Source organism: Enterobacter sp. MGH 37, from assembly GCF_000534515.1.
Taxonomy (GTDB): domain Bacteria; phylum Pseudomonadota; class Gammaproteobacteria; order Enterobacterales; family Enterobacteriaceae; genus Enterobacter; species Enterobacter kobei.
Map to the genome: position 1 here is coordinate 2,042,374 of NZ_KI973205.1, position 230,686 is coordinate 2,273,059.

At 53.4% G+C, this 230,686-nt stretch carries 217 protein-coding genes, 7 tRNA genes, 9 pseudogenes, 2 riboswitches and 1 other annotated feature (1 of these 236 cut by a window edge); of the genes and pseudogenes, 95 read left to right on the forward strand and 138 right to left on the reverse strand.

Features of this window, described 5'->3' with window-relative positions; genetic code table 11:
• From L383_RS14020 to L383_RS24950, 3 genes and pseudogenes are all read right to left on the reverse strand, one after another.
• Window positions 1-225, reverse strand: a pseudogene (locus L383_RS14020) (phage terminase small subunit P27 family); the annotation flags it as partial.
• A 157-nt stretch (window positions 226-382) separates the two neighbouring features.
• Window positions 383-733 (reverse strand): HNH endonuclease, encoded by a 351-nt coding sequence (locus L383_RS24945; RefSeq protein ID WP_032619870.1) that lies wholly within the window; start codon window positions 731-733, stop codon window positions 383-385.
• Window positions 733-1,323, reverse strand: coding sequence for a hypothetical protein (locus L383_RS24950; protein ID WP_032628818.1), 591 nt, complete (start codon window positions 1,321-1,323; stop codon window positions 733-735). Before L383_RS24950 ends, L383_RS24945 begins: the two co-directional genes overlap by 1 nt.
• A 162-nt stretch (window positions 1,324-1,485) precedes the next feature.
• On the opposite strand from L383_RS24950, the gene L383_RS14010 reads away from it, so the two are divergent.
• Window positions 1,486-1,743: a hypothetical protein gene (locus tag L383_RS14010; protein WP_023330772.1), complete on the forward strand. Its 258-nt coding sequence runs from the start codon at window positions 1,486-1,488 to the stop codon at window positions 1,741-1,743.
• A 100-nt stretch (window positions 1,744-1,843) separates the two neighbouring features.
• On the opposite strand, the pseudogene L383_RS24955 reads toward L383_RS14010, so the two are convergent.
• From L383_RS24955 to L383_RS13985, 8 genes and pseudogenes are all read right to left on the reverse strand, one after another.
• Window positions 1,844-2,287, reverse strand: a pseudogene (locus L383_RS24955) (glycosyltransferase family 2 protein); the annotation flags it as partial.
• 63 nt (window positions 2,288-2,350) lie between these two features.
• Window positions 2,351-2,911 (reverse strand): annotated as a pseudogene (locus tag L383_RS24960) (serine protease); the annotation flags it as partial.
• A gap of 65 nt (window positions 2,912-2,976) precedes the next feature.
• Window positions 2,977-3,204, reverse strand: a complete 228-nt coding sequence (locus L383_RS14005; RefSeq protein ID WP_023330775.1) for a hypothetical protein — start codon at window positions 3,202-3,204, stop codon at window positions 2,977-2,979.
• A gap of 26 nt (window positions 3,205-3,230) precedes the next feature.
• Complete coding sequence (locus L383_RS26380) at window positions 3,231-3,425, reverse strand: hypothetical protein (RefSeq protein ID WP_045623112.1); 195 nt, start codon at window positions 3,423-3,425, stop codon at window positions 3,231-3,233.
• Entirely contained in the window at window positions 3,376-3,651 is a 276-nt protein-coding gene (locus L383_RS14000; protein ID WP_023330776.1) for a hypothetical protein, read from the reverse strand. Before L383_RS14000 ends, L383_RS26380 begins: the two co-directional genes overlap by 50 nt.
• Before the next feature lie 7 nt (window positions 3,652-3,658).
• A complete protein-coding gene (locus L383_RS13995) occupies window positions 3,659-4,285 on the reverse strand; it encodes a glycoside hydrolase family 19 protein (protein ID WP_023330777.1) in 627 nt (208 codons plus the stop codon).
• Window positions 4,285-4,566: a phage holin family protein gene (locus tag L383_RS13990; protein ID WP_023330778.1), complete on the reverse strand. Its 282-nt coding sequence runs from the start codon at window positions 4,564-4,566 to the stop codon at window positions 4,285-4,287. Before L383_RS13990 ends, L383_RS13995 begins: the two co-directional genes overlap by 1 nt.
• On the reverse strand, window positions 4,553-4,948 hold the full coding sequence (locus L383_RS13985; RefSeq protein WP_023330779.1) for a phage holin family protein: 396 nt from the start codon (window positions 4,946-4,948) through the stop codon (window positions 4,553-4,555). The genes L383_RS13990 and L383_RS13985 overlap by 14 nt, the downstream gene beginning before the upstream one ends.
• An 815-nt stretch (window positions 4,949-5,763) precedes the next feature.
• Between L383_RS13985 and L383_RS13980 the strand changes: the two genes are divergently transcribed.
• Both L383_RS13980 and L383_RS13975 read left to right on the forward strand, forming a co-directional pair.
• On the forward strand, window positions 5,764-6,282 hold the full coding sequence (locus tag L383_RS13980; RefSeq protein WP_023330780.1) for a hypothetical protein: 519 nt from the start codon (window positions 5,764-5,766) through the stop codon (window positions 6,280-6,282).
• Between the two features lie 6 nt (window positions 6,283-6,288).
• Window positions 6,289-7,173 carry a hypothetical protein gene (locus L383_RS13975; RefSeq protein WP_023330781.1) on the forward strand — a complete coding sequence of 295 codons (885 nt, stop codon included), beginning with the start codon at window positions 6,289-6,291 and terminating at the stop codon, window positions 7,171-7,173.
• 26 nt (window positions 7,174-7,199) lie between these two features.
• Here the strand turns inward: L383_RS13975 and L383_RS13970 are convergent, their stop codons facing one another.
• From L383_RS13970 to L383_RS24970, 10 genes and pseudogenes are all read right to left on the reverse strand, one after another.
• Window positions 7,200-7,544 carry an antiterminator Q family protein gene (locus L383_RS13970; RefSeq protein WP_023330782.1) on the reverse strand — a complete coding sequence of 115 codons (345 nt, stop codon included), beginning with the start codon at window positions 7,542-7,544 and terminating at the stop codon, window positions 7,200-7,202.
• A 14-nt stretch (window positions 7,545-7,558) separates the two neighbouring features.
• The gene (locus tag L383_RS13965; protein WP_023330783.1) at window positions 7,559-8,548 is read right to left on the reverse strand and encodes a DUF968 domain-containing protein; all 990 of its coding nucleotides are present in this window, start codon (window positions 8,546-8,548) and stop codon (window positions 7,559-7,561) included.
• Between the two features lie 7 nt (window positions 8,549-8,555).
• Entirely contained in the window at window positions 8,556-9,350 is a 795-nt protein-coding gene (locus L383_RS13960; protein ID WP_023330784.1) for a KilA-N domain-containing protein, read from the reverse strand.
• Window positions 9,351-9,420: 70 nt separating this feature from the next.
• Entirely contained in the window at window positions 9,421-9,828 is a 408-nt protein-coding gene (locus L383_RS13955; protein WP_025760115.1) for a RusA family crossover junction endodeoxyribonuclease, read from the reverse strand.
• On the reverse strand, window positions 9,828-10,055 hold the full coding sequence (locus L383_RS13950; RefSeq protein ID WP_023330786.1) for a hypothetical protein: 228 nt from the start codon (window positions 10,053-10,055) through the stop codon (window positions 9,828-9,830). The genes L383_RS13955 and L383_RS13950 overlap by 1 nt, the downstream gene beginning before the upstream one ends.
• Window positions 10,052-10,225 (reverse strand): annotated as a pseudogene (locus L383_RS13945) (DNA methyltransferase); the annotation flags it as partial. The pseudogene L383_RS13945 and the gene L383_RS13950, both read right to left, overlap by 4 nt.
• Window positions 10,226-10,281: 56 nt before the next feature.
• Window positions 10,282-11,223: a conserved phage C-terminal domain-containing protein gene (locus L383_RS13940; RefSeq protein WP_023330788.1), complete on the reverse strand. Its 942-nt coding sequence runs from the start codon at window positions 11,221-11,223 to the stop codon at window positions 10,282-10,284.
• Window positions 11,180-11,392, reverse strand: coding sequence for a DUF4222 domain-containing protein (locus L383_RS24965; protein ID WP_071852604.1), 213 nt, complete (start codon window positions 11,390-11,392; stop codon window positions 11,180-11,182). Before L383_RS24965 ends, L383_RS13940 begins: the two co-directional genes overlap by 44 nt.
• Window positions 11,393-11,555: 163 nt before the next feature.
• Window positions 11,556-12,110 carry a YmfL family putative regulatory protein gene (locus L383_RS13935; RefSeq protein WP_023330790.1) on the reverse strand — a complete coding sequence of 185 codons (555 nt, stop codon included), beginning with the start codon at window positions 12,108-12,110 and terminating at the stop codon, window positions 11,556-11,558.
• 28 nt (window positions 12,111-12,138) lie between these two features.
• Entirely contained in the window at window positions 12,139-12,390 is a 252-nt protein-coding gene (locus L383_RS24970) for a hypothetical protein (RefSeq protein WP_023330791.1), read from the reverse strand.
• 34 nt (window positions 12,391-12,424) lie between these two features.
• Here L383_RS24970 and L383_RS13930 point away from each other — a divergent pair, with 34 nt between their 5' ends.
• The 12 genes from L383_RS13930 to L383_RS13895 all read left to right on the forward strand — a co-directional run bounded on the left by L383_RS13930 (window position 12,425) and on the right by L383_RS13895 (window position 20,124).
• On the forward strand, window positions 12,425-13,177 hold the full coding sequence (locus L383_RS13930; RefSeq protein ID WP_023330792.1) for an XRE family transcriptional regulator: 753 nt from the start codon (window positions 12,425-12,427) through the stop codon (window positions 13,175-13,177).
• Window positions 13,178-13,302: 125 nt separating this feature from the next.
• Window positions 13,303-13,557, forward strand: a complete 255-nt coding sequence (locus tag L383_RS13925; protein WP_023330793.1) for a type II toxin-antitoxin system HicA family toxin — start codon at window positions 13,303-13,305, stop codon at window positions 13,555-13,557.
• Complete coding sequence (locus L383_RS13920) at window positions 13,550-14,005, forward strand: type II toxin-antitoxin system HicB family antitoxin (protein ID WP_023330794.1); 456 nt, start codon at window positions 13,550-13,552, stop codon at window positions 14,003-14,005. Before L383_RS13925 ends, L383_RS13920 begins: the two co-directional genes overlap by 8 nt.
• On the forward strand, window positions 14,005-14,430 hold the full coding sequence (locus L383_RS13915; protein WP_023330795.1) for a hypothetical protein: 426 nt from the start codon (window positions 14,005-14,007) through the stop codon (window positions 14,428-14,430). Before L383_RS13920 ends, L383_RS13915 begins: the two co-directional genes overlap by 1 nt.
• A gap of 509 nt (window positions 14,431-14,939) precedes the next feature.
• Window positions 14,940-15,152 carry a hypothetical protein gene (locus L383_RS25920; RefSeq protein ID WP_023330797.1) on the forward strand — a complete coding sequence of 71 codons (213 nt, stop codon included), beginning with the start codon at window positions 14,940-14,942 and terminating at the stop codon, window positions 15,150-15,152.
• A 603-nt stretch (window positions 15,153-15,755) separates the two neighbouring features.
• Window positions 15,756-16,115, forward strand: a complete 360-nt coding sequence (locus L383_RS13910; protein WP_023330798.1) for a hypothetical protein — start codon at window positions 15,756-15,758, stop codon at window positions 16,113-16,115.
• Window positions 16,115-16,942 carry a hypothetical protein gene (locus tag L383_RS13905; protein WP_023330799.1) on the forward strand — a complete coding sequence of 276 codons (828 nt, stop codon included), beginning with the start codon at window positions 16,115-16,117 and terminating at the stop codon, window positions 16,940-16,942. The genes L383_RS13910 and L383_RS13905 overlap by 1 nt, the downstream gene beginning before the upstream one ends.
• 109 nt (window positions 16,943-17,051) lie before the next feature.
• The gene (locus tag L383_RS0123975; protein WP_023330801.1) at window positions 17,052-17,411 is read left to right on the forward strand and encodes an ead/Ea22-like family protein; all 360 of its coding nucleotides are present in this window, start codon (window positions 17,052-17,054) and stop codon (window positions 17,409-17,411) included.
• Window position 17,412: 1 nt separating this feature from the next.
• Window positions 17,413-17,649 (forward strand): hypothetical protein, encoded by a 237-nt coding sequence (locus L383_RS13900; protein WP_022648786.1) that lies wholly within the window; start codon window positions 17,413-17,415, stop codon window positions 17,647-17,649.
• Complete coding sequence (locus L383_RS24550) at window positions 17,646-18,263, forward strand: DUF551 domain-containing protein (RefSeq protein WP_023330802.1); 618 nt, start codon at window positions 17,646-17,648, stop codon at window positions 18,261-18,263. The genes L383_RS13900 and L383_RS24550 overlap by 4 nt, the downstream gene beginning before the upstream one ends.
• 623 nt (window positions 18,264-18,886) lie before the next feature.
• The gene (locus L383_RS24980; RefSeq protein ID WP_016063584.1) at window positions 18,887-19,114 is read left to right on the forward strand and encodes a DUF4224 domain-containing protein; all 228 of its coding nucleotides are present in this window, start codon (window positions 18,887-18,889) and stop codon (window positions 19,112-19,114) included.
• Window positions 19,114-20,124, forward strand: a complete 1,011-nt coding sequence (locus L383_RS13895; RefSeq protein WP_023330804.1) for a tyrosine-type recombinase/integrase — start codon at window positions 19,114-19,116, stop codon at window positions 20,122-20,124. The genes L383_RS24980 and L383_RS13895 overlap by 1 nt, the downstream gene beginning before the upstream one ends.
• A 126-nt stretch (window positions 20,125-20,250) precedes the next feature.
• On the opposite strand, the gene L383_RS13890 is transcribed toward L383_RS13895, so the two are convergent.
• The 6 genes from L383_RS13890 to uvrY all read right to left on the reverse strand — a co-directional run bounded on the left by L383_RS13890 (window position 20,251) and on the right by uvrY (window position 23,787).
• Window positions 20,251-20,337 (reverse strand) — tRNA-Leu (locus L383_RS13890).
• An 11-nt stretch (window positions 20,338-20,348) separates the two neighbouring features.
• Window positions 20,349-20,422: transfer RNA gene (locus L383_RS13885), tRNA-Cys, on the reverse strand.
• Window positions 20,423-20,468: 46 nt separating this feature from the next.
• Window positions 20,469-20,544: transfer RNA gene (locus tag L383_RS13880), tRNA-Gly, on the reverse strand.
• A gap of 152 nt (window positions 20,545-20,696) precedes the next feature.
• Window positions 20,697-21,245 carry a CDP-diacylglycerol--glycerol-3-phosphate 3-phosphatidyltransferase gene (gene pgsA / locus L383_RS13875; RefSeq protein ID WP_008500348.1) on the reverse strand — a complete coding sequence of 183 codons (549 nt, stop codon included), beginning with the start codon at window positions 21,243-21,245 and terminating at the stop codon, window positions 20,697-20,699.
• Between the two features lie 56 nt (window positions 21,246-21,301).
• Window positions 21,302-23,134 carry an excinuclease ABC subunit UvrC gene (gene uvrC, locus L383_RS13870; protein ID WP_023330805.1) on the reverse strand — a complete coding sequence of 611 codons (1,833 nt, stop codon included), beginning with the start codon at window positions 23,132-23,134 and terminating at the stop codon, window positions 21,302-21,304.
• Window positions 23,131-23,787, reverse strand: a complete 657-nt coding sequence (uvrY, locus tag L383_RS13865) for a UvrY/SirA/GacA family response regulator transcription factor (RefSeq protein ID WP_023330806.1) — start codon at window positions 23,785-23,787, stop codon at window positions 23,131-23,133. The genes uvrC and uvrY overlap by 4 nt, the downstream gene beginning before the upstream one ends.
• A 464-nt stretch (window positions 23,788-24,251) precedes the next feature.
• Between uvrY and L383_RS13860 the strand changes: the two genes are divergently transcribed.
• Window positions 24,252-24,476: a DUF2594 family protein gene (locus L383_RS13860; protein WP_014832453.1), complete on the forward strand. Its 225-nt coding sequence runs from the start codon at window positions 24,252-24,254 to the stop codon at window positions 24,474-24,476.
• Between the two features lie 66 nt (window positions 24,477-24,542).
• On the opposite strand, the gene sdiA is transcribed toward L383_RS13860, so the two are convergent.
• The 8 genes from sdiA to L383_RS13820 all read right to left on the reverse strand — a co-directional run bounded on the left by sdiA (window position 24,543) and on the right by L383_RS13820 (window position 31,715).
• Window positions 24,543-25,265, reverse strand: coding sequence for a transcriptional regulator SdiA (gene sdiA, locus L383_RS13855; RefSeq protein WP_014884378.1), 723 nt, complete (start codon window positions 25,263-25,265; stop codon window positions 24,543-24,545).
• Window positions 25,266-25,486: 221 nt separating this feature from the next.
• Window positions 25,487-26,239, reverse strand: coding sequence for an L-cystine ABC transporter ATP-binding protein TcyN (tcyN, locus tag L383_RS13850; protein ID WP_014884379.1), 753 nt, complete (start codon window positions 26,237-26,239; stop codon window positions 25,487-25,489).
• On the reverse strand, window positions 26,236-26,904 hold the full coding sequence (gene tcyL / locus L383_RS13845; protein ID WP_014884380.1) for a cystine ABC transporter permease: 669 nt from the start codon (window positions 26,902-26,904) through the stop codon (window positions 26,236-26,238). Before tcyL ends, tcyN begins: the two co-directional genes overlap by 4 nt.
• 21 nt (window positions 26,905-26,925) lie before the next feature.
• Complete coding sequence (gene dcyD, locus L383_RS13840; protein ID WP_023330807.1) at window positions 26,926-27,912, reverse strand: D-cysteine desulfhydrase; 987 nt, start codon at window positions 27,910-27,912, stop codon at window positions 26,926-26,928.
• 107 nt (window positions 27,913-28,019) lie between these two features.
• A complete protein-coding gene (tcyJ, locus tag L383_RS13835; RefSeq protein ID WP_032629093.1) occupies window positions 28,020-28,820 on the reverse strand; it encodes a cystine ABC transporter substrate-binding protein in 801 nt (266 codons plus the stop codon).
• Between the two features lie 86 nt (window positions 28,821-28,906).
• Complete coding sequence (gene fliZ / locus L383_RS13830) at window positions 28,907-29,458, reverse strand: flagella biosynthesis regulatory protein FliZ (protein WP_014884383.1); 552 nt, start codon at window positions 29,456-29,458, stop codon at window positions 28,907-28,909.
• Between the two features lie 54 nt (window positions 29,459-29,512).
• A complete protein-coding gene (locus tag L383_RS13825; protein ID WP_014170714.1) occupies window positions 29,513-30,232 on the reverse strand; it encodes an RNA polymerase sigma factor FliA in 720 nt (239 codons plus the stop codon).
• 163 nt (window positions 30,233-30,395) lie between these two features.
• Window positions 30,396-31,715, reverse strand: a complete 1,320-nt coding sequence (locus tag L383_RS13820; protein ID WP_023330809.1) for a FliC/FljB family flagellin — start codon at window positions 31,713-31,715, stop codon at window positions 30,396-30,398.
• Window positions 31,716-31,984: 269 nt separating this feature from the next.
• On the opposite strand from L383_RS13820, the gene fliD reads away from it, so the two are divergent.
• The 4 genes from fliD to amyA all read left to right on the forward strand — a co-directional run bounded on the left by fliD (window position 31,985) and on the right by amyA (window position 35,794).
• Entirely contained in the window at window positions 31,985-33,397 is a 1,413-nt protein-coding gene (gene fliD, locus L383_RS13815; protein ID WP_023330810.1) for a flagellar filament capping protein FliD, read from the forward strand.
• 30 nt (window positions 33,398-33,427) lie between these two features.
• Entirely contained in the window at window positions 33,428-33,838 is a 411-nt protein-coding gene (fliS, locus tag L383_RS13810; RefSeq protein ID WP_014884387.1) for a flagellar export chaperone FliS, read from the forward strand.
• Complete coding sequence (fliT, locus tag L383_RS13805; RefSeq protein ID WP_014884388.1) at window positions 33,838-34,209, forward strand: flagella biosynthesis regulatory protein FliT; 372 nt, start codon at window positions 33,838-33,840, stop codon at window positions 34,207-34,209. Before fliS ends, fliT begins: the two co-directional genes overlap by 1 nt.
• A gap of 97 nt (window positions 34,210-34,306) precedes the next feature.
• A complete protein-coding gene (gene amyA / locus L383_RS13800) occupies window positions 34,307-35,794 on the forward strand; it encodes an alpha-amylase (RefSeq protein ID WP_023330811.1) in 1,488 nt (495 codons plus the stop codon).
• A 93-nt stretch (window positions 35,795-35,887) separates the two neighbouring features.
• On the opposite strand, the gene yedD is transcribed toward amyA, so the two are convergent.
• Together yedD and fliE are read right to left on the reverse strand one after the other, a co-directional pair.
• The gene (yedD, locus tag L383_RS13795) at window positions 35,888-36,301 is read right to left on the reverse strand and encodes a lipoprotein YedD (RefSeq protein ID WP_014884390.1); all 414 of its coding nucleotides are present in this window, start codon (window positions 36,299-36,301) and stop codon (window positions 35,888-35,890) included.
• Between the two features lie 72 nt (window positions 36,302-36,373).
• Entirely contained in the window at window positions 36,374-36,688 is a 315-nt protein-coding gene (gene fliE, locus L383_RS13790) for a flagellar hook-basal body complex protein FliE (RefSeq protein WP_014884391.1), read from the reverse strand.
• A 228-nt stretch (window positions 36,689-36,916) separates the two neighbouring features.
• Here fliE and fliF point away from each other — a divergent pair, with 228 nt between their 5' ends.
• The 14 genes and pseudogenes from fliF to rcsA all read left to right on the forward strand — a co-directional run bounded on the left by fliF (window position 36,917) and on the right by rcsA (window position 48,448).
• Window positions 36,917-38,596, forward strand: coding sequence for a flagellar basal-body MS-ring/collar protein FliF (fliF, locus tag L383_RS13785; RefSeq protein WP_023330812.1), 1,680 nt, complete (start codon window positions 36,917-36,919; stop codon window positions 38,594-38,596).
• Window positions 38,589-39,587: a flagellar motor switch protein FliG gene (fliG, locus tag L383_RS13780; RefSeq protein ID WP_008500327.1), complete on the forward strand. Its 999-nt coding sequence runs from the start codon at window positions 38,589-38,591 to the stop codon at window positions 39,585-39,587. The genes fliF and fliG overlap by 8 nt, the downstream gene beginning before the upstream one ends.
• Window positions 39,580-40,287, forward strand: a complete 708-nt coding sequence (gene fliH / locus L383_RS13775) for a flagellar assembly protein FliH (RefSeq protein WP_023330813.1) — start codon at window positions 39,580-39,582, stop codon at window positions 40,285-40,287. The genes fliG and fliH overlap by 8 nt, the downstream gene beginning before the upstream one ends.
• A complete protein-coding gene (gene fliI, locus L383_RS13770; RefSeq protein WP_023330814.1) occupies window positions 40,287-41,657 on the forward strand; it encodes a flagellar protein export ATPase FliI in 1,371 nt (456 codons plus the stop codon). The genes fliH and fliI overlap by 1 nt, the downstream gene beginning before the upstream one ends.
• A gap of 21 nt (window positions 41,658-41,678) precedes the next feature.
• On the forward strand, window positions 41,679-42,122 hold the full coding sequence (fliJ, locus tag L383_RS13765) for a flagellar export protein FliJ (protein ID WP_014884395.1): 444 nt from the start codon (window positions 41,679-41,681) through the stop codon (window positions 42,120-42,122).
• Window positions 42,119-43,348 carry a flagellar hook length control protein FliK gene (fliK, locus tag L383_RS13760; RefSeq protein ID WP_023330815.1) on the forward strand — a complete coding sequence of 410 codons (1,230 nt, stop codon included), beginning with the start codon at window positions 42,119-42,121 and terminating at the stop codon, window positions 43,346-43,348. Before fliJ ends, fliK begins: the two co-directional genes overlap by 4 nt.
• Window positions 43,349-43,454: 106 nt before the next feature.
• On the forward strand, window positions 43,455-43,925 hold the full coding sequence (gene fliL / locus L383_RS13755) for a flagellar basal body-associated protein FliL (RefSeq protein WP_014884397.1): 471 nt from the start codon (window positions 43,455-43,457) through the stop codon (window positions 43,923-43,925).
• 4 nt (window positions 43,926-43,929) lie between these two features.
• Window positions 43,930-44,934 (forward strand): flagellar motor switch protein FliM, encoded by a 1,005-nt coding sequence (gene fliM, locus L383_RS13750; RefSeq protein WP_023330816.1) that lies wholly within the window; start codon window positions 43,930-43,932, stop codon window positions 44,932-44,934.
• On the forward strand, window positions 44,931-45,344 hold the full coding sequence (gene fliN / locus L383_RS13745) for a flagellar motor switch protein FliN (RefSeq protein WP_014884399.1): 414 nt from the start codon (window positions 44,931-44,933) through the stop codon (window positions 45,342-45,344). Before fliM ends, fliN begins: the two co-directional genes overlap by 4 nt.
• A 2-nt stretch (window positions 45,345-45,346) precedes the next feature.
• Entirely contained in the window at window positions 45,347-45,721 is a 375-nt protein-coding gene (gene fliO / locus L383_RS13740; protein WP_014884400.1) for a flagellar biosynthetic protein FliO, read from the forward strand.
• A complete protein-coding gene (gene fliP, locus L383_RS13735; RefSeq protein WP_014884401.1) occupies window positions 45,721-46,458 on the forward strand; it encodes a flagellar type III secretion system pore protein FliP in 738 nt (245 codons plus the stop codon). Before fliO ends, fliP begins: the two co-directional genes overlap by 1 nt.
• Before the next feature lie 9 nt (window positions 46,459-46,467).
• A complete protein-coding gene (gene fliQ, locus L383_RS13730) occupies window positions 46,468-46,737 on the forward strand; it encodes a flagellar biosynthesis protein FliQ (RefSeq protein WP_008500315.1) in 270 nt (89 codons plus the stop codon).
• Between the two features lie 7 nt (window positions 46,738-46,744).
• Window positions 46,745-47,546: pseudogene (fliR, locus tag L383_RS13725) on the forward strand (flagellar biosynthetic protein FliR).
• Window positions 47,547-47,824: 278 nt separating this feature from the next.
• On the forward strand, window positions 47,825-48,448 hold the full coding sequence (gene rcsA, locus L383_RS13720; RefSeq protein ID WP_023330818.1) for a transcriptional regulator RcsA: 624 nt from the start codon (window positions 47,825-47,827) through the stop codon (window positions 48,446-48,448).
• 102 nt (window positions 48,449-48,550) lie between these two features.
• On the opposite strand, the gene dsrB is transcribed toward rcsA, so the two are convergent.
• Window positions 48,551-48,739 carry a protein DsrB gene (gene dsrB, locus L383_RS26110; RefSeq protein ID WP_013097741.1) on the reverse strand — a complete coding sequence of 63 codons (189 nt, stop codon included), beginning with the start codon at window positions 48,737-48,739 and terminating at the stop codon, window positions 48,551-48,553.
• Window positions 48,740-48,868: 129 nt separating this feature from the next.
• Here dsrB and yodD point away from each other — a divergent pair, with 129 nt between their 5' ends.
• On the forward strand, window positions 48,869-49,096 hold the full coding sequence (gene yodD, locus L383_RS26115) for a YodD family peroxide/acid resistance protein (RefSeq protein ID WP_014884403.1): 228 nt from the start codon (window positions 48,869-48,871) through the stop codon (window positions 49,094-49,096).
• Window positions 49,097-49,396: 300 nt separating this feature from the next.
• A complete protein-coding gene (locus L383_RS13705) occupies window positions 49,397-50,197 on the forward strand; it encodes a mannosyl-3-phosphoglycerate phosphatase-related protein (protein WP_023330819.1) in 801 nt (266 codons plus the stop codon).
• Here L383_RS13705 and dgcQ read toward each other — a convergent pair.
• From dgcQ to L383_RS13690, 3 genes are all read right to left on the reverse strand, one after another.
• Window positions 50,182-51,882 (reverse strand): cellulose biosynthesis regulator diguanylate cyclase DgcQ, encoded by a 1,701-nt coding sequence (gene dgcQ, locus L383_RS13700; RefSeq protein ID WP_023330820.1) that lies wholly within the window; start codon window positions 51,880-51,882, stop codon window positions 50,182-50,184. The genes L383_RS13705 and dgcQ overlap by 16 nt on opposite strands.
• Window positions 51,883-51,955: 73 nt before the next feature.
• Entirely contained in the window at window positions 51,956-52,138 is a 183-nt protein-coding gene (locus tag L383_RS13695) for a YodC family protein (RefSeq protein ID WP_008500307.1), read from the reverse strand.
• A gap of 78 nt (window positions 52,139-52,216) precedes the next feature.
• Window positions 52,217-53,131 (reverse strand): DUF808 domain-containing protein, encoded by a 915-nt coding sequence (locus tag L383_RS13690; protein ID WP_349675177.1) that lies wholly within the window; start codon window positions 53,129-53,131, stop codon window positions 52,217-52,219.
• A 175-nt stretch (window positions 53,132-53,306) separates the two neighbouring features.
• Between L383_RS13690 and yedA the strand changes: the two genes are divergently transcribed.
• Entirely contained in the window at window positions 53,307-54,221 is a 915-nt protein-coding gene (gene yedA / locus L383_RS13685) for a drug/metabolite exporter YedA (protein WP_014884407.1), read from the forward strand.
• Here the strand turns inward: yedA and L383_RS13680 are convergent.
• The 3 genes and pseudogenes from L383_RS13680 to L383_RS13670 all read right to left on the reverse strand — a co-directional run bounded on the left by L383_RS13680 (window position 54,193) and on the right by L383_RS13670 (window position 56,842).
• Window positions 54,193-54,684, reverse strand: coding sequence for a very short patch repair endonuclease (locus tag L383_RS13680; protein ID WP_023330822.1), 492 nt, complete (start codon window positions 54,682-54,684; stop codon window positions 54,193-54,195). The genes yedA and L383_RS13680 overlap by 29 nt on opposite strands.
• Entirely contained in the window at window positions 54,665-56,080 is a 1,416-nt protein-coding gene (locus tag L383_RS13675) for a DNA cytosine methyltransferase (protein ID WP_014884409.1), read from the reverse strand. The genes L383_RS13680 and L383_RS13675 overlap by 20 nt, the downstream gene beginning before the upstream one ends.
• 61 nt (window positions 56,081-56,141) lie before the next feature.
• A pseudogene (locus L383_RS13670) lies at window positions 56,142-56,842 on the reverse strand (phosphohydrolase).
• Window positions 56,843-57,127: 285 nt separating this feature from the next.
• Between L383_RS13670 and L383_RS13665 the strand changes: the two are divergent.
• On the forward strand, window positions 57,128-58,204 hold the full coding sequence (locus L383_RS13665; RefSeq protein ID WP_023330824.1) for a porin: 1,077 nt from the start codon (window positions 57,128-57,130) through the stop codon (window positions 58,202-58,204).
• A gap of 58 nt (window positions 58,205-58,262) precedes the next feature.
• On the opposite strand, the gene L383_RS13660 is transcribed toward L383_RS13665, so the two are convergent.
• Window positions 58,263-59,126 carry an N-acetylmuramic acid 6-phosphate etherase gene (locus L383_RS13660; protein WP_014884412.1) on the reverse strand — a complete coding sequence of 288 codons (864 nt, stop codon included), beginning with the start codon at window positions 59,124-59,126 and terminating at the stop codon, window positions 58,263-58,265.
• 164 nt (window positions 59,127-59,290) lie between these two features.
• Between L383_RS13660 and L383_RS13655 the strand changes: the two genes are divergently transcribed.
• Together L383_RS13655 and dcuR are read left to right on the forward strand one after the other, a co-directional pair.
• On the forward strand, window positions 59,291-60,907 hold the full coding sequence (locus L383_RS13655) for a sensor histidine kinase (RefSeq protein WP_023330825.1): 1,617 nt from the start codon (window positions 59,291-59,293) through the stop codon (window positions 60,905-60,907).
• The gene (gene dcuR, locus L383_RS13650) at window positions 60,904-61,623 is read left to right on the forward strand and encodes a two-component system response regulator DcuR (protein ID WP_014884414.1); all 720 of its coding nucleotides are present in this window, start codon (window positions 60,904-60,906) and stop codon (window positions 61,621-61,623) included. The genes L383_RS13655 and dcuR overlap by 4 nt, the downstream gene beginning before the upstream one ends.
• Here dcuR and L383_RS13645 read toward each other — a convergent pair.
• Complete coding sequence (locus L383_RS13645) at window positions 61,604-62,563, reverse strand: FAD:protein FMN transferase (protein WP_023330826.1); 960 nt, start codon at window positions 62,561-62,563, stop codon at window positions 61,604-61,606. The genes dcuR and L383_RS13645 overlap by 20 nt on opposite strands.
• A gap of 93 nt (window positions 62,564-62,656) precedes the next feature.
• On the reverse strand, window positions 62,657-65,437 hold the full coding sequence (locus L383_RS13640) for a flavocytochrome c (RefSeq protein ID WP_023330827.1): 2,781 nt from the start codon (window positions 65,435-65,437) through the stop codon (window positions 62,657-62,659).
• 611 nt (window positions 65,438-66,048) lie between these two features.
• On the opposite strand from L383_RS13640, the gene L383_RS13635 reads away from it, so the two are divergent.
• A complete protein-coding gene (locus L383_RS13635) occupies window positions 66,049-67,557 on the forward strand; it encodes an anion permease (RefSeq protein WP_014884418.1) in 1,509 nt (502 codons plus the stop codon).
• 52 nt (window positions 67,558-67,609) lie between these two features.
• The gene (gene fumA / locus L383_RS13630; protein ID WP_023330828.1) at window positions 67,610-69,259 is read left to right on the forward strand and encodes a class I fumarate hydratase FumA; all 1,650 of its coding nucleotides are present in this window, start codon (window positions 67,610-67,612) and stop codon (window positions 69,257-69,259) included.
• On the opposite strand, the pseudogene L383_RS13625 reads toward fumA, so the two are convergent.
• Window positions 69,248-70,151: pseudogene (locus L383_RS13625) on the reverse strand (LysR family transcriptional regulator). The gene fumA and the pseudogene L383_RS13625 overlap by 12 nt on opposite strands.
• 95 nt (window positions 70,152-70,246) lie before the next feature.
• On the opposite strand from L383_RS13625, the gene L383_RS13620 reads away from it, so the two are divergent.
• The 3 genes from L383_RS13620 (at window position 70,247) to L383_RS13610 (ending at window position 73,901) form a co-directional block, all read left to right on the forward strand.
• Window positions 70,247-71,542 (forward strand): serine hydrolase domain-containing protein, encoded by a 1,296-nt coding sequence (locus L383_RS13620; RefSeq protein WP_023330830.1) that lies wholly within the window; start codon window positions 70,247-70,249, stop codon window positions 71,540-71,542.
• A 260-nt stretch (window positions 71,543-71,802) separates the two neighbouring features.
• On the forward strand, window positions 71,803-73,116 hold the full coding sequence (locus tag L383_RS13615; RefSeq protein ID WP_023330831.1) for an MFS transporter: 1,314 nt from the start codon (window positions 71,803-71,805) through the stop codon (window positions 73,114-73,116).
• The gene (locus L383_RS13610; RefSeq protein ID WP_023330832.1) at window positions 73,113-73,901 is read left to right on the forward strand and encodes a substrate-binding domain-containing protein; all 789 of its coding nucleotides are present in this window, start codon (window positions 73,113-73,115) and stop codon (window positions 73,899-73,901) included. The genes L383_RS13615 and L383_RS13610 overlap by 4 nt, the downstream gene beginning before the upstream one ends.
• Here L383_RS13610 and L383_RS13605 read toward each other — a convergent pair.
• The 3 genes from L383_RS13605 to L383_RS24995 form a co-directional block, all read right to left on the reverse strand.
• A complete protein-coding gene (locus L383_RS13605; RefSeq protein ID WP_023330833.1) occupies window positions 73,876-74,775 on the reverse strand; it encodes an L-proline-binding transcription factor PsrA in 900 nt (299 codons plus the stop codon). The two genes, L383_RS13610 and L383_RS13605, sit on opposite strands and share 26 nt — an antisense overlap.
• Before the next feature lie 94 nt (window positions 74,776-74,869).
• Window positions 74,870-76,399 (reverse strand): cryptochrome/photolyase family protein, encoded by a 1,530-nt coding sequence (locus L383_RS13600; RefSeq protein WP_023330834.1) that lies wholly within the window; start codon window positions 76,397-76,399, stop codon window positions 74,870-74,872.
• Window positions 76,396-76,542 carry a DUF2256 domain-containing protein gene (locus L383_RS24995; RefSeq protein WP_014884425.1) on the reverse strand — a complete coding sequence of 49 codons (147 nt, stop codon included), beginning with the start codon at window positions 76,540-76,542 and terminating at the stop codon, window positions 76,396-76,398. The genes L383_RS13600 and L383_RS24995 overlap by 4 nt, the downstream gene beginning before the upstream one ends.
• Before the next feature lie 216 nt (window positions 76,543-76,758).
• Here L383_RS24995 and mtfA point away from each other — a divergent pair, with 216 nt between their 5' ends.
• Complete coding sequence (gene mtfA, locus L383_RS13595; protein ID WP_014884426.1) at window positions 76,759-77,553, forward strand: DgsA anti-repressor MtfA; 795 nt, start codon at window positions 76,759-76,761, stop codon at window positions 77,551-77,553.
• Here the strand turns inward: mtfA and L383_RS13590 are convergent.
• Window positions 77,550-78,761 (reverse strand): MFS transporter, encoded by a 1,212-nt coding sequence (locus L383_RS13590; protein WP_023330835.1) that lies wholly within the window; start codon window positions 78,759-78,761, stop codon window positions 77,550-77,552. The genes mtfA and L383_RS13590 overlap by 4 nt on opposite strands.
• Window positions 78,762-78,899: 138 nt before the next feature.
• On the opposite strand from L383_RS13590, the gene L383_RS13585 reads away from it, so the two are divergent.
• The 6 genes from L383_RS13585 to L383_RS13560 all read left to right on the forward strand — a co-directional run bounded on the left by L383_RS13585 (window position 78,900) and on the right by L383_RS13560 (window position 87,106).
• Window positions 78,900-80,642 carry an IucA/IucC family protein gene (locus L383_RS13585; protein ID WP_023330836.1) on the forward strand — a complete coding sequence of 581 codons (1,743 nt, stop codon included), beginning with the start codon at window positions 78,900-78,902 and terminating at the stop codon, window positions 80,640-80,642.
• Complete coding sequence (locus L383_RS13580; RefSeq protein ID WP_023330837.1) at window positions 80,642-81,589, forward strand: GNAT family N-acetyltransferase; 948 nt, start codon at window positions 80,642-80,644, stop codon at window positions 81,587-81,589. Before L383_RS13585 ends, L383_RS13580 begins: the two co-directional genes overlap by 1 nt.
• Window positions 81,586-83,328 (forward strand): IucA/IucC family protein, encoded by a 1,743-nt coding sequence (gene iucC / locus L383_RS13575; protein ID WP_023330838.1) that lies wholly within the window; start codon window positions 81,586-81,588, stop codon window positions 83,326-83,328. The genes L383_RS13580 and iucC overlap by 4 nt, the downstream gene beginning before the upstream one ends.
• Window positions 83,325-84,650, forward strand: a complete 1,326-nt coding sequence (locus tag L383_RS13570; RefSeq protein ID WP_023330839.1) for a lysine N(6)-hydroxylase/L-ornithine N(5)-oxygenase family protein — start codon at window positions 83,325-83,327, stop codon at window positions 84,648-84,650. The genes iucC and L383_RS13570 overlap by 4 nt, the downstream gene beginning before the upstream one ends.
• A 26-nt stretch (window positions 84,651-84,676) precedes the next feature.
• Entirely contained in the window at window positions 84,677-86,866 is a 2,190-nt protein-coding gene (locus L383_RS13565; protein WP_023330840.1) for a TonB-dependent siderophore receptor, read from the forward strand.
• Window positions 86,867-87,030: 164 nt separating this feature from the next.
• Window positions 87,031-87,106: transfer RNA gene (locus L383_RS13560), tRNA-Asn, on the forward strand.
• Between the two features lie 43 nt (window positions 87,107-87,149).
• Here the strand turns inward: L383_RS13560 and L383_RS13555 are convergent.
• The gene (locus tag L383_RS13555; protein WP_014884433.1) at window positions 87,150-88,058 is read right to left on the reverse strand and encodes a LysR substrate-binding domain-containing protein; all 909 of its coding nucleotides are present in this window, start codon (window positions 88,056-88,058) and stop codon (window positions 87,150-87,152) included.
• Window positions 88,059-88,228: 170 nt separating this feature from the next.
• Between L383_RS13555 and L383_RS13550 the strand changes: the two genes are divergently transcribed.
• A complete protein-coding gene (locus tag L383_RS13550; RefSeq protein ID WP_014884434.1) occupies window positions 88,229-88,837 on the forward strand; it encodes a glutathione S-transferase family protein in 609 nt (202 codons plus the stop codon).
• A 43-nt stretch (window positions 88,838-88,880) separates the two neighbouring features.
• Here L383_RS13550 and L383_RS13545 read toward each other — a convergent pair whose 3' ends face one another.
• The 13 genes from L383_RS13545 to nac all read right to left on the reverse strand — a co-directional run bounded on the left by L383_RS13545 (window position 88,881) and on the right by nac (window position 101,886).
• The gene (locus L383_RS13545) at window positions 88,881-89,375 is read right to left on the reverse strand and encodes a flavin reductase family protein (RefSeq protein ID WP_023330841.1); all 495 of its coding nucleotides are present in this window, start codon (window positions 89,373-89,375) and stop codon (window positions 88,881-88,883) included.
• Window position 89,376: 1 nt separating this feature from the next.
• Complete coding sequence (locus L383_RS13540; RefSeq protein WP_023330842.1) at window positions 89,377-90,687, reverse strand: aminotransferase class III-fold pyridoxal phosphate-dependent enzyme; 1,311 nt, start codon at window positions 90,685-90,687, stop codon at window positions 89,377-89,379.
• Window positions 90,688-90,729: 42 nt separating this feature from the next.
• Window positions 90,730-92,421 carry an NAD(P)/FAD-dependent oxidoreductase gene (locus L383_RS13535; RefSeq protein ID WP_023330843.1) on the reverse strand — a complete coding sequence of 564 codons (1,692 nt, stop codon included), beginning with the start codon at window positions 92,419-92,421 and terminating at the stop codon, window positions 90,730-90,732.
• Window positions 92,422-92,440: 19 nt separating this feature from the next.
• Window positions 92,441-92,929 (reverse strand): hypothetical protein, encoded by a 489-nt coding sequence (locus L383_RS0123995; RefSeq protein ID WP_023330844.1) that lies wholly within the window; start codon window positions 92,927-92,929, stop codon window positions 92,441-92,443.
• 15 nt (window positions 92,930-92,944) lie between these two features.
• Window positions 92,945-94,063, reverse strand: a complete 1,119-nt coding sequence (locus L383_RS13530; protein ID WP_023337501.1) for a beta-ketoacyl synthase N-terminal-like domain-containing protein — start codon at window positions 94,061-94,063, stop codon at window positions 92,945-92,947.
• Window positions 94,064-94,119: 56 nt separating this feature from the next.
• Window positions 94,120-94,803, reverse strand: coding sequence for a hypothetical protein (locus tag L383_RS13525; RefSeq protein ID WP_014884440.1), 684 nt, complete (start codon window positions 94,801-94,803; stop codon window positions 94,120-94,122).
• Window positions 94,804-94,812: 9 nt separating this feature from the next.
• Window positions 94,813-96,258, reverse strand: a complete 1,446-nt coding sequence (locus L383_RS13520) for a class I adenylate-forming enzyme family protein (RefSeq protein ID WP_014884441.1) — start codon at window positions 96,256-96,258, stop codon at window positions 94,813-94,815.
• 2 nt (window positions 96,259-96,260) lie between these two features.
• On the reverse strand, window positions 96,261-96,524 hold the full coding sequence (locus L383_RS13515; RefSeq protein ID WP_014884442.1) for an acyl carrier protein: 264 nt from the start codon (window positions 96,522-96,524) through the stop codon (window positions 96,261-96,263).
• A gap of 4 nt (window positions 96,525-96,528) precedes the next feature.
• Window positions 96,529-97,779: a cation:proton antiporter gene (locus tag L383_RS13510; protein ID WP_023330846.1), complete on the reverse strand. Its 1,251-nt coding sequence runs from the start codon at window positions 97,777-97,779 to the stop codon at window positions 96,529-96,531.
• Between the two features lie 48 nt (window positions 97,780-97,827).
• Window positions 97,828-99,018, reverse strand: a complete 1,191-nt coding sequence (locus tag L383_RS13505) for an MFS transporter (protein WP_023330847.1) — start codon at window positions 99,016-99,018, stop codon at window positions 97,828-97,830.
• The gene (locus L383_RS13500; RefSeq protein WP_032629102.1) at window positions 99,011-99,415 is read right to left on the reverse strand and encodes a Rid family hydrolase; all 405 of its coding nucleotides are present in this window, start codon (window positions 99,413-99,415) and stop codon (window positions 99,011-99,013) included. The genes L383_RS13505 and L383_RS13500 overlap by 8 nt, the downstream gene beginning before the upstream one ends.
• Before the next feature lie 506 nt (window positions 99,416-99,921).
• Window positions 99,922-100,872, reverse strand: coding sequence for an HTH-type transcriptional regulator Cbl (gene cbl, locus L383_RS13495; RefSeq protein WP_023330849.1), 951 nt, complete (start codon window positions 100,870-100,872; stop codon window positions 99,922-99,924).
• Between the two features lie 96 nt (window positions 100,873-100,968).
• Window positions 100,969-101,886 (reverse strand): nitrogen assimilation transcriptional regulator NAC, encoded by a 918-nt coding sequence (gene nac, locus L383_RS13490; protein ID WP_014884446.1) that lies wholly within the window; start codon window positions 101,884-101,886, stop codon window positions 100,969-100,971.
• A 320-nt stretch (window positions 101,887-102,206) separates the two neighbouring features.
• Between nac and L383_RS13485 the strand changes: the two genes are divergently transcribed.
• A tRNA-Asn gene (locus L383_RS13485) sits at window positions 102,207-102,282 on the forward strand.
• A 144-nt stretch (window positions 102,283-102,426) separates the two neighbouring features.
• On the opposite strand, the gene ldtA is transcribed toward L383_RS13485, so the two are convergent.
• The gene (gene ldtA / locus L383_RS13480; RefSeq protein ID WP_023330850.1) at window positions 102,427-103,326 is read right to left on the reverse strand and encodes a L,D-transpeptidase; all 900 of its coding nucleotides are present in this window, start codon (window positions 103,324-103,326) and stop codon (window positions 102,427-102,429) included.
• A gap of 190 nt (window positions 103,327-103,516) precedes the next feature.
• Here ldtA and shiA point away from each other — a divergent pair, with 190 nt between their 5' ends.
• The 3 genes from shiA (at window position 103,517) to L383_RS13465 (ending at window position 108,150) form a co-directional block, all read left to right on the forward strand.
• On the forward strand, window positions 103,517-104,830 hold the full coding sequence (gene shiA / locus L383_RS13475) for a shikimate transporter (protein ID WP_014884455.1): 1,314 nt from the start codon (window positions 103,517-103,519) through the stop codon (window positions 104,828-104,830).
• 73 nt (window positions 104,831-104,903) lie between these two features.
• Entirely contained in the window at window positions 104,904-106,358 is a 1,455-nt protein-coding gene (locus L383_RS13470) for an AMP nucleosidase (protein WP_014884456.1), read from the forward strand.
• A 19-nt stretch (window positions 106,359-106,377) separates the two neighbouring features.
• Entirely contained in the window at window positions 106,378-108,150 is a 1,773-nt protein-coding gene (locus L383_RS13465) for an aminopeptidase P family protein (RefSeq protein WP_023330851.1), read from the forward strand.
• 136 nt (window positions 108,151-108,286) lie between these two features.
• On the opposite strand, the gene L383_RS13460 is transcribed toward L383_RS13465, so the two are convergent.
• From L383_RS13460 to L383_RS26540, 3 genes are all read right to left on the reverse strand, one after another.
• Window positions 108,287-108,362, reverse strand: a tRNA-Asn gene (locus L383_RS13460).
• Window positions 108,363-108,465: 103 nt separating this feature from the next.
• Complete coding sequence (gene emmdR, locus L383_RS13455; RefSeq protein ID WP_014884458.1) at window positions 108,466-109,920, reverse strand: multidrug efflux MATE transporter EmmdR; 1,455 nt, start codon at window positions 109,918-109,920, stop codon at window positions 108,466-108,468.
• A gap of 62 nt (window positions 109,921-109,982) precedes the next feature.
• Entirely contained in the window at window positions 109,983-110,075 is a 93-nt protein-coding gene (locus L383_RS26540) for a DUF5951 family protein (protein WP_219810767.1), read from the reverse strand.
• Between the two features lie 6 nt (window positions 110,076-110,081).
• Between L383_RS26540 and L383_RS13450 the strand changes: the two genes are divergently transcribed.
• Window positions 110,082-110,157, forward strand: a tRNA-Asn gene (locus L383_RS13450).
• A gap of 144 nt (window positions 110,158-110,301) precedes the next feature.
• Here L383_RS13450 and L383_RS13445 read toward each other — a convergent pair.
• The 4 genes from L383_RS13445 to dacD all read right to left on the reverse strand — a co-directional run bounded on the left by L383_RS13445 (window position 110,302) and on the right by dacD (window position 113,705).
• The gene (locus L383_RS13445; protein ID WP_008499467.1) at window positions 110,302-110,637 is read right to left on the reverse strand and encodes a DUF496 family protein; all 336 of its coding nucleotides are present in this window, start codon (window positions 110,635-110,637) and stop codon (window positions 110,302-110,304) included.
• A gap of 158 nt (window positions 110,638-110,795) precedes the next feature.
• Window positions 110,796-111,854 carry an FUSC family protein gene (locus L383_RS13440; protein WP_014884459.1) on the reverse strand — a complete coding sequence of 353 codons (1,059 nt, stop codon included), beginning with the start codon at window positions 111,852-111,854 and terminating at the stop codon, window positions 110,796-110,798.
• A gap of 92 nt (window positions 111,855-111,946) precedes the next feature.
• Window positions 111,947-112,420, reverse strand: a complete 474-nt coding sequence (sbmC, locus tag L383_RS13435) for a DNA gyrase inhibitor SbmC (RefSeq protein WP_023330853.1) — start codon at window positions 112,418-112,420, stop codon at window positions 111,947-111,949.
• A gap of 118 nt (window positions 112,421-112,538) precedes the next feature.
• The gene (gene dacD / locus L383_RS13430; protein ID WP_014884461.1) at window positions 112,539-113,705 is read right to left on the reverse strand and encodes a serine-type D-Ala-D-Ala carboxypeptidase DacD; all 1,167 of its coding nucleotides are present in this window, start codon (window positions 113,703-113,705) and stop codon (window positions 112,539-112,541) included.
• A 198-nt stretch (window positions 113,706-113,903) separates the two neighbouring features.
• Here dacD and sbcB point away from each other — a divergent pair, with 198 nt between their 5' ends.
• Window positions 113,904-115,340 carry an exodeoxyribonuclease I gene (sbcB, locus tag L383_RS13425; RefSeq protein ID WP_369796273.1) on the forward strand — a complete coding sequence of 479 codons (1,437 nt, stop codon included), beginning with the start codon at window positions 113,904-113,906 and terminating at the stop codon, window positions 115,338-115,340.
• A 128-nt stretch (window positions 115,341-115,468) separates the two neighbouring features.
• On the opposite strand, the gene L383_RS13420 is transcribed toward sbcB, so the two are convergent.
• The 4 genes from L383_RS13420 to L383_RS13410 all read right to left on the reverse strand — a co-directional run bounded on the left by L383_RS13420 (window position 115,469) and on the right by L383_RS13410 (window position 118,894).
• Complete coding sequence (locus L383_RS13420; protein ID WP_014884463.1) at window positions 115,469-116,827, reverse strand: APC family permease; 1,359 nt, start codon at window positions 116,825-116,827, stop codon at window positions 115,469-115,471.
• Entirely contained in the window at window positions 116,817-116,879 is a 63-nt protein-coding gene (yoeI, locus tag L383_RS25925; RefSeq protein WP_099458931.1) for a membrane protein YoeI, read from the reverse strand. The genes L383_RS13420 and yoeI overlap by 11 nt, the downstream gene beginning before the upstream one ends.
• A 219-nt stretch (window positions 116,880-117,098) precedes the next feature.
• A complete protein-coding gene (locus L383_RS13415) occupies window positions 117,099-118,028 on the reverse strand; it encodes a LysR substrate-binding domain-containing protein (protein WP_023330855.1) in 930 nt (309 codons plus the stop codon).
• A 41-nt stretch (window positions 118,029-118,069) separates the two neighbouring features.
• A complete protein-coding gene (locus L383_RS13410) occupies window positions 118,070-118,894 on the reverse strand; it encodes an SDR family oxidoreductase (protein ID WP_023330856.1) in 825 nt (274 codons plus the stop codon).
• Window positions 118,895-119,069: 175 nt separating this feature from the next.
• Between L383_RS13410 and hisL the strand changes: the two genes are divergently transcribed.
• The 9 genes from hisL (at window position 119,070) to hisIE (ending at window position 126,286) form a co-directional block, all read left to right on the forward strand.
• The gene (gene hisL / locus L383_RS25930) at window positions 119,070-119,120 is read left to right on the forward strand and encodes a his operon leader peptide (protein ID WP_001364200.1); all 51 of its coding nucleotides are present in this window, start codon (window positions 119,070-119,072) and stop codon (window positions 119,118-119,120) included.
• Window positions 119,096-119,219: a sequence feature (His leader region), on the forward strand. Its footprint overlaps the gene before it by 25 nt.
• Before the next feature lie 45 nt (window positions 119,220-119,264).
• A complete protein-coding gene (gene hisG, locus L383_RS13405; RefSeq protein ID WP_023330857.1) occupies window positions 119,265-120,164 on the forward strand; it encodes an ATP phosphoribosyltransferase in 900 nt (299 codons plus the stop codon).
• A gap of 5 nt (window positions 120,165-120,169) precedes the next feature.
• Complete coding sequence (gene hisD, locus L383_RS13400) at window positions 120,170-121,474, forward strand: histidinol dehydrogenase (RefSeq protein WP_023330858.1); 1,305 nt, start codon at window positions 120,170-120,172, stop codon at window positions 121,472-121,474.
• A complete protein-coding gene (gene hisC, locus L383_RS13395; protein ID WP_023330859.1) occupies window positions 121,471-122,532 on the forward strand; it encodes a histidinol-phosphate transaminase in 1,062 nt (353 codons plus the stop codon). The genes hisD and hisC overlap by 4 nt, the downstream gene beginning before the upstream one ends.
• Window positions 122,529-123,596: a bifunctional histidinol-phosphatase/imidazoleglycerol-phosphate dehydratase HisB gene (gene hisB / locus L383_RS13390; RefSeq protein ID WP_023330860.1), complete on the forward strand. Its 1,068-nt coding sequence runs from the start codon at window positions 122,529-122,531 to the stop codon at window positions 123,594-123,596. Before hisC ends, hisB begins: the two co-directional genes overlap by 4 nt.
• Window positions 123,596-124,186 (forward strand): imidazole glycerol phosphate synthase subunit HisH, encoded by a 591-nt coding sequence (hisH, locus tag L383_RS13385; RefSeq protein ID WP_014884470.1) that lies wholly within the window; start codon window positions 123,596-123,598, stop codon window positions 124,184-124,186. The genes hisB and hisH overlap by 1 nt, the downstream gene beginning before the upstream one ends.
• On the forward strand, window positions 124,186-124,923 hold the full coding sequence (gene hisA, locus L383_RS13380; protein WP_023330861.1) for a 1-(5-phosphoribosyl)-5-[(5-phosphoribosylamino)methylideneamino]imidazole-4-carboxamide isomerase: 738 nt from the start codon (window positions 124,186-124,188) through the stop codon (window positions 124,921-124,923). The genes hisH and hisA overlap by 1 nt, the downstream gene beginning before the upstream one ends.
• Window positions 124,905-125,681 carry an imidazole glycerol phosphate synthase subunit HisF gene (gene hisF, locus L383_RS13375; protein ID WP_023330862.1) on the forward strand — a complete coding sequence of 259 codons (777 nt, stop codon included), beginning with the start codon at window positions 124,905-124,907 and terminating at the stop codon, window positions 125,679-125,681. The genes hisA and hisF overlap by 19 nt, the downstream gene beginning before the upstream one ends.
• Window positions 125,675-126,286: a bifunctional phosphoribosyl-AMP cyclohydrolase/phosphoribosyl-ATP diphosphatase HisIE gene (hisIE, locus tag L383_RS13370; protein WP_014884472.1), complete on the forward strand. Its 612-nt coding sequence runs from the start codon at window positions 125,675-125,677 to the stop codon at window positions 126,284-126,286. The genes hisF and hisIE overlap by 7 nt, the downstream gene beginning before the upstream one ends.
• Before the next feature lie 43 nt (window positions 126,287-126,329).
• Here hisIE and wzzB read toward each other — a convergent pair whose 3' ends face one another.
• A complete protein-coding gene (gene wzzB / locus L383_RS13365) occupies window positions 126,330-127,310 on the reverse strand; it encodes an LPS O-antigen chain length determinant protein WzzB (RefSeq protein ID WP_023330863.1) in 981 nt (326 codons plus the stop codon).
• Window positions 127,311-127,502: 192 nt separating this feature from the next.
• Between wzzB and L383_RS13360 the strand changes: the two genes are divergently transcribed.
• Entirely contained in the window at window positions 127,503-128,507 is a 1,005-nt protein-coding gene (locus L383_RS13360; protein WP_014884474.1) for an NAD-dependent epimerase, read from the forward strand.
• A gap of 51 nt (window positions 128,508-128,558) precedes the next feature.
• Here L383_RS13360 and ugd read toward each other — a convergent pair whose 3' ends face one another.
• The 39 genes and pseudogenes from ugd to L383_RS13165 form a co-directional block, all read right to left on the reverse strand.
• Window positions 128,559-129,725 carry a UDP-glucose 6-dehydrogenase gene (ugd, locus tag L383_RS13355; RefSeq protein ID WP_023330865.1) on the reverse strand — a complete coding sequence of 389 codons (1,167 nt, stop codon included), beginning with the start codon at window positions 129,723-129,725 and terminating at the stop codon, window positions 128,559-128,561.
• A 254-nt stretch (window positions 129,726-129,979) separates the two neighbouring features.
• On the reverse strand, window positions 129,980-131,386 hold the full coding sequence (gndA, locus tag L383_RS13350; protein ID WP_014884476.1) for an NADP-dependent phosphogluconate dehydrogenase: 1,407 nt from the start codon (window positions 131,384-131,386) through the stop codon (window positions 129,980-129,982).
• Between the two features lie 135 nt (window positions 131,387-131,521).
• Window positions 131,522-132,070 carry a dTDP-4-dehydrorhamnose 3,5-epimerase gene (gene rfbC, locus L383_RS13345; protein WP_023330866.1) on the reverse strand — a complete coding sequence of 183 codons (549 nt, stop codon included), beginning with the start codon at window positions 132,068-132,070 and terminating at the stop codon, window positions 131,522-131,524.
• 10 nt (window positions 132,071-132,080) lie between these two features.
• Entirely contained in the window at window positions 132,081-132,977 is an 897-nt protein-coding gene (gene rfbD, locus L383_RS13340) for a dTDP-4-dehydrorhamnose reductase (protein ID WP_023330867.1), read from the reverse strand.
• A gap of 6 nt (window positions 132,978-132,983) precedes the next feature.
• Window positions 132,984-133,850 (reverse strand): glucose-1-phosphate thymidylyltransferase RfbA, encoded by an 867-nt coding sequence (rfbA, locus tag L383_RS13335; protein WP_023330868.1) that lies wholly within the window; start codon window positions 133,848-133,850, stop codon window positions 132,984-132,986.
• Between the two features lie 15 nt (window positions 133,851-133,865).
• Window positions 133,866-134,930, reverse strand: coding sequence for a dTDP-glucose 4,6-dehydratase (gene rfbB, locus L383_RS13330; protein ID WP_014884480.1), 1,065 nt, complete (start codon window positions 134,928-134,930; stop codon window positions 133,866-133,868).
• 79 nt (window positions 134,931-135,009) lie between these two features.
• The gene (locus tag L383_RS13325; protein WP_014884481.1) at window positions 135,010-136,041 is read right to left on the reverse strand and encodes a glycosyl transferase; all 1,032 of its coding nucleotides are present in this window, start codon (window positions 136,039-136,041) and stop codon (window positions 135,010-135,012) included.
• Between the two features lie 38 nt (window positions 136,042-136,079).
• Window positions 136,080-136,610 (reverse strand): annotated as a pseudogene (locus tag L383_RS13320) (sugar transferase); the annotation flags it as partial.
• Between the two features lie 56 nt (window positions 136,611-136,666).
• A complete protein-coding gene (locus L383_RS13315) occupies window positions 136,667-137,635 on the reverse strand; it encodes an IS5 family transposase (RefSeq protein ID WP_016151349.1) in 969 nt (322 codons plus the stop codon).
• Window positions 137,636-137,652: 17 nt separating this feature from the next.
• Window positions 137,653-138,582, reverse strand: a complete 930-nt coding sequence (locus L383_RS13310) for a hypothetical protein (RefSeq protein ID WP_255344455.1) — start codon at window positions 138,580-138,582, stop codon at window positions 137,653-137,655.
• 43 nt (window positions 138,583-138,625) lie between these two features.
• A complete protein-coding gene (locus L383_RS13305; RefSeq protein ID WP_014884483.1) occupies window positions 138,626-139,807 on the reverse strand; it encodes a glycosyltransferase family 4 protein in 1,182 nt (393 codons plus the stop codon).
• Window positions 139,785-140,984 carry a glycosyltransferase gene (locus tag L383_RS13300; RefSeq protein WP_023330870.1) on the reverse strand — a complete coding sequence of 400 codons (1,200 nt, stop codon included), beginning with the start codon at window positions 140,982-140,984 and terminating at the stop codon, window positions 139,785-139,787. Before L383_RS13300 ends, L383_RS13305 begins: the two co-directional genes overlap by 23 nt.
• Window positions 140,985-140,995: 11 nt before the next feature.
• Entirely contained in the window at window positions 140,996-142,414 is a 1,419-nt protein-coding gene (gene murJ / locus L383_RS13295; protein WP_050582635.1) for a murein biosynthesis integral membrane protein MurJ, read from the reverse strand.
• 71 nt (window positions 142,415-142,485) lie between these two features.
• Window positions 142,486-143,652, reverse strand: coding sequence for a glycosyltransferase family 4 protein (locus L383_RS13290; protein WP_023330872.1), 1,167 nt, complete (start codon window positions 143,650-143,652; stop codon window positions 142,486-142,488).
• On the reverse strand, window positions 143,645-144,781 hold the full coding sequence (locus L383_RS13285; RefSeq protein ID WP_014884487.1) for a glycosyltransferase: 1,137 nt from the start codon (window positions 144,779-144,781) through the stop codon (window positions 143,645-143,647). Before L383_RS13285 ends, L383_RS13290 begins: the two co-directional genes overlap by 8 nt.
• Window positions 144,778-146,097, reverse strand: coding sequence for an O-antigen ligase family protein (locus L383_RS13280; RefSeq protein ID WP_023330873.1), 1,320 nt, complete (start codon window positions 146,095-146,097; stop codon window positions 144,778-144,780). The genes L383_RS13285 and L383_RS13280 overlap by 4 nt, the downstream gene beginning before the upstream one ends.
• A gap of 33 nt (window positions 146,098-146,130) precedes the next feature.
• Window positions 146,131-147,516, reverse strand: a complete 1,386-nt coding sequence (gene cpsG, locus L383_RS13275; protein ID WP_023330874.1) for a phosphomannomutase CpsG — start codon at window positions 147,514-147,516, stop codon at window positions 146,131-146,133.
• Complete coding sequence (locus tag L383_RS13270) at window positions 147,516-148,913, reverse strand: mannose-1-phosphate guanylyltransferase/mannose-6-phosphate isomerase (protein ID WP_032629107.1); 1,398 nt, start codon at window positions 148,911-148,913, stop codon at window positions 147,516-147,518. The genes cpsG (L383_RS13275) and L383_RS13270 overlap by 1 nt, the downstream gene beginning before the upstream one ends.
• Before the next feature lie 261 nt (window positions 148,914-149,174).
• Window positions 149,175-150,074, reverse strand: a complete 900-nt coding sequence (galF, locus tag L383_RS13265) for a GalU regulator GalF (protein ID WP_014884491.1) — start codon at window positions 150,072-150,074, stop codon at window positions 149,175-149,177.
• Between the two features lie 176 nt (window positions 150,075-150,250).
• On the reverse strand, window positions 150,251-151,642 hold the full coding sequence (wcaM, locus tag L383_RS13260) for a colanic acid biosynthesis protein WcaM (protein ID WP_023330876.1): 1,392 nt from the start codon (window positions 151,640-151,642) through the stop codon (window positions 150,251-150,253).
• Between the two features lie 12 nt (window positions 151,643-151,654).
• Window positions 151,655-152,875: a colanic acid biosynthesis glycosyltransferase WcaL gene (gene wcaL, locus L383_RS13255; RefSeq protein ID WP_023330877.1), complete on the reverse strand. Its 1,221-nt coding sequence runs from the start codon at window positions 152,873-152,875 to the stop codon at window positions 151,655-151,657.
• Complete coding sequence (gene wcaK / locus L383_RS13250) at window positions 152,872-154,152, reverse strand: colanic acid biosynthesis pyruvyl transferase WcaK (protein WP_023330878.1); 1,281 nt, start codon at window positions 154,150-154,152, stop codon at window positions 152,872-152,874. The genes wcaL and wcaK overlap by 4 nt, the downstream gene beginning before the upstream one ends.
• 17 nt (window positions 154,153-154,169) lie before the next feature.
• A complete protein-coding gene (wzxC, locus tag L383_RS13245) occupies window positions 154,170-155,648 on the reverse strand; it encodes a colanic acid undecaprenyl disphosphate flippase WzxC (RefSeq protein ID WP_014884495.1) in 1,479 nt (492 codons plus the stop codon).
• A gap of 1 nt (window position 155,649) precedes the next feature.
• Window positions 155,650-157,044, reverse strand: a complete 1,395-nt coding sequence (gene wcaJ / locus L383_RS13240) for an undecaprenyl-phosphate glucose phosphotransferase (protein ID WP_014884496.1) — start codon at window positions 157,042-157,044, stop codon at window positions 155,650-155,652.
• A 45-nt stretch (window positions 157,045-157,089) separates the two neighbouring features.
• Window positions 157,090-158,460, reverse strand: a complete 1,371-nt coding sequence (gene cpsG, locus L383_RS13235; protein ID WP_023330879.1) for a colanic acid biosynthesis phosphomannomutase CpsG — start codon at window positions 158,458-158,460, stop codon at window positions 157,090-157,092.
• 111 nt (window positions 158,461-158,571) lie between these two features.
• The gene (gene cpsB, locus L383_RS13230) at window positions 158,572-160,008 is read right to left on the reverse strand and encodes a mannose-1-phosphate guanyltransferase (RefSeq protein WP_023330880.1); all 1,437 of its coding nucleotides are present in this window, start codon (window positions 160,006-160,008) and stop codon (window positions 158,572-158,574) included.
• Window positions 160,009-160,011: 3 nt separating this feature from the next.
• The gene (gene wcaI, locus L383_RS13225; protein ID WP_014884499.1) at window positions 160,012-161,235 is read right to left on the reverse strand and encodes a colanic acid biosynthesis fucosyltransferase WcaI; all 1,224 of its coding nucleotides are present in this window, start codon (window positions 161,233-161,235) and stop codon (window positions 160,012-160,014) included.
• On the reverse strand, window positions 161,232-161,711 hold the full coding sequence (locus L383_RS13220; protein ID WP_014884500.1) for a GDP-mannose mannosyl hydrolase: 480 nt from the start codon (window positions 161,709-161,711) through the stop codon (window positions 161,232-161,234). Before L383_RS13220 ends, wcaI begins: the two co-directional genes overlap by 4 nt.
• 2 nt (window positions 161,712-161,713) lie before the next feature.
• Window positions 161,714-162,679 carry a GDP-L-fucose synthase gene (locus tag L383_RS13215; protein ID WP_014884501.1) on the reverse strand — a complete coding sequence of 322 codons (966 nt, stop codon included), beginning with the start codon at window positions 162,677-162,679 and terminating at the stop codon, window positions 161,714-161,716.
• Between the two features lie 2 nt (window positions 162,680-162,681).
• Complete coding sequence (gmd, locus tag L383_RS13210; RefSeq protein WP_014884502.1) at window positions 162,682-163,803, reverse strand: GDP-mannose 4,6-dehydratase; 1,122 nt, start codon at window positions 163,801-163,803, stop codon at window positions 162,682-162,684.
• A 24-nt stretch (window positions 163,804-163,827) separates the two neighbouring features.
• Window positions 163,828-164,376, reverse strand: a complete 549-nt coding sequence (wcaF, locus tag L383_RS13205; RefSeq protein ID WP_023330881.1) for a colanic acid biosynthesis acetyltransferase WcaF — start codon at window positions 164,374-164,376, stop codon at window positions 163,828-163,830.
• A gap of 15 nt (window positions 164,377-164,391) precedes the next feature.
• Complete coding sequence (gene wcaE / locus L383_RS13200; RefSeq protein WP_023330882.1) at window positions 164,392-165,138, reverse strand: colanic acid biosynthesis glycosyltransferase WcaE; 747 nt, start codon at window positions 165,136-165,138, stop codon at window positions 164,392-164,394.
• A gap of 16 nt (window positions 165,139-165,154) precedes the next feature.
• Complete coding sequence (gene wcaD / locus L383_RS13195; protein WP_014884505.1) at window positions 165,155-166,375, reverse strand: colanic acid polymerase WcaD; 1,221 nt, start codon at window positions 166,373-166,375, stop codon at window positions 165,155-165,157.
• Entirely contained in the window at window positions 166,350-167,567 is a 1,218-nt protein-coding gene (gene wcaC, locus L383_RS13190; protein WP_023330883.1) for a colanic acid biosynthesis glycosyltransferase WcaC, read from the reverse strand. Before wcaC ends, wcaD begins: the two co-directional genes overlap by 26 nt.
• Window positions 167,564-168,055 carry a colanic acid biosynthesis acetyltransferase WcaB gene (gene wcaB / locus L383_RS13185; RefSeq protein WP_014170825.1) on the reverse strand — a complete coding sequence of 164 codons (492 nt, stop codon included), beginning with the start codon at window positions 168,053-168,055 and terminating at the stop codon, window positions 167,564-167,566. The genes wcaC and wcaB overlap by 4 nt, the downstream gene beginning before the upstream one ends.
• On the reverse strand, window positions 168,055-168,897 hold the full coding sequence (gene wcaA, locus L383_RS13180) for a colanic acid biosynthesis glycosyltransferase WcaA (protein ID WP_014884507.1): 843 nt from the start codon (window positions 168,895-168,897) through the stop codon (window positions 168,055-168,057). Before wcaA ends, wcaB begins: the two co-directional genes overlap by 1 nt.
• Before the next feature lie 126 nt (window positions 168,898-169,023).
• Entirely contained in the window at window positions 169,024-171,186 is a 2,163-nt protein-coding gene (gene wzc, locus L383_RS13175) for a tyrosine-protein kinase Wzc (RefSeq protein ID WP_014884508.1), read from the reverse strand.
• Window positions 171,187-171,188: 2 nt separating this feature from the next.
• Window positions 171,189-171,632 carry a low molecular weight protein-tyrosine-phosphatase Wzb gene (gene wzb / locus L383_RS13170; RefSeq protein ID WP_014884509.1) on the reverse strand — a complete coding sequence of 148 codons (444 nt, stop codon included), beginning with the start codon at window positions 171,630-171,632 and terminating at the stop codon, window positions 171,189-171,191.
• A 6-nt stretch (window positions 171,633-171,638) separates the two neighbouring features.
• Window positions 171,639-172,778: a polysaccharide export protein gene (locus L383_RS13165; RefSeq protein WP_014884510.1), complete on the reverse strand. Its 1,140-nt coding sequence runs from the start codon at window positions 172,776-172,778 to the stop codon at window positions 171,639-171,641.
• Between the two features lie 693 nt (window positions 172,779-173,471).
• On the opposite strand from L383_RS13165, the gene L383_RS13160 reads away from it, so the two are divergent.
• A complete protein-coding gene (locus L383_RS13160; RefSeq protein WP_023330884.1) occupies window positions 173,472-175,055 on the forward strand; it encodes a TerC family protein in 1,584 nt (527 codons plus the stop codon).
• A gap of 90 nt (window positions 175,056-175,145) precedes the next feature.
• On the opposite strand, the gene asmA is transcribed toward L383_RS13160, so the two are convergent.
• The 3 genes from asmA to udk all read right to left on the reverse strand — a co-directional run bounded on the left by asmA (window position 175,146) and on the right by udk (window position 178,333).
• Window positions 175,146-176,996 (reverse strand): outer membrane assembly protein AsmA, encoded by a 1,851-nt coding sequence (gene asmA, locus L383_RS13155; RefSeq protein WP_023330885.1) that lies wholly within the window; start codon window positions 176,994-176,996, stop codon window positions 175,146-175,148.
• A 22-nt stretch (window positions 176,997-177,018) separates the two neighbouring features.
• Complete coding sequence (gene dcd, locus L383_RS13150) at window positions 177,019-177,600, reverse strand: dCTP deaminase (protein ID WP_014884513.1); 582 nt, start codon at window positions 177,598-177,600, stop codon at window positions 177,019-177,021.
• A gap of 91 nt (window positions 177,601-177,691) precedes the next feature.
• Window positions 177,692-178,333 (reverse strand): uridine kinase, encoded by a 642-nt coding sequence (udk, locus tag L383_RS13145; RefSeq protein WP_008500855.1) that lies wholly within the window; start codon window positions 178,331-178,333, stop codon window positions 177,692-177,694.
• Window positions 178,334-178,676: 343 nt separating this feature from the next.
• On the opposite strand from udk, the gene L383_RS13140 reads away from it, so the two are divergent.
• Window positions 178,677-182,006, forward strand: a complete 3,330-nt coding sequence (locus tag L383_RS13140; protein ID WP_023330886.1) for a diguanylate cyclase — start codon at window positions 178,677-178,679, stop codon at window positions 182,004-182,006.
• Here L383_RS13140 and alkA read toward each other — a convergent pair.
• Entirely contained in the window at window positions 181,971-182,843 is an 873-nt protein-coding gene (gene alkA / locus L383_RS13135) for a DNA-3-methyladenine glycosylase 2 (RefSeq protein WP_023330887.1), read from the reverse strand. The genes L383_RS13140 and alkA overlap by 36 nt on opposite strands.
• 130 nt (window positions 182,844-182,973) lie before the next feature.
• Here alkA and yegD point away from each other — a divergent pair, with 130 nt between their 5' ends.
• The 9 genes from yegD (at window position 182,974) to yegS (ending at window position 198,149) form a co-directional block, all read left to right on the forward strand.
• Window positions 182,974-184,326 (forward strand): molecular chaperone, encoded by a 1,353-nt coding sequence (gene yegD / locus L383_RS13130; RefSeq protein ID WP_023330888.1) that lies wholly within the window; start codon window positions 182,974-182,976, stop codon window positions 184,324-184,326.
• A 207-nt stretch (window positions 184,327-184,533) separates the two neighbouring features.
• Window positions 184,534-185,736, forward strand: a complete 1,203-nt coding sequence (locus L383_RS13125; RefSeq protein WP_023330889.1) for an MdtA/MuxA family multidrug efflux RND transporter periplasmic adaptor subunit — start codon at window positions 184,534-184,536, stop codon at window positions 185,734-185,736.
• Window positions 185,736-188,858, forward strand: a complete 3,123-nt coding sequence (locus L383_RS13120; protein WP_014884518.1) for an MdtB/MuxB family multidrug efflux RND transporter permease subunit — start codon at window positions 185,736-185,738, stop codon at window positions 188,856-188,858. Before L383_RS13125 ends, L383_RS13120 begins: the two co-directional genes overlap by 1 nt.
• Window positions 188,859-191,936, forward strand: a complete 3,078-nt coding sequence (gene mdtC, locus L383_RS13115; protein ID WP_023330890.1) for a multidrug efflux RND transporter permease subunit MdtC — start codon at window positions 188,859-188,861, stop codon at window positions 191,934-191,936.
• Window positions 191,937-193,352 (forward strand): MFS transporter, encoded by a 1,416-nt coding sequence (locus L383_RS13110; RefSeq protein ID WP_014884520.1) that lies wholly within the window; start codon window positions 191,937-191,939, stop codon window positions 193,350-193,352. It begins immediately after the preceding gene.
• Entirely contained in the window at window positions 193,349-194,752 is a 1,404-nt protein-coding gene (baeS, locus tag L383_RS13105; protein WP_023330891.1) for an envelope stress sensor histidine kinase BaeS, read from the forward strand. The genes L383_RS13110 and baeS overlap by 4 nt, the downstream gene beginning before the upstream one ends.
• Window positions 194,749-195,471, forward strand: coding sequence for an envelope stress response regulator BaeR (gene baeR / locus L383_RS13100; protein WP_014884522.1), 723 nt, complete (start codon window positions 194,749-194,751; stop codon window positions 195,469-195,471). Before baeS ends, baeR begins: the two co-directional genes overlap by 4 nt.
• 168 nt (window positions 195,472-195,639) lie before the next feature.
• Window positions 195,640-197,001, forward strand: coding sequence for a prephenate-dependent tRNA uridine(34) hydroxylase TrhP (gene yegQ / locus L383_RS13095; protein WP_008500866.1), 1,362 nt, complete (start codon window positions 195,640-195,642; stop codon window positions 196,999-197,001).
• A 248-nt stretch (window positions 197,002-197,249) separates the two neighbouring features.
• Window positions 197,250-198,149 carry a lipid kinase YegS gene (gene yegS / locus L383_RS13090; RefSeq protein ID WP_023330892.1) on the forward strand — a complete coding sequence of 300 codons (900 nt, stop codon included), beginning with the start codon at window positions 197,250-197,252 and terminating at the stop codon, window positions 198,147-198,149.
• Between the two features lie 53 nt (window positions 198,150-198,202).
• On the opposite strand, the gene fbaB is transcribed toward yegS, so the two are convergent.
• A complete protein-coding gene (fbaB, locus tag L383_RS13085; protein ID WP_014170857.1) occupies window positions 198,203-199,255 on the reverse strand; it encodes a class I fructose-bisphosphate aldolase in 1,053 nt (350 codons plus the stop codon).
• Window positions 199,256-199,505: 250 nt separating this feature from the next.
• Between fbaB and L383_RS13080 the strand changes: the two genes are divergently transcribed.
• Genes L383_RS13080 through L383_RS13070 form a run of 3 tightly spaced genes read left to right on the forward strand, consistent with a single transcriptional unit; the run spans window position 199,506 to window position 202,734 of the window.
• Complete coding sequence (locus L383_RS13080) at window positions 199,506-200,783, forward strand: nucleoside permease (RefSeq protein WP_023330893.1); 1,278 nt, start codon at window positions 199,506-199,508, stop codon at window positions 200,781-200,783.
• Window positions 200,780-201,784 carry an ADP-ribosylglycohydrolase family protein gene (locus L383_RS13075; protein ID WP_023330894.1) on the forward strand — a complete coding sequence of 335 codons (1,005 nt, stop codon included), beginning with the start codon at window positions 200,780-200,782 and terminating at the stop codon, window positions 201,782-201,784. Before L383_RS13080 ends, L383_RS13075 begins: the two co-directional genes overlap by 4 nt.
• Window positions 201,781-202,734, forward strand: a complete 954-nt coding sequence (locus L383_RS13070) for a PfkB family carbohydrate kinase (RefSeq protein ID WP_014884526.1) — start codon at window positions 201,781-201,783, stop codon at window positions 202,732-202,734. The genes L383_RS13075 and L383_RS13070 overlap by 4 nt, the downstream gene beginning before the upstream one ends.
• Here L383_RS13070 and L383_RS13065 read toward each other — a convergent pair.
• From L383_RS13065 to thiM, 3 genes are read right to left on the reverse strand one after another with little or no spacing between them, the layout of a single operon-like run.
• Window positions 202,708-203,454 (reverse strand): GntR family transcriptional regulator, encoded by a 747-nt coding sequence (locus L383_RS13065; RefSeq protein ID WP_023330895.1) that lies wholly within the window; start codon window positions 203,452-203,454, stop codon window positions 202,708-202,710. The genes L383_RS13070 and L383_RS13065 overlap by 27 nt on opposite strands.
• A 42-nt stretch (window positions 203,455-203,496) precedes the next feature.
• Window positions 203,497-204,297, reverse strand: a complete 801-nt coding sequence (gene thiD, locus L383_RS13060) for a bifunctional hydroxymethylpyrimidine kinase/phosphomethylpyrimidine kinase (protein ID WP_014884528.1) — start codon at window positions 204,295-204,297, stop codon at window positions 203,497-203,499.
• Entirely contained in the window at window positions 204,294-205,064 is a 771-nt protein-coding gene (gene thiM, locus L383_RS13055) for a hydroxyethylthiazole kinase (protein WP_014884529.1), read from the reverse strand. The genes thiD and thiM overlap by 4 nt, the downstream gene beginning before the upstream one ends.
• Window positions 205,065-205,099: 35 nt before the next feature.
• A riboswitch (TPP riboswitch) is annotated at window positions 205,100-205,196 on the reverse strand.
• 743 nt (window positions 205,197-205,939) lie between these two features.
• On the opposite strand from thiM, the gene L383_RS25935 reads away from it, so the two are divergent.
• Both L383_RS25935 and L383_RS13050 read left to right on the forward strand, forming a co-directional pair.
• Window positions 205,940-206,326, forward strand: coding sequence for a hypothetical protein (locus L383_RS25935; protein ID WP_023330896.1), 387 nt, complete (start codon window positions 205,940-205,942; stop codon window positions 206,324-206,326).
• A gap of 141 nt (window positions 206,327-206,467) precedes the next feature.
• Window positions 206,468-207,079 (forward strand): recombinase family protein, encoded by a 612-nt coding sequence (locus L383_RS13050; RefSeq protein WP_023330897.1) that lies wholly within the window; start codon window positions 206,468-206,470, stop codon window positions 207,077-207,079.
• Window positions 207,080-207,253: 174 nt separating this feature from the next.
• Here L383_RS13050 and L383_RS13045 read toward each other — a convergent pair whose 3' ends face one another.
• The gene (locus L383_RS13045; RefSeq protein ID WP_023330898.1) at window positions 207,254-207,661 is read right to left on the reverse strand and encodes a hypothetical protein; all 408 of its coding nucleotides are present in this window, start codon (window positions 207,659-207,661) and stop codon (window positions 207,254-207,256) included.
• A 162-nt stretch (window positions 207,662-207,823) separates the two neighbouring features.
• Between L383_RS13045 and L383_RS13040 the strand changes: the two genes are divergently transcribed.
• From L383_RS13040 to L383_RS13030, 3 genes are read left to right on the forward strand one after another with little or no spacing between them, the layout of a single operon-like run.
• Entirely contained in the window at window positions 207,824-208,309 is a 486-nt protein-coding gene (locus L383_RS13040; protein ID WP_023330899.1) for a PAAR domain-containing protein, read from the forward strand.
• Window positions 208,306-209,670, forward strand: a complete 1,365-nt coding sequence (locus L383_RS13035) for a PAAR domain-containing protein (RefSeq protein ID WP_023330900.1) — start codon at window positions 208,306-208,308, stop codon at window positions 209,668-209,670. Before L383_RS13040 ends, L383_RS13035 begins: the two co-directional genes overlap by 4 nt.
• Entirely contained in the window at window positions 209,651-210,073 is a 423-nt protein-coding gene (locus L383_RS13030; RefSeq protein WP_023330901.1) for a hypothetical protein, read from the forward strand. The genes L383_RS13035 and L383_RS13030 overlap by 20 nt, the downstream gene beginning before the upstream one ends.
• Window positions 210,074-210,144: 71 nt before the next feature.
• On the opposite strand, the pseudogene L383_RS0124005 reads toward L383_RS13030, so the two are convergent.
• The 3 genes and pseudogenes from L383_RS0124005 to L383_RS13020 form a co-directional block, all read right to left on the reverse strand.
• A pseudogene (locus tag L383_RS0124005) lies at window positions 210,145-211,424 on the reverse strand (tyrosine-type recombinase/integrase).
• Between the two features lie 67 nt (window positions 211,425-211,491).
• A riboswitch (TPP riboswitch) is annotated at window positions 211,492-211,587 on the reverse strand.
• Between the two features lie 270 nt (window positions 211,588-211,857).
• Entirely contained in the window at window positions 211,858-213,291 is a 1,434-nt protein-coding gene (locus L383_RS13025) for a glycoside hydrolase family 32 protein (protein ID WP_023330904.1), read from the reverse strand.
• A 16-nt stretch (window positions 213,292-213,307) separates the two neighbouring features.
• Complete coding sequence (locus tag L383_RS13020; protein WP_014884531.1) at window positions 213,308-214,549, reverse strand: MFS transporter; 1,242 nt, start codon at window positions 214,547-214,549, stop codon at window positions 213,308-213,310.
• Between the two features lie 238 nt (window positions 214,550-214,787).
• Here L383_RS13020 and L383_RS13015 point away from each other — a divergent pair, with 238 nt between their 5' ends.
• From L383_RS13015 to L383_RS13005, 3 genes are all read left to right on the forward strand, one after another.
• Window positions 214,788-215,795 (forward strand): LacI family DNA-binding transcriptional regulator, encoded by a 1,008-nt coding sequence (locus L383_RS13015; protein ID WP_014884532.1) that lies wholly within the window; start codon window positions 214,788-214,790, stop codon window positions 215,793-215,795.
• A gap of 343 nt (window positions 215,796-216,138) precedes the next feature.
• Window positions 216,139-217,515, forward strand: coding sequence for a diaminobutyrate--2-oxoglutarate transaminase (locus tag L383_RS13010; RefSeq protein WP_014884533.1), 1,377 nt, complete (start codon window positions 216,139-216,141; stop codon window positions 217,513-217,515).
• An 18-nt stretch (window positions 217,516-217,533) separates the two neighbouring features.
• Window positions 217,534-219,000: a pyridoxal phosphate-dependent decarboxylase family protein gene (locus L383_RS13005; RefSeq protein WP_023330905.1), complete on the forward strand. Its 1,467-nt coding sequence runs from the start codon at window positions 217,534-217,536 to the stop codon at window positions 218,998-219,000.
• A 36-nt stretch (window positions 219,001-219,036) separates the two neighbouring features.
• Here the strand turns inward: L383_RS13005 and L383_RS13000 are convergent, their stop codons facing one another.
• The 4 genes from L383_RS13000 to L383_RS12985 all read right to left on the reverse strand — a co-directional run bounded on the left by L383_RS13000 (window position 219,037) and on the right by L383_RS12985 (window position 223,397).
• Complete coding sequence (locus L383_RS13000) at window positions 219,037-219,552, reverse strand: protein disulfide oxidoreductase (RefSeq protein ID WP_023330906.1); 516 nt, start codon at window positions 219,550-219,552, stop codon at window positions 219,037-219,039.
• Between the two features lie 76 nt (window positions 219,553-219,628).
• Entirely contained in the window at window positions 219,629-221,809 is a 2,181-nt protein-coding gene (locus L383_RS12995) for a polysaccharide biosynthesis tyrosine autokinase (protein WP_023330907.1), read from the reverse strand.
• Window positions 221,809-222,258, reverse strand: a complete 450-nt coding sequence (locus L383_RS12990) for an arsenate reductase/protein-tyrosine-phosphatase family protein (protein WP_023330908.1) — start codon at window positions 222,256-222,258, stop codon at window positions 221,809-221,811. Before L383_RS12990 ends, L383_RS12995 begins: the two co-directional genes overlap by 1 nt.
• Entirely contained in the window at window positions 222,258-223,397 is a 1,140-nt protein-coding gene (locus L383_RS12985) for a polysaccharide export protein (RefSeq protein WP_023330909.1), read from the reverse strand. Before L383_RS12985 ends, L383_RS12990 begins: the two co-directional genes overlap by 1 nt.
• 477 nt (window positions 223,398-223,874) lie before the next feature.
• Here L383_RS12985 and L383_RS12980 point away from each other — a divergent pair, with 477 nt between their 5' ends.
• The 3 genes from L383_RS12980 to L383_RS12970 all read left to right on the forward strand — a co-directional run bounded on the left by L383_RS12980 (window position 223,875) and on the right by L383_RS12970 (window position 225,944).
• On the forward strand, window positions 223,875-224,207 hold the full coding sequence (locus L383_RS12980) for an RcnB family protein (protein WP_008500887.1): 333 nt from the start codon (window positions 223,875-223,877) through the stop codon (window positions 224,205-224,207).
• Window positions 224,182-224,637, forward strand: coding sequence for a GNAT family N-acetyltransferase (locus tag L383_RS12975; protein WP_014884539.1), 456 nt, complete (start codon window positions 224,182-224,184; stop codon window positions 224,635-224,637). The genes L383_RS12980 and L383_RS12975 overlap by 26 nt, the downstream gene beginning before the upstream one ends.
• A 149-nt stretch (window positions 224,638-224,786) precedes the next feature.
• On the forward strand, window positions 224,787-225,944 hold the full coding sequence (locus tag L383_RS12970; RefSeq protein ID WP_023330910.1) for a DDE-type integrase/transposase/recombinase: 1,158 nt from the start codon (window positions 224,787-224,789) through the stop codon (window positions 225,942-225,944).
• 85 nt (window positions 225,945-226,029) lie between these two features.
• On the opposite strand, the gene apbC is transcribed toward L383_RS12970, so the two are convergent.
• Complete coding sequence (gene apbC, locus L383_RS12965) at window positions 226,030-227,139, reverse strand: iron-sulfur cluster carrier protein ApbC (RefSeq protein WP_023330911.1); 1,110 nt, start codon at window positions 227,137-227,139, stop codon at window positions 226,030-226,032.
• 136 nt (window positions 227,140-227,275) lie between these two features.
• Here apbC and metG point away from each other — a divergent pair, with 136 nt between their 5' ends.
• On the forward strand, window positions 227,276-229,309 hold the full coding sequence (metG, locus tag L383_RS12960) for a methionine--tRNA ligase (protein ID WP_023330912.1): 2,034 nt from the start codon (window positions 227,276-227,278) through the stop codon (window positions 229,307-229,309).
• Between the two features lie 94 nt (window positions 229,310-229,403).
• Here the strand turns inward: metG and L383_RS12955 are convergent, their stop codons facing one another.
• The 3 genes in view from L383_RS12955 to L383_RS12945 are tightly spaced (at most 46 nt apart) and all read right to left on the reverse strand, a layout consistent with a single transcriptional unit that may run on beyond the window.
• Window positions 229,404-229,874: a YehS family protein gene (locus L383_RS12955; protein ID WP_014884542.1), complete on the reverse strand. Its 471-nt coding sequence runs from the start codon at window positions 229,872-229,874 to the stop codon at window positions 229,404-229,406.
• A gap of 46 nt (window positions 229,875-229,920) precedes the next feature.
• Window positions 229,921-230,640: a two-component system response regulator BtsR gene (gene btsR / locus L383_RS12950; protein ID WP_014884543.1), complete on the reverse strand. Its 720-nt coding sequence runs from the start codon at window positions 230,638-230,640 to the stop codon at window positions 229,921-229,923.
• On the reverse strand, window positions 230,634-230,686 hold the 3' portion of the coding sequence (locus L383_RS12945; protein ID WP_014884544.1) for a sensor histidine kinase. It continues 1,633 nt past the right edge of the window; the window shows 53 of its 1,686 coding nt (coding positions 1,634-1,686); its start codon lies beyond the right edge, outside the window; the stop codon is at window positions 230,634-230,636. The genes btsR and L383_RS12945 overlap by 7 nt, the downstream gene beginning before the upstream one ends.

The following is a 230,686-nucleotide window of genomic DNA, read 5'->3' on the forward strand; positions in this document are numbered from 1 at the left end:
CTCAACCAGCAGCTCAAGGGCTCTGGCATCAAGCTGAGACATCACACCGATAGCATCAAGCTCGTCGGCCATCCGTTTAAACCAGTATTTCCCCTGCTTGTCGAAATGCTTCGGCGTTGGGGGTACCCCTGAAGGGGGTTTTGGTTCGTTCTCATTGATCGGGCGTTTAGATGGGTTACCCCTCACCAAACGTAGATGGGTCGGGGTTTTCGGTGGTCCAGACATAATCGAAAACTCCTATTAATCATCGAGTGGGGGACCCCATAAAAAAGTTTTCTAACCTGCGGCGATGTGAAAAGAGGTTAGGCGGCGGTCCTTTGGCGCGTCGTTCCTGAACTTTCAACCCGCCCTCCCCTTCGGTCTATTCAAATGAGAATTGATGTCATTTGAGTCTTTCGACCGCTGTTTTCGCCCTGTGGCAGGGCTTGCAGAGGCTTTCGAGGTTGGAAAGGTCATCGGTTCCCCCATTTGCTTTGGCGGTGATATGGTCCACCGTCTCAGCGGGTGTATACCTTCCATTTCGCAGGCATTCCTGACAGAGGTGTTTATCCCTGTCGAGAACGATTGGGCGCAGCCTGTCCCACTTACTGCCATAACCGCGCTGGTGCCTGCTCTGTCCTCGCTGATGCTGCTGCCAGCCTTCGTTAAGATGCTTTGGACAATAGCCTGAGCGGTCTGTGGTTGTGCCAGGACAGCCACGCTTGCGGCATGCTCTCGGTATTAACGCAGGCATCAGGCTAATCTCCATGCCCGGCGGCGTTCTGTTCGTGGTGCTGAGTCAGGGTGACACTCGACTGATTCAAAGTCTGCATGGTCCACCAGCGAGTAACACGGATAGACCACAGCGCCGCCATAAGCATCACCAACGGCATAATCGGCAGGCTTGCTGCTGTCCCATCGAGAAAGGACTCGTTCAATATGCTGAGGAGGTACGCTATAACAAACGCCGTGTATCAGCCGCGGCAGTGTGATGTAGTCAGCCTGAGTCTTATCAGCAATAATCAGCCGTTCGGCTATCTGCATCTGGTACTGCGGCGGGCGGCCAGTACCGAGATAAAGGCTCAGCATGTCGTCAGGGAAGCGGGTCAGCCAGTCGACCACCAGCTCTGCAAACCAAGGAACGGGCATCGCATCGTCTTCCAGCACGACCACCCGGCAAGGTTGCTCAGCAGCCCATTCAAGTGCTCGGCGATGGTTAGCATTAGCTCCACCGTCGCCCTCATCAATTAGAAGATGGGCACTGATGCTTAAAGCCAACGCCTCAGCCTGTTTCCGTCGGGCGTGATGGCCTACAACGCATAACTTAAACTCTTCAGCCACCAGCGAATCTCCAATAAAAAAGCCGCACGATGGCGGCTACTGTCTGAATATCAGGGTGTTGCTTCTCATTAACCCTGGTTAAGGTAAGCATTCAGCCCGTCAGTGGTGGGACACTGGCGCACTCAGCACAGAGGGATGGCTGTTGACCTCTGTATAAGGAAATGTATGGATAGCAAAGAGCTTTTTGACAGAATTTTCACTCTCGAGTTACAGGTTGGATTTCTCATCCCTAAAATGATCAGAGCCATGGATAAATTGAGTGTGAATAATGGCGTTTCCACTTATCTGATCGCTGAAATGGAAAATCTCGTAAAAGAGCTTCCTAACTCCGCAGCCTCTCATGATGAGAGATTTCTCAATGCCGCCATGGACGCTCTGGCAACGGTGAAGCGCTCTTTAGACCAGCCGCCCAGTCAAGAATAGATTCTTTTAATCGGTCTAACATAAGCGTCTCATTTTTGTCGGGGGCGCTTTTCTTTACCAGCTTAACCACGTTTTCTTCGTTAGACATGCAAACTTCTCCTTATTTATGTTTAAACCAGGCGTACTCCTTACCGATACCTTCAGACTTAAACACTGTGTGAATGCGCGGCCCAGTAACGATGCGATCGCCAAACGACTTAGCTACGATGCCAAAGGCCATCATGTCACCCACCGCGGCGCCAGCCTGTTCTTTCTTCCAGAAACGATAACTCTCAATCCGGTAGTAAAGACGGATGATGCCCTGAGCAAACGCCATTACATCAGCGCGGGTACCACCAAGCAGACCAGCATTAAGCATCACATCGTTGCGGTGCGCTTTGATGAATTCCTGATAGATTCGCTCAGGATGATTCTGCTTTGCCCAGGCGTCGGCGTATGTCTTCGGTTCTGAACCGACATAAACATTACCGCTCTGCATTTCTTCCCACGGTGCGCGAAGCATTTCGACATCGGTCCCATCAGTACACCAGACGAAACGGTATTCCCCCACGAAAACGTCCCCTTTCTTGTTGGCATAACCGTTGTGAGACACATAGATCGCTGGTGACCCAGACATCCCAGGGAAAGCAGAAATATCAACGACAATAACTTTCTTACCATCAAAATCGTACTCTGGCTCGCTTGCTAAGCTACCTGTTTTCCAAATGGGGAGATTGTTTACAGAATCTCTGTATCCATGTGGATAACCAATCATAACTACAGGAAAAGATGGATGTAATGAAACGTCATTTAAAGTAGTTTCTTTGCTGATATAAGCGAAGTCAGCATTTTCCAAAAGTTTAGATGGGAGAGGAATTAAAACAATATCCGCTTCACCATCAGTTGGGTGTTCGAGCCAATTATTGGAATTAGAGATAAATAACGGGATGTGTTGATCGTATGCCTTCCCCTCTTTGTCTCTTAACTGTATTACGATCTCATCACCGTGTACGGCTTTTGAAGCTTTATCTGATGGACTAATACCTGTAATGACATGGTAATTTGTTGCCAAAAAGATAAAGCCTTTTTCATTTTTGTAAAAGAAACCTGTCCCGATTGATACAGGTTTACCCCTGAGTCTGAGGTTAACCAATGTTGTAATCAGCGATAAGCCATGAACGTTCTGCATTTACAAATGCTCCTCACCATCATGTAGGACTCAATGGGATTAGCATATCAATTTTGAAGCTTTGTTCACACAGACCTACCAAGATCTTGAGGAGTCTCCCATTTTATCCTGCCATTACTATCAGCCAAAAGTTTCTCGTACAGAGTTGGCTGGCAATTTTTTCGAGATTCAATAATCTCAGCAAACGCAGCAACAATAATTTGCTTGCTTATTATTAAATCCTCTTCTTTTTCGAGAGAAGCAATGCCGAGATTGAATACCATCCTCACTGTTTCGTTAGATAACACGTTCATTAAAATCCCCATCGATACTAAAAATTCTACTTCGCTACATAGCTTTCATTCGTAAGGCAGTTTGCCTTCGATAATTTGTTATGAGCCAGGATGTCTTTCTTCGTCTGGCGGTCCATAACGTCAATGTCGTGTTCAGTCAGGTAGATTGGCTTTACCCAGTCACAGGCGGTATCAACCACCACCGGGACGCTTCCACGTGTCACGCAGCTCGCGATCAACATCGTCATCAGGCATGTGGTTAACAGTCTGCTGTACATTACTAGCCTCTTTCGTTGTCTCTACCCGGCGTTCTGCTGCTGCGACCGTGGCCGCTGCGTTATCTTCGGTGCGCTGCTGGTCTGCTTTCGCTTCCGCTTTGCTGGTGCCGCGTGAATGACCAATGCCAAAAGCACCAGCGATGGCAGCCATGACCAGTGCAGCAATGCCAATGATTGTTTCAAGACCCATCTCAACCTCACACCAGTACGGTTTTTGCTTTTCCGAAACGAGCACGGCGATCTTCCAGGCCGTTCGTTCCGCCGTTGATAATCTTCGTCACCTGCAGTACGTCGCCGGAATACTTCAGGCATCCCTTAGTGGCGAAGAACCACGCCGCGCTTCTGGCTGCATAAACGTCCTCGGCCAATAGCTCAGGCTGCTTAACCAGATCAACCTTCAGGCCGTTCCCACAATCACGGTAGTTATTGAGGCCGGTAATCTGGATAAGTCCACGCCCACGGTATAACCAGCCGTCCCCGGGTGCGTTGTTACCCATGCGCTTGCTGTATACCAGGTTAGCAATGGCTCGCTGGCGCTCAATCGGTAATGTTCGTTCCTCAGGACGGCGGCCAAGCGCATTTGCCTGGTCTGCTGTGAGACGTCCTGCACGGATGAAGTTAACAAGTGCTGCAATGCGGTAGTTGAAGCTTTCCACGAGCAGAGTGAAGCCAGCTGATTCATGCCCTGCCTGAGCAATGAACATCGCCTGGTTTACCGGATTGGTGATGCCGAACTCTTTCATTGCATCACTCACTGGCTGAAACCAGCGCGCAGCTAATTCGGCGCTTAGCCCAGCCGCCTTTTGAAATTGTGATTGGTTCATTAGTGCCTCAGTACATCAACCAGGCGCGCTACGTTTCCCCGAGCCCAGAGAACGGCGGCGCATATCAGGACGTTCACCAGCACCACAAACCAATGTGATTCATGGTACAGGCCGAACAGGTAACGGAAAGGGACGCTGGCGTATACCAGCACCGTGAAATAAGCCATCAGCGATATCAGAGGGCGATGTCTCGCCCCGCCGCGCTGGTAGAACATCAGTGCAATAACGATAACAGCAGAGATAATTGCGTTTGCCATCGCACTCGGATCACTTGTTACCATTGCTGGCCCCTCCACCACGTAAACGCGAGAGAATTCCAAACAGGCTACCCAAATCCTGACTGTTGACGAACGTCAGCAGCTTAATAGCAATAGCGGCTACGATTACCGCGCCCAGCGCATCAAGTGGCCTGTCGCTGTACCCCGTCCATTTGGAGAAGTAAGAGCCGAGCAGTGGCGCGCCGATAACGCCGAAGATGAATGAGGTGATGAAGTAGCCCACCAGCTTAAGGCGGCTGATATTAACCGCCGTAGCGACGTAGAACACCGCACCAGCGAATGCGCCAAACACCACACCGTAATCTATGCCGGTTGCCAGGCCGAACATGCTGGCCCCCATCAGACCACCAGCCGCTACTGTCGTGCCAGAAAAAGGATCGGACATCTAGTCCCCCTCTTATTGCCGTGAATCCTCTCAGTGATGAGGGGAATAAAAAAAGCCCGCTTTTGAAGGCGGGCTAATGAGTGACTATTAGTAAGTAAGGTAGGTAGTCGTGAGTCTTGCTAACTGACCTGAGTGAGACAGTATCGGGCTGGTTCACAACGGTTCAGGAGAACCATCAGGCAATTACCTTCAACACACATTTCAAGCGTAGCAGCAGTTTGCAAATTCATAAAAAAAGGCCTGCTTTTTACGGCAGGCTCTCAAGGAATTTGAAACTGTATTGTTGTTGTCATGGTGCCGGGTGCCTCCCGGTGACTCTCCCCCAGTCAGCAAAGCCGCGCGCATATCTGCAAATAGCAGTTGACTGGAACGCCCTTTCGCTGAGAAAGGATTCACTACAAAAATAAGTTACGACGAATCAATTCGAGCGGTAATGCATCATCGCCGTGTGTACTCTCAGAGTTGAAGGGATAAGAAAACTAGGGTCGCCGGCTCTTTTGTGAAAAGATGGGAAAGATGTATCTTCCGGATCTTGAAAATGAAACCTCAGGCAAACGTCATGGCTTAAGCATTTGATTTACTTAGCATATTCGCTTACAGCATCCTTCTGGACTACCTATTGGTCGGTTCAAAAAACGGACTTTTAATGTGTTAAGTTCGCATCTAAGTAACAACGCTTATCACATTACATGAAGAATTGCGTACGCGTTAATTTTTTTCTATAGCATTTAATGCTAGATTTGCTTATAGGATGGATAATATGGAACACATGAGGTAAAGTACTGTACAAATAAACAGTGCAGAAGGATGTCCTGATGAACAAGTTAGCACGCTTATTATTGACCGCCAGTTCTATTGCACCGGTTTGCGCCACACTTTTCTTTATCGGATACGTAAAAGATTCAATATGGCTAATGCAATATAGCTTATGTGTTGGAATTTTAAGCTGGTTACTTGCAATTGGACTCATAAAATATGCAGAAAATAGGCTTGAACTTCTGACAAAGAATATCAGCTCAGTTTCCCCTGCGAACAAAGAAGTGACAAATTATTTCTTAAGTTACCTGTTTCCTCTTTTAGGAACCGACTCAATAGCAGAAAATAAGGCATACGCTCTATTCTTCTATTTATCATTATTGTTTTACATCAGTTTTTCAGAGAACTATAACTTTAACCCAGTTCTTTCTTTAATTGGTTATAAATTCTACGAAGCAGAAGATGATACCGGCGTTGGGTTTGTTCTAATCTCAAAATCAGTAATCACAGACATTAAAGATATACCATTTACAGTTGTTCAATTAACAGACTACACTTTTCTACATATTAAAGGATAAAAAGCCATGGCACTTTTTGCAGTAATGGATAACACAATAGCAACGAGGATTGTTAGAGTTGAGCTAGATAGAACAGCCAGCTCATCTGTTACAGCTATTTTCCAACAGCAATGCCAACATTTTGAAAGCCATCACAATAATAAAATCCCATTTTATGCTGGATACACCCCAAAATATGATGAGTGCTTTGAAATTCAGAATTTCACAGATTCGGCTAGTTTAGTAGACGCGGTTAGAAGACCGACAGCCATACCAATTTGGGACCCCAACCAAATTGCTATAGATAACATCAAAGCTTTGTTTGTTGGAGTAGTTAATCAAGCTAACTCGAACGTTATAGCACTTCAGCCTTTCAATAAAAAACAGATTTTAGATACATCAAAATCATTTTTCGGTAAATTTGTCGCAAGTAAAACTACATTTAGTAAAGCTGATAGCATTGGCTTTAATGTTGATGATAAACTTGTAGCTGTAATTGACAACAACACTATACACTTCAAAAGTTTTTTCAAACTTAGAAGCATTTTTGATATGACATCTTATTTTTCAGCAGCAACGGACCAAGAACTAACTACATTCAGTCAACTAAGTGTTTTTTCAACACCTCCTGGTTTCGATCTAAAAATAATCGCAGATACTGTTATTAGAAACAAAGTTACCTTAATAAATCAATCAGGAATGTTAACTGCCCAAAACCTATCCTTATTTAAGGTTGAAGCTGCAAAAGTCAACTTTCCTTTACAGACAAATGTAATAAATGGTGTTGAAAAAATCATCATGCCATCTTCTAAGAAAGAAATTAAAGCCTTACTTGATTTTATCGAAGAAGATATATGGGTTTCAGGAATAAGTGGAAGACGCTTTAAGTCAAGCTCAAAGCGTCCAATATAATCATGTGAAGCATGGAACGAAGTTAGTTAAACAAGGGTGCAAACGATGCCTTCTATAAAACCAAATGCTGTTTGCAACTCTTTTCTTATCGTTCCATCCGAACACTTACGCTTTTTTGCTATTGCGCGCAGCGAAATACCAATCACGAAGTGAGCTATGATCAGCTCATATTCTTCCGGCTTATATTTTTTCAGACGTGCGACACAGCCATCAATCATAATCCCTTCATCGTCATCACATTGCAGGCGTGACTTTTTACCGTACGGCACTAAACCTTTAAAACCAGCAGCTATTGGTTGCCAGTCGACTCCACTGCTATCAGCAGCCGCCCAGGCTCCCCAGCGGTCCATTACTTCATACATATCAAGCATTTTTTCTCCACTTTTCATGCTAATACGCCGATTGCCAGCGCACGATCTAAAAACCGAAACAGCAGCGTTAACTGGTCGCCGTATTTCGCTTCAAATGCCACAGGATCAGCGTGTAACTCGTCGTGATGCGCTCTGCACAGCGGTATCACAAAAAGGTCATGCGCCTTAGTACCCATTCCACCCTGCCCGTGGCCTATCAGGTGGTGGGGGTCGTCTGCCTGCTTGTTACAGCAGACGCAAAGCTGGGACTTTACCCAGCGTGTCCAGTTCTCATTAACCCAGCGGCGGCGCTTTGGCCTAAGCATGAAAGATTCCGGTGACTCAGGGTCTACCTTAACGGAGACAACCTTCTTCACCTTCTCCTGGAGGATTTCAGTCGCCGGTAACGAAGGAACAATGTCGCTTTCCCGCATTACGGAACTGTGCGAGTCAGGCTTAATCCTGAGGGCTTTGCTCGCCACTGATTCAGGAATAAGGTCAGCCAGATCGTTGCGTACCATCCACCAGCAGAACTCCGGAAGCGTCAGGGTGTGGTCTTCGCTGAATCCCAGCATAATATTCACCCTTTCGAGTAACCATTTTACCAGGTTCTGCATGGCAATTCCTGCCAGTCTTTCAGTGGTTTGTTCACGCAACTGGTTATCACAGCCCCAACAAAGGCGAATGCTTCCGGGGGGGTGACGCATCACCGTAAAGTCCTTTGAGTGCCATTCATTGTGGGGCCACTGACATTCGAATTTACGCTCAAGCCAGGCATCAAGACTGCTAAGACCGCCAGCACGCTGAATAACCCTCTCGTTCAGGAAAAGCTCCTGCATACTGACATCATCTGTCAGTGGCTGATGTGCCTCTGGAATAAGACCTGATGGCAAATGCTGGATTGCTTCTGATGGCGTCTCAATAACAACCCTTCCCTGACGAAACAGCCAGAGCAGTTCATTGCCAGGGCGGAACAGAACCACCCCGGACATTGGTGCAACTTCAGGTGTCAGTAATGCTCTCACTGTTACCTCAGGCTACGATGTCGATTATTTTAAGAAGCTCCGCAAACTTCGACTCAAAGAAATGAGGCTGAGTTTCTCGCGGGTTCGCAGGACTGGTGATGTTCTTGCCATACATGCAGCCTTTGGCAGTAAGTGACCAGAACTTTTTAACACCATTCACTCCAGACCGACTGTTTCGCTCTTTTTGTTCCACAATCCCAAAGCGGGACATCATGTGATAAACCTGATTGGCGGTGATGCGGATGTTTTTTGCTTTAAGCAAAGCGCTGAGTGATTGTGTGGGACGGCTGGACCCATCCTGCGCACCGGCAGGTGCATCGATCGCGTAATGCGGCATCAGATCTGGAAGACCCGCTACCTGCTGGAGTTTTTGATAAGCACCGAGTCTTGAAGAGTTTGAGAGGTTCAGCATTTTCGCCGCCGATTCAAGCAGGATCACGCCAGCCTGAATTTTGTCGGATGTCGGCGCATTGGATGCAGGGTTCTGTACGGCATCGAACGTTCTGATGACTTTGAGGTTAAATTTCGGGCTGATCCACATTGCATAGGAATAAACCAACTCCTTGCAGACGAATGTCCCCTGGTTAACACCACCAGTAAGGGTGACCAACGGGGCCGCTCCTGTAATTCCAGGAGCGCTCGAAATTTCAGCGATGAGTTCTTGCGTTTGGGTAAGACAGGACCAGTTGGAAGGCTGGTGACGTTTTTCACCTCCCGCCGCACGATGCAAATCATTCAGGCAGTAACGACCATCAAAATCACGGCGTACGGAAACGCCATCAATTACGAATAACTGATTCATATGTTTCTCCACTTGTTGTAGTGCGAGCGGGTCTGCACTCCCGCTTCGCTGACACTTTTTAATCTAACACTCATGCGCGTACCAATGCATTGCTATTTTGCCTACCATTTTCGACATAGCTGGCGATCGTTATTTCAACCTTCCCGCCAGGTACCTGCGGTGCCCACTCCACCAGCATTCGTTTAACCTGACTGTCATCCTCCCAGATGCCTGCATGTGTCAGTGCATCAAAAAGCGCCTTGTTGTAATTGTCGATATCGCGGCGGCGGGCATCTGGTGGATAGAGAATGATCTCAACCGCCGCTGGCGCTGTGGTTGGTTTAGGCAGGCGGCGTAATTGTTCAATAATCGCAGCGCAAGCAGCGCTCTGATATTTGCGGCCAGCAGCACTGATGAGATGGCGTCCTGCCAACGGCCCCTTATTGGGGGCTCGCCAGTAGGTGTTTACGCTCGGTGGGAACGGGAGAACTAGTTTCATCATGACTCCACTCCATAGCGCCCGTTCAGGCGTCCGATTACGCTGTTGAACATCACCAGGCTTACGCCCATCGGTTTAACCTTCTCGTGGTACTCCTTCAGGATCGGAGGTACAGCCTTGTTCCAGCTTGGCTTAGGCTTTTTCTTCAGGGCTTTCTTAATGGCATCTGAGCATTGACGGGCAACGTCACGTACAGCGTTCTCCTGCTCTGTGGATAGTTTTTTCATGCAGCACGCTCCTGAGGTTTGCCCATTGGAACGGCTACTGCCGGGATAAGCTCAACGGCCGGTGATACTGACTGATTTCCCCAGTGGTCCCATCCAGGCGCACCGCAACGGCTGAACAGTTCTATGCGCGGAACATCACCGTAAAGCTTCTCCAGTGCTGCAGCAATCTCTTTGTTCGTCAGTCCAGGGTTATTGGCCACGAATAACTGAATTGTTTTCAGAAAGCTCATTGAGTACCTCCGGAAACACGGAAACCTGAGTTGGCTGGAACGCTGTAATCAACGTTCTGGAAGTTGGCCTTAAAGTTTGGGTCAGCGCTACCGCCGAGTTGCCAACGCCCTTTGACACACGCAGGCCTTCCGCGCTTTTGCCATTTCTGAGCCTTGTCAAAATACTCAACGCAATTTTCTGGACCAAAGAGAGTGCTCGGGCGAAGGTAATCATCCATTTTTGGATCATCAGCCCATTTTGCTGTGAGATAGTCCACCACCAGCATCAGGTCTTCAGCGCTGTAGTTTTCTGACAGTCTCCCCCTTATGTATCCCAAAACGGTTTTATTGCGCCCGCCCTTCCCGTATGACGATCCAGTAACCTCGTTGAAATGGGATAAGACACGAATTGCCGGATCGATGTCGTCTGGTTGCGGCGCAACCGGACAAATAGGTTTTTTAATATCTGTAGTATTCTCTGTTGTATTCTCTGTAAGAACATCAGTGCAATTTGACCTGATGAGAGCGGTTCGTTTTGACCCGATGGAGCGTTCCACTTTGACCTCTTCCATCGGTTCATTTTGACCTGATGGAAGAGTGCATTTTGAACTCTTCGATTTGGTCACTTTGACCTCATCTAAAAGCTCGCTTTCGTAGTTGATCGTGTAGTAGTTCGTCATGTCGCGCTGAGACTTATTCAGCTGCTCAACTTTGAGCACGCCCAGCTGCTTCAGGCGGGTGAATGTGCGCTTCAGCGTAGACTCAGACCAGAACGGGAACTGCTCCAGCCACTGCTCGTTGGTGTTGTAAATCCAGCGCACGCCGTCACGCTCCAGTCCGGAGGTGGTTTCTTTAAGCCAGTAGTTCACCTGCTGCAACGCAATGGCCTCGTTCAGGCCAATGCTGTAGGCAAGGTCAGGGTTTATCACTATCGGCCGGGATGGCATCAACAGGCTCATGGTCGTCCTTTAACTCTGTAAATTTACGCTGGAATTGCTCAAGAGGGCTGAAGCACTCATGATCGTACCCTTCGCGAAGGTATATAACGCGTCGAGTCTCTGGCTCCCATCTGATGACGCGCACCGGGACGCCATAGTGATCTCTGAAACGCCGGTTAAGTTCTCGCATAGCGCTCTCCCCTTCCGACGCCAGACACCCACAATCGCCATAGCCCTGCTGTGGTTACATGGAACCCAGCGGCCTGATACCATGCGCTCATACCGAAACGACGAGGTTCCAACAACGGGAATACCACGGAGTTGCGGGAGACGGTTGTTTACCGTTAAACTGTTCATGCGTTAGTTTCTCCACTGATACGACACGCCAAGGGGCCCGGAGCTGCACACTCGCGGGCCTCACCCATTTCTGGGAGGCAATAAACACGGGAAATAAGGTTCAGGAACGTCATGAGAGTGACCCTGAACTGATATGCGATATCGTTAAGACTTTGCCACTCGCTCCGGTCAACGACTCCATCTTCAATGTAATGACGGTAAGCATTGACCAGCTCACCAAGTCTCCCCACCAGCTCGGCCAGTTTCAGGCCAATCTCTTCGTTTTCATCATCTGGCACGGCGCCGGGAACGTGAATACCGTTATCAGTTTCACGAGAGAACGCGTCAGCGATGTAACTTACGCCCGCAGCGCTCTGAAGCACCATTGCCCAGCCCATTGGGAAAATCTGGTCGCCACCAGCACGAAGGCGGTTAAAGAGTGAGTTCTGGGTTTCGTCCAGAATCTCCGCCGCTTCGGCGTACCCGCCAGGCAACGCGGCAATCGTCTTCCTGATTGCGGCCACCAGCCAGGCCGGCTGCTTCTGAACTTTCCATTCAGGTTCTTTACCCACGGTCTTCTCCTCTTTTCTGTGGTTTTTATCAAACCGCTGAATCTGTAGGCTTTTGGGGACGACTAATCGCCTTAATCAATTCCTTTGAGAATTTTCCCTCGGAGGCTAAAGCGATTTTTTCCGCATAGTTAGTCTCGCCAGTAAAATCTGTACGAGGCAGACATCCTTTTTTCATCCACTTATAGATGGAGCGAGCACTACATCCGCAAACAGAAGAGATGGTAATGACACCAATCTCCTTGATTGCTTCGGTAAGAGTTGGGAGTTTTTCCTTTTGCATATGAACCTCACTTTATGAACTTAAAGTACATATTATGACGGAACTGATAGTTCACGCAAGTACACCTATTATTGAACCCATGGTTCAGGAAGAAAGAGCGCGACAAGACTTCTCCAAAAGGCTAGCGCTGGCCTGTGAAAAAGCTGGTTTTCAGATGCATGGTCGGCAGGCAGAAATTGCCAAGAAAATGAAGCTAACACCCAAAGCTGTGAGCAAATGGTTTAACGGAGAAGCAATACCAAGGCGTGGAAAGTTGCAGGATCTTGCAGCTCTTCTTGGCACGTCTGCAACTTATCTGCTTGGTGATTCTTCTGAGGACGGAATTATCAAAAAACAAGCTAACATGAGCAGCGATGTTTACCGTGTAGATGTTCTGGATCTTAGTGTTAGTGCTGGTCCCGGTAGTTATATGCTTTCTGACTATGTTGAAGTGCTATATGCCATTGAATTTACAACAGAGCATGCTCAAACACTTTTCGGAAACAGGTCTCATAATGATGTAAAAGTTATGACCGTTAATGGCGATAGCATGGCTCCAACATTGGTGTCAGGGGATCGATTGTTTGTTGATGTATCTGTACGGCATTTTCAAACTGACGGCGTTTACTCTTTCGTCTTTGGTAAAACATTTCACGTAAAACGCCTACAGATGCAGGGTGACAAGTTGGCTGTTCTGTCTGATAACCCTGCTTATGAAAAGTGGTACATCAACGAAGATAATCAGGATCAACTCTATGTCATGGGTAAGGCGTTGATTCACGAGTCTATAAAATACAACAGACTGTAGTAGTTCACGCAGAGGGTCAGCCTAGCTAGTGCTTTCTGGGAAAACTTTGAAACAATCTGTCTATTGTTAGCATAGATTGCAACTAGATTTCAGTTGCACTATCTTTAACAGAGGATGTATTCTTCGTGGGAAGAAAGGAAAAGTTAAAGTTGAAGTTAGATAGGTTGCCCAAAAATTTCACTTGGGATGAACTTGTCGCGCTTATGAGCCAGTATGGCTTCAAGCTTTTGAACGCGAAACGTGGTTCAGGACGTAAATTTTACAGCCAAGCCCTTGATAAATTAGTTATTTTTCATGAACCACATCCTGAAAACACCCTCAAAAGATATGTCTTGGAAGAAGTTAAACTGCTGTTAGATGAGATTGATGATCATGAATAACCTGATGCAATACAAAGGGTACTATGGTAGCTCCAGCATTTCATTTGAAGACGGAGTTATGCATGGGAAGCTCGAATGCATAAATGATCTCGTCACATATGAAGGCGCTACCGTTGCGGAGCTTCGTGCTGCCTTTGAAGAGGCCGTTGACGACTATCTCGCAACTTGTGAAGAGATCGGGAAGTCGCCTGATAAGACAATGAGTGGTTCCTTCAATGTGCGTATAGGTGAATCGCTCCATAAGAAAGCATACTTAGCGGCCAAGTCAAAAAATATGACTTTAAATGATTATGTAAAACAGGCCGTAAGTGAGTCGGTAAATGGAAGAAAAGAGGTTCATTACCACTTTGAAAAGCCAAGGGATGTGAGGGAAGTCTCGTTCTTCTCCTCAAGACGCACTGAAGAAACCTATTGGGAAGTTTCAGTGGATAACGGAGTACAGCACTAATGCTTGATAAGATTCGCTTTAAAGGGTTCGATTTAGAGGGCTCTTCACTTTTTATCAACGAGGATGACAACTCTGAGGGCGGGAAATACAGCTTAAAATTTTCAGAGCACCGTGTGATTCCGCAGAATGATGAAGATGGAAATTGGGTATTTATTGAGGTCACCCCTTCAGTGATCGGCTTCCCACGTGACAAAACGAACATTGAAGACGGCGAAGATGTACTCTTCAAAGCAGAAGCTAACTTGACGTTAACTTTTGAATGCTACCTTGATGAAAATGTTACTGAAGATTTCTATAATGAAAACTCTTGGTTCTTTGAGAATTATGTTTACGTCTGTACAAAATTAGTATTTGAAAACATGTTTAAAGATACATTATTAGACACCATCAAGTTACCATGGTCTCCAAAACCTACTGATAATTAAGATATTACCCGGCCTAATCGCCGGGTTTTTAGGTTGATCTGATAGCGATAAATCCATAACCACCCCGCCAATAGCATGAACATCATGCTCACCCTTTCATCTCCCAAATCCATTAGTGCGCACCTTTTGGTGTTTTATTGATCATATAACCGGCATCAAAACAATTAAAATACTCTTAATTTCAATAAGTTACGTAGTAAAACACCAAATTTGTACTTTTGGTACTTTACAATATTGAACTATTGGTACATATTTAATCCATCGGTAGGTCAGTAGTACGGCATATGGCACATGTGCCGCAGCGGTCCGGGGATTCCTTGCAAGACAATATCCAGATCCAGCGGGTAGCCGGAATGTGCAAGCCAGGCAAGTACGACAGCCAGAGACGTTTCACCAGCGTGGCGATCAGGTGTGACACCTCGGAAGAGACGAGGAAAAAAGCCAACCACAATTAGTATCAGACGGATGCTTATCGTGATTGGTGGAATTACCACTTGAAGGAGTTAAGCATGTTCATTCAGGTTCGTGTTACTGACAACCCTTGCAACATCGGAAATGGATTTTGGCATATAGGTAAAGTTTTCGATGTTGTTGGTGAAACTAATTGCTTTTACATCATTGAAGGTGGTCGCAGGGTTAATAAGAAACACCTTTCAATAGCCGGCACAGCATGTGGAAATCACAGCGTGAAAGTAGAACTTATCACAGAGCAATCACGATAAAAGGCGTGATAACAGGCACATAACATGAAAGCGCATTCCTCTTTCACTGATGGGGATCGGTTTGTTACCTGGCGGAGTGCGCTTCCAGTTGTGGTGAATGACGGGGCTGACCGTCAAACGGTTGAGAAAAGATAAGCAGGCGAAACGTTCTAAGCGAGCATATGGACTGATCGAACGCGGATGGAACGGGCGGTTACGATATTGAAACACCGCGCCACTGAGCTGGAGTTCAGCACCAGCCACCACAAACGAATCACGTTAGGACCGTGGTAAACCCGTAGTAGCTGTACCAGATGCTGTGTGTAGTCTTGGCGGTGGCAGTGCTTTGTTTATTTTCCTTACTCGCCACCGCACTTTTTTTTACAACTGAAAGCGCGTTCGGCCAGTTCCTTGAGAGGCCTCAGTCGTTAAATCAACCTCAGGGGAACGCGCTCCCAATTGTGGAGAAGCTAACTGGCGGTGGCAGCCGCCCGTTTCACTAAGTGCCCTGGTTGGGTGCTTACTAAAACGAAAACCATTTATTTTTTGTCGCCACCCGGCGAGGGATTCGTGCAACCAAAATTCAGCGCTGTGCAGAGCGCTTATAACACGGAGAAACTATCCATGACGAACACACAGAACGTCACCGAGTTACAACCACGCATGACCAGAGAGCAGCTTATCGATGCAGCTCGTAAGGCAGCCCCTCTCCTCCCTGCCGCTTACGGCTGGATGGTTAACGAACTGGCTACACGCCTTGATGTTACCAGCGTCGCGCTCTGTGAAGCTTTGGCGCAGCGTAAGGAACTGGCCGAGCAGAACGCCACCCTGCGTGAGGATGTTGCCAGTTGGGCCAAAGAGTGCGACCGCATAGAAGAGCGCCACACCAAAACGCCTACCAACATGCACCTGCTGGAAGCTCAGCGAGAACTCCGTGAGCTGCCTCGTGTCGTCATTTCCCTGAATAATGAGGTCACTCTCTAATGGCTAACTCATTCAAGCAAATGACCAAGGCCGGTGTGATTAAGCGCACCGATACCGGGATGTTTATCGCTCTTTCAGATATACACGTTCGTGAAGGTTTCAACAAGCGTGAAGACGACGAGCGCACCCGCCAGGCAGATGATGACCTGTTTAACTACCTGATGAACGGCGGATCAGTTCCACCACTGGAAGTTATCGCGCGTGATGAAGGAGGCGTGTGGGTTGTTGAAGGTCACCGCCGTCGTCGCTGCTATGCGCGCTGTGCTGAAGCTGGAAAGCCAGTAGACCGCATCCACATCATGCCTTTTAACGGTAACGATGTGCAGCGCCTGGCGCGCATCATGACCAGTAACAACCAGTTGCCGCTCTCCGATATGGAACAGGCTGCAGTTATTCAGGAGCTGCATAACGCTTTCAACCAGACCACCAGCGAAATAGCAAAACTAGTCAACAAGTCTGTTCCTACTGTCGAAAAGCTACTGCTTCTTAGCACAGCAAACCACGACGTTCAGAAAGAAGTTAAATCCGGGACCGTGTCCTTAGATGTGGCTGTTGACCGCGTAAAAGAGTTCGGCGAAAAGGCCGGTGAGGTTCTTCAGAAGGATAAAGCTTCAGCTGCCGCAAAGGGTAAGAAGAAAGTTACCCGCAGCGTGATAGCGCCGGAAATTAGCGTGAAGAAAGCGCGGCGTCTTGTAGAACTGATCAGCCTGGCGGGTATAAGCGACACAGGTGTTATCTCTCTTGAAGGATTGGTCCATGCAGAAGTCGTGGAAATTATCGACGAGCACAAAGCTATCGCCGCGCAGCGTCATGGAGAAAAATCATGATTACTGGAACCTCAAATTACGATGAAGTTCCGGTAGTTCCCTGCAAAATCTGTGGTGGTTACTACAAGGCTGATGAGCCTGAAATGCACGTCTGCGAGGAGGCCGCCCAATGAGCAACATCGACAAACGCGCATTACGTGAAGCTGCGGAGAAGGCTACGCCGGGCAATTGGTGGATTGATAGTCATGGGCAGGCCATGGTGTCGTTTATCGAAAACGACGTGCTGGAGGTGTTTGCCACCGATAACAAGCGCGCCGCCGTTCGGCATGAGGATACCGGCAATCTCTCTCGGTGGCGAAACGATAACGACGCCACATTCATCGCAACGGCAGACCCCGCAACCGTGCTGGCGCTGCTGGATGAGCTGGAAGCCAAAGACAAGCAGATTGCAGATTTGAAGGAAGCGTTCAGCATTGCCTTGTCTGCTGCTGGCATCGATGTCCCCGCCGCAGCCGGTAAAGGAGAGTGATATGGCTCGTTTTATCGCAGTTATTCACGGGTGGTTTGTCGACAGCAAGGGCTTTGACGTGCATGAACTGAGCGCAACGGACAAGGAATCAGCCTACGGCGAAGCGGTATTGTTGAAGCATAAGCGAGAAAGCACCTTCGACAAATGCGCCTGCATCGTAGTTGAGATTGCCGACCACGAAAGATTGCCACGCAAGTTAACGCTCCGCGAGCGCCTGACAGGGAGAACTAACCAATGAGCACTATTACCAAAGAACGCCTGGAACAATTAGCAAATTTCCGTGGCGCACCAGTCACGCGGCAGGAAGAGCAGGAGCTGGCGCGTATCGCGCTGGCATCGCTCGAAGCGGAGCCTGTGGCTGAGGTATGCGAGGGATTTACCCTGAGATATATCGGTCACGGACCTGCGCCCAAGTCCGGTGTGCATATCGGAGACATGCTATTCACCGCCCCGCCAGCGCCGGTATCTGATTCGCTTCTGTCGGAGCTTTTAGGCATTGCGAAGAGGGCCGCAGATGAAGCAGACGAATTCGCACACGCGGAGTTTAGTGACGACTCCATGGAGCATTCAGCCGCAATAGCCGACTGGGAGCGACGCGCCGCCATGCTTCATGGTGCCGAACCTGTAACGACGGCTTACAAGTTGCAAGATGGTTGGGTGGCTTGCAGTGAGCGGATGCCTGAGGATAATGCAGAACAAGAGGTTCTCGCATGCTTTAAGGGGGGTGACATATCGACTCTGTATTATTTCGAGGGTCGATGGGATGACGCCTACGGAATCGTGCCGATTCGCCAGGATGTAACCCACTGGATGCCACTGCCAGCAGCACCGCAGCAGGAGGCTAAGCCGTGATTACATCAACCACTGCCACTGTATGGCATTCATCGGTTAAGGGTCGCCGTTATTTATCCAGACGCGCAGCCATAGAGGCCGAAATACGGGCAATAATTTACAGGCTTTACCCGCCTGAAAGGCCCGAATTCGACAACGTTGGCATGACATATCCTGGCTACGACATTAAGCATGATGACCCCGAGCGTTACGAAAAGCTTCATCGCCGCATCAAGCGGCTCATTGAGCGAAGCGTGGAGGCCAGAAATGCCTAACCCATTCGACGCAGTAATGTTCGTTCTGCTGGTCATCGGCGCACTTCAGCAAATTGGGTGGCTACCATGGTGAGCAAACTCAAACAGCGGCGCCTGCGCCGCCTTAAAGCTGACGTGGCCTGGTGGCGTGAAGAGGCAGAGGATTGCCGCTCCCGCCTGCTGGAACTGGCCTGGGAAATCGACAGGCTCAAGAAGCTAGTTATCCGAGTGCCGATGCCGGTTCTCATGCCAAAGGAAATGGTCCACCAGCTTTATTACACCGAAACAAAAAGATGTCGTACCTGTAATGATGGGCTCCGTGGTGGTTGCTCATCATGCATTTTCTATAAGAGATAGCCGGGTGCAGCCGGTTAAGTGGAGAGCTATACGATGAGCGGACAAAGCCAACGTTTTCTTACCCCTGATGACCTCTATCAGCTTACTGGTTATCGTCGCCCTTCCCTTCAGTGCCGCGCGCTGAAAGAAAGCGGTGTATTTTTCGTGCCACGAAAAGACGGCAGACCTGGAACTACATGGGATCATGTAACTAACCCTGCTGGCCTGAAGTTGGTAGTGAACAATCCAGAGGAAGAAGAACCAAACTTTAAGGACATGTAATGCCAAGAATCCGCAAAAACCCAGAAGATAACTGGATGCCGCCCCGCGTTCGTCGGGGCAAATCAGCTTATGAGTTCAGAACTCCAGACGGGAGAACGGTGAGATTGTGCAACCATGATCTCACAAAGTCTCAGGTCTGGGCTGCCTATGAAAACTTCATCAACGATATCAAAGTCGGCTCAAATTTCCATGCACTCTGTGAAGAGTTTTTTAACTCCGGTGACTTTCATGAGTTAGCAACAGAAACAAGAAAGGACTACCGAAAATATGGTTCAAAGGTAAATATCGTTTTCGGGAAGATGAAGCCAGACAATATCAAGCCTGAGCATATCAGGAAGTATATGGATAAAAGAGGTGTTAAAAGCAGAGTCCAGGCGAACCGAGAGAAAGCGTTTATATCGAGGGTGTTCAGGTGGGCATATGAGCGCGGAAAAGTGAAGATGAATCCTTGCCAGGGTGTGAAGCAATTTAAGGAACAGGCGCGCACCCGCTATGTTACGGACAAAGAATATGATGCACTATTCAGCGTTTCTACGGTGCCGGTTAAAATCGCTATGGAGTTAGCTTATTTATGCTGCGCACGTCAGGGTGACATTCTTGACCTTAAGAAAAGTCAGATCCTTGATGAAGGAATTCTAATTCAGCAAAGTAAAACAGCAATTAGCCAAATAAAGGCCTGGACAGAACGACTGTCAAAAGCGATTAACATGGCAGATAAACTTCCATTAAACAGCGGTATGGTTAGCCTTTATGTAATTCATCAGCAATCAGGATCTCGTTATACGCGTGATGCGTTCAATGCTCAATGGATGAAGGCAAAAAAGGCTGCTGCTGAAAAATTTCCTGAGCTTGAATTCAACTTCACGTTCCATGATCTGAAAGCTAAAGGGATATCTGATCTGGAAGGAACCCTGCATGAGAAACAGGAAATATCAGGCCACAAAAATGCTTCACAGACTGCAAGATATAACCGCAAAATATCTGTAGTGCCGGTGGTTGGGGGGCAGTAATGCCCTCTTTCTGTGGCGAAGTCGAATGGCGAAACAATGGCGAATGGCGAAAAATAGACAATAAAAAACCACCTTTCGGTGGTTTATACGACACTGCTTATCATTGATTTTATTCTAGTTTTCCCATGGTAGCCGGAGTGGGACTTGAACCCACACAGCGCGAACGCCGAGGGATTTTAAATCCCTTGTGTCTACCGATTCCACCATCCGGCCAGGGAAGAAAGTGGAGGCGCGTTCCGGAGTCGAACCGGACTAGACGGATTTGCAATCCGCTACATAACCGCTTTGCTAACGCGCCGTAAAACTTTTCTAACTGACACCCGCTATTGCGCATGTCTTTAATCTGGAGCGGGAAACGAGACTCGAACTCGCGACCCCGACCTTGGCAAGGTCGTGCTCTACCAACTGAGCTATTCCCGCATGTCATCAAGTCAACTTCTAAACACTTGATTTCATTATCGTCCGGCTTGCTGTGCCGCCGTTCGATGCGTTGCATTCTACTGATATGACGTTATGAGTCAACGTTATTTTTTGCTTCCCTGGATCGTTTGCTGAAAATTACGGCGAAACGATCACTGATCAAGCAAATCCCCGCGCGCAGCGTTCAAATATTGCAGCATTGACCACAACGTCAGCACTGCCGCTACCCACAGCAGACCAATTCCCGCCCACTCAACCCAGGCGTTTGGACGCCAGAGCATCCAGACCAGCGCCGCCATCTGTGCGGTCGTTTTCACTTTCCCGATCCAGGAGACCGCCACGCTGCTGCGTTTACCCAACTCCGCCATCCACTCACGCAGCGCAGAAATGATGATTTCACGGCCGATCATGGTTGCCGCAGGCAGCGTCACCCACCAGGTATGATAGTGTTCAGCCACCAGCACCATCGCGATAGCAACCATGACCTTATCCGCTACGGGATCGAGAAATGCGCCGAAGCGAGTGCTTTGATTCCAGCGACGCGCCAGATAGCCATCAAACCAGTCCGTTACCGCTGCGATAAGGAAGATCAATGCGCAGGCAAAAGGTGCCCACACAACCGGCAGATAAAACGCCAGCACGAAGAACGGAATGAGTACAACACGAAAGAGAGTGAGCAACGTAGGGATATTATATTGCATAGTGACGGTAACTATTTGTTGTCAGTAAAATTTAGCTCTATGTTGCTACAGAGCCCTCAATGTTTCAACGAGTAGTAGATCTTTTCTGCCAGCCCTTGCGAAATACCCGGCACTTTTGCAATTTCCTCCATGCTGGCGTTGAGTAATCCTTGCAATCCGCCCATATACTTCAGCAGCATCTGGCGACGTTTTGGCCCGACGCCCTCAATGGTTTCCAGAGTACTGGTATTTTTCACCTTCGCCCGTTTTTTACGGTGCCCGCTGATAGCATGGTCGTGCGATTCATCGCGAATATGCTGGATAACATGCAGCGCCGGAGAGTCTGGCGGCAGACTGAAGCCCTCACCTCCCGGTTCGAAGAACAACGTCTCCAGACCCGCCTTACGATCGGCCCCTTTCGCCACACCTAACAGCAGCGGATGGTTTTTGTCCCACTCAACGTCGAGTGATTCAAATACCGCTTTCGCCTGGCCAAGCTGGCCTTTACCACCGTCAATCAGGATCACATCCGGGATCTTGCTCTCTTCAATCGCTTTACCGTAACGACGACGCAGCACCTGATTCATGGCGGCATAGTCGTCCCCCGGCGTAATGCCGGTGATGTTATAGCGTCGATACTCGGCGCGCAGCGGGCCATTAGCATCAAACACGACGCAGGATGCTACCGTCTGCTCACCCATCGTATGGCTGATATCGAAACACTCCATACGTTTCACTTCCGGCAACTTCAGGAGCGTTGCCAGCGCGGTTAACCGCTGGCTGACCGTCGATTGCTGAGACAATTTTGTGGTCAGCGCCGTCGCCGCGTTGGTCCGCGCGAGCTTCAGATAACGCGCCCTGTCGCCGCGGGGTTTGGTTTGTACGTTGACCCGACGGCCCGCCAGCTCGGAAAGCGAATCGGCCAGCAGGGTTTTATCGTCAAGGTTGAAATCGAGCAGGATCTCCGAGGGGAGCGTGCGCATCTGGCTTCCCTGTAGATAGAACTGGCCGACAAAGGTTTCCACCACTTCCCCCAGCTCGGTGCCACCAGGCACTTTGGGGAAATAGCTGCGGCTGCCGAGTACTTTGCCCTGGCGGATAAACAGCACGTGAACACAGGCCATTCCTGCGTCAAAGGAGACGCCGATAACGTCGAGATCGTCACCGGTATTCGAGACAAACTGTTTCTCGGTGACCCGGCGCACCGCCTGAATTTGGTCACGGATCCGTGCGGCCTCTTCAAACTCAAGTGCGGCGCTGGCTTTTTCCATCCGCGCGATCAGCTGGGTTAACACCTGATCGTCCTTTCCGGCTAAGAACAGGCGTACATAGTCCACCTGCTGGGCATACTCATCTTCACTGACCAGCCCGGCAACACAGGGGCCCAGGCAGCGACCAATCTGGTACTGCAGACACGGACGCGAGCGGTTACGGTAGACACTATTTTCGCACTGACGAATCGGGAAGATTTTTTGCAGCAGTGCCAGCGTCTCCCGCACGGCATAGCCATTCGGGAAAGGACCAAAATATTCCCCCTTCGCGTGTTTTGCACCACGGTGCATCGCCAGACGCGGATGGGTATCGCCACTGAGAAAGATAAACGGATAGGATTTATCGTCCCGCAACAGCACGTTATAGCGCGGCTGATAGAGCTTTATATAATTGTGCTCAAGCAGCAGGGCTTCGGTTTCGGTATGCGTGACGGTGACATCAATATTATGAATGAGAGAGACCAGCGCTTCAGTCTTACGGGAGGCAAGGTTGCTGCGAAAATAGCTGGAAAGGCGTTTTTTAAGGTCTTTCGCCTTCCCCACATAGATAACCGTACCGCCAGCGTCATACATCCGATAGACGCCAGGCTGGCTGGTTACCGTTTTCAGAAATGCTTTTGAATCGAACACATCACTCACTGACTTAACAACGTCTCCGCATTACATAAACCATGTCGGATGGCCAGATGAGTCAGTTCAACATCACCATGAATGTTCAGTTTACTGAACATTCGATAACGATAGCTGTTCACCGTTTTCGGGCTGAGGTTCAGCTGTTCCGAGATCTCATTTACCTTCTGACCTTTCGTGATCATCAGCATAATCTGCAATTCGCGCTCAGACAAACTGGCAAACGGGGACTCGTTTTTCTCGGGTTCGATCTGGCTCAAAGCCATCTGTTGCGCAATGTCAGAGGCGATGTAACGCTGCCCGGCAAACACGGAGCGGATGGCATTGACGACCTCCTGCGGAGCGGCACCTTTGCTCAGGTAACCGGCCGCACCCGCCTGCATCACTTTCGCAGGCAGTGGATTTTCAGTATGCACGGTCAGCATGATGACTTTGGTATCTACGAAGGTACGCGCAATTTTGCGCGTTGCCTCAAGGCCACCGATGCCGGGCATGTTCATATCCATCAGCACCACATCGGCGGAGTTTGTGCGGCACCATTTTACGGCATCTTCCCCACAGCACACCTCTCCGGCAACTTTAATCCCTTTTATATCTTCAAGAATGCGTCGTATCCCTGCGCGCACCAGTTCGTGGTCATCAACAAGAAGGACGTTGATCAAAGGAAATGTCTCCAGAATAGGGATAACGCTACTGAGTGATAATTTGGTTTATATTAACGGTTTTCCTCACAAGATTAAAACGTTAAAAAATCGGCTATTCGATTTTGCTCTCGTTTTTGGAAATTAGCCTGTACAGTCCGTGGAAAGAGAGTCCTTGCCATCAGGGCTTTTGCGCTTTTTTTTAAGCATCCGTATTCAAAAAGTTACAAAAACCCTGCACCTTTTCCTCGGGGAAAACAGTTTTCAGATTTTTGTAACAATAATTAACGGTAAGCAAACCACTCATAAACAATTAATAGTCATACCAGGGCATCAGTCTACCGCCTGGCGGAGTTTACGCAAATAAACAGCGCAGTAAAAGTACGAAAAACAACCGCTGCATTTTTTGCTTCAGCTTGTGGTATACTCCGCCGCCTTGACTTTCGTCGTCGCGCTTTAGCGCCGTTTAATAATGAGGAAAATAAATGAGCACACCTGAATTTGCCACTGCGGAGAATAACCAGGAACTGGCACAGGAAGTAAACTGCCTGAAAGCACTGCTGACGCTGATGCTGCAGGCGATGGGCCAGGCTGATGCTGGTCGTGTGATCATTAAAATGGAAAAGCAAATCGCGCAGATGGAAGACCAGGCGGAATCGGCTGTATTTGCAAACACCGTTAAGCAAATTAAACAAGCGTACCGCCAGTAACAAAAAACGGCTGGATGCACTGCATTCAGCCGTCCGCTCGTCTGTCACGCAGAACGTACTCTCTAATCAGATCAGTCCCGTTGCCGCCGCGTAACAAGCAATCTGGGTTTTGTTGGGTGCATTGAATTTTTTCTGCATATTCTTCTGATGGAAGTTAACCGTATTCTCTGAAATGGAGAGAATGATCGCTATTTCCGCTGACGTCTTCCCTTCTGCAGTCCATTTCAGAATTTCCCGCTCACGCTTGCTGAATTTCATCTCTGGCGGCATCACCATCCCATCTTCAAAACGCAACAGCGTGGTTAATGCCATTTGCACCAGCATTTGCAACCGTAGTTCTATTTCTTCCTGTCTGTACGGCACATCCTGCACACTCGTACGGGAAACCGAGAGGAAACCGAGCGCGTGATTAGGCAGCATCAGACACTGCGTTATTCCCGTGCGTAAACCGTGATCCTGTGCGTTATGCCATAACTCCTGCGCATCCGCGAATAATGCATCCGTCCAGGGAAGATGACCCTGAATGAAATTCTCCGGCTTTAAAACCGGATCAATCGCGAAATAGTTCGCGGATTGATATTGCGCCATCCACTGCTTTGGATAAGTGGTTTGCAACGAGACCTTGGGCCGCGTAAATGGTACGGGATGGCGCACGCAGAGCGCGTAATAATCGAATTCGAGCGCCTGCGTTTGTCGCTGAAGTTCCTGATATACCTCGTCGGCACAGGTCAATTCCTGAAACCGGAGGAAGCAATCCCGTCGCCAGGTGAAAAAGTCTGAATCCTTCATACTTACTAAAAGAAGCCTCTGAAAAGATAATCATTATTATGGTGAATATAACCTAACACATAAAACTTATTTCTAACCACAAAATATCGGCAATAGCACAATTAACTTTACTATTGATAAGGCTTATCTGCGTAGGGTGGAATAAAAAAGCAGACGCCCGGGGCAACAGGGAGAATAATTTGCTCCAGAAAAGATTTCCGGAGCAAATAAGGACAAAAATGCTACTGCATGAGGAATTTTTCAAGGAACTGGCGGGTTCGCGGCTGTTGAGGATCCGCAAATAAACTTTTCGCCGGCCCCTGCTCCACAATCCGCCCCTGATCCATGAAAATGGCCCTGTCCGCCACGTCACGAGCAAAGCTCATTTCATGGGTCACGATGACCATCGTGCGCTTTTCCTGTGCCAGCTGGCGAATGGTATTCAGCACTTCGCCCACCAGCTCGGGGTCGAGCGCGGAGGTCGGTTCATCAAACAGGATCACGTCAGGGCGCATCGCCAGCGCACGCGCTATCGCCACGCGCTGCTGCTGGCCTCCTGACAGGCGGCGCGGATAGCTGGTCTCTTTACCTGCCAGCCCAACTTTAGCGAGCAGCTCGCGGGCACGCGCCGTCGCGTCCTCTTTTGGCTCACCTTTTACGATGACCGGCCCTTCAATAATGTTTTCCAGTACCGTGCGGTGCGGAAAAAGATTGAAGTTCTGGAACACAAAACCAACATGCTGACGCAGACGGCGAATTAATCCTTTCTGCTGGCTGATGGATTTACCGGTATCAATCGTAATCTCCCCGACCCGGATGGTGCCCCCTTCCGGCTGTTCAAGCAGGTTAATACTGCGCAGCAGCGTCGTTTTTCCCGACCCGCTCGGCCCGATAATCGCCACCACTTCGCCCTGCTCCACTTCCAGATCGATCCCGTGGAGCACCGTTTGACCATGGAATTTTTTCACCAGGTTTTTAACGTCGATAGCACTCATTTTGGATCACGCTCCTGGCGGTTAAGCTGGTTTTCAAAATAGTTTTGCAGAGCAGACAACACCGTTGCCATCACCCAGTAAATCAGCGAGGCAGCCAGATACATGGTGAAGACTTCAAGGGTGCGCGAGGTAATAAGCTGCGCCTGACGGAACAATTCAGGCACCTGAATCGTTGCGGCCAGGGAGGTATCTTTGACCAGGCTGATGAAGCTGTTGCTCAGCGGCGGAAGCGCCACACGCGCTGCCTGCGGCAAAATAGCGCGACGCAATGTTTGCCACGGCGTCATCCCGATACTGGCCGCCGCTTCCCACTGACCTTTATCAATGGACGAGATTGCCGCGCGCAGGGTTTCAGAGGTATAGGCCGCCGTATTGAGCGACAGGCCAATCATCGCCGCCGGGATCGGATCCAGCTCGATACCGAATTGCGGTAGACCGTAGTAGATCATAAAGAGCTGAGCAATAAGTGGCGTACCGCGAAACACGGAGATATAGAAGCGCGCCAGCCAGCGTACCGGCAGAATGGGCGACATACGCATTAAGGCCAGCACGAAGCCCAGCACGAGGCCGAAGAACATCCCGCCAATACTCAGCTGGAGCGTAAATACCGCACCTTTCAGCAGATACGGCAGGGAATCAATAACCAGTTGTATACTTTCTTGCATTATTATTTTTCGACCTGATTTTTAGACATGAGGATGATAAGCAAACAGCGCGGGCGCCCCGCCGGTGTGCACAAATAAAATCGGCCCTTCATCCTTAAAGCGTTTCTGCGTAATGCCATCTATAAGCCCGGCCATCGCTTTACCCGTATAGACCGGATCAAGCAGTATACCCTCAAGGCGCGCCAGCAGTTTAACCGCCTCCATCCCCTCTTCATTAGGCGTGCCGTAGCCCGGCGCAAAATAGTCATCCCAGAGCAGAATATCGGCTTTTGCCTTAAGCGCCAGCTGCTCTGCCACCGCCTGCTGTAACGTGACCACTTTCGGCTTCTGATCCGCAACGCTGCGGGACACCGTCACGCCTATCAGTTCCACCTCGGGCATCAGCTGCTCCAGCCCCACCGCCAGCCCGGCGTGCGTGCCCGCACTGCCAGACGCGACAACCACGGAGGAGAGGCTCACCGCCCCCTCACACTGCTGCGCGATCTCCAGCGCACTTTCCACATAACCCAGCGCGCCCAGCGCATTCGAACCGCCGACAGGGATAACATAAGGACGAAAACCCTGCGCTTCGAGGCGCGTAGCCAGTTCGTCGAGCTGGGCAGTCGGGTCGGTCAACGCATCGACCATCTCCACCTGCACATTAAACAGATCCAGCAGCAGACGATTACCGTTGGTGAGATAATTTTCTGCCCGCGTGCCAATCGGGTTTTCCAGCAGTGCCACGCAATGGAGACCAAGCTTCGCCGCGACTGCCGCCGTCTGACGAACGTGGTTGGACTGGATTGCCCCGGCGGTGATGAGCGTGTCCGCCCCTTCACGCAGAGCATCCGCGGCCAGAAACTCCAGCTTACGCAGCTTGTTGCCCCCCATCGCCATCGGCGTTACGTCATCGCGCTTAATGAAAATATCGCGTCCTACGTAATCAGAAAATCGCGGCAGATACTCCAGCGGAGTCGGCGCGCCGATAAACTCCAGGCGGGGAAAGCGCGTTAAATTCTGTAGTGACATGGGTTCTCCGGTAACTCAGACAAAATGTGATATTTTTCATTATGCACGCAGACGCGTAAGAAATAAAAAAGGCGCTTTTAAAAGCGCCTTTTTTTCACGTCAAAGACTTATTTGGTGACGTCTGCGCCGAACCACTTCTCGGAGAGCGCCTTCAGGCTGCCGTCTTTTTGCATATCAGCAATCGCAGCGTCGATCGCTTTCACCAGGTCTTCGTTACCTTTACGGACCGCAACACCGGATTCCTGACGAGAGAACGCATCACCGGCAACCGCCAGAGTGTTGTTGGTTTTCTTCACCAGATCCAGCGCGGCCAGGCGGTCAACCAGAATGGCGTCAATACGGCCTACGCGCAGATCCTGGTATTTCGTCGGGTCATCATCATAGGTACGGATGTCCACGCCCTGAACGTTCTGGCGCAGCCACTCTTCGTAGTTCGTGCCCAGACCGACACCCACTTTTTTACCTTTCAGGTCGGCCGCGGTTTTGATGGTGCCTTCGTTACCTTTCTTCACCAGCGCCTGAATACCGGACACGGTGTACGGCGTGGAGAAGTCATACTTCTTCTTACGCTCGTCAGAAATGGTCACCTGGTTAATCACCACGTCAATGCGTTTGGAATCCAGCGATGCCAGCATACCGTCCCATTTGGTCGGTTTCAGGGAGGCTTTCACGCCGAGGTGTTTTGCCAGTTCTTCGGCAAATTCCACTTCAAAACCGGTCAGTTTGCCGTCGTCGCCCTGGAAGCTGAACGGAGGATAGGTTCCTTCCAGCCCAACCAGCAGCGTTCCGCGCTCTTTTACTTTGTTCAGCAGATTTTCTGCAGCGAACGTTTTCACGCTCATACCCGCAACCAGCGCCACGGCCATAATGCCCATCAACGCCTGACGACCCAGAAGTGCTAATTTCATAAATACCCCGATAGCGTAGAATTTTTACGTAGTGTAGAGAAATCGCCTGCGACGTCAAAGGCGACTGCGCTACATCTTATTCTTTTTTAATATATATCAGAAGTTGTTCCGGCGTGGCCTTTCTGCTTCATCGCACCCGGCATTTGTACCTTATATTGCGCATACTTGCGCAGCGCAATACGGTAGTTGTTGGTGCTGGTGGCAGGCAGCCACGGCTCCAGATTCTCATCCAGATAACCGGTTTTTAGCAGATCGCGAGAGATGTTGTTAACGGTCAGATGCTGTCCAAGCCGGCGCAGGCGAACCACATATTCGCGCACGGTGCCGTGGCTCATCTCCGTTTGTTCAAACAGGAATTGTTTGAAGCCGATAATATCGAAGAAGTCGCTTTGCTCTTTGCAATGGAGATCGCCACAGAAACGGCAAAGCGCCACCCACTCTTTCTGCTCTTCGAGCCACGCCGCTTCGTCCATCAACGTGTCGAGGCGAGAGATCGCGATTTTATTCACGATCTCCCCACGGCGAACCAGCGTGATACGATCGAGTAGTTTCTTACAGTGGGCGCAATGCGTCTGGCTGTGTTTAAAGTCTTTCAGGTAGCGGCTTAAAGGCCGTCTTTTTGATTGCTGCACCGTCATGATAACTCCTGATTGTCAATACGTTGTGCGGCATTTTTCGGGTGAAAAAATCACCTATAACTTACCCAGCTTGGTTCGTAAGCGTTTAATGGCCTGGCTGTGCAACTGGCTCACCCGCGACTCCCCCACCTCCAGAACAGCGCCAATCTCTTTGAGATTAAGCTCTTCCTGATAATAAAGGGTCAACACCAGCTGTTCGCGTTCAGGCAGCGCTTCAATCGCTTCCATTACGCGCTGGCGTAAATTCCCTTCCATTAAATGGTGTAACGGGTTTTCCTGCTGGTGCTCATCCGTCACCAGCTCGATGCTATCGCCATGCTCTTCGCGCCACTCGTCATAAGAGAAGAGTTGGCTATTATTGGTATCGAGCAACATCTGACGATACTCTTCAACAGCAATGCCAAGACGTTCCGCCACTTCGGTTTCCGTTGCGTTGCGTCCCAGTTCCTGTTCCAGCTGCCCCATCGCATGCGCCACTTCGCGGGCGTTGCGGCGAACACTTCGCGGCACCCAGTCACGGCTGCGCAGTTCGTCCAGCATCGCACCACGAATACGCTGAACTGCGTAAGTCGTAAATGCCGTTCCTTGCAGAGCGTCGTATCGGTCAACTGCATTCAATAACCCGATACCGCCCGCCTGTAGCAGATCGTCAAGTTCCACGCTCGCCGGCAAGCGCACCTGGAGGCGCAATGCTTCGTGACGCACCAGCGGGACATAACGCTGCCACAGCGAGTGTTTATCCATTACACCTTCAGCGGTATAGAGTGAATTCACGATAAACAGCCCTGCGTTAATTGAGTTATCGGCATGATTATCCGATTCTGCAGGGGTTTCAATTGGGTGAATAGTGGGTGAAATGAGGGGTTATTTGGGGGGTTATGCGAATAGCGCTAAATAAAAAACCCCGCCGAAGCGGGGTTTGAGCATTATCAGGCGATTAGCCCTGCAGCAGAGACAGAACCTGCTGAGGAACCTGGTTAGCTTTGGACAGCACGGAGTTACCGGCCTGCTGGATGATCTGCGCTTTAGACATATTGGACACTTCGGTCGCATAGTCGGCGTCCTGAATACGGGACTGCGCTTCAGACAGGTTGGTGGTGGTGTTGTTCAGGTTGGTTACCGCAGAGCTCAGACGGTTCTGTACCGCACCCAGAGAAGAACGGAATTTATCAACAGACGCGATAGCTTTGTCCAGCAGAGCCAGTGGATCTGCAGTAGATGCACCAGCGAACTCGGCGGTCGCAGTTGTCCCACTCAACTGAAGCGGGGTAGCAGCAGAACCAGTTGCAACGTTAGTTGGGGTTGGGGTGCCTTTAGTTGTGCCAGAGGTGTTAACAATTGCATCTTTACCGTCACCAGTTGTACCAGCGAGGAAGTTTTTCCCCTGGATAGTAACGAAACCAACTGCATCGCCACTAGCGTTTGAAGCTACTTTGATGAACTGATCGCTGGTTGCGCCAGTTACACCATTATCGCTGTCATCATAAGTTACGGTAGTTTTGTTCAGAGCCACTGAACCATCGCTACCGACAGAAACAGAGTAATTATCAGAACCGGAAGATACAACATAGGTACCAGTCGAAGCACCTGCTTTCTGTACGTTGTGCAGCGTCAAGGAACTTGCATCAACTTTCAGTGCGGAAGCGACATCTGACAGATCAACTTTAGACATGGTGCCGCTAGCGTCACCGATCTGAGTAATCGAATCACCCAGCTCCAGCGCATTTTTGGATACGGAGAAGCCAGTCAGACCTAAAGTAGAAGAGTCAATCTTTTGCAGGTCGATAGAGATGGTCTGGCCGTCATTCGCGCCAACCTGAATCTTCATGGAGCCGTCTTTCGCCAGTACGTTCACGCCGTTGAACTGAGTCTGACCCGATACGCGGTCGATTTCGTCCAGACGGGATTTGATTTCGTCCTGGATTGAAGACAGGTCAGAATCGGAGTTAGTACCGGTGGTCGCCTGAACGGTCAGTTCACGAACACGCTGCAGGTTGTTGTTGATTTCAGACAGCGCGCCTTCAGTGGTCTGCGCCAGAGAGATACCGTCGTTAGCGTTACGTGCAGCCTGAGTCAGACCTTTGATGTTAGACGTGAAGCGGTTAGCGATAGCCTGGCCCGCAGCATCATCTTTAGCGCTGTTGATACGCAGACCAGAAGACAGACGCTCGATAGAAGAAGACAGAGCAGACTGGTTCTTGTTGATGTTGTTCTGAGTGATCAGCGAGAGGCTGTTGGTATTAATGACTTGTGCCATGATTTCGATTCCTGTTGTTCATCAAATCTGTTTGGTTAGATTTGGGTTTCCACCCTTCGGCTTCATCGCCGTCAAAGGTGTTATCGTCTGGTCCAAAACAACCTTTAGATTTTTTTTCAGGATCTCGATAATTTTTTTAGCCACGGAAATACTCTTCTCTATTACCGTTATTCCCGCCATTAAAAAAAAGAAATTAACCGTAAACTTTCCCCCATTAAGGCCGATAACCCCACTATTCGTTCTACGTGTCGATAGATTAAGGAATAAATATGGCAAGTATTTCATCATTGGGGATTGGTTCGGGTCTTCAGTTAGCAGACATTCTGGATAGTCTGACCAAGGCCGAAAAAGAGCAGCTGACACCGATTTCCAAACAACAGTCATCTTATACCGCCAAGCTGAGCGCTTACGGCACGTTGAAGAGTTCACTGGAAGCGTTTCAGACCGCCAACACCGCGCTGAATAAAGCCGACTTGTTTACGGCCACCAGCACGGCGAGCAGCACCACGGCATTCAGCGCCACCACCTCCGGCAGCGCGATTGCGGGTAAATACACCGTTAGCGTGTCGCAGCTGGCGCAGGCGCAAACGCTGACCACCAAAAATACCCAGGCGGATACTAAAACCGCTATCGCCACGACAGATAGCAAAATTACCTTTACTGCAGGCAACGGTAAAAAACCGGTGACGGTAGATATCAGCGCCGCCAACTCCTCGCTGAACGGCATTCGCGATGCAATTAACAAAGCTGACGCTGGCGTGACCGCCAGTATTATTAACGTCGGTAATGGTCAGTATCGTCTGTCCATCACCTCTACCGAAACCGGGGCGGACAACGCGGTCAGCATCAGCGTGAGCGGCGACAGCGCTCTGCAATCCTTTATGGGTTATAACGGCACCAGCACCGACGCCAGCAACGGGATGACGGAAAGCGTCACCGCGCAGAACGCGAAGCTGAAGGTGAACAACGTAGATATCGAAAACAGCAGCAACACCATCAGCGATGCGCTGGAAGATATCACCCTGAACCTGAACGATGTCACCACCGGCAACCAGACGCTGACGATCACCAAAGATACGTCGAAAGCGGAAACGGCAATGAAAGCCTGGGTGGATGCCTACAACACCCTTCAGGACAGCTTTGCAACATTAACCAAATATACGGCGGTGGATGCAGGTACAGATGCACAGGATGCCAGCAACGGTGCCCTGCTCGGTGACAGCACGCTGCGTACGATCCAGACCCAGCTGAAAACCATGCTGAGCAACACCGTCGGCGGCACCACCTATAAGACGCTGTCGTCACTGGGCATTACCTCAGACCCAAGCTCAGGCAAACTGGAGCTGGACAGCACGAAGCTGAAAAAAGCGCTAACTGATAACCCGACCGCCGTAAAAGATCTGGTTGTGGGCGACGGTAAAGCCACCGGTATCACCACCACCATGGCCACCAATCTGACTGACTGGCTCTCCAGCAAAGGGATTATCCAGGCGGCAAAAGATGGGGTCAGCAAAACGCTGAACAAGCTGACGGATCAATACAACTCAGTCAGCGATCGTATTGATGCTCGTGTGGCACAGTATAAAGCTCAGTTTACCCAGCTGGACGTACTGATGACCTCATTGAACAACACCAGTAGCTACCTGACGCAGCAGTTTGAAAATACGTCCAGCAACAAGTAGTAAACGCTAATCAGACCCGAGGGGGATAACATGTACGGCGCAAAAGGTACACAAGCCTACGCAAAAATAGAGGTTGAAAGCGCGGTGATGAGCGCCAGCCAGCAACAGCTGGTTATCATGCTATTTGATGGAGCCCTCAGCGCGCTGGTTCGCGCGCGTCTGTTCCTGCAAGACGGCAATATCCCGGCAAAGGGACTCGCGATTTCGAAAGCGATCAACATTATCGAGAACGGTCTGAAGGTCGGCCTGGTGGAAAGTAATGGTGATGAGCTCACACAAAACCTGATCGCCCTTTATGCCTATATGGTTCGTCGCCTCCTGCACGCCAATGTGAATAACGACGCCAGCGCCATCGAAGAGGTGGAAACATTGCTGCGCAATATCGCTGACGGGTGGAAGGAGGTTGCCGGTACCCCACAACTGATGCAGGACGCCGTCTAATGAGTAATGCACCGCAGCTCTATACCCTTTATCAGCAACTCCTTGAGCAGAGCCAGTTGATGTTGCGACTGGCCCGGCAGGGGCTATGGGATGATCTGATCATCTGTGAAACCGACTATGTTAATGCGGTGCACTCACTGGCTCGTCTCACTCAGGAAAGTGAACCTTCGATGCAGATTCAGGAGCAGCTTCGCCCGACGCTGCGGGTGATCCTGGACAACGAAGGCCAGGTAAAAACATTGCTGCAAGCCAGAATGGATGAGCTGGCGAAGCTGGTTGGGCAATCCTCCATCCAGAAAACCGTTCTCTCCACCTACGGTAATCAAGGCGGCCATGTCCTGGTTCCGCAAAGTAATAGCGATATCAGTTAGCCATTTTACTGGCGTACGAGCTTTAACCGTTTCGTACGCCAGCATTTCTGCCAAACCTGCGCCATACTTGAGTCTCGCGACCTCATGGAGATGGTGCATGCGCAACCCAACACTTTTACAATGTTTTCACTGGTATTACCCTGCTGGCGGTGAATTGTGGCGCGAAGTCACGGCGTTAGCCCCTAATCTTAATGAAATCGGCATCAATATGATCTGGCTTCCCCCCGCGTATAAAGGTGCGTCCGGCGGGTATTCGGTTGGCTATGACTCATACGATCTGTTCGATCTCGGCGAATTTGACCAGAAAGGCAGTATCGCCACGAAATACGGTGACAAAGCGCAGCTGCTGGAGGCCATAGAGGCGCTGAAAAGCAATGATATCGCCGTGCTGCTGGACGTCGTGGTGAACCACAAGATGGGGGCAGACGAGAAAGAACCTGTCCGCGTTCAGCGCGTGAACGAGCAAGACCGCACGCAAATTGATGATGAAATCATTGAGTGTGAAGCCTGGACCCGCTACACCTTCCCTGCCCGTGCCGGGCAATATTCCCAATTCGTCTGGGATTACAAATGCTTCAGCGGCGTGGACCATATTGAAAACCCGGATCAAGACGGCATTTTTAAAATCGTCAACGACTACACCGGCGAAGGCTGGAACGATCAGGTTGATGATGAGATGGGTAACTTCGATTATCTGATGGGCGAGAATATTGATTTTCGCAATCACGCGGTCACCGAAGAGATCAAATACTGGGCCCGCTGGGTCATGGAACAGACGGGCTGCAACGGTTTTCGTCTGGATGCCGTCAAGCATATTCCCGCCTGGTTTTATAAAGAGTGGATTGAGCACGTCCAGGACGTCGCTGACCAGCCGCTGTTTATTGTGGCGGAATACTGGTCCCATGAGGTGGATAAGCTGCAGGCCTATATTGACCAGGTCGACGGTAAAACCATGCTCTTTGATGCTCCCCTGCAGATGAAATTCCACGAAGCGTCTCGTCAGGGACGGGATTATGACATGAGCCAGATCTTCACCGGTACGCTGGTGGAGGCGGATCCGTTCCATGCGGTCACTCTCGTCGCTAACCACGACACCCAACCTTTGCAGGCGCTGGAAGCACCGGTAGAAGCCTGGTTTAAACCGCTGGCATATGCGTTGATCCTGCTGCGGGAAAACGGCGTGCCGAGCGTGTTTTATCCGGATCTCTTCGGGGCGAGCTATGACGATACGGGTGGAGATGGCGAGACCTACCACATCGACATGCCGGTCATTGAGCAGCTTCACGAACTGATCCTCGCCCGGCAGCGTTTTGCCCACGGCGTGCAGACCCTGTTTTTTGACCATCCTAACTGCATCGCCTTCAGCCGCAGCGGTACGGAAGACGATCCCGGCTGTGTGGTAGTGATGTCGAACGGCGACGACGGCGAGAAAGTGATTTGCCTTGGGGAAAATTACGGCGACAAAACGTGGCGTGATTTCCTCGGCAATCGCGAAGAAACGGTCACCACCGCGGCAGATGGCGAAGGCACCTTTACCTGTAATGGAGGGAGTGTCAGCGTTTGGGTAATAGAAGATGCGCTGTAGAAACAATGCCGGGTGGCGCTGACGCTTACCCGGCCTACGGGACGGTACTTTTGTAGGCCGGGCCAGGCGAAGCTGCCACCCGGCAACAAACGGCTACGGTAGTTTACTCTCCAGCGGGTTTTTGCTCAGGTAATCAGTACATTCCACCGTTGGGCGGTCAACCTTCTGCAACTCCATCCCGTCATACTCAAGCGTCGCGCCATCGCGCTCCAGCGGATAGATATCCAGCTTGCGGGTAACGTTGTAGTAGCTGTCTGAACGCAGCATGATTTTACCCGGCACGGCAATCACACGCTGCCACTGGCGGCAGTCCAGCGTATCGCCCTCTTCGGTCACCACCAGCGTGGCAATCGCTTCAGGACTGACCAGGCTACTCTGCGGTCCTTTTGACTGCCAGTATCCCGCCAGATGCGCCGGGACAGGATGCTTAATCACATCCTGATAGTTATCGACCTGTACGCACCCGGTCAGTGCCAGCAGCGCGCCAGCAATTGCTATTTTTTTCATCATCTTTCCTGCTTTCGAAGAAAAAAATATTGTGGCATTAAAGCGCTGCGGCTGCCAGCGAAGATAAAGGGCTTAAACCTGCATGCCCATCACTTCCTGATACGCCGACACCAGTTTATTTCGCACCTGAATCCCCATCTGGAGGGAAACCGTGGCTTTCTGCAAATCGGCCATCACATCATTCAGCGCCACGCCCGGCTCACCGAGGGTGAATTTCTCCGCCTGGGTACGCGCCGCGGTCTGGGTATCGCTGATACGGTCAAGAGCGGCATGCAGTTGCCCCGCAAAGCTGATGGTCGGCTGTTGTTCTGCCACATTCTGATTACGGGCCGTCATCGCCGTTGCCTGCAACTGACTGATTACCCCTTCAATGCCCTGTATAGCCATGACTCTCCCCTGGATGGTTTTTTACGCGGTCAAGACTAACAGCTTGTCAATAAGATAATGGCGGTAAATAGCGTGAAAAAACCAGGTTATTTGACGCATAGAAAATCCGGAATCATCAAATAATGGCAGGGCCATCAATATGGAACTTTTGTCGTGTTTGCCGACCCGGGAGTCAGTTTTGTTTCTCTACACGAATAACGTAAACCACCAGGATTTAAGAGGTGCGCAATGAGTGCAACAGCATCGACAGCGCCGCAAAATAAATCACTCGAGTGGATGAACCGCCTTCGCGCGAATCCTAAAATCCCGTTGATCGTGGCAGGCGCTGCCGCTATTGCCATCCTTGTAGCGATGGTTTTATGGGCAAAAAGCCCTGATTACCGCACGCTCTATAGCAACCTTTCCGATCAGGATGGCGGTGCCATCGTCACCCAGCTTACCCAGATGAACATCCCTTATCGCTTTGCCGATAACGGCGGTGCCCTTGAGGTGCCTGCTGATAAGGTCCACGAGCTGCGTCTGCGTCTGGCTCAGCAGGGCCTGCCGAAGGGCGGTGCGGTCGGTTTTGAACTGCTGGATCAGGAAAAGTTCGGTATCAGCCAGTTCAGCGAGCAGGTGAACTACCAGCGTGCGCTGGAAGGTGAGCTGGCCCGCACCATTGAAACGTTAGGCCCGGTGAAGAGTGCCCGTGTGCATCTGGCGATGCCTAAGCCTTCTTTATTTGTTCGTGAACAGAAATCCCCTTCAGCTTCCGTGACCGTGAACCTCGAACCTGGCCGCGCGCTGGACGAAGGGCAAATCAGCGCGGTGACGCATCTCGTCTCCAGCGCCGTCGCCGGTCTGCCACCGGGTAACGTGACGGTGGTCGATCAAAGCGGACACCTGCTGACCCAATCCAATACCGCCGGGCGTGACCTGAACGACGCGCAGCTGAAATATGCCGCAGACGTAGAAAACCGTCTCCAGCGTCGCATTGAAGCGATCCTCGGCCCGGTTGTCGGTAACAGCAACGTGCATGCGCAGGTGACCGCGCAGATTGACTTCTCTAATAAAGAACAAACCGAAGAGCAATACAGCCCGAACGGCGATCCGGCTCAGGCGGTGATGCGCTCGCGTCAGATCAACTCCAGCGAACAGGTGGGCGGCGCCTACCCTGGCGGCGTGCCGGGTGCGCTCTCTAACCAGCCGGCTCCGGCAAACGCGGCACCGATTTCCACGCCGCCGGCCAATCAGCAGAACGGTCAGCAAAATAATCAGCAGACCACCTCAACGACCAGTAACGCCGGTCCACGCACCAGTAGCCGTAACGAAACCACGAACTACGAAGTGGATCGGACGATCCGCCACACTAAACTCAACGTGGGCGATATTCAGCGTCTCTCTGTTGCGGTGGTGGTGAACTACAAAACGCTGGCGGATGGCAAACCGTTGCCGTTAACCGCCGAGCAGATGAAGCAGATTGAAAACCTGACCCGCGAAGCGATGGGCTACTCCGAGAAGCGTGGCGACACCCTTAACGTGGTGAACTCGCCGTTCAACGCGGTTGAAGAGACCGGCGGTGAACTGCCGTTCTGGCAACAGCAGGCGTTTATCGACCAGCTGATGTCCGCAGGACGCTGGCTGCTGGTGCTGATTGTCGCGTGGCTGCTGTGGCGTAAGGGCGTTCGTCCACAGCTCCAGCGTCGTGCTGAAGCAGAAAAAGCCGCTCGCGAACAGATGTCTACGCGTCAGGAAACGGAAGAAGCGGTTGAAGTTCGCCTCAGCAAAGATGAGCAGATGCAGCAGCGTCGGGCTAACCAGCGCATGGGCGCCGAAGTGATGAGCCAGCGCATTCGCGAAATGTCAGATAACGATCCGCGCGTCGTGGCGCTGGTCATCCGCCAGTGGATGGGTAACGAACATGAGTAATACGCTTACAGGCACCGATAAAAGCGTCATCCTGCTGATGACCATTGGCGAAGACCGCGCGGCAGAGGTGTTTAAGCACCTCTCCCAGCGGGAAGTGCAAATCCTCAGTGCGGCCATGGCCAACGTGCGTCAGATCTCCAATAAACAGCTGACCGAAGTGCTGTCGGAATTTGAGCAGGAAGCCGAACAGTTTGCCGCGCTCAACGTCAACGCCAACGACTACCTGCGCTCCGTCCTCGTCAAGGCGCTGGGCGAAGAGCGTGCCGCCAGCCTGCTGGAAGACATTCTGGAAACGCGCGATACCGCCAGCGGGATCGAAACGCTTAACTTTATGGAGCCGCAGAGTGCCGCCGACCTTATTCGCGACGAGCACCCGCAGATTATCGCCACCATCCTTGTCCACCTCAAACGGGGTCAGGCAGCCGATATTCTGGCCCTGTTCGAAGAGCGTCTGCGTCACGATGTGATGCTGCGTATCGCAACCTTCGGTGGCGTTCAGCCGGCCGCGCTGGCGGAGCTGACCGAAGTACTGAACAACCTGCTCGACGGTCAGAACCTCAAGCGCAGCAAAATGGGCGGCGTGAGAACGGCGGCGGAAATCATCAACCTGATGAAAACGCAGCAGGAAGAAGCGGTTATTACCGCGGTTCGCGAATTCGACGGCGAGCTGGCACAGAAAATTATCGACGAGATGTTCCTGTTCGAAAACCTGGTCGAAGTGGACGATCGCAGCATCCAGCGCCTGCTCCAGGAAGTGGACTCCGAATCGCTGCTTATCGCCCTCAAAGGTGCCGAACAGCCGCTGCGCGAGAAGTTCCTGCGCAACATGTCTCAGCGTGCGGCGGATATCCTGCGCGACGACCTTGCCAACCGCGGTCCGGTTCGTCTGTCTCAGGTGGAGAACGAACAGAAAGCCATCCTGCTTATTGTTCGTCGTCTGGCGGAAACCGGCGAGATGGTGATTGGCAGCGGAGACGACACCTATGTCTAATGAGCTGTCGTGGAAGCGCTGGACGCCAGACGATCTGGCCCCTCCCCTTTCTGAATTCACGCCCGCGAAGGTCTCACCCGCAGAGCCTGACGTCGACGTCGGGCAGCCCGAGCTGAGCGAGGAGGAGAAGCAAGCGCAGATGCTGGCGCAGCTTCAAATGCAGGCGCATGAGCAAGGTTACACTGCCGGTCTGAATGAAGGCCGCCAGAAAGGTCACGATCTGGGCTATCAGGAAGGTCTGGCGAAAGGATTAGAGCACGGTATCGACCAGGCGCGTCAGCAGCAGGCGCCGATCCACGCCCGCATGCAGCAGCTGGTCAGCGAGTTCCAGCACACGCTGGACGCGCTGGACAGCGTGATTGCGTCCCGTCTGATGCAGATGGCGCTGGAAGCTGCGCGTCAGGTCATTGGCCAGACACCTGTGGTGGATAACACGGCGCTGATCAAACAGATTCAGGGGCTTTTGCAGCAAGAGCCGCTGTTCAGCGGCAAACCGCAGCTGCGCGTTCACCCGGACGATCTGCAGCGCGTTGAAGAGAGCCTGGGGGCAACCCTCAGCCTGCACGGCTGGCGTCTGCGCGGCGATCCGTCTTTACACCACGGCGGCTGCAAAGTCTCTGCCGACGAAGGTGACCTGGATGCCAGCGTCGCCACTCGCTGGCAGGAACTGTGCCGTCTGGCGGCACCGGGAGTCGTCTGATGACCGCACGCCTCACCCGCTGGCTCACCACGCTCGACAACTTTGAGACGAAGATGGCGCAACTGCCCTCCGTTCGTCGTTATGGACGACTGACGCGCGCGACCGGTCTGGTACTGGAAGCCACCGGCCTGCAGCTTCCGCTGGGCGCAACCTGTGTGATTGAGCGTCAGGATGGTCAGGAAACGCGTGAAGTCGAAAGCGAAGTGGTTGGGTTTAACGGTCAGCGACTGTTCCTGATGCCGCTTGAAGAGGTGGAAGGTATTCTCCCCGGCGCCCGCGTCTACGCGAAAAACATCAGCGGCGACGGCCTGCAAAGCGGGAAACAGCTGCCGCTTGGTCCGGCCCTGCTCGGCCGCGTGCTCGACGGCAGCGGGAAACCGCTGGATGGCCTGCCCGCGCCGGACACCACCGAAACCGGGGCGTTGATCACCCAGCCGTTTAACCCCCTGCAGCGTACCCCTATCGAGCATGTGCTGGATACCGGCGTACGGCCGATTAACGCCCTGCTCACGGTAGGACGCGGACAACGTATGGGTCTGTTCGCCGGCTCCGGCGTGGGTAAATCGGTCCTGCTCGGCATGATGGCGCGTTATACCCAGGCCGACGTGATCGTCGTTGGGCTGATTGGTGAGCGTGGCCGTGAAGTCAAAGATTTCATCGAAAACATTCTGGGTGCGGAAGGCCGGGCCCGTTCAGTGGTAATCGCCGCCCCGGCGGATGTGTCCCCCCTGCTGCGTATGCAGGGTGCCGCCTACGCCACCCGTATTGCCGAAGATTTCCGCGACCGCGGCAAGCACGTGCTGCTGATCATGGACTCCCTCACCCGCTACGCGATGGCGCAGCGTGAAATTGCGCTGGCTATCGGTGAGCCACCGGCCACCAAAGGCTACCCGCCTTCGGTCTTTGCCAAACTTCCTGCGCTGGTTGAACGCGCAGGGAACGGCATCAGCGGCGGTGGCTCCATCACTGCATTTTATACGGTACTGACCGAAGGCGATGACCAGCAGGACCCGATTGCCGACTCCGCGCGCGCCATTCTCGACGGTCATATTGTGTTATCGCGTCGTCTGGCTGAAGCCGGACACTACCCGGCGATTGATATTGAAGCATCCATCAGCCGCGCAATGACGGCGCTGATCACCGAGAAGCATTACGCCCGCGTGCGTAACTTTAAACAACTCCTCTCCAGCTTCCAGCGCAACCGCGATCTGGTCAGCGTGGGGGCGTATGCCAAAGGCAGCGATCCTATGCTCGACAAAGCGATTAGCCTGTGGCCGCAGCTGGAGGCGTTTTTACAACAGGGCATTTTTGAACGTGCCGACTGGGAAGATTCAATCCAGGCTCTGGAGCTGATTTTCCCGCAGGTGTAACACAGGTGGAGGGCGAAGGTCATGGCGCAAAACAGCGCGTTATCAACGCTGAAAGATCTGGCTGAAAAAGAAGTTGATGATGCCGCATTGCAGCTTGGCGCAATGCGACGCGGGTGCCAGCAGGCTGAAGAACAGTTGAAGATGTTAATCGACTATCAGCATGAGTATCGCACCAACCTCAATACCGATATGACCCAGGGCATTGGAAGCCAGCGGTGGATTAACTATCAGCAGTTTATCCAGACGCTGGAGAAGGCGATAGAGCAGCACCGCCAGCAGCTTAACCAGTGGACCCAAAAAGTCGATACCGCGCTGAATTTCTGGCGTGAGAAAAAACAGCGGCTGCAGGCCTGGCAAACCTTACAGGACCGGCAGATCGCAGCCGCGACCCTGGCGGAAAACCGTCTGGATCAGAAAAAAATGGATGAGTTTGCCCAGCGCGCATCAATGAGGAAACCGGAATGATCACACTGCAACAACTGCTGATGAGCGACAGCGACCTGTCGGGCGGGATGCAAACAGGGAAAGGCACCGACGGTGCGCAAGACTTTCTCTCCCTGCTGACGGGTGCCCTGACGGACGCGACGGGCAAGGGCAAAGATGCGCCGCTGACCCTGGCTGACCTGAAAGCCGCTGGCAGTAAGCTGTCAAAAGTCGCTCAGGACGCCAAAGGCGATACCGCGCTGCAGGCCAAAATTGCCGACCTGCTCGCGCGTCAGCCAGCCCTGAGTGGCGATGAAACGGCGCAGCTTGCCACGCCTGAAACCCTGATTTCCGGGCTGGTGCCGCTGTCAAAGGGCGATGCCCTGAAAACGCTCAATGCGGCCAACAGCAAGGATGACAGCAAAAGCGAACTGAGCGAAGAAGAGCTGGCCGGATTAAGCGCGCTGATGGCAATGCTGCCGCACCAGCAGACCAGCACGCCTCACGCGGCGGGCAGTAACGGCGTTTCCGCAACCTCAACGTTGAGTTCAGCGACGCTTTCGCCAAACGCAGCGGGCCACCCCCCCCTGAACGCGGCAGCGGGAGACCACGATAAAGCGCAGCTTTCCGCACCTTATCAGAGTCAGGCGAAAAACAACGGCCCGGATCTCTCCGCCAATGCGCCAGTCACTCCGGTCGTGGCCGCTGCGGCAGAGAAGCAGGAATTCGCCAGTTCCTCTTCATCATCCTCACCCACGGCTACCCTGGCGCCGATCATGTCCAGTCATGCCACCAGCCAGCCTGCCGCTACCGTTGCCACCGCGCCGGTGTTAAGCCAGCCGCTGGGTACTCACGAATGGCAGCAGTCCCTGAGCCAGCACATCACGCTGTTCACTAAGCAGGGGCAACAGACTGCGGAGCTGCGCCTGCACCCGGAAGATCTGGGCCAGGTGCAAATCTCGCTTAAACTGGATGATAACCAGGCGCAGCTGCAGATGGTCTCGGCACACAGCCACGTGCGCGCGGCGCTGGAAGCGGCACTGCCTGTCCTGCGGACGTCACTGGCAGAGAACGGTATTCAGCTCTCTCAGAGCAGCGTCAGCAGCGAAAGCTTTGCCGGGCAACAGCAATCCTCATCGCAGCAGCATCAGGCTTCACGTTCCGGTCACAACGGCGGATTTAATGAAGAGAGCGAGGAGCTACTGCCCACCCCTGCCGCCCTGCAATCCGCGGCGCGCGGTAACAGTGCCGTAGACATCTTCGCCTAAACGCCAGAGGTAGCGTGATTATCCCCGTCTTTTCCACGCTTTGACGACGGCAGGACACGGGATAATCACCTTATTAAGCTGTACCGAAACAGGAAGCTCGTATCAGATGACAGACTCCGCTATCACCAAAAAAAGTAAGCGTTCCATCTGGATCCCGCTGCTGGTGTTGATCACGCTCGCCGCCTGCGCTACCGCGGGCTATAGTTACTGGCGTATGCAGCAGGAACCTTCAACCGCTGCCGCCAAAGCCGAACCCGCACCGCCGCCGGCGCCGGTCTTTTTCCCTCTGGACACCTTCACCGTTAACCTCGGTGATGCGGATCGTGTGCTGTATGTCGGTATTACGCTGCGCCTGAAGGATGAAGCCACCCGCGCGCGCCTGAATGATTATCTTCCGGAAGTGCGTAGCCGTCTTCTTCTGCTGTTCTCTCGTCAGGACGCCTCCGCGCTGGCCACCGACGTGGGTAAGCAAAAGCTGGTCGACGCCATCAAAGAGACGCTGGCCACTCCGCTGGTAAACGGCCAACCTAAGCAGGAAGTCACTGACGTTCTGTATACAGCCTTCATTCTGCGGTAACGACATGGGCGACAGTATTCTTTCTCAGGCAGAAATCGATGCGCTGCTCAACGGCGACAGCGATAAAAACGATGATCCGCAACCGGGCCTAACGGGTGACGACAATATTCGTCCCTATGATCCGAATACCCAGCGCCGCGTAGTTCGTGAACGTCTGCAGGCGCTGGAGATCATTAACGAACGTTTTGCACGTCAGTTCCGTATGGGGCTGTTCAACCTGTTGCGTCGTAGCCCGGATATCACGGTCGGTGCGATCCGCATTCAGCCGTATCACGAGTTTGCCCGCAACCTGCCGGTGCCAACCAACCTTAACCTGATTCATCTCAAGCCGCTGCGCGGCACCGGTCTGGTCGTGTTTTCGCCAAGCCTGGTGTTCATTGCGGTGGATAACCTGTTCGGCGGCGACGGGCGTTTCCCGACCAAAGTAGAAGGTCGTGAATTCACCCACACCGAACAGCGCGTCATCAACCGCATGCTGAAGCTGGCGCTGGAGTCCTACAGCGACGCGTGGAAAGCGATTAACCCGCTGGAAGTGGAATACGTTCGTTCCGAGATGCAGGTGAAATTTACCAATATCACCACCTCCCCGAACGATATCGTCGTCAACACGCCGTTCCACGTGGAGATCGGTAACCTGACCGGCGAGTTCAATATCTGTCTGCCGTTCAGCATGATTGAACCGCTGCGCGAGCTGCTGGTTAACCCGCCGCTGGAAAACTCACGCCACGAAGATCAGAACTGGCGTGAAAACCTGGTTCGCCAGGTCCAGCACTCACAGCTTGAGCTGGTGGCTAACTTTGCCGACATCTCAATGCGGTTATCCCAGATCCTGAAATTACAACCCGGCGATGTTTTGCCGATAGACAAACCCGACCGCATTATTGCCCATGTGGATGGTGTCCCCGTGCTGACAAGCCAGTACGGCACGATTAACGGTCAGTATGCGTTACGCGTTGAGCACTTGATCAACCCGATTTTGAATTCGCTGAATGAGGAACAGCCCAAATGAGTGACATGAACAATCCGTCCGATGAAAACAGCGGAGCACTGGACGATCTGTGGGCTGACGCGTTAAACGAACAAAAAGCGACCCCGACGAAAAGCGCAGCGGATGCGGTATTCCAGCAACTCGGCGGCGGTGACGTCAGCGGCACGCTGCAGGATATCGACCTGATTATGGACATCCCGGTCAAGCTGACCGTTGAACTGGGACGCACCCGGATGACCATTAAAGAGCTGCTGCGCCTGACGCAGGGTTCCGTCGTGGCCCTTGACGGTCTGGCGGGTGAGCCGCTGGATATTCTGATAAACGGTTATCTGATTGCTCAGGGTGAAGTGGTGGTGGTTGCCGATAAATACGGCGTGCGTATCACGGACATCATCACCCCATCTGAACGTATGCGTCGTCTGAGCCGATAAGTATGAAAACCCAGGCAACACTATCGCAACCGTCTGCCGTTCCCGGTTCCCCGCTGCTCCAGGTGAGCGGGGCGTTGTTCGGTATTATTGCCTTTATTCTTATCGCCGCCTGGCTGGCGAAGCGTTTTGGTCTGGCGGGTAAAACCGCCGGCACCCGCGGCCTGAAGGTGAGCGCCAGCACCACGCTGGGGCCGCGTGAACGCGTGGTTATCGTCGAGGTGGACGATGCGCGTCTGGTTTTGGGTGTCACCGCCTCGAACATCAACGTATTACATAAACTGCCGCCCGCCCCTGTCACGGTGGAGGAGCGCGCACAAGCCCCTGCGGATTTTCAGTCCGTCATGAAGAGTTTGCTTAAGCGTTCCGGGAGATCCTGATGCGCCGTTTGTTATCCCTTACGCTTGCGGGCATTGGCCTGTTTGCTCCCGCGGTTTATGCGCAACTGCCCGGTCTGGTCTCAACGCCCATTGCCGGTGGCGGTCAGAGCTGGTCGCTCCCGGTGCAGACGCTGGTATTCATCACCTCGCTGACCTTTATCCCGGCCATCCTGCTGATGATGACCAGCTTCACCCGCATCATTATCGTCTTTGGTCTGCTGCGAAACGCGCTCGGTACCCCTTCCGCGCCGCCAAACCAGGTGCTGCTGGGGCTGGCGCTGTTTTTGACCTTTTTCATTATGTCGCCGGTCATCGATAAGATTTATACCGACGCGTACCAGCCGTTCAGCGAAGATAAAATCTCCATGCAGGAGGCGCTGGATAAAGGCGCACAGCCGCTGCGGGAATTTATGCTGCGCCAGACGCGCGAGGCGGATCTGGCACTCTTTGTTCGCTTGTCCAATACCGGCGAATTGCAGGGGCCGGAAGCGGTACCCATGCGCGTTCTGCTGCCAGCCTACGTCACCAGCGAGCTGAAAACGGCGTTTCAGATTGGCTTTACCATCTTTATTCCGTTCCTGATTATCGACCTGGTGATCGCCAGCGTACTGATGGCGCTCGGGATGATGATGGTGCCGCCCGCAACCATTGCCCTGCCCTTTAAGATCATGCTCTTTGTACTGGTCGATGGCTGGCAGCTGCTGGTCAGTTCGCTGGCGCAGAGTTTCTACAGTTAAGGAACGGCAATGACACCCGAATCGGTCATGATGATGGGCACGGAAGCGATGAAAATCGCCATTGCCGTTGCCGCTCCCCTGCTGCTTGTCGCGCTGGTTACCGGTCTGATTATCAGTATTCTGCAGGCCGCCACGCAGATTAACGAAATGACGCTGTCCTTCATTCCGAAAATCATCGCCGTATTCGTGGCGATTATCGTGGCCGGACCGTGGATGCTGAACCTGTTGCTGGACTATATGCGCAACCTGTTTACCAATCTGCCGTACATCATCGGCTGACCTGACGATGCTGCACTTCACCAGCGACCAGTGGGTTCAGTGGCTCGGCGTCTATTTCTGGCCGATGCTGCGCATTCTGGCGCTGATCACCACCGCCCCGATTCTCAGCGAGAAATCGATCCCCAAGCGTGTCAAAGTGGGGCTGGGCATTATCATCACCATCATCGTCGCCCCTTCCCTTCCCCCGGTGGATATTCCGATCTTCTCGGCGAATGCGGTGTGGGTGGCATTACAGCAGGTGATGATTGGCGTTGCCGTAGGCTTTACCATGCAGCTCGCCTTTGCCGCCGTTCGCACGGCCGGGGAGCTGATTGGCCTGCAGATGGGCTTATCGTTCGCCACGTTTGTTGACCCCGGCAGCCACCTCAATATGCCGGTGCTGGCGCGCATTATCGATCTGCTCGCCATGCTGCTGTTCCTGTCGTTTAACGGTCATCTGTGGCTTATCTCCATGCTGGTGGATACTTTTCATACGCTGCCGATTGGTGAAAACCCGGTCAACAGCAATGCCTTTCTCGCGCTCACCCGCGCGGCGGGGCTGATCTTCCTCAATGGCCTGATGCTGGCGTTGCCGATTATCACCCTGCTCCTGACCGTCAACCTGGCATTAGGTCTGTTGAACCGCATGGCACCGCAGCTCTCCATCTTTGTGATCGGTTTTCCGCTGACGTTGACGGTCGGAATTTTATTAATGTCATTACTGATGCCCCTTATCGCCCCCTTCTGTGAACACTTATTCGGCGAGATATTCAATCTGTTAGCAGATATTGTCAGCGAGCTGCCACGTAAATAATAGTCCTCACGATTGATATTGTCTTTCTGAGGATATTCCTAAAATAAAACATGAAAAACATCTTCCAGGATATATCTGACGGGGTTTAATTGTTTCTAACCACCTCACAATACTTAATATTTACTTTACTTTAAGAAGATTCCTGGCAAATTATACGTAACTTTACGGGATAGTGAGTCCGCCTGAAAGTCTTTGTCATGCTCACAGGTTTATTATTTTTTTCCATCCCGTATGGCTGTTTTGAGCTCTCAGGCAGATGGTGAATTATCGTTACGCATTGAGTGAGGGTATGCCATGTCAACGATCATTATGGATTTATGCAGCTACACCCGGCTAGGGTTAACCGGGTACCTGGCAAGCAGAGGGGTAAGAAAGAGAGACATCAACGATGCACACACCGTTGACGAACTCGCAGTCGCTTGTGACGAACTAAAACCAGGCGTGGTGTTTATTAATGAGGACTGTTTCATTCACGATCCAGCCAACAGTCAGCACATTAAGCAAATCATTAATCAGCATCCAAAAACTCTGTTTATTGTTTTTATGGCGATCGCGAATATCCATTTCGATGAGTATTTGTTGGTCCGTAAAAATTTATTGATCAGTTCTAAGTCGATTAAGCCCGAGTCGCTGGATGACATTCTGGGTGATTATTTGAATAAAGAAGTTAAAAATGTAGGAGCGGTTAACTTACCCACCCTATCATTAAGCAGGACTGAATCAAGTATGCTGCGAATGTGGATGGCAGGACAAGGAACTATTCAGATCTCTGACCAGATGAATATTAAAGCAAAAACCGTTTCATCACATAAAGGAAATATTAAAAGGAAAATTAAAACGCATAATAAGCAAGTGATCTATCACGTGGTACGTTTGACCGATAATGTGACGAACGGGATTTTCGTCAACATGCGTTAGTGGCTTAAACCCCTTTGCACCCTACCTTTGATCTCTGGCCAGGCCAGAGATTTTTGCTTATGTGGGCGTTGTCGGGCAACCGCAATGCCACCCGACGCTGTGTTACTCCGCTTTTTCGACAAAAATGCCATCCGGATGCCCCAGTTCATTAAAAAACCAGATGCCGAGCGGGTAGTCTTCCAGTGATACCAGGTACATTGTTCCCTCACTGAACTCTTCAATTGCCAGTACCACCCCCGGGCGGCGCGGCCCACCGTCCGTTTTAACGGTAACCCGATCGTTGACCTTCATACATTCCTCCTCTGGTTTTGAGCCAGTGTAGAACAAAACGCATGCGCTGACATCGCTGACGGATGCGAATGCCGTTTTTGTGTGCGGTCTATACTTAACCGTGGACACGTTTATATGAGGTACCCCGTAATGAAGACCAACAAAGCGTATAGCGACACCATCAAGCGCGAAGTCGAAGTGGATGTCGATGCCCTGCTGGCCGCCATCAATGAGATCAGTGAATCCGAAGTACGTCGCGCAGAGGATGATTCCGAGAGGGTGATGGTAAACGGGAGGGATTACCATACCTATCGCGAACTGGCGGAGGCCTTCGAGCTTGATATACACGACTTTAGCGTGTCTGAAGCCAATCGATAGCGCGAAAAAAATCCCGGTCATGGGGATGGCCGGGATCAAAACTTGCTTATGCAAGAAGCACTTGAAAATTCGTTACACCAGGAAATCTGATGTACAAACCACACTATCCCCAACGATTTTGTCTGACAAGCATATATTCTTACGGCGAATATAATATTTTTAACATAATCATTTTTGTTATGAGCAATAACGCACGGTGAATGCGGCTTTGGCTGAATCGCGTCTTATAAAGACGGTTTTCCCTTCAGTATTTTTTAAGAATATTCTTAGGTAGAGGCGCATGCGCTTTCAGGAGTCATCATGCTTTCACTTCAGGGTCCCCTGCTGGTTTTTTCCGATCTGGATGGATCGCTTCTGGACATTCATACCTACGAGTGGCAACCCGCGATGCCATGGCTGGACAAACTGCAGGATTATCAGGTGCCGGTGATTCTGTGCAGCAGCAAGAGTGCCGCAGAGATGCTGGATATCCAACAGGATCTGGGCCTGGAGGGGTTACCTTTTATTGCTGAGAACGGCGCGGTCATTCAGCCTGATGTGCGCTGGGAGATGGGGCAGCGCCAGATCACAGGGATGACGCATCGGGAAATTCATCCGCTTATTGAGCAAATCCGCCAGCAGGCAGGCTTTAAATTCGTCACGTTTGATGACGTGAACGAACGCGTCATCAGCGAATGGACCGGGCTGACGCGCTACCGTGCGGCGCTCGCACGCAAACACGACGCCTCTGTCACGCTCATCTGGCGTGATACCGACGACGCAATGGTCCGCTTTGAAGAGGAGCTGGCGCAAAGGGGTCTGAAATGTCTACAGGGGGCCCGTTTCTGGCACATTCTGGATGCACGCTGCGGTAAAGACGTGGCGGTTAACTGGCTGATTGCGCAGTACCGCGAGCAGGAAGATTGTGTCCCCACCACTCTGGGGCTGGGGGATGGCCCAAACGATGCGCCGCTGCTGGACAGCGTCGACTTCGCCGTGGTGATTAAAAGCATAAACCGCCAGGGCATTACGCTACAGAATGATAGCCCTGAACGGGCTTATCACACGCAGCAGAGCGGTCCCTTAGGCTGGCGGGAAGGGATGGATCACTTTTTCTCCTGATCGCTCCAGCACACCCGGTTACGCCCGCTCTGCTTGGCCTGATACAGCCTGTCGTCCGCGGCAGACTGCAGCTGTTCAAAAACATAGTTCTCTTTTTCCTGCGCGCTGGCGACGCCCAGCGAGGCGCCGATGCGAACAGTCGTGCTCTTTTTCACCAGGATCTCCCTGCTGTTGATGCGTGACCGGATGCGCTCCGCGACCCTTCTCCCCTCTTCCAGGCTGCTCCCCGGCAGGACGACGCAAAACTCTTCCCCGCCCACGCGCCCGGCAACGTCATTTTTGCGCAGCACGCTGGCAATCAACCCTGCGGCATGGGACAGCACTTTGTCACCCGCCTGATGCCCGTACTGGTCATTAATGCATTTGAAATGGTCAAGATCGATCTGTATCACCGTAAACGGCTGACCGTGTTGTCGACAGTTCTCCGCAATCCCTTTTGCGCGCTCAAACAGCGCGCCGCGGTTATTCAGACGCGTGAGGGGATCGTGCCAGGCCTGCCACTGCAGGGAGTGCTGCAGGGTGTACATATTGCTGACCATCCTGCGGATGACCAGCCATGAAACAAGCAGCATGGCGGTAAAGAGCGCCCACAGCAGGGCCAGCACAATACTGATACTGCCAAAGTCACCCTGTACGCCTTCGTGCAACGTATGAACGCGTAAGATCACCCCGTCAAAATGATCGAGTCGCTCCCAGCTAATAAAACGGCTTCCAAGGCGAATTCCGCCTCGGGTGTCGTGTTCAATCGCGTGCGCAATTTGCGCCGTTTCAACCTCATCAAAGCGGTTCACCTGACTGCCGTCCACTTCTGACGTGGCAATCATGTTCAGACGCGTGTCATACAGTTGATACTCGCCCTCCGTCCGGTCCTGCGTCGCCTCAGTCAGCAGGCGTTTCATGGTGTGTATGGAGAAATCCATCGCTACCACGCCATACCAGTAATGCTCAAAATAGATGGGCACGCTCGCCGTTATCGTGCGCTCCCCATTGCTCCAGGGCGACGGCGCCGAAATAAACCAGCGCACCGCGCGCGCGCGATTGTGGCGTTCTGAGTGTAAGGTAAACCAGGGTTGGGTCACCAGAAAGTAATAGCGGGCGCTGATATCGTCAGCCATATCAGGCGTGTCTGTCGAAAGATAAAACCCCGCGCGGGAAACGTAGATAATCCGCTCTTCACTTTGCACACCCGACGAGGCCAGGCGCAGTAAATACCCCACTTCCAGCGCGGCAGAAATCTCATTACTGATACGCTCACTATCACGGTTAAGGAGCGTGGATTTTGCAACGAAGGCATCTGACACGCCGTTCAGGGGAAGGGTGCGTTTTTTATCAACGGCCAGCTGCCAGGTTTCATCCGTCCGCACGGCGCTAAAACGAGACACCGCATCGCGCAGGACATCAAACCCCAGGGGGGTCTGTAAGGCATCATGCATGCTGGTGCGAAAAAACAGCATTTTGTCCACGCTGTACTGCAGCTGACGGTCCAGCGACGTGGCGACCGTTTCGAGATGGTTACGCTGGCTGGAGATATACGCCTCCTCCAGGACCACCACCTCACGCCAGGTCAGGAGGGTGGAAAAGACAAGGACGACAAGAAAACAGAGATTAACGATTAACCCCGGATTGCTACGCTTATGCAGCCATTGCAGAAAAGATTGTTTTACAACAAAGGTATCGCGCTGCACACACACTCCCTGATTACTGCCTTACACCCGGTACATGAGATAAAAACGCCCGGCAAAGCCGGGCGTTATGTGATTAAGCCTTGTCCCGCTTGTGCTGCCCGTCGCCCGGCTGAAGCTCATCTTCACGAAATGCTTCCCGCTTGATGCTATAGCCATCGTGCCACCGACACTCCACCATTCCGCTAGAATAGCCTGTGACAATCATACGTGGGCCACCTTTCTTAGGCTTAACTTCATCACTGACCAAAAAGACCATACCTGCCTCCTGTATCAGGGTGAAACTGTTTCAATTTAGACGAGGAATAGTCTTTTTGCATACCACAACAGGTAACAATTAGTGCGCAGAACCGCGCATTTTTTCGACCAATTTCACCGCCGCCACCACGATAGCGCCAACGATAAAGCCCAGCACAAGATTAAGCAGCGTCGGCAGAATAGCGGCCACCACGCTCCCCTGCGCCGAGGAGAACTGTTCGATCGCATGGTGCAGCGGAGCAATGCCGTGGACCACAATACCGCCCCCCACCAGGAACATCGCCAGGGTGCCAACCACCGACAAGCTCTTCATCAACCACGGTGCCAGCGTCAGTAAGCTTTTACCGATGCCTTTTGCCACCGCGCTTGATTTCTCCTCCAGCCAGTAGCCGATATCATCCAGCTTCACGATCAATCCGACCAGACCGTACACGCCGACGGTGACCAGAATGGCGATGCCGGAGAGGATCAACACCTGATTGAGCAGCGGCGCATCGGAGACAATGCCCAACGTAATGGCGACGATCTCTGCCGAGAGAATAAAGTCGGTCCGAATGGCGCCTTTGACTTTATCGCGCTCGAAGGTTTTCGGATCCTGCGCGGCCAGCGCGTCCAGACGCTGCTGGCGCATCTCCGGCGTGTCGTTATGCTTGCGTGCGCTGAAGGAGTGCAGGACTTTCTCCACGCCTTCAAAGCATAAAAATGCCCCGCCAATCATCAGCAACGGCGTGATAGCCCAGGGAATAAATGCACTGATCAGCAGCGCCAGCGGCACCAGGATCACTTTATTCAGAAACGAGCCTTTTGCCACGCCCCACACCACCGGCAGTTCGCGGTTAGCCCGTACACCGCTCACCTGTTGAGCGTTAAGCGATAAATCATCCCCCAGCACACCCGCGGTTTTCTTCGCCGCCAGTTTCCCCATCACGGAAATATCATCCAGTAAGGTGGCAATATCATCCAGCAATGTTAATAAGCTACTTCCTGCCAAAATCGTGATCCTTCTTTTTTTGGTAATTAAGTGAATAGTATGGAGCAAAAGCGCAAACGCGGAAACAGGCACCTCACGTCAACAAAAAATTCACATCAACTACACAATTAAAGGGCTCGCCAGCACGATAGTTTTCGCGTTTACTATCAGCGACCTTTTTATTTCGTCGTGAGGGATTATGCGTTTCCGGCAACTGCTACCGCTCATCGGGGCACTTTTTTCGCTTTATATCATCTGGGGTTCGACCTACTTTGTCATTCGCATCGGCGTGGAAAGCTGGCCGCCGCTGATGATGGCGGGCATTCGTTTCCTCTCGGCGGGCGTGTTGCTGCTGGCCTTTCTGCTGCTGCGCGGTCATAAGCTACCGCCGCTGCGCCCGATGCTCAACGCCGCCCTGATTGGCCTGCTGCTATTGGCGGTAGGGAATGGGTTTGTGACCATTGCCGAGCACCAGAACGTACCGTCGGGGATCGCCGCCGTGGTCGTTGCCACCGTACCGCTGTTTACCCTCTGCTTCAGCCGTCTTTTTGGCATCCGTACCCGCAAGCTGGAATGGCTGGGCATTGGCATCGGCCTGGCGGGCATTATTCTGCTCAACAGCGGCGGTAACCTGAGCGGCAATCCGTGGGGCGCGATCATTATTCTTATCGGCTCAATGAGCTGGGCGTTTGGTTCGGTATACGGTTCGCGTATCGAACTGCCAACCGGCATGATGGCGGGGGCGATTGAGATGCTTGCCGCGGGGATCGTTCTTCTGATTGCCTCCATGCTGACGGGGGAAAGGCTGACGACCATGCCGGATCTGTCGGGCTTCCTGGCGGTCGGGTATCTGGCGCTGTTTGGTTCGCTCATTGCAATCAATGCCTACATGTTCCTGATCCGCAATGTGTCTCCGGCGGTTGCCACCAGCTATGCCTACGTCAACCCGGTCGTGGCCGTGCTGCTCGGTACCGGGCTCGGCGGGGAAACACTCTCTCCGGTTGAGTGGTTAGCATTAGGGGTGATTGTTTTTGCCGTCGTGCTGGTCACGCTGGGCAAATATTTACTGCCGGCGAAGCCCGTGATTACGCCTTGCGGGGTGGAGAAACCGTAAGCGCGTGGATCCCCTGTGTGTCGATCTGCGCGGTGTGTCCGCCGCCGCAGATCCACTCTTCCAGCCGTTCGCGCAGATCGGCATCGTTCAGTTTTAGCCGCCCTCTCAGCGCACACTCCCAGACGATCAGCACGCGCCAGCCCTGCGCGATAAGCGTGGTGAGATCACGCGCGTCGCGCGCAACGTTCTTGCCAATCTTCTCCAGCCAGAAATCAGTGCGCGTTGCCGGAACTTTAAACAGGTAACAGTCGTGATGATGCCAGAAACAGCCGTGGGTAAAGATAATGCACTGATACGCGTCGATGACGAAATCCGGTCGCCCCGCCAGCGCGGCATCCTGCACGCGGAAATCAAACCCCGCCTGCGTCAATAATCCGGCCAGACGCTTTTCAATGGCGGTATCACGCGTGCCGATGGCACGCATGTTTTTGCTGCGCGTTGCCTTATCGTGAACGTCCGTCATTGACGGCCTCACTCTGGCGGAGTGCCACCGCCTGCCGGATACGTGAGGCCAGCAGTTTTGCCACCGCCGCAAACGCGGGCACCACCACCGAGTTACCAAACTGACGGTATGCCTGAGTGTCCGACACCGGAATACGGAAACTGTAGCCCTGCGGCGTTTCAAAGCCCATCAGCCGGGCACATTCCCGTGGCGTGAGGCGTCGTGGACGGTGGAGCTGGTTTTGCGGATCGTCGAAATCCCTCTCGCCCAGCGCTTTATCCCAGCCTCTGTCGATCAGGATTTCCGCGCCGTCTTTATAATAACGGGCGGACAAGGTACGGGTCACGCTGTGCGGATCGTGAGGATTAACCATGCCAAATCCGAAGCCGTTGCCTTTTGCCTGATGCTTTTTGGCATAGCGGTAGAGGTATTTCCACAGAACGGGCGTAAGGATAAATTTCGCGTCGACCACAGGCTCCAGCAGGTCGGCGACGGTTGGACGACGCTCGGGATACAGAGACGGGATATCCCGCAGGGTAAAATCTCCCTTCAGATTGAGATCGCGGCGGAAGCCGACCAGCACAATGCGCTCGCGATGCTGGGGCAGGAAATGTTTCCCATCAATGATTTTTGGGTCATCCGCGCCCATATCCTCAGAATCGGCCACGTCGTAACCCAGCTCATCCAGGGTCTGCATAATAATGCGGAAGGTTTTTCCGCCGTCATGGCTCTTTAAGTTTTTGACGTTTTCCAGCACAAAAATGGCCGGACGGCGGGCGTCAATGATGCGGGCCACATCAAAAAACAGCGTTCCCTGCGTATCGCAGGCGAAACCGTGGGCGCGACCGAGGGCATTCTTTTTCGATACGCCGGCCAGCGAGAAAGGCTGGCAGGGGAAGCCAGCCAGCAGCACGTCGTGCGCCGGGATCGTCTGACGAATATGCCCGGCGGCCTGTTCATCCGTGACGCCGCTTTTATGGCTCAGGGTGACATCACGGATATCGGCGTTGAAGTGATGTTCGTGCGGATCGCAGTACCAGTTCGCTTTATAGGTGCGTACCGCATGTTTGTTCCACTCGCTGGTAAACACGCACTGACCGCCGATGGCTTCAAAACCGTGCCGGATCCCACCGATACCGGCGAACAGATCGATAAAGCGGAATGCATAGTCCGGGTGCGCGGCAGACGGACGCGGAAGCAGGTTTTGCAGATAACGAAACTCACCGTCGCTCAGGCGGCGCCCTGCCCGCTCGCTGGTCAGCAGTCGCTTAAGGATGGCCGGGCTCCAGTGGCTCTCACCGTGCGCTATCAGCTGGTTCGCCAGCGTTTTGACATCATAAATATCCAGCAGCTGGCGCAGTAATGCCTGCACCGTTGCCGTTGATTTCTCAGCCTGCTCTGGCGCGGGCCCTGTCACTGATCGATTTTCCTGCATTCTTTTAACCGGAGAATAAAGACTGGGAACAGATTACCACAGTTCAGTTGGGCAAACTGCGACAGAAGCGGTGCTGAATCTGGCTATCCAGCCCGATGCAGTCGCCCTGTAATTCGGCACTGAGTTTCGCCATAAAGTGAACGAGAAAATCGGCGTTATGTTGCGCGAGGTCGCGCCCGACGTCGGTTTGCATTGTATCAGGCAAGCGCAGCAGCTTAGTCTGAAAATGATCGAGGGCAAATGCCCGGTCATCCAGCGGGCGCGCATCGGCAAAGGGATCTTCCGCGTCAAACAGTGCCACGCCCAGCCCCCCGAGACGGCAAACACGCGCGCCAGGCCAATCGCGCCCAGCGCTTCGAGACGGTCGGCGTCCTGGACAATTTTGGCCTCGATACTTTGCGGCGCAATACCCGCGCTGAAACTGTGCGCCTCGATGGCATGCTCCACGGCGGCAAAGCGATCCGGCGGAAAGTCCGGGAAATCGCGGTGCAGAATGTCCCGCGTTTTGCGCGCCGCCAGACGCGATGACTGACTGCGTTCAGGATGATTTTTCGGCAGGCTAACGATGTCGTGAAAATAGCAGGCGGTCAGGACCACCAGCGGATCGGCCTGATGATGAATCATTATTTTACGGGCCGTCATCCAGACGCGTCGGAAGTGCGAAATATCATGCGCACTGTCTTCGCTGGCGTGATGTTCATCAAGCCAGGATTCAAAACGCTGCTGCCACTGTATGGGTTCCATCATTCTATCCTGTGACGAAAACAGGCCATGGATTATAACACAGCCGAATTAAATGATTTAAAAAATAGAAATGAGAAATACTTAATAATAATTATGCACAATGAATTCAGTTCATTAATTCACATGAAAAATAACGAGAGCTTTAGAAATATTTTGCAATATTTTTACCGATTTAATTACATTTATTTTTGAACCAAAATAACAATCCATAGAATAGTATCAAAATCGTAATTACGGAGGGTGATTACATATATTCATATAAATTATCTTTAAAGGGAATATATAATGAAAAGAAAAGTTCTGGCAATTCTGGTACCCGCATTATTAATGGCTGGCGCAGCAAATGCGGCTGAAATTTATAATAAAAACGGCAACAAAGTTGATTTCTACGGCAAGATGGTTGGTGAACGCATCTGGTCTGACACTGACACAAGCAACAGTGAAAACAAAGATACGTCATATGCTCGTTTTGGTGTGAAAGGCGAAACACAGATCAATAACCAACTGACCGGTTATGGCCAGTTTGAATACAACATCGATGCCAGCGCACCTGAAGGTGACCAGGACGAAAGTACCCGTCTGGCATTTTCAGGTCTGAAAATGTCTGACTACGGCTCATTCGATTATGGCCGTAACTATGGCGTGGCTTATGACGGCGCAGCTTACACCGATATGTTGGTTGAATGGGGTGGAGACTCCTGGGCCGCTACCGATAACTTTATGACACAACGTACCAACGGTGTCGCAACTTACCGCAATACCGATTTCTTTGGTATGGTTGATGGTCTGAACTTCGCTGTTCAGTATCAGGGTAAGAAAGACGACCGGGATCGCTTCAAAGCAAATGGCGATGGCTACAGCATGTCTGTGAATTATAATGTAGACGGCTTTGGCTTTGTCGGCGTCTACGGTAAATCTGACCGTACTGACTTACAAACGCTTGACGGCTATGGCGACAACGCTGAAGTATGGGCACTGTCTGCTAAGTATGATGCAAATAGCGTTTACGCCGCAGTTATGTACGGCGAAACGCGTAACATGACCAAAGCAGGTTCTAATCGCGGTTTTGCTAATAAGACTCAGAACGTAGAAGCAGTCGTTCAGTATCAATTCGACTTTGGTTTGCGTCCATCCCTTGGCTATGTTTATTCTCAGGCCAAGGATTTCGGTGCAACTAATGGTTATGAAGGTGTCAACGCTGACCGCGTGAATTACATCGAACTTGGTACCTGGTACTACTTCAATAAAAACATGAATGTTTATACTGCATATAAATTTAACTTGTTGGATGAAGAAGACGGAGCCATTACGGGTAATGTGACGGACGATCAGTTCGCGATGGGTATTGTTTACCAGTTCTAATCCCCAAAAATACTAAAGCCCGCACTCGCGGGCTTTTTTTCATTTATAAGAGCCGAATTTACGGCGCTTCCTGCAACGCCACGCGAATAAACCCGTTATTCTGCGCCAGCAGTTCGTGGGCTTTCCATGCATCCAGCCCGGTCAGTACCATCAGGACTGCCGTTTTACAGTTATGGTTACAGCTCTCCAGCGCGGCTTTTGCCTGCGCCCGGGTGCAGCCCCCCGCCTCCATCACAATGGCAATTTGTCGTTCGGCCCATTTGGTATTGCGTGCCTCCAGATCCACCCGCAGGTTGCTGTAAACGCGCCCGGTCCGCACGGCCAGCCCGGTGGTGACCATCGAGAGGATCATTTTTTGCGCAATCCCCGCTTTGGTATTGCTAAAGCCTGCCACCACATCAGCCCCCAGCGCCGGGGCAATCACCATGCTTGCCAGCTGCGCCGCTTCACTTTGTGCATCACCGGTAATGATGGCGACCATAGAGCCCAGCGACCATGCATGGCGCATTGCCCCCCAGACCCACGGCGTTTTTCCGCTAACGGTAACCGCCAGCATCATATCGTGTTCACCAAACTTAATGGCCTGCAGATCGGCAACGCCACGCTCGTAGCTCCCTTCCCCTTCCTGTGCCGTCACGGCAATCACGGGGGTTTTGCCCGGCGCATATTCATCGGCAGCCTGTTGTGCGACACGGCCAGACGGCCCCGCCCCGACAATGACCAGACGGCCCCCGTGACTAAGAGTTGCCGCGGCGTTATCCACCACGCGGGCGATCGTCGTTAAACAGGGGGATATTGCAGCGGAAATGAGTGCATCTTCCTGGTGAATGACCTTCAGCATGTCCAGCGTGGACAATCTATCAATATTCATCGTGCTGGCGTGCCGTCTTTCCTTGACCGAACCGGTAAGCATAATGCTCATAAACAGCCTCCTTATTATGAGTACCCACACACTATAAAGTGTTTTATATGGATGACCTGCGAGGAGGGTCACGAAAAGAGGACCAAATCCACGCCTTTACATGGCTTTAAGAAACGCGCGTCATCAGCGATAATTACCCCTTTGTTAATCATCGCGGAGTATTGATGAGCGATTTGCAGCCTTTCCTTCTGACGCGCAAGCGCCCCATGAAACTGAACACGCTGGTCACGTTGATGGTATGCGCGATTATTGCCTCTGTGCTGCTTCTGGTCTTTGCGCTCTACTCCGTTCAGATCACCCGGGCCACCCGCGATGATGTCAAAGACACCGCACTGGGTATCGCCCGCACGCTGGCCGACAGCCCGGAGATCCAGCGAGGCCTGATGCAGTCCCCGCAGGCCGACATCATTCAGCCCATCGCCAAAGCGATCACCCAACGCAACGATCTGCTGCTCACCGTGGTGACCGACATGCGCGGTATTCGTTACTCGCACCCGAACGAAGCACTGATTGGCCTGCATTTTATTGGCAACGATCTGGAACCCGCCCTGGAAGGTAAAGAGAATGTCTCGGTTAACCGGGGCGCCCTCGCCGAAGCGCTTCGCGTCTTTACCCCGGTTTATGACAGCCAGCACGATCAGATCGGAGTGGTGGTGGTCGGTATCTCCCTCAAAAAGGTGGAAGACCAGATTGCCCGCGGGCGGCTGAATGCGCTCTGGACGATATTATTCAGTATCTTTATGAGTTCAATGGCGATTTGGGGCCTGGTGCGGGTGCTGAAGCGCATTCTGTTCGGCCTCGAACCCTACGAGATATCCGCCCTTTTCGAACAACGTCAGGCGATGCTGCAGTCGCTTCGCGAAGGCGTACTGGCCGTCGATATTCACGGGCGCGTGACGATGATCAACCACACCGCCAGAGAAATTTTACTCCTGCCCTCCGGCAAGCAAACGGAAAACGCCAGCGCACCACTTTTAGCCAGCCTGCGTGAGATTTCAAAAACCGGCGTCGCGCGCCAGGATCAGGAGATCAGCTGTAACGGTCGGCTGTTGCTGTGCAACATGGTGCCGGTCAAAAGCCAGGAGCAGGTCATCGGGGCGATCGCCACCTTCCGCGATAAAACGGAAATCAGCCAGCTGATGCAGCGCATTGATGGCATGGTCAACTACGTCGACGCCCTGCGCAGCCACACGCACGAGTTTATGAATAAACTGCATGTGATCCTTGGCCTGCTGCATATGAAGCGCTACGACAAGCTGGAGGAGTACATCATCCAGACGGCGCATAATTACCAGACGGATATCGGTACGATCCAGAGCAAGGTAAAATCGCCGGTCATTGCCGGGTTCCTGCTGGGTAAAATCAACCGGGCAAAAGAGGCGGGCGTCACCCTGACGCTGGCGGACGAAAGCCAGATACCGGATACCGCCAGCGAAGAGCAGGTCGCGGTGTTGATCACCGCGCTGGGTAACCTGATTGAAAACGCGCTCGACGCGATGGAAGGACAGCAGGAAGGCGAGATCGGCCTGCTGCTGCATTATCAGAATGGCTGGCTTAGTTGCGAAGTCAGCGACGATGGCCCCGGCATTGATCCCACTCAGCTGGAGGCTATTTTTACTAAGGGCTTCTCAACGAAAGGTGAAAACCGCGGCGTTGGGCTGTTCCTTGCTCGCCAGCAGATTCAGAACCTGGGCGGAGAGATCTCCGTGGAGTCTGAGCCTGGCGTCTTTACCCAATTTTTTGTTCACATCCCCTGGGATAGCGAGAGGAATATCGCGTGATAAATGTATTAATTGTCGATGATGACGCCATGGTGGCCGACCTCAACCGTCTGTATGTCAACCGTGTTGAAGGCTTTAGCTGCTGCGGTGTCGCCTCCACGCTCAACCAGGCGAAGGCCATGATTAACGACCCCGGTCAGCCGGTCGATCTGGTGCTACTGGATGTCTATATGCAGCAGGATAACGGGCTGGATCTGCTGCCCGTGATTCGCGCGTCCGGCCGCCCGATCGATGTCATTATGATCTCCTCGGCCGCCGATGCCGCCACGATCCAGACCTCTATCCACTACGGCGTGGTGGATTACCTGATCAAACCCTTCCAGTTCCCGCGCTTTGAAGAGGCGCTCAACGGCTGGAAAGCGAAGCATAACCTGATGGAATCGCATCCGTATTATGAACAGGCCGACGTTGACCGCCTGATCCACGGCGGAGCGCCGGAGCTGGCGGACAGCAAAAAGCTGCCGAAAGGGTTAACGCCGCAGACGCTGCGCACGATCTGCCAGTGGATTGACGCCCACCCGGAGATGGAGTTTTCCACCGATGACCTGGCGAGCGCGGTGAATATCTCCCGCGTGTCGTGCCGCAAATACCTGATCTGGCTAGCGCAAATCAACATTCTGTTCACCAGCATTCACTACGGTGCCACCGGGCGGCCAGTGTATCGTTACCGTCTCCAGCCGGAACAGACGGGGCTGCTTAAGCAGTACTGTCAGTAACGCGGTAGGTATTATCCAGCAACGTAAAGCGGAAGTGGTGCATCGATGAGATCACCACTTCTTTTGTTTTGGTCACAAAAATGGCTTCAATATCCGGGCGAGAACGCAGCACCGCGCAGCCCTTCTCTATGCCCATGCCGTACATCAGCGTGGTCCAGATATCGCCGTCGATAGACTCTTTTGACACGATGGTGACGCTGTCCAGCGCGTTGTCCAGCGGGTATCCGGTGCGCGGATCGAGAATATGGTGATAGCGCTTGCCGTTTTGCTCAAAGAAGCGCTCGTAGGTTCCTGACGTCACCACGGAGCGGTTTTCCACCGTCATCGCGCCAATCAGCGCGCCGCTGACGAACGGTTTTTTCAGCCCGACGCTCCAGCCCCCTTCCGGTGAGCCCAACGTCTGGATATTTCCCCCCAGGTTGATGAGTCCCCGCTCGGTCCCCTCTTTGTGCAGGTAATCCCGCACCCGGTCAGCGATATAGCCTTTGGCGATGGCGCCCAGGTCGATCTCCATGCCTGCTCTCGCCAGAAACACGCTGCTCTGCGCCTCATCAAGGATGACATCCTCAGGACGGGTAATCGCCAGCAGCGCCGCAATGTCATCAGCAGGCGGAACGCTGTCACCCCGGAAACCAATTTTCCAGCGCTTCACCAGCGGGCCTATCGCCAGGTTAAAAGCGCTGTCCTTGAGCAGGCTTGTCGCTTTTGCACAGCGGATCAGCTCGAACACCGGTCGGCTGACGATGACCGGATGCTGCCCAGCCGCGTGGTTGATGTCCATCACCTGCGAGTGGGCACGGTTGACGGTAAGCAGATCTTCATACTGTTTGATGAGTCGAAACACGCGGGAGGCGAGGGCTTCGTCATGGGTGAAGAGTTTCAGGAGGATGGGGGAACCCATCAGGACGGCGGAGTAACTGTAAACACGGTTATCTGACATGCATGTTTCCTCAGATGTAGCCCCGGCAAGCACCGCGCCGCCGGGGAAATCGCCGGATAACGTTGCGTTTATCCGGCCTACAACACAGGTGCTTTATGCCATTTTTGCGCGCATCGCCGCCTGATGTCCGGCAAGGGTACCAAAAATAATGATGTCTGCCACCGCGTTACCGCCGATACGGTTACCGCCGTGGATCCCGCCGACCACTTCACCCGCAGCAAATGCCCCTGGCAGCACGTTGTGGTTGCTGTCCAGCACGCAGGTTTCAGTGTTGATGGTCACACCGCCCATGGTGTGGTGCACGCCCGGCGCAATCTGAATGGCGTAGAACGGCCCTTCATTGATTGGCGCACGCAGCGCGGTGGTACGGCCAAAATCATCGTCGTGCTGTTTCTCCACAAAGCCGTTGTAGCGTTCCAGCGTTGCCAGGAAGGCGTGATGATCCATGCCCAGCGCTTCGGCCAGGGCTTTTGGTGAGCTGGCGCTGGTCACGAACCCTTTGGCGATGTACTCATCCGCAGCTTTGTTTTTGGCGCGTACGTGTTCATCAAAGACGATGTAAGCGTATTTCTCTGGCAGCGCGATGATCTGCGCGGAGACTTTGTCGCGGGTCGACATTTCGTTGTAGAAGCGCTCCCCTTTCTGATTGACCAGAATCGCCCCGCCGCCGCGGATGGATTCGGAAATCAGGTACGAGGTTTTCTGCTCCACGGTGGGGTGAATCTGAATTTCGCCCATATCCACGGTGCCCGCCCCGATGCGCTCCAGCAGTGCGATACCGCCGCCGGTGGCCCCTTTATGGTTGGTGGTGACGAATCCTTCCAGGTCCGGACGGTATTTCACCACCATCTGGCTGTTGGCGCTGAAGCCGCCGGTCGCCACAATCACGCTTTTGGTTGCCACGATGACGGTTTCATTCTCTTCGGTCGTCAGGCGCACGCCGGTCACTTCGCCGTTTTCGAAAATAATGTCACTGACGGAGGTATCCAGCATCACCTCGATGTTACGTTTGTTGACGTTACGCACCAGACCGCTGATCAGATAGCCGCCTACTGCAGAACCGTCTTTTGGACGGTGAGTACGGTCGATGCTCATCCCGCCGGTGGTGGTGATGTCGTTGAGCATAATGCCGCGGGTTGCCAGCCACTCAATTGCTTCCGGTGCGTTCTCGACAAAGCGACGCAGCAGTTCCGGGTTGTTCTTGTTACCGCCGCCTTTCAGGCTTTCCTGGTAGAACAGCTCTTTGCTGTCCTGAATACCCTTCACGCGCTGGAAGCGAGTTTCAGCGGCGTTCATCCCGGCAGAAGCTTTGATGGTGTTACCGCCGATGGTTGGCATTTTCTCGACAATCAGCACGCTTGCGCCTTCGTCGTGCGCCTGAATCGCCGCCGCCAGACCGGCACCGCCGCTGCCCACGACAACCACGTCAACGCTGCGGGTTTCGTTCGGGTCAACGCCCTCCTCTGCCGCCTGCGCTTTACTGGATTTCAGCATCGCTTTAGAAACCGCTTTTTTCACCGCTTCACTCTGGCTGGTTGCGCCAGTGATGGCATCCACGTGCGGGGTGTTGGCATCCAGAATGCGGGTACGGATCTCTTCGAAGCTGGTCACAAACTCAACGTCTTCGCTTGGGCCGGAGGCCAGCGCGATGTCCGCAATGCGGTCGGTTTCCAGGCTGACGTTAATCACCAGCTCGTTAGCGTCGTCCTGCACTTTCTCGACGAAGGTGCCCGGTTTGAATTTAGACTCGCCCATGCTCATGTCGCGGATCATCGCTTCCACCAGCGAGAAGCGCCACAGCGGTTCCGGGATGTTCAGTTCCTCGCGTTTGGTGCTGTCCATAAACAGCTCAAGGCTTTCGCCAGCCGCGATGCGGTCTGTCCAGTCCGGATAAGCGATGGTGGCGCGGCCAACGGCAATCAGGTCGTAACCGTGGTCCAGCGCGTCATTCACGTCTGAAGCATTCACCACGCCGCCCACGCCCATGACCGGAACCTGCGCCAGCGTTTCTGAACGCATCGCGCAGTATTTTTCGATGAGCGGGGTCGGGTCCTGGGTGTCGACAATCGAAGGACGCAGGGTTGCACCGACGGAGAAGTGCAGGTAATCCACGCCGCGCGCGGCCAGTTTCTCCAGCAGGTACATGGTGTCTTCAAAACGGATGCCCGGAACTTCCAGCTCTTCAGGGGAGAAGCGGTAACCAATGATGAAGGCATCATCCGCGTACTGGCGTACCATTTTGTGCGTAATGTCCAGCACGGCCAGCGGGAACTTCGCGCGGTTGTCGCGGCTGCCGCCCCACTCGTCATCGCGCTGGTTAGAGTTCGGTGAGTAGAACTGCTGAATCAGGTAGGTGTTGGCCCCGTGGATTTCCACGCCGTCGAAACCGGCCTGAATGGCGCGACGCACAGCTTCCCCAAACTTGCCGATCATTCCTTCTACTTCTTCGGCGGTCAGTGCAACCGGCGTTGCGGCACCGTCACGCGGTGCGGCCACCGCGCTTGGGCCAACCGGGGTACGGCCACCAATCAGTTTTGGGTCAACCATACGGCCGCCGTGGTAGATCTGCAGCAGCGCTTTCGAACCTTTGGATTTAATCGCCTCTGCGATTTTCGCCAGCCCGGCAATTTTCTCGTCGTTATCAATACCGATGGCGCCCGGGAAGGCGAGACCGAGATCGTCAACGAAGCAGCACTCCACGATGATGGTACCGATGCTGCCGGAGCGAGCCCGGTAGTACTCCACCAGCTCACTGGTGACAGTACCGTCATAGTAGCCGGTACAGGTGGTCATCGGGGCCATTAACAAACGGTTTTTCAGTTCAGTGCCATTCGGTAATGTGAAGGGGCTAAGAATGCGTTCGTTAGTGCTCATAATAGAAACTCCAAACTTTTAAAATTAAGAATTCGTTATCGGGTTTAATTTTTAAATTGGTTGTTATTTGCCGATGTCATGATACTAATATAATGATTTTTTTAGTTTCTAAAGCCATTACGTTAGTTAAAAAACTATTTAATCCCTGAGATAACAGAAATAACACAATGGTGTTAGTGATAATAATTCACCCGTTTACAATAATTTAAAATACGTTAAATAAACATTGGTCATACCAATTTCATTTAACCATAAAAATTTCAATAAAATCAAACAATAAAATTAATACCAGATTTTGGATTGTTACAAGAATGATAAAGAAAACGATAAAAATAAATAATAACCCCATACGCCAGAGTGGTTATTAATAAAAGCACGAAAATAACGCTGCACTTCTGTTTTTTTGATCCTGATCAATAGTTGCAGCATCCAAAAGCGCAATATAAAAACATCATCAATTTTTAATTTAACGCACACAGAAAGGCGTTAAATCGTTATTAATGAAAAAACCAAACCGCACCTTTAATAACTAAAAAAAGCAAAGAAACTTAAAAAAACGCATTTGGTTTTTTCTGCACCACCGAATTTTTGACAACTTAAGACGTGAAACTATGAATACAAAAACTGCTGTAACGCCCCCAGTGGCGAACCAGGCATCAAATGGAAAAGCGAAAAGACTGCTGATGATGGCGTTGCCCGTCATCGTCGCCGTACTGCTGCTGTTTGTTCCGGTACCGGAAGGTTTACCGCCTTACGCGTGGCACTACTTCGCTATCTTCGTTGGCGTGATCGTCGGGTTGATCTTCGAACCACTGCCTGGCGCGGTGATTGGCCTGACCGGCGTGGTCGCCATTGCGCTGTGTAGCCAGTGGGTGCTCTTCAGCCCGGACCAGCTGGCAGATCCAAAATTCAAGCTGGCAGGCGCCTCCTTCAAATGGGCGGTGAGCGGGTTCGGTAACTCAACGGTCTGGTTGATTTTCGGTGCCTTTATGTTTGCCGCAGGCTATGACAAAACCCGCTTCGGCCGCCGTCTGGCGCTGATTCTGGTAAAATATCTCGGCCGTCGCAGCCTGACGCTCGGGTATGCTATTACCTTTGCGGACCTGCTGCTGGCACCGTTTACCCCGTCCAACACGGCGCGCAGCGGCGGGACCATCTACCCGATTATCGCTAACCTGCCGCCGCTGTACGGCTCAAAACCCAACGACCCAAGCGCGCGCAAAATTGGTTCTTATCTGATGTGGGTGGCTATCACCGCGGCCTGTATCACCAGTTCTATGTTCCTCTCCGCTCTGGCGCCGAACCTGCTGGCGCTGGCGCTGGTGAAAAGCACCGTTGGGATTGATATCTCCTGGGGCACCTGGTTCCTCGCGTTCCTGCCGCTTGGCATCCTGTTGATTCTGACCATGCCGCTGCTGGCCTACTGGTTCTACCCGCCTGAAGTGAAAGTGAATAACGAAGTACCGCTGTGGGCGACCCGCGAGCTGGAAAAACTTGGCAAACTGTCGCGCAATGAGATCCTGCTGCTGGTCTTCGTGTGCTGTGCGTTGCTGATGTGGATCTTCGCCGCCGCGTGGATTGAACCTGCCATGGCTGCCCTGTTAATTGTCGGTCTGATGCTGTGGACCGGTGTGCTGGAGTGGAACGATATCACTGGTAACAAAGCCGCGTGGAACACCTTCGTCTGGTTCGCCACCCTGGTGGCGCTGGCGGATGGCCTCTCCTCTACCGGCTTTATCAGTTGGTTAGGTAAAGAAGGCGGTCTGCTGATGAGCGGTATCTCTCCGGGCGTGGCGACTATCGTCCTGCTGCTGGCGTTCTACCTGCTGCACTACCTGTTTGCCAGCACCACCGCACACACCACCGCGCTGCTGCCCGCGATGCTGACCATCGCCTCCACCATTCCGGGCATGAATATGGAAGTGTTCGTCCTGCTGATGGTGACCTCGCTGGGTGTAATGGGGATCATCACCCCATACGGTACCGGCCCAAGCCCGATTTACTACGGTAGCGGCTACCTGCCAACCAAAGACTACTGGCGCCTGGGCACTATCTTCGGTGCCATCTTCCTGGCGGCCCTGCTGCTGATTGGTTATCCGTGGATGTCGATGATGTTCTGATTTCTGACCGCCGGGGTCTTCCTCCGGCGGTTTTATTTTTGTGGAGCAAGCTATGTCAAACAAACCGTTTATCTACCAGAACCCCTTCCCTCTTTCCCATGACGACACCGAATATTATCTGCTCACCAAAGAGCACGTCTCCGTTGCCGAGTTCGAGGGGCAGGAAATCCTGAAAGTCGAGCCGGAAGCCCTGACGCTGCTGGCGCAGCAGGCCTTCCACGATGCCGCCTTTATGCTGCGTCCTTCTCATCAGAAACAGGTTGCCGCCATTCTTAACGACCCGGAAGCCAGCCAGAACGATAAGTACGTCGCCCTGCAGTTCCTGCGCAACTCTGAAATTGCCGCAAAAGGCGTCCTGCCGACCTGTCAGGATACCGGCACCGCGATCATCATGGGCAAGAAAGGCCAGCGCGTCTGGACAGGCGGCGGTGACGAAGCCGCCCTGAGCCAGGGCGTGTATAACACCTACATTGAAGACAACCTGCGTTATTCCCAGAACGCCGCGCTGGATATGTATAAAGAGGTGAATACCGGCACCAACCTGCCCGCGCAGATTGACCTCTACAGCGTGGACGGTGATGAGTACAAATTCCTGTGCATGGCAAAAGGCGGCGGTTCCGCGAATAAAACCTATCTCTATCAGGAAACCAAAGCGCTGATTACCCCTGCGAAGCTGAAAAACTACCTGGTTGAGAAGATGCGCACGCTCGGCACCGCCGCCTGCCCGCCTTACCATATCGCGTTTGTGATCGGCGGTACCTCCGCAGAAGCCACGCTGAAAACCGTGAAGTTGGCCTCTACCCGCTACTATGACGCGCTGCCAACCGAAGGTAAAGAACATGGCCAGGCGTTCCGCGACGTTAAGCTGGAACAGGAACTGCTCGAGGAAGCGCAGAACCTCGGCCTGGGCGCACAGTTTGGCGGTAAATATTTTGCCCACGACATCCGCGTGATTCGCCTGCCGCGCCACGGCGCGTCCTGCCCGATCGGCATGGGGGTTTCCTGCTCCGCAGACCGCAACATCAAAGCGAAAATCAACCGCGACGGGATCTGGATTGAAAAACTGGAACACAACCCGGGCCAGTATATTCCTGAATCACTGCGTCAGCAGGGTGAAGGCGACGTGGTCAGCATCAACCTGAACAAGCCGATGAATGAAATCCTGGCCCAGCTCTCCGCGCACCCGGTCTCTACCCGACTGTCGCTGAACGGGACCATCATCGTGGCGCGCGATATTGCCCATGCGAAGCTGAAAGAGCTGCTGGATAACGGCGAGGAACTGCCGCAGTACGTTAAAGATCATCCGATTTACTACGCAGGTCCGGCCAAAACGCCGGAAGGTTACGCCTCTGGCTCACTCGGCCCGACCACCGCGGGACGTATGGACTCGTACGTAGACTTACTGCAATCCCACGGTGCGAGCATGATCATGCTGGCGAAAGGCAACCGCAGCCAGCAGGTGACCGACGCCTGCCATAAGCACGGCGGCTTCTACCTCGGCAGCATTGGCGGTCCGGCGGCGGTGCTGGCGCAAAACAGCATTAAGAGCCTGGAGTGCGTGGCGTATCCTGAACTGGGTATGGAGGCCATCTGGAAAATTGAAGTGGAAAATTTCCCGGCGTTTATCCTGGTGGATGACAAAGGCAACGATTTCTTCCAGCAGATCCAGAATCAACAGTGCAAAGGCTGCTCACAGCGCTGAGGCCTTCCACAACGCCGGTAACAGCGACAGCGTTTCGTTGATAAGCCCGCGCTTGTCGCTACCCGGTTTCCAGATGGTCACCATCGTCTGAGCTATCCCCTGGCTGCCCACCTCGGGGCAGCCTTTTTACATCCTTCCACTGCGCCGCATGAAGATGCGTCGGCAAAAATCCCCAGCCGCACCCCTTTTCCAGCAGACCGCGCAGCATCTCAAGTTCATTGGTAAAAAGGGTATGTCCGGAGATTTGCAGACGGCGCGCGACCGGCTCGTCAGACGCCGCATGCATAACGACCTGCGGCACCAGAGAGAGATCGAGTAGCGAAACCGGGGAGGCGTTATTCCGGAACAGCGCTTTCGAGGCGTAAAAATCCATCTCTATGGACCCTAACGCCCGCCATTCCATCTCATTGCCTACGCTGCGATTACGTGCCTGACAGATCCCCACATCGGCCTCACCGCTGGCGAGCATCGCTTCCGCTTCATCACGCGAGGTGCTGGTCAGGCTCAGCCGAATATTCTGGCTCGCCATTTTTGCTATCAGCGCCTGCAAAAAAGCGCGCGGGGTGAACGGATCGTAGACGAGCGCAATATCCTGCGTCGCGCTTTGCGGAACGGCTCTGGCGAACGCCTCAAAGGCTTTTACCTGACGCATCAACAGATGCGCCTGCCGCTGTAACTGCTCCCCCTCCAGCGTTAACCGCAGGGTTCGCCCCTCGCGCAGGAACAACGCGTAACCCAGACCATCTTCCAGAAAATCAATCAGATCGCGCAGGGTCGTGCGGTCTTTACCCAGTTTAGTGGCCGCCTTCACCAGGCTGCCATGTTCAGCCACGGCGGTGAACGCCTCAAGCTGGGCAAACGAATAGATCAATGACGCCACGCGATCCTCCACAGTTCCTTTTCGGGGGATTTTCCCCCATAACGCGTTTTTTATTATAGGCCGCGGGTTCGTAAACTGAAGTCCTTCCTGAGCCATACGAGAAAAACATGAAAAACAAAACAAACCGCACTCTGCTCGCGGCGCTGATTGTCAGCAGCCTGCTCTCTCCTGCCGCCATGGCTGCCTGCAACGGTACCGTTCTCGACACCTGTCCTGCCCCTTTTGATACAAAACTGCCGGACGCACATACGATGCTCACCTGGAGCCAGGCCGACCGCGTCGTGGGTTTCCGCAATGACTACCGCAACTATGCGGGCGACGTATTCCATCACGGCAACGCCTCGCCGTTGCTGGCCGCAGAAAAACCGCTGACCGATGCCCGCTATCAGGTGAATGGCAAGACCTACGATCTCCATGATTACCTGAAACGCCAGAACGTCAGCGGCATGCTGGTATTAAAAAACGGCCACGTTGCCTATAAGTATCTGGGTGAAGGGAATACCGACAGCACGCTCTGGACCTCACGCTCTGTCGGTAAATCGGTGGTCTCTGCGCTGGTTGGGGTAGCGATTAAAGAGGGAAAAATCCACTCCCTCGACGATCTTATTACCCAATATGAACCTGATTTGAAAGGCACCGCCTGGGACGGTGTGACGCTGAGACAGCTTATTACCCACACCTCCGGCGTGGCGTGGAATGAGGACTACACGAATCCGGGATCCGATTTCGCAAAGCTGACAGAGTGCGAAGCCAAACCGGGCACCTATGACTGCGTGCGGACATTAGTAAAAGGGTTACACCGCGCACACCCTGCGGGCGAAAACTGGTCCTATTCCTCGGGCGGCGCGTGGCTGCTGGGTGACGTGCTTGAACGCGCAACCGGCATGACGCTCGCGGCGTATCTGGAGAAAAGTATCTGGCAACCCTACGGCATGGCCAGCAACGGCGTGTGGCATGCCTACAGCAAAGGCCAGCATGATGTCGGCGCCCACGGCTTTAACGCCACGCTGGAAGACTGGGGCCGCTTCGGTCAGTTCATCCTTCATAACGGCACATTGCCCGGCGGGAAGCAGATCCTGCCCGAAGGCTGGGTAAAACAGTCCTCAGACTGGACGCAGGCAAAAGGTTCGGTGTCCGCCGCGCATCCGAACGGGTTGTATGGCTATCAGTGGTGGAATAACGAAGTGCCGGTTAATGCCACCCACGTCGCGCCAAAGGTCGACAACTCACTTAAAGAGTCGCTCTGGGCGCTGGGGATCTTTGGACAGATGATTATGGTGAATCAGAAAGAGAACCTGGTTATCGTCCAGTGGTCCACCTGGCCGCAGGCGGAACCGTCCTTCAGCGCTCAGCCGCTGGAAGCATCGTTAATGTTTAGCGCAATCGCGAACGCGCTACGCTGATTTTTAGAGCCAGGCGCTGCCTGGCGTCTCCTCTGCGCGATGTCACAAAACAGCGATATCAGCAACTTAGCGAATTAGCGTGAATAAAAAATCACAAGATTGTTAAGTTATTGTTAGGTATGTAAATCCTGGTCAACATCCTGTCATTGATGCACAACGCGCATCAGTTCATTCACTCTTTGCGCTTATTAATTTCCGTTTCCTGATCCAGTTTTCAAAAACAGACGAGCATAACGTCACGATAAAAACTGGAGATAATCATGGTTTCCTCAACCTCACCTGCAACGGTCCGTGCGAAAGCGGGCGCGATTTTTCGCGTCACCTCGGGCAACTTTCTTGAGCAATTCGACTTCTTTCTGTTCGGCTTTTATGCCACCTACATCGCGCATACGTTCTTCCCGGCGAGCAGTGAATTTGCCTCGCTGATGATGACCTTTGCCGTCTTTGGCGCGGGCTTTTTGATGCGTCCGATCGGCGCTATTGTGCTCGGCGCTTACATCGATAAAGTGGGTCGTCGTAAAGGGCTGATTGTCACCTTGTCGATCATGGCTGCCGGAACATTCCTGATTGTGCTTATTCCGTCGTATCAGAGCATTGGGCTGTGGGCACCGCTGCTGGTGCTGACGGGCCGTTTGCTGCAGGGCTTTTCCGCCGGTGCGGAGCTTGGCGGCGTCTCGGTCTATCTGGCAGAAATCGCCACGCCGGGCCGCAAAGGTTTTTACACCAGCTGGCAGTCCGGCAGCCAGCAGGTTGCCATTATGGTCGCCGCGGCGATGGGCTTTGCCCTGAATGCCCTGATGGAGGAGAGCGCCATTCGCGAGTGGGGCTGGCGCATCCCGTTTCTGTTTGGCTGTTTAATCGTGCCGTTCATCTTTTTCCTGCGTCGTAAGCTGGAGGAGACCGAAGCGTTCAACGCACGGCGCAATCATCTGGCGATGCGCCAGGTTTTCAAAACGCTGCTGACAAACTGGCAGGTTGTGGTCGCAGGTATGCTGATGGTGGCGATGACCACTACCGCGTTCTACCTGATCACCGTTTACGCGCCAACCTTCGGCAAAAAAGTGCTGATGCTGAGCGCGTCGGACAGCCTGCTTGTCACGCTGCTGGTGGCCGTCTCTAACTTCATCTGGCTGCCGATAGGTGGAGCCCTCTCGGACCGCTTCGGGCGTAAACCGGTGCTGGTTGTCATGACGCTGCTGGCGCTCGCCACCAGCTACCCGGCACTGACGATGCTGGCGGCGGCCCCCAGCTTCTCCATGATGCTGAGCGTCCTGCTGTGGCTCTCTTTCCTCTACGGCCTGTATAACGGCGCGATGATCCCGGCGCTGACGGAAATCATGCCTGCTGAAGTCCGCGTGGCGGGGTTCTCGCTGGCTTATAGCCTGGCTACCGCCGTCTTTGGCGGTTTCACCCCGGTGATGTCCACCGCGCTGATTGAATACACGGGTGACAAAGCCTCACCGGGATACTGGATGAGCTTTGCGGCGGTCTGCGCGTTGCTCGCAACGCTCTACCTCTACCGTCGCCGCGCGGCATCACTGCAAAACACCGTTAAGTCACAGGGGGCCGCATGAAACGTACGTCTCGCTCTACCGCCATCGCGCTAATGGCGATGTTCCTGAGCGTCAATGCCTGCGCAGAGGACGTGAAGGTCATGATTTCGGGCGGATTCAAAGCCGCCCTGGAAAAGCTGGCCCCGGAGTATGAACGCCGGACCGGGGATAACATTGTGATCATCCCCGGACCCTCAATGGGCACTACGCCGCAGGCAATCCCAAACCGGCTCGCGCGCGGAGAGAAAGCCGACGTGGTGATTATGGTGGGCAATGCACTGGCGAAGCTTGAACAGGCCCGTCTGACCCGGCCGGGTACGCGGACTGAACTCGCGGACTCTCCCATCGGCATGGTCGTGAAAAAAGGTGCGGATATCCCTGATATCAGCAGCGAGACGACGCTGCGTAATACCCTGCTGCAGGCTCGCTCCATCGCCTACTCAGACAGCGCCAGCGGCAGGTATGTCAGTGAAGAATTGTTCAAAAAGCTGGGGATTGAAAAGGAGGTGACGGGCAAAGCGACAAAAGTCGAGCGCATTCCGGTCGCATCAGAAGTGGCGAAAGGAAAATACGCCGTCGGGTTCCAGCAGGTCAGCGAGCTGCTGCCGATTCAGGGCGTCACCTTTATCGGTAAAATCCCGGATAATTTGCAATACATCACGCGCTTCGCTGGCGCGGTCACCCGTGACGCGGAACATCCCGCGGAGGGAAAAGCGCTGCTGAACTATCTCGCCTCACCGCCCTCAAGGGAAGTCATCCGCGAGACGGGGATGATCCCCGTTACGTCCGGCGATACTGCTCGGTGATCTGTTTTTCAAGCTCAGCCGCAATATAGGACTGGATGCGCCCCCGGCGTCGGATAAGCCCCACGGTACGCTTCACCTCCGGCGCCACCAGCGGCAAATGGGTCAGCAGCGTGTGCTCTGACGTCGGCATCGACATGGCGGGAACGGCAGCAATGCCGATCCCCGCCTCTACCATACCAAGCATCGTGGTGACATGACGCGTTTCGCAGACGCTGGGACGCTCGGGAATGATATCCCCCAGCAGGCGATCGAGCAGGTTGCGATTGCCGGACGTTTTATCGAGAGAGATGTAATTCTGCTGAAAAAATGCCTGCCACGTCAGCTGGCTCTTCTGCGCCAGCGGGTGATCCTTTCTGCATGCTGCAACATACACATCCTCCACCAGCGGGAAGAATTCGATTTCAGACGACAAGTTTCCTGCGAAGCAAATACCAAAATCCGCCTGGCTTCGGGCCACGGCGTCCATCACGTTGCCCGCGCTACTGTCGATGAGCTTAATGCGAACGCGCGGATAGCGAGACTGAAAGCGACGGATCACATCGGGCATAAAGTAACAGGCTGCGGAAGGTACCGTGGCCACCGTGATCAGCCCCGTCCGCTCTTCGCTGGCTTTATCGACATCAGCCAGCATTGACTCTACGTTATCGAGCAGCTGCGCGGAGCGTTCCGCAAAGTTTTGCCCGTATAACGTCAGCGAGACGCGACGGGTGGTTCGGTCAAAGAGTCGGTTCCCCAGCGCGGCTTCCAGCTTTTCAATCCTGCGGCTCAGCGCTGACTGGGACAGGCAGATAGATTCAGCGGCGACACGGAAGTTACCGTATTCCACTAACGCTCTGAAGGCATAGAGATCGTTGAGGTCGAAATTCACGGGCATAGTATCTGGCGGTCCTGTCAGGGAATACGTTAAAAAGTCCAAAATAATAACGGCTTATTTAGCTGCCGCAACCGGCGCGGTGTCGGAATGCCGTTCAAAGGTCGTTGAGATTGAGACGAATGTGTCCGGCGCGCTCAGCAATAGCGTGCCGTTCCTCTTCCGTCATATCCGCGAGTTGTTTAAAGACAATGCCCAGCCGGGGGTTGTGACCGAGACGTGCCTGGTTACGCACAAAGAAATCCCAGTAAAGCGCATTGAAGGGACATGCCAGCTCGCCGGTGCGTTGATTGTGTTGATACCGACATCCCTGACAGTAGTTACTCATCTTATGGATGTAAGACGCGCTTGAAACATAAGGCTTACTGGCCAGTAAACCGCCATCGCCAAACTGGCTCATGCCGAGAGTATTGGGCAACTCCACCCACTCAAACGCATCAATATACACGCCCAGATACCATTCATGTACCGCCTGCGGCGAGAGACCACCGAGCAGGCTAAAATTCCCGATAATCATCAGGCGCTGGATATGGTGAGCGTAAGCCTCCGTGAGCGACTGTCCAATGGCGTGCGCCAGGCAGCGCATTTGCGTCTTGCCCGTCCAGAACCACTGCGGCAGTGGGGTGTGCTGCTCTAACGCATTCAGCTCCCGATAGCCCGGCATTTGCGACCAGTAGATCCCGCGCACATACTCCCGCCAGCCAAGAATTTGCCGGATGAACCCTTCGACAGCAGGCAACGGCGCATCACCCGAGCGCCATGCCTGCTCGGCGGCGGCAACCACTTCCCGGGGATTGAGCATTTTGGTGTTCAGCGCAAATGAAATTAAAGAGTGGAAAAGAAAAGGTTCTTCCGTGTGCATTGCATCCTGCCAGTTACCAAACTGGGGCAGGACGTGCGAAATAAACGCATCCAGCCGGGCTTTAGCTTCAGCACGGTCGACTGGCCAGCGAAAAGTGTTGGCCTGCGGTTCGCCAAAGGTGCGTACGCCGCAGCGTTGGATCTCTTCCCATAATGCTGAGCGATCGTGGCAGATGCGAGAGTCATCCGGAGCAGGCGGTTCACCGGACCAGCGCTTGCGGTTTTCAGCATCGAAATTCCATTTCCCCCCTTCGGGCTCGCCTTCCGGGGTCAACAGCACGCCATGCTGACGACGCATTTCCCGATAAAAATATTCCATTCGCCAGCTTTTACGCGATGCAAAGAACGCGCTCACCTGCTCCCGGGAGGTGAAAAAATGCTCGCTGCTGACGCAGGTCGTCTCGACGGTCGCCGTTTTCGCCCACGCCTGCAACTGCGCATCAAGGCGCCATTCATCGGGCTCCTGCCACATCACCCTGCCAGCACGGTAATGTGCGATAAGCGCGTTGAGATTATCTTCCAGCGCGCCGCGATTTGAACCCTCAGAGAGCCGGACATACCTTACCCGATGCCCCTTCTCTTTTAACTCAGCGGCAAACGCGCGCATGGCCGCGAAGATAGCGATGAGTTTCTGAGCGTGATGAAGGACATACGCGGTTTCTGCCCGCAGTTCCAGCATAACGTAAATGACATTCGGGCTGCAGGTATCAAACCAGCTGTGATGTGGATTGAGCTGATCGCCCAGAATCAGGCGTAGTTCGGTCAACGGTGGCTCCTGCGACAGCGCTCAGAACAGTATTTGACCTCATCCCAGCATTTCGCCCACTTCTTGCGCCACGTCATGGGCCGCTGGCAGTGCACACACGCCCGACTGGGCAGGTTCTGCTTGTTACCTTTGAAATCACTCATCTTTTCAATACCGGACTGATTTATTCACTCGGGCTGCGGATAAAGGCTACGACAGACATCACAAAATGAAGGTGATGCCTGCAAAGCGATACCCACTGCTCTGTACGAAATGATAGTTTATTCAGGCTGGAAGTGTAGAAATAAGCCATTTTCTGGCATCTTAACTGAACCTGACTTTCCCATTTTTGTTCAAGTGACGAGTTTGCGAGCAAAGCGATGATTAAGTGGCCCTGGAAAACGAATGAGGCTGGCCGGGATATGGCGCTGCCGTGGGATGACGCGCTGGCGATCCCTGTTCTGGCGAATCTCCAGCCGGACGAACAGTCAAAACTGGTTCAGCTGGCGGATCGTTTTTTGCAGCAAAAACGCCTGGTTCCTCTGCAGGGGTTCGAGCTGGATCCCCTGAAAAACGCGCGTATCGCCCTGCTTTTCTGCCTGCCGGTGCTTGAACTGGGTATCGAGTGGCTGGACGGCTTCCACGAAGTGCTGATCTACCCGGCGCCGTTCATCGTCGACGATGAGTGGGAGGATGACATCGGGCTGGTACATAACCAGCGGGTGGTACAGTCCGGACAAAGCTGGCAGCAAGGGCCGATTATCCTGAACTGGCTCGACATTCAGGACTCGTTCGACGCGTCAGGCTTTAATCTGATCATTCATGAAGTGGCGCATAAGCTGGATACCCGCAACGGCGATCGCGCCAGCGGTGTTCCGCTGATCCCGCTGCGTGAAGTCGCAGGATGGGAGCACGATCTGCATGCGGCGATGGATAACATCCAGGACGAGATCGATCTCGTGGGCGAAAGCGCCGCCAGCATTGATGCCTACGCGGCGACCGACCCCGCAGAGTGCTTCGCGGTGCTTTCAGAGTACTTCTTCAGCGCCCCCGAACTCTTCGCCCCACGTTTCCCGGCGCTATGGCAGCGTTTTACCCAGTTTTATCAGCAGGATCCGCTTAAGCGTCTGCGTCAAAATGAGGCGGTCGGCCCTTCCCCTCACCAGGTACATTAATTTTTTTCGACAGGGGTGCGCCCGGTTAACCGTACCCCGATGCTCAGTACGAAAAACAGCACCGCCATTCCACCTGCCGCCATCGTTAAATACTGCTCGCCGAAAAAGCGCGTGACGACGGGCACCAGCAGCGCGCTGACGCCGTAGCCTAACGTATGGCTGGTGGCGATCGCGCCCGCGCCTTTCCCCGTGGTCAGCCGATCGTTCAACAGTAGCTGATAGCCCGGCGTTGCCATCGCCGCGCCGAGCGAGGTGACAGCAATTCCCACGTAGAACAGCGCCAGCCCGGCAATACACATCAACCCAAGTCCTGCCACCATCGATACCGCCGCCATACAGAGCAACGTCAGCGGGCTGAAGTGCTGCGGGCGAACAATCAAAAATTGCGCCGCGAGCGTGGCCAGCGCGGCCAGGCTCAGCAGGAGCGCAACATGGTGGCTGATCTCACGGGCGTTGCCCTCCAGCAAGGGGCTGAGATGCGGCGTGAGGCCAAGCTGCATCAGGCTCACCAGCGCCGCCAGCAGCATCGCCAGCAGCAGGAACGGCAGCATAGAGACCTGCAGACGGGTCGCCTGATGCGCCACCGGCGGCAGCGGAGGGTCTGCCACTTCTCTCAGCACCAGCAGCAGAGCGATAAACGGCGCAATCGCCATGAGCCAGAGCGGTGCCACCGGGTTAATGCTGAGCATCAATGCTGCCAGCGGTGGCCCCAGCAGACGGCCGCAGCTCAGGCCGGAGCTGATGGTGGCCAGCGCCGCCATGCGTTTGTCCAGCCCCGCACGCTGAATAGCCCAGGTCTGGGCGGCAGGCACCATCCCCGACACGGTTAAACCGTAGAGCAGGCGCGAAAAGATCAGCCCCGCCAGCCCCCAGCTGCTCTGGAGCAACCCGGCCGCCATTGCCCAGACCACCACGGCCATCACGGCGAAGCTGGCAAGATAGCCGCTGAGCGAGGCCACCATCACGACCTTACAGCCGCGTCGCTCGCTCTGACGCCCCCACCAGGGCGATGCCGGTAAAAAAAGCATGGAGCCGAACATTAACAGCCCGGCCCAGACCGAGAGCGACAGCCCGGTCAGGTTCACCAGCTGCGGGAGCATGACCAGCAAACCGTTCTGCCCGATGCCCAATAAACCTGCACAGAGTGCCAGCGGCCAGTTGGCTTTAGAGGTGACGTTTTCAGTCAGCGTTTCTGAATTAGCGCGCATGAGAATGTGAACATAGTGTCAATAAATGTGTGGAAATTATGAAGTTTATGAAAACAAATATTGCAAAAATGGTTGCGAGTGTAAATAGAATGAATATCATAACGAGAATTATTATCAATCATGGAATGAGGTACATCTATGCGTACTCTGCCCCGCTCCGCCGGTACAGACGTTGCGGCCCAGTGTTTTTTAAACGCCCTGCTGCGCGAAACGACGGACTGGCGCTATCTCCCCGCAGCCGCTGCGGATGAGCTGGCGCATATTCATATCCCGCTTTCTCCCGCTCAGGCCCTGCGGGTTCCGGTACGCTATTTCTCCCCCACCCAGCACCATCAGTACTGTTTCCCGGCAACGCTTATCCAGAGCGATAGCGACTGCGGTGACGCCGTCACATATACCCAACTGGTTGATTTACTTCTTGAAAAACCATCAGTAAAAGGCGTTCTTGATGCCGATACGCTGGCGCGTTTTAAGCAACGCGTGCTGGAAAGCCATGCGCATACCTGGCAGGCGATCGACCTGCGCCACAGCTGGTCCACGCTGCGTGATAAACCGCTGACGTTTGCTGAAGCAGAACAGGCGCTGCTGGTCGGCCACGCATTTCACCCGGCACCGAAGTCGCACGAGCCATTCAACGAAACCGAAGCGCGACGCTATCTGCCTGATTTTGCCTCCCGTTTCCCGCTGCGCTGGTTTGCCGTTGAGAGCACGCGCATTGCTGGTGACAGCCTGAACGTCTCCCTGCGCGAACGTCTGCTGCGCTTCGCCGCCCAGAGCGCGCCTGAGCTGCTCGGCCACTTCACCGACACGCGCTGGCTGTTGCCTATGCACCCATGGCAGGCAGAGCATCTGCTGGGTCAGGCCTGGTGCCAGCGTCTGGTGGAAAACGGTTCATTGCAGGATCTGGGCGAAGCGGGCGCACAGTGGCTGCCCACCAGCTCGTCCCGCTCGCTGTACAGCGAAACCAACAGCGACATGATTAAATTCTCCCTCAGCGTGCGCCTGACCAATTCCGTGCGCACGCTGTCGGTGAAAGAAGTTAAGCGCGGGATGCGCCTGGCGCGCCTGGCGAAAACGGAACGCTGGCAAACGCTTCAGGCACGCTACCCGACGATGCGCGTGATGCAGGAAGACGGCTGGGCGGGGCTGCGTGACGAAAACGGCGTGGTGCAGGAAGAGAGCCTGATGGCCCTGCGCGTCAATCTGCTGTTTGATACGCCGGACACGCAGACCAACGTGCTGGTCAGCCTGACCCAGGCCGCCCCGGATGGCGGTGACAGCCTGCTGGCTGCGGCAGTGCGTCGTCTGAGCCAGCGTCTGGATTTACCCCTCGCTCAGGCCGCACGCTGCTGGCTGGACGCCTATTGCGACCGCGTGTTACTCCCTCTGTTCAGCGCCGAGGCGGACTACGGCCTGGTGCTGCTCGCCCACCAGCAAAATATCCTCGTTGAGATGCAGCAGGATTTCCCCGTCGGGCTTATCTACCGTGACTGCCAGGGCAGCGCCTGGACCGAAGGAGCCGACGGGTGGCTGAAAGAGGCGGGTGAAACTGACGTGGAAAACCGCTTCGGTGAGAGCCAGCTGCTGCGCTACTTCCCTTACTACCTGCTGCTGAACTCCACCCTTGCGGTGACTGCCGCCCTTGCCGCCGCCGGTTTCGACAGTGAAGAGCGCCTGATGGCGCGCGTGCGTGATGCGCTAATCGCGCTGCGCCGTACGGCGAAGCAGACCCGCTGCCTTGACTACGTGCTGGACAGCCCGACCTGGAACTGCAAAGGCAACTTCTTCTGTTATCTGCACGATCGCAACGAAAACACCATCGCCGATCCGGCGGTGATCTATTTCGACTTTAGCAACCCGTTCTACAAGGAGAAGGCGTAATGGCCATCGCGAATATCGTCCATTCTGGCTTCGGCTTTCGCTGCACCGCAACGGATACCGCGCTGCCGCTGACGTTAGGTCTCGACGGCAGCGCGGTGCTGGAGCGTCTCGGGGCTATCCCGGCGGGCTGGCTGGTGGAAGCGCTGGATCAGCTGTTTGTCGCCGCACCCACGCTGACCGGCATTACGCTGCCGTGGGCAACCTGGCAGGATGAACCTCAGGCAAAGGCGCTGTTTAGCCTGGTCCACGGGGATTACCTGGCGCGTGAAACCTTCTGGCAATTGCCGCTCTGGCTGAAAGGCGAACGACCGCAGACGAGCAACGGTATGCAGTTTGATGAGAGCCGTCAGCTGTACTTCCCGCAGCGCCCTCGCCGCCCGCAGGGTGAGGTGTATCGCCGTTACGATCCGCAAATTAAACGCACGCTGAGCTTCCGCGTGGCCGACGTGGCGCTGGATGGCGAACGATTCACGCAATGGATGAACAACCCGCGCGTGAACGCCTTCTGGGAGATGGCCGGCCCGCAGGCCGAACAGGAAAACTACCTGCGCCGTCAGCTTGACTCGACCTACTGCTACCCGGTTATCGGCTGCTTCGACGACCAGCCGTTCGGCTACTTTGAACTCTACTGGGCACCTGAAGACCGCATTGGCCGCCACTACCGCTGGCAGCCGTTCGACCGCGGGCTGCATATGCTGGTGGGCGAAGAGCGCTGGCGCGGCGCGCAGTACATCCGCAGCTGGCTGCGCGGTCTGAGCCACTACCTGTATCTGGATGAACCGCGCACGACGCGCATTGTGGCCGAGCCGCGCTTCGACAACCAACGCCTGTTCCGCCACCTGGCGTCCGCCGGTTTCGACACCGTAAAAGAGTTCGACTTCCCGCACAAGCGCTCGCGCCTGATCGTGAGCGAGCGTCACCGCTTCTTCCATGAGGTGGAACTGTGAACGCGCTCTGGCAGAAAGTAAACCGCGAGATGGTGGCGAAGATCCTCGCCGAGCTGGAATACGAACGTACCCTGCGCGCTGAGCCGGTTTCATCGGACGGCTGGCGCATCACCATGGGCACGGAGTCCTGGCAGTTTCGCGCCACGCGCGGGATCTGGGGCTGGCTGCATATCGATCCTGATACCCTGACCACCGCCAGCGGCGCCGCCGTGGAAGCGGAAAGCACGCTGCTGCAGCTGGCGACCGTGCTGGAGATGAGCGACGCGCAAACGGCGGAGCATATGGAAGATCTTTACGCCACGCTGCGCGGTGATATTCAGCTGCTCCAGGCGCGTGAAGCGCTGGATGCCGACGCGCTGATCCACCTCGACCCGGATGAATTACAGTGTCTGATGAGCGGTCATCCTAAGTTTATTTTCAACAAAGGCCGCCGCGGATGGGGGCTGGATGCCCTGCATCAGTACGCGCCTGAGTATCGCGGACGTTTTCGTCTGCACTGGGTTGCCGTTCAGCGTGAACACCTGGTCTGGAGCAGCGACGCCGATTGCGACATTCAGAATCTGCTTGCCAGTACCATGGACAACGCCGAGCGCGTCCGGTTTGAGCATCGCTGGCAGGCGCTGGGGCTCGAAGAAAGCTGGCTGCCCGTGCCGCTACACCCATGGCAGTGGCAGCAGAAAATTGCCATTCACTTCCTGGCGCAGCTTTCGCGTGGTGAGATGGTGGAGCTGGGCGAGTTTGGCGATGAATATCTGGCGCAGCAGTCCCTGCGCACGCTCACCAACGCCAGCCGTCGCGCGCCGTTTGACATCAAGCTGCCGCTGACCATCTATAACACCTCCTGCTATCGCGGCATTCCGGGCAAATACATTGCCGCCGGGCCGCTGGCCTCACGCTGGCTGCAGCAGCAGTTCGCCTCTGACGCCACGCTGATTCGCTGCGGCGCGCAGGTACTGGGTGAACCCGCCGCCGGATATCTGTCGCATCCGGGCTATGCCGCATTACCGAAAGCGCCCTACCGCTATCAGGAGATGCTGGGGGTGATCTGGCGCGAGAATCCGTCCTGTTATTTAGAAGACGGTGAACAGGCGGTGCTGATGGCGGCGCTGATGGAAACCGATAACGCCGGGCGTCCGCTGATCGACGCGTGGATTAAGCGCTCGGGGCTAAGCGCCGACGCGTGGCTGGAAAAGCTGTTCGACGCGACGGTGATCCCGTTCTATCACCTGCTCTGCCGCTACGGCGTGGCGCTGATCGCCCACGGTCAGAACGTAACGCTGGTGATGAAAAACTACGTGCCGCAGCGCATCCTGCTGAAGGATTTCCAGGGTGATATGCGTCTGGTGGACGAAGATTTCCCGCAGGCGCAGAGCCTGCCGGCGCAGGTGAAGGACGTTACGGCACGTCTGAGCGCGGATTACATCATCCACGACCTGCAAACCGGTAACTTTGTGACGGTGCTGCGCTTTATCTCGCGTCTCACCCTGCAATGCGGCGTGAGCGAAATCCGTTTCTATCAAATCCTGGCGGGGGTATTGCGCCGGTATATGGCTGCGCACCCCGAGCTTGCGGAACGTTTCGCGATGTTCGACCTGTTTAAGCCGCAAATTATTCGCGTGATCCTCAACCCGGTCAAACTGACCTTCTCCGAGCATGACGGCGGCAGCCGCATGCTGCCGAACTACGTTACCGACCTTGATAACCCTCTTTTTCTGGCCTCCCGGGAGTCAGCGCAATGAAAACCTATGATTTCATCGGCATTGGTATTGGCCCGTTTAACCTCAGCATCGCCGCCCTGGCAGAAGGGCTGGACGGTTTTAGCTCACTGTTCCTTGAGCGCAAGCCGCACTTCTCCTGGCACCCGGGGATGATGGTGCCGGACTGCCACATGCAGACCAGCTTCCTGAAGGATCTGGTCAGCGCCGTGGAGCCGACCAACCGCCACAGCTTCCTGAACTACCTGGTGCAGCGTAAAAAGTTCTACAGCTTCCTGACCACCGAACAGCGCACGGTGTCTCGCGAAGAGTTTGCCGATTACCTGTGCTGGGCGGCAGAAAACCTCACCAATCTCGCCTTCAGCCAGCAGGTGCAACAGGTGAGCTTTGATGAGACAAGCGGTCTGTTTGAGGTCGTGACCCAGCGGGATCGGTTCTTTGCCCGCCACGTCTGCGTGGGGATTGGCAAACAGATTAACCTCCCGGATTGCGTGACGGTGCAGGACGACACCTGTTTCCACGCCAGCGAGATGATGCTGCGCACGCCAAATTTAGCGGGCAAGCGCGTGACCGTCGTCGGTGGCGGCCAGAGCGGTGCCGACCTGTTCTTAAATATCTTCCGCGGGGAATGGGGCCAGCCGCTAAGCCTGAACTGGGTGTCGCGCCGTAACAATTATAACGCGCTGGATGAAGCCGCCTTCGCCAACGAGTACTTCACGCCGGAGTATGTGGACAGCTTCTCCACGCTCGGCGAAGAGGCCCGTCGTCAGATGCTGCACGAGCAGAAGATGACCTCTGACGGCATTACCACCGAGTCCCTGCTGGCAATTTACCGCGCCATGTATCACCGCTTTGAGGTGCTGCGCGAAAAACCGTGGGCGCACCTTCTGCCGTCCCGCTCGGTGACGTCACTGGCGCGTCAGGAAAACGGTCAGCGTCTGAGCATACAGCATCATCTCGACGGCGGTCGCGAACAGCTGGATACCGACGTGGTGATCTTTGCCACCGGTTACCGCGCCGTGCAGCCTGCGTTCCTTGCCCCGCTGTCTCACCGCCTGCATCTGGATACGGACGAAGCCTTCTGCATCAACAACGATTTCACCCTCGAATGGGACGGCCCGCAGAGCAACCGCCTGTTTGCCGTCAATGCCGGGATGCACCGTCTCGGCATTGCTGAACCCCAGCTCAGCCTGATGGCCTGGCGTGCCGCACGCATTCTTAACCGCGCGCATCCTGACGAGCCATTTGAGCTGGCTACCACACCCGGCGTTATCCACTGGCGCACCACCGCCAGCCAGGACAGCAGCCCGGTTTTTAACGCGTTAGAGAAAACGACCGAGTACTGACACACACAATCAGGATCAACATAACAATGAAACGTTCTCATCTTTGGGTTTTAAATCCTTGCTTGCTTGCAATGCTTTCTACCTCTGCGTGGGCGGAAGAACAAAAGGAAGAAAATATCGTGGTCTCCGCCAGCCGTGCACACCGCAGCGTGGCCGAGATGGCGCAGACCACGTGGGTTATTGAACGGTCTGAAATTGAGCAGCAGGTTCAGGGCGGAAAGGAGATTAAAGAAGTCCTGGCGCAGCTGATCCCGGGCATGGACGTCAGCAGCCAGGGGCGTACCAACTACGGTATGAACCTGCGCGGCCGCTCGATGATGGTGATGGTGGACGGCGTGCGCCTGAACTCCTCCCGCAGCGACAGCCGCCAGCTCGACTCCATCGATCCGTTCAACATTGACCGTATCGAAGTGATCTCCGGCGCCACGTCCCTCTACGGCGGCGGCAGCACCGGCGGCCTGGTGAACATCGTCACCAAAAAAGGCCAGCCGGAGACCGAAGTTGAGTTCCAGACCGGAGCAAAAAGCGGCTTTAACAGCCACAACGACCACGATGAGAACGTGTCGGCGGCGGTCAGCGGCGGCAACGACAACGCCTCGGGTCGTCTGTCGGTGTCGTATCAGCGTTACGGCGGCTGGTATGACGGCAACGGCGACGAGGTGATCATTGATAACACCCAGACCGGCTTACAGTATTCCGACCGTATTGATGTGATGGGGACCGGCACCCTCAACATTGATGAACACCAGCAGCTTCAGCTCACGACGCAGTACTATAAGAGCGAGTCCGACGGCAAGCATGGCCTGTACCTCGGGAAAAACTTCTCGGCGGTCACGGGCGATGCGACTGCCTATAACAAAGGTAATCTCGATTCTGACCGTATACCGGGTACCGAGCGTCATCTGATTAACCTGCAATACTCCAATACCGACTTCTGGGGCCAGGATCTGGTTGCGCAGATTTACTATCGTGACGAAAGCCTGACCTACTACCCCTTCCCGACCCTGACCAAAGGCGTCGTGAGCAGCATCGGTGCGTCGCAGCAGAAAACCGATTTTTACGGCGGCAAGCTGACGCTGAACAGCAAACCGATGGATGATTTAACCCTGACCTGGGGTGTGGATGCCGACCATGAAACCTTCGATGCCAATCAGCAGTTCTTTGATCTGAGCAAAGCAGCGGCGAGCGGCGGCATGGAGCTTGATAACGCCTATAACGTGGGCCGCTACCCGGGTTACAGCATTACCAACCTCGCCCCGTTCCTGCAGGCCAGCTACGACATTGACGCCATCACCCTGAGCGGCGGCGTGCGCTACCAGTACACCGAAAACAAGGTGGACGATTTTGTGGGTTACGCCCAGCAGCAGGCCATTGCAACCGGGAAAGCCACCTCCGCAGACGCGGTGCCGGGCGGGAAAACCGATTACAATAACTTCCTGTTCAACGCCGGGATCCTCGGTCGTCTGACCGAACAGCAGCAGCTGTGGTTTAACTTCTCCCAGGGCTTTGAAATTCCGGATCTGGCGAAGTACTACGGTTCCGGGACTTATCAGCTCAGCAACGGTCACTATCGCCTGCTGAATAGCGTGAACGTGAACGACTCGACGCTTGACGGCATCAAGGTCAACGCATACGAGCTGGGCTGGCGCTACACCGGCGATAACCTGCGTACCCAGGTCGCGGCGTATTACTCGCTCTCGGACAAAACGATCACCATCAACAAGACGGACATGACCATCAACCTCGAAGACGACAAGCGTCGTATCTACGGGATTGAAGGCCAGGTGGACTATTTCTTCACCGACAGCGACTGGAGCACGGGCGCGAACTTTAACGCCATTAAGTCTGAAACCCGCGAAAACGGCAAATGGGAGAAGCTGACGGTAGACAGCGCCAGCCCGTCTAAAGCCAGCGCATGGGTCAACTGGGCGCCGGGCGACTGGACCCTGCGCGTGCAGAGCACGCAGACCTTTGACGTGTCAGATGCGGACGGCAAGAAGATCGATGGCTATAACACGGTCGACTTCCTGGGCAGCTACGCCCTGCCGGTGGGTAAAGTGAGCTTCAGCGTGGAAAACGTGCTGGACAAAGACTACACCACCGCCTGGGGCCAGCGCGCGCCGGGGCTGTATAGCCCAACCTACGGTGCGCCAGGTCTGTATACCTATAAAGGCCGTGGCCGTACGTTTGGTCTGAACTACTCCGTACTGTTCTAATCCTGTGCGCCGCCTGCGGGCGGCGCAATTTGCTGCGTAATTTCAGCACGAATTTGCTATAAAATCAGCGATTTGCTGAAATTGTCGGCAAACGAACGAAAAGTACGTTTTCCCCCTTTGACAAGACGAACTGAGGTCGCTACTATTCGCCTCGTTCACACGATTCCTCTGTAGTTCAGTCGGTAGAACGGCGGACTGTTAATCCGTATGTCACTGGTTCGAGTCCAGTCAGAGGAGCCAAATTTGAAAAGCCTGCTTTTAGAGCAGGCTTTTTGCTTTTCTGTTAGCCGTTACTTTCCACTGCCCCTGTCAACTGACGCCAGGCCGCCACTTCCTCATCCAGCCACTCACTAAAGAGAGCCACCTCCGGTTTCGCTTCCGTTAACTGCGATGTCACCAGCCAGTAAGGCCAGGGATAAGGTGCAGTGAAAGGGGTAAGCTGGACCAGTTCGCCCCGGGTGATGGCATCCTGTACCAGAGAGCGACGTTCCAGCGCGATACCTTTACCGAGTCTGACAGCCTCAAGGACTAAATTTGAGTCGTTAATGCATAACCCGCCGGGCACAATATCTTTTTCCAGTCCCGCATTGAAACACCAGGTTTTCCACGACTCCATGGAGAATATGATTTTACTCTTTGCCACCTCTGCTGGCGTTGCCGGGAGGATGCCGCCGTTATAACCGGGTGCTGCAACCACAATCAGTTCATCTGAAAACAGATAATGGCAGTCGCTTCCTTCCCAGTTACCTTTCCCCATGCGTATCGCCACATCTATCCCTTCCTGCTGCATGCTGGTGATCGTCAGACTGGCCTGGATCCGCAGCGTGATGTGTGGATATTTTTCCCGAAACCGCTCCAGACGCGGCAACAACCAGTGACAACCAAAAGACGGCACCATCGCCAGCGTCAGTTCCAGTATTCTCGGTTTCACCTGCACTAACCGGGTAGCATCTGCGATATGATTCAGCGCTTCGCGCACCTGTAACGCGTAGAGACGCCCCTCTTCGTTGATCTGCACCCCTCGCCCATGACGGATAAACAGCTTCACCCCCACCATTTCCTCCAGCACTTTAATCTGCTGGCTGATGGCGGAATGGGTAACGTGAAGCTCTTTCGCCGCAAGCGTTACGCTGCCAAGGCGAGCCACAGCTTCAAAACTACGCAAACTTGCGATAGGTGGAAAATCCGACATGAAACCACTCCCTCATAGACTGAATCTGATAAACGCTAACCGGCCAATCTGTCAGTAATACTAACTCAGGCCGTAAGATACTGATGATATTCGCCATAACGAATTTATTGTAATGTCTGTTTATCATCTTCAATGAAGCGTTTTTTCACACAGACAGGAAAACTGGAATCATGATAAAGCTGATTGGCATGATGGATTCTCCTTATGTACGCCGCGTGGCGGTCTCCCTGGAACTTTATGGCGTTGCGTTTGAAAGCCAGCCGTTGTCCGTATTCAGCACATTTGAGGAATTTTCCCGGATTAACCCTGCGGTAAAAGCGCCAACGCTGGTTCTGGAGAATGGAACACGTCTGATGGACTCGTCTCTCATACTGAATTATTTTGAGGCTCAGGCCGCGCCTGAACGGAGACTCCTGCCCGTGACGCCGGATGCACTGGCGAACGATCTCCAGACGCTGGGCTTTATCCTCGCCGCCGCGGAGAAAGCTGTGCAAAATGTGTACGAACACAACCTGCGCCCGGCGGAGAAACAACATAATCCGTGGATAGAACGTATTACCGTCCAGCTGCTGGCTGCCTGTCGGGAATGGAACGCGCTGCTGGAAGCCCGTCCGGAAAATGCGGTGGCCGATCAGGTTGCTGTCACCAGTACGGTTATCTGGACATTTATTCAGTCAATGATCCCTCACGTCGTTAACGCCGGGGATTTTAAAAAGATTCAGGCGGTTGCCGACGTTTTCGAAAACCAGGCGGCATTTAAAAAATACCCTTTTAGTTAACGCTTCGCTCGGCGTGTTATGGGGCTTTTCAGCCCCTTTTTTTTTAGGCAGGAATCGACAGACCCGCGGTGGTGGCATAGCGACCGTTGAAAAAGATGAGCGGTTCACCTTCAGTATGTAACGAATCCACCACCTCACCGATGAATATCCAGTGATCGCCACCGTCTACCTGACGCCACATTTTGCATTCAAGATGCGCGAGTGCCCCGTCAATCAAAGGCAGTTTAAAGCCGCTGACCCGGTGGTCTACGCGATGAAATTTGTCGCTCCCCGCGCTGGCAAAAATATCGCTAACCTGATGCTGTTGGCCCGACAGGACATTTATCGCAAAGGCGTCCGCCTCCAGAAAATGCTGAGCGTACCAGGATTGCTTGCGCAGGCTCCAGAGCACCAGCGGGGGTTCCAGGGAGACGGTGTTAAAGCTGCTGATGGTTAGCCCATGGAAATTGTTATCTTTATCCATCATGGTCACGACACACACGCCAGTTGCGAATTGACCAAATACGTTCCGTAATGTTCGGCTATCAAACTGCGCCATTTTATTTCACCTCTGCTAAGCCTGAAGACGCGACCTGCTGCTGCAGCGCGCCGGCAAAAATTGTCAGCCCTTCATCCAGAACGCTGTCTTCAATCGTTAGCGGCATTAAAAAGCGGATAGCATTTGCCTGTTTGCCGCATTTAAGAAGAATAAGCCCCTCACGGGCACAGCTTTTGACTAACCGATCGATAAGCCCGGTCGCCGGCGTTCGCTCTCCATGCTCCAGAGAAAAAAGCTCCAGCGCAATCATGGCGCCAGTCCCGCGTATCTCATAGCCAATCGACAGAGGGCTGACAATGGACACTAAGGCGGAGCGCAGACGTTGACCCAGACGCCGGGCTGCGCCCAGCAGGTCCGTCTCTTCAAAGAGCTTAAGTACCGCCAGCGCTGCCGCGCAGGAAAGCGGGTTGCCTGCCCAGGTTCCACCAAGACCGCCCGGTGCCACCTGGTTGATAAGCGACTCACGACCCACCACGCCAGACAGCGGAAGTCCGCCGGCAACGGATTTACCGAACACAATTAAATCGGCGTCAACACCGGTTTGTTCCATAGCAAAGAACGTCCCCGTGCGCCCCGCGCCAGACTGAACTTCATCCGCGATTAACACGATGCCTTCCCGGTCACAGAGTTCACGCAGAGCACGCATAAACGCAGGCGGCACGACGTAAAACCCGCCCTCCCCCTGAACGGGCTCGATGACGATAGCGGCCACATCCTGGGGGGCAATGTCGCTCGTTAATATCATCTTGAGGCCCGCCAGCGCCTGAGCAATATCACGCTCCGTCTCTCCCTGCGGGAAGGGTGCCCGAAAGACCGGGCCGGGCATGATCCCCATCCCCTGGCTGTAGGGCGCAATTTTGCCGTTCATCGCGAGGGTCATAAACGTACGCCCGTGATAGGCACCGCTGAAAACAATAACACCGCTTCGCCGCGTGGCCACGCGGGCAACCTTAAGCGCGCTTTCCACCGCTTCGGACCCCGTCGTCAGGAGAAAACTCCGTCGGTCAAAATCTCCCGGCATTAAGGCGTTAATACGTTCACACACCGCGATATACGATTCATAAGGGGTGGCGGCAAAACAGCTGTGGGTAAACTGGTGCAGCTGGCGTTCAACGGCCGCGATAACGTTGGGATGAAGATGGCCGGTATTGAGCGCGGCAATGCCGCCGGAAAAATCAATGTAGCGACGGTTGTTGACGTCATACATCACCGCATTTTCCGCTCGTTGAATATAAACCGGATGCATCTGGTTAATACCACGGGCGACGGCACCCTCCCGTCGCTGCAAAAGCTGCTCGACTACAGTATCCATAACGCTCTCCTCAGGGGGCGGTCGGAACAACCGCCCGTCAGGTTATTGATGACGCGCCTGTTGCAACATGGCATCTGCATGCTGGTTTAACTGCTGACGATCGCCATAGCGGTAAGGATCGAGGAAATCGAAACGGACCGGTTTATCTCCGCGGTCGAACAAGTGCCCGATTCCGCCAGGCGCGTTATGAGCCCAGTAGAACAGAGAATCGGCAAATTCCTCCGTTGCCCGGGACAGGTAACGATTGGTGAAATCAGAGAAATCGATGGGGAAATGCTCGCGGTTGTCAGCAAAAAGCGAATGAAGCGTAGCGATTACCTCTTTTTCTGGAAGGTTACCGGCGCGATAGGCTTCCATTGTTTCGCAGGCCTTATCGAAAATAGCCTCATAGTAAGGGCTCTCAATGGAAAGATGTCCCGGATAGGTTGCGCTTTCAAATTCCTTCTCAAGCCGCTCGTCATCACCGTGCTGCTGATAGTCGCTGAGGATTTTACGCAGACGCAACACGCCGATGTAACTGCCGCTAATCCAGATACGGAACCACGCATTCCACAGTGGGAAGCTATCAAATGCGGTGAATGAATTTGCCACCAGCCTGTCGTTTACCTTCACCACTTCCAGGCTGTAATCCTGATAGCTGGCGAAATTCGCTGCTGACCAGTCATCCTGTCTGACGGCACGAACAATTTTAGGCGCGACGCGCAGAATCGATTCGAACGTATTCACCAACCCGCGCGAGAACAGCGGATCGACAAAGCCCACTGCATGGCCTAAAAGGCAATAACGCTCCCCTACGCTTTCGCGGCTGGTGTAATTCAGACGAGGTGCAACGGTCCATTCGCGTACCCGTGCCGCGCTCTCAAAGTGACGGGCAACGGAGGGGTGCTCATCGAGAAAACGGGTAAACTCTTCTTCCGGATCGCCTGCGGGACCATGTTTATCAATATCGAACTGCAGGCCGACGCTGCATAAGGTATTGGTCGAATAGGGGTGGTTGTTGAACGGAATAATCCACAGCCATCCGCCTTCAAACATGTGGTGCAGCGTGCTCTGTGAGAGCGGGGTCGGCGAACCGGTCACGTCCGTTGAGGCGATGACGTCTTCATACAGTTTGACCCCTGTCATATGGGTGAACAACGAACGCGTACGGCTCTGCATCTCACGTGCACCTTCGCGCAGGCCAAACTTATCGGCAACCGGTGAACGATAGCCTGCTGCATCCACGACGTACCTGGCTTTTATCTGCTCTTTTCCCAGATCCAGCAGCATCCCGTCGCCGGTTTCTTCAATCGACTGGATGCGGGTTTGCTGGCGAATATCGGCCCCCAGACGTGCGGCCAGCGCCAGATAATAGGCATCAACATCCTGACGGAACAGATGCGCTTCCGGCGACAATACGGGTGTCGACACAACGTCCTGGGGATTATGCGCTTTATTCTTACCGTTCCATGCAAAGCTGAACGCCAGTTTAATACCGGCGCTCGACGTACCAATATTTTCCATCAGCGCGTGAATTTCCCCCGGCCACGCCAGCTCAGGAATATTGTACTGACGCGCCAGAATTTTCAACAGTACAGCACTTTCCGGCACCATCGATTCTCCGACGGCAAAGCGAGGATGGGTACCGGCATCAATAATTACCACGTTTAATTTCTGTTTTGCCAGAATAGCGCCGAGCATGGTTCCTGCAATACCGCTCCCGATGATGGCCACATCATAATGACTTTGTTTCATTGCTTTACCCTTAATAATATTACTGAGTGACTAGCTGAGTTGTTATTTCGATTTCATGTTCACGCGTGTGATCTGCCTGAATCAGAAAAAGATATGTTGCCTGTTGTGTTAACCATTCTCTCGCCAGAGACAGGGCAATTTCTTTGCCAGTGCGCTGCGGCATTGTCAGTACCATGGTGGGTCCCTGAAAGCGATAGCGCGTACAGCAAATGGAAATAGGTGCCCCAACATTGGCATTAATAAAATCGACCGGAGAGACGCGCGATTTTATTGCCATGTCATGAATAATTTTCTCGCTGGTATTCACTGGGAATGCCGTGCCAAACTGAATAACCCCGACGCTTTCAAGATGATTATCCAGCAATCCCTTGTGCTGTTGATAAAGTTCATCGACAGTAAACAGCACATTTAAAGACAATGGGTCGGCTGTTTTTAGCCCCCGGCGCAAGGTCTCATCTAAATCAGACCAGATTAATGAGCGTGCGGTACTCGTAGAAACGATCTTCATTAGCTGCCCCACCTTTTACATTACGGTAAATATCAGGCAGGTGTTAAAACCACCAAACCCAATCGTCATGCTTAACCCGGTCTTTCCCGTTAAGGGCTGAGGCTGCGCGGCAGGTAAATTAAAACGCAGGCCATCAATCGGCTTTTTCAGTTCATACACCGGGGGGATCGTGCCCGCATTGAGGCTATGAATGAGCGCGATGGCTTCCAGCGCCCCTGTCGCCCCCAGCGTATGGCCAAAATTGCCCTTCGTCGCGAAGACCCAGGGACGATGTGTGAAAAACTGGTTATAGGCATTGCTTTCAACCCGATCGTTGGTCAGGGTACCCGAACCGTGCGCATTAATAAGCGCAATATCGCCAGGTTCAAGTCCCGCCTGCGTCAGGGCACGCTGCAATGCCAGGCGGATGCCATTGCCTTGCTCATCCGGCGCGGTCAAGCCTGCCGCATCGTTAGACGCCCCAGCACCGACAAGCCTTGCCAGCACGCGTGGTGCAGAGCCGCCTTCTCGTTGCAGCACCAGAAAACCGGCCCCTTCTCCGAGAATGGTTCCTTCGTGTGTAGCATCGAACGATTTCAGGGTAGAAAGTGAGAGCGTGCCTAATGCGCTATGGGCCAGACGTTTTGAATCAGTAAGAATATCGGCGCCGCCGCACACGCACAGATCGGCTTGCCCCGTTGCAATTAAATGCGCCCCCAGAAGAAGAGCATCCGAGCCCGAGGAGCAGGCGGTAGAAAGGGCTATCCCTTCCATTCCCAGCGACTCCGCTACCTCGTTGACCCAGCCGTCGAGCGGCTCCCGGCAAAACGCCTCGCTGTCGAGGCGGAATCCCAGACTGGTTCCGACAATCAAAAAGCGTCGCTCCTCCGGCACAGGTTCTGCTGCACCCGAATCCTCTAGCGCCTGGCGGGCCGTGCGTTTCGTCAGAGCGATCAATTTTTCGCGCATTTCGGCAGGCCATTCACCCGGCAGCATGGCGGCCAAATCGGTACGCAAGCTTCGATCCGATGGCGCAGGCGCAATACCGGTTTGTTTTTCCAGTAAAGTCTGGAAAACATCCTCGATACGATCGCCAGACGCAGTTGTCCATCCCATGCCGACAACATTGGCGACATACGTTGTAGTAGTCATCATTTTTTCCTTTACCGCAAAATAGTACGGTAAGCTGGTTAAAGTGAATTAACGATATATCAGTGGAACGCGCGCAAAAATTCGTTTGAAGGTTTATCTTCAAGCGGAGAAGGAGAAAAATTATCTTTAATCTCGCCTGCCGTTAACTCTATCTTTCGTTGATAAGGTTCTTTTTGTAGCCAGCGTGGACTTTCAATAAAATCAAATGCGATGTCTGTCGCATCAAATCCTTCGAGCTCGGCAGGCTTAACCACTTTCCTTCTTTTACGGTCCAGAACCTGTGCATAAGCAGAAATATCAAAATATCGAATGCGATCATCTTCCACTACTGCATTAATACAATGCCAGGGGCGGGGCAAATAAAGATAATTCACAAAAATATTCCGAAGAGAATACACTGGCTTGTTGATTATCTGGCTATACAGTATTGCCGAGACATCGGCCATTTCCGAACAGAAGCAGGGCAAGCGCTGTGTTTGACCCAGCATTTCACGAAGATAATCCTGAGGTGTCAGGTTACGTATGACCTCGTCGCGAAAATGCTCGTAACGTGAAATATAATAATCCCAATGCTCCTCAGGAAATTTGAGGCGAACGATGTCTGCCGGCCATGTTTCAAACACATCTGATTCCTGAAGGACATGGCACATTGTTTTTGGAACTTCACGTAGAATATCATCAAGGCTCGCCAGGTGATATTTTTCAATGACTGCCCGTGCCAGTTCCCGAAGTTCATCATTCATAACATCACCTTACTTATATTGTGTTAAAGAGGCCGCGCCACAATAAACAAAGTTTATATTACGTGGCCGTTCGTGGCGTTTGAGTTTTTTCAGCAGGCTGGCACTGTGCTGCTGGCAATTGGTTTCATTGATCACTGATTCATCGCAGGTCAAAACAATATCGAATCCCGCAATTTGATCCCCTTCATTGACAATTTGGGTCTTGCAGGTCATCACCCCTTTAATTTCCCGGCACAGCTGCTTCACGGCGCCGATATTGACTTTCTCATCCCTGATAACAATAAAATCACTGATTCTGCCTTTGAAAAACAGGAACCCATCAGCGTCCTGGAAGAAGATGTCTCCGGTGCGAAGCCAGCGTTTGCCATCAAGCTCAATGAACGTTTGTCGGTTACCGCGCCCAATGCGCTTGACGAGCAACGTATCAGAACTAATTAGCAACTCCCCCTGCCCGTCCTGGCCGTCTGCACCGGGCAGGATACGAACGTCCGTCTGGTCAATAGGACGTCCGGCTGACGCATAATATCCTCTCCCCAGCAGATGAGCCGGGCATGTCGACACCCGCGGTCCGGCCTCACTGATGCCATAAGTCAGATATAACTCAAGCCATGGCTGTCGGAGTAAAAAGGCTTCCACCTCATTCGGCGCAGCCAAATCGCCCCCAATCGTCAGTTTGTTTAACCCCGGCGGAAGCGTTGTTTCCCAGGCGTTCAACTGTCGCAGCAATACGGGCGTGAGCGAACTTAGGGTCACGCCGTATCGCTGTAAATCATCCAGATAATGGGGTACAGAAAACGGAGGTCCACTGATAACAATTTCGCAGCCCGTCTCCAGGGCAGCAATCATCTGGGCAACCAGCGCGGTGGAATAGCACATCGGCAAACTGATCAATACCCTGTCGCTGGCGCTCATGCCGATACTTTTGGCATGACGCAGCGCGTTACGCCGCAGCGAATCAAAATGATGGACACAGCCGCTGCTGAACGACGACGACGTGCCGGACGTGGCTATCACGACCTGCCCCGGCTGTGTCTGTACGGGTCCGCCATCACGGCATTTTCCCACCTGCCAGCGCCCGAGGGGTTCAGCTGCGCTTACGCCCAGCTCCTGCCATCGTCCTGGCTGAACCGGCGTACGCACCAGCGCCCCCGCCGCAAAGTCCTCAAGCATCTGCAGGATGCGTTCTGCTGGCGTGAGCGGCGGGATCAGCGCAGGCACAAAGCCACTGTTGAGGACAGCAAAGAACATATACATCAAGTCCGGGCAGTTCGGCATCGCTATCAGCACCACCCGACCGGGTTCCAGACTCTGCCGCTGCCAGTAATCGACATAGTATTGATAACTCTCTCCTTCAGTGCCGCTGGTCCCCACCGCAGACGTTGCCTGCACCGGAGAAAATAAACCGGCAGGCTCATAGGGAACAAATGCGGCACATTCTTCTGCTCGCGTTAACATTCTCAGGCTCCAAGCTTATTCATAATGAAACGCGAAAGGGTTTGGCACGAATAAAAATTCGCGGGCGAAAACTCTTTATCTTCAACTTTAATATTAAACTCTTCCTCACACTGGAAGCGTAATTCTACAAATCCAATAGAATCCATTCCTACCATTGAGGCGAGACCGGTCTCGTCAGCAATATCTTCGCGCTCGACATCCAGACCAATACGTTCAGCGATGATTTCTTTAATACGATCGACAATTACAGGCATATCCAGCTTCATAATTTTACCCTTTAATGTTTTCAAGTGTTTTATTTACTACAGCGGAAGATGATTCTTTATTTAACCAACGTAATATTGGCGGTGTGGTTGCCGTTACCACGAGCGCCACGATGACCATAATGGAGTAGACTCGTTGTGAAATAAGATGCAATTCGAGCCCGATAGACAGCACAACCAGCTCCATCAGACCACGCGTATTCATGAGCGCGCCAATCATAGAGGCTTCACGAAGGGAATATCCTGAAATACGCGCCCCGAGCAGAGCACCACTGAATTTGGTTATAAATGCCAGTAAGGTGAACCCAATTATCCAGGCAATGTCCTGCGTTGCCATACTGAAGTCGAAATGCGTTTTCAGACCGGCGCTGACAAACAACACGGGAAGTAAAAGATAGTGCATGAAACCGTTCATACTCGCATGCCATTGCTTCGCTAACCCGGGGATCCGCGCGAACATGCTGCCCGCCAGCAAGGCACCGAAACCACTGTGCAGGTGAAGATACTCCGCTCCCCACGCGCTGACCAAAATCCAAAAAATGATCGCCGGAAATCTCATCTCCGGCCTGTGCGCATACCGTATAAGCAGGGGAACCACGACTTTGCCGGTCACCAACCCATAAAGTACCAGGGCTGCCGTCACGACCGCCAAATACGACCACAGCGAATCAGATTTTCCTTCAACCGCGGCAAATACGCTGTCCAAAGCCAAAATCCCCCAGCCTGCCACATCGGTAAGAATGGCAGCGGTAATGACGGGAGGAATGATGGCCAGGTGAAGCATTTTTAAATCTTCAATGATTCGCACAATGACCGGCAGAGCGGATACCGCCAGCGCCGTCCCCATAAAGATATTAAATAAAAGACGATCGGTTTGTGGCGCCAGTTCGGCATGTACCGAATTTCCCGCTAACATGCCACCGATAAACGGCAGCAGCATGCCCAGGAACGCTATTTTCAATGCAGCGATAGTCTGCTTTCGACGGCCATGATTATGACCATGAAAATGCGACAACCCAATATCGAACATGAGCAGAATCATGCCCAGATTCGCCAGCTTATCTATGGTGGTCAGCGACTCCTGGCTAAATAAAGACGTTTGAAATGAGAACAGAGACATTATTCCGGGAAAGAAAGTCGGTCCCAATAAAACGCCTGCAGAAATATGGCCAATAACCTGTGTTTGACCTATTTGCTCCATAAGTTTGCCGACGACATAGCAGGCAAAAACAATTACCGAAAGCTGAATAATAAACATGGGTATCCCCGCCAATGCTAGCGTTGAGTTTATTGATATTAAAAGTGTTTAGTTCGAAACGTGGGCGACGCTGTTCTCGTTAAAATACCCCATCGCGGTGGTTATCATCGCTATCATCACCATAACGAGGCTCAGCAAACAGATGCCCTGCCAGTCCCACCTTTCATAAACCCACGGACCGGTAACGGATCCGGCTGCGCCCAATGCATAATAAAAGAACATATAAAGCGCATAGAGGCTGCTTCTTTTATCCGGATGTAATCCGAGAACCCGCGTCTGGTTAGCCACCTGCGCGGCAAAACACCCTAAATCGAATAATATAATGCCCAGCGTAATTCCCGGTAAGGACGCAGGAAAAAGAAATAGTATGGCTATTCCCGCAACCACAAATACCATTCCGCCAAAAATCACGCTGCGACACCCGAAGCGGTCAGCCAGTTTCCCCGCATAGTTCGCCAGTACAAGACCGACGATACCCGCCAGGCCAAATAATCCGGCTGTTCCCGCTGGCAGATGGAGTGGCGGTCTTTGCAGATGAAGCATGATGGTCACCCATAACAGGCTAAAGACGAAAAACCATGCCCCTCCGGTGACGGCAGATTCAATAAGCCGCACGTTACGCAGCAAGCCCGGCAATTGCACCATGACGCTCAGATACCCCGTCTCCCTTGCGGGTTTAACATCAGGCAGGCATCTGATGGCCAGTAGCGCCATGGAGGCCATAACGGCTGCGACGATGGCCAGCATCCCTCGCCAGCCAAGCGCATCGGCCAGACTGCCGCCCACGAGCCTCGCGAGCAAAATTCCTGCCGAAATGCCCATGGTGATCAGTCCGACCGTAGCGCCTTTTGGCGTAATGTGAAATCCAAGCGCATTCAGTTGCACTGCGCTTGTCGCCATGGCGCCTGTCACTATTCCCGCGCTAAAAAGGAGCAACGGCTGACGGGTCAGGGAAGCGGCGAAGAGCGCAAGTGAGAGGAGAATAAACTGAGAAATAATCAGTTTCTTACGGTTAACGCTGTCTCCAAGCGGAACAAGAAACAGTATTCCCAGCATATAACCTATTTGCATGCTCGCCGCAATGAAGCCGGTATAAAACAGAGGCAACTGCAAAGATGCCGCGATAGCGGGCAATACGGGCTGAAGAATATAGTTATTTGCCATAGCCGTACCCGCCGCGATGCTGGCGAACCAGATAAATAACGGCGAAACCGGATTTTCTTGCGCGATATCACTCATTAATCGCCCCCTGTCTTTTTTTTGCCACAATATCAATTGCTACTTTCATTTTTTTCTCGGGAAACGGTAAGACATGCAATAACGTAAATGCAGGTCGGGAATCACGGAAATAGTGCCCATGGATACGCGCTACCTGCTGCCATTCTTCAATTTCAGTCAGATACAGCCTGCTTTGTATTACATCGTCTATTGCATAACCACTGGATTCAAGTATCCCCTTGATCTTATTCAGAACGCATTCCGTTTGCAGTGAGATGTCATCAGATTCAATCTCACCACAAGAATTAAGAGGTCCCGTTTTCGAAATATATAGCCAACCGTCTGCTTCTACCGCTCGCGAGAAACCGAAAGCCTCCTCCCAGCTGCTGCCAGAAGTAATAAGTCTTTTTGATTCCACAATGTCATGCCTTTCATCACAGGGTGAAACAAACATATTACAACCCAATCAAATTTGTCCAGAAAAAATAACAAAAAATTGACCTGAAATTTAGCAGGTAATTAAGTAAGCATTTCCTGGATAAGCTGTAAGCACAGCTAACCAATCAATATCTAAATTAATAAAATTAAATGATAAATAAGGCAGAAAATTTCCCACAGATAACGGCAATTAAATGTGCTAGGTATTAAAATAATGACTCTTTTATTTAACCGCGAGTTTTTACCGCACGCAAATATTACCCTTACCTAAAAGAATCATATTTCGTTATTTATTTTTATATGTAACTCAATGGAAAATATGAGAAATATTTAAATATAAGACAACCTTATGACGTTACAAAGTATCGTTGTTAATCAGGGTATTCTTAAGAATAAGCGGTCAGGAAATTAAACGGTTTCAATAAAAAAGCCTGCTTTAATTGCAGGCTTGTGCTTCTTGTCGACGGAGACGGTGCTATAAAGGGCTTAAATCTGATAATCAATCGCCACTTCTTCTGGCTCCATCACCTGACGTTTAATCTCATCAACGGACAGCCCGGCGTTGCAAAGTTCGATAAAACGCCACACATAGTTGCGCTGCAGCTGTCCACGCTTCAGGCCGAGCCATACGGTATTAGCATCAAACAGATGACGTGTATCAAGACGCACCAGATCTCCCCCCTCGCGTTCGCCACTGGACTGTTCTGCCACCAGACCTATGCCCAGCCCGAGCTCGACGTAGGTTTTGATTACATCAGAGTCCTGTGCGCTCAGCACCACGTCCGGCGTGAGCCCTTTGCGGTTGAAGGCTTCATCAATGCGCGAGCGTCCTGTAATGCCCTGGCGATAGGTAATCAGCGGCCATTTGGCAATGTCTTCCAGCGTCAGGGGCGAAACCTGATTCAACGGATGATCGGCGGGGAGCAACAAACTGTGATACCAGCGGAACCAGGGAAAAGCCACCAGCAGCGGGTCATTGCTCAGGCGTTCACTGGCAATGCCGATATCTGCCCCACCGTTTTGCAGCAGCACTTCAATTTCCTGCGGCGTCCCCTGGATAAGCTCCAGGCGGACGTCGGGAAAGAGTTCGCGGAAGGCTTTAATCACCGGCGGCAGGCTATAACGCGCCTGGGTGTGGGTGGTAGCGATAGTGAGAACGCCCGAGGCGTCATTCGTGAAGAGATCCGCCAGGCGGCGCACATTGCTGGCTTCGTTGAGGATCCGCTCCGCAATGGTCAGCAAGGCTTTGCCCGGCTCCGTCATGCCAAGAAGACGTTTGCCGCGACGGATAAAAATCTCTATCCCCAGTTCTTCTTCCAGCTCGCGGATATGGCGACTGACGCCGGACTGAGAGGTATAAAGCATATTGGCGACCTCGGTCAGGTTGTAATCCCGCCTGGCCGCCTCACGGATAATTTTAAGTTGCTGGAAATTCACGATTCACTCCGGCGCATCTGACATAACGCTATTGTTAGAGTCAGCCGCACTGCAGAACAAATAATAAAAACCCGCAACTTATGCTTTTATGGAATATCAGCTCACGAGCTGGAGTTCACGGTTCTCAAGCGATGGCTTGCTGACCAGCGACATCAAAATCTCTTTTACCGCCTGCGCCTGTGGCGTCAGCGAGCCGCGTGCGGACATGTTGAGCGACAGCGGCAGGCTCATCGAAGGCGTGGTGATCCGTGCCATCCAGCCATTTGCCGCACTGCAGAGCGAGCGCGCTGCGGATTCTGGCAACACGGTGACGCCCATTCCGCTGGCAATGGCCGCGGTCAGCGTGGAGAGTGAGTCGATCTCGCCGATGATTTTGGCCGTCAGGCGACGCAGGGAGAATGCTTCATCCACGCGCACACGCACGGCGCTGTAATCACGCGGCAGATAGAGGTTCATTTCTGCCACGGCGGTAAGATCGACGCTCTGCCCCGGACAGTCGCGGGTGCCCACGAGGTAGAGATCTTCTTTCAGCAGCGGCTGGCTGGTGATCCCGGCGACCGGAGAACGATCGTAAAGGACCGCCATATCCAGCTGGCCATTGAGCAGTTTGTCATTGAGTACCGAACCGCTGTTCTCGTGCAGATAGACCAGCACTTCCGGCAGCTCAGCACGAACGGCCTGCAGCAGCGGCATGGTGATAGAAGACGCCGCAGTGCCCGGCGCAAGACCAATGGAAACGTGCCCGCTGAGGGTCTGGCCGACGTTGTTGACCGCCAGTTGCGCCTGTTCGCACTGGCGCAGAATAGTGCGGGCATGGGTATAAAGAATTTTTCCGGCTTCCGTTGGCGTGACGCCGCGTTTGGTACGAATCAATAATTGCTGATCCATCTCGCCTTCCAGAGTAGCCACCTGCTGGCTCAGCGCAGGCTGCGCGATATGCAGCACTTCTGCTGCTTGAGTCAGGCTGCCGATATCGACGATTTTTACGAAGTATTTCAGTCGTCTTAAGTTCATTTTGCCCCCTGTTCGAAATGCTTTGCCGGTACTGGCTATCGTTGTTGAACAGGTTTTGCAATATGAATGCCACTTTTACCGGGCGGTCTGAATTCCTCGCTAAGCGCCTGAAAATAAGGAAACCTAATCATGGAGGGGGGTTTTATTACTGAAACAGCAGTTTATGATCTGCCCCATTAGAGGTATATACGCACCAAAGCGGTGCATTACGCTGTCAAAAACATCACATTGCCGATTTTGTCAGCAAACGATCAAAAGGCGTTGATCCACCCTTTGACAAGCGCGGCTGACGTCGATAATATGCGCCCCGTTCACACGATTCCTCTGTAGTTCAGTCGGTAGAACGGCGGACTGTTAATCCGTATGTCACTGGTTCGAGTCCAGTCAGAGGAGCCAAATTTGAAAAGCCTGCTTACGAGCGGGCTTTTTGCTTTTCTGCATCTGGTAAAATTGTCGGGTGGCGGCTTCGCCTTACCCGACCTACAAAAACCTCGAATCTTAGGCCGGGTAAGGCGAAGCCGCCACCCGGCGAAAATCACCTCACATACCGATCTTAACCGGCATCCCCGACCGACGTTCCAGCTCCGCTCCCGCGCCCTCGTTAATCAACTGTGTCCGCTGCGCGGCCGAAATGGGCAGAGGCACTCTCCGGGTTGACTCGAATTCCGCCCGATTGCGTGATAGCGGTTCATGAACCTCCACCCATCGGCTACCGTCCGGCTCTGTCGTCACTTTAACGGGGCGATCGATAATCTGCACACGGGTGCCCACGGGAACATTATCGAAAAGATATTTGATATCGGCGTTACGCAGACGAATACATCCCTGGCTGACCCGTAGCCCGATACCGAAATTCGAGTTAGTGCCGTGAATCGCATACAGCCTGCCGATATATATCGCATACAGGCCCATCGGGTTATCCGGCCCGGCGGGCACGAAGGCTGGAAGCGTTTTCCCCTCTGCCGCATAGGCGCGCCGCGTATTCGGCGTCGGAGACCAGGTGGGGCCTTCCTGCTTACGCTCAACGGCCGTTACCCAGTTTCGCGGAGTTTCACGCCCGGCCTGACCGATGCCGATGGGCAATACGTCAACGGTATTACTGCCCGGTGGATAATAGTAGAGACGCATTTCCGCCACGTTAACGACAATCCCCTCGCGGACGGTGTCGGGCAAAATCAGTTGCTGGGGGATCACCAGCCGGGTGCCGGACGTAGGCAGAAAAGGATCCACGCCCGGGTTTGCTTCCAGCATATTGCTTAGGCCCTGTCCGTAGCGCGCGGCAAACGCCTCCAGCGGTAGCGTATTGCGATCCGGCACGATGATGACCTGCGAGCTGCCCACCAGACGACTGCCCGTCGGTGGTAAGGGATAACTCACCGCCTGCACGCTGTGGCCGATCAGTAATGCAGCAAGACAACCCAACACCTCTGTACGGCGCATCTTCCCTTCCTCAGTCGCTTCGCTATTTGTTAAGCATAGCGTAGCCGTTTTGCATTACCCATCAGGAGATAAAATCAGTTTGCACGGGCTGCCTGTCGCGGTAGTCTCATAGGTTCCGTTTATATGACGGCTGCTATGTGAGTGACCTTTTCTTATACCAATAATTAAAATCAGTATGGACAGGACAACTATGGACTCCACCCTCATCTCCGAACGACCCGGCGAGGAGACCCCTTCGCTCAATCGTGCCCGTCGCGCCGCCCTCGGCAGCTTCGCGGGCGCCGTCGTCGACTGGTATGATTTTCTGCTCTACGGTATCACCGCCGCGCTGGTGTTTAACCGTGAATTCTTCCCCCAGGTCAGCCCCGCGATGGGCACCCTCGCCGCATTTGCCACCTTCGGCGTCGGGTTCCTGTTTCGTCCGCTTGGTGGGGTGATCTTCGGCCACTTCGGCGACCGGCTGGGCCGCAAACGCATGCTAATGCTTACCGTCTGGATGATGGGGATTGCCACCGCGCTGATTGGCATTCTCCCTTCGTTTTCCGCCATTGGCTGGTGGGCACCGGTATTGCTGGTGATACTGCGCGCCATCCAGGGCTTCGCCGTAGGCGGCGAATGGGGCGGTGCGGCGCTGTTATCCGTTGAGAGCGCACCGAAAAACCGGAAAGCGTTCTACAGCAGCGGCGTACAGGTGGGATATGGCGTGGGGCTGCTACTGTCGACCGGGCTGGTGTCACTCATCAGCCATTACACCACCGACGAGCAGTTCCTGAGCTGGGGCTGGCGCATTCCGTTTATCTTCAGCATCGTGCTGGTCATTGCCGCGCTGTGGATCCGTAATGGGATGGAGGAGTCGGCAGAATTCGAAAAGCAGCAGGAAAAGCCTTCCGTCAAAAAACGCCTTCCGGTTATGGAAGCCCTCGTCCGGCACCCTGGCGCTTTTCTGAAAATTATCGCCCTGCGCCTGTGTGAGCTGCTGACGATGTACATCGTCACCGCGTTTGCCCTGAACTACTCGACGCAAAATCTCGGTCTGCCGCGTGAGCTATTCCTGAATATTGGTCTGGTGGTCGGCGGGATCAGCTGCCTGACTATCCCCTGTTTCGCCTGGCTGGCGGACAAATTTGGCCGCCGTCGCGTCTATATCACCGGCGCGCTGATTGGTACCCTCAGCGCTTGGCCGTTCTTTATGGCGCTGGAGGCGCAGTCTGTCTTCTGGATTGTTTTCTTCGCCATTATGCTCGCGAACATCGCTCACGATATGGTGGTCTGCGTACAACAGCCGATGTTTACCGAACTGTTTGGTGCGAGCTATCGCTACAGCGGCGCGGGTGTGGGCTACCAGGTTGCCAGCGTGGTCGGCGGCGGTTTCACGCCGTTTATTGCCGCCGCGCTGGTGACCTTCTCCGGGGGAAACTGGCACAGCGTGGCGATTTATCTGCTGGCTGGATGCCTGCTGTCAGCGGCGACGGCGCTACTGATGAAAGAGACGCGCCACAGCTGATCTCCCTTTTGTTTCACAGGCGTGTGACATACTATCGGGTAGAGTCGCACACCTGTGGAACAAGGAGACAGAGATGAATAATAAGGGCTCCAGCCTGACCCCGGCTCAGGCGCTGGAAAAACTCGACGCACTGTACGAACAGTCCGTCAACGCGCTGCGCAGCGCCATCAGCGAATATATCGAAACAGGGAAACTTCCCGACGAAAAGGCCAGAAGTGAGGGCCTTTTTGTTTATCCATCGCTCTCTGTGACCTGGGATGGCAGCGCCAGCACGACGCCAAAAACCCGCGCCTATGCCCGTTTTACCCACTCCGGCTGCTACAGCACCACCGTCACCCGCCCTGCACTGTTCCGCCCTTATCTTGAAGAGCAACTCACGCTGTTATACCAGGATTACGGCGCACACATTGCCGTAGAACCTTCACAGCATGAGATCCCGTATCCTTACGTGATTGACGGTTCGGCGCTAACCCTTGATCGTTCCATGAGCGCGGGACTGACCCGCCATTTCCCAACCACCGAGCTTTCACAGATTGGCGATGAAACGGCAGACGGGATTTATCACCCGGCAGAATTTTCTCCCCTCTCGCACTTTGATGCCCGCCGGGTGGATTTCTCGCTGGCACGCCTGCGCCACTACACCGGCACGCCCGCCGAGCATTTCCAGCCGTTCGTGCTGTTTACCAACTACACCCGTTACGTCGATGAGTTTGTCCGCTGGGGCTGCAGCCAGATCCTTGACCCGGAAAGCCCGTACATCGCGCTCTCCTGTGCGGGCGGGATCTGGATCACCGCAGAGACCGAAGCGCCCGAGCAGGCCATTTCCGACCTGGCATGGAAAAAGCACCAGATGCCTGCCTGGCACCTGATCACCGCCGACGGCCAGGGCATCACGCTGATCAACATCGGCGTGGGGCCGTCGAACGCCAAAACCATCTGCGACCATCTGGCGGTACTGCGCCCGGACGTCTGGCTGATGATCGGCCATTGCGGCGGCCTGCGCGAAAGCCAGCTGATTGGCGATTACGTGCTGGCCCACGCCTACTTACGCGACGACCACGTTCTCGACGCCGTGCTGCCGCCAGACATTCCGATTCCGAGCATCGCTGAGGTGCAGCGCGCGCTGTATGACGCCACCAAAGAGGTGAGCGGCATGCCCGGTGAAGAGGTTAAGCAGCGCCTGCGCACCGGTACGGTGGTCACTACCGATGACCGTAACTGGGAGCTGCGTTACTCCGCCTCCGCGCTGCGGTTCAACCTGAGCCGTGCGGTGGCGATTGATATGGAAAGCGCCACCATTGCCGCGCAGGGGTATCGCTTCCGCGTGCCTTACGGCACCTTGCTCTGCGTGTCAGATAAGCCGCTGCATGGCGAAATCAAGCTGCCGGGTCAGGCCAACCGTTTCTATGAAGGGGCGATATCCGAACACCTGCAAATTGGCATTCGCGCCATTGATTTGCTGCGGGCGGAAGGTGACAAACTGCATTCCCGCAAGTTGCGTACCTTCAACGAGCCACCGTTCCGCTGATAACAATTAAGGAAAATGCATGTCCACCTCATCACCCTTAGCGGCCCTGCGCCGGTGGCTTCAGGAAAACCATCTCGACGGGATGATCGTCCCGCGCGCGGATGCCTGGCAGAGTGAATACTGCGCGCCGTATGATGAAAAACTGGCCTGGCTGACGGGCTTTGACGGCTCGGCTGGCCTGGCGCTGGTTCTGAAAGACAAGGCGTTGCTGTTCGTCGACGGGCGCTATCAGGTGCAGGCCCGCGTTCAGGTCAACCTGGATGAGATTGAAATTCATCATCTGCACAATGAACCGCTGGCAGCATGGCTGGCGGCAAACGTTGAGCCCGCCACGCGCATCGGTTTTGATCCACTGCTGATGACAAATACCGAGTTTACGCAACTTTCTGCCACGCCGTGTGAGCTCGTCCCGCTGAATGCCTCACCGTTTGACACGCTCTGGATCGATCGTCCTGCCGCACCGGCGGGGCCGATCCGTGAAATGCCGGTTGCGGTAAGCGGTGAAAGCAGCGAAGACAAACGTCAGCGCGTTGCCGCCGTGCTGGCCGCGAACAATGCTGATTATCTGGCGGTTACGCTGCCGGATAACATTGCCTGGCTGCTCAACGTACGCGGGTCAGATATCCCCACCAGCCCGGTACCGCTCTCTTTTGCCCTGTTGCGTCGCGACGGTCACGTGGAGTGGTTTGTTAACGACATTAAGCTCAGCGCCCTGCCCGAAGCCGTGCGTAACACGCTCGCCACTGCGCCACAGGACACCTTTATCGAACGCTGCCGAGAAATTGCGGAAGGTAAACGAGTGATGGTCGATGCCGATTCCGCACCGGTAGCCCTGCGCTTCGCCATTGAACCCCAGGGGGAGATCGTCTGGCAGACCGATCCGATCACCCTGCTGAAAGCCACCAAAAACCCGGTCGAGCTGGCAGGATATCGTGAATGTCATCACCAGGACGGCGCCGCGTGGGTCAACTTCCTGGCCTGGCTGAGCCGTGAAGTGCCGCGACGTGAAGCGGCTGGAAATCCGTTAACCGAGCTCGAAGTACAGGCGCAACAGCTCGCGTTCCGTAAACAGCAGCCCGGCTTTATCGAGCAGAGCTTTGCGACCATTTCCGCCTCTTCGAGCAACGCGGCGATGTGCCACTATCACTCCAGCGAGGCCAGCAACAAACCCATCGGCCACGATCATTTTTACCTGAATGATTCTGGCGGTCAGTACACTAACGGCACCACTGACGCCACGCGCACGCTTGCCTGGGGTCATGTTCCCCCGCAGCAGCGTATGCATTATACCGCCGTACTGAGAGGCTTCCTGTCGCTGATAACCCTGCAGTTCCCATCCGGCACACACGGGCATCAGCTGGACGCTTTCGCGCGACGTCCGCTGTGGGAAATGGGGCTGGATTACGATCACGGCACGGGACATGGCGTGGGGCATCAGCTTCTCATCCATGAAAACCCACACCGCATCGCCAAAAAGGTTAACCCCTGGCCACTGGTGGCGGGCAATATCATGACCATTGAACCGGGGTATTATCTGGGCGGCAGCCACGGTATCCGCATTGAAAACCAGGTGGAAATTGTTGAAAGCCGCCCGGGGTTCTGCACGTTTTCTTCGCTAACGCTTATCCCGATTGATTTAAGCCAGGTGGAATTGCAGCTGTTGACCGGGCAGGAAAAGCAGTGGCTGGATGAATATCATCAGCAGGTTCGCGAGGCGCTGTCACCGCTGGTGAATAGCGAGGCGCGTCCGTGGCTGATTGAGGCGACAGCGCCGATTAATTTGGCTCGATAGTGCGGCTTTTGCCGGGTGGCGGCTTTGCCTAACCCGGCCTACGGAACAAGTAGGCCCGGTAAGCGCAGCGCCACCGGGCAATACTTCCAGAGATTAAAAAGCAAAAAGCCTGCTTTAAAAGCAGGCTTTTTAAATTTGGCTCCTCTGACTGGACTCGAACCAGTGACATACGGATTAACAGTCCGCCGTTCTACCGACTGAACTACAGAGGAATCGTGTGAACGGGGCGCATATTATCGATGCTCCCCCGGGATGTCAAAGGCAGAATGCAGATTTCCGATCGTTTGCCGATTTATTCTCCATTTCGCGCATTTGTCAGGCATTTTGTCGCGGATATTTCCATAGCCAGCGCCCGCTGACCATACGCCAGTAGAACAGCGCCCCGCGCACGGCCCAGTCAAGGAACATTCCCAGCCAGACACCCACCACGCCCCAGCCAAGCACCACACCTAACGTATAACCCGCCACAACCCGACACCCCCACATGCCGAGCATCGACACCCACATCGCAAAACGAGCATCACGCGCCCCTTTCAGACCCGCGGGTAGCACCCATGAGGCCGCCCAGATGGGCATAAACGCGGCATTGAGCCAGATAAGGATCTTAACAACCTCTTTCACATCCTGTTCATGGGTATAAAACGCGGCCATCAGCCCGGCAAAGGGGGCGGTTCCCCAGGCGATCGCCGTCAGGCCAATCGTTGACAGCCAGAACACGTGGCGCAGCTGACGTTCCGCCTGGCCTATCTGCCCTTTCCCGAGCCGTTTGCCCGTGATGATGGTCGAGGCTGAACCCAGCGCGTTACCCGGCAGGTTAATCAGCGAGGCGATGGAGAAGGCGATAAAGTTACCGGCGATAACGTCGGTCCCCATACCGGCGACAAACATCTGCGTCAGCAGCTTACCGCCGTTAAACAGCACTGATTCAATACTGGCGGGAATACCAATCCCCATCACTTCCCAGATAATGGCGAAGTTAAAGGGTCGGAAGTAGCTTTTCAGCGTAAGCCGCAGCGAAGGCGTGATGCCCGTCATCAGCACCCCGATAATCGCCGCAGCACCAATGTAGCGAGAAATGGTTAGCCCCAGACCGGCACCGACGAACCCCAACCCATCCCAAGAAAACACGCCGTAGATCAACACGCTGCTGATGATGATATTCAGGATATTCATCCCGCCGTTGATCAGCAGCGGGATTTTGGTGTTACCTGCCCCGCGCAGCGCGCCACTGCCAATCAGCGCGATGGCTGCGGCCGGATAGCTTATGACGGTCATTTCGAGGTAGGTTAGCGCCAGGTCCTTCACCTCGTTCGTGGCTTCCCCGGCGACAACGTCGATAATCTCTTTACCGAAATAGTGGATCACCGCCGCCAGAACGATCGAAAAAATGGTCATGATCATCAGCGACTGGCGAGCCGCCTCGCGGGCCCGTTTGGGGTCAAGCTTGCCAAGGCTGAAGGCCACCACGACGGTTGTCCCAAGGTCGATAGCCGCGAAGAAGGACATCACCACCATGTTGAAGCTGTCCGCCAGCCCAACCCCCGCCATCGCCTCTTTCCCCAGCCAGCTGACAAGGAAGGTGCTCAACACCCCCATCAGCAGTACGCAGGTATTCTCCAGAAAGATAGGCACCGCAAGGGGGGTGATTTCACGCCAGAAGAGGACACGATAGCTTTTACGTTTTGCATACCAGGGCGTGCGCATGATCGCCTGGCGCAGAGGAGCAGTGACGTTCAAAATGGACCTTAGCGAGAAAAGTTGAAACTCCATTTCAAATGATGGGGGAGAAATGCTCATCCTGCAAAGTATTTTCCTGAAAAAGATGTGTGGATTTACAACAAACTGACGACAGATTCAGCAGTCGGTCGATTTTCTCTAAGATCAGGTTTGACAAAAGTTTTTTCGCCGCTAAGATAAGCCTCCACAACGATTCCTCTGTAGTTCAGTCGGTAGAACGGCGGACTGTTAATCCGTATGTCACTGGTTCGAGTCCAGTCAGAGGAGCCAAATTTAAAAAGCCTGCTTTTAAAGCAGGCTTTTTGCTTTTCTGTGCCTGATAAAATTGTCAGGTGGCGGCTTGCGCCTTACCCGACCTACTAAAATAAAAAAGGCTCTCTGTCACCAGAGAGCCTTTTTCACCATTCACTGCGATTACTCGCTTTTTGCTTCGCCGTTTTTGATTTCGCCCATCACTTTCAGCTTTTTAGAGATATCGCGACGCTCTTTGGACAGCTCAGCATTTTTGATGATGTAGTCATCCACGCGGTCTTCATAGTCGCTCTTCATGCTGGCGATGATGCCCTGAATAGCTTCAACGCTCATGCCTGGCTTGATGTAGTCGCTCAGGTTGTCGAGCAGCAGGACACGTTTCTGGTTGTCACGGATCTTCTTCTCAACGTCCTGGATTTCACGCTGCAGTTTGTTTTTGCGACGGAACAGGCGGACGAATTCCAGAACATCCTGGAACGAAGGCTTGGTAGTTTCCATTTTTACACCCCTGATAATGTGAGATTCGGATTCGTTAAAGCAACCGTTGTATCAATAACCTTACTGACAGCGGCTGCGAATGACAATGACTATATCGTTTAACGCTATCATAACCCCAATTGCTGCTGAATCGAAGCAGCAGGCGTCACATCCGCGTTTTATTTGCGCAGCGCCCGGCAAATGAGGTGCGATAACAGTTCAAGCTGCCGGGCCAGTTCCAGGCTCAACCAGACATAGCCATGAATGGGCGTTTCCGCCACGTTATCACCCTGCCGCTCGCTAATAAGCGTTTTCAGCTCCGCCACAATGTCATTCAGACGCTCGCTGTTCGCCAGTATCGGCTGCGGGTTGCCTTCATAGAGCGCATGAGCGATGGTCAACAGGGTTTGCTGCGTCATCTGCTGTGTCTCTTTCAGCGTATGTGCGTTGAGCATCAACAGATGGCTTGGGCGAGAAGCCCAGTGCGCGTTAATCTGCAGCTCAAGCATGCAGACCAGATTGCGGCTTACGGTCTGAATAGCCTCGAAAATCGCTTTCTGAATATGGGTCTCTTTGCTCGCGGGGGTAATCAGGCCGCGCATTTTGACCACGTCATTAAGGATGGTTTGCAGATGCTTTTCCAGCCGTGGGCGCTCAACCAGATTGGGGGAGAAACCGGCCTGGTAAACGCGGTTAAACGCGGTGACATAGCTGGCCATCTGGATACGCCAGTGCAAAAAAGCACGCTGCGGCCAGATGCCGGTAAACAGCATGGCAAGCAGCGAGCCCAGGATGACATCCCCGCTTCGCCAGAGCGCCGTAGTCATATCCCCGGCCGGTGCGCCAACCACCACCGCAAGGGTGATACCAATCAGCAGCGCCTGATAGGGGCGTTTGCCCAACGCCAGCCAACCGCAGAGGAACATGGCCGCACCGCACCATGCCAGCATGACCGGAAATGAGATAAGCTCCAGCTTCAGGGCAATAAGCCCCAGCGCAGAGCCAAGAACGGTACCGCCGATCCGCTCGAAGGCGCGAGGAACAACGTTCCCCCAAAATGAGATAGGCCCCATCACCACCACCAGCGTGATCAGCGGCCACGTCCCCTCCGGAACATCCAGCAGTCGGACCAGTATAAAGGTCAATACGAACGCCAGCGCAATGCGGCACCCATGCACCACGCGGTAATGTTTGTATAGACGAATTTCAAACGGCGTTAATGATTTGTCGGGACGCACACCCGCTCTCCAGCTACACGGCAAATCACAATTGTACTGTGTTTTCAGCCGGGCGGATCACACCCGGCTGAAAAACCCTTCATTTAGCAGGATTAAGCCGTTTTGTGCTCTACCGCGATAAACATTTCGATATCCCAGTAACCGTCCGCGTTGCCATCATTGAGATAGCGTTCGAAGCAGGGTTTGAGCGCCATCTGGTATTTATTGTCCTGCAACAGGGCATTGAAGAACTGATACCACGGTGTTGCAAAGTCGTAGTTTTCCACACGCGCCGTGGCCACGGCATAATCACCCGCCGCGATTTCCGTCATCATGACGCCTTCGCTGTTATCCGGGATAACAAAATCCTCCGGTACCGTAACGGCCGTATCACAGCGCAGTTTTTCCGCCGGGACCTCATCAGGATTATCGTAGTAGACCGCCACCCACTCCAGCGGCTCAATGTGACGTCCGTCCACCCACATGACCAGCTGTTCAAATCCCTGCTTAACCGTTTTTTCCCACGGCCCAACAAGATGAAAACCCGCAATCTTACGCTTCTGTTGCTGCTTGATGCTGTAGTCCATACTGCCTCCGCTTATTACTGTATATTTATACACTATAAAACAGGAACAATATTATCGGCAAACGAGGAGTGTTTATTATGTGAGCAGACTCGCAACCCTGCCAGTCTGCTCAGAAAGGTTAGATTTTTTGGTGCAGGTAATCACTGAGGCGAGAGAAAATCCCACCCTTATCAACACGTTCCAGGGTGACCAGCGGCCAGTGTGCCACCACTTTGTCGCGGTCATAGAGCTGGATCTCCCCAACCCGCTGATGTGCGGCAATCGGCGCTTCCAGCTCTTTTTTATCCAGAACGTATTTCGCCTTAATGTTCGCCACTTCCGCTTTCGGTAAAGCCAGCCAGAAGTCCTGATCCGTACCCAGATTTACCTGTTCTTTATCACCGTACCAGATACGCTCTGTCCCTACTTTTTTACCGCTGTGCAGAATCTGCACCGTATCGAAATTCTGCTGACCCCAGTGCAGCAGTTTCCGGGCCTGGTCTTCGCGCCCTTTCGGGCTGTCCGCCCCCATCACCACCGCGATTAAACGGCGCTGACCGTCAACGGCGGAAGCAATCAGGTTAAAGCCCGCGCCAGAAGTGTGCCCCGTTTTGAGGCCATCCACGTTCATGGTTTTATCCCACAGCAGGCCGTTACGGTTTTGCTGGGTGATCCCGTTCCAGGTGAGGCTCTTTTCGCTGTACATATGGTAAAACTCAGGCTCACCGTGGATGATAGCCCGGGAGAGAACGGCCAGGTCATAGGCCGAGCTGTGTTGACCCGGCGCATCAAGCCCATGGACGGTTTCAAAGTGCGTATCGCGCAGGTTCAGCTTCTGCACATAATCGTTCATCATCTTCACAAACTGCGGCTGCCCACCCGCTACGTGATCGGCCAGCGCCACGCAGGCGTCGTTGCCGGAATCCACAATCAGCCCGCGGCTTAAGTCCCGCACGGAGACGCGATCGCCCTCTTTCAGGAACATCAGGGATGATCCGTCAAAAACCGGGTTCCCTTTGGCCCATGCATCACGGCCTACGGTGACAATGTCATCCGGCGTAATGCGATGGCTATCAATGGCCCGATCAACCACATAACCCGTCATCAGCTTAGTAAGGCTCGCCGGATTACGTTGTTGATGTTCGTTGCCCGCCGTTAAGATCTGACCAGTCGTGTAATCCATCAGCACCCAAGAGCCCGCCTGAATGGCCGGAGGCTGCGGGGAAAAATCCAGCGGTTCGGCCGCAAAAGCAGATGAGATACTCGAAGCGAGTAAAGAAACAGCAATAAACAGACGGCGTTTCAACGGTATATCCTCAGGTCATTAAAAATCGATGACCTTTTTACGGGAGTTCTGATGTCGTTACCTGGGTTAATTGCAAAAAAATGTGACAGAACGCAGGTTTCACGCTGAATCTGTCTCGCAAATTTGCACCACGGCGGCGCTTTTTATTCGGTCTGACCCGCACGATCGTTTACCATAGTGGCGTCATTTTTTAACAGGATGGTATTACTGGTGTCTGACTCTGCCGCACGCCCCACTTTTTTATTCCACGACTATGAAACCTTTGGCACGCACCCGGCGCTGGACCGACCGGCGCAATTTGCCGCCATCCGTACCGACGACGAATTCAACATCATTGGCGAGCCTGAGGTCTTTTACTGCAAACCTGCTGATGATTACCTGCCGCAGCCAGGCGCGGTCATGGTCACCGGGATCACCCCTCAGGAAGCGCGGGAGAAAGGGGTGAACGAGGCGGAATTCGCCCGCCGCATCCACGAACTGTTTACCGTCCCCAATACCTGCGTGGTCGGTTACAACAACATCCGTTTCGATGACGAAGTGACCCGCAACGTTTTCTATCGCAACTTCTACGATCCGTACGCCTGGAGCTGGCAGAACCGCAACTCGCGCTGGGATCTGCTGGATATCATGCGCGCCTGTTATGCCCTGCGTCCTGAAGGCATCAACTGGCCGGAAAATGAGGAAGGTCTGACGAGCTTCCGCCTGGAACACCTGACGCGCGCTAATGGCATTGAGCACAGCAATGCCCACGACGCAATGGCGGACGTCTATGCCACTATTGCCATGGCGAAGCTGGTGAAAGCCGCGCAGCCCCGGCTGTTTGAGTATTTGCTAAGCCATCGCAGCAAGCAGAAGCTCATGACCCTTATCGACGTGCCGCAGATGAAACCCCTGGTGCATATCTCCGGTATGTTCGGTGCCTGGCGCGGCAATACAAGCTGGGTGGCACCGCTGGCGTGGCATCCGGACAACCGTAACGCCGTAATCATGGTGGATTTAGCGGGCGATATTTCGCCGCTGCTGGAACTTGACAGCGATACCCTGCGCGAACGGCTCTACACCCCGAAAAATGAGCTTGGTGACCTGCCCGCGGTGCCGGTCAAACTGGTGCATATCAATAAATGTCCGGTACTGGCGCAGGCGAATACGCTGCGCCCGGAGGATGCTGACAGGCTGGGCATTAACCGTCAGCACTGCCTGGATAACCTGAAAGTGCTGCGCGAAAATCCGCAGGTACGCGAGAAAGTGGTCGCGATCTTCGCCGAAGCGGAGCCGTTTGTGCCGTCGGAAAACGTCGATGCACAGCTCTACAACGGCTTCTTCAGCGATGCCGACCGTGCAGCGATGAATATTGTCCTGCAAACCGAGCCGCGGAACCTGCCGGCGCTGGACATCACTTTCGCCGATAAACGCATCGAAAAGCTGATGTTTAATTACCGCGCACGTAACTACCCCGGCACGCTGGATGAAACAGAGCAGGAGCGCTGGCTGCAGCATCGTCGTAACGTGTTTACGCCAGAGTATCTGCACCACTACGCCCAGGAGCTGGAGATGCTTTACGGTCAGTACGAAGGGAATGCAGAGAAACAGGCGCTGCTGAAAGCGCTGTTCCAGTACGCACAAGAGATAGTCTGAAAATCAGACATAAAAAAAGCGGAGACGATGGTCTCCGCTTTTTTTTGCCCGGTGGCGCTTCGCTTACACGGGCCTACAGGAGTGATGTTTTGTAGGCCGGGTAAGCGCTAGCGCCACCCGGCGAGTCATCACGCAACGTCTTCGTACTGAGGAACCGGGTTACGGAAGCTCTTCGTTACGCAGGCCAGGTAAACCAGGCCGATACCGCCCCAGATCAGCCCCAGAATCATAGAGCTCTCTTCAAGGTTGATCCACAGCGCACCCACCGTCAGCGCACCACACACTGGCAGCACCAGATAGTTGAAGTGGTCTTTCAGCGTTTTGTTGCGCTTCTCACGGATCCAGAACTGCGAAATCACGGAGAGGTTAACGAAGGTGAACGCCACCAGCGCACCGAAGTTAATCAGCGCAGTTGCAGTCACCAGGTCGAATTTAATCGCCATCAGCGCAATCGCGCCAACCAACAGCACGTTCCACGCCGGAGTACGCCATTTTGGATGCACATAACCGAAGAAGCGAGTCGGGAACACGCCGTCACGGCCCATAACATACATCAGACGAGAAACGCCTGCGTGTGCCGCCATACCGGATGCCAGTACGGTCACGCTGGAGAAAATCAGCACGCCCCACTGGAACGTTTTACCCGCAACATAAAGCATGATTTCAGGCTGCGACGCATCCGGATCTTTAAAGCGAGAGATATCCGGGAAGTACAGCTGCAGGAAGTAGGAGGCACCGATGAAGATCAGGCCGCCAATCAGCGCCGTCAGGAAAATCGCTTTCGGGATCACGCGCTCAGCATCTTTGGTCTCTTCTGACAGAGAAGAGATACCGTCAAAGCCCAGGAACGAGAAGCACAGAATCGTCGCACCGGTAATCATCGGCACAACATGTGCGCCTTCAGACCAGAATGGACGCGTGCTGGTCAGCGTGCCCGCACCTTCACCGTGAGAAACACCGTAGATGATCAGGCCGACGATAACTGCCACGATGCCCATCTGCAGAATAACAATCAGGGTGTTGAAGTTTGCCACGGTCTTGATGCTGCGCAGGTTAGAAATGGTCATAAAGGCCACCAGCGCGACAACAAAGATCCACGACGGCACGGAAGGCACCAGCGCTTCAAAGTAAATTTTTGCCAGCAGAATGTTGATCATCGGCATGAACAGGTAGTCCAGCAGAGATGACCAGCCCACCATAAAGCCAACTGCCGGGCTAATGGATTTCTGAGCATAGGTGTACGCAGAGCCTGCTGACGGGAAACGGCGGACCAGTTTTCCGTAGCTCAGCGCGGTAAAGAGGATCGCGACCAGTGCAAAGGCGTACGCCGTCGCAACGTGACCGTTGGTGAGGCCCGATACGATACCGAATGTATCGAACAGCGTCATCGGTTGCATATAGGCAAGGCCCATCATAACAACCGGAATCAACGTAAGCGTTTTACGTAATTCCACGCGAGAGGTGTTTGGAGTTGCGTTATGCGACATAGTTATTCTCCTTTACGGTGATAACCGCCACGTAAGCGAAAAATTGCCCCATTTCTTTCTTCCTCAGCGACAACAACTGTCGGATTTTAGTAAATATCTATCCGGTACGAAGCCCGGCCTCTTGGTTTTTAGTTTCGTTTCGTACATGCAAAAAAAAATAACCGACGCCTTTTATATCGTCGATTATTCATTTGGTTGCAGCGGCGGCATTTTGCCCCACATCGGATACAAAAGGCAATACTTTGCAACGCACCGGGCCGTTTTCTTTCTGCTAACTGGCTGATTTCTGGACGCCGGGCTGAGAGTAAATTGCCGCGATAGCACTATTTGCTAAAATTTCATCCCGCCACCAGGCGCTCGCAAGCCCGGCGGTTTGTTCATTCCAGCCCATCCATACCGATTCGTTACTGCTTTGAGCAAGTACCTGTTTTTCAACAAGCGCACCGCTATCAATAAACCGCTGCGCCAGATAGCGCGGTAAGTAGCCGCAGCCGAGTCCACTAATTTGCAGTTCCAGCTTAGTTTTAAAATCAAAAACCGTGATGGCTTCCTGCTCATCAAGCAGTTGCGAGGAAACCGAACATTCCGGGCGAGCGCTATCCCCCACCACGATGGCGCGATAGCCTTTAATCACGCGACGGTTAAGGGGCTCTGGCTCCTGAGCCAGCGGATGATGAGGCGCCACGGCGAACACCTGCTCCAGCACGCCAAGTCGGGCAAAGCCAAATTCACTCAGCTGGGGAGGCTCATGCAATGCCCCGACAAAAATATCTGCCCTGCCCTGCGTTAAGGCATCCCAGGAGCCGCCAAGCACACCGTTGATGAAGATAAGCCGGGTGACGCTATGATGTTGATAAAACGCTTCGATCAGCGGGGTCAAAAGAGAGAACGGGAAGGTATCATCCACGCCAATGACCAGCTCGTTCTCCCATCCCTGGTGGAGCTTGACGGCCTGTTTTTCCAGTTCACGAACGGTGTGCAGGACTTCGCGGCCTTTTTCCAGCAGCATCTGTCCGGTACGGGTAAAACGCGCGCGATGTCCGGTGCGATCGAGGATTTGGATATTAAGATCGCTTTCCAGTTTTTGAACGGTGTAACTCAATGCCGAAGGGGTTTTATAGAGCTTTGCTGAAGCAGCCGCAAAGCTCCCCTCTTTTTCCAGTGCATCCAGAATAATAAGAACATCCAGCAGCGGTTTCATGCTCGCCCCCTTCCGGTGTGCGATCGTTTCCGCTGCGGGACTTATTCCATGGGCATCACCAGCGGATCGGGATATTGATACTCAAACCCCAGCTCATGACAAATGCGATTGCCATCAACAATTTTGCCTTTGCTTTCGTCCTTTGCCTCAGCAAAAACCGGCGGAGCCAGGCCAAGCTGACGCGCCATCAGCGGGTAAAACGTGCTGCGCGAAGGATGAGAAGGTGCACATATATTATAGATGTGTCCACCTTTTGGAGCTTTTAAGAGTAGCTCAATCGCGCCAATAACATCCTCAAGATGAACAAGATTGACGACATGCTGCCCGTCCGGCGCCGATTTCCCGGCAAAAAAGCGTCCCGGATGCCGCCCGGGGCCGACCAGCCCCGCCAGACGGACGATATCCACCTGCGTGCCGGGCAAATTATGCAGCCAGTCTTCCAGCTCTTTAAGGACCTTGCCACTCGCGGTCACCGGACGGCGCTCAGTTCCTTCTTTCATTACGCCCGGAGCATCGCCATAGACCGACGTCGAACTGGTAAAAATGATACGCGGAACATGGTGCGCAAGGGCACTGTCGACAATCTCCTGCATCGCCTGCAGATAGAATGATTCACCCGGGCCGCTGCGCCGCGCGGGTAGTGTAATCACCAGCGCATCGACGTTCATCAGCGTGTCCAGATCGTCCGCATCACACACCAGCTCCGGTTCCAGACGCAGTTCAACGCCATCAATACCGCACATGCGTGCCGCTTCGACCCCATCCCTCGTCGTTTTGCTCCCGGTCACCTGCCAGCCTTTCGCGGCTAATGACATCGCCAGCGGCATTCCCAGCCAGCCCAAACCGACAATCGCGACCTTTTTCATGCGAATTCTCCTGACTCTCACTCGTCTTTCATAAGGCTACGCCAGCCTGGCAGAACACACAATTCATAGCATCAATATGAAATGAATTAATGATCAAAAAAAGCCCTTGCAATCTGTCACACAACTGGTTTAGGTTAAAAGGCATCAAATGAATAAGCATTCATCGAGAATTTATATGACACGCGTTCAATTTAAACACCACCATCATCACCATCATCCTGACTAGTCTTTCAGGCGATGTGTGCTGGAAGACGTTTGGATCTTCCAGTGGTGCATGAACGCATGATAAAGCCCCCGGAAGATCTTCTTCCGGGGGCTTTTTTTTGGACCAAATTCAGACAGGTTAAAACAGGTTAACGAGGAATAAAGAATGTTAGATAACTCACGATTACGCATAGCTATTCAAAAATCAGGTCGTTTGAGTGATGATTCACGCGAACTGCTGGCCCGCTGCGGGATTAAAATCAACCTGCACACCCAGCGCCTGATTGCTCTGGCTGAAAACATGCCGATCGACATTTTGCGCGTGCGTGATGACGATATTCCAGGCCTGGTCATGGATGGCGTCGTTGATCTCGGGATTATCGGTGAAAACGTGCTGGAAGAAGAATTGCTGACCCGCCGTGCGCAGGGCGAAGACCCGCGTTACTTCACCCTGCGTCGTCTGGATTTTGGCGGCTGCCGCCTGTCGCTGGCAACGCCGGTTGATGAACCCTGGGACGGTCCGGCCGCGCTGAATGGCAAACGTATCGCCACCTCCTACCCTCACCTGTTAAAGCGTTATCTGGATCAGAAAGGCGTGCAGTTTAAATCCTGCCTGCTGAACGGCTCGGTTGAAGTGGCACCGCGTGCGGGTCTGGCGGACGCTATCTGTGACCTCGTCTCTACCGGCGCGACGCTGGAAGCGAACGGCCTGCGCGAGGTCGAAGTGATTTACCGCTCCAAAGCGTGTCTGATCCAGCGTGATGGCGATATGGCCGATGCCAAGCAGCAGCTCATCGACAAACTGCTGACCCGTATTCAGGGCGTGATTCAGGCACGTGAATCCAAATACATCATGATGCATGCGCCGACCGAGCGTCTGGATGAAGTGATTGCCCTGCTGCCGGGCGCAGAACGTCCAACCATTCTGCCGCTGGCGGGCGATCAGCAGCGCGTGGCAATGCACATGGTCAGTAGCGAAACCCTCTTCTGGGAAACCATGGAAAAACTGAAGGCACTGGGCGCAAGCTCCATTCTGGTGCTGCCAATTGAGAAGATGATGGAGTAACGGCCATGCGTTTTAACACAATCATCGACTGGAATACCTGTAGCGACGCACAGCAGCGCGAGTTGCTGATGCGCCCGGCGATTTCCGCCTCCGAAAGCATCTCCCGCACCGTGGCGGAGATCCTTGATAGCGTCAAAACGCGTGGCGATGACGCGCTGCGTGAATACAGTGCAAAGTTTGATAAAACCGAAGTGGACGCGCTACAGGTCACCGGGCAGGAAATCGCGGAGGCGGAAAGCCGCCTCGGTGACGACATCAAACAGGCGATGGCCGTCGCGGTGAAAAACATTGAGACCTTTCACGTCGCGCAGAAACTGCCGACCGTGGACGTGGAAACCCTGCCCGGCGTGCGTTGTCAGCAGGTGACTCGCCCGGTGGCGTCAGTCGGGCTTTATATCCCTGGCGGTTCAGCGCCGCTGTTTTCAACCGTATTAATGCTCGCAACCCCGGCGCGTATCGCCGGATGCCAGAAAGTGGTGCTGTGCTCTCCGCCACCCATTGCCGATGAGATCCTTTATGCGGCAAAGCTGTGCGGCGTACAGGCAGTCTATAAAGTGGGCGGTGCTCAGGCCATTTCGGCCTTGGCGTTCGGGACTGAGTCCATTCCGAAGGTCGACAAAATCTTTGGACCGGGCAACGCGTATGTAACCGAAGCCAAGCGCCAGGTCAGCCAGCGTCTGGACGGTGCGGCAATTGATATGCCTGCCGGCCCGTCTGAAGTGCTGGTGATTGCCGACAGTGGCGCAACGCCGGATTTCGTGGCGTCCGACCTGCTTTCACAGGCTGAACACGGCCCGGACTCACAGGTCATTTTGCTGACACCGGACGCCGATATGGCTAAACGTGTGGGTGAGGCCGTTGAGCGTCAGCTTGCCGACCTGCCCCGTGCCGACACGGCACGCCAGGCATTATCCGCCAGCCGCCTGATTGTGGCGCGTGACCTGGAGCAGTGCATTGCTATTTCCAACCAGTACGGCCCGGAGCATCTGATTATTCAGACCCGCAACGCCCGCGATCTGGTCGACAGCATTACCAGCGCTGGCTCGGTGTTCCTCGGCGACTGGTCACCGGAATCCGCGGGCGACTACGCTTCTGGTACCAACCACGTTCTGCCGACGTATGGCTATACCTCAACCTGTTCCAGCCTGGGCCTGGCAGATTTCCAAAAACGGATGACCGTGCAGGAACTTTCCCGAGAAGGGTTTGCCTCGCTGGCTTCAACTATTGAGACGCTGGCCGCCGCCGAACGTCTGACTGCCCACAAAAATGCCGTTACGCTGCGCGTTGCAGCGCTGAAGGAGCAAGCATGAACATTGAAGAATTAGCCCGCGAAAATGTCCGTCGCCTGAAGCCTTATCAGTCCGCGCGCCGCCTGGGTGGCAAAGGCGATGTCTGGCTGAACGCCAACGAATTCCCGACGGCGGTGCAGTTTGAGCTGTCGCAGCAAACGTTGAACCGTTATCCGGAGTGTCAGCCGAAAGCGGTAATCGAAAACTACGCCCAGTACGCAGGCGTGAAGCCGGAGCAGGTGCTGGTCAGCCGTGGGGCAGACGAAGGCATTGAACTGCTGATCCGCGCGTTCTGCGAGCCGGGAAAAGACGCAGTAATGTACTGCCAGCCAACCTACGGCATGTACAGCGTCAGCGCCGAAACCTTCGGCGTGGCGTGCCGCAACGTGCAGGCGCTGGAGAACTGGCAGCTGGATCTGCAGGGGATTGCCGACAATCTTGACGGCGTAAAAGTCGTGTTTGTCTGCAGCCCGAACAATCCAACCGGACAGATTATCACGCCACAGGATATCCGTACCCTGCTGGAAATGACGCGCGGTAAAGCGCTGGTGGTCGCGGACGAAGCCTATATTGAGTTCTGCCCACAGGCGACGCTGACAGGCTGGCTTGAGGAGTATCCGCATCTTGTTGTGCTGCGCACACTGTCGAAGGCTTTCGCCCTCGCGGGCTTGCGCTGCGGATTCACCCTGGCGAATAAAGCGGTCATCGACCTGCTTTTGAAAGTCATCGCCCCGTATCCACTCTCCACGCCGGTTGCGGATATTGCGGCACAGGCGTTGACGCCTCAGGGCATTAATGCGATGCGCGAACGCGTGGCGCAGATCCTGGAAGAACGCCAGAACCTGGTCACCGCCCTGAAGGATATTGCGTGCGTGGAGCAGGTGTTTGACTCGGAAACCAATTACATCCTGGTGCGTTTTACCGCCTCGAGTGCCGTATTTAAATCTTTGTGGGATCAGGGCATTATCTTACGAGACCAGAATAAACAACCTTCCCTGAGTGGCTGCCTGCGCATTACCGTAGGCACCCGCGCAGAGAGCCAGCGCGTGATTGACGCCCTGAAAGCGGAGAAAGCATGACCCAGAAGATCCTTTTCATCGATCGTGACGGCACCCTTATTTCGGAGCCACCAGCCGATTTTCAGGTCGATCGTTTCGACAAACTGGCTTTTGAACCGGATGTGATACCGGTGCTGCTTACGCTGCAAAAAGCCGGTTATAAGCTGGTGATGATCACCAACCAGGACGGTCTGGGTACCGACAGCTTCCCGCAGGCAGACTTTGACGGCCCCCATAATTTAATGATGCAGGTGTTGACCTCTCAGGGCGTAGTGTTCGATGAGGTACTGATTTGTCCGCACATGCCAGCCGATGAGTGCGACTGCCGTAAGCCAAAAGTGAAGCTGGTTGAGCGCTATCTGGCTGAGGATATGCTGGATAAAACCAACAGCTATGTCATCGGGGATCGCATTACTGATATTACGCTGGCGGAAAATATGGGCATTGCGGGGCTTCGCTACGACCGCAACAATCTTGGCTGGGCAAAGATTGGCGAACAGCTGACAAAACGTGACCGCTACTCGCACGTTGAACGCAACACCAAAGAGACACAGATTGATGTGAAGGTCTGGCTGGACCGTGAAGGCGGCAGCAAGATCCACACCGGTGTCGGTTTCTTTGACCATATGCTGGACCAGATTGCCACGCACGGCGGTTTCCGCATGGAAATCTCGGTGAAGGGTGACCTTTACATTGACGATCACCACACCGTAGAAGATACCGGTCTGGCGCTGGGTGAAGCCCTGAAGCTGGCGCTCGGCGACAAACGCGGCATCAACCGTTTTGGTTTTGTTCTGCCGATGGACGAATGTCTGGCGCGCTGCGCGATGGACATCTCCGGTCGTCCGCACCTGGAATACAAAGCCGACTTCACCTATCAGCGCGTGGGCGATCTCAGCACCGAAATGGTGGAGCATTTCTTCCGTTCCTTGTCCTACACCATGGGCCTGACGTTGCATCTGAAAACGAAAGGCAAAAACGATCACCACCGCGTGGAAAGTCTGTTTAAAGCCTTTGGCCGTACGCTGCGTCAGGCGATCCGCGTGGAAGGTGACGCCCTTCCCTCGTCGAAAGGAGTGCTGTGATGAACGTGGTGATTCTGGATACCGGATGCGCCAACCTGAACTCCGTCAAATCGGCCATTGCGCGCCACGGCTACGAGCCGGTGGTGAGCCGTGATCCGGACGTGGTATTGCGCGCCGACAAGCTTTTCCTGCCCGGCGTAGGCACCGCCCAGGCGGCGATGGATCAGATCCACGAGCGCGAGCTGGTCGATTTGATCAAAGCCTGTACCCAACCGGTACTGGGGATTTGCTTAGGCATGCAGCTTCTGGGTCGCCGCAGCGAAGAGAGCAACGGCGTTGACCTGCTGGGTATTATTGACGAAGACGTACCGAAAATGACCGACCACGGCCTGCCGCTACCGCATATGGGGTGGAACCGCGTTTACGCGAAAGCAGGTGACCGTCTGTTTCGCGGCATCGAAGACGGTGCGTATTTTTACTTCGTGCACAGCTACGCCATGCCGGTGAACGCCCATACCATCGCCCAGTGCAACTACGGCGAGGCATTTACTGCCGCGGTGCAGAAAGACAATTTCTTCGGCGTGCAGTTTCACCCGGAACGTTCGGGCGCCGCGGGCGCGCAGTTGCTGAAAAACTTCCTGGAGATGTGATGATCATTCCCGCTTTAGATTTAATTGACGGCACGGTTGTCCGTCTGCATCAGGGCGATTACGGCCAGCAGCGTGACTACGGGAACGACCCGCTGCCGCGTCTGCAGGATTATGCGGCTCAGGGCGCGCAGGTATTGCATCTGGTGGATTTGACGGGCGCGAAAGATCCGGCGAAACGACAGATCCCGCTGCTGAAAAACCTGGTTGCTGGCGTTAATGTGCCCGTACAGGTCGGCGGCGGCGTGCGTACGGAAGAGGATGTTGCGGCACTGCTGGATGCAGGCGTGGCGCGCGTGGTTGTAGGCTCAACCGCGGTCAACGATCCTGAGACCGTGAAAGGCTGGTTCCGCCGCTTCGGCGCCGATGCGCTGGTGCTGGCGCTGGACGTTCGCATTGACGAACAAGGTAATAAGCAGGTGGCGATCAGCGGCTGGCAGGAAAACTCCGGGGTAACGCTGGAAGAACTGGTCGAGATGTATCTGCCCGTTGGCCTGAAGCACGTGCTGTGCACCGATATCTCTCGCGACGGTACGCTGGCAGGCTCTAATGTCTCGCTGTATGAAGAGGTTTGTGCACGTTATCCGCAGGTGGCGTTCCAGTCTTCAGGCGGCATCGGCGATATAGACGACGTGGCTGCGCTGCGCGGTACCGGTGTAAAGGGTGTGATTGTAGGCCGTGCCCTGCTGGAAGGTAAATTTACTGTAACGGAGGCGATTCAATGCTGGCAAAACGGATAATCCCTTGTCTTGACGTACGCGACGGTCAGGTTGTGAAAGGCGTGCAGTTCCGCAACCACGAGATTATTGGCGACATCGTTCCGCTGGCAAAACGTTATGCCGATGAAGGCGCAGACGAGCTGGTCTTTTACGATATCACCGCCTCAAGCGATGGTCGCGTGGTCGACAAAAGCTGGGTCGCGCGCGTGGCGGAAGTGATTGATATTCCGTTCTGTGTCGCGGGCGGGATTAAGTCCGCTGACGACGCGGCCAAAATTCTCTCTTTTGGTGCCGACAAGATTTCCATCAACTCCCCTGCCCTGGCCGACCCGGAGCTGATTACCCGTCTGGCCGATCGCTTTGGCGTGCAGTGCATTGTGGTTGGGATCGACACCTGGTATGACGCTGCAACCGGTAAATATCACGTCAACCAGTATACCGGTGATGAGAGCCGGACGCGTGTCACCCAATGGGAAACGCTGGACTGGGTGCAGGAAGTGCAGAAGCGCGGCGCGGGTGAGATTGTGCTGAACATGATGAACCAGGACGGCGTGCGTAACGGGTATGACCTCGAGCAGCTGAAAAAAGTCCGCGCGGTCTGCCACGTGCCGCTGATTGCCTCCGGCGGTGCGGGCACCATGGAGCACTTCCTGGAAGCTTTCCGTGATGCGAACGTAGACGGTGCGCTGGCGGCGTCCGTGTTCCACAAACAGATTATTAATATTGGTGAGTTAAAGACGTACCTGGCCGACCAGGGCGTGGAGATCAGGGTATGTTAACAGAGCAACAACAGGCGCAGCTGGACTGGGAAAAAACTGATGGATTACTGCCGGTGGTTGTACAGCATGCCGTCTCAGGCGAAGTGCTGATGCTGGGGTATATGAACCAGGACGCGCTGGCGAAAACGATCGACAGCGGTAAGGTGACGTTTTTCTCACGCACGAAACAGCGTCTGTGGACCAAAGGTGAAACCTCTGGTCATTTCCTGAATGTGGTCAGCATGGCGCCAGACTGCGATAACGACACCCTGCTGGTGCTGGCCAATCCGATCGGGCCGACCTGCCACAAGGGCACCAGCAGCTGCTTCGGTGAGGCGAGCCACCAGTGGCTGTTCCTGTATCAACTGGAACAGCTGTTGGCAGAGCGTAAAACGGCGGATCCTGAAAGCTCTTACACTGCGAAGTTGTACGCCAGCGGAACCAAGCGTATTGCGCAAAAGGTAGGGGAAGAAGGCGTTGAGACTGCGCTGGCCGCGACGGTGCATGACCGCGAGGAGCTGACCAATGAGGCATCGGATTTGATGTATCACCTGCTGGTACTGCTGCAGGATCAGGAGCTGGATTTGACGGCGGTGATCGAGAATCTTCGTAAGCGCCACAAATAAAAAAACCGGGGAATTTCCCCGGTTTTTTTATATCCGATGTGGTTCAGGATTTGGGTTTGTAGTTACGCAGTGCATTGCGGCCCAGTACCACACCAGAACCAATAATCCCGCCCAGCAGAACCGCCAGAATTAAGGTGATCGCCTTTTTCGGGCTATCACGTCGGACAGGGAGATCCGGCTTCATGACGTAACGATAGACGTGAATCGTGTCTGGATTCACATTCAACTTCTCGATATCCAGTAAGTTTTGTTTCGTCTGATAGTAAGCAGGAGAGAACACTAACGGGCGAGACGCTTCGTTATCAATCATCGATTTCAGCGCTTCACTACCCAGCAGGAACATAGTTTCCTGGGTCACATCCTGAGTTTGCTGGATCTGTGGGGTCGCGATTTTTGCAGCTTCCGCATTTTTAAGCGCCTCAGCGATCTGTTTGATTCGCAGATCTTTCTGCTCCTGAGCAACCTTTTCCTGGTTTTCCAGAGAGTCATTTAGCGTGGTAATTTGCTGCTTGATATTATCTTTGAGGTCGAGAGAAAGTTCTTTCGCTGTTTGCTGATCAACCTGCTGTATGTATTGCGCCAGCTGTTTTTGAGCCGCTTCTGCAGACTCCCCCTGATAGGAGACGCTTAACGGCAGCGGTTGCCCCTTAACGGTGGTGTCGATAGTCAGCTTTTCTGGAATGTCCTGGTTTTCGAGAGCCTGAGCTAAAGCAGAAAACGAGGAATTGAAACGATTAATAGCACGGTTCTGGATATCCAGCATTGAAGGTGCAGCGCTACCGTAAAGGATATTCAGTGCATTGGCGTAAGTGGCGATCTGCGCCGCATCTGGCTGAGCAATAATGGCGGAGGAGGTCCATTTCTCTTTCGCGACTGTAATGTATACGCCCGCTAATACGATAAAAACCGCAATAAATGCCCCAATTACCCACTTTCCGCGCCAAAGTTGCAGCACTAAATCAAGTAAATCAATTTGCTCCGGGTCAGTACTGCGCGTGACCAGGCTATTGTTGTTTTGCGTCATACAATCCCTAACAGATGAAAAAGGGCAAAAAAAATTATGTTTACGTAGTTTATCTGTTGCTGAGGATTTTTCTATAGGAATTCGATGAGTTATATCGGAAAGATGGGTTATGTATCGGGTGTGCTACGCGCTATCATAGACAAATTCGGATGCCCTATGCATCACAAGAACGAAGCGTTAACGAGGAAAGATATGAAATTTTTGGTAACGGGCGCAGCAGGTTTTATCGGTTCACATGTCAGCAAGCGACTGCTGGACGCAGGCCATCAGGTTGTCGGTATTGATAATCTGAATGACTACTATGACGTCAATCTTAAGCTGGCACGTCTGGACTTGCTCAAATCTGACAATTTCTCTTTCCATAAACTTGATTTAGCCGACCGTGAAGGGATGTCTGCGCTCTTCGCCGATGAGAAGTTTGACCGTGTGATTCATCTGGCCGCGCAGGCTGGGGTTCGCTACTCGCTGGATAATCCACATGCTTATGCAGAAGCCAACCTGGTGGGTCATCTCAACGTGCTGGAAGGCTGTCGCCATAATAAGGTTCAACACCTGCTTTACGCCTCATCCAGCTCCGTTTATGGGCTCAACCGTAAGATGCCTTTCTCTACGGACGATTCAGTGGATCACCCTGTTTCGCTGTATGCGGCAACTAAAAAGGCCAATGAGCTGATGTCGCATACCTATTCTCATTTGTACAACCTGCCAACGACCGGCCTGCGCTTCTTTACCGTGTACGGCCCGTGGGGGCGACCGGACATGGCCTTGTTCAAATTTACCAAAGCAATGATCGAAGATAAGCCGATTGATGTTTACAACTACGGCAAGATGAAGCGCGACTTCACTTACATCGACGACATCGCCGAAGCCATTATTCGTCTGCAGGGTGTCATTCCTCAGGCCGATGCAGACTGGACCGTCGAGACCGGTTCCCCGGCGACCAGCTCCGCGCCTTATCGCGTTTACAACATTGGTAATAGCTCTCCGGTCGAGCTTATGGATTACATCACGGCGCTGGAAGAAGCTCTCGGCAAAGAAGCAGAGAAAAACATGATGCCGATTCAACCGGGTGACGTGCTGGAGACCAGCGCGGATACGAAAGCGTTGTATGACGTTATTGGCTTTAAACCGCAGACGTCGGTCAAAGACGGAGTGAAGAACTTTGTCGACTGGTATCGCGCTTTCTACAAGGTCTGAAAATAAAAAACCCGGCTACATGGCCGGGTTTTTTACGTGCGTTAAGAGTAATCAATCGCTTCCGAACAGATCGCGGGTATAGACTTTATCCGCCACGTCCGCCAGCTCTTCCGCCATGCGGTTAGAGATGATCACGTCCGCTTCCTGCTTGAATGCATCCAGATCGCGAATCACGCGGGAGTGGAAGAACTCATCTTCCTGCATCGCGGGTTCATAAATAATAACCTGCACTCCTTTAGCCTTAATGCGCTTCATGATGCCCTGAATGGAAGAGGCACGGAAGTTATCTGAACCGCTCTTCATGATCAGACGATACACGCCCACAACTTTAGGCTGACGCGCAAGGATAGAGTCAGAGATGAAATCTTTACGCGTGCGGTTGGCATCTACAATGGCTGAAATCAGGTTATTCGGTACAGCCTGATAGTTGGCCAGCAACTGTTTGGTATCTTTTGGCAGGCAGTAGCCCCCGTAACCGAATGACGGGTTGTTATAGTGGTTGCCGATGCGAGGGTCGAGGCACACGCCTTCTATGATCTGACGGGTATTCAGGCCCAAACTCTCTGCGTAGCTGTCCAGCTCGTTGAAGTACGCTACACGCATCGCCAGATAAGTATTGGCGAACAGCTTGATGGCTTCGGCTTCCGTGGAGTCGGTAAACAGAACCGGAATGTCTTTCTTGATTGCGCCTTCCTGGAGCAGCGCGGCAAAACGCTCCGCCCGCTCAGAGCGCTCACCGATCACGATACGCGAGGGGTGCAGGTTATCGTATAGCGCCCTGCCCTCGCGCAGAAACTCTGGCGAGAAGAAGACATTATCAATACCCAACTCTTCTTTAATCGATTTGGTGAAGCCTACCGGAATGGTCGACTTAATGATCATCACTGCTTGAGGGTTGATTGAGATAACGTCTTTGATCACGGCTTCAACAGTAGAGGTGTTGAAGTAGTTGGTTTTGGGATCGTAATCTGTTGGTGTCGCGATGATGACGAAATCTGCACCACGATAGGCATCTTCTTTGTCCGTCGTCGCACGAAAATTCAGAGGTTTGTTGGCAAGATAGTCCTGGATCTCTTTATCGACAATCGGAGACTGCTTCTGATTGAGCATATCTACTTTGGACGGAACGATATCCAGCGCCACCACTTCATGGTTTTGTGCAATCAGGATGCCGTTTGAAAGCCCAACATAGCCCGTTCCGGAGATAGTTATTTTCATTCGTTCAACTTCTTCAAGTTTTGAGTTTCAGGAGGCATAAACACCCCACCGCAATAAACAACTGTTGAGGTTTTTACCTCTTATGTTGAGCGGCTGTCAAGGCGAATGCCTGGCTACAGAAATGAGAAAATGCAGTGGTTTATATGGTGTTAAACGATGCTCGTTGAGCAAAGCAAGCCCACATGGGCGTAAGCGCGATAAAAAAAGCCCGATGAGGTTCATCAGGCTTTGTTATCAGACGGAGTTAAATCAGATTAATCCAGCCATTCGGTATGGAACACACCTTCTTTATCGGTGCGCTTATAAGTGTGCGCGCCGAAGTAGTCACGCTGTGCCTGAATCAGGTTCGCTGGCAGTACGGCAGCACGGTAGCTGTCATAGTACGCCACGGCAGCGGAGAACGTCGGAACCGGAATACCGTTTTGAACAGCGTAAGCAACCACATCACGCAGTGCCTGCTGGTATTCGTCGGCAATCTTCTTGAAATAAGGTGCCAGCAGCAGGTTCGCGATACCGGCATTTTCAGCATAAGCATCGGTGATTTTCTGCAGGAACTGCGCACGAATGATGCAGCCCGCACGGAAGATCTTCGCGATTTCGCCGTAGTTCAGATCCCAGTTGTTCTCGTCAGACGCTGCACGCAGCTGTGAGAAGCCCTGCGCGTAGGAAACGATTTTACCCAGGTACAGAGCGCGACGAACTTTCTCAACGAATTCCGCTTTGTCACCCGCTGGCTTAGCCTGCGGACCAGAGAGCACTTTAGATGCCGCAACGCGCTGCTCTTTCAGAGAGGAAATGTAACGTGCAAACACAGATTCGGTGATCAGGGACAGAGGTTCGCCCAGATCCAGAGAGCTCTGGCTGGTCCATTTACCGGTACCCTTGTTCGCTGCTTCATCCAGAATCACATCAACCAGGTATTTACCCTCTTCATCTTTTTTAGTGAAGATATCTTTGGTGATGTCGATCAGGTAGCTGTTCAGCTCACCTTTGTTCCACTCGGTGAAGGTTTCAGCCAGCTCTTCGTTAGAAAGGTTCAGACCGCCTTTGAGCAGGGAGTAGGCTTCTGCAATCAGCTGCATATCACCGTATTCGATGCCGTTGTGAACCATCTTAACGTAGTGGCCCGCACCGTCCGGACCGATATAGGTCACGCACGGTTCGCCATCTTCGGCAACCGCTGCGATTTTGGTCAGGATAGGTGCAACCAGTTCGTAGGCTTCTTTCTGACCGCCAGGCATGATTGATGGGCCTTTCAGGGCGCCCTCTTCGCCACCGGAGACACCGGTACCGATGAAGTTAAAGCCTTCAGCAGACAGTTCACGGTTACGACGGATGGTGTCGTGGAAGAAGGTGTTGCCGCCATCAATGATGATGTCGCCTTTATCCAGATACGGTTTCAGGGAATCGATAGCAGCATCGGTACCCGCGCCCGCTTTCACCATTAACAGGATACGACGAGGCGTTTCCAGAGACTCAACGAACTCTTTAACCGTATAGAAAGGAACCAGTTTCTTGCCTGGGTTTTCGGCAATCACTTCTTCAGTTTTTTCACGGGAGCGGTTGAAAACGGAGACGGTATAACCACGGCTTTCGATGTTGAGCGCCAGGTTGCGCCCCATCACTGCCATACCGACAACGCCGATCTGTTGCTTGGACATTACATACTCCTGTCTTAGGGATAATCACTGCGATGCGATGCAGTTTGAATGTATCTATGATGTTAACTCATGCATGTGAGTTTTAGATAGCCTTTGGTGCGCTTACCACTGCGAGATAAGCAAACTGGCTATCAATTAGTCAAAATACACGGCGTCGGCGAAGGGCTTACCCTCTCGATCCTTGGATGAGAGCACAGGTAACTCACCCTCGGTAAGAGGCCATGTGATCCCGATAGAATCATCGTTCCACAATAAAGAATGCTCGGACTGCGGGTTGTAATAATCAGTGCATTTATAGACAAACTCTGCACTTTCAGACAAAACGTAGAAGCCGTGAGCAAAGCCTTCAGGGATCCAGAGTTGTCGTTTGTTTTCGGCGGAAAGAATAACGCCGACCCACTGTCCGAAAGTGGCTGATGATTTTCTCATGTCGACCGCAACATCAAATACTTCTCCACTGACGACACGGACTAATTTACCCTGCGGATTTTGAGTCTGGTAATGTAAGCCTCTCAAAATGTTCTTTGCAGATTTCGAGTGATTGTCCTGCACGAAGCTGCGATTACAAACCAGCTCACAAAACTTTTTCTGTTGCCATGTTTCCATGAAGAAACCGCGTTCATCGCCAAAAACAACTGGCTCAATGATTTTGACATCAGAAATTTCAGTATCAATAACTTTCATTATTCACTCTTTATTTACCTAATACTTCAACAACCACGCGCTCAACCCCTTTTTTCCAGTCAGGAAGCTTCACGCCAAAAACACGCTCAAATTTTTCGTTAGAAAGGCGTGAATTCAATGGCCGGGTAGCCGGGGTTGGATATTCGCTGGTCGGTATGCCGATAACATCATTCACAGCAAGTGATTCACCATGAGCCTTAGCGACATTGAATACAAAACTGGCATAATCAAACCATGTCGTTTCCCCGCTCGCAACCAGATGGTAGCTACCGGCGACATTTTTATTACGTTGCTCTTCACGAATGGCCAGAGCAGTACAATCGGCAAGCAGTTCAGCACTTGTCGGAGCACCGTGCTGGTCGTTGATAACAGAAAGGGTTTCTTTTTCACGCGCTAGGCGCAGCATCGTTTTCGCAAAATTATTCCCGCGCGTGGCGTAGACCCAACTGGTGCGGAAGATAAGATGACGAGGATTAAGACGGGCAATCGCTAATTCTCCCGCTAATTTGGTCTCACCATAAACATTTAGCGGTGAGGGTTTCTCATCCTCTAAGCGATAATGGTCACCCTCTCCGTCGAACACGTAGTCAGTAGAATAATGGATAAGTAGCGCACCGATCTTCGCTGATTCCTCAGCCAGCACTGCGACGCCTTTATGATTCAGTAATTCTGACAACTCGCGTTCTTGCTCCGCTCTGTCAACGGCAGTATGTGCTGACGCATTAACAATAACGTCAGGTTTTACGGTTCGAACCGTCTGCGCGATGCCCGGTAAATTCGTCAGGTCACCACACAAATCCTTATCAAAATAATCGACTGCGATGACGTCGCCAAGGATAGAAAGAGAACGTTGTAATTCCCATCCGACCTGACCATTTTTTCCAACAAGTAATATTTTGAGTGCCATAACCGATTATCGTCCAATCAACATTTTCAAATACTGACCATAGGCGGTTTTCTGAAGCAGTTCGGCCTGGATAGCTAATTGGTCAGCACTTAACCATTTATTCCGGTAGGCAATTTCTTCAAGACACGCCACTTTCATACCCTGCCGTTTTTCGATGGTGTGGATAAACTGAGAAGCTTCAATTAAGCTGTCATGCGTGCCTGTATCAAGCCAGGCAAAGCCACGGCCAAGAAGTTCAACATCAAGCTTACCGAGATCAAGATACATCTGATTCAATGTGGTAATTTCAAGTTCGCCGCGCGCAGAAGGTTTGATTTCTTTAACCATATCCACAACATTGTTATCGTAGAAATAAAGCCCCGTCACTGCCCAGTTAGATTTTGGCTTCAGCGGTTTTTCTTCAATAGATAACGCTTTGAAATGTTCATCAAACTCGACGACACCAAAACGCTCGGGATCCTGAACCTGATAACCAAACACAGTCGCGCCTGTAGTTTTCTTAGCCGCTGCATTTAACTTCATTCCAAAACTTTGGCCAAAGAAAATATTATCACCAAGAACCAAAGCACAAGGATCGTTACCAATAAACTTCTCACCGATAGTGAAAGCCTGAGCCAGACCATCAGGTGAAGGTTGGACTGCATAAGTGAAATTTACGCCAAACTGAGAGCCATCTTTCATTAAGCGTTGAAAAGCAGGCATATCCTCAGGCGTCGTAATAATCAGGATATCCCGAATACCGGCAAGCATAAGCACCGATACTGGATAGAAAATCATAGGTTTGTCATATATTGGAAGCAACTGCTTTGACACACCTTGGGTAATGGGGTACAAACGCGTGCCTGAACCTCCAGCTAAAACAATGCCTTTCATAACTCTGTACCTCGATTATTTATTCAGTCCAAGACGTTCGCCAGCATAAGAGCCATCAAGAACGCGCTGCCACCAACCCTGGTTGTTTAAATACCAGTGAATCGTTTTTTCAATACCGCTTTCAAACGTTTCGAGAGGTTCCCAGTGAAGAGCATTCTTCATTTTGGTAGCATCAATGGCATAGCGAAGATCGTGTCCAGGGCGGTCAGCCACAAAAGTAATAAGGTCGGCGAAACTGGAAATTTCTTTGGGTTTTTTATCGATAATTTTATCAAGTATTGCACAAATGGTTTTTACAACATCAATATTTTTTCGTTCGTTATGGCCACCTATACAATAGGTTTCACCATTCTCGCCCTCTGTCGCTACTTTATACAGTGCCCGGGCATGATCCTCGACATATAGCCAGTCACGAATTTGCTCACCATTCCCATAAACGGGAAGCGGTTTTCCTGCCAGTGCGTTAAGGATGATGAGAGGAATTAATTTCTCCGGGAAGTGGTACGGACCATAGTTATTCGAACAGTTAGTGATCACCGTTGGTAAACCATAGGTACGGTTCCAGGCGCGAACTAAATGATCGCTTCCCGCTTTGGATGCAGAGTAAGGGCTACTTGGCGCATAAGGTGTCTCTTCAGTAAAGAGGTCATCTGCATCGTGCAGGTCACCAAATACCTCATCGGTAGAAATATGATGGAAACGAAAAGCCTTTTTACGCTCATCATCAAGTGATGCATAATATTGGCGTGACGCCTCAAGCAGAATAAATGTGCCGATTACATTGGTCTGTATGAAAGCTGCGGGTCCATCTATCGAGCGGTCAACATGACTTTCGGCCGCTAAATGCATTACGATATCGGGCTGAAAGGTATTGAAGACATCTGCCACACCTTTTGCATCGGTAATATCAGTTAGAGAAAATGAATAGCGTGGATTGTCCTGAACCGGAGCCAGGGACTCTATGTTTCCGGCATACGTTAAACAATCAACAACACAAACCACATCCTGAGTATTGTTTATTATATGACGGACCACGGCTGAACCAATAAAACCCGCACCACCAGTGACAAGAATTTTCATAATTTTCACTTTCAATTAGTTAATTTTAAGATTATGCAATCATCATATTGCTATAAAATAAATAAGGAAAATACAAGGATTACATTTTTCTTAGTAATTTATCTACATGTAACGCGAGTATGTCTTCCGTACGGGCAAAATCACATTTCGCTTTAAATACCTTCAAGGCATTTTTCGACATTTGCTCTACCAACGCCGGATTATTATTCAACTGTTCAAGAGCTCGCAACCACTCACTCTCTGAATTGTTTCTAATATAAATACCGCAATTTTCTTTCTCGATATCGACGTACCAGTATGGATTATAGGTTGCTATAACTGGAACTCCCAGAGATATTGCTTCAATCAACGAAGATAATCCGACACAATAATTTACCTTAGAAAGTTTAAGCGGAATTATCATACATTTTGAAGCACTTACTTTTTCAAGTAATTCTTTATATTCCCATCTTCCTTTATTTACATCAACCTTTCCTGTTGCATTAACATAACTATCCTGTAATGACAAATCGCTGGTATAAATATCTATCGTAACGTCGCTATTTTTTAACGCATTCATTACTGCCGGGAGATCCCTATTCTCTCGCCCTGTAGAAATGATTTTATCATCATGGCGCATTTTAACAAAGGGGGCGTAAAAATTCGCCTCCCCCCCCCAGGGAACAAAATGACATCGGTCCTGAGGAAGCTGTCTTGATAGAATGATTTCTTCGCGAGTTTTATCAGAAAGAAAGAAAATGGCATCAATGCGTTTAACATATAGCTGCAAAAAAGGCAGCAGCAGTGAATGAATCATTCTTTTGAGTCTGGAACCTGGTGGCGAAAAGACGTCGAGATGCATCCAGCCCGCGAATTTTGTTGGGAACATGAAAATTTTTGCTAGAATGAAATAGAGCATCGTCTTTCTTTTGAGAAATGGCATAAAAAACAAGTCAGGCTTAAATTTCCAGAAGGAGACTAAATCTTTGAATAAGCGTCCTTCGCCAACCTTTACCTCAAATCCCATTTTTTCCAGTTTTGATACACCATACACAAACTGTGCAGGTATCTCATTTTTAGCATAGCGACAATAGGCCGCACCATTATCATTAACAAAAACAAAAGCTTTCATTAAAACTCCGTATTACCGATCACATCCAGGTATGAAAATTAATAAGCACCTTTTCTAAAAAGAACCACGCTAACCGTTTTAAACAAAATCACTATGTCATTCCATAGAGACCAGTTTTTGACATACCAGGAGTCAAAATAGACACGGGTTGTGTAATCTACGTCGTTACGGCCACTGACCTGCCATAGCCCGGTCATTCCTGGCTTAACCATCAGATAATAATCAACATCATCAGCATATCGTACCAGCTCTTCATGAATGACTGGACGAGGGCCAACGAGACTCATTTCCCCTTTGAGCACATTGAACAATTGAGGTAATTCATCGAGGCTGGTTTTACGAATAAAGTGGCCAATAGGTGTAATCCGGGGGTCGTTTTTGAGCTTAAAATCTTTTTCCCATTCCGCCCTGGCTTCTGGGTCATTTTCTAGCAAACGCGCAAGAATTTCTTTCGAATTGATATTCATCGAACGGAATTTGTAACAGTCAAATTTTTCACCCCGACGACCTATCCTTGTATGTGCATAGATTGCAGGGCCGCCGTCGCGGGAGACTTTATACCAGAGATAGGCTTTGTTGAATAAATCAGATTTCGGGTAAGTCTCCCCCGTAGCGGGTTGTGTTTTCAGGCAATACGCACGCTTTCAGGCATACCTGCTTTCGTCATTTTGTTCAGCGCTCGTACCAGGGCCATAGCCTCTGCAACCTGACCATCGTAGTCACGCAGTGTCAGTGAACCTCCGAACAGCTGTTTTACCCGGTACATCGCCGTTTCCGCTATCGAGCGACGGTTATAATCTGTTGTCCATTTCCACCGCGCATTACTCCCGGTCAGCCGCTGATTCGCAACAGCACGGTTACGGTCTGCATATTCACCGGGCCAGTAACCCGCGCCTTTTCGGGGCGGGATAAGCGCGCTGATTTTCTTACGCCGCAGTTCATCGTGACAGAGCCGGGTGTCGTAAGCGCCGTCTGCCGATGCTGCCCTGATTTTTCTGTGAGTCTGCCGGATAAGACCCGGGAAGGCTTCTGAGTCCGTCACATTGTTCAGCGACAGGTCTGCACAGATGATTTCATGTGTGTTGCTGTCAACTGCCAGATGCAACTTTCGCCATATACGACGGCGTTCTTTGCCGTGTTTTTTGACTTTCCATTCGCCTTCACCAAAGACCTTCAGCCCGGTGGAATCAATCACCAGATGCGCGATTTCACCTCGGGTGAACGTTTTGAAACTGACATTAACCGACTTTGCGCGCTTGCTGACACTGGTGTAATCCGGGCAGCGCAACGGAACATTCATCAGTGTAAAAATGGAATCAATAAAACCCTGTGCAGCCCGCAGGGTCAACCTGAACACGCGTTTAATGACCAGAACGGTGGTGATGGCGAGATCAGAATAGCGCTGAGGTCTTCCCCGTGATGAAGGCGTTGCCGACTCATACCAGGCCTGAATAGCTTCATCATCCAGCCAGAAAGTTATGGAGCCACGGTTGATGAGGGCTTTATTGTAGGTGGGCCAGTTGGTGATTTTGAACTTTTGCTTTGCCACGGAACGGTCTGCGTTGTCGGGAAGATGCGTGATCTGATCCTTCAACTCAGCAAAAGTTCGATTTATTCAACAAAGCCCCAGAGATAAACAAACAAAGGTGACGAAACAACGAGAATACCCAGACTACAGACAATATCGAACGTCCGTTTGATGAAGCGTGACGTTGCTTTGGAAAGATTATTGTGAACCTGCAACAGTAATACTTCATGACTGAATATAAAGGACATACTAGTGCCGTATAAAGGGAATCCTCGCAGGGAAGGAATAATAATCACATTTCGGCACTTATGTTTCGCCAGGAACCTTAACCAGTTTTCAAACTTATCTTTTTCATCAAAATCACACGCCACAACAAACTGCGTTGAAAATGAATTATAAGATGTGAGTAATGTCTCCACGTCTTTGACTATGGGACATTCTTCCATCATATCGTCAGTTGCATCAAAATCACAAAACGCATCAATTTTAAAACCTGAGACTTCGTGGCTCTGTAAAGCAAAATAGGCTTCACGCGCATTCCTGCCTGAACCTAGAATAACCGTACGTTTTTTCCAGTAGCCCAACTTGTTAAGTATAGATTTGGTGATTTCACGCGATAATGGAACCATGATAATGGCGTATAACCAGCAATAGGCCCAAATATAGCGAGAAAAATGCCATTTGGAGAATGCAACCAATGCAAGATCGAAGATCGAAAAAATGACGATAGTTCGTAATGTTTCTTTTAGCTCTGACCAGAACGGCTTTTTTTGTGCATAGTGGCGAAGGCGGACGCCAAACCAGAAAACACACAACGCAGTGAGAATAACGTGTGATAAAACACGCACATCTATCTGACGGATCGGCATGAAGGTATTCAGGTCGCCAATAAAGAACATGACGGTTAGAAACGAGAGTCCTAAAGAAGCATTTAGCCAAAAAAAGTCTGACGCCATTAGGGCGCTACGGCAAATAAATTCTTTCTTTTGATCTTTAAATACGCTGATTTTCATTATTTAATCCCTGGCATAAATCATTTGATCTATGCCGTGGTCATTATTTTTCCGAATGAGTATAGCTGTTCTGTAGTCTTGCAGCCTGAGTATTAATTAAGGACTCAGAGTATTGCGCCCAGGCGCTTTCAACATATTGACTAAGTTGGTCACGGAAGCGCTGCTCCGAGAACGTTAAAGCATGTTCGCGACAATCTTCCGGCTTAATCTCGCTCGCATATTTTTCAAAGGTATTCACTGCTTCACAAATGGCATCTGCGGTTTGTTCAAAGAAGAACACGCCGGTCGCTTTCTTACTACCCAGTGGTTTAACCGTTTCGAGGCAACCACCTTTACCGTAGGTGATGACCGGAGTGCCGCTTGCCTGCGCTTCAACAGGTGATATGCCGAAATCTTCTTCTGCGGCAAAAACATATGCCTTAGCACGCTTCATAAAATCAACTAGTGCAGCATCGTCCTGATATCCCAGAAGCGTAACGTTATCCGTAGCCAACTGTTTAATCTTCTCCATTTCAGAGCCGTCACCGATAACAATTAATTTCTTTTCTGGCATATTAGCAAATGCGCTAACAATGAGATCAACCCGCTTATAAGGCACCATACGACACGCGGCCAGGTAGAAATCTTCTTTACTATCGCTAAATTCGAATTTTTCAGTATTTACAGGAGGATAAATAACATCAGCTTGTCTTCCATAAACTTTATTAATACGCCGTGCGATAAAATTCGAGTTGCCAATAAAATGATTAACACCCGCAGCAGTACGGTAATCCCAAATACGGATTTTATGTAGCAAATATTTTGCAAGTAAACCCTTCAGACCCTTATCCAGTCCAGATTCGCGCAGGTATTGGTGTTGGAAATCCCATGCGTAGCGGATAGGAGAATGAACATATGAAATATGAATTTGATCCGGCCCAGTGATAACCCCTTTAGATACAGCGTGGCTGCTTGAGATAATAACATCGTATTCAGACATATCAAGCTGCTCAATTGCCAGCGGCATTAATGGAAGATATGACTGGAATTTTTTAGATGCAAATGGCAAACGCTGGATAAATGTTGTGGTGACCTTTTTATTATTTAAAAAGTGGCGGTCATTTGGTTTTAAGAAATCACAGACAGCGAACACATCCGCATCAGGATAGCAATGAAGGATTTGCTCAACGACTTTTTCAGAACCTGCATAGGAACTGAACCACTCATGTACGATTGCTACTTTCATTACGCTTCTCATCAATTAACTTGAACATTTTTTCAGTGCGTGACTGGTATGTATATTCCCGAGCGAGTTCCTGACACTTTTCTACCGAAATCCGGTTTTCAGAAGTGATATCTTCTAGCGCAGAAATAAATTCAGAGGGACTGTGGGCGATACGAACATAGTCCGTAAAGTCACAAAGCGAGGCTAAATCCACACTCACTACAGCTTTTCCCGCAGCCAGATACTCAAAGAATTTCATTGGGAACATCGAAGCTGTATATTCATTTAGGTTATTCGGAAGCAATGTCGCCGTAAATCCTTTCAGATAACCAGGCAGTTCCTGATAGGCTCTCGGTCCAAGAAGATGAATATTTTTATGCCGAGTAAGCTGTGTTGCGTCGGTGTCTGGATCCCCCTCTCCTATATCCCCAATCATCACTATTGACCATTCAGGATGAGCTTCCGCAATTCTTTCAAGTAACGAGAAATTTACCTTATAGCCACTGATTGCACCGATAAATCCCATTCGTGGTTCTGGAATGTTGCTCAAGTCGACAGGTATCGGCAAATGTTCATCCAGCGCCTTTGAGAAATGGTTATAATCCGCGACGTTGGAGAAGTAATAGACTTCATCGCTCCATTTCTTCCTTGTTTTAAGCAACGTCAATGACGTAACAAACGTAATATCAGCGCGTCGCACTAATTCTTCTTCAGCATTTTGAAGAATGTCAACTGGCATCCCAGGTTGGGCCTTAATTTCATCAACGCAATGGTATACTACGTAACTGAAATTATCGGGTTCAAGAAAACGCGTTGTCAAAGGATTATAAGTCCATAGCGTTTCATTCTTGAATTTTAAGCGCCAACACCAGTACTTAAGAGCACTACTTAGAATGAGTTTGTTTAGCTTGCGAACAAATGCATAGCTGTTGAACGGGATAGAAATTGGCGACCATACCCAAATATTATCGCGAACTTTTCGCGGCGCCTTAATTGCTTTAATTATGCGGCGAAGAATTCGCGATAGATCTTTCTTGTTTACGCTGGGTCGACGTAATCCCAAAGATTCAATATAAAGAACACGATGACCACGTTTCGCCAGTTCTAAAGCAACATGCTGTTTGTTGGTCCAGAAAGGATTATCCCAGTCAGCAGTAGATAAAACGACAATATCTTTAATGTCTGTATTTTTCTTCATAAATTATTACGCTATCGTAGTCCTTTCTTAGTGAGAATCCCTTTAATACCATTTCTGTACATAGGGAATGACATAGCCCATATTAAGCTAAACATCACGAAAATTGAACCATTCATCATTATCCGGAGAATCACATTATCTGGTTCAACTAAATAATGTCCAAATGCAAGAATGAGTGATGTATAAACAACAAGACCAATAGATATTTTAATGAGTACCGGGAGGAGATCTTTTGCAATTTTCAAATAACAGGCGCTAAGAATGAACATCATTAAACTGTAAATTGAGTTCCCCAAACCTAAACCGAAAGCGCCCCAGACTTTGTAAGTCACCAGGTTTACAATAGCATTACTGAGCAGAGCAACCATCATAACAATCAGTACCTGCTTATTTTTAAGGTGCGCACTGAGTGCTTTTATAAATATATAGCCAATTACCTGTGCCCAGAGTCCTATACACATACCCTGGATAATATCTGTAGTCACCGCTACAGAATGGTGGTCGAAAGCACCGCGCATAAACAGGAGGATAACAAGGTCTTTCGCATAGAAAAAGATGAAAAAAGATATGTTAATTACTAATAAAGCCAACCATTTATAAATAACTTTGATCTTGTCTCTGACAACCTCTGGTTTCTGTGAGGACCATTCGGACAAGCCCGCAAAAGCTATTGGTACAGATAAAATAAAAACAACAGTATCGGTGATAAAACGCGCATAATCTAGACCAGATACCACATCAATACTAATAAATGATGCAAGGGCTCTTTCAAGAGTAATATTTCCCTGCAAGATTAACGGCAATATAAGCAAAGGTCGCAGAGTTATCCAAAAGCTCTTCGTTACCAACTTAACTTCTACAATATCAAAACGGTGTGGGAGAGTTAATATGGTACTTTTTCTGGCACGTAAAAGCGCCCATATACTGAAAATGATATAACTGCCGGTAAATCCCCAGGCTAAATATAAATAATTGCGAAAATAGTATGCAGCGACCACCCCTAACAGCATTCCAACATTCTGGATAGAAGCTCGCATCGATATGGGTTTGTAGTCCCCATGTGCCATTGAGAGGTAGTTTATTAATGCTGAAAAAAGATAAAATGGGCAGCAAATTGCCATTATCTTTAGTAGTTCGGTCGACATCTCACGTGCGTTCCCGCTAATTCCAGGTGCCATGATGCCAACCCAATAGTCTGACAAAAAGTAGAGAACTATAAATATCGCTATCGATACCAACGCAAAGAAAATAAACATACATAACTTGAATGTTGATGCACGAAATTCATTTTCTGTTAAATATTTTTTGTATAAGGGAATAAACGCTGAATTAAGGCTATCACTTGTCATAAAATTAATTGGCACTAAAGTTCCTGTCTGGGCAATACGGTAGGCCCCATTAACATCACCTGTGCCAAAAAACTTAGCCATTAAAACTTCCCTGGCTAATCCAAGTACCTTTGAGAGCATATTTCCACTAAGCAATTGGCTTATGGCTTTTTTCATTTGGATGCTCTAAGAAATAATGAAATGTATTCGTTAACCGCATGACTTAATGTATTCTGCTTGGATATATATGATTTTCTTTCTTTACAACTAATCATATCTATATAACCTAATAAATCATTAATTGATATCTCACTCGGATTGCACTTAAATACTTTCTCTCCAGCAGTGAAAGTGAGATGTTCAGAGATGACAATTGGTACCCCAGCACTCATGGCTTCCAGCACGTTTAAAGGTAACCCTTCAACCCTTTTCGTCAGGAATAAAAATATATCAGCACACTGCATAAGCTTCGCTAAATCATAGCGACTTTTAGCGCCAAGGAACAATACGTCATTGTTCAGGGAAAGGTCATCAACTCTCTTTCGCAATTGTGGTTCGTAGGGACCGTTGCCACATATGAGAAGTTTTGAATTAGGTTTTGATTTTTTAATTTTCGCAAAAACATCAATATTGTTATCGATACCTTTCTGCTCATGTAAGCGTGAAGCCGAAAGAAACACCAACGCATCAGAATCGATTTTCAATTCTGCCCGCAATGCCGCTCGATTTGATGTTTCATCAGAGAATAATATTTCATCAATGCCATTCTCGATCTTTACAACTTTTTCTTTTTGGCAGATCAGCGTAGTAGGAAAATGTGTTAAATCAGTCTTTACCGCTTCACCGACAGCAACAATCCAGTCAAACTGAGAATAATGTTTTGCATCAGCATAAAAACCTAAAATATTTTTTACACTGGACAGAATTTTTTTAAGCTGTCGGGTTTTGAGCTTTGAAATCATCTCACCTACAGATGTTCCGTGCGCCTGCATGATAAACTTAGCATTCTGGAAGCATTTTTTATGCTGCAAGACACTGAACGCACCTGCGCTGATACTTATTACAGCAACTACGTTATCTTTATTACGCCAGGAATTGGCCAGTTTTTCAGTCTCAGACCACCACTCCTTAGAATAGACTGCCTGCGGTATATTTTTAATCTTGATTATTTCAGGACTGTTTACTGGTAATATTGTTTCCGCATCAAAATTAGTTGTAACAACTTTTACATCAAATCCTTTTGCTTGCAACTCAACAGCTAAATCCCATGCCACCACTTCCATCCCACCAAGATGATGAAATGGAAGAGAGCGGGAAAAAATAATTACTTCTTTAGCCATGAATCAGTTCCTGGTAAATTTTTTCTAATTTCAAGGTTTGTTCTGAGAGATTAAATTTTTCGCGAATAAAGTTGCGCGCATTATCGCCCATTTCAAAAGATGTTTGTTCGTTGTTCAATAAGTAGTCTATTCTCTCAGCAAGCTGATTAGCATCTCGTTCCCTGACCAAAAATCCAGTGTGCTCGTCGATTATCGCTTCAGGAATGCCTCCATGACGGGTACCAATAACGGGTACACTTGTCACTGCCGCTTCGAGAAGTACCATCCCTAATCCTTCTGCATCCCCTGTCTTCGCTGTAATGCTTGGTAGAACCAACATACTTGCTTTACGCATCCACGTCATCACGTCACCGTGCGAAAGCGCACCAGTGAATGTCACATTCCGTTCGAGCCCTAGCGATGAGACCTGAGCTTTAAGCTCCCCCATCAAAGGACCATCACCGATGATAACGAGTTTTACGTCAGCATTTCGTTCTTTCACATGCTTAATGGCGTTGATTAATACGGCAGTGCCTTTCTTCTCAACCAAACGAGCTACATGCAGGATGATACCTTGATAGTCTTGTCTTTCACGCGGCTTATATTTGTCAATGTCGATACCAATGTAGTGCTGAACGATCTTATTTTCAGGGAAGCCATGGCGCAAAGCCTGTTGGGCAATAAAATCAGAAACACAGATAAATTTATCACCCTGATTTTTAAGTTTCTTCTGATGAAGAAAATAGCTAATCCAGGCTGGAGACCGTGATGTTAGTAAATCTTTGTTACTCACAGTCACATCAAATCCATGCAGCGTCGTACACAGTGGGATTCCTTTCAGCTGCGCCAGTTTTAACGCATATAGTCCATCTATCGCAAAATGTGCATGAATAAGATCAAGGGGTTGAGCTTTTAGCACTGTTTGATAGGGCAGCGCGGAGGTTGTGAATGCGTTCGCAATCTCAGAAATTTTACCCGCAAGGTCTCCGCGTTCATTTAAAACGTGTGCGACAGCCCCCTCTGGTTTTTTGCCAATGACTCGTCTGCCGATATAGCACTTTTTGAAATTCTCGAGGGCTTCTGCCTGCTGTTGGATAAAAACTTCAGAACCCTTGAATAGTTGATTTCTGAAAATACCGACCGTGTTCATTCCTGTACCCTAAAATTCCTGTTTATCGGTAAATTTCCTGCCAGACAAAGCCCAAGCATTACTGCAAAAACAACCATCTGGTGTTGCTCACCAATCAAACCAAAGTTCTCACCAAAGCCATGTGCGAATAGCCATGAGATCACCATTAAAAATGAAAATCCGATGTTTTTCTGCTTTTCATCGATGCTTCGTATCGCCCGAAGGGCAATTCGAATGCAGCACAGAATAAAGCCGAGCCCCAAAAGAGAGGCGATCAAGCCTGACTTTGACCAAAGATAGATAAGTGTATTATGCGGTGGAAGGAAATAATCAGTATGTTTACTGTAATCGGCTTCCCATCCACCAAATCCTTGTCCCATCATTGGATTATCAGTAAACGCATTAAAAGCATAACTCCATATCTGGTAACGCGTTTCAGCGGTATCAGTTGATTCCTGTAAAAATCCGTTTTGTCCGATTACGCTAAAGATAACGCTGATAGCAATTAAGACGATGGCAAAAGAAGCGCCTGCTGTCACCACAATGACCTTAGTCGAGCGCTGCAATGTCAGGTAGAAAACGAATGCCGGGATAAGAATGGCAAAAAGGATGCCAGCTTTGGAGCCAGTAAAGAAAACAGTGGCCCACAACAGGATAGCCATTATTAGCGTTATTTTCGCCTTTGAAACTTTATAGATACCCCATGCCATAAACGAAGAGATACCGACGTAACAGGCTGCCGCATTGGCATTGACGAACAACAGTCCCCCAGATTTTACCGGGTCGTAAAAGTTGTTTCTGGCACCATCTAACAAGCCCTGCAGCGTGTTCATCCCCATCGTAAACTTACTTACAGGTGAAAGAATAACTGCTAATTCAAGGGACTCATTAAACCGGAAAATGATTACTGTTATAGCCTGCAAGCAAACAAAGAACAGCATCAAATTAATAATCTTATATAATGCAATGCGATCTTTTAATGCCAGAACATAGATGGCGTTGGAAATAACGATAAACTCACACAAATAGGCAATATCACGGATGCCCATTGATTTCTCAACTGACCATGCCAGGCTTAAGAGGCTAATACCAATCAACCCAAGCAGCATCACATTTGCCGGTTTGCCTAAGAACCGATTGGCGTTAATGATAAATTCAGGAAGGAGTATAGCGGGCAAAAGAAAAGCCAGCGGGACATCCGCCCCACTTAATTGCACCAGGTAGAGCTGCGGGATGCTGCATACAAGCACCAGCAACAATCGGGTTCGTAAGGACAGCGCGAGGAAAACAAAATATACGAGTAAACCTACGACTGCTGCTAATAAGACTTCAATCATTAATTTTATCCCACGAGATTTAGCAACCCAAAACTATCTATTTATCAGCCCTAATAGTTCTTCTCGCTTTGTTTCCATTAATCTCTGATCTCCATTCGATTCAACATTCAGACGAAGCAGAGGCTCGGTATTCGATGTACGGATATTAAATCGCCACTCAGGAAAAGACATACTCAAGCCATCCGTATAGTCAATATCGGTAGCTTGTGAGGCATAGCGCTCCTCGATATCAGCGATTAATCTCGAAGCATTTATAACTTTTCTGTTTATCTCACCCGAGACAGGGAAACGCGCAATTCGCGACTCAACCAATGAGCCAAGAGAGTGGCCTGTTGTTAATACCAGTTCTGCCACAAGCAGCCAGGGGATCATGCCACTGTCGCAGTATGCAAATTCACGGAAATAATGATGGGCACTCATTTCTCCACCATAAACCGCGTTCTCAGCACGCATGCGTTCTTTAATGAAAGCGTGGCCTGTTTTAGACATTACAGGGATACCCCCAGCACTCTGGACGATATCAACCGTATTCCATGTGAGTCGTGGGTCGTGGATGATTTTTGACCCAGGCTCTTTGTTGAGAAACGCCTCAGCTAACAAGCCAACAATGTAATAACCTTCAATAAAATTCGCTTTTTCGTCAAAAAAGAAGCAGCGATCAAAATCACCGTCAAACGCAATCCCCATATCGGCCTGAGCAGCTAACACAGCATTAGCCGTATCCTGTCGTGCTTCTGGTAAAAGCGGATTGGGAATGCCATGTGGGAAGGTACCGTCCGGATCGTTATGAACTTTTATAAATTCTACCGGTACACCGGCCTGTTTGAAGCGTAGTTCGATTGCATCAATGACATGCCCTGCCGCACCGTTGCCGGAGTTAATGACTAATTTCATCGGTTTGATACGGAAATTATTGAGATTCACATAGCTTAATAAATGATCAACATACTCCCTGAGAATATTAATCTTCTTATAATTGCCTTTATGCTGTGTGGGCGCAAAATCATTAATTTCCGCTACGTGCTGAATCTCTTTTAAACCCGTATCACCACTGACAGGTCGCGCACCGCTACGAACAAGCTTCATCCCATTATAATCGATGGGATTGTGGCTCGCGGTGACTTCAATACCGCCGTCGACGTTCAAATGAAATGTGGCGAAATAGATCTCTTCTGTGCCCGACAGTCCAATATCAAGCACGTCGCATCCGCCAGCCATGAGCCCCTCAGCCAGAGCCAGCTTTAATGACTCACTGGTCAAACGAACATCCCCTCCAACGACAACCTGCTTCGGAGCAAGACATTGTGCGTAAGCACGGCCAATACGCCAGGCAATATCTTCATTAAGTTCTTCGCCCAATTTCCCACGAATATCATAGGCTTTAAAACAACTTAACTTATTATTATTTTTATTTACCATCATGAAATCCTTAGTACGTCATCTTCGCCTAAATAACTACCAAACTGAATTTCCAGAACCTCAAGATTTATTTTTCCTGGATTCGAGAGCTTGTGTTTTCTTCCAACTGGAATCGTCGTTGATTCATTCTCGGTAAGATAGATTTCGTTTTCTTCAACACCAATAAGCGCGGTTCCAGTGAGCACAACCCAGTGTTCAATGCGATGGTGATGCAACTGAAGGGAAAGCTCACCACCGGGTATAATAGTCACACGGTTAACTCTATATCGTGCGTCCCGAACCAGCGTTTCAACGTGGCCCCAGGGCATATAACGGGTAGTATGTTCACGGCATTCACTACGTGAATTGGCTTTTAGGTGTTCAACAACGACTTTCACATCCTGGACACTATCTTTATGGGATACCAGCAATGCATCTTTCGTATTGACAATAATAAGGTCTTCTAAGCCAAGTGCTGCCGTTAATTTATCCTCGCTACGGATATAACAATCCCGAGTTTGATGAGTAAAGATATCACCGATCAACGCATTACCTTCAGCATCGTGGGCAGACGTTTCCCATAGCGCTGACCATGACCCTACGTCATTCCAACCTGCATCCATTGCGGTCACAATCCCCAGTTCAGTATGTTCCATAACCGCATAGTCGATGGAGTCTGAAGGGCAACGGCTGAAAATCTCTTTGTCGAGCTTAATGAAGTCGAGATCGTTAACCGGCTGCTGCATAGCATTTTTACATGCTTCCAGAATCGACGGACAAAACTTAGCCACTTCGTTCAGATAGGACGAGGCCCGGAACATAAACATACCGCTGTTCCAAAGGTACTCTTTGCTTTCAAGGTAGGACATGGCGGTCGTCAGATCCGGCTTTTCCACGAATCGTTTGATTTTCCATGCTATAGACTGACCCGCATGCTGCACTTCACCGCGCTGAATGTATCCGTACCCCGTCTCTGGTTGCACAGGCACGATGCCAAAGGTAACCAGTTTACCCTCTTCAGCGAATGGAATAGCGTTGCTGATAACCGAATGGAAAGCCGCAGTATTCGCAATGAGATGATCGGCAGCAAGAATGAGCATGACAGGATCGTTACCGGTTTCCAGCGCATGAAGAGCGGCAAGCGTGATTGCTGGCGCTGTATTTCGCCCAACGGGTTCGAGGATAATATTACCGGCCAGTTTATGCATTTGCCTTAACTGTTCGGCCACCAGAAAACGATGATCTTCATTACAGATGACAATGGGGTCGGCTACTTCCAGGCCATCAAGACGCGAGATCGTATTTTGAAGCATCGACCCTCCCTGATGGAATGAAAGAAATTGCTTGGGCTGCAATTCTCGAGACATCGGCCATAGTCGACTCCCTGTTCCTCCTGCGATCACCACTGGAAGTAACATCCTGCTTCTCCTGCTTTGCTCAATACGGTTTGTGTGTAAAAAAGCATGCTACCGCCCCTGGCCTACGCTACCAGAAGCAATACTCGCCATTAAAACTCTCGGACTGCATGTCGTTTCAGCAGTTGACGAGATGAATAATAAGTTTTTGGGCTGCTGTTTCGCCAGAAACTGAAATCAAATTTATTGGGTTTATATAAGACAAAAGACCACACTGATATTTCAGGGTAGTCTCCTGTTTTACTGGACTATCAAAGCTGACAATCAGTCATGCGTATCTAGCAGCTTTTTAATGGTCTCGCGGAACTTATGGCCCTCTTTGAGGTTACGCAGCCCATAGTTCACAAACGCCTGCATATACCCCATTTTCTTACCGCAGTCATAGCTGTCACCCGTCATCAGCATGGCATCCACAGACTGCTTCTTCGCCAGCTCAGCAATCGCGTCAGTCAGCTGAATACGGTCCCAGGCACCTGGCTCGGTTTTTTCCAGTTCCGCCCAGATATCGGCATTCAGAACATAACGACCCACCGCCATCAGGTCGGAGTCCAGCGTCTGCGGCTGATCCGGCTTTTCGATGAACTCAACGATGCGGCTCACCTGCCCTTCCGTCTCCAGCGCTTCTTTCGTCTGAATCACAGAGTACTCAGAAAGATCGCCCTTCATGCGTTTCGCCAGCACCTGGCTGCGACCGGTTTCGTTGAAACGCGCCACCATGGCCGCCAGGTTGTAGCGCAGCGGATCGGCAGACGCGGTATCAATGATGATGTCCGGAAGAACAACGATGAACGGGTTATCACCGACAACCGGACGGGCACACAGGATGGAGTGGCCCAGCCCCAGCGGCTGCGCCTGGCGCACGTTCATGATGGTCACGCCAGGTGGACAAATAGATTGCACTTCCGCCAGCAGCTGGCGTTTGACGCGCTGCTCAAGCAACGCTTCGAGTTCGTAAGAGGTGTCGAAGTGGTTTTCAACCGCATTCTTGGACGAGTGCGTAACCAGGACGATTTCTTTGATCCCTGCAGCAACAATCTCGTCGACGATGTATTGAATCATCGGTTTGTCGACGATCGGCAGCATTTCTTTAGGAATGGCTTTTGTGGCTGGCAACATATGCATGCCCAGGCCTGCTACCGGAATGACTGCTTTCAAATTAATCATTATTTCTTCCACCTTAAAATGGTTGACGAATTATAGCTCTTAAACCTGTTTTCGCCAGCATGATTTGCCGTAATCCTGAGGTAATGTTACGCCTCAGCATCACAAATTTCTGTAGTTGTAATCTGATTCGATCGCGCTTTTGTGCCAGGAATAGTCTCAAAACAGACGATCGTCGATTATTTGCGCGGAAGTGGAAAGTTCAGCCTTTCCACATTCACCACCTGCTGGTCCACCCGGTCAATATCCACCGAGCTCTGCCCCTTCTCATTCACCGCTTTTATGTTCGCCAGTGACAGCAGGGTCTCATCTTTGGCCATAAATTTGCCCCGTACATCCTTACGTAAGTCAAAGTTTATCTTCAGCGCAGGACCGATAGCAGCCTCCTGCATCACATTGATATTACGTAAGAACAGATGCTGCGGCTTATTGTGCAGCTCAAGCGTCGCGCGCTTCATCTCGACGTTGGTGATCGCCACAAAGGAGGTGGCATTGCCGGATGATATTTGGATTCCGCGCAGCTTATACGCAAGCTGGCGATTATCCAGATGAATATTGTTGAGCTTGAAGTTCTGGGGAATGGACAAATAATCGCCTTTAATGACCCCATAACCAATTAGCATTCCGGCACTATTGACCATATCGACATTATCAATAATGAAATTATCACAGCCATAAATAGCTACCGTGGCGTTATCTATTCCCGCTTTTTTACTGAAGTCGGGGGTAATATTTTCGGCCTTTATATTGCGGATAACAAAGTGTTTACCGTTTTCAACATGTACCAGCTGGCGACAGTTGCTGCCGGTGATGTTGGCCACCACGAAGTTCTTAACGGTCTGTTTTTCAGGATATTCGTTGTCGTAGGTGCTCCCGGCGAGGCCAATACCGATACCCCAGTTGATCTTGCCGTTGGTGCAGTTGATGTTGTCGATGACGTGATCGGAGATCAGGATATTGCGGTCATTGATCGCCACATTCCACTCAATCGCATCGCCCTGCAGGTGGCTGAATTTGCTGTTGGTAATACGGGCCCCATCGATCTGGTTATGAAAACCCTGACGCAGGATAGCGTAGTTAGCCTGGCTCACGCTGATATTATCAATCAGCAAATTGCGCATCACTTTGGGTTTCTTACCGCCAATGTAGATCTGCGTTACCGGGCCAAATCCACTCATTGCTAGCCCTTTAATCACACAATCTGAGCCACGAACGTCGAGCGTAATGTTCTCCGTGCGCCCTGCCCCTTCGCCAATGACCTTGCAGCCTTCCTGCAGAACAAAGCGGCCGCGCCCGTTGCCGGTTAACGCCCCGCGGATCAGCAGCGTTTTACCGTCAGGAATGAAAATGCCCGTATTGATGTTTTCGCAGGTGAGTCCCGCCGGGACAACGACGATGTCACCTTCTTTAAACGCCTGCTTAAAGGCAGCGATCCAGTCGTTGTTATTGTACTGATTAACTGAGACCGTCTTTCCACCTGCCGCCCGCGCGAGGCGGGACGACAGCAGCGGCGTGGCCGCCAGAACGGACAGAGAAGAGACAAAAGTGCGTCGGGTAATCTTTTTCAGCATACAACCTCGGCGTTACAGCGTTTGCAGCAGGCTCGCTAACTGGCGATTAATCACCTGCTGGTTAAAATCGGTTTCTACTTTTTGTCTGGCATTGTGAAGCACGGGCTCCAGCGCCTGCTGGTCGATGTCGCTGAAGGCCGCTAACCGGTCAGCAAGGGCCATCGCGTTATTCTCCGGCACCAGCCAGCCGGAATGGTCAGATTTAATCAGCTCCGGGATCCCGCTGTGCAGGGTCGATACCACCGGAATACCCACGGCCATCGCCTCCATCAGCGCCACCGGAATGCCTTCCATGTCACCATCGGCGCCCGTCACGGAGGGCAGCAGGAACACGTCCGCCTCATCGAGCATGGCCTTAACTTCATGGCTCGGCTTAAAGCCCGGCATCTCCACGACATCGTCCAGTTGATACTGTTCGATAAGCGTGCGCAGACGACGTTCCCACGGCCCAATGCCGAGAATGCGATAGTGGAACGCCACCCCGCGCGCTTTTAGCTGACGGCAGGCCTCAATGGCCACATGCAGACCTTTCTTTTCGGTCAGACGTGCCACAGAGATGATCTGTAGCGGTTTTCCCGGCACCTTCACCGGACGACGCGTAAAGCGCGTTAAATCGACACCCATGCGCGAAACGGCAATCTTCTCACCCGGGCAGCCCATACTTTTCAGGCGTCCGGCCCACAGGTCGCTGATGGGCAGCATCATGTCACCGCGGCGGAAAAGCTGCTGATACTCTGGCGTATAGTGGTTCAACACTTCACGGCTTGAGATGTCGATTCCGTGGAAAATAGTCGCAATCTTGCCGTCTATTACCCCCAGTTCGCGCAGCTTCGCGGCAGTGACACCCGCCGGGCCGAAGTGGGCGATAAACACATCGGCACGATACGGCTGCGCCGTTTGCCCGCAGATGGCCGACAGGATCAGATTGCGAGATTCGGACCCATAGCGGGAAACATTCAGCGCCCGCCAGGTCTGCGGCCGATGGATCCCGCGTAAGGTCTGGCTGGCCCGGTGGCGCAGCTTGCTCAACTTCCCGGAAGGCTCATCCTGCAGCCAGCGGGTTTTCGCCTCCAGCCCATACTGGGTATAGGCCGCATGGGTGTTTTGGGTATCGCCCTTTTGCAGGGCGATAATCTCCACGTCATATCCCATATCGATAAACGCGGTAATTTGGTTCAGCACAAAGGTCTCGGACGACAGCGGAAATTTCAGTAAGAAGAAACCAACCTTCATTTCCCCTCCCGTACGCGGTCGAGTACCGATTTCACCATGCCAATGCCCTTCTCGCGCTCGGCTTTCACCGCCACGGCCAGCCGTTCGTTGATGGCGGGCAGTTGACCCAGCGTGTCCCCCACCATCGCACCAAGCGAACCATCCAGCAGATGACGGATATCCACGGCCATTTCCGGCATGCCAAGCTGCTGCATAATCCCGGCGGATTTGTGTTCGTAGTTAATGGCGATGGCCGGCGTACCGAAGTTCATGGAGATAATGGCCGAATGCAGGCGGGTGCCGACGGTCAGGTCACAGGCGCCGAGCAGCTTGCCCATTTCAAGGTCGTTCAGCTCATCCATCACAACGTGATAACGGGACGGATCGTTAACCAGGTTGCGCAGGTTCAGCGCCACCATGCGGTCATCTTTGTTGTAGCTGTCGATGCCGGTACAGGTGGAAAGCGCCAGTACCTGATAGCCGCTGTCCAGCACGCGGTTTACCACGTCGGCAAAGGCTTTCTCATACGCCGCCTGGGTGGTGCCTAGGCGTTTATCAAAGGGAGCCAGTTCACGCAGCGTGATGGCGACCGTTTTTTGTTTTGCCGCCACGTCCAGCCAGTGCTGTACCGCGTAGCTTGCCTGGAAGCTGTCGTCCTGATGATCCACCAGCCAGGCGGTGTCCACGCCGTGTTCTACTTTAGACGTGTCAATTTCGCTGCGCTTCATCATATCCAGACTCACCGACTCACGCAGGATCAGCGCGTCGCAGTGCCCAAAGACATAGTTCGCCAGCTGGTTAAACTGCGGATCCTGGAAAGGTCCGACACTGTGGCCAATCATAAACAACGGCTTTTTGGCCATAAACGTGCAGAGCGCATGTTCAAACTGAGGTACGCCGTAGAGATCGACGAAGAACGAACCGCCAACCTGAATAATCGCGTCGTAGCCGGACAGCAGCCGCACGAAATCGGTAAAGCCCTGCGCAATCGCAATGTTGCGCAGCTTGCCGGTATCCGTCACGCGGGAAAGTAGCACCTGGTGCTGGTAGCGACGACGCAGGACTTTCTTCACTCGCCCCATCACGCCTGCGGCGTTGTTATGCTGTTTCATCTGGCTGTAGAGCGGGTCGCCCATTACCGGGCGGTTCAGTAACCAGGATGAGCTGACCGGATAACGGCTCATCACGTCCACTTCGGTCTCAGGCTTAAGGGTGTTAATTGCATCCAGTAAACCGCGCAGGATGGCGCTGTCGCCACGGTTGCCGCAGGTATGGTTGCCAAGAATTAATAATTTCATAATGGCCTCTTAAATAACTAGCCTGCGCGAAGCAGCGTTTTCATTTTTTCGTTACGGCAAAACTGGCGCTTCATTTCGACCACCAGCGCATTGCGTGACAGCACAATCATCACGCCAAATGCCAGCGCGCCGGCGGCCACCTGCACCGCCAGCAGTGCGGCCAGCGGCAGATGGCCGCGAAGGATAATGCCCAGACCGTAGCTCACAGCCAGGGTTGGCAGTGAGAGGTAAAAAGGCAGCCACAGACTCAAAATGTACTGACGGTAGCTGGAGCCCAGCACCGGCTTAATCATGATGAAGTAGCTCAGAACGGTATTGACTACCTGCACCAGCAGGAAGCCCAGCGTGACGCCGATGGCGCCCGCCATATGGCCACCGACGATAATTGCCGGAATAAACAGGAAGGTTTTGAACACGTTGAACTTGAAGCTGATATCCACCCGTGCCTTCGCCATCAGCAGCGAACCAATCGGATTCCCCACAGAGCGCAGCAGTCCCACCACGCAGAGCAATTGCAGGATCGGGATAATGCCGTTCCACTTCTCGCCAAACACCAGCGGTACGAAGTTGCTCGAGACCACCATTAACCCCAGCAGCACCGGGAAGTTGATGATCCCTACCACGGACAGCAGCTTGTAAAAATTAACGCGCAGCTTTTCGGTATCGTCCTGAATCTTGGCAAACGCCGGGAACAGGACGCGGGTGATAATCGGGTTCAGCTTCATCGGCGGTACAACCGCAACGTTATAGGCCAGGTTGTAGCCCCCCGCGACGCTCGCCCCAAGAATACGTGCCAGCACCAGCGTTGAGAGGTTGGTATTCACGTAGTTAATGATGCTGTCCGCCGTCAGCCACGCGCCAAAGCGCAGGTTAGACGAGACGGACGCGAGAGAGAAATGCAGCCCCGGGCGATAAATTTTGCGGCCAAAATAGCCAAACAGCAGCGTACGCACGGCGGAGTTGACCAGGTAACCGAGGATGGCCGTCATCGCCAGCGGCCAGAAATGGGCACTGACCACGGTGAAGGTAAAGCCCGCCAGCACGGCGCTGGTTTCGATCATGCCGATTTTGTTGAACTCCAGCTCTTTCTGCATCAGCGCGCGGAACTGCTGCCCGTGTGGGATCACCACGAAGGCAAAGGACAATGTGCGCATCAGCGGGGCGAGATCCGGGTTGTGCAGCACGCTGGCGATAGTACCGCTCAGCAGAAAGACCAGCACAAACACGAAAATACCCAGCCCCACATTCAGCCAGTAGAGCGTGGTCAGCTCCAGATGGCTGATCTCTTTACGCTGGATAATCGAGTTGGCGATACCAAAGTCCGACAGCGTGTCGGCCAGCGCAATAATCACCAGCGAGACGGTCAGCAGGCCGAACTGGTGATTATCAATAATGCGCGCCAGCACCGTCATCTGCACCAGACCGAGGCCAATGATGACGATGGTCGCCATCGCTGACCACTTGGCGCCGCTGATGGTTTTTTCACGTAAGCTCATCTTAGTACGCCGCTTTGTTCACGAAGCCTTTGAAAATGGTCAGAAAAACAATCTTGATATCGAACCAGAGGCTCCACTCGCGGATGTACTCCAGATCGAACTCGATGCGTTTTTCCATTTTTTCCAGCGTGTCGGTTTCACCGCGCCAGCCGTTGATCTGTGCCCAGCCGGTGATGCCCGGCTTCACCTTATGGCGCAGCATGTAGCCTTCAATCAGCGAGCGGTACTGCTCGTTGTGCGCCACGGCGTGCGGACGGGGGCCAACAATCGACATGCCGCCGGTAAAGACATTGATAAACTGCGGCAGCTCGTCCAGCGAGGTGCGACGCAGGAAGTTACCTACACGGGTGACGCGCGGATCGTTCTGCGTCGCCTGGGTGACCACCTTGTCGTTCTCCATCACCTTCATAGAGCGGAATTTCCAGACCATGATCGGCTTACCGTCCATGCCGTAGCGGGTCTGACGGAAAATGACCGGGCCGGGGGAGCTCAGCTTCACCGCCAGAGCGATGCAGCACAGTACCGGGGAGATGAGGAGTAAAATCAGCGAAGAGAGCACGATATCTTCCACACGCTTGAGCACGCGGTTAATGCCCGACAACGGCGTATCGTACAGCGGTACCACCGGCACGCCGTTCACCTCTTCAATACGGGAATGCAGAATGTTGAAGGTAAACACATCCGGAATGAGGATCACCGAGCAGGTGGTATCCGCCAGCTCGCGCATCAGCTGCTTAATGCGGGATTCGTCTTTCATCTGCATGGCGATATAAACGTTGTGAATTTTTCCGGCTTTCGCGTCTTCAATCAGCTGGACGTAATTCCCCGCCCAGTCCGACGGCACGCCGCCCGGTTTCGCGTCGTGATAAATGCCCACCACTTCAAACCCTAACCACGGCTCTTTGCGGAAGCTCTCGAGCAGAACCCTTCCAACCGGTAAATCCCCTGCCACCGCCACAAAGCGACGGTTATAACCGCGGTTACGCAGCCAGCCCGCGCCAAAGCGGATCAGGGAGCGGCACACCACCATGCCGACGCTGGTCAGCAGATACCAGCTGAGATAGGTCACGAGGCGATTATCGAAATCATGGCTGAACGCCACCAGGCCCGCGCTGAAGATCAGACTCAGGGTCCAGTTCTGCAGCAACAGCATCAGTTCGGTAGTCATTTTCACGCCGCGCCACGAGCGGTAGAAATCGGTCATCCCGCCGATCATCTGAAACACGACCAACGCAATCAGCGCCATCAGCAGATGCATATATAAAAACGGCAGCCCGCCGATCCGACACACCGCCCACAGTCCGCCGACCATGATGGTGATATCAGAAAAACGCTGCACCATAGAGATTAACGATGCATTCGTTCTCGCTCGTTCGCGTTTTTTTAGATTCGTCATCGTTGTTCCTGTATTCGGTTTCCCCTCCTCCCGGAGGGGCAATTGTTACTGATTCAACAGCGCCAGAATGTCCTTCGTTCGGGCTTCCATCAGCGCCGTATCCGCGCGGGATTCCACGTTCAGGCGCACCACCGGCTCGGTATTGGAGGAGCGCAGGTTAAAGCGCCACTGTGGAAACGCCATGCTGATGCCGTCGGTGCGGTCAACTTCCAGCGCGTGAATGGCAAAGTGTTGCTCCACGCGGGCAATCGCCTCGGCGGGCTGCGCCAGCTTGCTGTTGATCTCCCCGCTCGCCGGGAACGCCGCCATGCGGTCGCGCACCAGCTCACCCAGCGTTTTCCCTTTCAGACACAGGAGTTCAGTCACCAGCAGCCACGGGATCATCCCGCTGTCGCAGTAGGCAAAATCACGGAAGTAGTGGTGGGCGCTCATCTCGCCGCCGTAGATAGCGTCTTCTTCACGCATGCGCTCTTTGATAAAGGCGTGACCGGTTTTGGACATCACCGGCGTGCCGCCTGCCGCTGACACCACATCGACGGTGTTCCAGGAAAGACGCGGGTCATGAATGATTTTCGCACCCGGGTTTTTCTCAAGGAACGCTTCCGCCAGCAGGCCGACAATGTAGTAGCCCTCGATGAACTGCCCTTTCTCGTCGAACAGGAAGCAGCGGTCGAAATCGCCGTCAAAGGCAATGCCCATATCCGCGCCGTGCTCAATCACCGCGTTACGGGTGTCGTCGCGGCACTCCGGCAGCAGCGGGTTAGGAATACCGTTCGGGAAGTTGCCGTCCGGGGTGTTGTGCACTTTGATGAAGGTCACCGGCACGTTCAGCGCTTTAAAGCGAGCTTCCAGGGCATCCACCACCGGGCCGGCCGCGCCGTTACCGGAGTTGATGACCAGCTTCAGCGGCTTGAGGTTCGCCACGTTGATGTAGCCCAGCAGGTGATCGATATACTCTTTTTGCAGGTTGATTTGCTTATAGCTGCCGCGTTTCGCGTCGTTCACTGGCGGGAAATCGTTGGCTTCCGCCAGACGCTGCACGTCGCGCAGGCCGGTGTCGCCGCTGATAGGACGCGCACCTTTGCGCACCAGCTTCATGCCGTTGTAGTCCATCGGATTGTGGCTGGCGGTCACTTCAATACCACCGTCCACGCCCAGGTGGAAGGTGGCAAAGTAAATCTCTTCGGTCCCGGAAAGTCCGATATCCAGCACGTCCACGCCCGCGTCCTGCAACCCTTTCGCCAGCGCCAGCTTCAGGGATTCACTGGTCAGACGCACGTCGCCGCCCAGCACGATGGTCTGCGGCTTCAGGTATTCGCCATAGGTGCGGCCAATGCGCCACGCGATATCTTCATTCAGCTCTTCGCCCAGCTTGCCGCGAATATCGTAGGCTTTAAAACAGGTTAATTTTTCCATGATGACCCCTTTTTCAGGCAACAGTCGGCCCTGACCACTAAATGGCCAAATTGATTTTTTTGTCATTCGTAGGCCCGGCAAGCGCAGCGCCACCGGGCGTATTGCAGAGTGCTACACCCGGCCGTAGCGATCCTGGAAGCGCACGATATCGTCCTCTTCCAGATACGAGCCGGAGCGCACCTCAATTAAATCGAGAGGAATTTTCCCCGGGTTCTCCAGACAGTGCGTGGCCCCCAGCGGAATATAGATGGACTCGTTTTCACCCAGCAGTTTGACTTCGCCGTCGATGGTGACTTTAGCCGTGCCCGCCACCACGACCCAGTGCTCGGCGCGGTGATGGTGCATCTGCACCGACAGCCCTTCGCCCGGCTTCACGGTGATGCGTTTCACCTGATAACGCTCACCTGCATCGATGGAGTCATATTTTCCCCACGGACGGTACACTTCGCGGTGAATGTGGTGTTCGTGTCGGCCATCGGCCTTGATTTGCTCGACCACTTTTTTAACGTCCTGCACGGCGTTACGGTCGGCAATCAGCACGGCGTCTTTGGTCTGGACAACCACCAGATCTTTCACCCCGACCGTGGTCACCAGGCCGGACTCGGCGTAGACGTAGCTGTTTTCCGTTTTGTGGCTAATGACATCGCCGTGATGGACGTTACCCTCCGGGGTATGGGCGCTGATCTCCCACAGTGAGGACCAGGAGCCCACATCACTCCAGCCCGCATCCATCGGAACCACAACGGCGTCGGCCGTGCGTTCCATCACCGCATAGTCAATGGACTCTTCCGGGCAGGCGAGGAACGCCTCCTCATCCACGCGGATGAAGTCGAGATCCGGGTCCACCACTGCCATCGCCTTCTCACAGGCATCCAGAATATCCGGACGGTATTTGCGCAGCTCTTCCAGATAGCGCCCGGCACGGAACAGGAACATCCCACTGTTCCAGTAGTACTCACCGCTGGCGACGTAGGCCTGAGCGGTTTCCAGATTCGGTTTTTCGACAAACTGCGCCACATCAAACGCCACGCTGTCGCCTTCGCCAGGCGTCACATTACCGCGGCGAATATAGCCATAGCCGGTTTCTGGCAGATCCGGCACGATGCCGAAGGTCACCAGTTTGCCGCTTTCGGCGTAAGGGATCGCCGCACGCACCGCCTCGCGGAACGCCTCTTCCTGCTGGATAACGTGGTCTGCCGCCAGCACCAGCATCAGCGGGTCACAATCAGGACTGCTGCGTTTTGCCGCCAGCGCCGCGAGGGCGATAGCAGGCGCGGTATTACGTCCGGCAGGCTCCAGAATGATGTTTTCTGTGAGTTTATTCAGCTGGCGCAGCTGCTCGGCAACAATAAAGCGGTGCTGTTCGTTACAAATCACCACCGGGCTTTCACACTCCACACCGTGCAGACGGTTTACCGTCGTCTGCAGCATGGTGAGGTCACCCTTCAGGCACAGAAATTGTTTTGGATAAAGCACGCGGGACAGTGGCCACAACCGGCTCCCGGATCCACCCGCCATTACGACCGGATACAAAGTGGTTTGACTCATGATTTATCCCCGTATATCTGCAATAAATTGACTCAGCACGTTCTCTTTCTCGAGCGTGCGTTCGGCATATTCACGTGCCACCGTGTTCACTTTCGGCATGGCAAGTGCCTGTTCAATGCCGGTGACCAGTGCCGGGACCGATTCCGGTTCGACGCACACGGCAATCCCCGGATAGCTGTCACACAGCTGGCCTAATTCAGTTTCGGCTTCTGCCGTGATCACCGCGTTGCCGCCCACCGCCAGAATGTTTGTCAGCTTGGAAGGCAACACCGCATCCGCCGCGCCACGTTTTTGTACCACCAGATGGCAGTCGCCCATCTTCAGCAGCGCAGGTAACGCCTCGTAAGACTGAAGCGGGAAGAATTTCACGTTGCTCAGGCCGCGTTCGCTGACCATCTTTTCCAGCCGCGCTTTCCCGCCGCCCTGCCCGACAATCACAAACATCCACGGATGCTCGTTAAGCTGCTGAGCCGCTTCAATCACGCTTTCCAGCCCTTGCTTTTCGCCGATGTTGCCTGAGTAAAGAATGATTTTTTGGTCTTCAGGCAAACCGAGTTGGGCGCGTAGCGTCTGAGCGTCCTGCTCCGTCACGTCGCGAAAACGCGCCACTTCGGACCAGTTCGGGAAGAAGATCACCTTCCGGGCAGGTACGCCCTTCTCCTGCGCCTTGTTCATCATCGAGCGTGAGATGGTCGAAACGTAATCCACGTTATGCAGACCGCTACGCTCAAAGGCGCTGGCGAGCTTCGCCACTTTTCCACCCTTGCCTTTGCCTGCCATCCCCAGGCCCAGCATGGCGTCCACTTCATAATCCTGTATGTGCAGCAGGGTGCGTGCGCCGGAGAGTTTGCCCAGCAGGCGCATACCCGGCGTGCAAAACAGCGTCGGCACCACACCAATGATGCGATCCGGCTTCCAGCGACGCTGCGCCATCAGCGGGAAAAAACTGCTCAGGGCAAAGCTGCCGAGATGCAGTAGCCGTTTCAGCGTCGAGGGCTGCTTAGGTACATAAAGCGGGCAGCGCCAGACGGTTGCCGCCCCCTCTTCACGACGGTAGCGCCAGCTTGAGTAGCGCTCACCGACTTTCCATTCCGGGTAGTACGGCGGCGCGGTAATGACCCGCACGTCATGTCCCTGGCTCGCCATCCACTCGACCATCTCGCCGGTATATTTTCCGATACCGGTTAATTCCGGCGAGTAGTTAATTCCGTATACGAGGATTTTCATATGCCTGGCACCTCGGCCTGACGATCCGCCAGGAAATACGCCCGACTGTTGTCATGGACGTTCTCGCTTGCCAGAAGCGGCTCCGGTGCCAGCCAGCGGTAGTCGTCATGCTGAGCATCAGGCAGACGCAGGTCTGCCTGAGTCACCTTCAGGCGGAACCCCAGCACGATGTAGTGCGTGGTGAACCCGGTGCCTGAAAAGTTATCGTCATAGAAGTGCTGCCAGACCCCGTAAAACTGGCCCGCCGCCATCGGCAGCTGGAGGCCCAGTTCCGCCAGAGTGAGACGCTCAAACGCATCATGAAGCGTCTCATCCTTCTGCACGCGCCCGCCGGGCACGAACCAGAAGCCCTGTGCAGGACGGTTGGTTCGTTTCCCCAGCAAGAACTCGCCGCGTTCGTTCTCCACGATCAAATCAATCGAGATGAGCGGAGTGGAACGCACCACCGTGGCAAAATCTTCCTGACTTAAAAACATCGTTACCCCCGGAAGCGGTGCTGGTTTTCCAGGAACCACTGGTAGGTGCTGGCCAGCCCCTGCTCCAGTGATACCTCGTGATACCAGCCCAGCTGATGCAGACGGGTCACGTCCAGCAGTTTGCGCGGCGTGCCGTCCGGTTTCGTCGCGTCAAACACCACGCGGCCTTTGTAGCCCACCACCTGCGCGATGGTTTGCGCCAGCTCGCGAATGGTGCAGTCCACGCCGGTTCCCACGTTGATGTGCGACAGCATCGGCTCGGTGTTCTCCTGCCACACTTCGCGATCCAGCTCCATCACGTGAATGCTGGCGGCAGCCATGTCGTCCACGTGCAGGAATTCGCGCATCGGCGTGCCGCTGCCCCACACCACCACATCCGGTGCGTTCTCGGCGGTCGCCTCGTGGAAGCGACGCAGCAGCGCCGGGATCACGTGCGAGTTGCTCGGGTGGAAGTTGTCGTGCGGTCCGTACAGGTTGGTCGGCATCACCGAGCGATAGTCGCGGTTGTACTGACGGTTGTAAGATTCGCAGAGCTTAATCCCGGCAATCTTGGCAATCGCGTAAGGCTCGTTGGTTGCCTCCAGCGTGCCCTGCAGCAGTTCGCTTTCCGCGATCGGCTGTTTTGCCATTTTCGGGTAGATGCAGGATGAACCGAGGAACAGCAGCTTATTCACGTTGTGCAGGTGCGCCGCGTGAATGATGTTGCTCTCAATCATCATGTTCTCGTAGATGAAATCCGCCGGGTAAGTGTTGTTGGCGACAATGCCGCCCACTTTCGCCGCCGCCAGATACACCTGGTCAATGTGTTCGTTAGCAAAGAAGTCCTGCACCGCACGGCTATCGAGCAGGTTCAGCTCGTCGCGCGTGCGGACAACCACTTCTACGTCACCGCGCTGTTCCAGTTGGCGAACAATCGCGGAACCCACCATTCCGCGATGACCGGCGACAAAAATACGTTGTTTTGTCATTCTCAGGACTCCAGCGCGATGGCAACCTCGTAGCCATGAGACTTGAGCAGGGAGTGTTTTTTCGCTGCTTCAAGATCTTTGGCGACCATCTCGGAAACCATCTCCTGCAGAGTGATTTCTGGTTTCCAGCCCAGTTTCTCGTGCGCTTTGGTTGGGTCACCCAGCAGGGTTTCCACTTCAGCAGGACGGAAGTAACGTGGGTCAACCTGAACAATGACGTCGCCTGGTTTCACGCCTGGCGCGTCATGGCCGGTTACGGAAACAACGATACCTTTCTCTTCTACGCCGGTACCTTCGAAACGCAGCTTGATGCCCAACTGTGCAGCGGCCATCTCAACGAACTGACGCACGGAGTATTGAACGCCGGTCGCGATCACGAAGTCTTCTGGCTGTTCCTGCTGCAGCATCATCCACTGCATTTTCACGTAGTCTTTCGCATGGCCCCAGTCACGCAGGGAGTCCATGTTGCCGAGGTGCAGGCACGATTCCAGACCCTGGGCGATGTTCGCGATAGCGCGGGTGATTTTACGGGTAACGAACGTTTCACCGCGACGTGGGGATTCGTGGTTGAACAGAATGCCGTTACAGGCATACATGCCGTAGGATTCACGGTAGTTCACGGTGATCCAGTAGGCGTACAGTTTTGCGACCGCATACGGAGAACGTGGGTAGAACGGCGTGGTCTCTTTCTGTGGGATTTCCTGCACCAGACCGTACAGCTCAGAGGTAGAGGCCTGATAGAAACGGGTTTTCTTCTCCAGACCCAGGAAGCGAATCGCTTCCAGCAGACGCAGAGTACCCATGGCGTCAACGTCAGCGGTGTATTCCGGGGATTCGAAGGAGACCGCCACGTGGCTCATCGCGCCCAGGTTGTACACTTCATCCGGCTGCACTTCCTGCAGGATACGGGTCAGGTTGGAGGTATCGGTCAGGTCGCCGTAGTGCAGGTGGAATTTCGGGTTTGCCGCGTGAGGATCCTGATAAATATGATCGACACGTTCGGTGTTGAACGAAGAGGCACGACGTTTAATACCGTGTACTTCATACCCTTTTTCCAGCAGGAACTCTGCCAGATAAGAACCATCCTGCCCGGTAACGCCGGTGATGAGAGCGACTTTAGACATGTTTATATTCCTCTACTTATGAATTTAATCAGTTTCAACGCGTTCGCGTATCACCACTGCGGGGTTGCCACGGCAAACTTTATTTGCCGGTAGCGATTTAAAAACGCTGCTGCGGGCACCCACTACCGTGCCATCGCCAACAGAAACACCTGGTGCAACAAAAACATCCGTTGCCAGCCAGCATTTTTCACCAATCACAATAGGCGAAGCGGTAATATCAAAATGCTGACTCATAAAATCGTGGCTGCCGGTGCACAAATAACACTTCTGTGACACCACCGAATTTGCGCCAATCGTAATTTCGCCAAGGGTATATAACACCGCGTCATCGCCTACCCAGGCGTAATCCCCAAGCGTTAATTTCCAGGGGTAGGTAATTTTTACCGAAGGTCGAATGACTACGTTTTTTCCGATTTTTGCGCCAAAAAGACGCAATAAGAATGCTCGCCAGCGGTACAATATTTGTGGTGACCAGGCAAATAACGTTGCCTGAACGGCCCACCACAGCTGCACTTTAATACCGTTGCCGCCCCGAAAGCCTTTCGGCACGGAGAAACCCTTCAAATCCTGCATTGCGTTTCCTTATATTCAGGCTTTGTTATATAAGGTTTTCGTTTTACCTGTCGTCCGCAGGCGTAATAAATAAGACAATTCCGCCCAGAACCCCGGCACGCGTAATATTTTGCGCTGCACGTTTTTGGCATCCTGGCACAATTCCAGATTATTCGATGTTGACACGCCACCCATTGAGAATTCAGAGACCAGCCCTTTAATTCGGCGGAACGGATAGCCCGACTTATACAGACTGGCGGCCAAGGCATAATCCGATGACACTTTATACTGCAAATCGTATGGCTGTTTTTTCAGACCGTTTACCGGGAAGAAAATGGCCTGATGGCTGGCGGGCAAACTGTGGTAGATATACCAGCCTGGCTTTGCGCTGCGGCACACTTTATGCCCATCACCAAAATCAAGCAGTGCATCGCCGATATACATGGCCTCCTCTTTCTGACGCGCCAGCTGACGGGCAAACAGCGCCACGTCATCATGGAAAACATCGCCAGAATTGAGGAAGATGGCATAACGACCCTGGGCCATGTTAATGCCCTTGTTCATCGCATCGTAAATGCCTTTATCTTTCTCGCTGATGTAACGTAAGTTGAACTCACCGTTGAGTTTTTCCAGAAACTCCGCCGTGCCATCGTTCGAGCCGCCGTCGACCACAATCCACTCAAAAGTGAGGCTTGGATCGCGCGCCAGGTTGCGCAGCGAGCGCCAGGTTTTTACCACCCCTTCGTAATTACGAAAAGCGACAGTAATGACGCTAAGAAACATAAATCACCTCATTTCGTCATACGTTCGTAATATTAAGCGCTTTGCGCAAAATAAACGGACAGACAATCAAGAAAGCATATTCCGGGCTAAATATTGACCCGGTAAAAAACAGCGACACCGGTGTAAACAGATAAAGTTGCACGCGAAAGTTCTGGTTATCACCAAACGCGTTAATCATCATTTTGAAAACTTTAAACAGATACCACAGCGTCAACAGTACGGCGAACCACGAAAAATAAATAATTAACAGATACAGACCATTGTCTATGGTTTTACCGACATCCGCACCGTTAAAGATTCCGAATGATGCAACATATTCGTAAAGTGAGCCGAATCTTACTACACCATCAATATGGGTTAAGGAATAACCCACCATCACCAGCGGACCAATGATGCGATAATAGGACGATGAGCCTTCTGTTCCCAAATCTCCCAGACGTTCTGAGATGTACGGGAACGCAAATATCACGCCGACCAAAAATACCGTCAGGGAGATAATCGCCAGCGGCAGTTTTTTCTTAATCGCATCTTTGTTCAGGTACTGGAACGCCCACTCCAGCAGGTAAAACAGGATAAATGTCATTACCCCTGAGAACGATCCAGACAGAACAATTCCTGCAAGAATCATAGCATCGGTCTTAGGTGTTTTGATACCAAACTGTTTGATGCTGAGCCAAATTGAGATTAACGCCAGAGCGAAGAACGCCGGTTCAAAATAGAGGGCCGTGGTACGCTTTCCGCCAAACTTAATGAAGTTCAATACATAGCTGTTGCTGTAAATGAGATATTTCGAAATTATCTCCATCAGGCTACTGCCACCGGTGAGAATAATTTGCGCCATTTCCAGTGCAGCAAGCATAACAATTAACGCAACGGCAATATAAAAGAACCTGAGGATTTTCCTATAATTGTGCGGAGAAATCGTTTTAAACCGAATACTCCAGACCATACCGATAATAATGACAATATAGACAAACAGCATGGTAGAGGTGACGTATTTACTGGCATCCAGTGACTGGCCAAAGATGTAGTTAAACAGCGTCAGGCCCGTGCCCAACCCCAGGGCAATCATCAGCTTCTTCAGGTTGATTTTATCGACATACAGCAGAAGCAGAACGGGCAAGAAGGTGACGATGGTTATCGGGAAGCTTTCGCCAAGCTGGGCAATTTTGACGTTGACCAGCAGGTAGATCAGCGGCAGCAGCAGATAACTACAGATTCTGATAGAACGAGACATACTCCTCCAGCATCTGTTGTCCACTGTAGGCCTTGCGGCTGCGGTTGCGGAACGATTCCAGGTCAGTGCCAAAAACAGTCTCAGCGATCTGCGCTTTCGGCATCTGCACCAGCGGCAGCACTTCCCCTTCCGAGAACGTTTTACCGCCCGACTTTTCCAGCACTTCACGCGCGGCATCGCTGTGGGTGGCAATCACCGGCACGCCGATGGAAAGCGCTTCGCAGAGGATCAGCGGGTAGTTATCCACGCGGGAGCTGAACACCAGCGCATCCATGCCGTTCAGCGCGCTCATCAGTTTGCGCTTGTCGGTTTCAAACCCGTGGTTCACGACGTTCTCCCCTTCGAACGGGGAAAACTTGCCGAAGGTATGCAGTTCAATCTTGTCACCGAGCGCCATCATGTCGCGCACCAGCTGCTGGTTGGTTTTGCCGTCGTAACGCAGGTCATGCGCAACGATGGCGATTTTCGGTTTACCCGCGGTGTCCGCCACCGGCGTCAGCTCCGCCAGAATGGCTTCCGTCGCCACGTCGATACCGTTGTTGATAATCTGGCAGCGCCCTGCCCCGTAAAGGCTGTTGAAGGCATCGGCCACGTGCTGGCTCGGGGAGATAAACGTGCAGCCGAGCGAGAGCATGTCGCGGAACAGTTTGCGCTTGCCGGTTACCAGCTGATGAGCACGATCCACTTTCACCGGCGGGTAATTGCTTAACGTCGGGCATTTCTGGCAGTTATCTTTCCAGCCTTCGCAGCCGTCGGTAAAGGCGCAGCGTCCGGTCACGCTCCAGTGATCGTGCAGCGTCCAGACGAAGCGTGTATCAGGCTTGTGCGCCTGCACCTTCTGACAAAACGCCACCACCTCTTCCAGATTCAGCCAGTAGCTGTGCAGGACGTGGAAATGCAGCACAACCGGGCCCGTGGTTCGGGTCACAGTGCGATAAAGATTATTCAGGTTGCCAAACAGATCGCGGTTAAACAGGCGGAACAAGGCAATGTTGGCCATCGAGGTCAGACGCGGCGTGTGCTTTTGCACCTGCGGGAAGTTATCGTGACTGACGCTTTTCTTGCCGCCTTTGCCGTAGCCATAAATAAAACGAGACTGAAGTCCTTTTTGCAGTGCGCGCTGGTGCAGATCCAGGGCCACGCCTGCCGCTCCGCCTTCAGCGAGGCGGACGTTAAATTGCAGAATGTTCATTTAATCACCTTCACGCGGGCCTTTTCTCCCACCACCAGCGCGTTGTCCGGAATGCTGTCCAGCACCACGCTGCCCGCACCAATCGTCACGTTGTTACCGATGGTAATGTCACCAATGATCACCACGTTCGCGCCCAGCTCGACGTTATTGCCGATAACCGGGCAGGCCAGGCTGTCTGGCCCTCGGTTGCCAATGGTGACCGCATGACGAATGGTGAAATCATCCCCGGCGACCACGAACTTATTGATCACCACCGCATAGCCGTGGTGAATGGTAAAGCGGCGGCCAATGGTGGCAGCGGCCTGAATTTCATAACCAAAAAAGCATTCAGTAATAATGCGGTACAGCACCAGAACCGGCGCTGCCCAGAGGTTGTTCAGCACGTTTTTCTTGCGCCACACCGAACAAAAATGCGCGATACGGTACGCCAGGACCATGCAGCATGGGCGCAGGCTCCAGCTGTTTGCGCGGCAATCTTCAAGAAACATTATTTCCCCCGAAGTCCATCAGCCAGACGTTTGCCGTTACGGACGGACAGCAGCGTCAGCAGCGTGCGCCAGTTCATGCGCTTATTGCGGATCTGATAGAGGGTAAAGAGCTGATACTTCCGGCTGGCACGGTCGAACTTGTCCTTATGCTTGCGGTAAAAATGGAAGTAGCCCGAGAACTTCTTCGGCGAGGAGGTAATTTGCATCTCCCCGTGATTGATGTGCAGGATCTGCGTGGCCTCTTCCACTTTCCACGGTTCGCCATACTCAACCACCATCCGCAAGAAGATGTCGTAATCCTGCGCGGCTTTCAGTTCGGTATCGAACAGGCACTCCTTAAAGCGCCATGCCCAGGTGAAAACCTGATTGCCGATAATGTTGCGCTTGTAGAACAGGCGGCGAGAATAGGGTGATTTCGGGTACAGCGGCAGGCTGGCAGGCTGCGAATAAACTTCACCCTGACAGACATAGTCGTTGGCATACAGGAACGCATGCGTCACCAGCTGTGCTTTATGTGAAAGGAAGACAGACAGTCGGTTCGGGGTCCATTCGTCATCGTCGTCGATGCCGGTCAGATACTGCCCTTTGGCCTGCATAATCGCCTGGTTACGCACCGCGCATGCCCCGGAGTTAATCGGGTTATGGGTGTACATCACGCGCGGGTCATTGAGATCGGTGACAAATTTTTGCAGCTGTTCATACGAAGAAGAACAGTCATCCACGATGATCAGTTCCCAGTTGTCATAATCCTGACGTAACACCGACTTGATTGCGCGGATCGCCAGCTGCTGACGATTCCATGTCGGCATATAGATAGAAATCAAAGGGCGTTGTGTGGTCATTTCTTTCTCCTACCCCTCACCCCGGCCCTCTCCCCTGAGGGGATAGGGTGAAAGCGGCACCGAACAGTCCCCTCTCGCCTCAGGGGAGAGGGTTAGGGTGAGGGGTGTAAGGGTATGTTTTGACTGTTATTTACTGTCAGACTTATATTCGTACTCGTAATAACCGTAATCCTGATACCCGGTCGCGCGGCGGAAGATGGAGTTCAGGATCACCCCTTTCACCTCAATCCCGTTCTGCTCGAAGCGGCTCAGGCTGGTTTCCACTTCTTTCAGGGTGTTCACCGCGTAACGTGCCACCATCAGGGTGGTACCCGCATGGCGGCCTACCACGGCGGCATCGGTCACGGCCAGAATCGGCGGCGTATCGATCAGCACCAGGTCATAGTGTTTGCTCGCCCACTCAATCAGCTGGGTGAAGCGTTCGCTCATCAGCAGTTCCGACGGGTTAGGCGGTATCTGACCACGTGGGATCAGATCGAATCTCGGAATCGAGGTCGGCTTGGCGCTCTGGCTAATCTCCCCCTGCCCCAGCAGGATTTCCGACAGACCGTTAACGTTGTTGGTGCCCAGCAGCTCGTGGGTATAACCCTTGCGCATATCGCAGTCGATCAGCAGCACGCGTTTGTTAGTCTGGCTGACGACGGCCGCCAGGTTGGCGCAGACAAAGGTCTTACCGATTGACGGACTGACACCGGTTAACATCAGGACGTTGTTTTTGGCCTGCATCATGGCGAAGTGCAGGCTGGTACGCAGGCTACGTATCGCTTCAATCGCCAGGTCCGTCGGGTTACCCACGGCCAGCAACTGGCTCTGTTTGTATCGCTTAACGCCTTTAATGGTTTTGACGCTGTCACGGGATTTTTGCCACTCGGAAAGCGGGATGCTGGCATAGACGTTGATACCACTCTCTTCCAGCGCCTGCGGGCTTTCGATTCCGCGGTTGAACAGCGAGCGCAGCAGCACACCGACAATGGAGAGCATCAGGCCGAGAATAATGCTGCCGAGAACGATCAGCGCTTTCTTCGGCTTCAGCACACCGGGCTGGGTAATCGCCGGGTCGACGATGCGCACATCACCCACGGTACTGGCTTCGGTGATTTTCAGCTCCTGCTGTTTGTTCAGCAGCTGCATGTACACCTGCTGACCAGATTCCACGTCGCGGGTCAGACGCACAATTTCCTGCTGCGTTTTCGGCATCGCGGTCACGCGGTCGTTCAGCTTCGCCTTCTCTTCTTCCAGCGTGCGACGTTTTTCCAGCAGCGTCCGGTAGGCCGGGTGGCGTTTGGTGTACAGCTTGGAAATCTCCGCCTCTTTGAAGGTCAGCTCGTTGAGCTGGGCGTCGATGTTAACCATTGAATCAAGAACAGACTTCGCCTCCAGCGGCAGGTCGACAGAGTCTTTATCCTGACGGTAAGCGTTCAGTTTATTCTCGGCATCATCCAGACGGGCGCGCACTTCCGGGAGCTGTTTAGCAAGGAAAGCCAGGCTTTTCGCCGCTTCCGCCGACTTACGCTCAACGTTCTGCTCAAGATAGTTGCGGGTGATGCTGTTCAGGATGTCGCGGATTTGATCTTTATCTTCACCGGTAAAGGTCATGCTCAGCACGCCGGTGTCCTTACCGTTTTCAGTCACGGTGAGGTTGTTTTGCAGATTGTTGATCATTCCCAGCGTGGAGAATTTGGTCACGGTGAACTCGCCGCCCTCCTGGGCATGAATGGCACTCACCATCATGCTGACGCCATCTTTCGTCAGCATCTGGCCCACTTCGCCGCGCGCGCTGAATCCCGCATCGCTGGTCAACTGGTACTGTTTCGGACCCAGCACCGTCAGGGTAAAGGTTTGATCGCCCGCCCCTTTCGGCAGCACAAAGTCAGTCACCTTTACCGTATCGTTGCTTCGTCCCATCAGGCGATCCCAGCCGGCACCAAAGATCGGGAAGGTATTTTTGGTGACGGAGATATCGAGACCGAGGTCGTGAACCGTTTTCCCCAGTACCAGACGTGACTGAATCAGCTGAATTTCAGCGTCGGATGCCGGTGGTTTGTTCGCCAGCGCAGAGCCAATATCCTGCACCAGCGAGTTGCCGGTATTTTGCTCAATCTGCACCAGCGCGTCGGCGCTGTAGATAGGCGTGGCGAACAGCGTGTAGACGACGGCTGCCGCGGCAAACACAGCGGTAATGCCAAGCACCCACCACTTTGCCTCGATAACCGTGCCGACCAGGCGACCAATATCAATTTCATCACTGCCCGAAGTCGGGGCGGCAGAAGGTCTTGTTTTTTCTGTCATTGTTATCCCTGCTGAGCTTTCAGTGCCTGCGCCCACTGTTGGGCAGACTGGTCAAGTAAGGTGTAAACCGCCTCGAAGGCCTCATGGCTTTTGCGATACGGATCGGGGATTTCGCGTTCATTGTCCCAGTGACCAAACAGCATCACCTTGCCGCGCATCTCCGGTGCGATATCGCATAGCGCATGAATATGGCGTTTTTCCATTGCCAGGATCAGGTCATATTCCCGGCACATGCGGCCGGTGACCTGGCGGGCAATATGCCCGTCAAGGGAGAGGTTATGATCGCGGGCCACGCTCGTTGCGCGCTCATCGGCCGCTTTACCGACCAGCGCGCCAAGGCCTGCGGACTCGACGGTCAGTTCAGGCTGGTAGTGTTTCAACAACCGCTCTGCCGTCGGGGAACGGCAAATGTTCCCCACGCATACCACCAGAATTTTGTTAAACATCGCGGATTACCAGGTATGAATGTCGCGCGCCGTATCCGTCATGTAGCGAACGCCACTGATGGTTGGCAGCAACTGGTTGATCAGACGGTTCCAGCGGGCAACCGGCGCGGTAGTGACATACACCACATCGTATGGCTGGAGGCGGAACGACGTTGCCATCACCAGCGAGGTGGCGTCGGACATATCGAGCTGGTAAATGTTGGCAATCTTGCCTTTGTTGCTGGCGTCGTCCTTAAGTGGGCGAATCACGAAGATGCCGCTGGCGTTGGAGGAGGTCAGATCGATGCCTTCCGCATTGCCCAGCGCTTCGGTCAGCGTCATGCCGCTGAAGTCCATTTTGAGGGTGCTCTGTTTCTTCACTTCACCCATCACGAAGACTTTCAGATCGTCATTACGCGGTACGTAGAGAATATCGCCCGGATAGAGCAGGCGGTTCTGGGTCAGATCGCCGTTTTGCATCAGCGCCTGCAGTGAGATGCGCTGCTCTTTGCCATTGTGGGTCAGGACCACGTTGCGCCAGTCGGCACCGTCGGTTAACCCGCCTGCGGCGTTAATGGCATCCAGAACGGTTAACGGTACGTTGGTGATGGCCTGCTGGCCGGATTTATTGACCTGGCCGGAAATGTAGGCTTTTTGCGAGCGGAATGCGGCAATATTAACGTCCACCTGCGGATCGGCGATGTACTGCGCTAAGCGGCCGGTAATATCACTCCGGATCTCGGCAAGGGTTTTCCCGGCAACATGGACTTTACCAATGTAGGGGTAGAACATCGTGCCATCTGACTGTACCCAGTTCCCGGTGTCGCTTGAGCTACGGTACTGGCCCGCAGGCGTGGTCAGTTCAGGGTGGTCCCAGACGGTCACGTTGATCACGTCACCCGGCCCCACGCGATACTGATAAGCGGCGATTTCCTGGTCCAGAGACATATTCGGCTGAGCAACATTCGGACGTGGGCGTAATTGTTCGACCAGACGTGGCGTAAGTGGATAAACATTCACCATTTTGTCGAGATCAAAATCGGCATCCTGTTGCTTGATCACATCCTTACCCATTGTTGACATATTGCTGCCGGGAAAGACCGTGCAACCACTCATCAAGGTCACAGACACCAATAATGGCATCAATTTCATTTTGGATTTCATCATTGATTATTTATCACTTTGGCAGAGTAATTATCCTGTGCAATTTAAATAAGCTTGGGTCGTATTGGGTTTCAGCATGCAGTTAATCAAATAGAAATATAACTGGCATCAGTCCTAAAAAAAGCTTATTCATCCATTGGCTATTGACAGAATAACCGAGGCTGATTCACACGCTTTCAGGCACGCTACCGCCCTTGGCTTTCAGTTACCAATCCACTGACTAAACAATGTGTTATGGATAGACACCCTCTTGAGCAAGGCCTTCTGGAAATATATCAGCCGGGTGAGACACCCAACGGATAATGAATAACCATCCCGGAAGACCAAAACAAAAATAGCAACAACAAGATTTAACATTTGATGCTGGGAGAATTGTTGCAGCTAACCTAATAGCAGGCAAGGAGACAACTGTCCTAATATCTGTTTTTAAGATTAATATTAAGAGCAAAGTTTTAACCTTTTAGGATTTTCTTTATATTGACAAAGCGGGAGTGAAAACCATTATCTGCGATATATCCTAAAATGTTCTCTTTATAATTAAATATACGTATTTTGCTTATTTACACCCCGATGAGTTTGCTCTCTTTTAAGCGTTTCGTATTAAGAGAAATCTCAGCCCGGCATTGCAATTTTCCCCGGCTTTATCCATGATCGAAGTGTGACAATCGTCATATAACAGAAGGTATTGCTATTACTATGGAATGGATTGCCGATCCATCAATCTGGGCCGGGCTGGTGACGCTGGTCGTCATCGAATTAGTGCTCGGGATTGATAATCTGGTCTTTATTGCCATCCTCGCTGAAAAACTGCCCCCTTCCCAGCGCGATCGCGCGCGCGTAACGGGCCTGCTGCTGGCGATGGTGATGCGTTTACTGTTGCTGGCCTCTATCTCCTGGATGGTCACACTCACGCAACCGCTGTTCTCCGTTCACGGCCTCAGCTTTAGCGCCCGCGATCTGATCATGCTCTTCGGCGGGTTGTTCCTGCTGTTCAAAGCCACGGTAGAGCTCAATGAACGGCTCGAAGGTAAAGACAGCGAGAACCCGACCCAGCGACGTGGCGCGAGATTCTGGCCGGTGGTAGCGCAAATCGTGGTGCTGGATGCCGTCTTCTCCCTGGATTCGGTGATCACCGCCGTCGGGATGGTGGACCATCTGGCCGTTATGATGGCAGCGGTGATTATCGCCATCACGCTGATGGTGATGGCGAGCAAGGCACTCACCCGCTTTGTGAACAGCCACCCGACCATCGTGATCCTCTGCCTGAGCTTCCTGCTGATGATTGGCTTTAGCCTGGTGGCCGACGGTTTTGGCTTCCACATTCCGAAAGGCTATTTGTACGCCGCCATTGGTTTCTCCGTCATGATTGAAGCGCTTAACCAGCTGGCGATATTTAACCGCCGCCGCTTCCTTTCCGCTAATCAGACCCTGCGTCAGCGCACGGCCGACACCGTTATGCGCCTACTGAGCGGTAAAAAAGAGGATGCAGAGCTGGACGCCGAATCTGCTGCCATGCTGGCCGATCACAGCGACGGGCAGATCTTTAACCCGCAGGAGCGCCTGATGATTGAGCGAGTGCTTAACCTTAATGAGCGCACGGTCAGCAGCATCATGACTTCCCGGCATGACATTGAGCATATCGATCTCACCGCCCCCGAAGAGCACATCCGCGCCCTGCTGGATAAAAACCAGCACACGCGCGTGGTGGTGACCGGCGGTGAAGAGGAAGAAGAATTACTGGGCGTCGTGCACGTTATCGACCTGCTCCAGCAGCAGCTGCACGGGGAGGCGCTCAATCTGCGCGCCCTGGTACGCCAGCCCCTGGTCTTCCCGGAAGGATTGCAATTGCTCTCTGCCCTTGAGCAATTCCGAAATGCGCGAACGCACTTTGCCTTTGTGGTGGATGAGTTTGGTTCAGTTGAAGGGCTGGTCACGCTCAGCGACGTGATGGAAACCATTGCCGGTAATTTGCCAAACGAAGTGGATGAGATTGATGCCCGCCATGATATTCAGAAAAACGCCGACGGCTCGTGGACGGCCAACGGCCATATGCCGCTGGAAGACCTGGTGCAGTATGTGCCGCTGCCGCTGGATGAAAAGCGGGAGTACCACACCATTGCGGGCCTGCTGATGGAATACTTACAGCGCATCCCGCAGCCAGGTGAAGAGGTTCAGGTAGGTGACTATCGGCTTAAAACGCTGCAGATTGAAAACCATCGCGTGCAGAAAGTGCAGCTCATTCCACTGCGGGATGAGGAAGAACTGGATTTTGAGGTGTAAAAAAGCCGGGTGGCGCTGCGCTTACCCGGCCTACGACGTCAGGCTTTTGTAGGCCGGGTAAGGCGAAGCCGCCACCCGGCACAACTGTCATCAAAGCTTATCCAGCAGTTTCTTCACATCCTTGCCGTTCTGGGAATCTTTATTACGATCTGCCCAGCTATTAAGCCGACGTTTCGCTTCATCCTGCAGATGCTTACGCAGGATCTGATCCACCTGAAGGCTGTAATTCAGCGCCTGCCATTTACCATAGACGCTAAGCGGCACTGGCGTCTCTTTCAGGAAATCAATCAGCTTACTTTCGCCCTGCCAGCCGGAAAGTACCCGGACGTTAAAGCGCGTGTCCGCCGTCTCTTTGACCAGATCCAGCGAGCCTTCTCCGGTCAACGACAGCATAGAAGAGGTTCCCTGCATAGCTGCCAGCGTCAGTTGCCCGTTATCCAGCGTCAGATCCGTGGAGAAACTGTCGAGGCGCGTGACGCTATCGTAGTTTTCCTGCGCTTTGACGTCACTGCTGCGCTCCACAGCCTGCTGTACCAGCTGCTGGAAGTTAAGACCTTCCATACGGGAGTCTTTCAGGTCCACGTGCGCCTCGCCCTGCCATTCACGGCGGAAAGCTTCGGCATCAATTTTTGTGCCTGAGAAATCCCCCGCCAGCGTCAACTGCCCTGTCAGGGATATCGGATAGTTAAAGGCTTTAAGGATGGTACCAATCTCAACGTTGTCGAGACGCGGCTGGAATTGCGCGCGGGTTTCGTCCTTACGCACGTCCAGCGTGCCAGGCAGTGAAAGATGCCCTGCCCCCATTTTGCCGCTCAGCTCGGAGATCACCAGCAACCCGTTGTGGTTAAACATCTGGCCGCTCACGTCGGTGAAGTCCATACCGCGCCAGCGCAGGCTGTTGGCTTTCAACAGGATATCGGCCGTGAATCCGCGCAGAGCGTTATAGTCAGGTTGATCAAGATTCGACGAGATAACCGGACGCGACACCGGCGGCTGGCTTTGTCCTGTCTGCACAGCATCGCTGTCCGTTGTGCCAGCCGGTAGCGGCGGCAGGATGTTTTCCAGGTTGAGCTTGTCAAACTGCAGGTTCAGCACCCACTTTGGCTTCTCTTCGAGCGTGACGCTCGCCTGCCCCTTCAGGCTGCTGTCATTGGCCTGCAGGTTGAGGTTATCCAGCTCCAGCTGTTTTTGTTCTTCGCGCCAGACGGCCTGCATCGTCCCCTGCCCGGTGATCCCCTGGGTCGGAAGATCTGCGCCCGTGAGCTGCCAGTTGAGCTGCTGAATATCGGCCGTCAGCTGATGGGGATAGTCTGACGCATTGACCCTGGCATTTAGCGAGAGGGTTAGATCGCGCTGGTCGCGATTCATTCGCCCGCTGAATTCCAGCGACGCAAGATGATGCGCATCCTGTTCCATCTGCAGATTAATATTGCGAACCGTAACCTGCTCTTGATCCTCATGCTGGAACACCAGCACGCTATCGGCAACTTTCAGTTTGGCAATATCAAAGGACCAGCCCGTATCGGACGGCTCATCCGGTAAGGTATTCTCACGCGGTGCAACCGGCGCATTCGCGTTGCGCACGGCTTCAGTCTGCTGGGTAAGCTGAATGACCGCCCCTTTGAGCATCACCTGGTTAACCTGCAACTGGTGAGAAATGAGGGGGATGAGCGCCACATCGAGACGCATGTTGTCCGCAGACACGATCGGCTGGGCAGCGCCCGGTGCCGTTAACGACATGCGGCCAGAGAGAATGCTGAGCTGTGGCCAGACGTGCCAGCGTAGCGGCCCGTCGAGCTTCAGTTGGTAACCACTGCGCGCCTCGACCTGCCGCACCATGTAAGCGCGGAAATCGTTAGGGTTAACCAGCAGAACCAACGCCGAAAGGCCAGCAACCAGCACGACCAGCAAAATCATCAGCGTTGTCAGAACTCTTCTCATGGCATCCTCAATGGACTAACGATCAGTCTTTATCAATACGGCTGGCAACCGCACCCTGCTGGTCGCGGTATTTTGCGTCCTGCCGGCGGTTATAAGGCCTGTCTGCCGGGCCGGTTAGCGGTTCAAAGCTTAACGCACCAATCATCATGCCGGGGCGCAGCGCCAGCGGCAGTTTGCCGGCGTTGAAGAACTCCAGCACGATACGGCCCGACCAGCCGGGATCGATACGGTGTGCGGTCACGTGCACCATCAGCCCCAGACGGGCCAGAGAAGAACGGCCATCCAGCCAGCCGACGAGGTCAGCAGGCAGGGTCACGGATTCGAACGTCACCGCCAGCGCCAGTTCACCTGGATGCAAATAAAAAGCGTCACCTTCGTCAATGACGATTTCGTCACTCATCACGCGATCGAGCGCGGCGCTGACTTCATCCTTCGGCCCGCTGAGGTCGATGAACGGTGCAGTATGGCCACTAAAGGTGCGGAATTTATTCCCCAACCGTACATCAACGGTCACCCCATTGATACGCTCTACAGGAGGACGTGGGGTAATAGACAAACGGCCTTCATCCAGCCAGGCTTCAATATCGCGATCACAAAGACGCATGGCACTTTCTCCTTTCATGCATCGACCCCTGAGACCTTAACATCTCAGGGTAAAACCAGGTTATCTCTGAACGGTACACAATTCGCGCGGCTTATTCAAAAAACTGGCTGATTTTCGCTTTTAAGATATCAATGGCAATGCGGTTTTTGCCTCCGCGCGGCACGATGATATCGGCGTATTGTTTGGAGGGCTCGATAAACTGCAGGAACATCGGACGGACCGTTTTCTGGTATTGCGCCATGACGGAGTCCATTGAACGGCCACGCTCGTTAACGTCTCGCTTGATGCGGCGCATCAGGCAGATATCCAGCGGGGTATCAACGAAAATCGAGAAGTTCATTGATTCACGCAGGCGAGCATCGGTCAGGAGCAGGATACCTTCAAGGATAATCACCTTTTTCGGTTCGATGCGGATCGTCTCCTGGGTGCGGGTGTGTTCTACGTAACTGTAAACGGGCAGCTCAATTGCCTGGCCGCTTTTTAGGGCTTCTAAATGCTGGAACAGTAAACTGTGATCCATTGCATTCGGGTGGTCATAGTTGGTTTTTACGCGCTCTTCCATCGACAGATGGGATTGATCTTTGTAATAGCTGTCTTCGGGAATGACGCCGATGTGCTCATCACCTACTTGTTCACGCAGTTCGCGATAAAGCGTACTGGCAATTAGACTTTTACCTGAAGCCGATGCGCCGGCGATGCCTATAATGACGCACTGATGAGACTTATCAGTCATAAATTTAGCGACCTGATTAACCTGGATGTTAAGGAAGGACGACGCCGGAGCGTCAAACGCGGCAATTATAGGGATTTCGCGGGCGTGATACCAGTCGAAAGCGCAGGTAATGCGAGACAGCCTGTAAAGTTGCGAATTGTTCCCTGAGTGAAATTTTAATGCGCGTTTTTTCAGCGTTTCACAGCGATTTTTTAACCTGTAACTATTTAATAAGTCTATGATGTCAAATTATGAGCAGTCGCCATATGAATTGTAAATTGTTTGTACTAGCATAAACCAAATTATCAAATTCACTCGTACGGACTTCTCTCCTGACGGCACGGCGTCTCTGGATAAAGCGGTAATGAATAAACAATACCAGCGGGTTTTGGTTACCACCCCACATCCTTTATTACGACTTGTCTGTCTGGGCCTGGTCACCTTTATCTTTACCTTATTTTCGCTGGAGCTTACCCGCTTCGGCACCCTGCTGGCGCCGCTCTGGTTCCCCACCGCCATCATGATGGTGGCGTTTTACCGCCACGCGGGAAAAATGTGGCCGGGCATTGCCCTGGCGTGTTCGTTCGGCAATATTCTGGCCTCGTGGATGTTGTTCTCGTGGGGGGCGATTAACCTCACCTCCACCGCCATAAATGTGATTGAGGCCGTCGTCGGTGCATTACTACTGCGCAAACTGCTCCCGTGGTATAACCCGCTGCAAAATTTAAGTGACTGGATCCGTCTGGCGATGGGCAGCGCGCTGGTGCCGCCGCTGGTAGGCGGTATTCTGGTGATTTTTCTGGTTCCCGGTCCTGAGCCACTGCGCGATTTCATTGTGTGGGTGTTATCTGAATCCATTGGCGCGCTGGCACTGGTGCCGCTGGGATTACTGTTTAAACCCCACTACCTGCTGCGCCACCGTGATCCGCGACTGCTGCTGGAAACGCTGCTCACAATGGCCGTGACGTTGGCCCTGAGTTGGGCAGCCATCACCTGGCTACCATGGCCATTTACCTGCGTGATCGTCCTGCTTATGTGGAGCGCCGTGCGCTTACCGCGAATGGAAGCGTTCCTGGTGTTTCTGGTCACCGTGATGGTCGTGTCCCTGATGATTGCCCATAACCCTGAGGCGCTGACCACCCAACACGAAGGGCCGATGATCAACGCGCCCTGGCTGCCGTTCCTGATGCTGCTTCTCCCGGCGAACGTGATGACCATGGTGATGTATGCCTTCCGTGCCGAACGCAAACACATCACTGAAAGCGAAGCGCGTTTTCGTAATGCGATGGAGTATTCCGCCATCGGGATGGCGTTAGTCAGCATTGAGGGGCAGTGGCTACAGGCCAACAAAGCGCTGTGCAATTTCCTCGGTTACAGCCAGTCCGAACTACAGTCACTCACCTTCCAGCAGCTCACCTGGCCGGAAGATTTGCACACCGACCTCGAACAGCTGGAGCAGCTGGTCAACGGCGAAATCAACACCTATACCCTTGAAAAGCGCTATTACACGCGCAACGGTGAAGTGGTCTGGGCGCTGCTTGCCGTCTCCGTTGTGCGCCATACCGACGGCTCGCCGCTCTATTTTATCGCCCAGATTGAAGACATTAACGACCTGAAGCAGACCGAGTGGGTCAACAAACGCCTGATGGAGCGCATTACGCTGGCCAACGAAGCGGGCGGCATCGGCATCTGGGAGTGGGATCTGGAGCCTGACATCATCAGCTGGGATAAGCGGATGTTCGAACTGTATGAAATCCCGCCGCACATCAAGCCCACCTGGCAGCTCTGGCACGACACGATGCTGCCGGAAGACCGCGCCCATGCAGAACAGGTGCTGCGGGATTCACTGATCTCACGTCTGCCGTTTAAGCTGGAATTTCGTATCCGCGTGAAGGAAGGCGTGCGCCATATTCGCTCCCTGGCAAACCGGGTGTTGAATAAAGAGGGTGAAGTCGAGCGTTTGCTTGGCATCAACATGGACATGACCGAGGTTAAGCAGCTTAACGAGGCGCTGTTCCAGGAAAAAGAGCGTCTGCATATCACGCTCGACTCCATCGGCGAAGCCGTGCTCTGTACCGATATCGACATGAACGTCACCTTTATGAACCCGGTCGCCGAGAAGATGAGCGGCTGGCTACAAACCGAGGCTATCGGCCAGCCGGTTCTCAAGGTATTACACATCACGTTTGGGGAGCGAGGGCCGCTGATGGAGAACATCCACAGCGGGGATATGTCACGCTCAGATATCGACCAGGACGTGGTGCTGAACTGCCGCACGGGTGGAGCGTTTGACATCCATTACAGCATTACGCCACTCAGCACGCTGGATGGACAAAGTATCGGCTCGGTTATCGTTATTCAGGATGTCACCGAGTCGCGCAAAATGCTGCGTCAGCTGAGTTACAGCGCGTCGCACGATGCCCTGACCCACCTGGCAAACCGGGTCAGCTTTGAAAACCACCTCAAACGACTCCTGCAAACGGTTCGTGAGACGCGGCAGCGTCATGCGCTGGTCTTTATCGATCTGGACCGCTTCAAAGCCGTCAATGATACCGCAGGCCATGCGGCGGGCGATGCCCTGCTGCGGGAACTCTCTTCCATGATGTTAACCATGCTGCGCTCCAGCGATGTGCTGGCGCGTCTGGGGGGTGATGAGTTTGGGCTGTTGCTGCCGGACTGCAATATTGAGAGCGCACGCTATATCACCGGTCGTCTGGTCCATAGCATCAACGACTATCACTTTATGTGGGAAGGCCGCCTGCATCGAATTGGCGCCAGCGCCGGGATCACGCTGATCGATGAACATAACCACCTGGCGTCAGAAGTGATGTCACAGGCAGATATTGCCTGTTATGCCTCGAAAAACAGCGGGCGCGGCATCGTGACGGTTTACGAACCGCAGCAGGAGCGGGATCACAGCACGCGCAGCATGATGTCGCTGGACGAACAATGGCACATGATCAAAGACAATCACCTGATGATGATAGCCCGTAGCGTCGCCTCCCCTCGCATACCGGAGAGCTGTAATTTCTGGCTGATTTCGCTGCGCCTGTGGACCAGCCAGGGCGAAGTCCTGGAGGAACACGCCTTCCGTTCTGGCCTGGCAGAGCCGGAACTGCTGCACGCCCTCGACAGACGCATCTTTAGCGACTTCTTCCGGACATCTGCCGCCAGGATCGCCAGTAAAGGCATGGGGATCGCATTGCCGCTTTCGGCAGCCGGTTTAGCCAGCGTGACGCTGGTCGACGAACTTCTCGATCTTCTTGATAAAAGCCCAATGCCGGGCCGTCTGCTGCATCTGGTGATCCCTGCCGGCGTGGTGTGTGATTCGGATGAGAATCTGCAGCGGGGTTTACAAAAGCTTCGCCAGGCGGGCTGCCGCGTGATCCTCAGCCAGATAGGCCGCGACATGGACATTTTCACCCACCTGAGTCCGAACATGGCCGATTACCTGATGCTGGATGCCGAAGTCGTGAGCAACGTCTATGGCAACCTGATGGATGAAATGATGGTGACCATCGTTCAGGGCCATGCCCAGCGTCTGGGGATGAGAACCATCGCAGGCCCCTGCAACCAGCCCATCATGATGGATACGCTTTCTGGCATTGGCATTGATTTTATCTATGGTGACACCATCGCCGAGCCGCAGCCGCTGGATCTACTGCTCAACACCAGTTATTTCGCCATCAACTGACGGCGCCCAGCCGTCGGTATACCAGATGTGCAGCAGCGCGTAGGAGCGCCACGGCTGCCAGCGCTCGGCATAGCGACGAATTTGCGCAGGCGTCATCCCGGCGAAACGTTGCTTAATCAGATAATCATCCGGAAGAAACACATCTTTCGCCTGCCAGCCGCGAAGGGCGAGGTAATTTGCCGTCCAGCGGCCAATACCCGGCCGTTGTTGTAACGCCTTCATGCCTGCCTCAACGTCCTCAGGCGGCGTGAGCGGAAATGTCCCGTCGACGACCGACTGTGCCAGATGAATCAGCGATTCCGCGCGTTTGACCGGCATCCCGAGCGCTTTGAGCGCCAGCGGGTCGGCAGCCGCCAGGGCTTGTGGGGAGGGAAAGCAGACATAGCCCGGCGCATCCTTGACCGGCTCACCGCACAGGGCGACAACGCGTGAAGCCAGTTTCGCCGCCATCGCCACGCTGACCAGTTGACCCAGAATGGCCCGCACGCCCTGTTCGTAGGCATCCATTGCCCCAGGCAAACGCAGGCCTGGTCGCGCGGCGCCGAGATCGCCCAAAGTCCGGTGGACGTCCTGCGGATCGCAGGCAAGATCGAACAGACGCCCGATACGCTCAAGGCAAAGTCCGGCCACCGGCGTTAACCCCGGGCTAAGCGTGACCTGTAGCGTATGGGTTTGCGTGTCCGGCGTAACGCGGAAGATCCCCTGATGCCCTTCACAGGCAAAACTGCGCTCGTAATAGCTTTCCGTGACCGTCTCAACCCCCGCCACCGCACGGGCGCCAAGAAAGCCAAACATCCATTGCCAGTCGTAAGGGGGGTGCCAGGTCAGGGTATGCATTGTCGCTCCTTTTTTGTTCCCCTCAGGATAAACTGAAAAAGCGTGTTACGCCTTGCTTTCATATTCCTGTTGTCGCCGGACAGGCATTCCGCTAAAGTCTCGCCCCTTCTCACTGGCATGGGGATTTATTGTGTTTATCGGATTCGACTACGGTACGGCAAACTGCTCGGTTGCAATTATGCAAAACGGGCAACCACAGCTCCTGAAAATGGAAAAAGAGAGCACGCTGCTGCCGTCAATGCTCTGCGCGCCGACGCGTGAAGCGGTGAGCGAGTGGCTGTTCCGCCACCATCAGGTTCCTGCGACTGCGGCAGAAACCCAGGCGCTGCTGCGCCGGGCAGTGAGCTTTAACCGCGAGGAAGATATCGACGTTACGCCTTCCAGCGTGCAGTTCGGCCTCTCTTCACTCGGGCATTACATTGAAGACCCGGAAGAGGTCTACTTTGTTAAATCGCCAAAATCTTTCCTCGGGGCCAGCGGCCTCAAGCCGCAGCAGGTGGCGGTGTTTGAAGACCTGGTATGCGCCATGATGCTGCATATCCGTCATCAGGCGCAGACGCAGGTCCCCGAGACGATTACCCAGGCCGTGATTGGCCGCCCGATCAACTTCCAGGGGCTGGGCGGCGATGAGGCCAACCAGCAGGCGCAGGGGATCCTTGAGCGCGCGGCGCACCGGGCAGGCTTTCGCGACGTGGTGTTCCAGTATGAGCCGGTTGCGGCGGGGCTGGACTTTGAGGCCACGTTGACGGAAGAAAAACGGGTGCTGGTCGTGGATATCGGCGGGGGTACAACGGACTGCTCGCTGCTGCTGATGGGGCCGCAGTGGCATCACCGCCGCGACCGTGAAAATAGCCTGCTGGGGCACAGCGGCTGCCGCGTGGGCGGTAACGATCTGGATATCGCCCTGGCATTCAAGAGCCTGATGCCGCTGCTCGGCATGGGCGGGCAAACGGAAAAAGGCATCGCCCTGCCGATCCTGCCGTGGTGGAACGCGATTGCCATCAACGACGTCCCGGCGCAGAGTGATTTTTACAGTACCGCCAACGGCCGCTTCCTGAATGACCTGATGCGTGACGCGCAGGACGCCGATAAAGTCGCCCTGCTGTATAAAGTGTGGCGTCAGCGCCTGAGCTACCGCGTGGTACGCACCGCCGAAGAGAGCAAAATTGCCCTTTCAAACCGCGCTGAACATGCGGTGTCCTTGCCATTTATCAGCGACGATCTGGCCACGGCGATTTCACAGGAGGGGCTGGAGACCGCGCTCGCGCAGCCGCTACAGCGCATACTGGAACAGGTGCAACTCGCGCTGGAGAACGGCAAAGAGAAGCCGGACGTCATCTACCTCACCGGCGGAAGCGCCCGTTCACCGCTGATCAAAAAAGCGCTGGCGGAACAGTTGCCGGGTATTCCGGTTGCCGGTGGCGATGACTTTGGCTCCGTTACCGCGGGGCTGGCGCGCTGGGCGCAGGTGATGTTTAGCTAGTGCCGCTGTGCCGGGTGGCGGCTTCGCCTTACCCGGCCCACAAAACCCTCGAACCGTAGGCCGGGTAAGCGAAGCGCCACCCGGCAAAAAAAAGCACCACACTCAGACAATTCCAGACAGTCTTCCATATTTCCTCCATTTTTCCGCTGTGTTGCCTGACTAAACTAGTATCATTCCCCGAAGTATTCAGGATGAGAACGTATAACGATGAAAGGCCGTAATAAATCCCGCTGGGCAATCGCCGCTGGCATCATTGTGGTGGCATTTGCCGCCGCCTGGTACTGGCACAGCCAATCCGCAGACTCTGGCACACCCGCCGGTGCCAACAGCGCATCACAGCGCCCGGCAGGTGGCGGCCGTCACGGTATGCGAGGCGGTGCGCTGGCGCCGGTTCAGGCAGCCACGGCGGTGAGTAAAGCCGTTCCGCGTTATCTGACGGGGCTCGGAACCATTACCGCCGCTAACACCGCCACGGTGCGTAGCCGCGTCGATGGTCAGCTCATTGCGATCCACTTCCAGGAAGGTCAGCAGGTTAAGGCCGGTGACTTACTGGCGGAGATCGACCCAAGCCAGTTTAAGGTGGCCCTCGCCCAGGCGCAGGGACAGCTCGCGAAAGACAAAGCCACCCTTGCCAACGCCCGGCGTGATTTAGCGCGCTATCAGCAGCTGGTAAAAACCAATCTGGTCTCCCGCCAGGAGCTGGACACACAGCAGTCGCTGGTCAGCGAAACGCAGGGCACCATCAAAGCCGACGAAGCCGCCGTGGCCAGCGCCCAGTTACAGCTCGACTGGAGCCGCATCACCGCACCGATTGACGGGCGGGTTGGTCTGAAGCAGGTCGATATCGGCAACCAAATCTCCAGCGGAGATACCACGGGCATCGTGGTGATCACCCAGACTCACCCGATTGATTTAGTCTTTACCCTGCCGGAAAGCGACATTGCGACGGTCATTCAGGCGCAAAAAGCCGGGAAAGGCCTGGTGGTGGAAGCCTGGGACCGCACCAATAAACAGAAGCTCAGCGAAGGTAGCCTGCTCAGCCTGGATAACCAGATCGACACCACGACCGGTACCATTAAGCTGAAGGCCCGCTTTAACAACCAGGACGATGCCCTCTTCCCCAACCAGTTCGTCAACGCGCGAATGCTGGTCGCGACCGAAGAGAACGCGGTGGTGATCCCCACCGCCGCGCTGCAGATGGGTAACGAAGGCAACTTTGTCTGGGTACTGAACAGTGAAAACAAAGTCAGTAAGCATCTGGTGAAAACCGGGATTCAGGACAGTCAGACGGTGGTAATCAGCGCCGGGCTTTCCGCTGGCGACCGCGTGGTCACCGACGGTATCGACCGTCTGACTGAAGGGGCGAAAGTGGAAGTGGTTGAACCTGCGAAACAGGGAGCGGCCTCCTGATGCAGGTTATGCCTCCCGTCGCTACAGGTGGGCCGTCACGCCTGTTTATCCTCCGTCCTGTCGCCACCACGCTGCTGATGGTGGCGATCCTGCTGGCGGGGATTATCGGCTACCGCTTCCTGCCCGTCTCGGCGCTGCCGGAAGTGGATTACCCCACCATTCAGGTGGTGACGCTTTATCCCGGCGCCAGCCCGGACGTGGTGACGTCCGCCATCACCGCCCCGCTGGAGCGCCAGTTTGGGCAGATGTCGGGCCTGAAGCAGATGTCCTCCCAAAGCTCCGGCGGGGCCTCTGTCGTGACGCTACAGTTCCAGCTGACGCTGTCACTGGATGTCGCCGAGCAGGAAGTTCAGGCCGCCATCAATGCGGCCACCAACCTGCTGCCGTCGGACCTGCCTAACCCGCCGGTCTACAGCAAAGTAAACCCGGCGGATCCGCCGATCATGACGCTTGCCGTCACCTCCTCCGCCATGCCAATGACGCAGGTGGAAGACATGGTCGAGACCCGCGTGGCGCAAAAGATTTCTCAGGTCTCCGGCGTCGGTCTCGTCACGCTGGCGGGCGGGCAGCGCCCGGCGGTGCGCGTTAAGCTTAATGCGCAGGCGATTGCCGCACTGGGGCTGACCAGTGAAACCATCCGCACCGCCATCAGCAGCGCCAACGTTAATTCGGCAAAAGGCTCGCTGGACGGCCCAACCCGCGCCGTCACGCTCTCTGCCAACGATCAGATGCAGTCCGCGGATGAATACCGTCAGCTGATTATTGCTTACCAGAACGGCGCCCCGGTGCGTCTGGGCGATGTGGCGACGGTGGAGCAAGGGGCGGAGAATAGCTGGCTTGGCGCATGGGCGAACAAGCAGCAGGCGATCGTAATGAACGTCCAGCGCCAGCCGGGCGCCAACATCATCGAAACCGCCGACAGCATTCGCACCATGCTGCCGCAGTTGATCGAAAGCCTGCCGAAGTCGGTCAGCGTGAAGGTGCTTTCCGACCGCACCACGAACATTCGCGCGTCGGTCACCGACACTCAGTTCGAACTGATGCTGGCGATTGCCCTGGTCGTGATGATTATCTACCTGTTCCTGCGCAACGTCCCGGCAACCATTATTCCCGCCGTCGCCGTGCCGCTCTCGCTGGTTGGCACGTTTGCGGTGATGGTGTTCCTCGATTTTTCAATCAACAACCTGACGCTAATGGCGCTCACCATCGCCACCGGCTTCGTGGTGGACGACGCCATCGTGGTTATTGAGAACATCTCGCGCTATATCGAGAAAGGCGAAAAACCGCTGGCGGCGGCGCTGAAAGGGGCGGGTGAGATCGGCTTTACCATTATCTCGCTGACCTTCTCGCTGATTGCCGTGCTGATCCCGCTGCTGTTTATGGGCGATATCGTCGGGCGACTGTTCCGCGAGTTTGCCGTCACGCTGGCGGTGGCCATTTTGATCTCCGCCGTGGTGTCATTGACCCTGACGCCGATGATGTGCGCCCGCATGCTGAGCCACGCGTCCCTGCGCAAGCAAAACCGCTTCTCGCTCGCCTCCGAGCGGATGTTCGAACGGATCATTGCGGCGTATGGTCGCGTGCTGGCAAAAGTGCTGAACCATCCATGGGCCACGCTCGGCGTGGCGCTTGGCACGCTGGCGCTCAGCGTGATGCTGTGGATTTTTATACCGAAAGGCTTCTTCCCGATTCAGGACAACGGCATTATTCAGGGAACCCTGCAGGCGCCGCAGTCGGTCTCCTTCGCCAATATGGCGCAGCGTCAGCAGCAGGTGTCTGAGATCGTCATGAAAGACCCGGCGGTAGAGAGCCTGACGTCCTACGTTGGCGTCGACGGCACCAACCCGTCGCTGAACAGCGCCCGTCTGCAGATCAACCTCAAACCGCTGGATGAGCGTGACGATCGCGTCAATGCCGTTATTGAACGGCTGCAAAGCGCCGTCGCTCGCGTCCCGGGCGTGGAGCTTTATCTGCAACCGATACAGGATTTGACCATTGATACCCAGGTCAGCCGCACGCAGTACCAGTTTACGCTGCAGGCCACCACGCTGGATGCCCTCAGCACCTGGGTGCCGCAGCTGGTCGATAAGCTAAAAACCCTGCCGCAACTTAACGATGTAAGCAGCGACTGGCAGGACAAAGGGCTGGCCGCGTATGTGAACGTCAACCGCGACACGGCAAGCCGTCTCGGCATTACCATGGCGGACGTGGATAACGCCCTGTATAACGCGTTTGGGCAGCGACTGATCTCCACCATCTACACCCAGGCGAATCAATACCGCGTGGTACTGGAGCACAACACGGAAAATACACCCGGTCTGGCCGGGCTGGATTCGGTGCGCCTGACCAGCAAAGACGGTGGGATTGTGCCGTTAAGCGCTATCGCCACGGTGGAAGAGCGCTATACCCCGCTGTCGATTAACCACCTGGATCAGTTCCCGTCCACCACGATTTCCTTCAACGTGTCGGACAATTATTCGCTCGGCGAAGCGGTGGAGGCGATCCAGGCGGCTGAAAAAGCGCTCAGCTTCCCGTCCGATATTCAGACCCAGTTCCAGGGCAGCACGCTGGCGTTCCAGGCCGCACTGGGCAACACCATCTGGCTGATTGTCGCCGCCGTCGTGGCAATGTACATCGTGCTCGGCGTGCTGTACGAAAGCTTTATCCACCCGATCACCATCCTCTCTACCCTGCCGACGGCAGGCGTGGGGGCGCTGCTGGCATTAATGCTGGCGGGAAGCGAGCTGGACGTGATTGCCATTATCGGCATCATCCTGTTAATTGGGATCGTGAAGAAAAACGCCATCATGATGATCGACTTTGCGCTGGCCGCCGAACGTGAGCAGGGCATGTCGCCGCGTGAGGCTATCTTCCAGGCTTGTCTGCTGCGTTTTCGTCCGATCCTGATGACCACGCTGGCGGCCCTGCTTGGCGCACTGCCGCTGATGCTCAGCACCGGTGTCGGCGCGGAGCTGCGCCGCCCGCTGGGAATAGGCATGGTCGGCGGTCTGCTGGTGAGCCAGGTATTGACCCTGTTCACCACACCGGTGATTTATCTGCTGTTTGACCGTCTGGCGCTGTGGACGAAAAGCCGCTTCCCGAAACGTGAAGAGGAGGCGTAAGTGAAGTTTTTCGCCCTCTTCATTTATCGCCCGGTGGCGACAATATTAATCTCGCTCGCCATCACCCTCTGCGGCGTGCTCGGTTTCCGGCTACTGCCGGTGGCCCCCCTGCCGCAGGTGGATTTCCCGGTGATCATGGTCAGCGCCTCGCTGCCGGGCGCCTCACCGGAAACCATGGCGTCATCCGTCGCCACGCCGCTGGAGCGCTCGCTCGGGCGGATTGCCGGGGTCAACGAGATGACCTCCAGCAGTTCGCTCGGCAGTACGCGCATCATTCTGGAGTTCAGCTTCGACCGGGATATTAACGGCGCAGCGCGCGACGTGCAGGCCGCCATCAACGCCGCGCAAAGCCTGCTGCCGAGCGGGATGCCGAGCCGCCCGACCTACCGCAAGGCCAACCCGTCCGATGCGCCGATCATGATCCTGACGCTGACCTCCGATACCTATTCTCAGGGGCAGCTTTACGACTTTGCGTCCACCCAACTGGCGCAGACGATCTCGCAGATTAACGGCGTCGGCGACGTGAGCGTCGGCGGGAGCTCCCTGCCCGCCGTGCGTGTGGGATTAAACCCGCAGGCGCTGTTCAATCAGGGCGTGTCGCTGGACGATGTGCGATCCGCCATCAGCAACGCCAACGTGCGCAAACCGCAAGGGGCGGTTGAGGACAGCAGCCACCGCTGGCAGATCCACACCAACGACGAGCTGAAAACTGCAGCTGAATATCAGCCGTTGATCATTCACTATAACAACGGCGCGGCGGTGCGCTTAAGCGACGTCGCCAGCGTCACCGACTCGGTGCAGGACGTGCGCAATGCCGGGATGACCAACGCCAAACCGGCCATCCTGCTGATGATCCGCAAGCTGCCGGAAGCCAACATTATCGAGACGGTGAACAGCATCCGCGCCCGCCTCCCGGAGCTGCAGGAGACTATCCCGGCCGCGATCGATCTGCAAATTGCCCAGGATCGTTCCCCGACCATTCGCGCCTCGCTTGAGGAGGTGGAGCAGACGATGGTGATCTCCGTCGCGCTGGTGATCCTGGTGGTATTCCTGTTCCTGCGCTCCGGTCGGGCGACGCTGATCCCGGCGGTGGCCGTGCCGGTGTCGCTTATTGGCACCTTTGCCGCCATGTACCTGTGCGGGTTTAGCCTCAATAACCTGTCGCTGATGGCCCTGACCATTGCGACGGGTTTTGTGGTGGATGACGCTATCGTGGTGCTGGAGAACATTTCCCGCCATCTGGAAGCGGGCGTGAAGCCGCTTCAGGCCGCGCTGCAGGGGACGCGCGAGGTGGGCTTTACGGTGCTCTCCATGAGCCTGTCCCTGGTGGCGGTGTTCCTGCCGCTGCTGCTGATGGGCGGCCTGCCGGGTCGGCTGTTGCGGGAGTTTGCCGTCACGCTTTCGGTCGCCATCGGCATCTCGCTGCTGATTTCGCTGACGCTCACGCCGATGATGTGCGGATGGATGCTCAAGCGCAGCAAGCCGCACTCCCAGCCGCGTCGCAAAGGCTTTGGCCGTTTCCTGATGGCGATGCAGGAAGGCTATGGCAAATCGCTGAAGTGGGTGCTCAACCATACCCGGCTTGTCGGCCTGGTGCTCATCGGCACCATTGTGCTCAACGTCTGGATGTATATCACCATCCCGAAAACCTTCTTCCCGGAGCAAGATACCGGCGTGCTGATGGGCGGCATTCAGGCGGACCAGAGCATTTCGTTCCAGGCGATGCGCGGCAAGCTGCAGGACTTTATGAAGATCATTCGTGAAGACAACGCCGTGGATAACGTCACCGGCTTTACCGGCGGATCGCGCGTCAACAGCGGGATGATGTTTATCACCCTCAAACCGCGCAGCGAGCGCAATGAAACCGCCCAGCAGGTGATCGACCGCCTGCGGGTCAAGCTCGCCAAAGAGCCGGGGGCCAACCTGTTTTTGATGGCCGTTCAGGATATCCGCGTCGGCGGGCGTCAGGCTAACGCCAGCTATCAGTACACGCTGCTCTCGGATGATTTGGCGGCCCTGCGCGAGTGGGAACCGAAGATCCGCAAGGCGCTGGCCGCCCTGCCAGAGCTGGCGGACGTGAACTCCGATCAGCAGGACAACGGCGCCGAGATGGCCCTGACCTACGACCGCGAAACCATGTCGCGGCTGGGCATCAACGTTGAGGCCGCCAACAGCCTGCTAAACAACGCCTTCGGCCAGCGCGAGATCTCGACCATCTACCAGCCGATGAACCAGTACAAGGTGGTGATGGAGGTGGATCCGCGCTATACCCAGGACATCAGCGCCCTGGACAAAATGTTTGTGATTAACAACGATGGCAAGGCGATACCGCTCTCCTACTTTGCCAGCTGGCAGCCAGCCAACGCGCCGCTGTCGGTAAACCACCAGGGGCTGTCAGCGGCGTCGACCATCTCCTTCAACCTCCCCGCCGGTTCGTCGCTTTCCGAAGCCAGCGATGCGATCAACCGTGCGATGACGCAGCTCGGCGTGCCGTCCACCGTGCGCGGCAGTTTTGCCGGCACCGCGCAGGTGTTCCAGGAGACGATGAACTCGCAGGTGATTTTGATTCTGGCCGCCATCGCCACGGTCTACATTGTGCTGGGTATCCTGTATGAGAGCTACGTTCACCCGCTGACTATTCTCTCAACGCTACCCTCCGCGGGCGTGGGGGCACTGCTGGCGCTTGAGCTGTTTGGTGCGCCATTCAGCCTTATCGCGCTCATCGGGATCATGCTATTGATCGGTATCGTGAAGAAAAACGCGATTATGATGGTCGACTTCGCGCTGGACGCCCAGCGTAATGGCAATCTCTCCCCGGAAGAGGCGATCTTCCAGGCGTGCCTGCTGCGTTTTCGTCCGATCATGATGACCACCCTGGCGGCACTGTTTGGTGCGTTGCCGCTGGTTGTCTCGGGCGGCGACGGGTCTGAACTGCGCCAGCCGCTGGGGATCACCATTGTCGGCGGCCTGGTGATGAGCCAGCTGTTGACGCTGTACACCACGCCGGTGGTCTATCTGTTCTTCGACCGCCTGCGGCTGCGTTTTTCGCGTAAAAACAGATCCACGGTGACCGAGTAAATGACCGACCTCCCCGCTAACGTTCGCTGGCAGTTATGGATAGTCGCCTTCGGCTTCTTTATGCAGTCGCTGGACACGACCATCGTCAACACCGCCCTCCCCTCCATGGCGAAAAGCCTGGGGGAGAGCCCGCTGCATATGCATATGGTGATTGTCGCCTACGTGCTGACGGTTGCCGTCATGCTGCCTGCCAGCGGCTGGCTGGCGGACAAAGTGGGCGTGCGAAATATCTTCTTTACCGCCATCGTGCTGTTCACCACCGGCTCGCTGTTTTGCGCTCAGGCCAGTACCCTCGACCAGCTGGTCATGGCGCGCGTGCTGCAGGGCGTTGGCGGGGCGATGATGGTGCCCGTCGGGCGGTTAACGGTGATGAAGATTGTCCCGCGCGAGCAGTACATGGCGGCGATGACCTTTGTCACCCTGCCCGGCCAGGTGGGGCCGCTGCTGGGCCCGGCGCTGGGCGGGATGCTGGTGGAGTACGCCTCGTGGCACTGGATTTTCTTAATCAACCTGCCGGTGGGCATCATCGGCGCGATTGCCACCCTGGCGCTGATGCCGAACTACACAATGCAGACGCGTCGCTTCGATTTCTTCGGTTTCATTCTGCTGGCAGCGGGCATGGCCACGCTCACTCTGGCGCTCGACGGACAAAAGGGGCTGGGGATCTCTTCCCTCATGCTCGGTGTTCTGGTCGCCCTCGGCATCACCGCGATTCTGTGGTACCTGTGGCATGCCAGAGGAAACGATCGGGCCTTGTTCAGCCTGAATTTGTTTAAAAACCCGACCTACCGTCTGGGACTGCTGGGAAGTTTTGCCGGACGTATTGGCAGCGGCATGTTGCCGTTCATGACCCCCGTTTTTCTGCAAATCGGGATGGGATTTTCACCGTTTCACGCGGGCCTGATGATGATCCCGATGGTGCTCGGCAGCATGGGCATGAAGCGCATCGTAGTGCAGGTGGTAAACCGCTTTGGCTATCGTCACGTGCTGGTGGCCGCCACGCTGGGGCTGGCGCTGGTGAGCCTGCTGTTCATGGCCGTGGCGTTAATGGGCTGGTTCTACGTTCTGCCGCTGGTCCTGTTCTGCCAGGGAATCATAAACTCCATGCGTTTCTCGTCGATGAATACCCTGACGCTGAAAGATCTGCCGGACGAACTGGCGAGCAGCGGCAACAGCCTGCTGTCGATGATCATGCAGCTCTCCATGAGCGTGGGGGTGACGATCGCCGGACTGCTGCTCGGCATGTACGGCCAGCACCATCTCAGCGTCGATACGCCGGTGGCGCATCAGATCTTTTTATATACGTATCTCAGCATGGCGGTCATCATCGCCCTGCCCGCATTCATCTTCGCCAGAGTGCCGGATGATACCAGCAAGAACGTCGTGATTAGGCGCGGCAAAAGGAGTGGCTCATGAAATTCTGGCGACCGGGGATTACCGGCAAGCTCTTTGTGGCGATCTTCGCCACCTGTATCGTCCTGCTGATCACCATGCACTGGGCCGTGCGGGTCAGCTTTGAGCGGGGTTTTATTGATTACATTAAGCACGGCAACGAGCAGCGTCTGCAGGGCTTAAGCGATGCGCTGGGCGAGCAGTACGCCCAGCACGGCAACTGGCGTTTTCTGCGCAACAATGACCGCTTTATTTTCCAGATCCTGCGCTCGCTGGAGCACGATACCGGGGACGATCGTCCCGGCCCGGGCATGCCGCCGCACGGCTGGCGCACCCAGTTTTGGGTCATTGACCAGGAGATGCGCACGCTGGTTGGCCCGCGCGCACCGATTCCGCCGGACGGCACCCGGCGGGCGATTAAGGTCAATAACGCCACCGTCGGCTGGGTTATCGCCTCCCCGGTGGAGCGCCTGACGCGCAATACCGACATCAACTTTGACCGCCAGCAGCGCCGGACCAGTTGGCTGATTGTCGCCCTCTCCACCCTGCTCGCCGCGCTCGCCACCTTCCCGCTGGCGCGCGGTCTGCTCGCCCCGGTAAAGCGGCTGGTGGAAGGGACGCACAAGCTGGCCGCCGGGGATTTCACCACCCGCGTCGATACCCGTAGCCAGGACGAACTCGGCCGGCTGGCGCAGGACTTTAACCAGCTCGCCAGCACGCTGGAGAAAAACCAGCAGATGCGACGCGACTTTATGGCCGATATTTCTCACGAACTGCGCACGCCGCTGGCGGTCCTGCGCGGCGAGCTGGAAGCCATTCAGGACGGCGTGCGTCAGTTCACGCCTGAATCAGTGGCCTCTCTGCAGGCGGAAGTGGGCACACTCACCAAGCTGGTGGATGACCTCCATCAGCTCTCTATGTCCGACGAAGGGGCACTGGCCTACCAGAAGGCGCCGGTTGATGTGATTAACGTGCTTGAAGTTGCCAGCGGCGCCTTCCGGGAACGGTTTGCCAGCCGCAACCTGAAGATCGATCTCTCCCTGCCGGACAGCGCGGTGGTGTTTGGCGACAAAGACCGTCTGATGCAGCTCTTCAATAATCTGCTGGAAAACAGCCTGCGCTATACCGACAGCGGCGGCGGGCTGCATATCTCCGGCAGACAGGAAAACGGGCGCTTTGCCCTCACCTTCGCCGATTCCGCCCCAGGGGTGCAGGATGCGCAGCTGGACAAACTATTCGAACGTTTTTACCGGACCGAAGGCTCCCGCAACCGCGCCAGCGGCGGATCCGGCCTGGGGCTGGCGATTTGCGTTAACATCGTCGAGGCGCATAATGGGACGATCCGCGCCGCCCATTCGCCTTTTGGCGGGGTTAGCATTACAGTAGAGTTACCTCTGGAACGGGATTTATCGAGAGAAGCATGACCGAGTTACCGATTGACGAAAACACGCCACGTATTTTGATTGTCGAAGACGAACCCAAGCTGGGGCAGTTGCTGATCGACTATTTACGCGCGGCCAGCTATGCCCCGTCACTGATAAGCCACGGCGACCAGGTATTGGCGTACGTGCGCCAGACGCCGCCGGACCTGATCCTGCTGGACCTGATGCTACCCGGTACCGATGGCCTGACCCTGTGCCGGGAAATTCGTCGCTTCTCCGACGTGCCGATCGTCATGGTCACCGCCAAAATTGAAGAGATTGACCGCCTGCTGGGCCTCGAAATCGGCGCGGACGATTACATCTGTAAACCCTACAGCCCGCGTGAAGTGGTCGCCCGGGTGAAAACCATTCTGCGCCGCTGCAAACCGCAGCGCGAACTGCAGGTGCTGGATGCACAAAGCCCGCTGATTGTCGACGAAAGCCGTTTCCAGGCAAGCTGGCGCAGTAAGCTGCTGGACCTGACGCCTGCCGAATTCCGCCTGCTGAAAACCCTCTCTCATGAGCCCGGGAAGGTATTTTCCCGAGAACAGCTGCTGAACCATCTGTACGATGATTACCGCGTGGTGACCGACCGCACCATCGACAGCCACATCAAAAACCTGCGCCGCAAGCTGGAGGCGCTGGACGCCGAGCAGTCGTTTATCCGCGCGGTGTACGGCGTGGGGTATCGCTGGGAAGCGGATGCGTGCAGGATAGCCTAGTCCGCCGCTGGTCAACGTAAGCCGGGTAAGGTGAAGCCACCACCCGGCACAATCACTTTACCTCCCTGCCCCTCAGCGCTACAATGCCCGCCCTTAAAGTGGGGGATCTCCCCTTACCGCTGCACCTGGTGCATGCGGATCTGACCTGTCATCAGAACGAGAACAAACATGTTTAAACCGGAACTCCTTTCCCCGGCGGGAACGCTGCAAAATATGCGTTACGCTTTCGCCTATGGTGCCGACGCCGTTTACGCGGGCCAGCCTCGCTACTCGCTGCGCGTGCGTAACAACGAATTCAACCACGAGAACCTGCAGCTCGGCATCAACGAAGCGCATGCCCTTGGCAAAAAATTCTACGTGGTGGTCAACATCGCGCCGCACAACGCCAAGCTGAAGACGTTCATCCGTGACCTGAAGCCGGTGGTGGATATGGGGCCGGACGCGCTGATCATGTCGGACCCGGGTTTAATCATGCTGGTTCGGGAGAACTTCCCGGAGATGGATATTCACCTCTCGGTACAGGCTAACGCCGTCAACTGGGCGACGGTGAAGTTCTGGAAGCAGATGGGGCTGACCCGCGTTATCCTGTCTCGCGAATTGTCCCTTGAAGAGATCGAAGAGATCCGCACTCAGGTGCCGGATATGGAGATCGAAATCTTCGTTCACGGCGCGCTGTGCATGGCCTACTCCGGCCGCTGCCTGCTTTCCGGCTATATCAACAAGCGCGACCCGAACCAGGGTACCTGCACCAACGCCTGCCGCTGGGAATACAACGTCCAGGAAGGCAAAGAGGACGACATCGGCAACATTGTCCACAAACATGAGCCGATCCCGGTGACCAACGTTGAGCCGACGCTGGGCATCGGCGCACCAACCGACAGCGTGTTTATGATTGAAGAAGCCAAACGTCCGGGCGAGTACATGACCGCCTTTGAAGACGAACACGGCACCTACATCATGAACTCGAAAGATCTGCGCGCTATCGCCCACGTTGAACGCCTGACCCAGATGGGTGTGCACTCCCTCAAGATCGAAGGCCGCACCAAATCCTACTACTACTGCGCGCGTACCGCGCAGGTCTACCGCAAGGCCATCGACGATGCGGCAGCCGGTAAACCGTTCGATACCAGCCTGCTGGAAACCCTGGAGGGTCTGGCGCACCGCGGCTATACCGAAGGCTTCCTGCGTCGTCACACTCACGATGACTACCAGAACTATGAGCACGGCTACTCCGTTTCCGAGCGTCAGCAGTTTGTCGGTGACTTCACCGGCGAGCGTAAGGGCGCACTGGCGGCCGTGGCGGTGAAAAATAAGTTCACCAAAGGCGACAGCCTGGAGCTGATGACCCCGCAGGGCAATATGAACTTCACGCTGGAGCATCTGGAAAACGGTAAAGGCGAAGCGATTGAGGTTGCCCCGGGTGACGGTCATACCGTCTGGCTGCCGGTTCCGGAAGAGGTGGAGCTGAAATTCGCGCTGCTGATGCGTAATTTCAACGGTGAAAGCACCCGAAACCCACACGGTAAATAGTTAATCAGGGGAATTTTTTCACGGTGGGATAATTCTTAGAATCGGATCACATACCGCTTCGTTCAATACGGGTATTATCCCCCCGCTGAAAAACATAACCCATAAATGCTAGCTGTACCAGGAACCACCTCCTTAGCCTGCGTAATCTCCCTTACGCGGGCTTATTTTTTGCCTTTCATCCTGTTCTTACCCGCTTTTTTCCGCTCTGCTATACACTCTTACTAACGCTAAAAAAGGGAGCAGCGCGGATGGCAACCTATCCAGACAGTTTATTGATTCTCAATGGCAAAAGTGCAGGCAACGATCTGTTGCGTCAGGCAATTCAGGGGTTGCGTGACGATGGCGCACGTATCCACGTGCGGGTAACCTGGGAAAAGGGCGACGCGGCACGCTATATCCATGAAGGCTTAACGTTAGGCGTCAGCACTATTATTTCCGGCGGCGGCGATGGCACCATCAATGAGATCGCCTCTGCGCTTATCGACCTTCCCCCGGCTGACCGCCCGGTGATGGGCATCTTACCGCTCGGCACCGCCAATGATTTCGCCACCAGCGCCGGGATCCCGGAAGATTTAGAGAAAGCACTCCAGCTGGCCATCCTTGGCAAAGCCACCGCGGTGGATATTGCCCAGGTGAATGACAAAACCTGCTTTATCAATATGGCGACGGGCGGATTTGGCACGCGCATCACCAGCGAAACGCCGGAAAAGCTGAAGGCGGCGCTGGGCGGCGTGTCGTACCTGATCCACGGTCTGATGCGCATGGATACCCTTAAGCCAGACCGCTGCGAAATTCATGGCGAGGATTTTCACTGGCAGGGAGATGCGCTGGTGATTGGGATTGGCAATGGCCGTCAGGCAGGCGGCGGACAGCAGCTCTGCCCGGAGGCGCTGATCAATGACGGTCAGCTCCAGCTACGTATTTTCACAGGTGACGGCCTGCTGCCCGCGCTGTTTACCACGCTGACGCAGCCCGAAGAGAGCCCGAATATTATTGCCGGGAAATCGGCATGGTTTGAGGTGAATGCCCCGCACGGGATGACCTTTAATCTCGACGGCGAACCGCTGAGCGGGACGCAGTTCCGCATTGAGGTATTGCCCGGCGCGCTGCAGTGCAGATTGCCGCCGGACTGTGTGCTTTTGCGCTGATTGTATTGCCGGGTGGCGGCTACGCCTTACCCGGCCTACGTTTCGTCCTCAGGTCAGGCAATCGTTACTTTGCTGTCCAGATAGACGTCCTGAACCGCATTGATCAGCTTCACGCCGTCGGCCATCGATTTCTTAAACGCCTTACGGCCCAGGATCAGCCCCATGCCGCCCGCGCGTTTGTTAATAACCGCTGTACGCACCGCATCTGACAGGTCAGTGTCGCCCCCTGCAGCCCCGCCGGAGTTGATCAGCCCCGCGCGGCCCATATAGCAGTTCGCCAGCTGGTAGCGCACGAGGTCGATTGGGTTTTCGCTGGTCAGCTTGCTGTAGACGCGATCGTCGGTATAGCCGAAGTTGACCGCTTTATAGCCACCGTTATTCTCGGCCATTTTCTGCTTCACAATATCCGCGCCGATGGTCGCGGCCAGATGGTTCGCCTGCCCGGTCAGGTCAGCGGAGACGTGGTAATCTACCCCGTCTTTTTTGAACGCTGAGTTACGCAGGTACGCCCACAGCACGGTGACCATACCCAGCTCGTGCGCACGCTCAAACGCCGCAGAGATCTCTTCAATCTGACGGCGGGACTGTTCAGAGCCAAAGTAAATCGTCGCGCCAACGGCCACCGCCCCCATATTGAACGCCTGCTCGACGCTGGCGTAGAGGGTCTGGTCATATTCGGTTGGGTAGCTGAGGGTTTCGTTGTGGTTCAACTTCACGAGGAACGGAATGCGGTGGGCATAGCGACGCGAGACGGAGGCCAGCACGCCGTAGGTGGACGCCACGCAGTTACAGCCCGCTTCTATCGCCAGTTCAACGATGTTCTTCGGATCGAAATAGAGCGGATTCGCGGCAAAGGAGGCACCCGCCGAGTGTTCAACGCCCTGGTCTACCGGCAGAATAGAGAGATAGCCGGTGCCACCCAGTCGTCCGGTGTTATAGAGCGTTTGCATATTTCGCAGAACCGCTGGCGGACGGTTGTTATCCACCATCACCCGGTCAACATAGTCATGACCAGGCAGGTAAAGCTGGTCGGCTGGAATGGTCATACAACGATGCTGTAAAAGGCTGTCGGCGTCTTTGCCAAGCAACTGCGCAATATCAGTCATGTGATACTCCCGTAAATCCGACATCGTGTCGGTGTGTGTTTATCCCGTCCCATTTTTTATGGGCAGACTAAGCCTGGTACCGACTTAACCGATTTTCCACCCTTTGCATTTTTTTTCAGCACAATCTGCTGGCTCGATTCGTGTACAACAAAACTGTTACATTGATCAAACAATCGCCACAAAGGTATTTAAAAGGTATTATTGAGTGGTATGTTAAAGGCGTACCCTCACTGACATGCAGGATTAAAAAATGAAAACGAAAGTCCAACTGTCATTCATGATGTTCGTTGAATGGTTTATCTGGGGCGCCTGGTTTGTGCCATTGTGGCTGTGGCTGAGTAAAAGCGGGTTTACCGCCGGGGAAATCGGCTGGTCTTATGCCTGTACCGCCATTGCCGCTATCCTCTCGCCTATTCTGGTCGGCTCGCTGACGGACCGCTTCTTCGCCGCCCAGAAAGTGCTGGCGGTACTGATGTTTGCCGGTGCCATTCTGATGTACTTCGCCGCGCAGCAAACCCAGTTCAGCACCTTCTTCCCGCTGCTGCTGGCTTACTCCCTGACCTATATGCCCACCATCGCACTGACCAACAGTATCGCCTTCGCCAACGTGGGCGATGTCGAGGCCGATTTCCCGCGCATCCGCGTGATGGGAACGATCGGCTGGATCGCCTCCGGGCTGGCGTGCGGGTTCCTGCCGCAAATGCTGGGCTATAGCGACATCTCGGATACCAATATTCCGCTGCTGATGACGGCAGCCAGCTCCGCCCTGCTCGGTGTCTTTGCCCTGTTCCTGCCAGACACGCCGCCGAAGAGTACCGGCAAGCTGGATTTCAAAGTGATGCTGGGGCTGGATGCCCTTATCCTGCTGCGTGATAAAAACTTTCTGGTGTTCTTCTTCTGCTCATTTTTATTCGCCATGCCGCTGGCCTTCTATTACATCTTCGCCAACGGCTATCTCACCGAAGTGGGAATGAAAAACGCCACCGGCTGGATGACGCTCGGTCAGTTCTCCGAAATCTTCTTTATGCTGGCCCTGCCGTTCTTCACCAAACGCTTTGGTATTAAGAAGGTCTTACTGCTGGGTCTGATTACGGCCGCCATTCGCTATGGATTCTTCGTTTACGGCGGCGCGGAACAGTACTTCACCTATGCCCTGCTGTTCCTCGGTATTCTGCTGCATGGCGTGAGCTACGACTTCTACTACGTTACCGCGTATATCTACGTGGATAAAAAAGCGCCGGTGCATATGCGCACCGCCGCGCAAGGCCTGATTACGCTGTGCTGCCAGGGTTTTGGTAGCCTGCTGGGTTACCGCCTGGGCGGCGTGATGATGGAAAAAATGTTCGCCTACAAAGAGCCGGTGAATGGGCTGACCTTCAACTGGGCCGGAATGTGGACATTCGGTGGGATCATGATTGCCGTGATCGCCGTGCTGTTTATGCTGTTTTTCCGCGAATCGGACAAAGAGATCACTGCAATTGAGGTGGTTGATGGCGATGCCGCGCTGACACAAGGGGAAGTTAAATGAAGCAAGAACGTATTCTCGGCGCCCTTTACGGGCAGGCGTTAGGCGATGCGATGGGCATGCCGTCGGAGCTGTGGCCGAGAAAGCGCGTTAAGGCGCACTTCGGCTGGATTGACCGCTTTTTACCCGGCCCGGCGGAGAATAATGCGGCCTGCTATTTCAAACAGGCAGAGTTCACCGACGATACCTCAATGGCGCTGTGCCTGGCGGATGCGATTATCGAATGCGACGGGCAGATTGATGCGGATGTTATCGGCAAACATATCCTGAACTGGGCGCTCGATTTCGACGCGTTTAATAAGAACGTGCTCGGCCCGACGTCGAAAATCGCGCTCAACGCGATCCGTGACGGGAAACCGGTCAGCGAACTGGAAAACAACGGCGTGACCAACGGGGCGGCGATGCGAGCCTCCCCGCTGGGCTGCCTGCTCCCGGCCACGCGTCTGGAACATTTTGTGGAGCAGGTGGCGCTGGCCTCCAGCCCGACCCATAAATCGGATCTTGCCATCGCCGGTGCGGTGGTGGTTGCCTGGGCGGTTTCCCGCGCCATCGACGGCGAACGCTGGCAGAACATCGTCGATGCCCTGCCGGGTATCGCCCGCTATGCGCAGGAGGCGAAAACGACCACCTTCAGCGCATCGCTGGCAGCGCGTATTGAGCTGGCACTTAAGACCGTGCGGGAAGCTAACGGCATCGACTCCGCCAGCGAGCAGATTTATCAGCTCACGGGCGCGGGAACCAGCACCATCGAATCCGTTCCGGCGGCCATTGCGATGGTCGAACTGGCGGGAACCGACCCGAACCGCTGCGCGGTCCTGTGCGCCAACCTGGGCGGCGATACCGACACCATTGGCGCGATGGCAACGGCCATCTGCGGGGCGTTGCATGGCGTGCAGGCGATTGATCCGGCGCTCAAGGCCGAGCTCGACGCCGTCAACCAGCTCGATTTCGGCCACTATTGCGAAAAACTGCTGCACTACCGGGAGCAAAGGGAGGGCGTATGAACTCGTTTGCCCGACGTCTTGAAACCTTGTATGCCACACGCCCGGTGACGGTGCTGGGCGCGGCGGTGATTGACGTCATCGCCGACGCCTACGCCCTGCCCTGGCGCGGGTGCGATATCGAGCTTAAACAGCAGGGTGTGAATATCGGCGGCTGCGCGCTGAACATTGCCATCGCCCTGAAACGACTCGGCATTGCGGCACAAAACGCCCTTCCCGTCGGCCACGGCGTGTGGGCGGATATTATCCGCAACGCGATGGCAAAACAGGATCTGCACAGCGCCGTGGAGGCCGAAACCGGCGACAACGGCTGGTGTCTGGCGCTGGTAGAGCCTGACGGCGAGCGCACCTTTATGTCGTTTAGCGGGGTGGAGAACCAGTGGCAGCCGGGCTGGCTTGATACGCTGTCTGTACCATCACACAGCCTGGTTTATTTGTCCGGATATCAGCTGGCCTCACCGTGCGGTGAGCTGCTGACGAGCTGGCTGGAAGGGTTACATGAGGTGACGGCATTGATCGATTTCGGCCCGCGCATCGGGGATATTCCAGACCCCCTTATGGCGCGGATTATGGCCTGCAGGCCGATCGTGTCGCTTAATCGTCAGGAAGCAGAAATTGCGGCAGAAAGACTGGGGGTGAAGCCTGAAAACCTCGGCGTGGCATGGCAGCGGCGTTTCGGCGCCGCGCTGATTGTCCGTCATGATAAAGACGGCGCGGCCTGGTATGACGGTGACGCTTCAGGCGTTGTTCCGGCGTTTCCGGCCACGGTAGTGGATACCATTGGCGCAGGCGACAGCCATGCGGGCGGTACGCTCGCCGGGCTGGCGGCAGGATGGTCACTGGCAGATGCCATTCTGTTGGGGAATGCCGTGGCGTCCTGGGTTGTCAGCCACCGCGGCGGTGATTGCGCCCCCACTCGCGAGGAACTACTCCTCGCACACAAAGACGTATAGATCGCTACGACAGTAGCTGATGCTGTACTCAATCGGCCGGTGTTGCTGGTCAAGCGCAACCTGCTTGATCACCAGCACCGGTATTTTTTCGTCCATCTTGATGTGCGCCTGAAACTCGCTGTCCGGCATACGGGCGCTCACCCGTGAACGGGTACGCTGCGGGAAAATATTCTGACTGCGGAAGTAATCGTACAGCGAAATACCAATCGCATCCGGATCGGGAATTAACCCGACCGGCACCCAGGACTCTTCAATCGACACCGCGTCGTCGTCAACATAGCGAATGCGTTTCAGCATGAACACCTCGCTTTCAGGCTCAAGCGACAGCTGGCTGGCCACCTCTTCCGGGCATTTTACCACCCGTTTATTGACCCACAGCGTGTTGGGCGTTTTACCGCGCAGCACCACCTGCTGAGAAAAACCGCGCGCCTCTTTCAGCGAATATTCGAAGATGTTGTGGATTTGCGTTCCGTAACCCCGGGCACGCGTTACAACGCCCTCGGCTTCCAGCGCCTGCATCGCTTTGCGCACGGTGATGCGGGACACGCCGGTTAACTGGCTGAGATCGCGTTCGCCGGGCAGAATATTCCCGTGCTCCAGCACCCCGCTGCGCACCGCGTTTTTTACCGTTTCGGCAAATTTCAGGTACAGCGGTGTGTTATCAGCCGCGGCGATCCGTTCATTCAGTTGAGCGATTAATCGGGTATGCGCTTGTTCCATCTCTGTTTTCTCAGACGTGGTGTTTCCTGCCAGTATACTGGCTTACCACCATGCATGAAAATGATGAACCGGCCCAATACCGTGACCGACTTCCAGAGTATCGGCTTTTGCCAGCGCCGCCGAGAGCCAGGTCTTCGCTTCGCGTACCGTATCGGCCCAGTTGTCATGCCGTGGACGCAGCGCCGCCAGCGCGGCAGAGAGCGTACAGCCCGTGCCGTGGGTATTTTTTGTCTGTACGCGCGGGGCGGTAAAACGCACTTCTCCGTCGCGGGTAAAGAGCCAGTCAGGGCTTTCAGCATCATCGAGGTGCCCACCTTTCATCAGCACCGCGCCACACCCCATCGCCAGCAGCGCGTTTCCCTGCGCTTTCATTTCACGTTCAGTTTGCGCATGCGATGTGCCTAACAGCGCGGCGGCCTCCGGCAGATTAGGGGTAATGAGCGCCACCTGCGGCATCAATTTCCAGCGCAACGTCTCAACCGCGGAAGCGGAAAGCAGCGGATCGCCACTTTTTGCCAGCATCACGGTGTCCAGCACCACGTTTTGCACCTGATAACGCTTCAGTCGTTCTGCCACCGCTTCAACAATGTCCGTTTCGGCCAGCATGCCGATTTTGGTGGTATCAATGCGCACGTCGCTGAACACCGAATCAAGCTGCGCGGCAACAAAATCCGGTTCGATTCGGTAAACCGACTGCACGCCGCGCGTATTTTGCGCCACCAGCGCGGTAATCACTGAACAGCCGTACGCGCCGAGGGCCGAGAAGGTTTTCAGGTCAGCCTGGATACCCGCGCCGCCGCTGGGGTCGGTACCGGCAATGGTCAGGGCGTTAATCCGTTTCATGCCTGGTCCTCCAGCGTATAGAGCGCATCAAGGAACGCGCTGGCAAAACTGCCTGGCCCGCGAGCGTGCGCAACGCCAACCGTTCCGGCACGCTTCATCCATCCGCAGGCGGCGGCAACGTTATCCAGCCTGTCGCCCGGCAGCGAACAGCAGGCCGCGACGACGGCGGAGAGCGCACAGCCCGTACCCACCACGCGGGTCATCAGCGGGTCGCCGCCCGCAACCGTTCGGGTGCGCTGTCCGTCAGTGATGTAATCTATTTCCCCCGTCACCGCCACAATGGTATTAGTCTGACGGGCCAGCGCCTGTGCAGCTGGCACCGCGCTGACCGCGGTATCGGTGGTATCAACGCCGCGCCCACCGGCGCTCATTCCGGCAAGGGCAAGGATTTCGGAGGCATTGCCGCGAATGGCGGCCGGTTTAAGGGCAAGAATTTGGTGGCAAAAGCGGGTGCGGAACGTCAGCGCGCCCACGGCCACCGGGTCCAGCGTCCAGGGCTTTCCTGCCGCCACCGCGCTTTCAATCGCCCGACGCATCGACTGGGCGCGCGGCGAGGTCAACGTGCCGACGTTAATCAGCAGGGCATCGGCAATCCCGGCAAACTGCTCAGCTTCTTCGGCCTCAATCACCATCGCAGGGGATGCGCCAAGCGCCAGCAACACGTTAGCCGTGAAGGTCTGTACGACATCGTTGGTCATGCAATGGGTAAGCGGAGAACGGGTACGGAAATGATGTAAAACGTGTAAATCGAGCAGGTCAGGCTGCATGGGTTCGCTCCTGCCTTGCGTGAAGAAGCGATGACCGGGGAGGCATCTGACTTCCCTACGCTGGCATTATCCAGATCAGGTAATACGGGTATTTCTCAGCCCATCATTGATGGGGCACCCCGAGTCATGTGGATTACATTTCTCTTACTTTTTGCAAGCTTAGGGGAAGTTGCTCGCTGGCGCAAGCCTGCCCTTCCGGTTATCGCTTCTTCACCTTAAAAATACGTCTGACCCCCTTTTTGCCCCCCATTCCAGATAACAAAAAAGGAGCCGAAGCTCCTTTGATGTTTTAACCGCCTGTTTTGCTTTGACCACTGCAACTGTGCGAGACAATCATGTGAAGTAACTGTACGCTGCCGCTTTGCCGTCATTAGAGGCATTGTGGAGATTGACTATTCAAGTCATAGGTGAATTCCCTTGCAGGGCGCAAGCAGGAAGGAGTTAAAAAACATCTGGATTTTTTTGGGTTTTTATGGCAGGCACCACTTGACAAGTGACAGGAAAATGTGCTATCCAACAAATAATTTCGCTAGCGAAACGAGGGATTTGTTATCCCAAAGGGATAGAGATACCTTTGCACTATAGTGATCTTTCATGTTAGTCATGAAAGAGAGTGTATGTCTGTTCCTGTGTATCAATCACTACTCAGGTATACACTCTCCCTCCGATCTGAACTAACCATTAACCTACCCTGATAATAATCTGTTCCTGTTACTACCTGATGTAGCTACGTAGGTATGAGATTCCGAAGTCATGCACTGATCCAACTACTATTAACTTAACCTTTTATAATAATCCCTTCCTGTTACTCACCGATAACCCCCACCAGAGATCCATCTCGATGAGATTCCAGAGTATGCTGGAGAATCGTCTCGATGATTACCATTGTCCACCAGCAGCCCCTGCACGCAATACAGCCTGTCTCCCTGACGTTCACCCATCCTTTGAGAGAAAGCAGCACACAACGCAGCAGACGAAGCGAGAACAGCGCCCCAAGCTGGTACATCGTAAGCCGTCGCCCTTCTCACTGGTGCAACATCCAGAAGATGAAAACCAGTATTATCAACGGCTCGGAAGTGTCTAGATTATCCGTGGCGATTCAGAGCGTGGTAACAGTCACTGACGAACGAACCACCAGCGGCCCGGAACTTATTTCCTATCAGTGGAACCATTTTGTAGTCACTCACCGCAGCCCCTGGGCGCTTGAGGATTACTGGATCAAATACTACCCGTTTAGCCGCCCGGAGCATGTAGCTAAGTAGCTCTATCAAGTGTAGTTTTTGGGTATACATTAACGCTACGTGATAAGAGTGACCTAAAAGATGTAGTTTAAATAGCGATTGACTACTTAAACACTACATGTGATTATACTACAACCCAGACGCTACACAAGGACTACCCTGATGACCACCAGCCGAGTTTATGCCTATCTTCGTGCCTCCACTAAAGAGCAGGACGCTACACGCGCCAAAGCAGTATTGGCAGAGTTCGCCGCCGCTCATAATTTGGGCCACGTCACTTACTTCACTGAAAACGTGAGCGGAGCCAGCTTACAGCGCCCGGAGCTTATGCGCCTGATAGACATAGCCGCGCCTGGTGACATTCTGTTAGTGGAGCAAGTAGACCGCCTGAGCCGCCTTAACGCTGAGGACTGGGAGACACTGAAAGCCCAGATCGATAATAAAGGCTTGCGAGTGGTGGCTCTCGACCTGCCTACCAGTCATGTAGTGTTAGCCGCACAAGGTGAGTTTATGCAATCCATGATGAAAGCTATCAACGGCATGATGTTAGAAATGCTGACGGCAATCGCCCGTAAAGACTACACAGACCGCCGCCGCCGTCAGGCTGAGGGAATCAGCAAGGCGAAAGCTGGGGGCGCTTACAAGGGCCGTCCAGTGAATGACAAGCTTCACGAACAGATCCGCGCATGGCATGAAGCTGGTAAAACAAAGAGCGAGATCCATCGCCTCACAGGTGCAGCCCGAACCACCATTAACAAAGTGCTGGAGGCGTAAGCCACAGCTTAACAGAATCCTTTCTGGGGCCACCAGCGCCCCGTCGCGCCCTTAATTCGTTACCGTACATCCTCCACCAGCCCCTGATATTTGGGGATTGCTGGGGTAAAAACAGAGAGTGCCTTAAAATTCGCGCTTAATAGCTTAAGCAATAGCGCAATGCCTCTTCAGCGATCAACTTGAAAAACGGCAGTTGCTGCAAATCCAGTATGAGCTATGGACTCTCCCTACCGCCCCAACATGACGCATGTACGTTTTGAGTTTCTTAACTTCAAAGCATTGTGGGCAAAAAGCGATCTGATCGCTCTCTTTCCAGTACAAACCATCTTTGAAAGTGAAAGCTGATTTATCTTTCAAATCATCTTCAAGCTCTTTGATTTTTTGTTCAGCATCAAATAAAAGAGTCTGCATTGTCACGGCTTCGATCTTGGCGTTGGCAAGTTCAACCATCAGATTTGCCAACTCAAGTTTTAGCGTTGCCTTGTCCAGCTCATCGCTATTATTTGCCAGCTTCTGAGTGATGCTAACCGCTTTATCGAGAATCCCGACTGCCGCCGCCGTGCTTGCCAATACACCTGCCATAACATCCCCTGTCTGAGATTTATTGAAGATTAACACTCACCACTTTACCGGATAACCTTCTGTACGAAATGTAGTTTAGCTTAAGTCTAATACTTGTTGCGCATATAGCCATTGTTTGTAAAATGACCGCTGTGATTATTACCATAACAAGTAGAGGGACTTATGAAACAGTACAATAACGATCTTACCGCTGAAATACTGGCTTCTTTCAACAAACCGACTTTCACCCCTGAACAAATCGCAGACATGGCAGACAGCGCAAAAGCGGTTATCGCCGAACAAGAAGAAATTAATCGTCTGCACCCTGTAAACAAGATCTATCGTTTTGCCACTGTCGGGAGTCTTACGCGTCTTGGTGGCGTGATCCGCGAGACTCACCACAAAGCTAAAATGCAAACAGAAAACGGCGAAATGATGAGTATTGCCCTCAAAGGTGATGAAGTTGTTTACCCCGACGGGACTACTGCGCGTATTGCCACCAGCACCGGACAAAGCAAAACCTACAATGGCTGCAGTATTGCCGTTGTAGGCAGCAAACTTGATAACGGTGATGAAATCATCAGTACCCCACAATCAGGGGCAATGTGCATAGATCGTGAAGGATTGCCATCAGCCAAGGATTTTCTTGCTGATGAGGCTATTGCATGAGCAACCGTTCAACATGGGATGGGATCCCCGAAGGGCTTCACGGCGACGAAACGACTACAGGGGCACAAGGCCTTAGTAGCTTGCCAAATTTTTCAAATGCGCACCTGGGAGCACTGAGACACGGCGATAAAACTACACCCTGCCCTAAATGCGGGAAGGTTGGGGAGATAATCGGTAACATCCCAACGATGAACCTTGAAGGTAAAATCGCTGCTGGTGCAGATGCTGTTGTGATTTGTGGTTGTCCTATGGGAACTAATCGACTTATATCTCCTGCTGGTCAGTGGATGGGAAACGCCCCAAGACCAGAACCCACCTGGATCAGATCATCAGCAGAGCCAGAACAACACGCCCAAACAGCCAAAAAGAAACGCACTGGTGTAGATGCTGGTTTCTGCGTTGTTCCCCAGCAATCCACCACGGAATCTTTCGAAAACATCCTGTTTGCAGGAAACCAGCCGGAAGGAACACGCGAGCTTTATCGATCTCTTAACGGTGCAGACGAAAGATACAAAGCCGGTTCTATTATTCTTCTGGTTGATCCTGATAAGCAGGACGACGAACAGATCGCCCACATGAAAGCCGCGAAAGCGCGAGTCGATGCAGCATTGGCCCCATTGACTCATGAGGAAGCTAACTTACTGCACAAACACTACGCTACCATAGCTAATTTCACCAGCTACGCTGATACAGGAATTGGCCTTGCTGCTGATCCTGTTGGAAAATACTTCGAGAGTATCGAAAAAATACTCAAAGAGATCCAGGAAACATATAAAAACACCTACTTAACTCGCGGTGCATTAATTGGTGAACAATTTTATGTACGACGCAGCCAGTTGTTTAAAGAGCTTGAATCCATACTCAAAGTCAACTTCCTGAATAAGGCTATGAAATTCGGAGAGTATACCAAAATAAAAAATGCACTCGGCCTTTCCAGTAGTTCTATTACCCACAAATGGAATGAAACGGGGATCAGTGACATTGAAGGTTATGCTACCCACATCCAACGGGCAGCTAAATACGTAAAAGCAATGCGTTACACTGGTTATTTAGGCATTGGTTTTAGCGGACTCCATTCTCTTAACGAAATCCATGAGGCATGTTCTGTTGGTCGCGAAGCTGAATGTACCAAGAAAAAGTATACTGAGATAGGTAGTTTTGCTTTGGGTACAGGTGGCGGTGTTCTCGCTGGTGGCGGGGCTATACCATTATGCGTCGCAATAGGCGTTGGTACTGCTGGTGTTGGCGGGCTTGTTTGTACCGTTATTGCAGGTGTTGGTTTAGGGTACGCTGGTAGCACAGTGGGAAGTGCTGTTGGGGAATTAGGCGGAGAACAGTTGTATGACGTTTTCGGCAATTAATTTTCTGACGATACATCGAGTTGAAATCGCTGGGATCTTTTTGATTCTCGGAATAATTAATTATGTTTCTTACGTGATTCATGACAAATTAGCCAAGAGAAAATTCATGACTCTTTGCTCGCTATTTGTCGATAAATTTGGGGCAAGACCAGCAGAAGTATTAATTTATCAGGATGGGGGATTCTTTTTCTCGTTTATGCGTGATGCATTCTTTATTAAAGCATTATACTTTAAAGAGAACTCATTCCATACGCGAGGAATGGATAATGAGCAAATCCGATTCATTAAAGAACTTCCTAATCAGTACACCGATTGGTTACGTGTAAAAATGCGATTTTCTGTCGTCGGTATTATTTTTCTATTCATGATGTTATCAGCTTTCTATTTACCAACGTTCATTTAATGGAAGTAAAATAAATAGCCAAGCGAAAAACTTGGCTATTTTATTCACTCCCAATCAATACCATCAATTACCTAAGAAACTGAGGATAAGGGAAACGTATGCAAATAGCGTTTAGTGATCCCTCCGCTTTTCTCGTGACCTACGGTTTGCTGTAGGTGCAGAATGTTTTTCACCCAACCAGCCATAGCAGATGAACAGACGCTGTGGCGGATCGAATGCAGTAACCGCCGTTGTCCGTAATCATCCAGATACGGGATACCAAGCTGATCTCGTAGGTCAGCAAACACCTTGCCGATCTTAGTCATGTTTGTACCCGCCACTTCTGAGAAGATCCGCTCTTTCCACTGGCGATCAACGTATTCCATGAATTCCCATTGGATCAGCTTGGGATGAATAACTACCTGTCTTGTAGCATTCTCCGTCTTCCCTTGGCCTCCTTCGGCAATCAGGAAATAGTCGCGCTGGCTATCTTCGTCGAATTTAATTTGTGACTTCTCCAGTTTGCCTATCTCGCCTCTTCTCGCCCCCGTGTATGCCAATAATAACGTGATCAATTTTTTTGCCAGTTATCAGGCTGCTTAAGCGCCCATCCAACAAACTTTTTCATCTCCGCCGTGCTGTATGCGCCAAATCTTGCTTTTGATGGCGCAGCCACTACGCCATCAGTTGGCGATTTAGGCAGAATGTCTTTGCCCTCGGTAAGGAAAGTTTTGAACAGCGATTTGTAGATCTTGAGATGCTTATGGATGGCCTCAACACCCACCAGCTCATCCGGTGTCACGTCATCACATTCTATCAATTGCTGAATGGACATTGAGCGGTAAGGCTGAACAACACGCTTAGGCAGATTTTCAACGACTTCCATTACCTGCTTAATGTCCTGTTTGGTGATTACCGTTACATCAGTTTCCGCTCCTAAGACAGTTAGCAGCACTTCCATGTAGCGCTCATTTGCCATTGAGATCGATTTCGTCCAGTTGCGCCCTTTTTCGGCTTTGTACATAGCCCACGCATCAGAAAGGGTCAGCACTTTTTCCGGTTCGGCTGGCGCTTGAGAATCCACTATTCCAGTAGGAACAATTATCTGCTGTTGTTGGGCTAAAAGTGGATTTCTTGCGGCCTTGCGTTCTAACGTAATCAGATTTGATAAAAACGCTTCGAACATAGGGATCGGCGTAGCTAATGATTTAAGAAAAGGAATGTGCGGAATGATGCTAATCATCAAAGCATATGCTTCGCGATAACTGTCTGTAGAAAGTGATTTTTTGTATGACCGCCCATCAGATAAGCGGATCTGAATGTAGTAGTTACCGTACCTCTTGAAGGTGTACGGAAGTGATTTTAACCTCATGGATAAGCCCTTTTTGTACCTCAAGTGCATTACGCACGGACAAAAAGAAATGTAATCCAATGATAAGTAGGCCGAATTTCGGCCCCCTACGCTGGCATTATCCAGATCAGGTAATACGGGTATTTCTCAGCCTTCACAAAGAAGGGCACCCCGAGTCAAAATACTTTTGAAACAACGAGTTAATTAACGCTTATTGCTGTTGTTTAGTGTAACCGCGGCGGCGTGCCAGGCGCAAGGGGTTTCGATTTATCGCGGTACTCATCACAACAGAGACCGGGAAAGGAATCACCTGTTCATCTTCGTTTATTACTCTGTCAGAGCAGATCGGCGGTGAGTAAAGAAGCAACGTAAAACAAAGGCGTCGCCTGTCGCCTTTTTATTTGCAGACCATAACGGATTATGACGTCAGGACGTTATTCCTGACGTCATTCGTTTACCCTAATTGCCATGCTCCGGCATCGATAAGCGAAGCGGCCCCGGTCCACGCGAACAACGCCAGTTCGCGACACTCTGCATCAGGGTAAATGCGGCTGCTCAGGCACGCCTCCCCTTCATTGACAAACACTTCTACGGATGAATTGTCAAAGAACAAGCGCAGGTTTAGCGTGTCGTTCATATCAAGCGCAACGCTTCGGGTACCACAGAGGCCATACTGCGGATAGTGACGCTCCAGCACCAGGCGCTGCATCTGCGCATCAACATAGACGCGTAAGCCATCTCCAAAACGAATGCCGTATTGCTCTGCACCGCTGTTGGCGCAATCCCACTTCAGCATGACCTCCATCGCGTCGCAGTGTTCCACCAGAGTAATCTGCTGGTTTTTAAGAGTACTTACTGGCCAGGGGAACCACTCTCCCCGGAGGCCTTCGACCTCTCTGGCCGGTCGCATTTGCAGGCGGTTATCCGCACTCAGCGTCAGTTCACGCGGTAAAGAGAGCATGCCAGCCCATCCATCTTCCTGCTCCGGCAGTGGGGATTCCCACATGTCCAGCCAGCCGATAACGATACGGCGGCCATCAGGGGTCAGGAAACTTTGTGGCGCATAGAAATCATGTCCGCGATCCATCTCCACAAACTCACCTTCTCGCACAAAAGGCTGACCAGGCTGCCACTCGCCCAACAGATAGCCACTCTGAAATAGATTACGATTTTTGTATCCTTCAGCCACCACTCCCTGAGGTGAAAACATCAGTACGCGCTTGCCATTGAGAGTGAAAAAGTCAGGGCATTCCCACATATACCCCATCTCTTTTTCTGCCACCGCAAGCACGCCCATATCCTGCCACGCGTGCAGATCTTCAGAGCGATACACGCGCACCTGACCCGTTTCGCCGTCCCGCGCACCGACGACCATGTACCAGCTCTCCCCCTCACGCCACACTTTCGGGTCACGGAAGTGATGCAGGCCAGGCGGCGTGTCAACAACCATGCCTTCCCGGCTAAAATGAATACCATCACGGCTGGTCGCCAGACACTGCACCTGGTAGAGATTTGCCTCATCATCAGGATCGCCGTGGAATTTATGTCCGGTGTAAATCAGCGCAAGCGTATCGCCATCCACCACTGCCGATCCGGAAAAACAGCCATCCTTGTCTTCTGCTCCTTCTGGCGCCAGTGCAACCGGGAGATGTTCCCAGTGAACTAAATCCTTGCTGCGCGCATGGCCCCAGTGCATCGGGCCCCACTGGGTCGAATACGGATGATGTTGATAAAAGGCGTGATACCAGCCATCAAACCAGACCAGGCCATTAGGGTCGTTCATCCAGCCAGCGCGTGCAGCGAGGTGGTAACGCGGATACCAGCGCAGGTTAAGCCCCTCGCGTCTGGACAGAAGTTCCTGCTCTGCTTTCGTAATGGAATACGTCATTTCTCTACTCTTTCGATCAGATAGTGGAAGGTTGCGGCATGAGCGGGTCAGAAGAGGACTTACCCGAGCGCAAAAGGAAGATGGAGATAAACGTGGTGCTGAACACTAACAGCCCCATAATCAGATAAGACTGGGCAAAACCGTATTTCTCATAGCTGTAACCTGCCAGCGGCGACAGGACTGAGGCAATTACCGAGCTTGTACAGGCGAAGCCCACCAGATAAAGGGTGGAAGAGAGCCGCTTATCAAAATGTAAACTGTTGTATTTAAAGATTGAGACCAGCAAAACAGGCAGTTCTACTGCGTGCAATAGTTTGGTTATGGAGATCAATACCGGCCCCTCAACCAGTCCCGATGCCACCATACGCATCGCCATCACCATTCCCGCGAAAATCAGGCCATTCTTCGCGCCGAGGCGATTCACCAGCCAGGGAGCGCAGAACATCCCCGCCGCTTCAAGGAAAACCTGGAAGGAGTTGAGGTAGCCGTACATGGCGTTCCCTTCCTGCAACGTCGGGAACTGGGAGGAGAAATAGACCGGAAACTGCTGGTCGTAAACGCCGTAAATACAGGTCCCGATTACGAAAAACACCAGCGCCCAGAAGCGTGGCAGCGTCAGCAGGCGCAGCGCGTCTTCCAGCGTGACCTTGCCGCCGGAGACCGCTTCCTGCATGGCGTGCGGTGCCGAAGAGACCCTGAGACGCGCCAGCAAAATAAAAAACACCAGTCCTGCGCAGCTCGCGACAGCGAAATTCAGCTTCGGATCGATGTTAAACAAGAGTCCCGCAAAAAAGGTCGCCACTGCCCAGCCAAGCGATCCCCACATCCTCGCTTTGCCGAATTCAAACTGGCTTTGGCGTGCCACGCGCTCGGTATAGGATTCCAGTACCCCTATCCCGCCGTTAAACGTCAAACCGATAAAAACCCCGCCGAAAATACTGCCGAGTAAAACGTTAATCTGCAGCAGATAACCAAACAGCAAAAACGCCGGACCCGAAAGAATGAGCAGACTGGTCAAAAACCAGAGCAGGTTTTTTCGCAGACCGAGCTTGTCCTGAATGAATCCATAGCAGATTTGAGCAAACAGCGCAGAGACTGAAAGCACGGCATAGATAATGCCGGTATCCCCTGCCTTTAAGCCCACTTCCTGGTGGAGCCAGATAGAAAGCAACGAGCCGGAAGACGACCAGGTCACAAAAAAGAAAAACAGTAATGCGCTCAATAAAGGGTAGCTGTGAGAGTGATGCGTTTTCATCATGACATTCTCATGTTGGAGTAATGACGCGATGGTAACGTTAACATAATTTTATTCTCATGCTGTTTGACTAAGATTTATGATGTTAATCACGAAAGTTAACGTTAACATTGAAGGAGTGCGATCGCGATCAAATATTCATCTGTGATCGCTGCACGACACAACCCTTGAACAGGCTTCCCTTTTACATCAGTTACTTAGTTGTATATTCTCTCTTACAGATCATTGACGGAGTAAGAAAATGGCTTCCCTGAAGGACGTCGCAAAGCTGGCGAACGTGTCTCTGATGACCGTATCACGTGCGCTTAACAGCCCGGAGCGCCTAAAACCGGAAACGCTGGCGCGCGTACATCGGGCCATCGAGCAGACCAACTATGTGCCCGATCTGTCCGCCAAGAAGATACGTGGTGCACATGCCTCACCTAAAACCATCGGCGTGCTGGCCCTTGATACGGTGACGACACCTTTCTCGGTGGAGATTACGCTGTCCATTGAAGAGACCGCCAGGATGCACGGCTGGAACAGCTTCGTGATGAATATGTTTAGCGATGATAACCCGGACGCCATTGTCGACCTTCTCCTGTCTCATCGGCCTGACGGGATTATTTACACCACCATGGGGCTACGTCAGGTTCCCCTCCCGGCTAAGTTGCTCACCCTGCCCTGTGTGTTGGCCAACTGCGAAAGTGACGGTGAACGGGTAGCCAGCTATATTCCAGATGACGAACTGGGGCAGTACACCGCCGTGCGCGCGTTGCTTGCGGAGGGCTATCAACAACCACTCTGCCTGCATTTGCCTGCGGGCCACCTGGCCACAACCCGACGCCGTCAGGGGCTGGAACGCGCATGCCTTGAAGCGGGAATCGACCCGGATAGCCTGGAGCACAACTATATGGCGCCCGGCGATGAGCACTATCGTGACATTCCCTCAGTGTTGCTGGCGCGCATCCAGAATGGTGTCCCACGGTTCGACGCCGTGATCTGCGGCAACGACCGCATCGCGTTGATGGTCTATCAGACGCTACTGGCGCAAGGGCTTCGCATTCCCGAGGATGTCGCGGTTATCGGCTACGACAATATGGTCGGCATTGGGGAACTCTTCCTCCCTCCGCTCTCTACGGTTCAGTTGCCGCATTATGAAATTGGTCGCCTGAGCGCCCTGCATATTATTAACGGTGAGCAACACCTGGAAACCACACGTGTTGAAAGTCCATATTTAAAGCGTGATTCCGTTGCGCATGCATCCTGACCGCAGCTTTTTGCACAGGTCGCAGAAATAAGCGTGCAAAGGAGGCGGCTTACCTCCTTTTCATCAAGCGAATCGCACAATTTGCCACACTCTTTTTTATGATTTTACAATCAGGGCGTAAAGTACGTAACAGGCTGTTTTTATTTACCATAAAGTGTAATTTCCTCTCCTTAAACGGGGATAAACCCGCCCCTGTAACCCATGTCACAAAACAGTAAACAAATTAACCATTGAGCCCCGTGGCAAAAGGCTCTATATTGGCGGCGTTTTTTTCAGGCCCCATCTGTTTTTTAACTTTTTATTCAATCGTGGCTCATAACGAAGCGGCGGTTGTAGGAGTGATATGATGACGGATAAAGTCCGTATTGACACTGTAGATGCCCACAAAAGCAACGAAACCTATCTGGCCCGTCAGGCCGAGTTTGAATCTAACGTCAGGAGTTATCCGCGCAAACTGCCTTTAGCGATCACTAAAGCAGAAGGCGTGTGGATCACCGATGCAGATAATAAAGAATACCTTGACTGTTTAGCAGGTGCAGGGACCCTTGCGCTTGGACATAACCATCCTGATGTGCTGAAAAGCATCCAAAATGTCATTACCAGCGGCTTGCCGTTACATACACTGGATCTGACGACGCCTCTGAAAGACGCGTTTTCTGAATACCTGCTCTCTCTGCTGCCGGGTCAGGGCAAAGAGTACTGCCTGCAGTTCACCGGTCCATCCGGTGCTGACGCCGTTGAAGCGGCGCTGAAGCTGGCGAAAAAAGTGACCGGCCGTAGCGGTATCATCAGCTTCTCAGGTGGTTACCACGGGATGACCCACGGCGCACTGTCCGTGACGGGTAACCTGTCTCCGAAAGAAGCGGTTGACGGTATGATGCCAGAAGTGCAGTTCATGCCTTATCCGCACGAATACCGCTGCCCACTGGGTATCGGTGGTGAAGCGGGTGTTAAAGCGCTGACCTACTACTTCGACAACCTGATTAACGACGTTGAAAGCGGCGTGCGTAAACCTGCAGCGGTGATCCTCGAAGCCGTTCAGGGTGAAGGCGGCGTGAACCCGGCTCCGGCTGAGTGGCTGCAGCGCATCCGTAAAGTGACGCAGGAACATGGCATTCTGCTGATCCTCGACGAAGTTCAGGCAGGCTTTGCCCGTACCGGTAAATTCTTCGCCTTCGAACACGCGGGCATTGAGCCAGACATTATCGTGATGTCTAAAGCCGTTGGCGGCGGTCTGCCGCTGGCCGTGCTCGGTATCAAAAAGCAGTTCGACGCATGGGCACCGGGTCACCACACCGGCACCTTCCGCGGCAACCAGCTGGCGATGGCAACCGGTCTGACGACGCTGAAAATCCTGAAAGACCAGAACATCGCAGGCAAAGTGGCTGCACAGGGCGAATGGCTGAAAGGCCAGCTGAAAGAGATGGCGAAACGTTATCCGGTCATCGGCCACGTTCGCGGTCTGGGCATGATGATCGGTATTGAGATCGTTAAGCCACACGAAGCGGCTGACCACATGGGTTGCTTCCCGGGCGACGGCGAGCTGTCTGCACTGATTCAGAAGAAATGCTTCGAAGCCGGTCTGATTCTGGAACGTGGTGGTCGCAACGGTATCGTTCTGCGTCTGCTGCCTTCTCTGCTGATCAGCGATGAAGAGCTGAAAATCTTCCTGGATAAATTCGAGCAGGCACTGCTTGCTGCGGGCGTTCGCCCGGCGTAACCGGAGTAGTTGATTACGATGTCAGATTCAAACCCAATTTTGTTCTCCTCTGCGCAGAGCATTGACGCTTATCAGCAGGCGATTGAACAAAGCACTCAGGCTGTGATGCAGTGGCTGAAACAGCCTGAGATGTACCAGGGCAAAACGGTCGCGGAACTGCGCGACCGTATTAAGCTGGATTTCAACCCGAAAGGGCTGGGCAACGAAGCGGCGATTGAACGCGCCGTTGAGTTCTTCCTGAAAGACAGCTTGTCCGTTCATCACCCACAGTGTGTGGCGCACCTGCACTGCCCAAGTCTGGTCGTAAGCCAGGCGGCAGAAGTGCTGATTAACGCCACTAACCAGAGTATGGACTCCTGGGATCAAAGCCCGTCCGCAACCATCATTGAGATCAAACTGATCGAATGGCTGCGTACCCGCGTGGGTTATCAGGCTGGCGACGCAGGTGTTTTCACCAGCGGCGGCACTCAGAGCAACCTGATGGGTCTGATGCTGGCCCGTGATGCGTTCTTCGCGCGTCAGGGTCACTCCGTTCAGCAGGACGGTCTGGTGGGCGATCTGCGTAAGATCCGCGTACTGTGCTCCGAAAACGCGCACTTCTCCGTGCAGAAAAACATGGCGCTGATGGGTCTGGGCTACCAGTCCGTGGTGCAGGTGAAAACGGATGAATTCTCCCGTATGGATCTGTCCGATCTGGCGGCGAAAATTGCGCAGTGCAACGCGAACGGCGAGCAGATTCTGGCGATCGTCGCGACAGCCGGTACCACCGATGCCGGTGCTATCGACCCGCTGCGTGCGATTGCTGAACTGGCGGCGAAGCAGAACATCTGGGTACACGTTGATGCGGCCTGGGGCGGCGCGCTGCTGATGTCTGAGCAGTATCGTCATTACCTGGACGGTATTGAGCTGGTGGATTCCGTCACGCTGGACTTCCACAAGCAGTTCTTCCAGACCATCAGCTGCGGCGCGTTCCTGCTGAAAGAAGCACGTCACTATGAGCTGATGCGCTATCAGGCGGCCTACCTGAACTCTGAGTTCGACGAAGAGGCGGGCGTGCCAAATCTGGTGTCCAAATCTCTGCAGACGACCCGCCGTTTCGACGCGCTGAAGCTGTGGATGAGCCTGGAAGCACTGGGTCAGGAGCAATACGCCGCGATCATCGATCACGGCGTGACGCTGGCGCAGCAGGTTGCCGCCTACGTGAAAGAGCAGCCTGCTCTGGAACTGGTTATGCAGCCACAGCTGGCAAGCGTGCTGTTCCGCTTCCGTGGCCAGGTGCAGATGGACGATGCGGGTATCGCCCTGCTGAACCAGAAAATTGGTGATGCACTGCTGGAGTCTGGTCGTGCGAACGTCGGTGTGACCGAGCATAACGGCGTTACCTGCCTGAAGCTGACGCTGCTGAACCCAACCGTGACGCTGGAGGATATTAAAACCCTGCTGTCTTTGGTTGAGCACACCGCGCAGGAAGTTCTGGCTAAGTAATACAAAACCCCTCTTCCACCGGGAGAGGGGTTATTTTTACAGACCTGCCCACCACATCCTGATTTTTAATCCCCAGTAGCTCGTCCAGCCCGTTGTGGTACTGACCACATTCCCCTTCGATACAATCACCAGCGTCGGCGTTACGCTCACCTGCCACTGTTGTGACATCGCACCGTTTGCATCGTTAATCACCGGCATACTCAGGCTTTTCTTCTCGACCCAGCGAGCCAGCTTCGCATCATCACCAGAACGCATGGCAATACTGATGACGTTACCGCCCTCTTCTGCCAGCTTATCCACCGCCGGTGTCGTATAACGGCAGATGCTACACCAGGTGGCCCAGACGTAGATCAGCAGTGGCCGCTCCTGGCTGAGCGCTTCGATATCGTGGCGCTTTCCGTCAATGCTTTGCATTGGGGTGGCGCTAAAACTGGCGGGGAGTGTGGGCTTGCGGTATTGATCCACGCCCCACATCACGGCCAGCGCGAGCAAAAAGAAAATGATCCCTTCCCGCGCCCAACGGCGCAGTCGACTCAATTTACGGTTATCCATTATGACCTCTCGTTGTAACGGAGGTCATCTTAACGGGCTGTTCGGCGCGGTGCTGTAAAGAAGTGTCGCGCCACGCTTATTCCTGGGTGTAGCCATAGTCGTAGTGGCTATAGCCCGAGTTGTAATAGAGCGCAGCGGATTTCACGATATCGTTGAGGATAGCGCCATTCACCTGCACGCCCGTTTGCCGCAGACGCTTCAGTGAGTGCTCGACCTCTTTACCGCTGGTTTTTCCAAAACGGGCAACCAGTAGCGTGGTGGCCGCGGCTCTGGTGATCAGCAATGCATCCGTCACGGCAAGTACGGGTGGGGTGTCGATAATGACGATGTCATAAAGTGTGTCGATCCGTGACATTACCGCCTGGAAGCGTTCACTCATGAGCAAATCAACGGGATGTGAAGGCCGGGGTCCGCAGGTCAGGACATCAAAACCGCCTTTCTCAAAGCGTTGAACCGCGTCCTGCCATTCTACGTTTCCTCCGAGCACGCTGGACAATCCAAGATGATTGTTCAGTTTGAAAATATTGTGGACATACCCCTTGCGCATATCCGCATCAATAAACAAGACTCGCTGTCCCGCCTGAGCCGCAATCGACGCCAGTGAGGTACTGACCAGGGTCTTTCCGCAGTCCTGGGTAGGGCCTGACACCACTACGATCCGGTTTGTTGCATCCATCATCGTAAAATGCAGACTGGTACGGAGCCCGCGCACCGCTTCGATAAACATATCGGTCGGCCGGTCAACAGGCAGGAAAGGTACGTTTGATGTTCTGTGTTTCCAGTGGGAAGCAAACAGGTTCCGCCTGCGCAGATGCGTCTTTTTCCAGAGCCAGACTGAGCGCGGGAGCGTCGCCAGAAGCGGTATTCCCTGCACTTCTAGTTGCTCAGATGACGTAATGCCCCGCTTAAAGGCCGAACGCACGAAAACCGTTCCGGTCGAGAGCATTAACCCCATCAGCATGCCCAGCACGATAATAAGCGCTTTACGCGGTTTAATCGGAATGGGCTGCGTCACGGCCGGGTCAATGATCCGCACGTTTCCAATCGCGCTGGAGCGGGAGATATTCAGCTCCTGCTGCCGCGTCAGAAGTTGCAGGTAGATGGTACGCCCGGATTCCACGTCACGACTCAGGCGTAATATTTCCTGCTGCGTGGAGGGCATGGCTGAAACGCGTTTGTTGAGGCGCGTACGTTCCTGCTCGAGCGTTTGTTTCTTTTCCCGTAACGCGCGGTAAGTGGGGTGATCCTTCTTGAAAAGCTGAGAAACCTCTGCTTCACGGAATGTCAGCTCGTTAAGCTGGTTTTCCACATTAACAACCTGATCAAGAACCGACTTTGCCTCCAGAGACAAGTCGACAGAATCACGTTTCTCTCTGTAGGCATTGAGGCGAGCTTCAGCTTCATCCAGCTCCCGACTGATCTTCGGTAATTGAGTCTGTAAAAACGTCAGGCTCCGGGTATCTTGAGCTTCCTGACGCGCGATATTCTGACTGAGATAATTTTCAGCGATTGTATTAAGCACTCTGGCGATCTTACTGGGGTCTTCACCCGCTATGGTTAACGCGATCATACCGCTCTGTTTCGCCGATTCAGCAACCGTAAGCCTCTTTTGAATGGCGTTGATCGCTTCAAGTTTCGTGACGGTTTTGAGGATAAATTGGGTACCCGGAACCGCATCGAGGGATGTCACCAGCAGAGATACCCCATCTTTAACCAGCGCTTTTCCCACAACGCCGTCTACAGCCAGCGTCTTACCCTCAAGATGAAATCGCCCCTGGTCCTGTGCGGTGAGTAAAAGCGTTTGTGGCTCACCTTCCAGAAGCGGAATAGTCAGTGCGCCAATCGTTATTTCATCAGATTTTCGTCCCCGAATCTGTTCCCACACAGGACCGATAACAGGGAGTACGCGCCGCTTAACGTGGTATGTTAGCCCGAGTTGATCAACGGTCTCTCCCAGAATCATCCTTGATTTAAGGAGTAGAAGTTCTGGGGCGACATCAGGGGAGAGATCGGACCCGAACTGGCTTAAGCTTTTAAGTAGCGAGTTATCCTGCTTCGCCTCGACCTGCACCAGGGCATCAGCCTGATAAACTGGCGTGGCGCTAAATGCATAAATCCCCGCACATACTGTGAACAGGAGTGTGATACACGCAATCATGATCCGGTGATCAAACATCTCAGCAAGCAACTGAATGAGATCGATTTCATTATTCTGCGGTGTCGCAGCACCAAATTTGTCTGATTTAGAAGACGACATTACTGCTTCATTCCTTGTTGACTCAAACGACGAGCCCATTCCTGACTGGCTTTTCCCAATTGGTTGAAAACATATTCGAAGGCTTCCCGACTTTTATGATACGGGTCGGGAATGTCCTTGGTTTCCAGCCATTGTCCAAATAGCAGCGATTTTCCCCGGTTCTCCGGGGCCATAGTGGCGATAAAACGAAGGTGTTTCGGCTCCATCACCAGAATCAAATCGGATTTTTGTAACAGGCTACGCGTCACCTTGCGGGCAACATGCCCCTCCAGCGAAATACCATGACGCCAGGCCACGGCCTGCGCAGCGGCATCCGCCGGGCATCCTTCGAGACCGAAAATACCTGCCGAGGTCACCTGCCTGCCGGGTAACTGCTGGCGCAACAGCCGTTCACCCATTGGCGAACGGCAAATATTGCCTGTGCAAACCACTAAGATTGAATTGAACATTATTGCGGCCACGATCTGATATAGCGGACGGTTTCGGTCAGATCGTGAACACCTGTGATAGTCGGCACCAGTTGGGTAATGACGCGATTCCAGCGTGAAAGCGGTGCGGTGGTCACATAGACAATGTCATACGGCTCCAGCTGAAATTCCGTGCTTAGCACCATGGCTGACGCATCTTCTGCATTCAGTTGATAGATGTTGGCAATTTTGTCCGCGTCGCCTTTTTTCGCTACCTGTCGAATAACAAAAATGCCGGTGGCATCGGCCATGTTCTGGTTTAAGCCGCCAGCATTTCCCAGCGCTTCGGCCAGCGTCATGCCGCTACGATCCATTTTAAGGGTGCTCTGTTTAACCACCTCCCCCATCACGAACACTTTCAGCGCGTCGTTTCGGGGAACAAACAAGATATCGCCAGGATAAAGCAGCTTGTTTTGCGTTAAATCGCCGTGCTGCATCAGGGCATAGAGGGAAAGACGTGAGTCCTGACCATTATGCGTGAGTACCACATTCCGCCAGTCGGCATCCGCAGATAGCCCACCAGCAGCGTTGACTGCATCCATCACCGTCAGTGGAATATTGGTAATGGGCTGCTGGCCCGATTTCTCTACCTCACCAGTGATATAGGCTTTTTGCGAACGGAAGGAGGCTATGCTGACATCCACCTGAGGGCTCTCAATGACCTTATCCAGTCGCGCGGTAATCTCTTCACGTATCTGTGAAACTGTTTTGCCCGCTACGTGCAGCTTACCGACATAGGGGTAAAAAAGCGTACCGTCGGCGTTGACCCAGTTGCCCGCATCGCTCGCGCTACGATACTGCCCGGCAGGCGTCGTTAATTCAGGGTGATCCCAGACGGTGACCGTCAGGATGTCGCCTGTGCCAATACGGTATTCCCAGTTTTTGAGCTGCTCATCCAGATTAGGATTCGCCTGAGATTTCGACACGGGCGGACGCAGTTTTTCAATCAACCCAGGGGTCACTGGAAAAATTTCTACACGTTTATCCAGTTGATGATTAATTTCTTCACTCGGCGTAACTTTTTTTCCAGACAGACTTAAGTGCTGACCCGGTGAAAATACACACCCTGTTAACTGGCTAAGAAAAAGAAATAATAGTGGGAATGCAGTTGTGTTTTTCATTTATATAAAATGTTGATTTATCGTTGCGCCAGGCGTTACATCTGCAAAAAGAATGCAACTAACACCATGAAATATAATTAGTTATTATTTTAATGGCATTACCATGATATTCTAAAAAACGAATACATTCGCTTTAAAAAACTGAGCCGATGCACAATCGTCTAATAAAATCAAAAGTAATATCACTTCATCCGAAGGATGATACTAAAGGGTATTCCTCAGTAAAGCATTCGCTTAACCGCGCAATTTTGATGCTAAAAGTTATTTTCAGAATAGATTAATAAAAATAACAAATATTAGTAATGGTAAATATCGACCACACAAATAAGACCCACACGGTTCGACTACACAAAACTGTCCATTTTTGTTACATTTTTTTCATACACGGCTTGCGTTGATCCTTAAAATGGACTGTCTGCCTTGCTTCATACGCGCGCCCGCAGACAAAACATCTGTAACGATATCACTGGAGAAAAAATGGCTAAGCGTAAATTGCTGCTTCTGGGTGTATTACTGTCTCTGGCGGGATCCGCATTTTCTGCCCCGCAAACCGCCGCTGCGCCATCAGGCATCAAAGCCTATGAGGAACAAGAGTTCATCGCTGATTTCACTAAGTTCAAAATCGGCGATACCGCACCGGCGCAGTATCAAACGCCCGAATACACCATCAAACAGTATCAGTTGCGTAACCTGCCGGCACCGGATGCAGGGACCCACTGGACCTACATGGGCGAAAACTACGTCCTGATTGGCGATGCAGATGGCAAAATCTACAAAGCCTATAATGGGGATATCTTCTATCATCGCTGATACGATCGTCATCCGTCCGTGGCAGGAGAGCGATCGGCCTTTCCTGCGCACGCTCTATCTCCACGCCCGACGCGATGCCTGGCCCTGGCTTGATGACTCTGGCTGGCATCTGGAAGATTTCGACGCCGCTACCCGGGACGAAGCCATCTGGGTTGCGGAGCAGGACGGCCATCGCCTGGGGTTTGCTTCCGTCTGGACCAACGATAATTTTCTGCACAACCTGTTTGTTGATCCGCAGTATCAGAGCCTGGGTGTCGGACATCTGTTACTTGAGCACGTACAGAAAACGTTTACCAGCACGGGTGCACTGAAGTGTCTGGTGAAGAACAGGCGGGCTATTGCGTTTTACCAGCGACATGGCTGGCACATTGAGGCAACGGGTGATTCTCCGGACGGAGAGTACTATCTGATGCATTATCGGCTGAGTTAACGTCGGGTGGCGGCTTCGCCTTACCCGACCTACGTGATGGTGCCATTTGTAGGCCGGGTAAGCGAAGGGTATGAACCGGAAACATGGGTAACACTTTAGACCGGATACATGGGTAACAGTTATAACTGGCATAGAAGAGGAGACTCGCTATGCCCTGGACTGAGACCCGACCTATGCAACGCCTTGATTTTATCCGTGCCAGCCATGCAGGTACGGACTCCTTCTCCGCGCTTTGCCGTCTTTTTGGCATCAGCCGTAAAACCGGCTATAAATGGCTTCAGCGTTTTGACCCTTCTGATCTGTCATCTCTCTCTGACCGGTCGCGCGCGCCACGCTCCCACTCCCGGACGGTTCCTGATGATATCGCCGGACACCTGACTGCCCTGCGTCAAAAACACCCTGACTGGGGGCCAAAAAAACTGCGGATGTGGTTGCTCAATCATCACGTCAATTTTACCGTACCTGCCGCCAGCACTATCGGCGATATCCTCAAGCGCGAAGGCCTGGTTCCGGATAAAAAACGAAAACGCAGAACACCAGGCAATCGCCAGCCCCTGACCATCATCAGTGAGAACAATCAGGTCTGGAGCGCTGATTTTAAAGGCAAGTTCAGGCTGCTCAGCAGAGAGTACTGCCATCCTTTCACCCTGACCGATAATCACAGCCGGTATCTGCTCAGCTGCCGGGGAACACACCGTGAGAGTGAACCCTTTGTCAGAGAGTGCCTGACGGATGCGTTCCTGGAATATGGTCTGCCGGAAGTGCTTAGAACCGATAACGGCCAGCCCTTCGCGGGAACAGGAATAGCCGGATTAAGTCGTCTTGCCGTCTGGCTAATCAAGCTGGGCATCAGGCCGGAGCGTATCAGAAAGGGGCATCCGGAAGAAAATGGCCGCCATGAGCGAATGCACCGCTCCCTGAAAAGTGCGGTGAAACAGGGCAACACCTTCATGACGATGGAAGAACAACAGCGGTGGTTCAGTGACTACCGGAAAGAATTTAACTACGAAAGGCCGCATGAAGCACTGGCGGGTGCAACGCCCGGAACGGTATGGCAACCCTCAAACCGACACTGGGATGGCCGTCTTCCTGAATATGCTTATCCGGAAGGAGGTACAGTCTACAGGGTGAAATCGAGGGGGACCCTCTATATGGGAAAAAAGGGTACGGTGTTCCTGAGTGAAGCACTGACTGGGGAGTACATCATGCTGGAAGAGCAAGATGATGGCCTTGAGGCCATCATCTTTAATGGAATAACACTTGCGTACTACGACCGAAAAACCCAGAGTGTGCTCCGGATAGACTAAAAGTGTTACCTATGTTCCCGGTCTGATCTGTCACCTATGTATCCGGTCATACAGAAGCGCCACCCGGCATTAAAGTGCAGAGGAATTACACCGCGCGGAACGCGATTTCGCTCGGAATGACTTCGCCCTGCCAGTAAAGCTGCGCCGCAACGCGCCCCGCCAGCTGACGATACATATCCGCAAATTCGCTGTCCGGACGGCTAACAACCGTCGGTTTTCCACTGTCCAGATCTTCGCGCAGGGTGATATGCAGCGGCATCTGACCCAGCAGTTGGGTATGATACTGTTCGGCCAGCTTTTCTGCGCCACCGGTACCAAAGATTGGCTCGTGGTGCCCACAGTTGCTGCAGATGTGCATGCTCATGTTCTCAACGATACCGAGTACCGGCACCTCCACTTTTTCGAACATGACGATGCCTTTTTTGGCGTCGATCAGCGCGATGTCCTGCGGTGTGGTCACCACCACAGCACCCGTTACCGGAATGTTCTGCGCCAGCGTCAGCTGGATATCACCGGTACCCGGCGGCATATCCAGCACCAGATAATCGAGATCCGGCCACATGGTTTCCTGCAGCATCTGCATCAGCGCTTTGCTGGCCATCGGGCCGCGCCAGACCATGGCGTTATCGTCAGTCACCAGGTAACCGATTGAGTTGGTCGCCAGCCCATGCGCCACGATCGGCGCCATATGCGTACCGTCCGGCGAGGTTGGACGCTGGTTTTCCGCACCCAGCATGTTTGGAATGGACGGACCATAGATATCGGCATCGAGAATACCCACCTTCGCCCCTTCCGCCGCCAGCGCAAGCGCCAGGTTTACTGCGGTAGACGATTTGCCCACCCCGCCTTTACCTGAGCTCACGGCGATGATGTTTTTCACACCGTTCACGCCAGGCTGATTCTTCACACGCTTCAGCGTGGCGATGCTGTGGCTCAGCTTCCAGTCGATCGCTTTCGCTCCGGTAATGCGCAGCAGCTCAGAGCTGGTCTGCTCTTTCAGCGCATCAAAGGCGGTGCTCCAGACGAAGGGCATCTGCAGCTCAATGTGCAGCGTATCGTCCAGCCACGCAACGTGGTGTAACGCTTTCAGCGTCGTGAGATTATGTTTCAGGGTTGGATGCTGAAAGTTAGCCAGCGTCCCGGCGACCATTGCTCGTAAGGCTTCCGGTGATTTGGCCTGGGATTGAGAACTCATCCCGACTCCTTTGTTCTTGTGAATAAGACCTTAGACAACAAGTTTACCTGAAAGGCCGCGGTTTGTGCTTACTTAATAATGCCCCTTTTGGTAATATCGAAAACCCTTTTCACAGTTAAAAGAAGTAATGCCTACTATGACTCAAGTCGCGAAAAAAATTCTGGTAACGTGCGCCCTGCCGTACGCCAACGGCTCAATCCACCTCGGCCACATGCTGGAGCATATCCAGGCTGATGTCTGGGTCCGTTACCAGCGAATGCGCGGCCACGAGGTCAACTTCATCTGTGCAGACGATGCTCACGGCACGCCGATCATGCTGAAAGCGCAGCAGCTGGGTATCTCCCCGGAGCAGATGATTGCCGAAATGAGTCAGGAGCATCAGACCGATTTTGCTGGCTTTGACATCAGCTATGACAACTATCACTCCACCCACAGCGACGAGAACCGTGAGCTGTCGGAGCTAATCTACACGCGTCTGAAAGAGAACGGTTTTATCAAAAACCGCACCATCTCTCAGCTGTACGATCCGGAAAAAGGCATGTTCCTGCCGGACCGTTTCGTCAAAGGCACCTGCCCGAAATGCAAATCACCGGATCAGTACGGCGATAACTGCGAAGTGTGTGGCGCAACCTACAGCCCGACTGAGCTTATCGAGCCGAAATCCGTGGTGTCCGGCGCTACGCCTGTGATGCGTGATTCCGAGCACTTCTTCTTTGACCTGCCATCCTTCAGCGAAATGCTGCAGGCGTGGACCCGCAGCGGCGCGCTGCAGGAGCAGGTGGCGAACAAGATGCAGGAGTGGTTCGAATCCGGTCTGCAACAGTGGGATATCTCCCGCGATGCGCCGTACTTCGGCTTCGAAATCCCGAACGCACCGGGCAAATACTTCTACGTCTGGCTGGACGCACCCATCGGCTACATGGGCTCCTTCAAGAACCTGTGCGACAAGCGTGGCGACACCGTCAGCTTCGACGAATACTGGAAGAAAGATTCCACTGCCGAGCTGTATCACTTCATCGGTAAAGACATCGTTTACTTCCACAGTCTGTTCTGGCCGGCAATGCTGGAAGGCAGCAACTTCCGCAAGCCGACCAACCTGTTCGTGCACGGCTACGTGACGGTTAACGGCGCGAAGATGTCTAAATCTCGCGGGACGTTCATTAAAGCCAGCACCTGGCTGAACCACTTCGACGCGGATAGCCTGCGCTACTACTACACGGCGAAGCTCTCCTCTCGCATCGACGACATTGACCTGAACCTAGAAGATTTCGTCCAGCGCGTGAACGCGGACATCGTCAACAAGGTGGTGAACCTGGCGTCCCGTAACGCAGGCTTTATCGCCAAACGCTTTGACGGCGTGCTCTCCGCAGAGCTGGCCGATCCTGAGCTGTATAAAACCTTCACTGACGCCGCCGCTGCGGTTGGCGAAGCGTGGGAAAGCCGTGAATTCGGTAAAGCCATTCGTGAAATCATGGCGCTGGCAGATGTTGCCAACCGCTATGTAGACGAGCAGGCGCCATGGGTGGTTGCCAAACAGGAAGGCCGCGACGCCGACCTGCAGGCGATCTGCACCATGGGTCTGAACATGTTCCGCGTGCTGATGACCTGGCTGAAACCGGTTCTGCCGCAGCTGGCCGCGCGTGCTGAAGCCTTCCTGAACACCGAACTGACCTGGGATGCTATCCAGCAGCCGCTGCTCAGCCACAAGGTGAACACCTTCAAAGCGCTGTATAACCGCATTGAGATGAAGCAGGTTGAAGCCCTGGTCGAAGCCTCTAAAGAAGAGGTGAAGGCCGCTACAGCACCGGTGACCGGCCCGCTGGCGGACGATCCGATTCAGGAAACCATCACCTTTGACGATTTCGCCAAAGTTGACCTGCGCGTAGCGCTGATTGAAAACGCGGAATTCGTGGAAGGCTCTGACAAGCTGCTGCGCCTGACGCTGGATCTGGGCGGCGAGAAGCGCAACGTCTTCTCCGGCATCCGTTCAGCCTATCCGGATCCACAGGTACTGATTGGCCGTCAGACCGTGATGGTGGCGAACCTGGCACCGCGTAAAATGCGCTTCGGCATCTCTGAGGGGATGGTGATGGCCGCAGGCCCCGGCGGGAAAGAGATTTTCCTGTTAAGCCCTGACGAAGGCGCGAAGCCGGGTCAGCAGGTGAAATAACAAAAAAGCCGGAGATTATCTCCGGCTTTTTTGTTCTCCCTCTCCCTGTGGGAGAGGGTCGGGGTGAGGGCATCAGGCCGCACCCATGCCGCCTTTACGCTTTAGGGTGATGCACCCGGTGGGTCAGCCCGCGCAGAAAATTACGCAGAAACTGATCGCCGCACTCGCGGTAGTTTTTGTGGTCCGGCGCGCGCATCATGGCAGTCACTTCCGGCACGGATACGCGGTATTTTTGCTCCGTCATGATCGCCACAATATCGTCCGTTTTCAGCGAGAACGCGATGCGCAGCTTTTTCAGTACCGTGTTGTTGTTCACGCGACGCTCCAGCGCCAGCTCCGGGGCGGACTCATCTTTGCCACGCTTGTCATAAATCAGACCGTTCAGGAAACCCGACAAAATGATGTCGGGGCAGCGCACGAAGCCCTCTTCATCCTCTTTGGTCATCCAGGTGTCAAAGCCTGCAGACGTGGATTCCATGTCGGACAGGGCAAGAATGCGCACCATGTCGTTGTTGTTTGCTTTCAGGGTGTAGCGCAGGCTACGGAGAATATCGTTACTGAGCATAGAGCCTTCGAATGTCGATGATGCAATGGCGCGCAGTGTACCAGCTTTACAGGCCAATCGCCTCTTTCAAACTTTTCAGATAGCGGCGGCTGACGGGAACAGTCTGCCCGGCGCGCAGGACCAGCTCGGCCTGGCCGTTGTCTTCCAGGCGGATCTCTTTCAGATGCGCCATGTTCACCAGATACTGGCGATGACAGCGGATCAGCGGCGTGCGGCTCTCCAGCGTGCGCAGAGTCAGTTCGGTAAATCCTTCATTTCCCTCTGCACTGGTGACAAACACGCCGCTCAGTCGGCTACTCACGAAGGCCACATCATCCATCTGCAAAAGATAGATTCGGCTGTGCCCGGTGCACGGGATAAATTTCAGCGGCTGCTGGTTCTCTGGCAGCAGCGTGACATCCTGGACGGTTCGCTCCTGGCGTAACCTGTTCAGGGTCTTTTCCAGCCGCTTCTCTTCAATCGGCTTGAGTAAATAATCAAACGCGTGCTCCTCAAAAGCCTTAACGGCATACTCGTCGAAGGCCGTCAGAAACACGATGTAGGGACGATGCGCCGGGTCGAGCATACCCACCATCTCCAGCCCGCTGATACGCGGCATTTGAATGTCGAGGAACAGCACGTCAGGGCGCAACTTATGCACGGCACCAATGGCCTCAATGGCGTTCGCACACTCTCCCACAACCTCAATATCTGGCTGCTCCTGCAGCAGAACGCGCAGGTTTTCCCGTGCCAGCGGCTCATCATCCACAATCAGCACTCTTAACATGCGTTTTCCTCCAGCGGCAGTCGAACGGTAATACGGGTAAATCGGT

What these genes read in the sequence shown, in the direction of transcription:
- L383_RS24945 (WP_032619870.1), bottom strand. Translation starts at nt 733, where the DNA reads ATGCCTGCGTTAATACCGAGAGCATGCCGCAAGCGTGGCTGTCCTGGC.
- L383_RS14010 (WP_023330772.1), top strand. Translation starts at nt 1,486, where the DNA reads ATGGATAGCAAAGAGCTTTTTGACAGAATTTTCACTCTCGAGTTACAG.
- L383_RS14005 (WP_023330775.1), bottom strand. Translation starts at nt 3,204, where the DNA reads ATGAACGTGTTATCTAACGAAACAGTGAGGATGGTATTCAATCTCGGC.
- L383_RS26380 (WP_045623112.1), bottom strand. Translation starts at nt 3,425, where the DNA reads ATGTTGATCGCGAGCTGCGTGACACGTGGAAGCGTCCCGGTGGTGGTT.
- L383_RS14000 (WP_023330776.1), bottom strand. Translation starts at nt 3,651, where the DNA reads ATGGGTCTTGAAACAATCATTGGCATTGCTGCACTGGTCATGGCTGCC.
- L383_RS13995 (WP_023330777.1), bottom strand. Translation starts at nt 4,285, where the DNA reads ATGAACCAATCACAATTTCAAAAGGCGGCTGGGCTAAGCGCCGAATTA.
- L383_RS13990 (WP_023330778.1), bottom strand. Translation starts at nt 4,566, where the DNA reads ATGGTAACAAGTGATCCGAGTGCGATGGCAAACGCAATTATCTCTGCT.
- L383_RS13985 (WP_023330779.1), bottom strand. Translation starts at nt 4,948, where the DNA reads ATGTCCGATCCTTTTTCTGGCACGACAGTAGCGGCTGGTGGTCTGATG.
- L383_RS13980 (WP_023330780.1), top strand. Translation starts at nt 5,764, where the DNA reads ATGAACAAGTTAGCACGCTTATTATTGACCGCCAGTTCTATTGCACCG.
- L383_RS13975 (WP_023330781.1), top strand. Translation starts at nt 6,289, where the DNA reads ATGGCACTTTTTGCAGTAATGGATAACACAATAGCAACGAGGATTGTT.
- L383_RS13970 (WP_023330782.1), bottom strand. Translation starts at nt 7,544, where the DNA reads ATGCTTGATATGTATGAAGTAATGGACCGCTGGGGAGCCTGGGCGGCT.
- L383_RS13960 (WP_023330784.1), bottom strand. Translation starts at nt 9,350, where the DNA reads ATGAATCAGTTATTCGTAATTGATGGCGTTTCCGTACGCCGTGATTTT.
- L383_RS13955 (WP_025760115.1), bottom strand. Translation starts at nt 9,828, where the DNA reads ATGAAACTAGTTCTCCCGTTCCCACCGAGCGTAAACACCTACTGGCGA.
- L383_RS13950 (WP_023330786.1), bottom strand. Translation starts at nt 10,055, where the DNA reads ATGAAAAAACTATCCACAGAGCAGGAGAACGCTGTACGTGACGTTGCC.
- L383_RS13940 (WP_023330788.1), bottom strand. Translation starts at nt 11,223, where the DNA reads ATGAGCCTGTTGATGCCATCCCGGCCGATAGTGATAAACCCTGACCTT.
- L383_RS24965 (WP_071852604.1), bottom strand. Translation starts at nt 11,392, where the DNA reads ATGCGAGAACTTAACCGGCGTTTCAGAGATCACTATGGCGTCCCGGTG.
- L383_RS24970 (WP_023330791.1), bottom strand. Translation starts at nt 12,390, where the DNA reads ATGCAAAAGGAAAAACTCCCAACTCTTACCGAAGCAATCAAGGAGATT.
- L383_RS13930 (WP_023330792.1), top strand. Translation starts at nt 12,425, where the DNA reads ATGACGGAACTGATAGTTCACGCAAGTACACCTATTATTGAACCCATG.
- L383_RS13920 (WP_023330794.1), top strand. Translation starts at nt 13,550, where the DNA reads ATGAATAACCTGATGCAATACAAAGGGTACTATGGTAGCTCCAGCATT.
- L383_RS13915 (WP_023330795.1), top strand. Translation starts at nt 14,005, where the DNA reads ATGCTTGATAAGATTCGCTTTAAAGGGTTCGATTTAGAGGGCTCTTCA.
- L383_RS25920 (WP_023330797.1), top strand. Translation starts at nt 14,940, where the DNA reads ATGTTCATTCAGGTTCGTGTTACTGACAACCCTTGCAACATCGGAAAT.
- L383_RS13910 (WP_023330798.1), top strand. Translation starts at nt 15,756, where the DNA reads ATGACGAACACACAGAACGTCACCGAGTTACAACCACGCATGACCAGA.
- L383_RS13905 (WP_023330799.1), top strand. Translation starts at nt 16,115, where the DNA reads ATGGCTAACTCATTCAAGCAAATGACCAAGGCCGGTGTGATTAAGCGC.
- L383_RS0123975 (WP_023330801.1), top strand. Translation starts at nt 17,052, where the DNA reads ATGAGCAACATCGACAAACGCGCATTACGTGAAGCTGCGGAGAAGGCT.
- L383_RS13900 (WP_022648786.1), top strand. Translation starts at nt 17,413, where the DNA reads ATGGCTCGTTTTATCGCAGTTATTCACGGGTGGTTTGTCGACAGCAAG.
- L383_RS24550 (WP_023330802.1), top strand. Translation starts at nt 17,646, where the DNA reads ATGAGCACTATTACCAAAGAACGCCTGGAACAATTAGCAAATTTCCGT.
- L383_RS24980 (WP_016063584.1), top strand. Translation starts at nt 18,887, where the DNA reads ATGAGCGGACAAAGCCAACGTTTTCTTACCCCTGATGACCTCTATCAG.
- L383_RS13895 (WP_023330804.1), top strand. Translation starts at nt 19,114, where the DNA reads ATGCCAAGAATCCGCAAAAACCCAGAAGATAACTGGATGCCGCCCCGC.
- pgsA (WP_008500348.1), bottom strand. Translation starts at nt 21,245, where the DNA reads ATGCAATATAATATCCCTACGTTGCTCACTCTCTTTCGTGTTGTACTC.
- L383_RS13860 (WP_014832453.1), top strand. Translation starts at nt 24,252, where the DNA reads ATGAGCACACCTGAATTTGCCACTGCGGAGAATAACCAGGAACTGGCA.
- sdiA (WP_014884378.1), bottom strand. Translation starts at nt 25,265, where the DNA reads ATGAAGGATTCAGACTTTTTCACCTGGCGACGGGATTGCTTCCTCCGG.
- tcyN (WP_014884379.1), bottom strand. Translation starts at nt 26,239, where the DNA reads ATGAGTGCTATCGACGTTAAAAACCTGGTGAAAAAATTCCATGGTCAA.
- tcyL (WP_014884380.1), bottom strand. Translation starts at nt 26,904, where the DNA reads ATGCAAGAAAGTATACAACTGGTTATTGATTCCCTGCCGTATCTGCTG.
- dcyD (WP_023330807.1), bottom strand. Translation starts at nt 27,912, where the DNA reads ATGTCACTACAGAATTTAACGCGCTTTCCCCGCCTGGAGTTTATCGGC.
- tcyJ (WP_032629093.1), bottom strand. Translation starts at nt 28,820, where the DNA reads ATGAAATTAGCACTTCTGGGTCGTCAGGCGTTGATGGGCATTATGGCC.
- fliZ (WP_014884383.1), bottom strand. Translation starts at nt 29,458, where the DNA reads ATGACGGTGCAGCAATCAAAAAGACGGCCTTTAAGCCGCTACCTGAAA.
- L383_RS13820 (WP_023330809.1), bottom strand. Translation starts at nt 31,715, where the DNA reads ATGGCACAAGTCATTAATACCAACAGCCTCTCGCTGATCACTCAGAAC.
- fliD (WP_023330810.1), top strand. Translation starts at nt 31,985, where the DNA reads ATGGCAAGTATTTCATCATTGGGGATTGGTTCGGGTCTTCAGTTAGCA.
- fliS (WP_014884387.1), top strand. Translation starts at nt 33,428, where the DNA reads ATGTACGGCGCAAAAGGTACACAAGCCTACGCAAAAATAGAGGTTGAA.
- fliT (WP_014884388.1), top strand. Translation starts at nt 33,838, where the DNA reads ATGAGTAATGCACCGCAGCTCTATACCCTTTATCAGCAACTCCTTGAG.
- amyA (WP_023330811.1), top strand. Translation starts at nt 34,307, where the DNA reads ATGCGCAACCCAACACTTTTACAATGTTTTCACTGGTATTACCCTGCT.
- yedD (WP_014884390.1), bottom strand. Translation starts at nt 36,301, where the DNA reads ATGAAAAAAATAGCAATTGCTGGCGCGCTGCTGGCACTGACCGGGTGC.
- fliE (WP_014884391.1), bottom strand. Translation starts at nt 36,688, where the DNA reads ATGGCTATACAGGGCATTGAAGGGGTAATCAGTCAGTTGCAGGCAACG.
- fliF (WP_023330812.1), top strand. Translation starts at nt 36,917, where the DNA reads ATGAGTGCAACAGCATCGACAGCGCCGCAAAATAAATCACTCGAGTGG.
- fliG (WP_008500327.1), top strand. Translation starts at nt 38,589, where the DNA reads ATGAGTAATACGCTTACAGGCACCGATAAAAGCGTCATCCTGCTGATG.
- fliH (WP_023330813.1), top strand. Translation starts at nt 39,580, where the DNA reads ATGTCTAATGAGCTGTCGTGGAAGCGCTGGACGCCAGACGATCTGGCC.
- fliI (WP_023330814.1), top strand. Translation starts at nt 40,287, where the DNA reads ATGACCGCACGCCTCACCCGCTGGCTCACCACGCTCGACAACTTTGAG.
- fliJ (WP_014884395.1), top strand. Translation starts at nt 41,679, where the DNA reads ATGGCGCAAAACAGCGCGTTATCAACGCTGAAAGATCTGGCTGAAAAA.
- fliK (WP_023330815.1), top strand. Translation starts at nt 42,119, where the DNA reads ATGATCACACTGCAACAACTGCTGATGAGCGACAGCGACCTGTCGGGC.
- fliL (WP_014884397.1), top strand. Translation starts at nt 43,455, where the DNA reads ATGACAGACTCCGCTATCACCAAAAAAAGTAAGCGTTCCATCTGGATC.
- fliM (WP_023330816.1), top strand. Translation starts at nt 43,930, where the DNA reads ATGGGCGACAGTATTCTTTCTCAGGCAGAAATCGATGCGCTGCTCAAC.
- fliN (WP_014884399.1), top strand. Translation starts at nt 44,931, where the DNA reads ATGAGTGACATGAACAATCCGTCCGATGAAAACAGCGGAGCACTGGAC.
- fliO (WP_014884400.1), top strand. Translation starts at nt 45,347, where the DNA reads ATGAAAACCCAGGCAACACTATCGCAACCGTCTGCCGTTCCCGGTTCC.
- fliP (WP_014884401.1), top strand. Translation starts at nt 45,721, where the DNA reads ATGCGCCGTTTGTTATCCCTTACGCTTGCGGGCATTGGCCTGTTTGCT.
- fliQ (WP_008500315.1), top strand. Translation starts at nt 46,468, where the DNA reads ATGACACCCGAATCGGTCATGATGATGGGCACGGAAGCGATGAAAATC.
- rcsA (WP_023330818.1), top strand. Translation starts at nt 47,825, where the DNA reads ATGTCAACGATCATTATGGATTTATGCAGCTACACCCGGCTAGGGTTA.
- dsrB (WP_013097741.1), bottom strand. Translation starts at nt 48,739, where the DNA reads ATGAAGGTCAACGATCGGGTTACCGTTAAAACGGACGGTGGGCCGCGC.
- yodD (WP_014884403.1), top strand. Translation starts at nt 48,869, where the DNA reads ATGAAGACCAACAAAGCGTATAGCGACACCATCAAGCGCGAAGTCGAA.
- L383_RS13705 (WP_023330819.1), top strand. Translation starts at nt 49,397, where the DNA reads ATGCTTTCACTTCAGGGTCCCCTGCTGGTTTTTTCCGATCTGGATGGA.
- L383_RS13695 (WP_008500307.1), bottom strand. Translation starts at nt 52,138, where the DNA reads ATGGTCTTTTTGGTCAGTGATGAAGTTAAGCCTAAGAAAGGTGGCCCA.
- yedA (WP_014884407.1), top strand. Translation starts at nt 53,307, where the DNA reads ATGCGTTTCCGGCAACTGCTACCGCTCATCGGGGCACTTTTTTCGCTT.
- L383_RS13680 (WP_023330822.1), bottom strand. Translation starts at nt 54,684, where the DNA reads ATGACGGACGTTCACGATAAGGCAACGCGCAGCAAAAACATGCGTGCC.
- L383_RS13665 (WP_023330824.1), top strand. Translation starts at nt 57,128, where the DNA reads ATGAAAAGAAAAGTTCTGGCAATTCTGGTACCCGCATTATTAATGGCT.
- L383_RS13660 (WP_014884412.1), bottom strand. Translation starts at nt 59,126, where the DNA reads ATGAGCATTATGCTTACCGGTTCGGTCAAGGAAAGACGGCACGCCAGC.
- L383_RS13655 (WP_023330825.1), top strand. Translation starts at nt 59,291, where the DNA reads ATGAGCGATTTGCAGCCTTTCCTTCTGACGCGCAAGCGCCCCATGAAA.
- L383_RS13645 (WP_023330826.1), bottom strand. Translation starts at nt 62,563, where the DNA reads ATGTCAGATAACCGTGTTTACAGTTACTCCGCCGTCCTGATGGGTTCC.
- L383_RS13640 (WP_023330827.1), bottom strand. Translation starts at nt 65,437, where the DNA reads ATGAGCACTAACGAACGCATTCTTAGCCCCTTCACATTACCGAATGGC.
- L383_RS13635 (WP_014884418.1), top strand. Translation starts at nt 66,049, where the DNA reads ATGAATACAAAAACTGCTGTAACGCCCCCAGTGGCGAACCAGGCATCA.
- fumA (WP_023330828.1), top strand. Translation starts at nt 67,610, where the DNA reads ATGTCAAACAAACCGTTTATCTACCAGAACCCCTTCCCTCTTTCCCAT.
- L383_RS13620 (WP_023330830.1), top strand. Translation starts at nt 70,247, where the DNA reads ATGAAAAACAAAACAAACCGCACTCTGCTCGCGGCGCTGATTGTCAGC.
- L383_RS13615 (WP_023330831.1), top strand. Translation starts at nt 71,803, where the DNA reads ATGGTTTCCTCAACCTCACCTGCAACGGTCCGTGCGAAAGCGGGCGCG.
- L383_RS13610 (WP_023330832.1), top strand. Translation starts at nt 73,113, where the DNA reads ATGAAACGTACGTCTCGCTCTACCGCCATCGCGCTAATGGCGATGTTC.
- L383_RS13605 (WP_023330833.1), bottom strand. Translation starts at nt 74,775, where the DNA reads ATGCCCGTGAATTTCGACCTCAACGATCTCTATGCCTTCAGAGCGTTA.
- L383_RS24995 (WP_014884425.1), bottom strand. Translation starts at nt 76,542, where the DNA reads ATGAGTGATTTCAAAGGTAACAAGCAGAACCTGCCCAGTCGGGCGTGT.
- mtfA (WP_014884426.1), top strand. Translation starts at nt 76,759, where the DNA reads ATGATTAAGTGGCCCTGGAAAACGAATGAGGCTGGCCGGGATATGGCG.
- L383_RS13590 (WP_023330835.1), bottom strand. Translation starts at nt 78,761, where the DNA reads ATGCGCGCTAATTCAGAAACGCTGACTGAAAACGTCACCTCTAAAGCC.
- L383_RS13585 (WP_023330836.1), top strand. Translation starts at nt 78,900, where the DNA reads ATGCGTACTCTGCCCCGCTCCGCCGGTACAGACGTTGCGGCCCAGTGT.
- L383_RS13580 (WP_023330837.1), top strand. Translation starts at nt 80,642, where the DNA reads ATGGCCATCGCGAATATCGTCCATTCTGGCTTCGGCTTTCGCTGCACC.
- L383_RS13570 (WP_023330839.1), top strand. Translation starts at nt 83,325, where the DNA reads ATGAAAACCTATGATTTCATCGGCATTGGTATTGGCCCGTTTAACCTC.
- L383_RS13565 (WP_023330840.1), top strand. Translation starts at nt 84,677, where the DNA reads ATGAAACGTTCTCATCTTTGGGTTTTAAATCCTTGCTTGCTTGCAATG.
- L383_RS13555 (WP_014884433.1), bottom strand. Translation starts at nt 88,058, where the DNA reads ATGTCGGATTTTCCACCTATCGCAAGTTTGCGTAGTTTTGAAGCTGTG.
- L383_RS13550 (WP_014884434.1), top strand. Translation starts at nt 88,229, where the DNA reads ATGATAAAGCTGATTGGCATGATGGATTCTCCTTATGTACGCCGCGTG.
- L383_RS13545 (WP_023330841.1), bottom strand. Translation starts at nt 89,375, where the DNA reads ATGGCGCAGTTTGATAGCCGAACATTACGGAACGTATTTGGTCAATTC.
- L383_RS13540 (WP_023330842.1), bottom strand. Translation starts at nt 90,687, where the DNA reads ATGGATACTGTAGTCGAGCAGCTTTTGCAGCGACGGGAGGGTGCCGTC.
- L383_RS13535 (WP_023330843.1), bottom strand. Translation starts at nt 92,421, where the DNA reads ATGAAACAAAGTCATTATGATGTGGCCATCATCGGGAGCGGTATTGCA.
- L383_RS0123995 (WP_023330844.1), bottom strand. Translation starts at nt 92,929, where the DNA reads ATGAAGATCGTTTCTACGAGTACCGCACGCTCATTAATCTGGTCTGAT.
- L383_RS13530 (WP_023337501.1), bottom strand. Translation starts at nt 94,063, where the DNA reads ATGATGACTACTACAACGTATGTCGCCAATGTTGTCGGCATGGGATGG.
- L383_RS13525 (WP_014884440.1), bottom strand. Translation starts at nt 94,803, where the DNA reads ATGAATGATGAACTTCGGGAACTGGCACGGGCAGTCATTGAAAAATAT.
- L383_RS13520 (WP_014884441.1), bottom strand. Translation starts at nt 96,258, where the DNA reads ATGTTAACGCGAGCAGAAGAATGTGCCGCATTTGTTCCCTATGAGCCT.
- L383_RS13515 (WP_014884442.1), bottom strand. Translation starts at nt 96,524, where the DNA reads ATGAAGCTGGATATGCCTGTAATTGTCGATCGTATTAAAGAAATCATC.
- L383_RS13510 (WP_023330846.1), bottom strand. Translation starts at nt 97,779, where the DNA reads ATGTTTATTATTCAGCTTTCGGTAATTGTTTTTGCCTGCTATGTCGTC.
- L383_RS13505 (WP_023330847.1), bottom strand. Translation starts at nt 99,018, where the DNA reads ATGAGTGATATCGCGCAAGAAAATCCGGTTTCGCCGTTATTTATCTGG.
- nac (WP_014884446.1), bottom strand. Translation starts at nt 101,886, where the DNA reads ATGAACTTAAGACGACTGAAATACTTCGTAAAAATCGTCGATATCGGC.
- ldtA (WP_023330850.1), bottom strand. Translation starts at nt 103,326, where the DNA reads ATGCGCCGTACAGAGGTGTTGGGTTGTCTTGCTGCATTACTGATCGGC.
- shiA (WP_014884455.1), top strand. Translation starts at nt 103,517, where the DNA reads ATGGACTCCACCCTCATCTCCGAACGACCCGGCGAGGAGACCCCTTCG.
- L383_RS13470 (WP_014884456.1), top strand. Translation starts at nt 104,904, where the DNA reads ATGAATAATAAGGGCTCCAGCCTGACCCCGGCTCAGGCGCTGGAAAAA.
- L383_RS13465 (WP_023330851.1), top strand. Translation starts at nt 106,378, where the DNA reads ATGTCCACCTCATCACCCTTAGCGGCCCTGCGCCGGTGGCTTCAGGAA.
- emmdR (WP_014884458.1), bottom strand. Translation starts at nt 109,920, where the DNA reads ATGGAGTTTCAACTTTTCTCGCTAAGGTCCATTTTGAACGTCACTGCT.
- L383_RS13445 (WP_008499467.1), bottom strand. Translation starts at nt 110,637, where the DNA reads ATGGAAACTACCAAGCCTTCGTTCCAGGATGTTCTGGAATTCGTCCGC.
- sbmC (WP_023330853.1), bottom strand. Translation starts at nt 112,420, where the DNA reads ATGGACTACAGCATCAAGCAGCAACAGAAGCGTAAGATTGCGGGTTTT.
- sbcB (WP_369796273.1), top strand. Translation starts at nt 113,904, where the DNA reads ATGGTATTACTGGTGTCTGACTCTGCCGCACGCCCCACTTTTTTATTC.
- L383_RS13420 (WP_014884463.1), bottom strand. Translation starts at nt 116,827, where the DNA reads ATGTCGCATAACGCAACTCCAAACACCTCTCGCGTGGAATTACGTAAA.
- L383_RS13415 (WP_023330855.1), bottom strand. Translation starts at nt 118,028, where the DNA reads ATGAAACCGCTGCTGGATGTTCTTATTATTCTGGATGCACTGGAAAAA.
- L383_RS13410 (WP_023330856.1), bottom strand. Translation starts at nt 118,894, where the DNA reads ATGAAAAAGGTCGCGATTGTCGGTTTGGGCTGGCTGGGAATGCCGCTG.
- hisG (WP_023330857.1), top strand. Translation starts at nt 119,265, where the DNA reads ATGTTAGATAACTCACGATTACGCATAGCTATTCAAAAATCAGGTCGT.
- hisD (WP_023330858.1), top strand. Translation starts at nt 120,170, where the DNA reads ATGCGTTTTAACACAATCATCGACTGGAATACCTGTAGCGACGCACAG.
- hisC (WP_023330859.1), top strand. Translation starts at nt 121,471, where the DNA reads ATGAACATTGAAGAATTAGCCCGCGAAAATGTCCGTCGCCTGAAGCCT.
- hisB (WP_023330860.1), top strand. Translation starts at nt 122,529, where the DNA reads ATGACCCAGAAGATCCTTTTCATCGATCGTGACGGCACCCTTATTTCG.
- hisH (WP_014884470.1), top strand. Translation starts at nt 123,596, where the DNA reads ATGAACGTGGTGATTCTGGATACCGGATGCGCCAACCTGAACTCCGTC.
- hisA (WP_023330861.1), top strand. Translation starts at nt 124,186, where the DNA reads ATGATCATTCCCGCTTTAGATTTAATTGACGGCACGGTTGTCCGTCTG.
- hisF (WP_023330862.1), top strand. Translation starts at nt 124,905, where the DNA reads ATGCTGGCAAAACGGATAATCCCTTGTCTTGACGTACGCGACGGTCAG.
- hisIE (WP_014884472.1), top strand. Translation starts at nt 125,675, where the DNA reads ATGTTAACAGAGCAACAACAGGCGCAGCTGGACTGGGAAAAAACTGAT.
- wzzB (WP_023330863.1), bottom strand. Translation starts at nt 127,310, where the DNA reads ATGACGCAAAACAACAATAGCCTGGTCACGCGCAGTACTGACCCGGAG.
- L383_RS13360 (WP_014884474.1), top strand. Translation starts at nt 127,503, where the DNA reads ATGAAATTTTTGGTAACGGGCGCAGCAGGTTTTATCGGTTCACATGTC.
- ugd (WP_023330865.1), bottom strand. Translation starts at nt 129,725, where the DNA reads ATGAAAATAACTATCTCCGGAACGGGCTATGTTGGGCTTTCAAACGGC.
- gndA (WP_014884476.1), bottom strand. Translation starts at nt 131,386, where the DNA reads ATGTCCAAGCAACAGATCGGCGTTGTCGGTATGGCAGTGATGGGGCGC.
- rfbC (WP_023330866.1), bottom strand. Translation starts at nt 132,070, where the DNA reads ATGAAAGTTATTGATACTGAAATTTCTGATGTCAAAATCATTGAGCCA.
- rfbD (WP_023330867.1), bottom strand. Translation starts at nt 132,977, where the DNA reads ATGGCACTCAAAATATTACTTGTTGGAAAAAATGGTCAGGTCGGATGG.
- rfbA (WP_023330868.1), bottom strand. Translation starts at nt 133,850, where the DNA reads ATGAAAGGCATTGTTTTAGCTGGAGGTTCAGGCACGCGTTTGTACCCC.
- rfbB (WP_014884480.1), bottom strand. Translation starts at nt 134,930, where the DNA reads ATGAAAATTCTTGTCACTGGTGGTGCGGGTTTTATTGGTTCAGCCGTG.
- L383_RS13325 (WP_014884481.1), bottom strand. Translation starts at nt 136,041, where the DNA reads ATGAAAGCTTTTGTTTTTGTTAATGATAATGGTGCGGCCTATTGTCGC.
- L383_RS13310 (WP_255344455.1), bottom strand. Translation starts at nt 138,582, where the DNA reads ATGAAAATCAGCGTATTTAAAGATCAAAAGAAAGAATTTATTTGCCGT.
- L383_RS13305 (WP_014884483.1), bottom strand. Translation starts at nt 139,807, where the DNA reads ATGAAAGTAGCAATCGTACATGAGTGGTTCAGTTCCTATGCAGGTTCT.
- L383_RS13300 (WP_023330870.1), bottom strand. Translation starts at nt 140,984, where the DNA reads ATGAAGAAAAATACAGACATTAAAGATATTGTCGTTTTATCTACTGCT.
- murJ (WP_050582635.1), bottom strand. Translation starts at nt 142,414, where the DNA reads ATGGCTAAGTTTTTTGGCACAGGTGATGTTAATGGGGCCTACCGTATT.
- L383_RS13290 (WP_023330872.1), bottom strand. Translation starts at nt 143,652, where the DNA reads ATGGCTAAAGAAGTAATTATTTTTTCCCGCTCTCTTCCATTTCATCAT.
- L383_RS13285 (WP_014884487.1), bottom strand. Translation starts at nt 144,781, where the DNA reads ATGAACACGGTCGGTATTTTCAGAAATCAACTATTCAAGGGTTCTGAA.
- L383_RS13280 (WP_023330873.1), bottom strand. Translation starts at nt 146,097, where the DNA reads ATGATTGAAGTCTTATTAGCAGCAGTCGTAGGTTTACTCGTATATTTT.
- cpsG (WP_023330874.1), bottom strand. Translation starts at nt 147,516, where the DNA reads ATGGTAAATAAAAATAATAATAAGTTAAGTTGTTTTAAAGCCTATGAT.
- L383_RS13270 (WP_032629107.1), bottom strand. Translation starts at nt 148,913, where the DNA reads ATGTTACTTCCAGTGGTGATCGCAGGAGGAACAGGGAGTCGACTATGG.
- galF (WP_014884491.1), bottom strand. Translation starts at nt 150,074, where the DNA reads ATGATTAATTTGAAAGCAGTCATTCCGGTAGCAGGCCTGGGCATGCAT.
- wcaM (WP_023330876.1), bottom strand. Translation starts at nt 151,642, where the DNA reads ATGCTGAAAAAGATTACCCGACGCACTTTTGTCTCTTCTCTGTCCGTT.
- wcaL (WP_023330877.1), bottom strand. Translation starts at nt 152,875, where the DNA reads ATGAAGGTTGGTTTCTTCTTACTGAAATTTCCGCTGTCGTCCGAGACC.
- wcaK (WP_023330878.1), bottom strand. Translation starts at nt 154,152, where the DNA reads ATGAAATTATTAATTCTTGGCAACCATACCTGCGGCAACCGTGGCGAC.
- wzxC (WP_014884495.1), bottom strand. Translation starts at nt 155,648, where the DNA reads ATGAGCTTACGTGAAAAAACCATCAGCGGCGCCAAGTGGTCAGCGATG.
- wcaJ (WP_014884496.1), bottom strand. Translation starts at nt 157,044, where the DNA reads ATGACGAATCTAAAAAAACGCGAACGAGCGAGAACGAATGCATCGTTA.
- cpsG (WP_023330879.1), bottom strand. Translation starts at nt 158,460, where the DNA reads ATGGAAAAATTAACCTGTTTTAAAGCCTACGATATTCGCGGCAAGCTG.
- cpsB (WP_023330880.1), bottom strand. Translation starts at nt 160,008, where the DNA reads ATGAGTCAAACCACTTTGTATCCGGTCGTAATGGCGGGTGGATCCGGG.
- wcaI (WP_014884499.1), bottom strand. Translation starts at nt 161,235, where the DNA reads ATGAAAATCCTCGTATACGGAATTAACTACTCGCCGGAATTAACCGGT.
- L383_RS13220 (WP_014884500.1), bottom strand. Translation starts at nt 161,711, where the DNA reads ATGTTTTTAAGTCAGGAAGATTTTGCCACGGTGGTGCGTTCCACTCCG.
- L383_RS13215 (WP_014884501.1), bottom strand. Translation starts at nt 162,679, where the DNA reads ATGACAAAACAACGTATTTTTGTCGCCGGTCATCGCGGAATGGTGGGT.
- gmd (WP_014884502.1), bottom strand. Translation starts at nt 163,803, where the DNA reads ATGTCTAAAGTCGCTCTCATCACCGGCGTTACCGGGCAGGATGGTTCT.
- wcaF (WP_023330881.1), bottom strand. Translation starts at nt 164,376, where the DNA reads ATGCAGGATTTGAAGGGTTTCTCCGTGCCGAAAGGCTTTCGGGGCGGC.
- wcaE (WP_023330882.1), bottom strand. Translation starts at nt 165,138, where the DNA reads ATGTTTCTTAGCGTCATTACTGTCGCTTTTCGTAATTACGAAGGGGTG.
- wcaD (WP_014884505.1), bottom strand. Translation starts at nt 166,375, where the DNA reads ATGTCTCGTTCTATCAGAATCTGTAGTTATCTGCTGCTGCCGCTGATC.
- wcaC (WP_023330883.1), bottom strand. Translation starts at nt 167,567, where the DNA reads ATGAACATTCTGCAATTTAACGTCCGCCTCGCTGAAGGCGGAGCGGCA.
- wcaB (WP_014170825.1), bottom strand. Translation starts at nt 168,055, where the DNA reads ATGTTTCTTGAAGATTGCCGCGCAAACAGCTGGAGCCTGCGCCCATGC.
- wcaA (WP_014884507.1), bottom strand. Translation starts at nt 168,897, where the DNA reads ATGACCACACAACGCCCTTTGATTTCTATCTATATGCCGACATGGAAT.
- wzc (WP_014884508.1), bottom strand. Translation starts at nt 171,186, where the DNA reads ATGACAGAAAAAACAAGACCTTCTGCCGCCCCGACTTCGGGCAGTGAT.
- wzb (WP_014884509.1), bottom strand. Translation starts at nt 171,632, where the DNA reads ATGTTTAACAAAATTCTGGTGGTATGCGTGGGGAACATTTGCCGTTCC.
- L383_RS13165 (WP_014884510.1), bottom strand. Translation starts at nt 172,778, where the DNA reads ATGATGAAATCCAAAATGAAATTGATGCCATTATTGGTGTCTGTGACC.
- L383_RS13160 (WP_023330884.1), top strand. Translation starts at nt 173,472, where the DNA reads ATGGAATGGATTGCCGATCCATCAATCTGGGCCGGGCTGGTGACGCTG.
- asmA (WP_023330885.1), bottom strand. Translation starts at nt 176,996, where the DNA reads ATGAGAAGAGTTCTGACAACGCTGATGATTTTGCTGGTCGTGCTGGTT.
- dcd (WP_014884513.1), bottom strand. Translation starts at nt 177,600, where the DNA reads ATGCGTCTTTGTGATCGCGATATTGAAGCCTGGCTGGATGAAGGCCGT.
- udk (WP_008500855.1), bottom strand. Translation starts at nt 178,333, where the DNA reads ATGACTGATAAGTCTCATCAGTGCGTCATTATAGGCATCGCCGGCGCA.
- L383_RS13140 (WP_023330886.1), top strand. Translation starts at nt 178,677, where the DNA reads ATGAATAAACAATACCAGCGGGTTTTGGTTACCACCCCACATCCTTTA.
- alkA (WP_023330887.1), bottom strand. Translation starts at nt 182,843, where the DNA reads ATGCATACCCTGACCTGGCACCCCCCTTACGACTGGCAATGGATGTTT.
- L383_RS13125 (WP_023330889.1), top strand. Translation starts at nt 184,534, where the DNA reads ATGAAAGGCCGTAATAAATCCCGCTGGGCAATCGCCGCTGGCATCATT.
- L383_RS13120 (WP_014884518.1), top strand. Translation starts at nt 185,736, where the DNA reads ATGCAGGTTATGCCTCCCGTCGCTACAGGTGGGCCGTCACGCCTGTTT.
- L383_RS13110 (WP_014884520.1), top strand. Translation starts at nt 191,937, where the DNA reads ATGACCGACCTCCCCGCTAACGTTCGCTGGCAGTTATGGATAGTCGCC.
- baeS (WP_023330891.1), top strand. Translation starts at nt 193,349, where the DNA reads ATGAAATTCTGGCGACCGGGGATTACCGGCAAGCTCTTTGTGGCGATC.
- baeR (WP_014884522.1), top strand. Translation starts at nt 194,749, where the DNA reads ATGACCGAGTTACCGATTGACGAAAACACGCCACGTATTTTGATTGTC.
- yegQ (WP_008500866.1), top strand. Translation starts at nt 195,640, where the DNA reads ATGTTTAAACCGGAACTCCTTTCCCCGGCGGGAACGCTGCAAAATATG.
- yegS (WP_023330892.1), top strand. Translation starts at nt 197,250, where the DNA reads ATGGCAACCTATCCAGACAGTTTATTGATTCTCAATGGCAAAAGTGCA.
- fbaB (WP_014170857.1), bottom strand. Translation starts at nt 199,255, where the DNA reads ATGACTGATATTGCGCAGTTGCTTGGCAAAGACGCCGACAGCCTTTTA.
- L383_RS13080 (WP_023330893.1), top strand. Translation starts at nt 199,506, where the DNA reads ATGAAAACGAAAGTCCAACTGTCATTCATGATGTTCGTTGAATGGTTT.
- L383_RS13075 (WP_023330894.1), top strand. Translation starts at nt 200,780, where the DNA reads ATGAAGCAAGAACGTATTCTCGGCGCCCTTTACGGGCAGGCGTTAGGC.
- L383_RS13070 (WP_014884526.1), top strand. Translation starts at nt 201,781, where the DNA reads ATGAACTCGTTTGCCCGACGTCTTGAAACCTTGTATGCCACACGCCCG.
- L383_RS13065 (WP_023330895.1), bottom strand. Translation starts at nt 203,454, where the DNA reads ATGGAACAAGCGCATACCCGATTAATCGCTCAACTGAATGAACGGATC.
- thiD (WP_014884528.1), bottom strand. Translation starts at nt 204,297, where the DNA reads ATGAAACGGATTAACGCCCTGACCATTGCCGGTACCGACCCCAGCGGC.
- thiM (WP_014884529.1), bottom strand. Translation starts at nt 205,064, where the DNA reads ATGCAGCCTGACCTGCTCGATTTACACGTTTTACATCATTTCCGTACC.
- L383_RS25935 (WP_023330896.1), top strand. Translation starts at nt 205,940, where the DNA reads ATGATTACCATTGTCCACCAGCAGCCCCTGCACGCAATACAGCCTGTC.
- L383_RS13050 (WP_023330897.1), top strand. Translation starts at nt 206,468, where the DNA reads ATGACCACCAGCCGAGTTTATGCCTATCTTCGTGCCTCCACTAAAGAG.
- L383_RS13045 (WP_023330898.1), bottom strand. Translation starts at nt 207,661, where the DNA reads ATGGCAGGTGTATTGGCAAGCACGGCGGCGGCAGTCGGGATTCTCGAT.
- L383_RS13040 (WP_023330899.1), top strand. Translation starts at nt 207,824, where the DNA reads ATGAAACAGTACAATAACGATCTTACCGCTGAAATACTGGCTTCTTTC.
- L383_RS13035 (WP_023330900.1), top strand. Translation starts at nt 208,306, where the DNA reads ATGAGCAACCGTTCAACATGGGATGGGATCCCCGAAGGGCTTCACGGC.
- L383_RS13030 (WP_023330901.1), top strand. Translation starts at nt 209,651, where the DNA reads ATGACGTTTTCGGCAATTAATTTTCTGACGATACATCGAGTTGAAATC.
- L383_RS13025 (WP_023330904.1), bottom strand. Translation starts at nt 213,291, where the DNA reads ATGACGTATTCCATTACGAAAGCAGAGCAGGAACTTCTGTCCAGACGC.
- L383_RS13020 (WP_014884531.1), bottom strand. Translation starts at nt 214,549, where the DNA reads ATGATGAAAACGCATCACTCTCACAGCTACCCTTTATTGAGCGCATTA.
- L383_RS13015 (WP_014884532.1), top strand. Translation starts at nt 214,788, where the DNA reads ATGGCTTCCCTGAAGGACGTCGCAAAGCTGGCGAACGTGTCTCTGATG.
- L383_RS13010 (WP_014884533.1), top strand. Translation starts at nt 216,139, where the DNA reads ATGATGACGGATAAAGTCCGTATTGACACTGTAGATGCCCACAAAAGC.
- L383_RS13005 (WP_023330905.1), top strand. Translation starts at nt 217,534, where the DNA reads ATGTCAGATTCAAACCCAATTTTGTTCTCCTCTGCGCAGAGCATTGAC.
- L383_RS13000 (WP_023330906.1), bottom strand. Translation starts at nt 219,552, where the DNA reads ATGGATAACCGTAAATTGAGTCGACTGCGCCGTTGGGCGCGGGAAGGG.
- L383_RS12995 (WP_023330907.1), bottom strand. Translation starts at nt 221,809, where the DNA reads ATGTCGTCTTCTAAATCAGACAAATTTGGTGCTGCGACACCGCAGAAT.
- L383_RS12990 (WP_023330908.1), bottom strand. Translation starts at nt 222,258, where the DNA reads ATGTTCAATTCAATCTTAGTGGTTTGCACAGGCAATATTTGCCGTTCG.
- L383_RS12985 (WP_023330909.1), bottom strand. Translation starts at nt 223,397, where the DNA reads ATGAAAAACACAACTGCATTCCCACTATTATTTCTTTTTCTTAGCCAG.
- L383_RS12980 (WP_008500887.1), top strand. Translation starts at nt 223,875, where the DNA reads ATGGCTAAGCGTAAATTGCTGCTTCTGGGTGTATTACTGTCTCTGGCG.
- L383_RS12975 (WP_014884539.1), top strand. Translation starts at nt 224,182, where the DNA reads ATGGGGATATCTTCTATCATCGCTGATACGATCGTCATCCGTCCGTGG.
- L383_RS12970 (WP_023330910.1), top strand. Translation starts at nt 224,787, where the DNA reads ATGCCCTGGACTGAGACCCGACCTATGCAACGCCTTGATTTTATCCGT.
- apbC (WP_023330911.1), bottom strand. Translation starts at nt 227,139, where the DNA reads ATGAGTTCTCAATCCCAGGCCAAATCACCGGAAGCCTTACGAGCAATG.
- metG (WP_023330912.1), top strand. Translation starts at nt 227,276, where the DNA reads ATGACTCAAGTCGCGAAAAAAATTCTGGTAACGTGCGCCCTGCCGTAC.
- L383_RS12955 (WP_014884542.1), bottom strand. Translation starts at nt 229,874, where the DNA reads ATGCTCAGTAACGATATTCTCCGTAGCCTGCGCTACACCCTGAAAGCA.
- btsR (WP_014884543.1), bottom strand. Translation starts at nt 230,640, where the DNA reads ATGTTAAGAGTGCTGATTGTGGATGATGAGCCGCTGGCACGGGAAAAC.